Origin of the sequence: Sediminibacterium goheungense (assembly GCF_004361915.1) — a bacterium.
GTDB classification, from domain to species: Bacteria; Bacteroidota; Bacteroidia; order Chitinophagales; family Chitinophagaceae; genus Sediminibacterium; species Sediminibacterium goheungense.
On sequence record NZ_SNWP01000011.1, the window covers coordinates 692,057 to 922,742 of the forward strand.

Consider the following 230,686-nt stretch of genomic DNA (forward strand, 5'->3'; position numbering starts at 1 on the left):
TACTGCTGCCACAAAACCACCTTCTGTCGGTCGCTGTGCGGGTGCCAATACACCATTGGTATAGGTAATACCACCGCTCACTAATGACCAAACAGGTTTACTTACTGCCTGCGCATCCACCATGGTGCTAAGTACACTGGTTCCACCATGTGAAAAGCCGAGCAATGCAATTTTATTAGGTTTGATTCTGCTCAAAGAGCGCAGATAGGTCAGTCCTGCATACGCATCTCTCGGGCGAATAAATTCTGCTGCCAAAAAAATATTTTCAGGCGGGGCCTTATCTGGAAAATTCTTAACACCTCTGGCGGTATAACTGTCTATAAATAACGCTGCTATTTTATTGACACGGAATGAATCGATCCAGATACTGAATTGGCTTGCCAGTTGTGTATTGGTCATATCGGTACTGCTCCATAAACCACCACTTCCATGTTGTACTACCACAGCAGGGACACTGGTAGTAGATGCCGGTATAAAAAGAACAGCTTTTAAAGGGTCGCCACCGGTTGGATTGGTTAGGTAAATGGTTTCTGTAACTTCAGCCTGCGTATTAGTGCCGCCTGATGGGGTTGTGTTTTGTGGTGTTTCAACTGCTTTTTTGCTACAGGAAATCATTGCTGTAACAAGCAGACAACTCATGATCCCCAGACGTAATAATTGTTTCATAATATAGGTTCCCTGTAAATGGGCTGCAAAGGTCATGCATGGTAACCTGGAAATGAAAGCATATTGGTTTAGCCGGAGGAATAGCTGGTTGAACGGTTAGCCTATGCAGTTTGTCAATAGTTAATTGGTTGAGACAGTAATATCAATTACCCGATTTTTAAAGTCCTTTATTACTCCCGGGCCGAATGGCCCCGTCCCTGTTCCTCCGCCTTAGGCGGACATTGGCCTCTGATTAAATCTGCTACGCATGATTTAATCAGTCTTCGCTGCGCTTGACACCGACCCCAATGAGGCCCGTCCACAGGGACTGATTTAAAAGGATTTTCTTAGCTGACTAATGCTTTTGATTATTTACGACATCTTCTAATTCTCTGGGGTATTATGATAGTGCAAGTCGCTAGCAGATTGGCTTATTGTCTAAGGATTTTTTCCATGGCTTTTCCTTTGGCCAGTTCATCTATCAGTTTATCCATATAGCGGATTTTCTGCATCAGTGTATCTTCTATTTCTTCTACTCTGTAACCACAGATCACACCCGTAATTTTTGAAACATTCGGATGTATCTGAGGAGCTTCGGCAAAGAAATTTTCCAGACTTATTTTCTTATCTATCTGATCCTGTAGTTTTTTTTGAGAATAACCGGTGAGCCAGCAAATGATGGTATCCACTTCTTCTTTGGTGCGTCCTTTCTTTTCGGCTTTGGTAATATAATGGGGGTATACACCAGCGAATGACATTTTAAATACCCTTGCGTTGTCCATGATGATTTATGTTCAAAGTAAATGTATTTATCTCTGATGTATTGATTTGAAAATCATCTGTTGTATTAGATATCGACTCAGAAATTCCTGTTATTGTGTACCCATTCAGTAATATAACCTGCAATATCGCCCGTAGCAGTACCGGGTGCAAAGAGTTTACCTACGCCCATTTCATTCAGCGTTTTCATATCATCTTCAGGAATAATGCCACCGCCGGTGAGTAAAACATCATTCATGCCTTTCTCTTTTAATAGTTGAATTACTTTAGGGAACACTGTCATGTGGGCACCGCTGAGAATACTAATACCGATTGCGTCAACATCTTCCTGAAGGGCAGCATTTACTACCATTTCCGGAGTCTGGCGAAGACCAGTGTAAATCACTTCCATACCTGCATCGCGTAAAGCCGTTGCAATTACTTTGGCGCCACGGTCATGACCATCCAATCCAACTTTGGCAACCAATACCCGAACAGGACGTTTTGCTTTATTCATGCAATCGATTTATCCTGCAAAAATAAGGATCATTTTCGTTGAAAACGTGTTTTCAAAACGGCTACGCCCCTTTCTGTAATGGATGACAAGGAATCATTGCCGTTTTCAAACAATATAATTTTTGTGCCTGTTTCCCGGAACAGCGGGTAATGAATAGAGTCTTTAATGCTCACTTTTTCAAATTGCTGAAATACAATGTCATCTGCATCCGGTATTCTTTTACCTACCAGTATCAGGTGTTTGAAATCATATTTCTTGGGCATCCAGAAAAGAAAAGAGGCATTGTCGCTGTATACTTCCGGTAGTCCCAGTTTTTTGGCATGATAATTTAAAGCACCTGCTGTATAGTACCCGCGGCAATAAATCAAGGTCTTTTTTTGCTGGCTATCAGGTAAATTTTTATACACTGCAGCTGTTTTTTCTGCCAGTTCGCGCCAGCCAATCATATCTGCAAAATCCTGTGGCAGGGGGTGGTACTGCTGGTCTTCCCATTTAAAGCTGCCTGTTTTATCTATGCCTTTTTCATGATACCAGTTTGCCAGTTCCTGTGGTTTCATCATAGGCATTAGCAGTGGCATAATCAAGCATCCAAGTGTAACGGGGATGGCCACAAATACATACCTGAATATTTTTCCCTTGGTCGCTGTTATTTTTTCAAGATAAAAAGCGCCAAAAGCAAAGAGTATGGGGTAAGCGCCTGCGGCATAATAACTTTTACCATTCATGTAAGTTAGTAAGGCAATGATGAAGAGGTAGGTAAATGCTACCATTCGATAAGGCTTCCCTTCCTTCGTAAAAGCTGTGAAGTATATGCCAGTCAGCCAGATAAACACACAAGGTAGAAACATCATGATTTGATCTGTAAGAAAATCTGCCGGATGGATGAATTGTAACTGCTCCTCTTTCAGTTCTTCCATATGGGCAATCAAAGGAAACCCATGGTTGTATTGCCAAATAATATTGGGCAGTATGATGAGTAAAGCGATGGCACCGGCGAAATAAATATGTTTATTCAGGTAAATCGTACGGTGCCTGGTTAGTACTAAAGCAGCCAGCAGGCTGACTGTATAAAAAGCAACAGAATATTTACTCAACATACCAAGACCGATACTGATACCAAAAACATAGAGCCAGCTATTTTTATTAGTCTGTATAAATCGTATCAGTGCATATGTATTGAGTGTCCAGAAAAATACATCCAGAAAATTGGGATGGAAATAATAGAATAAGCGGATATATCCTGTAAAAACAAAGGGAAGAAAAGCGAGAAGTATAGCAAATGTCCGACCACCTAATGAAAGAATGATTCTGCCCATCAGGATAAAAGTGAAAGAGCCGATCATTGCCGGCCAGATTTTTACCCAGAAGAGGGAGGCGCCGAATGCATTACTGATCCATGCCATAAATGACAACATGGGAGGTACTTCTAAAAAGCCCCATGCCAGGTGACGGCCCTCTGCGAGGTATAAGTATTCATCTCGGTGTAGTTCGTAAACAGGATGGACCAGAAAAAAGGGAAGCAAAAACCGTAAAGTCGCGAGTGCATAGAGCAGTCTTACAGGATTTTTCATGCAGGTTGTTTGCAGAAAGATACAAATGATCCTGTTAATGAGAGGTTATTGCCATAGAAGGCACAGCATCACACAGAAAATTTCTCTGCGTATTCTGTGCCCTCTGCGGCAATACTATTTTACTAAGACAATAATGAAAGTGTATGCTTAATTCGGCTCACTGTGTCTTCTTTTCCAATCAATGCTGCGATGTCAAAAACACCTGGGCCAAATTTACCGCCCACCAGCATAATACGGAAAGGCAGCATTAACTCACCTGTTTTCAGTTGGTTGGCTGCAGCCAGTTCTTTAAATTCTTTTTCGAGATCGGAGGCTTCCCATAAAGTGCTCAGTTCATAGGCACGTATGAGTTCGGTGAAGAACAGGTTTTTCTTTTCATCCCATTTGGGTTTGATGGAATCTGTATCAATCTGTTGTGGTGCCTCAAAAAAGAAAATACCCTGTGCTGTAAAATCAGATAATAAAGTACAGCGCTCTTTTACCAGGTTAATAACCGTATGCAGGAATGAAATATCTGTTTCAGTAATATTTTGTGCTGCCAGTAAAGACTGAACTGCAGGGGTGAGTGAAGTGGCATCTGACTTTTTGATCCACTCATGATTAAACCACTTGGCTTTTTCATAATCGAATTTAGCACCGCCCTTGTGTACACGATCCATCGAGAATTTCTGAATCAATTCCTCCAATGTGAAAATTTCCTGATCTGTGCCATCATTCCAGCCCAGCATCGCCAATAGGTTTACAAAAGCTTCAGGCATAAATCCTCTTTCTTTAAATCCAATGGTGGTTTCATTGGTTTTCGGATCGGTCCAGTCCATGGCAAATACCGGGAAGCCCAGTCTGTCACCATCACGCTTACTGAGTTTGCCGTTACCATCAGGTTTTAATATCAGCGGCAGGTGAGCCCATTGTGGCATGCTTTCTAACCAGCCAAGGTATTTCCACAATAATAAATGTACCGGTGCAGAAGGCAACCATTCTTCTCCACGAAAAGCATGTGATATCTGCATCAGGTAATCGTCTACTACCACAGCCAAGTGATAGGTAGGCATACCATCTGCTTTCAATAATACTTTATCATCTACCTGTGAAGTATGAAAACTTACTTCGCCGCGTATCATATCTGTAAAACTTACAGTTTCATTTTCCGGCATTTTAATACGTATCACATATGGCATGCCTTCATTGAGCAAACGTGTTACTTCTTCTTCACCCAGTGTAAGTGAATTGCGCATTTTGGCACGTATCTGCTGATTGTATTGCGGAGATGGGTTTTCCGCAGTTTTAAAATCAACACGCATGGCTTCCAGTTCAGCCGGGGTGTCGAATGCATAATAGGCATACCCGTCTTTAACCAGTTGCTCAGCATACTGTCTGTACATATCCTTTCTCTCACTTTGCCTGTAAGGAGCATAGGGGCCGCCATGTTTCGGGCTCTCATCAGGAATGAGGCCGCACCATTCCAATGTCTGAAAAATATAGTCTTCCGCGCCGGGTACAAAACGGGTCTGGTCGGTGTCTTCAATACGAAGAATAAAATCACCTCCATTTTGTTTGGCGAATAAATAATTGAATAAAACGGTTCTTACACCACCGAGGTGAAGTCCGCCAGTGGGAGAGGGCGCAAAACGCACACGTACTTTTCTGTTCATGGGGCAAAGATAGCAGATAGTTGATAGCATATAGCCTATAGGTAATGGCTTATTAGTTATGGAATGAGCTTATAACTTATAGTTCATGGCTAATGGTCATTTGTTAAGCAAAGAAGATTTATAAACAATAGGCTACTTGCCATAAACTATCCGCCATAAGCCATCCGCCATCCGCTATCTTTGCTTCATGTATCTCACCAAAACACCCTGGTGGTTAAGGGCCTTGTATCCCTCACTGGTATGGCGGATGCCTGCCGGGGAGAAAAAAATCTATCTCACATTTGATGATGGTCCGCATCCTGTTGCAACTCCTTTTGTACTCGATCAACTGGCGGCTTATGGTGCCAAAGCCAGCTTTTTTTGTATTGGTAAAAATGTAGCAGCCAGGCCGGATATTTATCAGCGAATACTGGCAGAAGGACATGCTGTGGGTAATCATACTCACCATCACCTGAATGGCTGGAAAACAGATGATGTGGAATATGTCAATGATACGATGCAGGCCGCTGCATACATTCAATCCAATCTTTTCAGGCCGCCCTACGGAAGGGTTAAAAGATCGCAGATCAGAGGTTTACAGGGAAAGGGGATGAAGATTATTATGTGGGATGTATTAAGTGCTGATTTTGATACAAATCTTACCCCACAGGCAAGTTTATCATATGTTTTATACCATACAAAACCCGGCTCTATTGTTTTGTTTCATGATAGCGAAAAAGCCTGGGAAAGGATGTCGGGATCACTACCAGCCGTTTTACAACATTTTTCAGCCGAAGGATATGCATTTGATAAGCTGATATAAATAAAAATAGCCGGAGTAGAAACTCCGGCTCTGTTTTAATCCGTACCCTATGAAAACAATCTTTTGCCGATTGCTATCGGCATTGAATCTTTTGATCGCCTGTTGATCTTTTTAGGGTCGCTGACTAATAACGAGTAACCAAAACTTTTTATTTTCCGGTCATGAAAAAAAACTGAAATCAGTGGTTTCATGCGGTAGGCTGGTGAATAATCATCAATTTTATACTATGATGTTGATTGATACCCATTGTCATTTATATTCCACAGAATTTGGTACCGGGAGCCAGGAAATTATTAACAGGGCCAGACAGGTAGGGATAGAAAAATTTTACCTGCCGGCGATTGATAGCGAGGTGATAGATGCCATGCTTTCCCTCGAAGCGGCCAATCCCGGAGTATGTTATGCCATGATGGGATTGCACCCCTGTTCTGTAAATGAAAAAGTGGAGGAGGAGTTGGCCATTGTATTGGACTGGCTGAATAAGCGACCATTTGTAGCGGTGGGTGAGATCGGGCTGGATTTTTACTGGGACAAGACTTTTGCCGATCAGCAAAGAAATGCCTTTGCCCGGCAGATGGATTGGGCCCTCGAGCGGAAAATGCCCATTGTCATTCATACCCGTAATGCCATGCAGGAAACCATTGATATGGTAAAACCCTATGCAGCAAATGGCCTGAAAGGAATTTTTCACTGTTTTAGCGGCAGTTATGAATCGGCAAAGCAGATTGTATCGATGGACTTTATGTTGGGTATTGGAGGGGTATTAACGTATAAAAATGCCGGTTTACCTGAAGCGCTGGATAAAATAGGCCTGGAACATATGGTACTGGAGACAGATGCGCCTTATTTGAGTCCGGTACCTTATCGCGGAAAGCGCAATGAGAGCAGTTATATGATGGAAGTGGCCAGAAAGCTGGCAGAAGTAAAAAGGGTTACGCTGGATGAAATAGCCACCATTACCACCGCCAATGCCCAAAAAATATTCGGAAGCTGAGGGGGTAAGCATTACTTTTGCAGTCCTTAAAAATACATAGAAATGTTTTGCATTAAGAGAATTGAAGGTGTAAGCATTCCATTTCTCAAGTGTATAAAGTAAAGTAATACAGAGAGGTGTTCCGCCTAGGCGGATTGAAGTAGTCCCGACGAGTCGGGAGAAAGTGGGTAAACGGGAAACCGTATTAAGGAATGAAGTAGTTAATATTATAAGAGTAGTAGAAATATATAGAGAGGTGTCCGAGTGGTTGAAGGAGCACGCCTGGAAAGTGTGTATACGGGAAACCGTATCGAGGGTTCGAATCCCTTCCTCTCTGCTAAAAGTCTTACGATTTTCGTAAGGCTTTTTTGTTTCTAGTGCTTCTAAACAATATATTAATCTCTCCTATACACCTTTTCCAATAAGTATATTTTCATGTACAAATACGCTTTTATTATTGCTCCAAGAGGTTGAGTTTTGACTGATGAACGTAAGTCAATGTTTTTATGTTTACATATTACAAAGCCTGAAGGATCATTCCTTTTATATTGGTCAATGTAATGATTTGGATAGCCGGATGTCAAAACATTATGATGGTATGAGTAAATATACTGCCAGTAAAAGACCACTCCGGCTTGTTTAATTTGAGGTTTTTTCAACAAGAAATGACGCAATAAGACGTGAACGACAAATTAAGGCTATGAAATCAAGAAAGTATATTTTGCAATTGATTGCGGGTTGGCTCTTATAAAGAAGTGGTTGAAAAGTCCCGACGCGTCGGAATAAGAGAGTTCCCCCAGATTCAAAGCCGACTCCCCCTTAATTTCTCCTTAATTGCCTTCAGGTAATATTCCCTTAACATTGGGGTAACATAGCGGTAACATTGCCGAAATACTTTTGCAGCAAAATAAACACTGTGAAATCTATTATTTCGACCCTGCTGGCTCTTTTTTCTTTTACTGCTATGTTTGCTCAGACAGGCACCTTAACAGGTAAGGTTTCTTCCGGCTCTAATAATGAAGTAATTACCGGCGTTGCCATCTTTAATGCGGCTAAAAAAATCAGCCTGATTTCCGATGTAGAGGGCCGTTTTAGTATCCGCCTTGCTCCCGGCACCTATGAGCTCACCTTTTCTATGACCGGTTATAAAACCAAAACCATCAGTGAAATTGTCATCGTTGCAGGACAAACCAATGAACTCAATGTTATTCTCGCCGACCAGAAAAAAGAACTGGATGAAGTAGTGGTTACTGCTACGCCTGCCCGTAGAGAATCTGCATCAGCAGTATTGAGTCTGCAGAAAAATAATACCAGTGTTTCTGATGGTATTTCTTCGGAATCTATTAAAAAATCTCCTGACCGTAATGTGGGTGAAGTGTTGAAGCGTGTTACAGGTACCAGCGTTCAGGATGATAAATATGTAATTGTAAGAGGGTTGAATGACCGTTATAATGTGGCTACTATCAACGGAGCGGTGATGCCGAGTACCGAGCCTGACAGAAGAACTTTCTCTTTCGATATCGTTCCTTCTGACATGATTGATAATGTACTCATTAATAAAACGGCTACGCCTGATATGCCCGGTGAATTCTCCGGTGGTATTGTTCAGGTAACAACCAAGGATATTCCCTTCAAAAATGCATTTGGATTAGCCCTTTCTACTTCTTACAACAGCATTTCTACCGGTAAAGATTTCAATATCGGCCATAGGGGTGATCTGGATTATTTAGGTTTTGATGATGGAACCAGAACTTTTCCTTCTTCTTTCCCTTCTACCAACAGATGGAGAAGCTTTGATATCAATCAGAAAATTCAGGCTTCCAGACTGATGTACAATACCTATGGTGACCAGGTTTCTAAAGCCTTGCCTTCGCTGAACGGGCAAATTAATTTCGCTAAAAAATTCAATGGTAAGAACGGTGCTTCTTTCGGTATGCTCGGTGCTGTTACCTACAGAAACTCGCAAACCATTCAACTTACCGATCGTCAGCAATATGGTGATGCTACTTCTACCACCAACCTTTTATTCGATTACGCAGATACTTCTTATTCCTTCAATACCAGTCTGGGTGCTTTATTGAATGTGGGTTATAAGAAGGGAAAAAATAAGCTGGTATTAAAGAACCTGTTCAATAGGGTATTTGAAAACAGCAATACCATTCGCGAAGGTGCCAACTTTAATGACCTTCAGTATATCAATAAAAACAGAATTTCCATCGCCATGATCAAAACTATCTTCAGCTCTCAGCTGGAAGGTGAACATGCATTGGGTAAAAACAACAATAAGCTTAAGTGGAACCTGAACTTTGCCTTTACGAAGAAAGATCAGCCCGACTACCGTTCTCAGCCTTACCAGAAAAGTCTTTCTCAGGTAAATGATAAAAGCATTCCCTATACAGTTGCTTTGCGTAACACCTATCGTTTCTGGAGTGAGTTGGATGAAAATACACTGGGTGGTAAGGTAGATTACAGCAAACCTTTGAAATGGGGTAATACCACATCAAGCCTGAAAGCAGGTGTACTGGCACAATATAAGATCCGTAATTTTAGCGCGCGTGCCTTCCGTTATGAGCAGGCTAACCCTTCCAGTTTCAATACAGCTTTGTTGAGCCTTTCACCAGGAAGGGTATTTAACGATGCCAATATGTACACCAATGGTTTCTACCTCAATGAAATCACTAACAATACAGACCGTTACGATGCGAATTCACTGCTAACCGGTTCTTACCTGATGTTTGATAATAAGTTCAATGAAAAATGGAGATTGATCTGGGGTGTACGTGCTGAAACCTTTAACTATGAAGTAAAAACAGGTAACGTAAGTGGTACCAGAACGGTTATCAATAAAGATTACCTGGATATCCTGCCTTCTCTAAACCTGATCTATAGCTTTAATAATAAATCGAATCTCCGTTTCTCTGCTTCAAGAACGGTTTCAAGACCTGATTTCCGTGAAGTTGCCAATTTCTCTTATTTCGATTTCGTAAGAGCTGCCATCATCCGTGGTAACGGTGCTTTGGAAAGAAGCCAGAATACCAATATCGATCTGCGTTTTGAAACCTATCCGCAGAGTGGAGAAATCATTTCAGCTTCTGTATTCTTCAAACATTTCAGTAAGCCTATTGAGCAGCGTATGTCAGGTGAGTCTTCTCTTGAGTACCAGGTTATTACTTTCTTTAATCCCGATAATGCCTATGCCTATGGTATTGAACTGGATCTGCGTAAAAAGCTTTCTATGTTTGGTGATGGTAAGTTCCTGGAGAATACTACTTTCAGTGCCAACACTTCACTGATTAAATCTTCTGTAGACCTTTCTGCAGCATCCAATCCATATGATTTAAAAAGACCTATGCAGGGCCAATCGCCTTATCTGGTAAACCTGAGCCTTACTTATGCAGATGATAAAGGCAACTGGAGCAGTACCGTATTGTTCAACCGAATCGGACAGCGAATTGAAACAGTGGGTGCATTTGGTATTCCGGATGTATATGAGAATGGTAGAAGTGTACTGGATTTTCAACTGTCTAAAAAGGTGTTGAAGAAGAAAGGTGAAATCAAAGTCAATCTGGCCAACCTGCTTAACAGCAGACAGATTTTCTATAACAATGTCGAATCTAAAAAAGAAAACCGCGGTTATAAGAGTCAGGATGACAGGGTTCAGTGGAGTAACCTGTTCGGTAGCAGCTGGGGTATAGGATTTTCTTATAATTTCTAATTTCCTTTGGGGGGAAGATTAGAAGGGCCATCCATACAAACGGTGGCCCTTTTTTTATTGTATAAGTCAGGGTGGTAACAATTAGTTAATCTTCCCGTAACATACCCATTACATTGCTGTGGTTCTTTTGCAGCATAAAAACAACGAAAATGATACGTTCTCTTTTGATTTCACGTCTGGCTATGGTAGCGCTCGCTGCTTTAACGATGACAGCCTGTACTAAGAACAATGATGATCCGATTGTTGATCCTCCTGCAGATCCCAATGCAACTGTATTAAGAGGCTCGCTGCTGGAAAACAAAACCCTTACAGCTGATAAGACATGGACCCTGAAAGGATATGTATATGTACCCAATGGTGTAACCCTTACCATTGAACCAGGTACCGTTATTAAAAGTGATAAAACAGAAAAAGGCGCACTTTGTGTAGAAAGAGGTGGTAAACTGATTGCCAATGGTACTGCGGATAAACCCATTGTATTTACTTCAGGTATGGATGCTGGTGCTCGTAATCCTGGCGATTGGGGTGGCGTTGTGCTTTTAGGTTTTGCTAAAACCAACCGTTCTTCTACGCCGGTTATTGAAGGTGGTCTGGATCGTCCTTATGGTGGTACCAATGATGCAGATAACTCTGGTAGTCTGAAATATGTGCGTATTGAATATGCAGGTATTGCTGCTTTCCCTGGTTCTGAAATCAACGGTCTTACTTTAGGTGGTGTTGGTAGTGGAACCACGCTCGAAAATATTCAGATCGTTTATGGTAACGACGATGCGTATGAATTCTTTGGTGGAAATGTAAACGCTAAGTATCTGGTAGCTTATGGTACTGCAGATGATGATTTCGATTTCGATTTTGGTTATACCGGTAAAATTCAATATGGTGTTGCATTACGAGATCCTTCATTCGTTGATAATGGTGATGCAGGTAATGGTATTGAAGCTGATAACGATGGTTCTGGTACCACTGCTACTCCTTATACACGTCCTGTATTAAGTAACTTTACTTTTGTAGGTCCCAATAACGCGGCTGGTACTGCTGCTAACCATAATTTTGGTAACAGATGGAGAAGATCGGTTCGTTTTGTACTGCGTAACTCTATTCTAATGGGTTGGCAGAAAGGTGGTTTCTCTATTGAGTCTGATGGAACTGCCAATGATTACAGCGGTGCCGGTGGTACTTCAGAATTTAAAAATAACCTGGTACACGCAGTTGCAGAACCGTATAAAATTTCAGGTTTAACTTCTGCAACTTTAACAGCCGCTGCTATGAAAACAAAAGCAGAATCTGAAGGTTGTAAAACCTATACGGATGCAGCTGATATCAAGTTAACAGCTCCCTTCTCACTTACTTCACCCAATCTATTGCCTGCCACAGGGTCTGATGCCTTAACAGGTGCCAGCTTTACAGGTCTGGATGCCTTCTTTACTACTACTACACATGTAGGTGCATTCGGAACTACCAACTGGATGGCGAGTTGGACAAGATTCCCTGCAAAAGGACAATAATCAGGAATATACTTTTTTTAAAACCGCTTCTGTCAGGAGCGGTTTTTTTATTTCTTTGTATAAAATAGTTGTTATGCGATACCTAAGTTTACTGATGTTGATAGTGATCATTGCAAGTTGCGGGGAAGGTAATCATGTAAAAGAAACAGCTGTTACAGATGATATGGCTCAGGTTGATATGCACAGACTGCCTGAGCTTAGAACGGTGGATAGTATTGATATGCATTTTTTTGCAGATATCAATGATTTGAAAGTATATAAACGTTATGGATTAAACGATAGTGCCATCATTCATCTGTTTACGCTAACTGAAATCAATAATGCTTTTGTTGATAAGACGAGCTGTGAATATGATACTAAATTTTTCTGTTTTTCTAAAGGTCAGATTGTTAAAACCCTTTACGTTGCTGCACAACAGGACAGCTGTCATTTCATAGGTTTTATTAAAAGTGGTGGTATTGCGGTGAAGGCTCAGTTGTCTGATTCGGCTGCTGCGATCGTAAATGGATTCCGAACGAAGAGTACGAAGTGATTTTTAGTGACCGATCGTTAATACGCCATGTATCACTTAATGTAATCTAGCTGTTGGTAGTTGCGTTTTTTTAACCGCGGAGTTGCACTGAGTGGTACATGGAGTTTCACGGAGAAAATGGGTATAACTGTATGGGTTACCAGTTATTCATCTGCTCAGGTATTATACGTTCCGGTGTTTTAATGGGATGTTCTTTCCAGTCAGGATCATATTTTACAAACCAGCTTAACCACATGGTACGTGATAAACGCATAATGAGTGGCTGACATACCAGTAGTAATACAAAAGCGGTTCCCATCCAATAGAAAATACGGTTATCGTCGATAGAGAAAGTCATGCCGATGAGTACTTTCCATGCTACAAAAGTAGATACCAGAAAAGCTACGGATAATGCATAGCTCACATAACCTGTCCCATAATAAAATCCTACTTCAATTTCAGTGGGCTGTCCACAAACAGGGCAGTTCTCGTGCATATCTACATTTGTCTTGAGTTTATAAGGCTCCTGACTTTTAAAAATCCTTCCCTTCCGGCAACGTGGACAACGGTTGTTTAATACGCTCCATAGGTACCATCGCTTTTTATTGTTCTCTGGCATTTCTTACATCTATTATAGTACAAAGGTACGATTTAATTTCAGGAGCTTATTGCTGACAGTTTGCATACCCGCATCCCCGTTTGGTTTTGTGTGCAATGAGTCCGGTTACAAATATGGTGAAGCCAAATAATGCTGGTAGCCAGTCTTTGTAAGCAAATGCTATGGTAATAAACAAACCAGCTACCATTAGCCTTATCATCAATACCCAATCTATCTTTTGTATAAATGAATACATCCGTTTCATACTGCAATTTGGGGAGCAAACAGGTTATATAGCGTGACTTTAGTTACGGCTATAAATAATGTACCACTTTTCTGTATTCTCAGTGGAAATATGTACTGCTACTGAGGACACAGAATGATACAGAAGTATACTGAAGAGCTTTCCGCTACCCTAATATCTTTTCCATTTGCATACTCCTCGATCCTTTAATCAGAAAATGTGTTCCGGAGAAGTTTTGTTGTTTATACCAGCTTGCCGCTTCAGTCGAATCATGGAAGAACAAATAACTGTGTTGCGTTTTTTGGAAGTTACCACCTACCAAAACCACCTGATGCCAGGTAAAGCTATTAATGAGGTCTATCATCTGCTGGTGCTCAGTTATGCTATCTTCACCCAGCTCCATCATACCGCCCAGCATCAATACTTTTTTTGGTGCATTCAGATTTGCAAAATTTTCTACAGCAGCCCGCATACTGGTGGGATTGGCGTTGTAGGCATCCAGAATAATATGGTTACCATCTCTCTCTACCATCTGCGACCGGCTGTTTGATGGGGCATAAGATTCTATGGCTTTTTTTATTTTCTCATCCGGCACTTTAAATGTTTTACCAATGGCTATGGCACATAATACATTCGATACATTGTAAGCACCTACCAGTTGTGTAGCTACCCGCTCAAATCCGGCACCTTTGGCAATATGCACTTCCAGAAAAGGTTCACTGGCTATTACTTCTCCTGTTATCTCACCTTCTGTTGTACCATAACCTATTACTTTTTCAATGCCCTTACTCATAGTATGCAGGTAATCAAAATCGTTACACCTAAATATGGTTCCATGGTGAGCCCTGATATAATCGTACAATTCACCTTTCCCTTTTCGTACCCCTTCAATGCCGCCAAAACCTTCCAGATGTGCTTTGCCGCAGTTGGTGATGATGCCATGGGTTGGATCGGTATACACACAATAACCTGCAATTTCTTTCTGGTGATTGGCGCCCATTTCTATTACAGCCATTTCAGCATCAGCGGGTATACTCAGCAGGGTGAGTGGTACACCGATATGGTTATTCAGGTTGCCCTGGGTAGTGTAGGTTTTATAATGACTAGCCAGCACGGCATATACCAGTTCTTTGGTAGTGGTTTTACCATTGCTGCCGGTTATGGCAATAAAAGGAATGTTGAATTGTTGTCTGTGGTAGCCGGCCAATGCCTGTAATGTTTGTAATACATCTTCCACCAGAATACATCTCTGATCTGCTCCTTCTACCGGTTCATCAATTACGGCATAGGCAGCACCGGCTTCCAATGCTTTGACCGCAAAAAGATTTCCATTGAAATTGGCTCCTTTTAGCGCAAAGAAAATATCACCCTTTTTGAGTTTTCTCGTATCCGTCTGTACGGATGGATGCTGGAGATATAATTTATAAAGTGCTTCGATTGTCATAGCTGCAAGATAGTGAGGGGAATGGTGAATGGTGAATGGTCAATGGTGAATTTTTTGTGAGTTGTCAATTGTGAATGGTCAATTTTACCCTTCACTAACTATTTACAACTGGCTATTTGCTTATGTTACATTCATTCACCATTCACCATTGACCATTCACGAAAAAAGCCACCTCCTTCCGAGAGATGGCTCTTTTTATATTTACCTTTTCCTTCTTATCGTTTGTTTCTTCTGGGAGGAAAGAACTGACCGGTTTTAGATTTATTGGAAAGTCCTTCAGCAGCACCATAGTGGCTCATGGCACAACGGAAACCGAGTGTACTGGTGCTTAAATCTTCTTCCAGAAAACGGCGTGTGCCGGGGCTTAACCAATAAGCCCTGTCGTTCCAGCTACCACCTTTGTATACCCTTGATTTATCAGAAATCAAAGTGGTGGTTCCATAACCATAATATACAAAGCTGGATGAGTCACCATCGAGATAGTTGGTAGCATATGAGCGCTGGTAGTTTCTTCTGTTACGTAAAGTAGAATCGTCTTCGAGCACGGTTTTAATACGTCCTTTATCATCGCGCAGGTTACCCTGACCACCACTCATATCAATTTTACGGAACTCATTACCACGGAACAGGTTGAAATCATCGCCATCAAGTGAGTTCTGAGGGCGATACACATCGGCCACCCACTCATTCACGTTTCCGCTCATGTTGTAGATACCATATCCGTTCGGTATAAAGGAAGATACTTCTGCAGGAATAGCAGCATTATCGTTCAATCCGCCCGCTACCCCCATGTTATCACCCGCACCTCTTTTAAAGTTGGCGAGGAAAGCACCCTGATAGGCACTTTTCTGCGTGTAACGTACGTTATCGTAACCATTGTTCTTCCAGGCATAAATCTGTTTGTTGGCAATCAGCTCTTCACCACGTTTGGCACCTTTTGATTTACGTTGAGGGTTCTCAGCGATATAACCGTAAGCGGCATATTCCCATTCTGCTTCTGTTGGCAGGCGGTAGTCGCCAAACAGTATACCATCTTCAAAAGTTACTTTGGTCCTTGGACGGCCATTCGCATCTTTTAAAGGATTTTTATTAGAAGTCGCTGTTCTGCCGGGTGTAGCCTGGTACTCATCTAACAGGTAAGCTTTGGTATTGAAATTATCCTGGCCTGAACCATTTAATGATCGTTTGATCTGGTTCTTGGCATCCAGATAGCCTTTCCCCATCAGGGTCAGCTCATTTACACGGTCGGTTCTCCAGATACAGAAATCGGTAGCCTGTTTCCAGCTTACACCTACTACAGGATAGTAGTTGTAGGAGGGGTGACGGAAATAATATTCCACATATGGCTCGTTGTAAGCCAGCTCACTGCGCCATACAAGGGTATCGGGCTTGGCTTCTTCAACGATAGAATCCATACCGGCACCTCCAAATACATTGGTAAGCCAGTAAAGGTATTCACGGTAGTGTACGTTGGCTACTTCCGTTTTATCAATGAAAAAAGAGTTTACGGTAATACGACGGGGTACATTGTTCCAGTCGCCCATCACATCTTCCTGTGTTGCACCCATGGTGAAGGTACCACCCTGTACAAACACAAGGCCGGGAGCGGCTTTAATATCTTTTGGCTTGGCGACATTAAAATTGCCCTGGTTCTTATCGTTGTAATTCCATCCGGTAACCGCCGATTGCTGGGGTTTCTTTTTGAAAATCTTACAGGATGACATGGCACCTGTTAACGTCAACAACAAGATCAGGTTCCGTGTTGTTTTCAATACTTGCATGAGATTCTCGAGTTTGTGGAGTATAGTTTTATCGCTATAGCCTTATTTAGTACATGCGAATATAGAAGATTTCCGCAAATACCCAATCGCTGCCGGGGTATTTCTATTGTTAGTAAAAGCTTAATTTTAAGGTAGTTATTCTACTACAGGGCCTTGGGCTTTTAGCTATTAGCCTTTAGCCATTAGCTTTTAGCAGAGCTTGATGTTCAGAGAGGTCGATTTAACCACATAATTGTTTCTACTTGTATCGACAAGGCTAACTGCTATGGGCTAATTGCTAAAGGCTAAAAAATGCGGGAAATACGGTATTAATTGATCAGACAACCGCTTAATTTTCGGACTTAAAGTACTCAGATGAGAGATTTTCGAAAATTGCAAATCTGGAAGCGGTCGGTATTATTTGCCCGTTCGGTTCATCAATTCACCGGTTCATTACCAGGTCATGAACGTTATGCACTTGCAGTCCAGATGAATAGTGCTTCTGTTTCTATAGCTTCTAATTTTGCAGAAGGTTGTGGAAGAGATACAAAACCAGACCTGATTCGGTTTATTCATATTTCAATTGGCTCTGCCTTCGAACTTGAAACACAAATTGAAATTTGCCTTCTGAATGGCTATCTACAAAAGGACACTTACAACAGCCTGGTTTCTGAAGTGCAGGATATTCAAAAAATGATGCGTGCGTTTGTTATGGTTGTTAGGAGTAGCAGTTAGCTGCTAGCTATTAGCTCTTAGCAAGGGCTCTGATTGCATAGATGCGGATTAAAATTTATAATCATTTCTGTTAATATGGACTAAAGGCTAACTGCTAAAGGCTAAAAGCTAATGGCTAATAACTAACTTCGATATTCGTATGCTGAAAGCAATTGTATCCTATTTTTTGCTCTTGTTATGCCTCTCAACAATGGGGCAGCGGCAGTATGCGGTGGGGTCGGTGCTTGCTTCGGGGAACTGGGGTAAGATTGCCGTGAAGGAGCAAGGGGTATATAGAGTGGATGCTGCTTTGCTGAATACACTGGGACTGGGTACCAACCTTCCTTCCGCTGCTATTCGATTGTATGGTAATGGGGGTGCTATGTTGGGTGAAAATGCCAATGCCCCCTATACGGATGATCTGGCTGAAAATGCTATTGAGATGGTTGATGGGGGAGATGGTGTGTTTGGCGGGAATGATTATTTTCTCTTCTATGCACCCGGTCCTTCCATATGGCTGAAAGATAGCCTGCGTCAGGGTTTCCGGTACCAGAAAAATCTCTACAGCGATTCGGCCTATTACTTTATCACAGTTGGTGGTAGCGGGAAAAGAATCACTATTCAACCTTCCTATAACACTGCTCAGGTTTCGGTTACGGAATATGATGAGCGATTTGTCTATGAAAATGATCTGGTAAATCTGATCGGTTCCGGTAAGGAATGGTATGGTGATAAATTGAGTGCTTCGCAGAGCCGCAGTTTTTCTATCGACTGGCCGGGCTTATCGCCCCAGCAGCCTGTTTTACTGCGTGCCTCTTTTGCTTCCAGAAATGTGAATGGTTCAGCGGGTATGCTGAGTAATGTAAATGGTGCCAATGGTTCTTTACTGAACTTCCCCGCTATCACCGGTACTTTCCTCGACCGTTATGCCACTCATCTTGAACAGGAACAAAATTTCAGTAGCAATGGGCAGTCTAACCTGCTGATTAAGTTCGATTATCAATCTGCTGCTTTAGGTGCAGAATGCTGGATCAACCGGTTTGAAGTGCTGGGAAGAAGGGCTCTTCAGTTCAGTACAACGGCTTCATTCTATTTCAGGGACTGGCGCTCTGTTGCGGCCAATACAATCGCTTCTTTTCAGCTGCCCACCCTCTTACCCGATATGCGGGTATGGGACATTACTGACCCCCGTAACATTATGGTCATGCGCAATAATGGAACAACGGGTTTCCGGTTTTATAATGATGCTTCGCGGTTGCGGGAATATGTAGCTTTTATACCTTCTCAATGGCTAACACCTTTTGCTGTTGGTAAAGTAGCCAACCAGAACCTGCATGGTATGGTGGTGCCGGAATACCTGATTCTTACACATCCTCAGTTTAGAGCAGCAGCCGATCAACTGGCGGCTTTTCACCGTCAGTATTACCAACGTACGGTTCAGGTAGTAAGTACAGATCAGGTGTACGAGGAGTTTAGTAGCGGTACTGCTGATCCTGCGGCCATACGCGATTTTATTAAGATGCTGTACGATAAAAATAGCGGACTCAAATATGTACTGCTAATGGGAAATGGCTCTTATGACCCTAAAAATCGTATCAGCAATAATTATCGTTTTATACCAACTTATCAGAGTGCGCAATCGCTTGATCCGCTTTCGAGTTTTACTTCCGATGATTTTTTTGGTATGCTGGATGATATGGATGATGTAAATGCAGGCAATGCCCTGCAAACCGTTGATGTGGCTGTGGGGCGCATACCGGCACGGTCGGCAGCTGAGGCCAATAGAATGGTGGCTAAAATTATCGCCTACCATCAACCCAACCGTTTTGGAGACTGGCGCAATAAACTCATTTTCCTGGCGGACGATAAGGACCAGAACCTTCACCTCACCGATGCAGAAGCGGTTTCGGCAGCCAATACCAATCCGATTTTTCAACCACAGAAAATTTACCTCGATGCTTTTCCGCTGGTGAGTGGCAGTGGAGGTAATCGTTTTCCTGCGGCAAATGAGGCATTGGTGAATGCCGTTAACAGCGGTGCCCTTATTCTTAACTATACCGGTCATGGTAACCATCTCCGGCTGGCTGAAGAAGCGGTATTATCGGTTAATGAAGTGAACCGTTTTCAGAATGCTTCCCGTTTGCCATTGGTGGTTACAGCGAGTTGTGATTTTTATCCCTTTGATGATCCATCCAAAAATGCACTGGGTGCACAGGTGCTAACCGGCGATACTATCGGTGCCATTGCATTGTTAAGCACAGCCCGACTGGTATTTGCATCGAGCAACCGTATCATCAATGAATACTTTATTGGTACAGCTTTACAGCCTGATGTACAAACAGGCAAATACAAAACGCTGGGTGAAGCCGTTCAAATGGCCAAAAACAATTCTGTGGTACTCGCAGGAGAAGTATTGAACACAAGGAAGTTTGTTTTGCTGGGCGATCCTGCTATGCAGCTGGCATTTCCGAAAAACAGAGCAAAGATCACCGGGATAGAACGGATGGTTGTTACGGGGGCGGATACGCTGAGGGCCTCGCGGACTTACGAATTGTCGGGGGATATACTGGATTTGGTGGGGAACAGGTTGAAGGATTTTAACGGTGTGGTGTCGGTGGTTTTGTATGATAAGGTTAGGACGGTGCAGACATTAGGGAATGATGCGTCTAGTCCGCGCACGGGTTTTCAGCAGCAGTCGGCCATTCTGTTTAAAGGACTTTTTACGGTGGATACGGGTAGTTTTCGCTTCCGCATTATTCTTCCGAAAGATGTTTCTTTTCAACCCGGAAGGGGCAAGCTCAGTTTATATGCGTATAACAACATTACAGATGCAGCGGGTGCCGATACGGGTTTTGTACTCGTGGGTAACAATACGCTACCAACAGATACCAAGGGTCCCGATATCCGTCTCTTTCTGAACGATACACTCTTTCGCAATGGGGGCCTTACACATGAAACCCCATTGCTGATAGCCTATCTCTCAGACAGTTCCGGCATCAACACATCCGGCAACGGCATTGGCCACGATATCATACTTATTATAGATGATCTGATCCGCGACATCCGGGTATTGAATGAGTGGTACCTGTCTGATCTGGATAGCTGGCAGTCGGGCAGTATCCGTTTTCGTTTGCCGGAGCAGGCCAACGGGCCTCATTCGCTCACTTTAAAAGCCTGGGATGGGGCGAATAACTCGACTTTGATGAAACTGGATTATGTGGTGACAAGGCAGGAAAAACTCACTATTACCAAACTGATGAATTTCCCGAATCCCTTCCGAGACCGCACCCGGTTTTCTTTTGAGCATAACCAGCCAGGTAAGGAACTAAAACTGGAAGTACAGATTTATGATATGTCGGGCCGTCTTATTAAAAGGCTCGCCGGCCCCTACCAGACACCCGGAACAAGAAATATTCAGGTAGAATGGGATGGAAGGGATGAATCGGGTAGGAAAATTCAAAAAGCTGTTTATATTTACCAAATAATCATACAGTCCGGCAACCAAAAGTCTGTACATGCCGGGCAACTCATTCTGCTTTAAATGTATCTGATGGTTTGAATTTTACTTGTTAGCCTTTAGCCGTTAGCTTTTAGCTATTAGCCATTTTTCTGGGTCAATTACGTTGAGTAATTGGTATTAGTTGGTGGTTTAAACTTTTTTTTAACTGCTAATTGTAATTAGCCTTTAGCTTTTAGCCGTCAGCTATCAGCAATTGTTCTGGTTTTTAACCCGATTTTTTTGCGATTAGTAATCAGGCTTTGATTTTTTTAACTGCTAAAGGCTAAAAGCTAAGTGCTAAGAGCTAAAATTGTAAACTTTTTAAAATAAATTGCTTCATGTTTGTAAAGCAGAAAAAGACCCTGGCAGCCATCATAGTAATGATGTTTTCATGTGTAACTTATGCACAGGATTCTATTAATATCGTTTCAACCGCTGTTCCTTTTCTTCGTATTTCGCCCGATGCCAGAGCGGGAGGTATGGGTGATGTAGCCATTGCTACCGCACCGGAGGCCAATGCGCCTTTCTGGAACCTTTCTAAAGTTATGTTTGCACCCAAGCGTTCTGCTATTGCAGTAAACTATACGCCCTGGCTGAAAGATCTTGGATTGAATGATGTGTACCTCGCCAGTATGGCTGCCTATCACCGCATAGATGATGAGCAGGCTATTTCTTCTACACTCCGCTTTTTTAGTCTGGGTAATATTCAGCTAACAGATTTTTCGGGTAATGTATTGAATTCGGTTCGTCCGAGTGAGTTTGCATTTGATCTGGGTTATTCGAGAAAACTGAATGAAAAAATGAGTATCGGTGTGGCCCTGCGTTATATCAATTCAAGACTGGTGGTGGGTGATGTAGGTACCGGTGTGGTGTATAAAGCAGGTAATGCTGTAGCGGGTGATGTGTCGTTGTACCATAATGGTTTGAATGAAAATGGGGAAGGATGGAACTGGGGCGTGGTATTATCGAATCTGGGTAGTAAAATTGGGTATACCAATGATGCACGTAATAAAGATTATATACCCGCCAATCTCGGTATAGGGGTTTCCTATACCAAGGTATTAGATGAAAATAACAAGATCAACTTTGCACTCGACATGAATAAGTTGCTGGTACCGGCTCCGCCTGTGGCCACGGGTAATTTTTCTACCGACAGTGCCAATCTTGTTAACTATAGAACTACGGGTGTGGTGAGTAGCTGGCTCAAATCTTTTGGTGATGGTACAGGGTTTGGTAAGTCGTTACAGTTCTCTATGGGCGCTGAATATTCTTACAATAATCAGTTCTTTTTCCGCAGTGGTTATTTTTATGAAAATAAAAACAGAGGCAACCGCAAATACTTCAGCGTAGGTGCCGGCTTTCATCTCGATTTTATGGATATCAACTTCTCTTATCTCGTACCCTCTGGCAGCGGCGTAACACGAAATCCGCTTTCTAATACTTTGAGACTGGGAGTTGTATTTAATTTAGAAGCGAAGGAATAAGCAGAATTTGGAAATTGATTAATTTGGAAATTTGGAAATGCTTTTACTTGTGCGGTACTCTCATGAGCTTACTGAATGGTCCCATTTCCAAATTAACTAATTTCCAAATTTCCAAATTAAAACAACTGCATGTGCAACAAGTCCTTCTTTGCGGCCAACAAACCCCATTTTCTCTGTAGTAGTGGCTTTGATGGATACTTCTTTAGCGGTGATGCCTAAGATGTTGGCGATGGTTTCCTGCATCTGTGGCACATAGGGTTTTACTTTAGGGGCCTCAAGGCAGAGTGTGGAGTCTATGTTGATGACTTTATAGCCTTCTGCTTCTATCAATGTTTTTGTTTTGGCCAGCAGTATTTTACTGTCTATATCCTTGAACTCATTTGAGGTGTCGGGAAAGTGTACACCAATATCACCGAGTGCAGCAGCACCCAGTAAAGCATCACAGATGGCATGGAGCAGTACATCGGCATCACTATGTCCGAGTGCGCCTTTGTTGTGGGGTATTTTTATGCCACCGATAAATAGGTCTCTTCCTTCTACTAGTTGATGATAGTCTATGCCGTAGCCGATGCGGATGTTCATTCCGTAAAGGTACGGGTAATTGAAAATATAGTAAGTTGTGCGCTACGAGTCGAAGCAATCTGCTTCGACTCGTACTTTTTATCTGATCACCATTATGGGATTAATTTTTATCACAGTTTACTAGTTGATTCAGACACGCTGCTTACTTTCTTTGTCTTGATACCCTCCAAAGGCGGACAACCAAGAAAGTAACCAAGAAAAATCAAGGCTGTCGAAAAAAAGCTAAAATTCATTTCATTCATCTATCATGGATGAAGTCTAAAGCCAGGCTTTTGGTTTTTCAATTTAGCGTAGCTGTGCATCGACTTTTTGTTATCGACAGGCATCATCCTTTAACTCCCCTCACCATACTAATCAAACTATTCGACTGTCATCCCGAGGAGTACGCCGATCTATGATGGGTGAATACATGCCTTTCCTGAGCTAGCCGACGGTAGGTTTTTTTTGAGATTTCTTTTCTTCACTTTCTTATTTCATATTTCTTATTCCTTATTTCTCGGTTCTTCTGTCTCTTCCCTTACAACAGTGATTTAGTTATGCGAAAGCAGTTGGTTGAAAAACACCCACAGGCTGGTTGGTGTGAATGAAATGCTTATGAACAGTAGTGGCCCGCTGTTGACAACTACATTTTCCGATTGTTAAGTAATAAAGATCACTTGTTAATCTGGCTCAACCGATTCAAATGCCTGGTGCATATTTATGGCAGATTGTAGCGGTTGGTATGGAATCGATGGGATCGTTCTGCTACGGATGGGTAGGAATACTTCTCTCTATATTTAAAATTAAATTATTATGATCTGGTTAAAAAGCTTAAAATTTGATTAAATTTGTAATATGAGACCTTGTGTCCATACTTACTTTGCTTTGATACCCCCGATTAAAGCAAGCGTCATCAATATCCAATTATCCTTGAAAACAGGGAATACTTTATTGCCCGGTTAGTGTATCCCATTGCCCTGGCGAATGTAAAAACTGTGAATTTTTCTAGAAGATGCGTTTGAAATTATTGCTTTTGTTAGGTTGTTGGTTCTTCCACTCCCTTCTTTTTTCCCAGGATATCCTGCAAGCAAATGACCTGAGTAAAATTAACATCGATCAGGTTTCCGATGCCGATATCAGTAAGTTGATTCAACAACTGAAACAGTCTTCTGTTTCCATTACAGAAGTTGAGCAGATGGCAGCAGCCAAAGGAATGCCACAAAGCGAAATTTCCAAACTAAAACAACGGATTGCTGTCCTGGAAGGAAAGGGAACGTCGAAGAAAACAGCAATAGATGTTCAGTATAACCAGCGAGAAACCATTCCTGGTAATTATCCGGTAATAGAAAAAAAAGATCACCAGGAAATAAAGATTTTCGGTGCACAGCTCTTTACCACGGCCTCTCTGGCTTTTGAACCCAATCTGAGAATTGCCACCCCTTCCGATTATCAGTTAGGTCCTGATGACGAATTAGAAATAAATATTTTCGGTGTGCAGGAGGCCCATTATAAAGTACAGGTTCAGCCCGAAGGCACCATCAATATTCCCAATGTTGGTATTGTAACCCTTGCTGGTCTTACTGTTGAAGAGGCAAAAAAATTGATCCGTGATAAGCTGGTGAAAACAGTTTATAAGTCAATAGGTAATGGTCAAACCCATTTTACCCTTACGTTGGGTAATATCCGAAGTATTCGTATTACCATACTCGGTGCAGCTAAACCGGGTAATTATACTGTTTCTTCTTTTACAACCCTTTTTAATGCCTTATACCTGTGTGGGGGGCCGGAAAAAATCGGCTCTTTTAGATCTATTGAACTCATTCGTAACAACAAAGTACACCTGAGGGCCGATCTCTACCAGTTTTTGCTGAAGGGTAATACCAGCCAGAATATACTGTTGAAAGAAGGCGATATCATTAATATACCTGTGTACCAAAAGCGTGTAACGATTACAGGTGAGGTTAAACGACCTGGCTTATATGAATTACTGGATAATGAAACTGCCCAAACATTAATAGACTATGCAGGAGGGTTTACGGAGAAATCCTATACCGCCAATATCAAAGTAAACCAGTTTAGCAACAGGGAGCGAAGGGTAAAAGATCTTAGTCAGACAGATTTCGCTCTGTACCTACCCGGTAAAGGAGATAGTATTGCCATTGAACCGGTGCTGGATAAATATGAAAACCGTGTAACCATTACCGGTGCTATATATCGGCCTGGTATATACGAATTGAAAGAGGGGATGAAACTTGGCGAACTGTTGAAAAAAGCAGAAGGGTTCCGGGAGGATGCTTACCTGAACAGAGCACTCTTAAAAAGACAAAAATCTGATCACAGCAAAGAAATGATTGCTTTCTCACTAAAAGACTGGATGGATGATCCTGCAAAGGACCTTCTCTTACAGAAAAACGATTCCATAGTAATCAGTTCAATAAAAGATATGGCGGATGAAAAGCTGATTACAGTTTCCGGAGAAGTAAGAAAGCCTGGTGTTTTTCTGTATAGAAATCAATACACACTCAAAGATCTTCTGCTGGAGTCTGGCGGGTTCACAGAAGCGGCATCTGCGTATCGAATAGAAATAGCCAGACGTATCAAAGCGGCTGATACAAATACTGTTTCAAATAAGCTGGCTGAAATTATGCAGATCGATGTGGACCGGGATCTCGATACCAAGGGAAACCAGCTTTTACTGGAACCCTATGATCTTATCACCGTTAGAAAAAATCCAGGTTATGCAGAACAGAAACAAGTAAAGGTTGAGGGAGAAGTCCTGTATCCCGGTCATTATACCATTCAAACTAAAAAAGACAGGATCAGTGATTTGATTTCGCGTGCAGGCGGGTTCACTGATATTGCTTATCAGGATGCCATATCCTTAACACGTATCAACAAGCAAGCAAAAGCCCAAGAGGATGAAAAGGCCAAGGTTGTGGCTGGTGAAATGGCGGATTCGATAAACAATCAACAGGTCGCTGAATTACTGGATCCCAAGGTTAAAATTGCTATCAATATTTCAACCATACTCGATAATCCTGCATCCGATGAAAACCTTTATCTCGAAGAAGGCGATGTATTGGAAGTACCCAAAAAAGACCTGCTTGTAAAGATCAGTGGAGAAGTATATGCCCCTACTAAAATTACCTATGAAGCGGGTCGGTCACTAAAGTATTACCTGAGCAGGGCTGGTGGCCTAACAGACAAGGCCCGCCACAACAGTATTTATGTTGTGTATGCCAATGGTCAGATAGCCAAAACAGAAAAATACTTTTTTGGATTGATTAAACACTATCCGCGTATTCAAACCGGTGCCGATATTATTGTGCCTGCCCGCAAAGCAAAATCAAAACTAACCACGGGTGAGATCCTGGGTATGGCGGGTATTATTGTTTCAATGGCAGGCGTGGCGGTTTCGATTATGAATACGTTAAAGTGATATGGATGTTCGATGATAGATAGTTGTGAGGAATCTATTTTTTGTGAGGTATCATTTTGCTCAAGCAATATTTTCTGTAAAGTATCCATCAGTCCGCTTTCTTTTAATTCGGGGGGTATTGGGTAAAGAAGCTTTTCGATTGCTGTTCCAGTTCGGTCTGACAGGGCTCCCATAAACACCTAGGCATGTGTTCAAAAACAGTAAAGTATTCCGAAAAATGGTGGCGTAAAAAGGCAAGCGCGCTTATGCTCAATTTTTCTAATTGTTCTCTGGCTCGGCTTCGTTTTTGAGTGGGTTCCCCATGTAATTTATTGACCCAAAACTGCATGGTTTTCGCATATGTGTACGTGACTACGAACTGCTTTTTGCGCTGTAAACCTATGTAGGTGCCGGTAAAAGCTTTGTCGAATTCACTGGCTTTTTCGTGGGCCGCTTTTCTTTTTCTTCTCTCTCTGCTTCGGTTAACACTATTTGGGTGGTATCGTAAATCAATAGGTCGATCTCTCTGAAAAACCGATTCATGGTTACTGTTTTAAGGTAATTGAATAGGGTAACAGTCACTTAGGGGTTTAGTGGGGAGGGTGATAACAATAAATTAAAATCATTTAATGTATAAAATAATTTTAATTTATTGTTATAGAACAAACTTAGTCGTTAAACAACTCTTTACTTGTAGCCTGATTCACTAATCCGAGACCTGCTGCTAGTAACAATCTGGTTAAGAATGGTTTGTTGTTCCTTTTTTCTTTTCCTTGTTGAATAGGGAAATAACAATTAGTTAGGCAAGAGCATAAATTATAACCCTCATTCAGGTTGTTTTTTTTGTGAATGAAAAGGATGTAAGTTTTTTTTAGATGCATGGATATAGTAGTATGGAAGTTGATTTCCTTGCAGTTGGCCAATGTGAATTTCTAGTTATTTTAATTAACCTAATACCTTTTACTTTGCAATAATTATCAGTTATAATGAAAAAAGCCCTTATTACAGGAGTTACAGGACAAGACGGTGCTTATCTGGCAGAATTGTTATTGAAAAAAGGCTATGAGGTGCATGGAATCAAACGTCGTAGTTCTCTATTCAATACCCAACGAATCGATCATATTTATGAGGATCCACATATCCCAAATCGTCATCTGGTTTTGCATTATGGTGATTTGTCGGATGCGTCTAACCTGATTAGGATTATTCAGGAAGTACAACCCGATGAAATTTATAATCTGGGTGCCATGAGTCATGTAAAAGTGAGTTTTGAAACACCGGAATACACGGGTAATGTGGATGGTTTGGGTACCCTTCGAATACTGGAAGCTGTGAGGTTACTGGGACTTACTAACAAAACTAAAATATATCAGGCTTCTACCTCAGAACTCTATGGCCTGGTGCAGGAAGTGCCCCAGAAAGAAAACACCCCTTTTTATCCCCGCTCACCTTATGGCGTTGCTAAACTTTATGGTTATTGGATTACAGTAAATTATCGGGAAGCCTATAATATGTATGCCTGCAATGGTATTTTGTTCAACCACGAATCTCCTACCCGCGGCGAAACCTTTGTTACCCGTAAAATTACCCGTGCCGTAGCCAAAATAGCATTGGGTCTGCAAGACTGCCTATACATCGGCAACCTTGATGCCCAACGAGATTGGGGTCATGCCAAAGACTATGTAGAAGCCATGTGGCTCATGCTGCAACAGGATTCACCTGAAGATTTTGTGATTGCCACTGGCATCACCACCCGTATTCGTGATTTTATCCGTATGGCATTTGCTGAGGTTGGGGTGGAGCTCTGTTTTGAAGGATCAGCTGAAAATGAAGTAGGTGTTGTGGTTTCGGCTGATAGTCAATGGTCAATAGCCAAGGGCAAAACAGTTGTAAAGGTTGATCCACAATATTATCGCCCCTCGGAAGTAGACCTTCTTATTGGCGATGCCACCAAAGCCAAAGAAAAACTCGGCTGGACACCCAAATACTCACTGGCAGACATGGTAAAAGAAATGGTTGTCAGTGATCTCCAGCTTTTCAAAAGGCAACAGTTCTTGAAGGAGAACGGCTTCGACGTCCGCAACGAATTTGAGTAGGTTGCTAGGTTTTTGTAGGATGTATCGCTATGCAAGTAACATGCCTGGCACTTACATATTTCAGTACCTAGTATCCAAACCCCAGGCCATGTTCAAAGCTGACAATCATTCTAGAAGGATATTGATCTCATTCGTAATTTCCTGGTACTTCGAATTGTTGAGATAGTAGCTGAGGAATGCAATTTCAATTTGGGTTTATAATTCGAACGATGAGCTGATAGCAATATTGATGAATTGTTTAAAGTCTGCAGTGGTTCTTATTCCGCATTCTTAAGCTATATTGGAAGGGATGGATACTGCAGATTTACTCATTTGTACAGCCAAAGTGAATTTTCCTCTGGCAGGAAATTGTTCCGTTATTCATTAATATTTTTGGCAATACCTCAGAACGCTTTCATACTTCAAAGTTCTTAAAATCACGCATTTGTTTGCAATCTATCATAAGGTTAACAGATCTCTATAAGGTATTTCCCACAATTTTTTCATTTTACCTGTGAACTGGGGTACTGGTTACTTGGTGCTAGGTTTTAGCAGGTGTTAAGTTAATAGCCGGCAAATACGATATTTGCACCTTTAAACCCAACACCAGTATCCAAAAAGCAGTTCTAAAATGAAAAAGGATTCAAAAATATATGTAGCCGGACACAGAGGAATGGCGGGTAGTGCGATTGTGCGGAAGCTTGAGTCGGAGGGGTATCATAATCTTGTGTTGAGGGGGTCTCAGGAACTGGATTTACGGAACCAGAGGGATGTGAATGCTTTTTTTGCTGCTGAAAAGCCTGAGTATGTATTTCTGGCAGCTGCTAAAGTAGGAGGGATACAGGCTAATAATTTTTATAGAGCAGACTTTGTATATGAAAACCTCATGATTGAAGCGAATGTAATTCATGCGGCTTATGAATCTGGAGTCGAAAAGCTGCTCTTTCTGGGATCTTCCTGTATTTATCCTAAGCTGGCACCCCAACCCTTGAAAGAAGAATATTTGTTGTCGGGTTATCTGGAGCCTACCAATCAGCCCTATGCAATAGCTAAAATTGCCGGAATTGAGCTCTGTGATGCCTACCGGCGGCAGTACGGATGTAATTTTATTTCTGCCATGCCTACCAATTTGTATGGCCCCAATGATAATTATGATCTGGAGAAATCGCACGTGTTACCGGCCTTACTCCGGAAATTTATGACAGCGGTGGAAAATGGTGATGAGTCTGTTATCGTCTGGGGCAGTGGAACACCGCTTCGTGAATTTTTACATGTAGATGATATGGCAGCTGCCTGTTTTTTTCTCATGCAACATCTTTCGGTAGCTGATATACCTGCCAATGAATTGGCCATGTGGAATGTGGGTGTAGGATCAGATATTTCCATTGCCGATCTGGCTAAAATGATCGGTGCTATCGTTGGGTTTAAAGGCACCATCCATTTCGACGCCACCAAACCCGACGGTACTCCCCGCAAACTCATGGATATATTCAGGCTAAAAGCCCTCGGCTGGCAATCCTCCATCCCTCTCGAGGAAGGTATTCGCAGAGTATATAATGAGCTATCGGTAAAGCGAGCCTGGTAGTGAGAGAAGGTACTAGGTGCTAGGTACTGGGTTACAGGTAAATACAAAACCCAGTACCTGACGCCAACTCAAAAACCAACAAGAAAATTTTTTAACCTCCCCATCCCCTATATTTGCACACCTGAGCCGCAATTTATCCCCCCAATTTTAGTGGTTCAGTGGTTTATTATGCTTTGATTTTCTTAACATTGCATTGATTTTTTAATCGTTTGTTTTGGACATTTTTCTTCGGAAAATGTACCGAAATCCCCTTTTTTACCTACATGGGATCACCATTATGTGACTGAGGTGGGCGAAGCCATGTTTTGAACCCTTATTCTAGGTTTATGAAAATGCATTTCTTATTAAGATTTACTATTGTTGTCTTGTTCTTTTTGAGTACCACAGCACTTCAAGCACAGGATATTTTGAAAGGTAAAGACCTGAGTACCATTAGAGTTGATCAGTTGTCTGATGCAGATATTGCTAAACTCAAGGCTCAATTAAATGAATCCAAGCTAACCATTGAGCAGGTAGAACAAATGGCAATGGCCAAAGGCATGAGTGCAACTGAATTTACTAAATTGAAAGCAAGGTTGAATGCAGATACTAAAGGTCAAAAGGTTACAGGTGCTTTAAAATCAGACCCCAAGAGTGCTGCTAAGACCATTGAAAAGCAAAACAATAGTTCGGATTCATTAGCCGTTGAGCAATTTGATAAGAAAAAACCACAACCATTGATCAACCCCTTGATCTTTGGCTCGGAGTTATATACTTCTGTTTCCCCCAGTTTTGAACCGAATCTAAAACTAGCCACTCCTTTGAATTATGTATTAGGACCTGATGATGAATTGTTGGTGACGCTGTATGGTGTTCAGGAATATACCGGTGAGTTATTGGTGTCTGACGAAGGAAATATCAATGTGCCTAATGTTGGACAAATACGTGTAGCAGGGTTAACCATCGAAGCTGCTACACAGAAATTAAAAACAGTTATGGGAAATAGTGTATACCCATATTTAAAAAATGGAGGTTCTAAATTATCTGTTACCCTCAACAAAATCAGAAGCATAAAAGTAACAGTGATTGGAGCAAACAGGCCTGGAAATTTAACTGTTTCTTCTTTGTCAACAATTTTTAATGCACTTTACCTAGCTGGTGGCCCAACAGAATTTGGTAGTTTCAGGGAGATTGAATTGGTCCGGAATAATAAACCTATCCAAAAAGTTGATCTTTATCGAATGTTATTAAAAGGGGATCAGTCTGATAATATTGGGTTAAAGGATAATGATGTAATTCGAATACCTGCGTACAAAAAGCGAGTAGAAATTCAAGGCCAAGTTAAGAGACCTGGTATTTTTGAAGTATTGTCTGGAGAAAGCTTTCAGGATGTATTAGAATTTGCCTCAGGATTTACAGATACAGCTTATACAGCTATTGTGAAAGCCTTTCAAAATAGTGATCGTGAAAGAAAAGTAAAAGATATACCGGCAGCGGAATATCAAAAATATCAGCCTGAATCTGGCGATATATTTGTTGTATCTAAAATTCTGAATCGTTTTCAAAACAGAGTAAAAATAAACGGGGCGGTGTTCAGGCCTGATGTGTATGAATTGACGAATGGATTAACGGTAGGGGAGCTCATTCGTAAAGCAGATGGTTTGAAAGAAGATGCTTATACCGGAAGGGCCCAAATTCTGCGTTTACAAGATGATTTAAAAAGATCCATATTGTCATTCGATGTTCGTAAAGCTTTGTCTGGTGATGCAGCACATAATTTACTGCTAAAACGTGAAGATGAGATTTTGATAAGTTCTGTATTGGATCTTCGTGATTCTTTCAAAGTGACTATTCAAGGTGAGGTAAGAATGCCAGGAGAATATGATTTTGTGGACAATCTTACTTTACGTGATATCATTTTGCAAGCAGGAGGCTTTACTGATGCTGCTTATAAGAGTATTGAAATTGCAAGATTGATCAAAAGAGATAGCATTGCACCAACTGATAATCGCGCCAGTTCTATTATAAATACAGAAATTGACGGAGATTTAAGTATTGGAGCTGCATCAGTTGGAATAATGCCTTATGATGTTATTACTGTTCGCAGAAAAGCAGGATATACATTACCTGAAACAGTCTTGATATCTGGCCAGGTACAATATCCAGGACCCTATGCTTTGAGTAATAGAAGTGAAAAAGTTAGCGATCTTTTAAAGCGATCAGGAGGATACACGCCTGATGCCTTTCCGGCGGGAGCTTATATTAAACGTTATTTGACAGAAGAAGAAAAGAGGAAGAAAGAAGCTACTAAAGAAATACAAAAAAATATTAGTAATAAAGATACAGCTACTTTACGCGATCTTGATGAAAGTAGTAAAAAGGAATTTGTGAGAGTTCCGCTTGATCTACCTTCCATTATGAATAATCCTGGATCTATTGAAGATCTTGTCTTACGTATTTATGATGAATTGGTGATACCAAAGTTTGATGGACAGGTCAAAGTTAGTGGGGCCGTATTGTTGGAAACGCAAGTGCCTTATAATGAAAAAAATAAATTCAAGGATTACATTAGTAGTGCTGGTGGATACAGCGGTGATTCTTGGGTTAAAAATTCTTATGTAGTTTACGCAAATGGTAAAGCAGCTACAACAAAAAGATTTTTATTTTTCAAATCCTACCCTAAGATACAACCCGGTAGCGAAATTATAGTTCCTAAAAGACCTGAAAGAAGAGGCATGACCACTGGTGAAATCATTGGTATTTCAAGTGCATTGGCAAGTTTAGCTGGTGTAGTAATTGCAATACTAAGGCTGTAAAATAATAATTGATCATAAGCAATGACTGAAATTAATCCTTCAAATGACATAACATTACAAGATGTGATCGGAATGGTGAAATCAATGATAGATTTCGCTCGAAAAAAAATCATATTTTTTGCAACGATTTTCTTGATTGGAGCAATCGCCGCATTTTCATATGCTTCTTTTCAAAAACCAACATACACTGCCAAACTCACTTTTGCACTTGAAGAAGAAAAATCCGGAGGTGGTTTGTCAAGTGCAATGGGGTTAGCTAGTGCTTTTGGTATTGATGTGGGGGGCGGTGCTGGGGGCGCATTTTCCGGCTCTAATCTTATTGAATTAATGAAAAGTAGAAGAATTATTGAAAATGCATTATTAGCACCTGCATACCTTGTAGACCCAAGAATTTCCCTGGCAGAATATTATATTGCTAATTTCGAATTAAGAAAAAAATGGGAAAAGATTGATACAGGTATGTCTCGCGCAATATTCCCATTACAAATAAAACGAGAATTATTTTCACGTAATCAAAATAAGGCTATAGGAAGTTTAGTTGATCAGATTACTGGAGACGATAAAAAATTCAATATTTCGCAAGTAGATAAAAAGATAAGCATAATATCAATCGTTTTTTCTTCAGAGAGTGAGCCATTTGCAAAAATGTTTGTGGAAAGTCTTGCACAGGAAGTTTCAAATTTTTATATTATAACTAAGAGTAAGAAGGCCAGAATTAATGTTGAAATTTTGGAACATCAAACTGATAGTGTACGTCGACAATTAAATAATGCTATTGCCGGGATAGCTCGTATTAATGAAGAAACATTTAATTTGAATCAGGCAATCTCTTTTCCAAGGGTTTCTGGTACTCAACGTCAGGTAGATATTCAGGCTAATACCGCAATACTAACCCAATTGGTTGCTAATCTCGAATTGGCGAGAGTTGCTTTACGAAAAGAAACTCCTCTAATTCAAGTTATTGATTCACCTGTTTTACCCCTGCCAATTAAGAAAATCGGAAAAATAAAATTTTCCTTATTGGCTGGATTTACAATTGTATTTATCGCTTTTTTATTTTTATACGTCAAAGAATGGATGAATAGAAATAAATTGAAAGAATCGGGTAAATACAAGGACTTATCAATTTAAATAAGTAGTATGGATAAAAAAATCGCAATTATAGGACTCGGTTACGTAGGTCTTCCTCTTGCCATTGAATTCGCTTCTAAGTATTCAGTTGTAGGATTTGATATAAACAAAGACCGTGTTAATGAATTATCTAAAGGAGAAGATAGGACGAGGGAGGCTGATTTGAAAAGAATGAGTGATGTTGTGCAATTAAAATCTGATGCATTAGGAATTGGATTATCATTTTCTTATAATACAGAAGACATTAAAAGTTGTAATGTATTCATCATCACAGTTCCAACGCCTATTGATCATTATAAAAAGCCTGATCTCAAGCCATTATTGAAGGCAAGTGAAATGATCGGACAAGTGATTAAGCGAGGTGATATTGTGATATACGAATCAACAGTTTACCCTGGATGTACTGAAGAAGATTGCGTGCCGGTTTTAGAAAGAGTATCCGGGTTAGTCTATAATAAAGATTTCTTTTGTGGCTATTCTCCGGAAAGGATTAATCCAGGTGACAAAATAAATACGCTTACCAAGATAAAAAAGGTAACTTCTGGTTCTACACCTGATACAGCAGAAACTGTTGATCAACTTTATAAAAGTATTATTGAGGCGGGCACATTTAAAGCCAGTAGCCTTAAAGTTGCAGAAGCTTCAAAAGCAATTGAAAATGCTCAAAGAGATTTAAATATTTCTTTTGTGAATGAACTCGCATTAATCTTTGAACGAATAGGAATTGATACTAACGATGTTATAGAAGCAGCGGGTACTAAATGGAATTTTTTAAAATATAAACCCGGATTGGTTGGGGGGCATTGTATTGGTGTTGATCCTTACTATTTAGCACATAAAGCAGAAAGCTTAGGATATCATCCACAAGTGATTTTGTCTGGTCGTAGAGTTAATGATAATATGGGGATGTTCGTAGCCAACAAAGTGGTGAAATTAATGATTCAAAAAGGCATACTAATAAAAAAATCTAAGGCTTTAATACTTGGTATTACATTTAAGGAAAATTGTCCGGATATCCGTAATTCGAAAGTAATTGATATTTATACTGAATTAAAACAATTCGATATCGATGTAGAAGTTTATGACCCTCATGCGGACAAGCACGAAGTAAAGGAAGAGTATAGCATTGATTTAGTTGATTCCATTAATAATAAAACTTATAATGCAATAATACTCGCAGTGTCACACGATGAGTTTCTGAAATATGATTATGCTGCATTAGGAGAACAAAACAGTACTGTAATTTTTGATACAAAAGCATTCTTGCCTCGTTCAATAGTCGATGCAAGGTTATAATTGTTTATATGGAAATTAAAAATAAAAAAGTTTTAATCACTGGAGCAGATGGTTTTATAGGAAGTCATCTGGTCGAAGAACTAATTGAAGAAGGTGCTAAAGTAAAAGCATTTGTTGTTTATAATTCTTTTAATAGTTGGGGTTGGTTAGATCGATTCCCCAAACATTTATTAGATGAAATCGAAATTTTTGCAGGTGATATTCGAGATCCCAATGGAGTTCGACAAGCCATGCATGATTGTGATGTAGTATTTCATTTAGCTGCATTGATTGCAATTCCTTTTAGCTATCACTCACCAGATTCATATATTGATACTAATGTAAAGGGCACCTTAAACGTTATTCAGGCTGCTAAGGATTTAAAACTTGAGAGGATATTAGTAACATCTACTTCCGAAGTTTATGGTACAGCACAGTATGTGCCAATTGATGAATTGCATGCCAAACAACCTCAGTCTCCTTATTCTGCATCTAAAATAGGAGCAGATGCAATCGCCGATTCATTTTACAGAAGTTTTGGAACACCTATAACCATTGTTAGACCATTCAATACATACGGGCCAAGACAATCAGCAAGGGCGGTGATCCCTACTATTATAACTCAATTACTTGCAGGAAAAAGCGAAATAGCATTGGGAGATTTAACTCCGACCAGAGATCTTCTGTTTGTGAAAGACACTGTAAAAGGATTTGTTGAAATTGCAAAATGCGATACATTAATAGGTCACGAATGCAATATCGCCACTCAATCAGAGATTTCTATCGGCGAATTGGCGACAGAATTGGTTAGACAAATTAATCCTAAGGCTGTTATCATTAATGATGGTCAAAGGATGAGGCCAGAAAAATCTGAAGTATTCAGGCTATTTGGTTCAAATGATAAAATCATGAACCATACTAATTGGAAACCAGTGTTTACGCTAGCGAAAGGACTTGAAACTACAATTGAATGGTTTAAAGATGCCAACAATATCGGATACTATAAAACCAACATCTACAATATTTAGACATGTCGCTTAGTACGAATAAAAAAATTGTCGATTTCATTCAATATCTTTTTCCTGGGAAAGAACATATATCATTGCATGAGCCATTGTTTATAGGAAAAGAAAGAGAATATGTGTTAGATGCAATAAACTCCACTTTTGTATCATCGGTTGGAAAGTATGTTGATCAATTTGAAGAAATGATCCGCAATTATACCGGTGCGAAATTTGCTATAGCGACGACTAATGGAACTTCCGCATTGCATATGTCATTATTGCTGTCTGGGGTAGAGCAAGGAGATATGGTGATTACTCAACCCTTTTCATTTATTGCGACCTGTAATGCGATTAGTTATCTAAAAGCCCATCCTTACTTCATTGATATTGATGAAAATACTTTGGGATTAAGTTATGAAGCATTGAAGATTTTTTTAAATGACCATACTTATATAAGTAATCAGCAATGCTATCATAAGGAAAGTAACAGACGTATTTCTGTGTGTGTGCCAATGCATACATTTGGGATGCCTGTTGAAATTGATAAAATAGTTTCAATTTGTCAAGAATTCCATATCAAAGTAGTTGAAGATGCTGCGGAATCCTTAGGATCAACATACAAGGGTCAACAGACAGGCACATTCGGATTATTAGGTACTTATAGTTTTAATGGGAATAAGACAATTACCTGTGGAGGTGGTGGTATTATTGTTACCAATGATGAAAGATTAGGTAAATTAGCAAAGCATTTGACAACACAAGCAAAATTGCCCCATAAGTGGGAGTTTAAGCATGACCAGATTGGATATAATTACAGACTTCCTAACATTAATGCTGCATTGGCATGTGCTCAATTAGAACAGTTAGATAATTTTATAACTAACAAACGCGAAACGGCAAACAAATATGCGGATTTCTTTACATCTGTCGATAACGTCAGATTTCTAAAAGAGAATCAAAATTCAAAGTCTAATTACTGGCTCAATGCAATTTTATTTGAAGACCATAATTCTCAACAGGAGTTTTTGGAGTACTCAAATTCTAATGGAGTTATGACTCGACCAGGGTGGGATCTTTTAAATACTTTACCTATGTATCCTGATCAAAGTAATGACGAGTTAGTGAATGCGCGAAAAATACACGCAAGATTAGTTAATATTCCAAGTAGTGTTAGACTATAAACAAAAGAAAGAAATAGTCGTTATTGGTTCTGGAGGTCATGCATCTTCAGTAATTGATATTCTCCAACAGTTAAAGGAATGGAATATTCATGGAGTTGTTTCTGTAAATTTAAAAAAATCTGAAACGTTTAATGGGATTAAAGTAATAGGTGATGATACAATTTTTGAAGAATTAATTCATAATCAATATTCCTTCGTAATAGCGATAGGTCAGATATTGTCATCTTCAACTCGGGTTAAAATTTTCAATCAATTGTTAGAACTGGGAGCTATGCTTCCTATAATCATTTCTCCTGATGCTTATGTTTCACAAAATGCAACTATTGGTAGAGGAACTATGATTTTTCATCGTGTTGTAATTAATGCTAATGTCCGGATAGGGAATAACTGCATCATAAATAACACTAGCTTAATTGAACATGATACTACCATAGGATCTCATACTCATATTTCCACAGGTGCAATTGTTAATGGTAATGTCAGCATTGGGGATCATTGTTTTATAGGTAGCGGATCTGTGATTGCGAATAATATTAGTATATGTGACGAGGTTATAATAGGTGCAGGGGCAGTTGTTATAAGTAATATTAATGCACCAGGAGTCTATTATGGAAATCCAGCAAAAAAGAAGCAGAATGGCTAGTGAGGTCTGCGTTTTTTCAGTACTTCATCAGGGGGCTGTAAAATTTTATACAGAGTTTTTACATTCTTTAGATTGTCAAACATATTCGAATTTTGATCTTTTTCTAGTTGTGGATAACGTAAGATCTGAAATTTTAAAAGATATTGAGAATAAAACGTTACATAGATTCAAGATTATTCATTATGAGTATTCAGGTGGGATGCTTGAAAATCGAATAAAAGGACTACAACATCTAGTAAAAACGAAGAATAAGTATCAAACGATTGTTTTTCTAGATTCAGATGACTTAGTGGCAAAGAATTATATTGAAATAGTGTCAAGAAATAACAAAGATTTTGAAGTTGTCGTTTCTGATTTAATTCCTTTTTCTGAATACCATAAAGCAGATTCTGATATGCCGATATGGAATGAGAGATTAATGAATAAAGAGATTTTGGATGTAACATTTCTTAAAAACAAAAATATTCTTGGGTTTGGAAATACCAGCATTCATTTCAGATTAATCGAACGGCTTAAATCTAACTATCCAGAGCCACTAGCACCCGATTGGTATTTTTTTAAAGATATACTTACTTTATCTGATAGGATCAAATTTAGTAAAGAGTCAATCATTTTTTATCGGCAACATCATTCCAATATTGCCGGCTATCAAACTTTGACACATGAAAAGTTGAGGCGAATTTTTCAAGTTAAATACGATCATTATAAACTAATGTATTATACAGATGCAGATTCTGTCGAAGAAATTAACACAATAACTAAAATTTTAAATAACGAAAAAGATATAACTCAATCAATTAACTACTTAAATCAAAAATCCATTAATTTCTTCTGGTGGGAAGAAACTACATACTTAAAAAAAAGCTACAATGAATAAAATAAAACTAACACCTGTAAAAGACGTTTATAATTATTGCAAACCTTATATCATTGCAGAGCTTGGCTCTAATCATAATGGTGATATGGAACTGGCAAGAAAATTAATTATTCAGGCAAAAGAAGCAGGCGCAGATTGTGTTAAATTTCAAAGCTGGTCTAAAGACACTATTTTTTCTAAAAAAACATATGAAGAGAATTATTTTGTTGCAGATGATTACAGAAACAGGACTGACTATACACTTGAACAAATAGTTGAAGAATTTTCTATCAGTGAAGAGGAATTATTGGAAATGAAAGCATTTGCAGATCAGGTGGGTATAGATTGTACATCAACTCCGTTTTCTAAAAAGGAAGCAGATTTTCTCGTTGATAAACTAAACAGCCCTTTCATTAAGGTTGCATCAATGGACTTGAATAACTATCCTTTTTTAGAATATTTAGCAAAGAAAAATAGGCCAATGATACTCTCGACGGGGTTAAGTGAATTATATGAAATCGATAAGGCTATAAGAACAATTGAAAACACAGGAAATACTAATATAATAATCCTGCATTGTGTGTCAATTTATCCTCCCAAAGATGAACAGGTTAATTTGAGAAATATTATAACACTGCAAAATACATATCCCAAATATCCAATCGGATTCTCTGATCATACATTGGGAACTTCCATTCCAATAGCCTCAGCAGCATTAGGTGTGTGTGTAATTGAAAAACATTTTACTCTGGATAAAAATATGTTCGGGTGGGATCATAAAGTTTCAGCCACAAAAGATGAAATGGCGTTGATTGTTAGTGAAACTCAAAGAGTTAACACCGCTTTAGGTGATTTTCGGATTTCTTGTGTAGAAGACCAGGAAAGAAAAAGTTCTTTCAGACGAAGTATAACTTCTACGCGTTCAATTAAGAAAGGTGAAATAATAAATGCAGAGGATATTGATTTTAAGAGACCTGGAAATGACATCGCTCCTGAGTTTATAAATTTTGTAATTGGCCGGGTTGCTGCTAATGATATAGAATCAGATAAACCTATAAAGTATTCAGATTTAGTATAATCGTAAATACCGTATATGAAAAATGTTCTTATTTTAGAAGAGAATATAGGTTTCTATGATCTTTTACAAAAGCTTGATCAGGAGGGTAATGGCTTTTTGATTATTGTAGATAAGGATTTTAAGCTGATTGGGATTATAACAGACGGAGATATCAGAAGGGCTATTTTAAATAAACAAACGGAAGATGTTTACATGATCATTAACAGGCAACCTCTTACAGCTGATTCCGAATCTGATAGGCATGAAATTCAATTATATTTAAAAAGTATACAAAGAAGGCAAATACCTGTAATTGATAAGAACAAAATACTAGTAGATATTGTTTATTTGGATGATAATGAAGTTCATTATCATGATAACTATGTTGTAATTATGGCTGGGGGATTAGGTTCTCGCTTGGGCGAGTTAACCAAAGATATCCCAAAGCCCATGCTGAAAGTTGGGAATAAGCCAATTCTGGAAAGAATCATTATGTCTTTTAAAGAAGCAGGTTATAATAAATTCATTGTTTGTGTAAATTATAAATCAGAAATTATCAAGGATTACTTTAAAGACGGTAAAGACTTTGGAGTTCATATTACATATAATGACGAAGAGAAAAAAATGGGTACCGCTGGAGCATTAGGGCTAATTAAATATCAATTTGATAAACCTTTTTTTGTTGTTAACGGGGATATTCTAACTACGATTCAATACAATGAATTCATGAATTTTCACATTCGAACTTCGGCGACAGCAACAATGTGTGTGAAAAAGATGGATTATCAGATACCTTATGCATGTATTAATCTTGATAGTGAATCTAATATTTTAGGATTAGTTGAAAAACCCATTTACGATTATAAAATTAATGCCGGATTGTACATACTTAATCCCGAAACGATTCAACATATACCGGTTAACGAATACTACGATATGACTTCATTATTTGAATTTTTAATTCAAACGGGGAAAAAAACAGTTGCTTTTTGTCATGAAGATTATTGGCTGGATATCGGACACAAGGCAGATTATCAAAAAGCTAATTCAGATTTAAACATTGGTAAATGAAAAAAATTGCAGTAATTCCCGCTCGAGGAGGATCAAAAAGAATACCTCATAAAAACATCATCAATTTTATGGGGAAGCCTCTAATGGCTTGGACAATTGAAGCAGCCCAAAAATCAAATATTTTTGACAGAATTATTGTGAGTACCGATGATGTGAAATTCGCAGAGGTTGCAAGAGAGTATAATTGTGAAGTTCCTTTTCTGCGAGATATTAATGCTGACGATATTACACCTGTAAGTGAAGCTACGATCCACGCTGTTCAGCAAGCAGAAAAATATTATAATGAGGAATACGATATCGTTGTACAATTAATGGCTAATGCGCCGATTAGAAATCAATTCGATATTATTAATCATTATAATAATTTTGTGCAAAATGATTTTGATTTTCAATTAAGTTGTTTTCCGTTTGGTTGGATGAATCCATGGTGGTCATTTAAGATGAATGAGGAAAAACAACATGAATGGATTCATCCAGATGCTATGAAAAAAAGATCTCAGGATCTCGATAAATTATATTGTCCAACAGGAGCAATTTGGATTGCTAAAAAAGAACTGCTTTTGCAAGCAAAGACTTTTTATGGCCCAGGCTATAAGTTCCATGAAATTGACTGGAAATCAGCTGTTGATATTGACGATTATGAGGATTTAGACTTTGCAAAAGCTGTTTTTTATTTACAAAGCCATCAAGGAGAAAATGTATAAAGTTTTGATTGTTGGTGCAGGTAACATTGCAAGCGAGTACGATGATGCAACATCTACAGTATTTCTTACACATGCACATGCTTTCGTAAACCATCCTCACTTTGAGTTAATTGGTTTTGTTGATCCTGACATAATAAAGGGGATAAATGCATCATCAAAATGGGGAACAAGGCATTTCACAAACCTTGATCAGGCGTTTAAATATTATTCAAATATCGATATTGTTTGTATAGCAGTTCCAGATGATTTGCACTTTAATGTTTTACAACAAGTTGCTAATTATAGACCCAAATTGGTATTTACTGAAAAGCCATTAACCAATACATTGGAACAAGCTCATATTATTGAGAGATTATACCGGGAGCTTCACATACCTGTTTTGATCAATTTTAAAAGAGCTTTCATACCTGAAATACTTGATGTTATAAATAGTGTAAAACGAAATGATTTTGGAGAGTTTAAAAATTGTTATGGATTTTATAATAGGGGATTTAAGCATAACGCTTCTCATTTGCTTGATTTGATCATTAGATTTACCGGATGTAAGGAATTGAAACTCATGAATGTAATTGACTCTATATCAGACTTCTCTATTGATGATCCCTCACATAGTTTTGTGGCAAGCACCGATAATAATGCAGTAGTTGTTATCAAAAGTTTTAGCGGCGAAAGTTATCCGATTTTTGAGCTTGATTTACATTATAGTTCAGGTCGTATTAGGTTATTTAATACAGGGGAAAAGCTCGAAATTTATAGAGTTCAGCCTTCTTCAGCTTTTTCTGGAGTTAATTTTTTGCAGCCAAAGGATTGTATTGATACGTCTTTACACCAGTCTATGCTTCATGCTGCTAACAATATTTTTGAATACCTTTCGATGGGTAAACCATTAAGGGTTCCAATTGCAGATGGTATAGAAGTTATGAAACTAACTGAGCAAGTTTTAAAAGATATAAAAAATAAATCATGTCTAAATTAGCTATTCTAGGAGGTTCTCCAGTCAGAAAAGAAGATTTCCCTAATCGTAAATCAATGGGGAAAGAAGAAATTGAGGCTGCAAAAAGAGTACTAGATTCTGATGTTCTTTCAGGATTTGTAGGGGCAGCCGGCAATTTTTTTAATGGGGGTAAAGAAGTTAAACAATTCGAAAAACAGTGGGCAGAAGCCTATGGTTTTAAACATGCAATCAGTGTTAATTCATGGACAACAGGGTTACAGGTTGCAGTAGGGGCTGTTGGAATCGAGCCTGGCGATGAAGTAATCTGTTCACCTTATACAATGTCTGCTTCAGCTACCTCAGTACTTTTTTATGGAGGTATCCCTGTTTTTGCCGATGTTGAAAGAGATCGATATACGCTTGATCCCAAATCAATTGAAGAGAGAATTACCCCAAGAACCAAAGCTATTTTGGTAGTGCATTTATTTGGTTATCCTGCGAATATGGATGCCATCATGGCAATAGCTAAAAAACATAATTTAAAAGTTATAGAAGATGCAGCTCAGGCACCGGGTGTTTATTACAAAAATATACCTGTAGGCGCAATTGGTGATATCGGAGGCTTTAGCCTGAACTTCCACAAGCATATTCATACAGGAGAAGGTGGGGTGTTAGTTACCCATGATGATATGATTGCGCTTCGCTCTCAACTCATTAGAAATCATGGTGAAAATGCAACGGAAGCTTATGGTGTTACAGATATATCAAATACCATTGGAAGTAATTATCGATTTACTGAAATACAAGCAGCAATCGGATATGAGCAATTTAAAAAACTGCATGGATTTCTTGAACATAGAAAAGAAATAGGAGCATACCTGACTAATAGATTGAAAGCAATAGAGGGCTTGCACGTGCAGCAAATCGAAGAAGGTTCTACACACTCATATTACATGTATCCTATCCGCTTTGATGAAAATGTATTTGAAGTATCTAGGAATTTATTTTTACGTGCAGTATCAGCTGAATTACCTAAGCCTAATTATTGGGATACGACGCCTCTGGCCGAAGGTTATGTAAAGCCTCTTTACTTGAATCCGGTTTATCAGCAAAAAATCGCAATAGGTAAAAAAGGATTTCCATTTAATACAAATCCAGGAGTTGAGTATGATTATTCAAAAGGGTTGTGCCCTGTAACTGAGAGTCTTTATGAGAAAGAATTAATGTTATCTCCATTGGTACGTGAAGGTATTTCAAAAAAAGAAATAGCCGACTTCGCTGATGCTATAGAAAAAGTTGTTGAAAATATTTCTGATTTAAGGAATTCGGCTTTGAATAAAGAAACTAATACACAATTATACGATGCAACAAAAGCTATCGACGAAAATGTTAAATGATGATGAATACTAATCAATTGATTAGAAACATTGTTAAAAATAAACGAATAGCTTTTGTATTTGGAGATCCCGCAGGAGCAAAGGCGATGATTGCTATTTCAAAACTAATTCGTGATAGCAAAGAGTTTTTGCTTATATCTGATCGTTCTTATTCTTTTTTTAGTGAAATTGAGGCTGATGTTTCTATAGTTATAAATGAGGAGGAGTTATTCTCTAAATTTGCTGATTTTGCCCCTCAACTGATTTTTACCGGGACGTCTTTGCCTGTTTCTGTAGAGTTGAAAAGTTTAAAATACGGAAAACAAAATAACATTGAAACTCTCTCTTTTGTTGATCATTGGACAAATATTAAAGAACGTTTTATTGATGAAAAAGGTCAACTCATAATACCGGATAAAGTGTATGTGATTGACAGTAACGCGTACAATATAGCTGTAAAAGATGGCCTACCTGAAAAACAGGTTGAAGTCATTTCTAATCCTTATTATAATTGGTTATCCACCTGGAAACCAAAGACAAAAAGATATTCATTTTATCAACAACTAGGTATAAATCAGGATGCTGCTTACATAGTATATGCACCTGAACCACTTGATAAGTTTAATCTTAAAGAGAAATATGGGTTTAATGAATATGATATTCTAAATGATGTAGATAAAATCTTTAAGAATTATTCAACAAATAGTAAAAAAGAAATAAAAATTGTATTTAAGACCCATCCGAATGTAAAAAAGGAGGAAGTGTTAAAAGCTATAATCTTAAATCTGGGATATATACCTGATTATTTAATAATTATATCTGATATTGATTTTAATCATCTCATTTATTACTCATCACTTGTAATAGGTTTTTTTTCCAACAGCCTGATTGAGGCTTCCATATTAGGAAAGCCCATTTTTCGACTTTTATACAAATTAAATAGAATTGAAAATGATCCTTTAAATGGAAAGGAAATAGGAGTTCGAATCGACTCTTTAAAAAAGTTTAGTGAAATCCTTAATAAAAAAATATTGTAATGATTGTTTTTCTTGAGTCTTCTAAAGTAATATTATCACCCATTTCTCTTTCCTTAGTTCAAGAAGGAAGTTATTCTCAATGGATAAATGATCAGGCAAGTGATTTATTCACACAACACGCCATCCTGCCTCACACAACTGAAAGTCTGTATGCTTATGCAGAAAATAAACAAAAAGAAAGAAATAGTATCTGGTTAGGCATTATATATAAAGAAAATAATAAACACGTTGGAAATATTGATATTTCGGACATTGACTGGATAAATCGTGTTGGGACTTATAATATACTAATAGGAGAAAAAAAATATCATGGTAAAGGGATTGGTTATGAAGCATCACATTTGATACTTAACCACGTATTTAACAGACTTAACCTAAACAGGATACAGTTAGGAGTTGACGAAAGGAATAAGGGCGCTATTGGGTTGTATCAAAAATTAGGATTTCGAGAAGAAGGACGATTTGAAAATGGTATTTTAGCTTCAGGTGAGTATTTTGATATAATTAGAATGCGAATTTTACAGAAAGAATATTTGATAGATAAAAAACATGTATGATCAGATTTTGTAAAAAATGTCTTCAGCCAGATACAAGACCCAATATTAGTTTTGATCAATTTGGTGTATGTCCACCATGTAATTATTCGGAAGTTGTAAAAAATATAAACTGGGAAGAAAGGCGATATTTACTTGGTGATATTGTAGACTTTGCAAAAAAGAGTAATCATTCTGGGTATGATTGTATAATTGGGGTTAGTGGTGGTAAGGACAGTACCCGTCAGGCGATCTTTGTTAAAGAAGAGCTCAAATTAAATCCTCTTTTGGTTTCGTTGAACTATCCACCCGAACAAATGACTCATAGAGGGGCTCATAACATTTCAAATATGATCGATCATGGCTTTGATACAATAACAATTGGCCCCTCCCCATTGATATGGAAAAAACTAATGAGAGAAGGCTTTATTAAGTACGGAAATTGGGCAAAATCAACTGAATTATCACTTTTTAGTAGCGTTCCTCGACTGGCAGTAGCCTATCAAATACCACTTATTTTATGGGGCGAAAACCCAGCTTTAACTTTAGGTGAACAAGGATCAAAATCTGATACCTATGAAGGCGGGCAAATGAAACATGGAAATACCCTTGCTGGTGGTAAATTCGATTGGTTACTAATAGATGATATTAAGTCCAATGAGATATTACAATACCGTTATCCTTCAGATGAAGAAATGGAAAAAGCGGGCTTGAGAATTATCTATCTGGGCTATTTCATGAATAACTGGACAAAACTTGATAACGGGGTATTTGCCGCATTACGTGGTCTTCGGATAAGATCCGATCATCCATCTGATATTGGAGATATTATCGGAGTGGATTCATTGGACGAAGACTGGGTGGTTTTAAATCAAATGATCAAGTATTATAAATTTGGTTTCGGTAAAGTAACAGAAATTGTTTCAGAAGAAATGCGGTATCGCGGTATGTCAAGATCTGAAGCTATAGAACTTGTTAAACGATATGACGGTACTTGTTCAGATGCTAATATTGAGAGTTTCTGTGATTTTATTGAGATATCAAAAGAATATTTTTGGCAGATTGTTGATGGATTTGTCAACAAGGATTTATTTGAAAAAGTGAATGGGAAATGGAGACCTAAATTTGAAATCCAATAATTATGAAAGGTAAAATTGTAATCGTAGATTACTATGTTGGAAATACCAATTCGGTTTATAATGCAGTTAAAAGACTTGGCTATAATGTCATCATCAGCAATAAGAGAAATGAAATTGAAGAATCTGATGCCCTTATTATGCCTGGGGTGGGAGCGTTTGCCGAAGCTATCAATAATATCAATCAATTGGATCTGAAGCCAATTTTGAATGATCAGGTTTTAAACAAAAAAAAACCTGTCCTTGGTATTTGCATTGGGATGCAATTGATGGCGGATTTTTCAGAAGAAAATGGTCACTTTGAAGGACTTGGATGGATTCCAGGTTCTGTTAAGAAAATTCCACCTCAAGAGGCATTATTAGTTCCTCATGTCGGATGGAATGAAATTACCCCTGTCTTTTGTAAAGAGATATTATTTTCAAATGCTGTATTTGAAAATCCAAGTTTCTATTGGGATCATAGTTATTATTTCGACTGTAAAGATGAATATAAAGCTGCAACAGTTGAGTATGGCAGTACACTATCAGCAATTATTGCACAAGAAAATATATTTGGTGTTCAATTTCATCCGGAGAAAAGCCAAACAAATGGATTGAGATTATTCAGGTCATTTTTCAATTATTTTAATATAGTGTGATATGCTAAAAAAAAGAATAATAGCGAATTTGACCGTTCTAAACGGGGTAGTAGTACAAAGTGTTGGTTTTAAAAAGTATCACCCGGTTGGAAGTGTTGCAGTTGCAGTCGAATTTCTTAATCAATGGGGAATTGATGAAATAATAATTGCTGATATTTCTGCAACCAAAGAAAATCGATCTCCTTTAACAGAATTGTATAAAAAGGTTTCAAATCGATGTTTTGTTCCTTTAACAATTGGGGGAGGAGTGCGTTCAATAGATCATATTCACGACCTATTACATTCCGGAGCTGATAAGATATTTATTAATAATTATGCTTTTGAGAATCCTGATTTTATATCTAAATCAGCAAATATTTTTGGTGATCAGTGCATAATTGTGGCAATAGATGTAATATATAAAGATAATAAACCTGTTATCTACGATTATAAAACACGTATGCCATCACAGATTGATTTACATGATTGGGTTAAAGAAGTTGAAAATAGAGGTGCAGGTGAACTTTTGATTAATTGCGTTGATAGAGATGGCCAATACAGTGGATATGATATATCACTGGCAAAACAAATAGCCGATTCTGTTAATGTACCCGTCATTATTTGTGGTGGTGCAGGAAAGCCTGAACATTTTTACGAAGTATTATCAGAAACAAATGTTGCAGCAGTAGCAGCTGGTAATTATTTTCATTTTAGTGAACATAGTGTTATTACAACAAAAGCATTTCTTCAAAAGAGAGGCTTGGATATTAGATTAGAAACGTTTGCTTCATATAACTATAATTATATAAATCAAGACAATCGTTTAGACAAATTAGACGACGAACACCTTGAACATCTTCTATACAAAAAAATCGTTAAGGAAATTATTTAACTCATGCAGTATTGTAAACGATGCCTGTATCCTGAAAATCATCCATTAAATATTATTTTTGATGAGGATGGAGTTTGTAGTGGATGCCGTGTACACGAGGAGAAAGATATATTAGATTGGAACTCGCGCGGTAATAAACTAAAGTCAATATTTGAGGGGTACAAGAATAAATCTGGTAACAATTATGATTGTATCATACCAATATCAGGGGCCAGAGATTCGTATTTTATAGTTCATACCGTAAAAAATGTTTTCGGTATGAATCCCTTACTTGTAACATACAATAAGCATTACAATACAGAACTTGGAATACGTAATCTTGCGTATTTGCGAACACTGTTTGATTGTGATACTTTGACAATGACTGTTAGTCCTGAGAGAGTTAAAAATATCACTCGTGCAACTTTACGAAAGATGGGAAGTATGTATTGGCATTGCCTTGCTGGACAAACTGTTTTTCCGGTGCAAGTAGCAGTTAAATTCAAAATACCCTTAATTGTCTGGGGATGTCATCAAGGTATTGATCAGGTAGGAATGTTTTCGCATCTCGACGAAGTAGAAATGACGAGAAAATATAGAAAAGATCATGATTTAATGGGATATGAAGCAGAAGATCTTGTTGATATATTTGATCATGTCAGGGAAGAAGATCTTATCCAATATTTTTATCCCAGCGATACTGAGATTGAACGTGTTGGAGTTAGAGGTATTTATCTGAATAATTATATCAGATGGGATACTAAGGCACAGCACGAGAAAATGATTAAAATGTATGGGTATGAAACTGGACTTCAACAAAGAACATTTGATACTTATAATGATGTTGATTGTTTCCATTACTCTGATCTTCATGACTATATAAAATGGCTGAAATGGGGATATGCTAAAGCCACCGATCATGCAAGTCGTGAAATACGTTTTGGTCGCCTAAGTAGAGAAGAAGGAATAGATTTGGTTGAAAAATGGTCTTCGCGACCAGCTTCCATGGATTTATTTTGCGATTGGTTGAAAATAGATAAAGAAGCCTTGCAGTTAGTATTAGATCAACACAGACATCCCAGCGCATGGAAAAGAGATTTGTCAACCTGGGAGTGGAATCTCAAGGACTCTATTTCTAATCACCGATATGATCAAAATATAGATAAAGTACGCTTACAGAAAATAGAAGATTGTAATTTCAGTATCACTCCATCTAGGAGACCGGGTTATAAGGATGATAAGTATGTACTGATCGGAAAAGGTTTTATCAACTAAATTATTAATCATGGTATATGCTGGCATTGACACCAGTAAACTTTCTGAAAAGGAAGTTCTTTTTTTTATAAGAATTAAAGGGCAGCAACATTTCTTTGATAAGGTATATTCAAAGCCTGTTATCAATCAACTTTTTGGACATCTGAAATCCTTTAATACTATTTCTGAGTATAAGAATGCAGATCATTACATAGATTTAAAAAAATTTTCAGTCAAGGATTATTCATATAATGATTTTGAAGTCTTTAATAGTCAAATTAAACCACATTTGGCTAGTATCATCTTTAGATGCAGGGGGTTAAGAGCTATCTCATTTGAAGAAGCTAAAGATCTGATATTACGTGCAACAAAATTTTGGATAAATTTCTTTCAACAAAACCGTGATTTCAAACTTATAGTAATACATATTATAGATAACTATGTATTGGATATTATGTACAGGATCGCGAATGTATATGAACTACGAACCGTGGTTTTGAGTGAATTTTTTATTTATGGGTACAGGCGGCATACAATTTATGGTGAGTTTGTAAAGCAAAGGGTAATTGATAAAATCGAAATTAAAGAGGTAGTACAATATTTTAATAGAAAAGAGAAATCATTTTGGTTGAAAGGTTTAAGTACATTTACAAGCATCAAATATTGCTCATATCTTTTCTTTAGTTATTATGCAAGAGTATTGATTAGGTATTATATAGGGTATAAATTGTTAGGTAATATCAGTTATGAATACAGATTTGCAAAGCAGTTTGCCAAAGTTCCGATAAGGAATTTTTTTGTCGATAAATACTTTAATCAAATTGATGTTAAGCTGATTGAAAAAGAATACAGCAAAGCTGTATATATACCTTTGCATGTTTATCCAGAAGCGAATGTTGATTACTGGATAAATGATCCGAATGATGCAGACTATTACACAACTATTTATGAGGCTCTTGCTTATTTCAGGGATCGAAATATTAAGGTTTATATTAAAGAGCATCCGGGTTTTTTATATCAACGAGAGGTTGATTTTTATAAAATAATCACTTCGTTTTCAAATGTTATTTTAGTTCATCCATTCGATCAAAATGTAGCGATTCTTGATAAAATTGAAAATATCATGATTTGGCATGGGTCTGCTGGCGTTGAAGGGATTATGCAAGGGAAAAAAGTGGTTGTTTACGATAAAAATTATTATTCAAAAAATTATTTACCCTCATTACATTTTTTTGATCAAAGAAAAACTTTTTCAGAAGAAGAGAGAGAGAATTTTATGAGTGACATATTAACGGGTGCAGTAAAGTTCAATATGGAATGATCAAATTTTTGCTTTCTCGATACATCACTTATGCAATTATTTTTCTAGAGGTACTTCTGGTACCCCTATTTTTAAATAAAAGCGATTATGTAGAATATGAGTATATTAAGAATGTAATAAATCTTTCTTCTTTCGTATTGCTTGGAAGTCATACAGGATTCATTTATTACTTTTATTCTAAGAAACAGGATTTTTTTCCTGAACTAATTAAATTGAGTATCTATATCCTCCTTTTTAGTTCACTTTTTTTTTCAATTTATTATAATTCCCCACTTCTTCTTTTATCTTTTTTTTGTTTTGGTGCGAGTGTCTTTATAGAAAAGAAATTACAGGTTGAGAAAAAGTTTTATCTAGCAATCCTTTATAAACCTTTTCTTGCTTTGGTACTTATTGTAGCAGTATTTTTTTTAAAAGATATTGGTATCTCTCTAATACTTGCAGCAGGTTATAGTTTAGCATTGGTGCTTTGGTTTTTAATAATTCGGTTATTTGCAAAACATCTTTTCAAACAGCTATTACCTACTAGATTGTTAATTACCCGAAATGATATTATTACTTATTATAAGATGATAAAAGTAGGGATAGTAGAGAATGCTGCTACAGTAATTTTGATGTTTTATCTTTTTGCTGATAGATATATGTTAAATCATTTTTATCAAGATCAGCTTCCTTCTTATTCTTTAGCCTTTAACTTTTCTCAATTTGTATTTATAGGGATAAATTCTCTTGCATATATACAGAATGTTGAAATAGGGGAAAATCTTGGGTCCCTCAGTAAAGAAAAAATTATACAAATACTTAAAAAGACGATGGCGTTTTTCGTATTACTTTTTATAGGTGTTTTATGTGTTAGTTTTATATATGGAAAAATATTTAAAGGGTTTGAAAATTTAATGGGTTATACCATTCTACTTAGCCTTTTCATTGGCCTTTTCTATGTGTGCAATGTTTTGAGCGTTATTCCTTTATTTAAAGGGAAGCAAAAGGTAGTGACAATGTCCCTTGGGTTCTTCTTTTTAATTAATGTTATATTATCATTTGTATTTTTTCGATTGCATATTCCACCAATATGGAATATTGCTAAGACCGCTTGTCTCTTGACAATTTTTGGAGGTTATATAGTAGGCTACTCTATTATATTAATACAAAAAAAAGGTAATTAAATGGAGCAACAGTTCAAGGCGTATTGGTTTTGTGTTTTCTTAAAGGCTTTCTCAGGAATATTCTTGCTAATTAACTATCTGCTTGGAATTGATATACTTTTCTTATTTAAGGTACCATTGATTTTATCTTCCTTGATAATTTTATTTTATCATGTTAAAAAAACATTTTTTTTCGGATTTATTGCAGCACTTTTTTCAGCTTATGTCTTTTTAGGAACCGGGGTTGCTATTTATTATGGAAATTCACTGTCCACTAAAACATTGTCTCATCTATACACTATTTTCATATGTATGTTTGGAGTGTCTTTTGGTTATTATTTTGCGAGATATTATAACAAAAATATAGATGGTGCTGTAAGAAAGTATATGCAATTATTATTTTTTGTAACAATTGTAATACTATTAATATATTATTACAGTTACTATTTTACCGGCAAAATTGAATATTTTGGATTCGATACAGAACTGCCAACCAGTATTGTTTTTTTTGTTGGACAAGGCCAAACAGGACTTTTCGTAATCACTATATTATTGATTTTTTTATCTGGAAAAAGGTCTCCTTTAATTAGCGTCCTTGTTATCAGTCTTATTTTTTTGATTAAAGCTGTAAATTTTAAGAAGATAAAAAACTTAATAATTGGTCTCTTATTATTAATGTCAATATCGGTAGCAATAGTAGTAGCATATAATAATGGTCTTTTATGGCGATTTGAAAGTGTCATTGCTGTGGATATAGAGGATGAAGATAGCTTTTATACAGCTACAAGTGGACGATCAGCTGAGTTTATGGGAATTCTTAACCACATGAATGCTGATACTAAAAGATGGTATATCGGTTCAGGATTGGGCGGTGCTTATTATATTGATATAATAAGAGGAGATTACGAGGAACGATATCAACATTATACACATCTTTCATTACTCTCTTTTGTTTTTCTTTTTGGTGTTCCGTTTGTCATTCTACTAGTAGGGTATATCTTTTTTCTAGTCGTAAAGAACTTTAAATATTATAAAAACAAGTACTATCTAGGGATGATTGTAACTTTTGTTAGTTCTCTGTTTGGAGCAGGGATGTTTGTTGATTCAATTTTCTGGGTTTTTCTTGGAATCAATGCATATATGAGAACTGCAAGCAAGGATTCTTCTATAATTTGTATTAAGTAAATAGAATAAATTATGTGTGCTATAGCTGGTTATGTTCTTGAAACTAATTTGAAAGAGAATCAAGCTTTAATTGATATTTTGAATCATCGTGGACCTGATGATAATGGTGTTTATATTGATAAAAATGTTGGTTTTTTTCATAATAGGTTAGCAATAGTAGATTTATCTTCTAACGGACATCAACCAATGTTGTCGAATGACGGAAGATATGTCCTTGTTTTTAATGGTGAGATATATAACCACCTAGATGTACAAAAAGAACTTATTGCATTAGGGTATACATTTAAATCTCAGTCTGATTCCGAAACCTTATTATATGGATTTATTCATTGGGGTAAAGATGTGCTGAACAAATTGAATGGAATTTTTGCCTTTTCAATTTATGATAAAGAAACGCGTAAAATTTTTCTGGCAAGGGATCAATTTGGTGTTAAGCCTCTTTATTACTTCATAAATGATGATGTTTTTTGTTTTTCCTCTGAGTTGAAAGCATTCAGAACTATCGATCATTTTAAAAGTACTCCTGATATTCACTCTTTTTTTTATTATTTGCAAGCTCTGTATGCTCCGGGAAAACTCACCCCTCTTCATGGCGTAAAAAAACTGCTGCCAGGCACCTTTTTGGAATTCAGCGTTAATGAATTTCTATTAGCTGAACCAGAAACCTACTATCATCTATCTTTTGAACCAGATATAACCAATCAATATACTGAAGAAGAATGGATCGATCAACTCGATGAACATCTTTGTAATGCTGTTAAAAGACAGATGATGAGTGATGTTCCAATTGGTTTTTTTCTATCTGGTGGACTAGATTCAAGTTTAATTGTTGCAATAGCGCGAAAGCTATATCCAGATACACAATTTCCATGTTTTACAATATCTACCGGCGAAGATATGGCAGCAGAAGGCTTTACAGATGATGAGTCTTATGCAAGAAAAGTGGCTGCCTATCTCAATGTGCCATTACATATTGTGACAGCAACAAGTGAAATTGAAGATGTATTTGATAAAGTCATCTGGCATCTTGATGAGCCTCAAGCTGATCCTGCTTGTATTAATGTTTTAAAAATTGCAGAAGAAGCCAGAAAACATGGTATAAAAGTTCTACTTGGTGGAACAGCTGGAGATGATTTATTTTCGGGTTACAGAAGGCACCAGGCAGTACTACTTGAAAAATACTATGATCTGATACCGCGATTCCTTAAATCTTTTATCAAACGGGTTATTCTTTTCTTTCCTTCAAAAAAGCCATTACTGCGCAGGTTGAAAAAATTAGTTACAGATTTAAATGTCACGAAAGAAGAAAGGTTTGCTGGATTTTTTATGTGGATTAGTGATGCAGAAATAAAAAAACTTTTTACCAAAAAAGCGAATGACGAAATTGATTTTAAGAATCTACCTAAACAATATTGGGAAAAATTATTAAAGGGACTACCAATCAATACAAATGATTTAAACAAATTACTTTTTCTTGAAATGAAAACTTTCTTGCCTGATCATAATTTAAACTATACTGACAAAATGAGTATGGCTGTTGGGGTAGAAGCGAGAGTGCCTTTTTTAGATTTGGAGTTGGTATCTTTCACGCAGAAAATGCCAGTGAAATATAAAATGAAAGGGAATGTTACAAAATATCTTTTACGAAAAGTTGCAGAACGATATCTCCCATATGACGTGATATATAGACCAAAAACTGGATTTGGTGCTCCTTTAAGGTCATGGATCAGTAATAACCTCAAAAGTCGTATTGATGATTTCCTTGATCATGGAATTCTTTTTCAAGAACAGATACTCGATCGTAAAGCTGTAAAAAGTTTGATTGAGAGAGATCAAAAAGGGGAAATAGATGCGGCATATACAATATGGGGTTTATTGGCGCTAGAATCTTGGTATAAGCAGTTTATAAAGAAAAGTTAGTATGAAACAAATTGTACAGAATTTAAGGACAGGAGAGACAATGTTGGAAGATGTGCCAATGCCTTTGCCTCAAAAAGCTAAGATTCTTATCAAAACACATTGTTCATTGGTTTCATTAGGAACTGAGAAAATGTTAGTTGAGTTTGGTAAGGGTAATTTGATCGCAAAAGCCCGTCAACAACCAGATAAAGTAAAACAAGTCTTGGATAAGATAAAGACTGAAGGGTTGATGCCAACTTTAGAAGCTGTATTTAATAAGTTGGGAGAACCTCTGCCGCTTGGTTATTGTAATGCAGGTGAAGTGATTGCCGTAGGCGAGGGCGTTACTGAATTTAGTGTAGGTGACAGGGTTGCCAGTAATGGACATCATGCAGAGGTAGTCTGTGTGCCGAAGAATCTGGTAGCTAAAATACCTGATAATGTGTCTTATGAAGAAGCCTCTTTTGCTGTAATAGGCTCTATTGGTTTACAGGGAATACGTTTAGTAAACCCAACTTTAGGAGAAACAGTTGTAGTCATTGGTTTGGGATTAATTGGTTTATTGACTGCAGAATTATTACTAGCGAATGGGTGTAATGTGATTGGTTTTGATTATGATCAAAGAAAAGTAAATCTTGCACAGCAAAAAGGTGTTCACGCGTTCAATGCTGCAGATGCAGATGTGGTTAAGATTGTGGAGTCATTTACCAATCAAATTGGTGCTGATGCAGTTTTAATTACGGCTTCAACTAGTAGCAATGATGTGATCAGTCAGGCAGCTAAAATGTCCAGGAAAAGAGGACGTATTGTGTTGGTGGGTGTGATCGGATTGGATATTAAAAGAGATGATTTTTATAAAAAAGAATTGAGTTTTCAGGTCTCCTGTTCTTATGGTCCCGGCCGTTATGATGAAGACTATGAACAAAAAGGGGTGGACTATCCTATTGGTTTTGTAAGATGGACGGAGAAACGCAATTTTGAAACCATTTTACAGGCTATCTCAAAACGTCAAATTACTGTTACTGATTTGGTCACCGAAAGAGTAGCATTAAAAGACTATCTCAGTATTTATAATAATCTCGGTAAAGGCTCTATTGCCTCAATTTTAGAGTATACGCCTGATCAGGTCCAGACGGAAAGATCAATTGAAGTTGTATCCAAAACTTGGCAAGGAAATGGGAAAGGAGTAATCGGGATTATAGGTGCAGGTAATTTCACAAAGATGACAGTGATGCCATCATTGAAAAATTCAGGAGCGCAATATAAATATATCTCTAGTGCGGGAGGATTAACTGCAACATCTTTGGCGAAGAAGTATGGTATTGCACAAGCAACCACTGATTATAAACTAATACTGGATGATCAGAATGTTGATTTGGTGATCATAACTACCCGACATGATCTGCATGCTAAAATGGTGACTGAGGCTTTACAATCCGGAAAGCATGTTTTTGTAGAAAAACCTTTGGCCATTAATCATGAAGAATTAGCAGCAATTATTGATACTTATCGTACAGTGAATAATGGAGCATCTGTTAATGTAGGATTTAACCGCCGGTTTTCACCATATGCTCAAAAAGCCAAATTACTCATTGGAGAAGCAGGATCTGATTTGAATATGATCGCTACGATGAACGCAGGTTTTATACCCAGAGATGTTTGGGTACAAGACATGAAAACAGGTGGTGGGCGTATCATAGGGGAAGCTTGTCACTTTATTGACCTGATGCAGTTCTTCTCAGGAAGTAAAGTAAGTGAGGTGGTGATGAGTGGCTTAGGAATACATCCGGAAGAGAATACGGATAATGCGATAATCACACTTCGATTTGAAAATGGAGCACAAGGAGTTATTCATTACTTTTCAAATGGAAGTAAATCCTATCCTAAAGAACGCATTGAGTTGTACTCTCAAGGCAGAACTCTTGTGATAGATAATTTCAGAAAAATGAGTGGTTATGGTTTTAGTAGATTTTCATCAATGCGATCCGGGTTGGATAAGGGACATAAAAATCAGTTTAAAACTTTGGTGGAGAATATTAAAACAACAGGTCAACCTCTGATTCCTTTTGAAGATATTATAAATACAACGAAAGCTTCCTTTGCAGCATTGGAAAGTTTAAGAACCGGCACTTGGGTTCAAATACAATAATTCTTACTTCTAATCATTTCCATGAAAATTACATTAATTGCAGGCGCACGTCCAAATTTTATGAAGATAGCGCCAATTATTGAAGCCATTGAACAACAACAAAAAAAAGGTTCGAATATTCATTACCGACTGATCCATACTGGTCAGCATTATGACAAAAACATGAGTGAAAGTTTTTTTGTTCAACTGGGTATTCCTGAACCTCATGCTAATTTAGAGAGTGGTGGAGGAACGCAGGCGGAACAAACGGCTAATATTATGGTGCGCTTTGAAAAAGAATTATTTGAACATCCAGCAGACGTTGTGTTGGTGGTAGGTGATGTTACTTCTACGCTTGCCTGTTCTATTGTAGCCAAGAAATTGAATATTGACGTTGTACATGTAGAAGCAGGCATACGCTCTTATGATATGAGTATGCCGGAGGAAATCAACCGCATGGTGACTGATGCCATAGCAGATCATTTTTTTACTACATCGGATGTTGCCAATCAAAATTTAAGAAAAAGTGGAGTGGCAGAAGATCGTATTCATTTTGTAGGAAATACGATGATAGATACATTGCTAAGACAGTCTCCCAATTTCAAACAACCTTCTATTTGGGATGATGCAGGACTAAAAAAAGGAGAATATTTTGTATTAACACTTCATCGTCCTGCCAATGTTGACGCTGAGCAAAAACTCAAGGAGCTCTTGGATACAATCATTGAAGGTGCAAAAGGATTACCCATCATTTTCCCGGTGCATCCTCGAACTGCAAAAAACTTACAATCATTGGGTATTCAAACCCATCATTTGTTTATGACAGATCCGATGTCTTATCTAGAGTTCAATTATCTTGTAAAATATGCGAAAGCTGTGATTACAGATAGTGGTGGTATTACTGAAGAAACCACTGTATTGAATGTACCTTGTATGACACTTCGTAATAATACCGAACGACCTGAGACGGTAACCATAGGAACAAATGAATTGCTAGGGACAGACCCTAGCAATTTGCCACCAGCTTTTGACCGTTTATTCAATGGTGAATGGAAAAAAGGAGATATTCCGGAATTATGGGATGGTAAGACGGGAGAACGAATTGTGACCATCTTAGACCAACTTTACAATAACTAATTGAATGCTTCTTAGATTTTTGCGTTTATTCCATACGCTGCGTTACATCAAGCGAATTCAATGGCAGTATCAATTATGGTATAGGGTTAAAAATCGGTTCATTTCAATACACTGGTATAGAAAATATCTACAAAGAAATTTTGCGACACTCGATGTAGAAGTATCTTCTATATTATGCTCAACCCAAAAAGAGTATTTTGGATGTAATCGATTCGAGTTTATAGGTTTAAAACAATCCTTTGGAGACTCTATTGATTGGAATTATCAAAATCATGGAAAATTATGGAACTATAATCTGCAGTACTTCTCTTACTTATTAGATGAAACCTTGCCTTCTGAAGAACGACTTCGATTACTAAAGGATTTTTCGTATCAATTATTATCGTCCCATGTTCAACCAGAACCTTATCCTGTTTCACTACGTGTAATCAATACTTTGCTCTTTCATTCGCGTTATCCCATCACAGATACTGTTGTTCTTGAAGCATTGCAAAAACAGATTGATTACCTCGATCATAATTTGGAGTATCATTTACTTGCTAATCATTTATTAGAAAATGCATTCAGTTTATTTATAGCTTCTATTTACCTATCAGATCGATCTCTTTATGAAAAATCTTATCAATTGTTAGTAACTCAATTAGATGAGCAGATTCTTTCAGATGGTGGACACTATGAATGTAGCGTAATGTATCAGAGTATTTTATTAAGTAAACTCTTACTTTGTATTAATGTAGCTAGAAAAGCAAGATCCTTCAATATAAACTCGCTAGCGTTTTTGGAAGAAAAGGCAGCGAAAATGCTTGGATGGATGAAAACATACAGTTTTCCGGATGGTACTTGGGCATTAATGAATGATGCGGCCGAAAATATTGCACCCACTACACAAGCTTTGAATCAGGCCGCAGATATATTGAATATTACACCTGCGCGCATTGTACTTAGCGATTCCGGATTTAGAAAGATGAAAGGATCAAATTGGGAAGTATTGATCAAAACAGGAGGTGTGCAGCCAGCTTATCAACCAGGGCATGTTCATGCCGATATATCTTCTTATTGTTTGTGGTATAATGGAAAACAAGTTATTGTAGATCCTGGAACATCCACTTATGCTATTTCTGAACAAAGAAATATAGAAAGAGGAACGAGTGCCCATAATACCATTTCATTCAATGGTCTTAATCAAAGCGATGTGTGGGGGGGGTTTCGGGTTGGGAAAAGAGCAATGGTTAAGAATATTGAGAACAATCTTGATGGTATTCAGCTATTGATCGAACATTTTTTTGACAGTAATTGTAAGCATAACCGAAAGTTTATAAAGCAAGATGAACACAGTTTCATAATCGAGGATGAAATTCAGCATCCTTTTTCTATGAGCTTAATATCTAATGGTAATATCCAATTTGCATCTGGTATTTCCATTAATCATCAAGATGATACACTTACATATGACGGCTTAACTATACGTCTGACAGGAGTTAATAATATATCAATTCGCGAGGGAGTTTACGCTCTTTCTTACCATCAGTTTCAGAAAGGTATTAGATTTGAATATAAAGCCTCTTTATTTAGTAGCTTTACTTTTCAATTTGTATGAAAAAGATTTTATACTTAAGTTTTTATTTTGAACCTGATTTATGTGCAGGTTCTTTTCGAAATTCTCCTTTAGCACGGGAATTAGCCAAACAATTAGAAGGAAAGGCTATTGTTGATGTGATCACGACTGTACCCAACCGATATAGTAGCTTTTCTGTTGAAGCGCCGCAGGATGAGCATAATGGCAATTTACGTATACGCAGAATCATACTGCCTTCACACAAAAGCGGTTTCATTGATCAGATTAAAGCTTTCTATCACTATTATAAGGAAGTGATGGAAAAAATTCAGTACACAGAATATGATCTTGTTGTAGCCTCCTCCTCGAGGTTATTCACAGCTTATCTAGGCTACAAGATAGCTTCAAATAAAAAAATACCTTTATACTTAGATATCAGGGATATTTTCACTGATACCGTGAACGATGTGATCTCTAACTCGTTTGTGAAAATGTTTTTATTACCTGTATTGAGAAAGATAGAATCTAAGGTATTTAACTACGCTAGCCATATCAATCTTATTTCTGCTGGGTTCAAGGGATATTTTTCAAAATATACGCAACCAAACTATAGTTATTATACTAATGGTATTGACCAGGAATTTATTCAGTTTTCTAATTTTGAGGAATTGTTAAACTCTAGTCATATCGTAATTACCTATGCAGGTAATATAGGAGAGGGGCAAGGGCTACATAAAATAATACCACAAGCTGCTAAGCAGTTAGGAGTTGGGTATCATTTCAGAGTGATTGGGGACGGAGGTGCCAGAAAATTATTAGAAGAGGCGATTTTACAAGAGCAAGTATCGAATGTATCTATTGAAAAACCAGTAAAGCGAACTGAGTTATTGGAAATATACAAGCGTTCACACTATTTGTTGATGCATTTGAATGACTATACTGCATTTGAAAAAGTTCTTCCTTCCAAAGTGTTTGAACTAGGTGCCTTTCCACGCCCAGTCATTGCAGGTGTGAATGGTTATGCTCGTTTTTTTATCGAACAGTATGTTTCCAATGTCATACTCGTCCATCCTGCTGCCCCTAACGAATTGGTGGAAAAGGTCAGGAATTACAGTTATCACATAGAAAATAGGGAAGATTTTATTCAATCTTTTAGCCGCAAACAAATAAATGCAGAAATGGCTGCTTCTATTAGCAATTATTTATGAATAAAGTATTCATAACAGGAGCATCTGGCTTTGTAGGAAAAAACTTACTCAATTATTTCCACGAAAGACAAGTTGATGCTGTTCCATTCTCACGAACTGAAGGAAACGACTATACGTTAATCGATTCGGTTTACTTAGACAATCATGGGATACGTACAATTGTTCATTTGGCAGGCAAAGCCCATGACCTTAGAAGGGTGGTGAATAAAGAGGAGTATTACAATGCAAACACATTATTGACGCAGCAATTATTTGATGCTTTTTTGGCCTCTAAGGGTTCAATTTTTATTTACATGAGTTCCATAAAAGCATCTGCAGATACATCGAATAGGCCAATAACAGAAGATATGAAGCCCATGCCTATTACCGATTATGGAAAGTCTAAATTAGCAGCCGAGGAGTATTTGCTAAAATATACTTTACCGTCAGAAAAGAGGTTATATATATTAAGACCATGCATGATTCATGGACCGGGTAATAAAGGAAATTTGAATTTGTTGTATAAAGTTGTTCAAAATGGTGTTCCATATCCTTTAGCAGCATTTAACAATGAACGTTCTTTCTTATCTATAGACAATCTCTGTTTTGTGATTGATCAATTAAATAAGCGGATGGAGATACCATCAGGTACTTATAATGTTGCAGATGATCAACCAGTAAGTACGAAGACATTGGTTCAAATCATTGCCAGTAGTTTAGGTAAAAGGGGTAGACTTTGGAAAGTATCACCTGCGTTGATTAAATGCGTTGCTAAAGTTGGGGATATTATCCCTTTACCGCTTAACTCTGAGCGATTGCATAAACTTACAGATAGTTATATCGTTAGTAACAGTAAATTACAATCAGTCTTAAAGACGGCAATGCCAATAACTGCAATAGACGGATTAAAAAAAACAATCGAATCATTCAAAGATGCTTCTTAGATATTCCATATTGATTCTATTTTGGGTAGGTATAGAATGGCTTTATTTTAAAATAGCCCGATACTATGCAATTGTAGACAAACCCAACGCTAGAAGCTCCCATCATTTAGTAACTATTAGGGGGGGAGGTATTATTTTCCCGATTGCGATACTTGTCGGGATATTTAATGAACAACCCATAAAATGGCTATTAATTTTAGCTTTATTATTAATCTCTGTACTCAGCTTTATAGATGACATCAGAAATCTAGATAGTAAGCTTAGACTTTTATTACAAAGTATTGCAGTTGCAAGTATGTTATACTTATTCTCTGCTCAGTTTTCAATGATGGGCATAATATTATTGTTCATTTTAATCACAGGTGTGATAAATGCTTACAATTTTATGGATGGAATCAATGGGATTACGGTATTGTATTCAATAGTAACATTAGGTAGTATGTATTGGGTAAAGCAAATAGTACCTTCGGTCTTATCTGATCAACTTTTCATTGCTTTATCTAGTTCGTTACTCGTTTTTGGTTTTTTTAATGTAAGAAAAAAAGCAGCATGTTTTTCGGGAGATGTCGGAAGCGTTTCCCTGGCTTTCATTTTTTGTTTTTTATTGTTGAAAATCACTATCTCAACCAACTTTAGTTGGTGGATACTCTTTTTGGGAATATATGGGATTGATTCAGTGTTTACAATCACTTGTAGGATTTTCCGAAAAGAACCTTTGATGCAAGCTCATCGGTCACACTTTTATCAATATCTGGCAAATGAAGCGGGATGGACACATATTCAGGTAAGTTTATTATTTGCTGTAGCGCAATTGATATTAAATATGTTTGTTGTTTATAGCTTTACCTCCAAACAAATTTGGCTTGCTTTAATACCTTTATTTGCATTTCTTACTATATATATTATATTTAGGCTGCGGTTTGAAGGTGCTCAACGGCTTTTTGTTCGTTACACTACAGGATAACTTTAACTTATGTTTCAGAAAATTAACATTGTACCTCGGTGGATTGTTTTTCTTATTGATTCTGCTATATGTGGATTCGCCATGGTATTTGCACATTTAATTCGCTATAATCTATCAGTCGAAGCGATGGATTGGCAGGTTTTGAGCGGAAACGTATTAATACTTCTTCTTATTAATTCTATTGTGTTTATCAATTTCAGAACTTATGCCGGCATTATACGCTATACGGGTATTCAGGATGCACTCCGAATCTGTTATGCAATACTGATGACAACATCTGTTTTATTTTTTATAGGGCTTGTTTCTACTAATACTGGTGGCGCATTAGCATTTCCTAACGTAACACTGATTATTTATGGATTATTTAGTTTCTTATTTCTTATTTCCTATCGTGTACTTATAAAGTATGTATTTGTTTATCTGCGCAATTACAAAATGGATCGTAAAACAGTCATTATTTATGGTGCAGGTGAAGCAGGTTTTGCTACAAAGAGAGTATTAGAGCATGATGCCACATCTAATGTTAATGTAATGGCTTTTGTTGATGATGACATGAGAAAAGTAGGGAAAGTAGTTGACGGAATTAGAATTCATCACACACTTGATCTTCAGGCTTTGACTTTAGGCCAAAAAATAGATGAAATTATTTTAGCAGCTTTTGCAATAGCTCCGTCCAAAAAAAATGAATTAGTTGATTTTTGCTTGGATCATGGAATTAAAGTCTTGAACGTCCCTCCATTAGACAAATGGATAAATGGCGAATTCTCTGCTCGACAGTTGCAAACTATTAAAATTGAAAATTTATTAGAAAGAGAGCCTATTCGTATCAATAATGAAAAAATAGCGAATCAAATTAAAGGGAAAAGAGTACTGGTAACTGGCGCCGCAGGATCAATTGGAAGCGAAATCGTTCGCCAATTATTACGATTCCAGCCTCAAACCATTATTCTTTGTGATCAAGCAGAGACTCCACTCCATCATTTAGAACTTGAATTACAGGAGCTGAATTTTAGTACTGCATGCATAACGTATTTAGGTGATGTGACCAATGAAGAAAGAATGCAGGAAATGTTTGATATGTATGAGCCACATTATGTGTATCATGCAGCAGCTTATAAACATGTTCCGATGATGGAACTTTGCCCATCAGAAGCAGTATTAACAAATGTAATGGGGACCAAGATTATTGCGGATCTTTCTGTAAAATACCATGTACAGCGTTTTGTTATGGTATCGACAGATAAAGCTGTTAATCCTACCAATGTCATGGGTGCTTCGAAAAGATTGGCAGAGTGTTATGTACAATCACTTTATCACTCTTCAGCCAATAGTGGGGAAAATGAAAAATTCACTAAATTCATTACCACCCGTTTCGGGAATGTACTAGGATCCAATGGATCAGTAATTATTCGTTTTAAAGAACAAATAGAAAAGGGAGGTCCGGTTACGGTTACCCATCCCAATATTACCCGATTTTTTATGACCATTCCGGAAGCTTGCCAATTGGTACTTGAGGCAGGTAGTATGGGTAGCGGGGGAGAGATTTTTGTGTTTGATATGGGCAAACCTGTTCCCATTGTTGATCTCGCAAAAAAAATGATTCGTCTGTATGGTTATGTACCCGGAATAGATATTGATATAAAATATACCGGACTTCGACAGGGTGAGAAACTTTATGAAGAATTGTTAATGGATTCAGAAAATACTTTACCTACTTACCATGAAAAAATCATGATCGCAAAAGTAAGGAGCAATGCAATTGGATCTATTCAGGATGAATTTGCTGCTCTGATTCGTCTCGCCAAACAGAAGGCTAATACAATGGATATGGTAGCTAAAATGAAGCAATTGGTGCCAGAATTCGTAAGTAATAATTCTGTTTTTGCTGAACTGGATAAGAAGAAGGATGAAGGGAATGTGGTAGCGATGAAGATTAGTTAGGTGTTAGGAGAGTGGTGAGCTGATTGATAATGATACTATTATTCTCATAGTTTGGTGCTTCTTGTCTCAATTTTAGGTTCTACCCTTAAAAATACTAGATATTGCTCTTCTGCCCGGTCTGTTTAGGGCAGGCCTATCCCCAAGTACCTAGTCCACTTCGGCAGGTTCATAGCAGGCTGAGTTCAGGGCATGTCTAACATCTAATTCCTTACCTTTGCGGTCTTTTCAATTATAAAATACACATGTCTACTAAAATAAGGGTTGCCATTGCGGGCATCGGGTCTTGTGCTTCTGCACTTGTACAAGGAGTTGAATTCTACTTAAGAAATCCAGATAATACCATTGGGTTGATGTATCCTGAGATTGGGGGATATAAAACTGCAGATATTGAATTTGTTCTCGGGTTTGATATTGATGAGCGTAAAGTGGATACTTTTTTACAGGAAGCGCTGTATGCTCAGCCGAACTGTAATATGCAGGTGATTGATCCTGCTTCCAAGTTTCAGTGTATTGAAACCAATGCCCGTACTTTTCGCGGGCCCACATTAGATGGTATTGCACCGCATATGCGTAACTATCATCCTTCCATTACTTTCCAGGAAGATCAAAAAGCGCATGAGATCAGTGCCGCTGAATACAAGGATTTACTAAAAAAATACCAGGTTGATATTTTACTCAACTATATGCCCGTAGGTGCAGAAGAAGCTTCGAAATGGTACATCACCAATGCCATTGAAGCAGGCGTGCATGTGATTAACTGTATGCCTACTTTCATATCCACCGATGATGCCCGTACATTGGAACTGCTGGCCATTCAGCATAAAGTGACCATCGTAGGTAGTGATATGCGCTCCAGCTACGGTGCCAGCCGCTTATCAGAAGTATTACAGGGTAGTATGATGGATGCCGGTTTGGTGGTTACCCAGCATATTCAAATGAATATGGCAGCAGGCACTACGCAGGGGCAGGAACATATTATCAATGGTCGCTCGGCCAATACCGACTTTCTCAATATGGCCGAAAAAGCCCGTCTTTATAATAAACATGTTTCGAAAGAGAATGTACTCAGTGGACAGTCTATTGTAAGAGGTAAGGGACTGGAGGGGATGACCATGTTCGCAGGTCCTTCGTTGACGGTGGTACAGCGTCCCGGTGGTGCTTATATGGGTACGGATAATAAAGTATGTAATATTGACCTCGTTGCCTATGGCTTTGCAGGTGCCCGCTACGAACTTACTGCAAGGTTATCGGTGCAGGATAGTCCGAACAGCGGTGGTATTGTAGTGGATGCCATCCGCTTTTGCCGTGTAGCGCGTGAAATGGATATTGTAGGTTATCTGCGTGGTCCTTCGGCCTGGTCGCAGAAAACACCGCCCGTTCAAATGACGACAGCCGATGCCAAATTTGAATGTGATGCGATGGCGAGAAGGGTGTATACCCCGATTACGGAACAGCAGAAGATCAGCCATCTTTATAATGGAGATATTTTATTGAAGGAGAAAGTTAAGGGGCTTACGTTTACCTTTCAGAAAGGTAAAACGGAATATGAATAATGCTCCGTCACCCTGAGCCTAGCCGTAGGGGCTCCCGACTTTATTGGAAAGTGCCATTTGGCAGAATTTTCTTTTTAGAAGGTTTAGTAGTATCATCAAACACCCTGCTTACTTTCTTTGTCATGATACAAAGAAAGTAACAAAGAAAAATCAAGGCTTTCGAAAAAAAGCTAAAATTCATGTCATTAGGCTACAACGGATGAAGTCTAAAGTCAGGCGGTAGAGTCAATTATTAAGCGAAGCTGTGCTTCAGCTTAGATAGAAAGCCAGGCACCATCCGTTGCTTAACGCTTCATTCCATGAATTTCTTAACCTGCCTGGCGGCAGACAGGCGCCTTTTTTCTGAGGCCGGTGAAGAGGAAATTTGCGGTATTTGAAGAATAGCTTTATACTTGAAACATTTCCGCAGAGTGCCATTTTCAAATTTCCAAATTTTCAAATTCCTAGCACCTTCATGCTAAATAAAAAATTAACCTTACTTAGCCTATTTAGCTTACTAGCACACTTATTGTTTTCGCAGACTTTGGAAGGAGGGATGATGCGTGACCTGCAGTTGCGGGATTTGCAGTTGTTGGGGAAGGGCCGCAGTGGTCGGAGTTTTGCGCTGCGCAGTGTCGCGTTGGGAGAACTGCCTGATTCTGCAGTTAGCAGCTTTAGAAAACCTTCTATTAGCCTATTACCCCTTAGCTGGCTTTCCCAGTTTAACAGCCAGCTACCTTTTAGTGAGAATGATGGCTCTTTGATTGCTGCCAAGGGCTTACAGACCCGTTTGAGTGGCGGGGTGCAGGTGAGGGCGGGTTTTGTGGAAATGCAGCTGGCACCAGAGCTGGTTTGGGCCGCCAACCCGGCTTATAGCACTACGGCTCAGTATGGATTTAACAATGGAAAATCTTTTCAGCGGATCTATCCCGGTCAGTCCACATTGCAATTGGTGGCGGGCGGCTTCCGGGGTGGTATTTCTACCGCCAACCAATGGTGGGGACCAGGGGTGCGTAACAGTTTACTGATGACCTATCAGGCGCCCGGGTTCACACATTTTTTCCTCGGTAGCAGAAGACCCCTGAAAACACCCATTGGTAGTATTGAATGGAAACTCATGGGTGGCTGGTTGCGTACCGATGGTGATCGATCTATGGAAAACCGTAACCTTCGCGCAGCTGATGCCATATTCGGACAGCGTAAGCGCTACCTGAGTGGTTTAACTATTAGCTACCAACCCAAATGGATACCGGGTTTATTTGTAGGCTTTAACAGGGTGATACAAACTTTTAACAAAGATTCACTCACCAGTACTTTAGGTGCTTTTGAACGCTATTTCCCTGTCATTGCACTTGCGGCCCAAAAGAAAAATGTGCTCAATGAAGATTTAGTGGATCGTGACCAGGTAGCTTCTTTTTTTCTGCGCTGGCTCTTTCCCAAACAACATTTTGAATTCTACATTGAATACGGTTACAACGATTACAAACTCAATACCCGTGATTATTTGCTGGGTACCAGTCATTCAGCTGCTCACATTTTCGGGGTTAAAAAAGTGATTCCCCAACATGGTGATAACCGTTGGATCGATATTACCCTTGAACTCACCAAAATGAGTCAGACCCCCGACCAGATGGTCAGGGATGCTGGTAACTGGTATGAACATAATCCAATTATAGAAGGTTATACCCATGACAACCAGATCATGGGTTCCATCTATGGTTTTGGTGCTGATGCTGTTTTCGCCGGCGTTAATTTAGTAAGAGGTGCCAAAAGACTGGGCTTCTTCATTGAACAGATTAACCGTGACCCTGTTAATCGCACTCAAAAGTGGGTGGATCTCGGTTTTGGTTTTACACCTCAATGGGTGAAAGATAAATGGATATTGGGTGGGAAAATGGAATTGGTGAGGACGAAGGGGTTTGCGTGGCAGACGGGGAAAAATGTAATGAATCTGCATGCGCAGATTGCATTACAATATAAATTATAATATAAAAATAGCCCGGTTACCCCGAGCAAAGCCGAGGGGAGGCTCCCGATTTTACCGGAAAATGCCATTTGGCAGAATTTTCTTTTTCATTTTAAGAAGCTTTGATTTTCTTTTAGAAAGTTTACTAGTATCATCAAACTCTCCGTTTACTTTTTTTTCTTGATAAAAAAAGTAACAAAAAAATCAAGGCTTTCGAAAAAAAGCTAAAATTCATGTCATTGCGCTACAACGGATGAAGTCTAAGGCCAAGCTATAGTTTTTAATTTATCGAAGCTGTGCTTCAGCTTAGGTAGAGAGCCAAGCATCATCCGTTGCTTAACGCTTCATTCCATGAATTTCTTTACCTGCCTGGCGGCAGACAGGCGCTTTTTTTCTAAGGCCGAATAGAGAGAGAATTTGTCGCAAATTATAAGTTGGCTTTCGATTAACGTATTTTCAAATAATCTAGTACCACCTCTGTGAAACTCTGTGGTTAAAAGTTTTCTCTAGTTTCATAGCAAACCCTTCGACACCGCTCAGGGCAGGCATCTTCGAGTGGACTCATGACAAACCCAGTACCTAGCACCCTACTCTTACTATGCGAATAAAATTTCTACTACTATTTATACTTATCGGTACATACGCTTCTGCGCAGCAGGTGCATAATGACCGGTTGAAGGATTTATTGAGAACTCGGCAACTGGCTGGGGATAGTGCGCTGCAGCTTCGTTCCTTGATGGTGAATGCGGCACAAGTTCATGTGAGTGTGCTGGATATGGATAAGCCGGTGGTGTCGGTGGCCCGTTTGCAAGGCAAAAATTTCTCCTTGGGTGTATTACCCTTGCAGCTGACTCAGCAATATCACGACAAACAACCCTATGAATGGAATGGGGGTAGCTTTTTGCCTTCCAGAGGATATCAAATGCTGGTTAGTACAGGTGTTTATGCCAATTTGGGCAAACATATCCAGGTTCAACTAGCACCTGAATTTACCCGTGCAGAAAACAGAAGTTTTGAAGGCTTCTCCCAACAGCAGGGCGACAGGGCCTGGGCCGATCGCTACCGATTCTGGAACACGATTGATATTCCAGAGTCTTTTGGTAGTGAGCCGCAGGCAGGTTTTTATCCTGGTCAGTCTTTTGTGAAGTATCGCACAAAAAACCTGTCGATGGGTTTGTCGACCGAAAGTCTGTGGTGGGGACCGGGTTACCGGAATGCCCTGGTTATGAGTAATAATGCCCCTGGGTTTTTACACTGGACAGTTGAAACCCATCAACCCATTCGTACCGGTATCGGTAATTTTGAAGGACAGATCATGGGTGGTAAGCTGGAAGCTTCCGGTTTTCTGCCTCCGAGGATCAATAGTGTGTACAACGGCAATTTTCTTTATGTACCCAAACCCAATCAGGACCGTTACATGACAGGTATGGTGCTGACCTGGAACCCTAAATGGACCAAAGGGCTGTTTCTGGGTATTGCCAAAGCTTCTTATCTCTATACCAATGATATTTCGAATCCGCTGGATGTATTGCCTTTTCAGGGTTTTCTGGGAAGGGCCCGCACAGCCAATGAACGCAATGGCAAAAAAGCTTCGATGGGTTCGCTTTTTGTGCGTTACCTGATGCCGGCTGAGCAGGCTGAGTTGTATATGGAATTTGGCAGGAAGGATATTTCGTTGATGCCCTGGAACCTGATTCAGACCGATGCTTACCGCAGGGCTTATGTGGCCGGTTTCCGTAAACTTTTTGCTACCCGTAACAAGGCACATATTCAGTTCATGGCAGAGCTGGCCCAACTACAGGCACCCACGGCAGAACTGATCAGGAGTCCGGACAGCTGGTATACCCATCCTTATGTTCGTCAAGGCTATACCAACAGGGGGCGTTCAATTGGAGCGGGGATTGGGCCGGGCAGCAATAGCCAGACGATGGAGATTAGCTGGGTGAAGGGTTTGAAGCGAATAGGATTACAGTTGGAGCGGGTTCGTTATAACAGTGATTTCTATTACCTGGCTTTTGAATACCTCAAAGATTTCCGCAGGCATTGGGTGGATCTGTCGGCTATGGCGAAGGTAGACTGGCCACTTGGTCCGGTATTTTTATCGGCCCAGCTGGGGCTTATACGTTCCTATAATTACCAGTGGTGGATTGTTCAGTATGATCCCACCAATTATCTGATTCCGGGGAATGAGGTGTTGAATTTTACGGGGAGGATGGGGGTGAGCTACAGATTTTGATGTCGGATGGCAGATCGCAGATGTCAGATTTCTGATGGCTGATGGAGGATGTCGGATTTGGAATGGTAGATGGCAGATGTCAGATGTCAGATCTCAGATCTCAGATTTTTGATTAAGAGGAGTATGCTGGGTATAAAATTTGATAACAGTTGGTTAACAGCCTTCCCTTCGACTACGCTCAAGGCAGGCCTAGTACCTAGCACCCAGCACCCAGTACCCTCCTGCGGGGGCCATATGCGATATTTTTTTTATCTTTCGCCGGGCATCGGAAAGGGTAGAGTTTGTGTCATTGAGAAGATCCAATTATCATTATGCGAAAATCGTATAGCCGCTATACTTTAATCCGATATATTATTGATGCTCCATTGGTGGGGATCAGTTATATTCTTTCGCACAGGCTGGATACGGGGTTTGGATTGTGGGACCGGGTTACACCTCCTTATCTCCTGATGGTGCTTTCCCTGATTTTATGGTACCTCTCTGCTTCCGTTTCTAAATTGTACCGCGACAGAAGATCGAATAAATACTCGGAAGAAATTGTTTTTATTGCCTACACGCTGATCATTTATTCCATCTTCTTCAGTTCTGTTTTGTTTTTCTTTCAACAGCAGGTTAGTTATAGCAGGGCCTTCCTGCTCATTAATGTTGGCTTCCTCTTCAGCTTTCTGGTTTTTACCAAATACATCATCAGAAAGTACCTGCATACTGCCATTTATCAGGGGCGTCTGTACGATAATTTACTCATTGTGGGTGCTACACCGGCAGCTTATGAGTTTTATGAAACGATCAACAAATATTATTACTACGGTTATAAATGCATCGGCTTTATCGACGACCAGAAAAAAGCCATGAATGGCTGCATGTATTATGGCAGTGTGCAACAGCTTTCTTCAGTACTCAAACAGGAAAGGGTAGATGAAGTGATTGTTGCTTTACCCAATGGCCGTACCGAACAGATTCAGGATTGTATAGAAGTTTGTGATTACCATAAAGTGAGGGTGCGTATTCTGCCGGATATTCATCAGTACAGTTCTTCCGCAGTTCAGGTGAACAATATTGGTCAGCTTTCGGTAATCAGTATTCGTGCGCTCCCTCTGGATAAACTGGAGAATAAATTACTGAAACAGGCTTTTGATTTTTTATTTGCACTGAGCTTTTTTGTATTGATCGGCTGGTGGTTATTGCCACTGATTGCAGTTGCTATTAAGCTCAGTTCAAAAGGTCCGGTATTTTTTAAACAGGAAAGATGGGGACTGAATAACCAGCAGATTACCTGTTATAAGTTCCGTACCATGGTGGAAGAGAGCAGTGATACAGATGCGGATGGTAAATACCTGCAGGCCCGTAAAGATGACCCACGTATTACCCGTATCGGTGCTTTTCTGCGTAAGTCGAACCTGGATGAATTGCCACAGTTCTGGAATGTGCTCATTGGTAATATGTCTGTTGTTGGACCCAGACCTCACCCTACACCCTTGAATATAGAAGCGATGCATACAGTAGATAATTATATGCAACGTCACTTAGTAAAGCCCGGTATTACCGGATGGGCCCAGGTGAATGGTTGCAGGGGTGAAACCAGGGAACCCGGCTCGATGCAGCGTCGTGTGAACTTCGACCTTTACTATATTCACCGTTGGACCTTCTGGCTGGATTGCCAGATTATACTCCAAACGATCATCAATATTTTCAGAGGCGATCAGAACGCGTATTGAGATGGCGGATGTCTGATCGCGGATGTCGGATTTGGAATGGCAGATGTTAGATTTTTGATTTTTTTATCTTTTGATTTAGTATTCGTTTGCGGGTTGTGAAGTTTGCAGCAAATTGGCTAATGGCTAACAGCTTATAACAAACCGCGCCCCATTCATTACTCACCATTCACCATTGACCAACATGAAACTCAGTATATTTTCCTTCTTATTTCTGATCACCCTTAACTGCGCGAAGGGGCAGACTGTGTATGAACATCACCGAAGTGATATTTATGAATACCTGTATCGCATGGCGAATAAGGGGTTGGTAAAGTTTGATGACCAGATAAGGCCGCTGAGCAGGGTGTACCTGGCAGATTGTCTTGATAGCCTGGCTTCGCACGCTGACCAACTTACTAAACTGGAAAGAGCTGAACTGGCTTTTTATCAGCGCGACTTTTCGGACAAAGTTGCGGTGGCTGCTATGGATACTGTGTCTACTGCTAAGGCCGGATTCTTTGTTAAAGATGTCTGGAACCGTTGGCGTGGCTTACTCATTAGTGGTAAAAACTTTCTGATGCGTGTGGACCCTGTATTGAGTGGTGGTGGTATCTATGGTTCAGGTAGTGCTTTGCGCACCTTTGGTTCAGGTGCCCGATTGTATGGTTATGCTGGTAAACACTGGGCCTGGCATTTTTCGTTTCATGATGTTACAGAAGAAGGACGTGGTATTGATACGATTCGTAACAATGCTGCTACCGGTATTGTAGGCAGGATTTCTGCCAGCAAAAAAAGCCTCAACTTCAGCGAACTGCGTGGTGGTATTTCCTATACCTGGAACAATGGTTCTATTTCTATTGGACAGGATTATTTATTATGGGGTTATGGACAGAACGGTAGAGCTGTATTGTCTGATAAAACACCTACGTATCCGTATCTGCGTCTCGATTACCAACCTTTGCGCTGGCTGAAATTTAACTATACCCATGCCTGGCTGAATTCGAATGTGATTGATTCTAACCGGAGCTATAATACGGGCGTGGATCCCTTTGGTGGCAAAAGAGATGTATATGTTTCGAAGTATATGGCTTCTCATAGTCTGCAGTTTACACCCGTGAAAGGATTGGATATTCACCTCGGTGAATCGATTGTATATAGCGACGGTATCAAAGCCGGTTATCTGATTCCGATTTTATTCTTTAAGGCCTATGATAAACTGGTGAGTAATGATAATATCAATGCCGGTTCCAATGGTCAGTTGTTTTTACAGATCAGTTCCCGTAATCACCTGAAGAAAACACATTTGTACACTACATTATTTGTGGATGAAGTATTGGTTGGTTCCTTGTTGAACAGCCAGAAAAGCCGTAACCAACTGGGGTACACCCTTGGTGCCAATACCACAGATGTTGGACTGCCTTATCTTACATTGGGTGCAGAGTATACACGTATACGTCCATTTGTGTACCGTAACCTGAATCCCGCACAAAACTATACCCATAACAACTATGTACTGGGTGATTGGATAGGTAGTAATTCGGACCGTCTATTATTCTTTGCAAGGTTTACACCTATACCACGCTTAAAAACCATGCTGCGTTATGAATATATCCGCAAGGGTGGAGCGGGTAATCTGAACCAGCAATATTTTCAGCAGCCCCAACCTCCTTTCCTCTTCGATCTTCAATACAAATCTTCTATCTGGTACGCCGAAGCCACTTATCAGTGGATGCCAGGTTTCTATCTTTATACCAACTACACCCACCAAAGCCGCAATGATGCGGTTACGGGTGTGCAGAGTCAAAACCGCAGGTTTAGTTTTGGATTTCAGCTGGGGTTGTAAAAATGTCTGATGTCGGATCGCTGATGTCGGATTTTTTAGCAGGGTGCTGGGTATTAGGTCTGCCTGAGCGTAGTCAAAGGGCAGGGTCGAAGGAAGTTAACTAATTTGCAATTAGTCATAACTCTATCCAAATCCGACATCCGCGATCAGACATCATCCATTCCCTGCGTAACTTCTGCATCCTTCGTTGCTCTGCGGTTCCTTCCTTCGTCAGGATGACGTCAGGAATCCCACCGCAGAGAACATGAGAACGCAGAGGTTACGCAGAGAAAATATCAGCTAAAATCAAAGATCTGATATCTGACATCTGATATAAGCTACAAGCTACAAGCTCATTTGTAGTAGCTATTATACGACCTGCACCATTCAAAAATCCGACATCAGACATATAATCTGCGATCTGCGATCTGACATCTGCGATTTACTGATATTTGTTGATATTTGTATACGAATACACTTTATGAAAAAAATTATCTATATCGTTGCTGTATGGTTGGCCTGTTTGGTGGCATTGGAAACGATGGCTCAGCGGAAGATTGAGGGGGTAGGACAATTATCCGACCAGCAGCTGGCGCAGTTATGGCAGCAGACCCAGAAACAGGGGATGTCTGAGAATGATGCCATGAAAGAACTGGTGAAGCGGGGGATGAGCATGGCGGATGTGGCTGAGTTTAAAAAAAGACTGGTGCGATTACAGGCTTCGGATAAAAAAATGTTCGGCAAGGATAACCTGATTGCAGATACAGCTTATTTCCTTCGCGATAGTTCCTGGAAATTTGAAGTGCCGGATGTTCGTATGCCTTCTCCTTATTATGGATTCGATTTTTTCAATAATCCTCAGTCGAGTTTTATACCCAATATCAATATGGCTACGCCGGCCAATTATGTGTTAGGTCCGGGTGATGAGATCGTACTCAATATTACAGGATTGAATGAAGTGAGTGAACGGGTAAGGGTAACCAGAGAAGGTAACCTGGCATTACCACATGCAGGTTTTGTACAAGTGAGTGGCTTAACGATTGAACAGGCTACGGAAAGAATCAAAAACAAATTGAAATTACCCTATCCGGCATTGTCGAACGGACAATCCCAATTGCTGGTAACCCTGGGTAATGTTCGAAGCATAAGGGTTACGGTGATTGGAGAAGCGTATGGTCCGGGTGATTATACCATTTCCTCACTAGCCGGTTTCTTTAATGTTTTGTATTTGTCGGGCGGTCCGGGTAAGAACGGTTCATTGCGGGCCATTGAATTGATACGCAATAATAAAGTGGTTAAAACCATCGACTTCTATCAGTTTTTACAAACTGGGTTGATGGATTCAGAAATACGTTTACAGGACAGGGATATTATCCGTTATCCGATCTATCAAAAAAGAGTCACTTTAAGTGGTGCGGTAAAGCGTCCATCGATCTATGAGTTGCTTGAAAAAGAAACCCTGGCCGATTTGATGCGTTTTGCAGGCGGATGGGCAGATATGGCTTTTCGTGGTGCTGTAAAAGTAGCACAGGTTGGTAAGCAGGAGCGACTGTTCAGGGATATTCCTGAAACGGATCTGAGCTATTTTATACCCCGTGACGCGGATTCTGTTTTTGTAGATAAAGTACGTGAACGTTTTCTGAATCGTGTTATGATTGCCGGTTCTGTGGTGCGCCCGGGTAATTATGAACTTACAGATGGGCTCAGTTTATTACGTCTGATACAAAAGGCCAATGGTTTAACCGAAGATGCTTTTGTAAACCGTGGTTATATCAAAAGGCAGGCACCTGGTACAACAGAACCCTTATTGGTATCATTCAATGTGCAAGAACTGTTAGCAGGGAAAACGGCTGATATCCCTTTATTCAGAGAAGATTCTGTGGTGATACAGTCACGCAATGATCTTATTTCTCAAATGAGTATTACCGTAGGTGGTAATGTTCGCAACCCGGGTACCATTCTGTTTCGCAAGGGCATGAAGCTGGAGGATGCTATTTTGCTCGCAGGTGGTTTTACCAATGATGCTGCTACCCATAAAGTAGAAGTATCGCGGTTGCAAAAAAATAATGCAGATACTTTAGCCAATCGCTTACTCACTTTATTTACGGTGAATGTAGATTCGGCATTGGATGCCAATAAAACTTCTATACAGCTGGAACCGCTGGATTATATTTTTGTTCCGAAATTATTGAACTATCAATTACCGGGCAGTGTAAAACTGAGGGGAGAAATTTTATATGCAGGTGATTATGCACTCGAGAGAAGGGATGAAACCGTAACAGAAATGTTGCAGCGGGCAGGAGGCATCAGTCCGTATGCAACCATGCGTGATATTCAGGTGTTCCGGAATAACCTGCGTGTAGCTACCGATTTATTTGCATCAGGAGAACGTTTTGTGTTATTGCCCAATGACAGTATTTATATTCCCCGCAGTACTAATTTTGTAGAAGTAAAGGGTGCAGTATTCAATCCGCAGATATTGAGTTATGATGCTGGTAACCTGAAATCCTATATCGCCGATGCAGGCGGTGTTACAGATAATGGTAACCTGAAGAAAGCGTATGTTCAGTACAGTAATGGTATCAGCAGAAAAACCCGGAAGTTTTTATTCTTCCGTTCCTATCCGAAAATATTGCCGGGTAGTAAAATCGTGATACCCGAAAGATCGGCTACCGAGCGAAGAGGATTGTCTATTATTGAAATCAGTTCATTAACCGGTACCTTAACAGCACTGATTAGTTTGATTGCTGTATTGCGGAACTAAAACCAGGAGTCACCATGCAACAGGAGCCCATATTACCACAAAGTATTAATGATGATCCGCCATTTTCAGTGACCCATGAATTGCAAAATTTGTTCAGGCTTATTGTACAGGCTTTGCAACGCTGGAAATTATGGGGCAGCTTCATGATCGTAGGCATGGTGTTGGGCGTGGTGTATAGCTTTATTAAACCTGTTACTTACGAAGCAAAAACCGTTTTTGTAGTAGAAGAATCGAAGTCGGTAGGTGGTGGGTCACTGATGTCGGCTCTGGCCGGACAGTTTGGTGTAGATATAGGTAATTTATCCGGTGCCAGTGGCATATTGGCTGGTGATAATGTATTACAACTGCTGAAAAGTGAACAGCTGATTCGAAAAACTTTACTGAGCTGGTACGATAGTGCAGCTAATGTAACACTGGCAGATGAATATGCCCGGTTGTATGGTTTTCAGCAGAAATGGGGCAGTAAAATTTCCAAACCTGTTTCTTTTGCGGTCTTAAGAAAAGGCTCTTCCAGACTGGAAGATAGTTTGCTGAAAAAAATGATTGAGAAGCATATTCAGAAAGAATTGGCTGTTGCCAAACCGGATAAGAAAATGGGTTTTTTTGAAATGAATGTTAAGATGCGTGGCGAAGTAATCAGCGTATTGTTTTCTCAACGCTTACTGAAATCTGCTACCGATTTTTATATTGAAACCAAAACAAAGCGTTTATTAACCAATGTACACCGATTACAGGTTAAGGCTGATAGTCTACTGTATATGTTGAACCGTAAAACCTATTCAGCTGCAGATGCCAATCGTTTACTGCTTGATATCAATCCGGCTTATGCCAATCCAGAAGTGTCGGCTGAGATATCGTCGAGGGATAAAGTGCTGCAGGGAACTATTTATGCTGAAATACTAAAAAACCTTGAGATCAGTAAAACATCTCTCATACAGGAAACACCTACGGTACAATTGGTGGATGAACCTGTATACCCTTTAAAGAACAATACATGGTTATGGTGGGAAGGTCTACTGTTTGGTGCAATAGCTGGCGCAGTTGTGGGAATGGGATTGGGAGTGGTACTTTCGAGGAAGTAGCTATTAGCTTTTAGGGATTAGGTGTTAGGTATGAAGTATTAGGCTTGCCCTGAGCTAGATGTCGAAGCGTTTAAGAGGATTAAAAAGTGAATTAATCCTTGGATACAAATAATACAAAAAATACTTTGTATTATTTGTATCCAAGGATTTTTTTATACCTAAAAGATACCTCCTCGCATTCACCGATCAAAGATCGGCGTTCTCGTCGGGATGACGGTTAGGGGGGAATATGTGAGGGGAGATTGTTGTGATGGCTTTGCCATCACAACAATCTCCCCTCACATCCTAAATAATGATTAGTGCGTCATCCTGACGAGCATCCCGATTGTAAATCGGGAATTGCGAGGAAGGATATTTTGCAAGGGTGGCTGAAAATGTTATTAACCTCAGGTCAAACCTAGTACCTAGCACCCAGCACCTAGTACTAATGCCTAACGCCTCCTCCACTTCTGGCGTATAATCAATGGAAAAAAAGCTGGGGCCTCAATGATGTAACGGCGGTAGAGGCGGTGGGGTTCGCGGTAGAGACGATAGAGCCATTCCAGGCCAGCTTTTTGCATCCATACCGGTGCGCGGGGAATTAAGCCCGCAGCTACTTCAAAAGCACCTCCTACACCAATGGCTATGCTTACATTTAATTGTGAGAGATGTTCTGCGATCCAGTAGTCCTGCTTGGGGGCGGTGAGGCTTACCCATAGAATATCCGGTTCTGCCTCATTGATCATCCGGATCATTTTGTCATTCTCTTCTTTACTGAATTGTTCTGCAAAGGGTGGACTGTATACGCCCTTAATTATTGTTCCTGGAAATTTATTTTCGGCCCACTGCTTCAAACTTTCCCCAACACCTTCTTTTGCACCCAATAAGAACTGACTGTAACCTTTTTCTGCACAATGTGCCATATACTGTGGCAAGAGATCGAGTCCGGTAACCCTTCCCTTTAATTTTCCTTTTCCTAAAAAAGAAGAAGCCCATATTAATGGCACGCCATCACAGAGTGTGAGATCGGCATTGTTGTAGAGTTCCTGTAATGCGGGATTATTGGCTGCCCATACTACACAGTTTACGGGTGTTACACATACCCGTTTTTTTGCGCCAGCTTCGATCCATGTGTCCAGTAACTGCATGGTTTCCTGCAGGGTTATATTGCTGATGCCGGTTCCGGCAATATTTATCTTAGGGGCTGATGACTCGTTCATGCAATTTCTTTAGGGATTCATACTAAGCTGGTATGCTTTCATCAACCATTGATCGTGCTGTTCAATGGTGTAGTGTTGCTGAAAAAAATCATAGGCATTGGCAGATAATCTGTTTTTTTCTTTCAGATCCATTTCATGAAATAAGGCAACGATGCGTAAGAGTTCGTCTGGATGAAGCGCATCATACAAGAATCCATTTTCATGGTGCCGTATCATTTCTTTCAGGTTTTCTGAAAGGGCAGCTATTACAATGGTGCCTGCCTGTTGTGCCTCAATAACGGTCAAGGGTAATCCTTCAGGCCAGATGGATGGAAAAATCAGGGCCTTACATTTTCGGTATAGTTCCTGTAAAACGGGTTTGTTTACTTTGGGCCGGTATTGTATCCATTCATCGGTTTGTGTGATGATCCATGATGCCAGCGGGCCATCACCCACCAGTAATAAGGGAATCTTTTGTCCTTTCACCGCATTGATCAATCCCACAATTCCTTTTTCAGGAGACATGCGTCCTGCAAATAGAAAAAAATCTTCTCGCTGATCATAGGAAGTGGGTGGGATGGTTTCTTGTAGAAAATTGGGTTTCAACATGATCTTATCAGCAGGAATACCTGTAGTCATCAGAGATTGCTGTTGAAGTGGATTGAGCACCAGAAACTGATCTACTTTATGCTGCCAGGTTCCTATGCGGCGATGCCATACGGTGGATGCCGCCAGCATACGTGAAAGAAAACCCGAACCTTTAAAACATTTGCGGGCAATACCTAAAGCAAAACTTTTTTGTTGCTGGCAATCCATACAGGTTGTCTGGTTATAGAAGAAAAAACCATTCAAACAAAAAAGACGGTAGTTGTGCAGGGTAAATACGGTTCTGGCACCAGCAGCTTTGGCTCCCCAGAAAACAGCCGCAGATGCACGGTAATAAAAATTGTGTACATGCACCACCGGTATGCTGTATTTTTTTACCAGTTTATATACTTTGATGGCTGCAGATAGATTGAAAAATACTGATAATGCATTCAACCAGCGTAATATGGGATTGCCAATGGTTTCGTTGGAAAAAAACAGGGTATGTACCTGCCATCCTTTTGTGGTAAGAAATTCTATTTCCTGCTGCACAACAGTGTCTTCTCCACCTTTCTGGAGGTAGGTATTGTGAATGAATAGTATGGCAGGTGTATTCGACATGGATATCTTGCACTGGTAACCTGTGGTGGTTTGTTATTTGATTTGTGAACCAAACTTTTTTCTCAGTGCTACAAATGGCTTTTCAACCAGGTAGTACGAAGATAGGGTAAGAATGATGACCATTAACCAGAAACAGCATTGCCACTGTAACGCATAGGATGGGAACCACTGGCTCGTGATTTTAGCGGCTACCCAATGAAAGAGGTATAAACTATAACTGATTTTTCCGATAAAGATGAGCCAGGGATGTGTGAGTGCACGTACTAACCATGTATGCGTATTGGTTTGTAAAAATGGCAGTATCAAGAAAATGCCGATACCCTGTGTGGTAAACTGAAAAAGTTGTTTATACAAAAAGTAAGGAATGAGTAATGAGCATAATATCAGCAGGCAACCCATGATACATACCGTTCTTTGCTGCAGCCACTGAAAGAAGACTTTATGATATTTGATTACCAATGCACATAAGCAACCCCACAGGATGGAGTCCATACGGGTGTGTGATGAAAAGTAAATGCGTCCCGCAATATTTTCAGCTCCTTTAATACTGGTATATATCTGCCACCTGAATGCCAGTGCTGCCATACAAAGTGCCAATACAATAATTATAAAACGGCGCAATTGTTGTTGATCTATGCGTTGCATACATATGCTGAACAGAAAGGGGTAGAGCAGGTAGAAATGTTCTTCTACCGATAAGGACCATAAAATATCGAGTATGCGTGAGCAATCTTCTACAGGTACACGATACCATCCGATATAATAATTGGTATAATACAATAAGGCACCTGTAATATCGTGCAGGGTAAGGCTGCATTGTAGCAAGGTAGTAGCTGCTACACTTAGTAAGATCATCACCAGCAGGGCGGGATACAAACGAAAGAACCTGCGCAGGTAAAAATGGGAGAGATGTATATGTCCGTCTTTTTCTTTTTCTTCCAGCAATAAAGAGGTAATGAGGTAACCACTGATGAAGAAGAATAGTGTTACGCCCAGTTTTCCGGGAATGATTTTTTCCAGACCAGCATGTGAAAGTACCACCAGTAATATGGCAACACCTCTGAGACCATCTACATAGGGCAGGTAACGTGATGGATTTGCTTTAGCCATGTGGTACTGTTTTTTTGAAAAGGGTCATTAATTTTTGGGCCGCATCTTCCCATGAAAAATCTTTGAGGCGAAGCTTGCCTTTTTGAACCATTTCTTTTCGTAAAACTTCATCACTCAATACTTTTTGCATCAGCAATGCCAGTTCTTCCGGTTGTGTAGGATCAAATCCTATTACTGCGTCGCCTCCCACTTCGGGTAAACAACTGTTATTGGCCACGAGTACCGGTACCTGAAAATGAAAAGCTTCCAGCACGGGTATGCCGAACCCCTCGTTGAGAGAAGGGAATACATAGAGGTCTGCATGTTGATAGAGCTGGGCCACATATGTATCGGGCAGGTATCCCGTTTGGATGATTCTGTTTTTATAAGGGCTGTTTGCTATGGCTGCTTCAATAGCTGCAGTATCATCTGAATCCTGTTTTCCGTTTCCTTTTCCTGCCAGTACCAGCCGCCGGTTCATATCTCCTTTTGCACAATAACGATCGAATGCATTAATGAGCATGGGCAGGTTTTTTCTCTTTTCCATTACACCTACATGTAGTATATAGGGTTGTTGTATGATATCATGTATCTGTTCAGGTATGATTGTTTCAACTGTTGCAAATGTTTTGGGACCCGGTGTTATGGCTATGAGTTTTTCTAATGGAATACCCGTGTAATGGTGCACCTGTTGACGTGCATATTGAGAGGTTACCATAATGCTGCTGCATTTTCTGGCACCGGGCATAGCTATCAGGTGAAATAGTTTTCGCCACAGCACATTATAGTGTTGCGGATACTCAAAGAAAAAAGCATCGTGAAAAATTTCAATGCAGGTAAATCCGGGTTGTATGAGTGGTACAAAATAGTCTCCACAGAAAACAATATCGCATTTGTTGCGCCAGGCTTTCCAGGGTAGCATTACCTGTTTCCAGTACTGGTATCGTATATGGCCCCATATGATCTGTACTTTTTTCTTTCCGGCAGGTATATCATAAGGATCGTCAAGAAAAACAAATTCAACGGTGGGGTCCGTATTGTTTCGGAATTGTTTGCAAAGTTCTTCCCAAACGGTTTTCTGTCCGGTCTTGGCTACACGCAGGTCACGGATATCGATACCGATTCTGATAGTCGTTTTACGCTGCTGCATCTGAGAAAACAATGTTTTTTGTCTTAGTAATATCTTCCATGGTTACCAATAAACCAGTACAGAACCAGGTGAAATAGGAAATATACACATAAGCTTCTACATTGGCTGTTAAGGTCGGAATGATGAGTCCGATTTTGGTGAGCAGGATGCAGAGTGCCAGTCTTTTTATTTTACCAGTGCTTCTTTTGAATACCCTGATGCTATATTGAATGATCCATATATAGAGTGCGAGATAAATAAGCATGGCGATGATGCCGGTTTGCACGCCGATGATGATAAGCTGGTTTTCGCCACCAATATTATCACCGGTGGTGGCTGCTACTCTTCCAGACATGCCAAGTCCGAGACCCAGCGGATTCGTAGATATGGCATTTAATCCTTCCAGCCATTGCAATACGTGAAAAGCGCTAGAGTTATCCGTGAAATTAATGGTGGTGATCACCAGTTCATAAATATCTCCCTTTATGTAGAATGCGATAAAAATGATGGCAGCCAGTAAAGCATAATGAAATATACGTAGCCATTGTCTTTTACCGGTGATGATGGCATAGAGATACAGGATAGCAAAATAACTTACCAGTGAGGCCCTCGAGATGGCAAAGAAAATAGCCAGTGTGCTGGTGATCAGTGTGATGAAAATGATACGGTTCATTTTAATACGGTGATCGTCTGTGGTAACAACAGCCAGACAGGCAGCCAATGTAAGGATCATATTGGCGCCCAGTTCGAGTGGTCCTCCATAAAAGCTGGCAAATCTTTTTAGTCCATTGCTGGTTTCAAAGGTCCAGCTGAGCCCGAAATTACCGGATGGTTCTGCGCCAAAAAACCGTTCATTGTATTCTGCATATCCGGTGAGTGTTTGCAGATGCTGGTATTGCCATACTTCCCAACCCAATACGATGGTTGCCAGAATAGCCACCAGACAGATATAATGAAAAATATGTTTCATGGGCACCATCTCCGGTATCATGTAACGGCCGGTAAAATAAATCAGCGGAAAAAAACTGAGTCCCTTCAGTGCCAATAGCTTATCAACGAATCCAAAATTACCTAGTGGGAACAGTACATATAGAAAAGTATAGAGCAGGTAAGCGATCATGAGTTTATCAGGCAGCCGTAATACAATCACTCTTTTTTTCACAAATACCAGCCAACAAAGCGTAATCAGAACAATCAATTCTTTGAATGACTGAAAAACAGGTACCAGTCTCTCAAATCCGTATTGATAAGTGAGGGAGAGGGATGTAAAATAAATAGGAAGACCGATGACAAAGAATACCAGTATATACTGGGGCTGTTTTTTCAGCAGGCGATACAAGGCTTGCAGAAAAGAGAACAGGTATATACAAGGTAACAGAAATAACATGCATGTACTTTTTTACCTGAATAACTGTTCCGGCTTTTGCCGGAACAGTTGCTTCTAGTTATTTGAACCAGAGGTTTAAAAAAAGATAGATACATTATGCATCTGTCTAATGTTTTTTTCTAATATCTGCAAGATATGATTAGGTGGTTTAATCTCAAAACCAAGGTTTTAGGTACTGGTACTAGGTGCTGGGTACTGGGTTTGTGAATGTATTCATTTTACGACTATCAGGTAATGTCCTAACTCCTAATACCCTTCGACTCCGCTCAGGGCAAGCCTAGTACCTAGTACCCAGTACCCCCCCCACTAATACCATCTTTAATGGCATGCCACATGGCTCTTAGTTTCTGGAACCTGCCACGTGCTGTAAAATAGCCCAGTACCAGCAGGAGATAAAAAAAATTGCAAATGATAACAGTTGGCCAGCAGTACCAGGGTGTATATTTTTTGATGATCCAAAGCCGGTTTCGTTGGTTATAGTAATGCACCATGGGATTTACATAGCCTTCTTTACCAGGTGTTGCCGACTTGTTCGATACACCGGCAATATGGTAGATTACCGACGCCGGATGATAGATAAGTTGATAGTGGAGTTGCTTTATGCGGAAAGACAGATCCACATCTTCACTGTACATGAAAAAATCTTCGGATAGTAATCCGGTTTTGGCCAGTATGGTATTGCGAACAAGAAAAGCACAGCCCGAAAGCCAGTCTACTTCTTTTACCAGAAAATGTCTTTGTTTAGGCAGTTGGTTTTCGCCATCCGTACTGGCAAAGCCTGTCCATTTATTGAAATAAGCACCTCCATTCCATAATAATTTCCGGTTATGATGAAAATGTATTCGTGGTTGAATGGCACCTGCCTTGGGGTGCGACTCCATATAGGTGATGAGGATATGCAGAAAGTCGGGTTCCACAAATGTATCATTATTCAGCATGATGGAATAATCAAACTGTTGTTTTATTGCATACCGTAATCCGATATTATTACCACCTGTAAAGCCCTGATTTGTTTCGGAGGGAAGCAATACCACTTCCGGATGTTGGTTGCGAATTTTTTCACATGACCCATCTTTCGAACCATTGTCTACTACAATAACCCTATAGTTAGTATAGTTGAGTTGTTTGAGTGATGTAAGACAGTCATTCGTTACATCAAAACTTTTCCAATTCACGAGTATGATGGCAACCGATGGTAAAGCTTCTTGTGACTGATTAACTGTATGCATCAGGAACGATATCCTTTATATTGTTGAAGCAATACATGATCTGGTAACACATACCCCGTTTTCTTAACACCTATGAAATAAAGTCCGCAGGCACCATCGCAGGCTCCTTTGTTATGATTGAGTAAGTAATCGAAGTATTTCAACCAGAATACAAAAAAGCTTGAGCCATAGCTGATGATACGATCTATGGTTTTATTAAACGCAAAGGAAAGAAAGAAATAACGTAGCGACCATGCGAGTGATGAACCTGGTCCTGCCACGAGCCCGCGATCAATTTCTTCAAAGTTTCTGAATAATCGTCGATGGCCGAGATCAGTAAAACGATGGAAATCATATTTGCCTCCATGCACTTGTTGCATAAAAGGTGTTTCAGCATATACGATGCCATTTTCATTCAGCACCCTTTCTATCTCTTTCACACATTGAAAAGGGTCCAGCACATGCTCGAGTACCGCTTGTACAATCACCAAATCGAATGTATTGGCATCAAATGGAATATGGTGGGCATCGAAAATGATATTGGTATTCGGACCCTGAGCCACATCTGACTCTACCATGATGGTTTGTTGTGGTAATTGTTGTTTCAGTATCGACATGCCAGTACCATCAATGCTTCCCCCGATTACTAATATTCGGGGAGATTCAATGTTGCGCAAGCGATCTGCAATTTTTGCGTAGTTGATTTTACTGGTATAATTCAGCGTAACATCGGGCCGTAATTTTCTCAGAAAGTTAATGACCGGGTTTTTGCTGTTACCAAAAAAAATAGCAGGAGCCTCTGGTGTGTTGAAATCTTCCTGTTGAAATACCTCATTTTTATTACTGATGAAAACAGGTACCCCATAATAAATGGGGTAAGTAATGTTACAGCTATGGTTGGTACATTGGAAATGATCCTGTTGCAGAGAAACTTTGGCACCACATTCCGGACAATTCAGTAAATGTTCAAAAGAGTGAAAACGCATTCAAAAGGTTTTAAGGTAACTGCTTAGGTCAAAAGTAAGTTATAAGTATCACCTAAAAAAAGTCAGTACAGACGATTGCTTTTGCGTATAAAATACAGGTATAAGGGAATGCTGCTACATTCGATGAGGAGCAGGTATAGGCCAAATAAGCCGGGGTTGTGCAGGCTGAGCAGTATTTGTGCAAAAATAACGGCCATCATGAGCAGTAATACAGCAATGATAAAAATGTATTTATACTGGTGCCTGATGAGCAGATCGGCAACATTCAATGAATTTAATGCGGCTATGAATGGTACGAGTGCTACATATTGCAAATACACGGCAGCGAGGGTATTTGACTCAGGTGCAATGATACGGATAATGGTATCGGGAAAACAAAATATAACCAGTGCAATCGTAAGAAATACAATACTGATCAGATAGCTTAGTTTTCTTTTCATTTGTTGCCAGGCTCCCGGTGATTGCTGATATTGTACGGCTGCTCTGGGATAAATGGTGTTGAAGAAAGAAATGATGAGCATTCGAAACGACCAGATAATTTTATCTATTAGCGAATAAGCCGCCAATACAATACCGTCGCCCATGCCAGATACGATAAAAAGAAAATACGACTGCTGCAACTGCACGCAGGCATTGTTGCCTGTAAGGTAAAAATTGGTTTTCAGGTACCTTATGAGCTCCGCTGTTGATACAGAGAAATGAAACAGACGATATTTTCTGATGATATAAAAAATGAGGAAAATATTAGCGAGTACACCCGGTATGCCTATCAGAAAATTTACCCAGATACCTTCTTTGCTGCTGGTAATCAAAAAAATGATGAGTAGTGCCGAAATGATTTTTGCGATAAGATTGGTGAGGTTGTACAAAAACAATTGCTGCATACCTACAAAGAAGAAAAAGGGGCTGAGCATTTCTGACAGGATAATGGTGTTGGCAGAAAGGAAATGACGATAATGCCCTGGGGATAAAAAATAAATGCCTATCAATAGCAAAAAGGAGAATACTAAGAGTAGGCCCCTGGTATAGTAAATACTAAAGAATGTTTGAGACAAGGCGGTAGGTGCGGTACGGTGTAATGCCACATCTTTTACACCAGATTGGTTGCTGCCATAGTTGATGAGAATAGATACCATGGCAGCATAGGAACCTGCTACTGCTATCTGACCAAATTCAATAAGTCCTGCTTTGTGTGCAATGATGGGGATCAATAAGATCTGCGCCAGAACATTGGCTGCCTGTAAAAAACTGAGGTTCGCAAAGTTTACAATTACCGACCGGTTTTTAACAAGTGACAGATATATCTTTTGAATGGGCATTGTAAGGATCGATCATTATTGATACATGGCTGCGATGATGCTGAGATTGTCGATTGACCAGCTTTTCAAACAAAGGCTGTTGAATGGCTGAAGCACATCACTCAGTTCGAGCACGAGTCCACCGGTATGTCCTGTGGTGTATTCAATCTTATAATGGGTAGTGCCCTTGTTATTTCCGGCATTGGCACACACGCCTGGAAGGGTACCCCATGAATTGCTCAGAGGTGGGTTGTTAAAGACGGTGGTGCCATAATCGTTGGGAAATGACTGTGGCTGCGTTCCATTTGAAAAAGTAGTAAGGTGCACGATCATGCCATTGATCGTCATTTTCCATAAATCGGGTAACGTAGAACCTGCTGGTATCAGGTTGCCATCCCATTTATCGTGCACATAGAGATCAAATTCAACTTTCAGGATATTGTGTTCAGGTAAAGTATCCAGTTTCAATTGGGCCAATACGCTGTTGAATCTACCCAATACCTTGTTATTGTTCAGGTAGCTGGTAATCTTCGTTGAATCTACCCTGCCATAAATATTGTAAAAAGTGAACCCATGGGCTGAATCTCTTTCAAAGTCGTTCTTGTATACCACATTTTTGAGTGGAATATTCTTAAAGCATCCACTGAGGAAGGGGTACAGGCAAATACACAGTACAAATAACCATTTGCCTGTTTGTTTTTTCATGTTACGTATGCCTGTGTTTATCATATGATAACAAAAATAGGTGGTTTCAGGGGTTAGTTGATAAAATTATAGGTGCTTACATAGGAAGTTTTTTGCAGGGAGAAGGGAAGAAGGGGAGATGTGCTGACTTAGTAATGTTAAATATCAACAGTACTAAGTATGCTGGTTGGTAATTTAATTATTTAGTAATTCGGGGTATCTATTTTCCAGGGCTTTGATTTATCTACCTGAACGATGACTTCCATGGCTTCTCTGAAAAAGGGTATTTTATTACTGATGGCGATAAGGAGATTGCGGCCATAGCTGCCCAATGAGCCACTGTTTTCTATGGGTTTATAAACGAACTTGGCTATCGACAGTCGAAAGCCGTCATTCATTTTTGCAAAGTAAGTTGCTACTTCACTTGATGAGTATTCTTTCCAGTGATGTCCATAAGAGACCGTTGTAAAAACAGCGTTTACATCCATTCCAATAGACTTGCCCCTGAGTGCATTGATAATGGTTTTGGTAATAGAGTAAAAATTAATGGAATTCGGCGTGGTGATATAAATATTTCCGGAATCTTTGATGATTTGGAAAATCTTTTTCCAGAAAGCAATCGGATTGAATGTGATATGTTCAAATATTTCTGTGAACAGAATGAGATCAAATTCATCTTTTTGGTCGCTGAGGGTGGGTAGTCGCTCCAATTGATTTTCTACCAGTGGCGTGAGTTGATGGTCGGAGGCTCTTTTGCGAATATAATCCAGTTCCCAAAATTCACTTACATCCATAGATACCACTTCATATCCCATAAAACTCAACAGCAGCGATGAGTGCAGATAATGGCTTCCTATATCGAGTACTTTACTACCAGCAGGTACGATACGGCTCACCGTTTCGCCCATTTTCCGAAAACGCTTTCTGTGGTAATTAAAATAAATGATATCGTTCGAAATACCCGATGCCAGTACAACTTTTTCTATTTTAGAGAGTGCTTCTTCAACCTGCTGCATGTAGCTGTTCTGCGTTTGAATGATAGATTCTACAAAGATAACATATATTACCAAAAAGAATGTCGGATGGCTGATGTCGGATTTGATGGAAGATGGCAGATCTCAGATCTTTGACTTCTTGATCTTTGATTTCTTGAATTAAGTAAAGATTTTGAATCTAACGTAAATTGGCTAAAACCTAGTACCTAGCACCCAGCACCCTTGCCCTGGGCAAGCCTGCCTAATTGCTCATAATTTGCTCACATTTAGTAATTTTGCACTTATGTCAGATAAGCCGATACAGGTAAGTATTGTAAACAAGTCGAATAACCCCTTACCTGATTACGCTACCTCCGGATCTTCCGGTGTTGATATCAGGGCTCATCTGGAGCATCCTGTAACACTACTGCCTTCTGAGCGCACATTGATTCCTACTGGTCTATTCGTAGCCATTCCCAGGGGCTATGAAATACAGATACGTCCGCGTAGCGGACTAGCGATTAAACAGGGTATTACATGTTTAAATACCCCGGGAACCATTGATGCAGACTACAGAGGTGAAATAAAAGTGATCCTGATCAATCTTTCTACCGAGGCACAAACCATTCAGCCCGGCGATCGGATTGCACAAATGGTATTGCAGAAAATAGAACAGCTGCAATGGCAGGCAGTAGAAACACTGGATACCACAGAAAGAGGCACGGGGGGATTTGGAAGCACAGGAAAGGTATGATGGAGGATGTCAGATGGCAGATGTCGGATTTGGAATGGTACGGGTGGTACAATAACTACTACAAAAGAGCTTGAAGCTTGTGGCCTGAAGCTTGTAGCTAATGGCAAATAGCTTTCTTCTAACAATCAATTACAAAGAATGAACTTGAAAATAGCAAACCTTTATACAACAATAGCAGCTGGTAGCTCATGGCTCATAGCTCATAGCTCGAAGCTTGTGGCTTTTAGCTTCCTCCTCTTCTCCTGCAAAACCGTTAAAAAAGTAGAGCAAATTCAGGAAGCCATTACTAAGAAAGATACAGCCCAGGTAGTGGTGATTAAAGAAACACCTGTAGTAGATTCAGCAGCTATAGTGGCAGATATTATGGGTAAGGTGGCGAAGAATAAAATTGATTTCAACACTTTTAATGCCAAGATAAAAGTAGATTATACAGGTGCTGAAAAAAATGATAATTATACGGTTTACCTGAGCATGCGCAAGGATAGCATCATCATTATCCGGGTAAAAGGTTCTTTTCTGGGTATATCTGCAGAAGGACTTCAGCTGAAAATTAATAAAGACAGCCTGACACTGGTACGAAAAGTGGGGGAGAAATATGTGATGAACCGTTCTATCAGTTATCTCCAGGAAGTAACTGAAATACCTTTCGATTTTGCCACTTTACAGGATATGCTGATTGGTAACCCCATTTTTATGAGCAATAACCTGGTTTCCTATAAAAACAGCAATTCTCAGTTATTGGTAGTGATGGTGGGCGAATTGTTCAAACACCTCATTAACCTCGATAAGACCGATAACAGGGTACTCTACAGTAAACTCGATGATGTGGATGTGCAGCGCAACAGAACCTGCGATATTACTTTCAGCAATTACCAGCCTCTGGGTACTTATTTATTCGCGGCTAACCGCAAAATTTCGATGGCAGAGAAGTCGAAACTCGATATTTCCCTTGATTTCAAAGAATTTACGTTAAATGATCCGTTAAAATACAATTTCGATCCACCAAAAAACTACAAGCGTAAGTAATTTACCACTAATTTATTCGTTATATAGCTTGTTAATCTGACTTTGGTCCAAAATTGTTGTCATGTTCAAATTCCTTTTTTGCTTTCTAGTATCCTGTACGCTCGTATTTACTGCCTATGCGCAGCAATCTCGCGAAGAGTTACAGAAACAGGAACAGGACCTGAAAAAAGAACTGGCAGAACTGAATCAGTTACTTTCCCAGACCCAAAAAAATAAAAAACTTTCATTGAGTCAGCTGGCACTTATTAAACGCAAAGTAGCCATGCGAGAACAACTGGTAAATTCTATTAACCGTCAGATCAGGGACCTTGATAACACCATTTTCCTCAATGAAAGAGATATTTACCGCCTTAGAAGAGAGTTGGATACTCTGCGTGTGAAATATGCCAAGAGTATTGTTTTTGCCTATAAAAACAGGAGCAGCTACGAATACCTCAACTTTATTTTTTCTTCAAAGAGCTTTAATGATGCGATTAAACGGATCACATATTTAAAAAGCTACCGTCAGAACAGGGAGACCCAGGCAGATGCTATTATTCAGTCTGAAAAACTACTTACTACCAAAATAGAAGTATTAAGCAGCAATAAAAAAGAACGACTTACCACACTCGAAAAACAGAGTGAGCAGCTGAAAGTATTACAGGATGATAAAAAAGCACAGGATCAGGTAGTGGCTCAGTTGAAAGGAAAAGAAAAGGAATTGTCTGTGCAGATACAGAACAAAGAAAAGCAGCGCCAGAAAATGCAACAGGCTGTTATGGCCATCATCAGAAGAGAAGCAGATGAAGCTGCCAAAAGAGCCAAACTAAAAGCTGCCGAAGATGCCAAAAAAGCGGCAGCCAATAATACGAAACCTGTAGACGCCAATGCAGGAAAAACAAATGCTGCTGGCAACACCACAAAAAATCCGTCTGTAAATGAACCACTGGTTTCAAAACCGGTTGCCGACAGGCCTTATACCCCATTAGAGTCAACACCTGAGGGAAGGGAAACATCTATCCAGTTCGAACAGAACAAGGGGCGTTTACCCTGGCCCGTTGATAAAGGAAATGTATATGTACCTTTTGGTATTTCCACCGTTCCCGGTACAAAAATTACCCAGAAAAGTGATGGCATACAGATTGCCTTACCAGAAGGCTCAGCCGTAAAAAGTGTGGCTGATGGTGAAGTGGTGTATGCCAGTGAAGTAAACGGTGATCAGGTGGTGCTTGTAAGGCACGGTAAGTACTTTACCTCCTATAATCAGTTATCGAGTATTTCTGTATCTCTTGGACAACAGGTAAAAGCCGGCTCTGTTATTGGCCGATCAGGCAAAAGTATAGATGGAGAAGGCGCCATTATCTTCGTTATCAACAACGAAAAAGGCGTTCCGATGAACCCGGAGCTATGGCTCAAACCACGGAGATAGATAATTTGAAAATGTGCTAATTTGAAAATGAAGATTGCTAGCTCTTTAGATTGATTATTAGAAAAGTTAGCGAAAGATTTCTATTTTCAAATTAGCACATTTTCAAATTTTCAAATTCATCCTATCTTACAGCATGCAACAATACATCCTCTCCTTCGATCAAGGTACAACCAGTAGCCGGGCGATTGTGTTTGATAGGGCTGGTGCCATTTGTGCAGTAGCACAGAAAGAGTTCAGACAAATTTTCCCGCAACCGGGGTGGGTTGAACATGATGCCAATGAAATATGGAGCACACAACTGGGTGTTGCGGCAGAAGCCATTACCAAGGCCGGACTTACCGTGCAGCATATTGCGGCTATCGGTATTACCAATCAGCGTGAAACAACAGTGGTGTGGGATAAGGCAACCGGGCAACCCATTCATCATGCCATTGTTTGGCAGGATAGGAGAACGGCTTCTTTTTGTGATGAGCTGAAAGCAGCAGGTAAGGCGGGAATGATCCAGGAAAAAACCGGCCTGATTATCGATGCCTATTTTTCTGCTACTAAAATCAGGTGGATACTGGATCACGTACCGGGAGCAAGAGAAAGGGCCGAAAACGGAGAGCTTTGTTTTGGTACCATCGATACCTGGCTTTTATGGAAACTAACCAATGGAAAAGTACATGCCACCGATGTGTCCAATGCATCGCGTACAATGTTATTCAATATTCATTCTCTTGCCTGGGACAATGATTTACTGGAACTGTTTCAGGTTCCCCGCTATATGCTTCCTGAAGTTAAAAGCAGTAGTGAAATATATGGATATACACAGCATATACTTACTGCACATAATATTCCTATTGCGGGTATAGCCGGTGACCAGCAGGCAGCTTTATTTGGTCAGCTTTGTACACAACCGGGGATGGTAAAGAATACCTATGGTACCGGTTGTTTTATGTTGATGAATACAGGTGAGAAAGCCGTTCCTTCTTCTAATCAATTGCTTACTACCATTGCCTGGAAGATAAAAGGTGTTACCCATTATGCCCTGGAAGGAAGTGTGTTTATTGCCGGCGCGGTGGTGCAATGGTTAAGAGATGGGTTGGGTATCATCAGACAATCTGCCGAGGTAGAAACATTGGCAGCATCGGTTACAAATAGTGAAGGAGTATATGTAGTACCTGCTTTTGCAGGACTGGGCGCACCATACTGGAACCAGCATGCAAGGGGTACCATCACCGGTATTACAAGAGGCACCACTGCGGCACACCTGGCGAGGGCCTCATTAGATAGTATTGCGTACCAGACCATGGATGTATTAAAAGCCATGGAAGCAGATGCAGGTATTGAAATCAAAGAATTAAGGGTAGATGGTGGCGCAACGGCCAATAATTTGCTGATGCAGTTTCAAAGTGATGTATTGAATACCAAAGTAGTTCGTCCAACGATTGTAGAAACCACCGCATTGGGTGCTGCTTACCTGGCCGGTCTGGCAGTAGGTTATTGGACAAGTGTAGAAGATATTCAGCAACAATGGCAGATTGACCGTTCTTTTCAGCCTGAGATGTCTGCAGCAGAAAGAGAACAACTGGCAAATGGCTGGAAAAGAGCAGTAGGCGCAGCAGAATATGGAACGGTAGGGTAGAGAGGTGCTGGGCCTGCCCAGAGCGTAGTCGAAGGTTACTGGTTGCTAGGTACTAGGGTTGAGGTTTTAGGCTTTAGCCAATTTGCGGTACATTCGAAATTTTTACTTAATTCAAGCATTCATAAATCAGGAAATCAAAGATATTAGATCTGAGATCTGACATTAAATCCGACATCAGCGATCAGACATCAGACATACATCTGCCATCTGACATCCATCAATCATGAACCGCACTACTCAATTGCAACAATTACAGGAAACCATCCAGTGGGATATGGTGGTGATTGGTGGTGGGGCCACAGGATTGGGTATTGCTGTAGATGCTGCATCAAGAGGGTATAAAATATTATTGATAGAACAGGCAGATTTTGGAAAAGGCACATCCAGCAGGTCTACCAAACTAGTGCATGGCGGTGTTCGTTACCTTGAACATGGAAATATTAAACTGGTAAAAGAAGCCTTGCGTGAGCGGGGATGGCTCTTAAAAAATGCACCACATCTTACCTCTGTGCAGGCTTTTATAATTCCGGTGAGAAGGTTCTGGCAAAAATGGTATTACGGACTTGGACTGCGGTTCTATGATTTGTTATCTGGAAAACTCTCACTCGGACAAACCCGGTTATTATCAGCTAAAGAAACTACAGAACTGTTACCTGCATTGGATGCGAATAAAGTGAAAGGGGGAATTTTATATTATGATGGACAGTTCGATGATAGCAGGTTGTGTATAGACCTGGCTGCCACAGCGGTTTTACATGGTGCTACACTGGTGAACTATTGTAAAGTAACCGGACTGGTAAAAGAAAAGAAAAAGATAACCGGTGTACAACTGCAGTTACATAACAGTGATGAAGTGTTTGAGGTAAAAACAAAATCAGTAATCAATGCAACAGGTGTGTTTACCGATCGTATTTTACAAATGGATGATCCTTCTGCAGAACGGATGGTTGACCCCTCCCAGGGTATTCATTTGGTGGTAGATAAAAAATACTTCCCTGGAACCCATGCTTTGATGATTCCAAAAACAGATGATAAACGTGTGCTGTTTGCGGTACCTTGGCTCAATAAAGTAGTGATAGGCACCACGGATACGCCTGTTGATGATATACTGGATGAACCATTGGTATTGGAAGATGAAGTAGACTATATTCTCGAACATATTAACCGATATGTTTCACCGGCCATAGATCGCTCTTCTATTTTATCTGTTTTTGCCGGACTGCGACCGCTGGTGCGTTCGAAAGAAGGAAAAAGTACGGCTTTATTATCGCGAGATCATACCATTATGGGATCTGCCAGTGGGCTTGTTACCATAACAGGTGGTAAGTGGACCACCTATCGTAAAATGGCACAGGAAGCAGTAGACAATGCCGTTTTTATTTCGAAACAGGATAAGCGTTTATGTGTTACCAAAAATCTGCCGATTGGTGATCCGCTGGCCGTGCGTCAGAAAAAAGAAAACATGATCAAAGAAAAGCCTGAACTTGATCAGTTACTCCATCCTGATTTTACATACAAATGTGTGGATGTAGTGTATGCTGTGGAACAGGAAATGGCTATTACAGTAGAGGATGTTCTGGCCAGAAGAACCAGGATACTTTTTCTGGATGCGAAGGCAGCCATGGATTGTGCAGATAAGGTAATAAACATCATGCAGGAGCTATTACAGGAATCCGCAGTTTGGGCAGCAGAACAAAAAAAAGCATTTATGGAACTGGCGGAGGGATATCTTTGAGAGAAAATGTCTGATGTCTGATCGCAGATTTTTTGATCTTTGATCTTTTGATTTATGATTAGAGCGCATGGTATTAAATTTTATGCAAATTGGCTAATAGCTAAAAGCTAGTAGCTAATAGCTTTCTTAAAACAATTGCTATGTCAATATTTCTGGCTGAATTAATCGGAACTGCGGTATTGATTATTATTGGAAACGGGGTGGTGGCCAATGTGGTGCTGCCTAAAACAAAGGGGCATGGTGGAGGATTGCTGGCCATATGTTTTGGCTGGGCACTGGCCGTATTTATTGCGGTGTATATGACCGGTTCGGTAAGTGGTGCACACCTGAATAGTGCAGTGACCATTGCATTGGCAGTTGCCGGTAAATTTTCATGGAGTGACGTGCCTCTGTATTTAACAGCACAGTTATTGGGTGCCATGCTAGGTGCTTTTTTTGTGTGGCTTACCTATCGCCAGCATTTTGATGCATCTGAAGATGCTTCCATGAAACTGGCTTCATTCTGTACCGGTCCTTCCATCAGCAATCCATTGCAGAATTTATTAACAGAAACGATCGCTACTGCTGTTTTTATTTTAGGTGTATTATTTATTACCAAAGCCGATGCAAGTCTTGGTTCACTGGATGCATTGCCCGTAGCGTTACTGGTGATGGGTATTGGTTTAGGACTGGGTGGTCCAACGGGCTGGGCCATTAATCCTGCCCGTGATCTTGGTCCCCGTATTATGCATGCCTTGCTGCCCATAAAAAATAAAGGCGGTAGTAACTGGTCGTACAGTTGGGTACCGGTGCTGGGCCCGGTGATAGGGGCCTGTCTGGCGGTGTTTGTTTATCAGCTGTTGATGGGGTAGAGGGGGACTGGGTGCTAGGTTTTAGGTGTTAGCCAATTAGCGGTAAATGCAATATCATGCGCACTAATCCAAAATCAAAAGATATGATATCTGATATCTGACATCTGACATCAAATCAGCCATTAAAGCTACTAGCTTCTAGCCAATTAGCGTACCATTTATTCTTATCTACACTTTTTAAAAATCCGACATCCGCCATCAGACATCTGCGATCTTACATCTGCCATTTGCTCTATTTCCGCAGAAACGGCAGGTTGAAGTAGTTGTTTTGTATTTTACGTTTGCGTTGTTTGGCTGGGCGCTGGTATTCCTGGTAATAGATTCTCAGAAGGATAATAAAATAGGAGATAAGCAGTGGGCCGAAAATTAATCCGGTGATACCGAAATAATGCAGACCTATGATTACCCCCAGGACGGTAATAACGGGATGTACATCAGCCATTTTTTTAGCCAACAGAAAACGAACCACATTATCCATGCTGCTTAATACAACGGCACCCCAAATGAATAAAAATATACCTTGCCAGTTTTGTCCGATCACCAGCAGATAAATACCTGCCGGTATCCAGACAAGTCCTGTTCCTACAATTGGAATCACCGAAGCAAAGCCAACCACCACCGACCAGAAGCCGGGATCGGTCATACCTGTAATTAAAAATGCGATGTAGGCAAAAAGTCCCTGAATCACTGCAATAAGGGGGAGTCCAACCGCATTGCTAAAAGTTTGCGCCCGGAGTTCCTTGCCAAAAAGAGCTACCTGACTTCTTTTGAAAGGAAGGAAAAGGTAGATCGAGGCTTCCATGCGACTTGCGTTCATAATCATAAAATACAGAAAGAAATACATCATAATCATAGAGCTGAAAAGATTGGCACCCTGTGTTAATGCGGAGGATACAAAGTTGGTGACATATACCTGTAATTTTCCTAAATTCTGTGCCGAGAGCAAACTGAATTGAATCTCTTTTTTCAAAAAATTATCGAGCTGCGTAAGTGGTTCTGTTACGGCTGAAAAATTAGTAGCCACCGTGGCTATTTCCTGGTACATCATGGTGCTGAGTACAGTAATCGGCAACAATATGATAAAGAAAGAACTGAAAATGACCAGAATAGCGGCCCATGACCGACGCCAGTTTTTTTTCTTTACCAGCCATTCCACAGGTTTCTTACTTAGCACGTAAAACATGATGGCAGCCAGAAAAGCTGTAAAAAAGGCCATCAGGCTGTAAATAAGAAATGAACCGATGATCAGTATGAAAACCAGAAAAATCAATCGATTTACTTTATGGTCGGGGCTATTTTGCATGGGGCTAATTTATAATATATTGTGGCTTCCGGTTGTTAAAATACGGTTTTACCAGCAAGCTGCAAGCTACAAGCGACAAGCTGCAAGTTTCAAGCCCCAGGCTTTGCGTTGTTGTTAAGGATACCCATCATCACATTCTCGGATATACCCTGCTAGTAGCTTGCAGCTCGCAGCTTGTGGCTTACTGCTACGCCCTTTTTCTGCAGTTAAAATTTAGTTGATGGATTTGCCATTTTTTAGGGCACATCCCCTTACCTTTGCCGCCAAATCGGAAAACCTGTTTTCCGGGCCCGAAAGGGTACATTTTTAAAACCTAATTATATCTCCTGATATGGCTACAAAAGGTAAGATCAAACAGATCATCGGCGCGGTGGTTGACGTTCATTTTCCTGATAAAACTTTGCCTGAAATCTACAATGCGCTTGAGATTTCAAAAGAAAATGGTGAAAAACTGGTTCTTGAAGTGCAGCAGCACCTCGGAGAAGACAGCGTTCGAACCATCGCGATGGATGGTACCGAAGGTTTGGTACGTGGAATGGATGTAACTGATACCGGTAAAGCAATTGCCATGCCAACAGGTGATGGTATCAACGGACGTCTCTTTAATGTAACCGGTGATGCTATTGACGGTTTACCACAGGTAAGCAAAGCCAATGGCCGTCCCATTCACAATAAACCACCCTTGTTTGAAAACCTGAGTACTGCAACAGAAGTACTGTTTACAGGTATCAAAGTAATCGACCTGATTGAGCCTTATGCAAAAGGTGGTAAAATCGGTTTGTTCGGTGGTGCGGGTGTAGGTAAAACCGTATTGATCCAGGAGCTGATCAACAATATTGCAAAAGGATATGGTGGTTTGTCTGTATTTGCTGGTGTAGGTGAGCGTACCCGTGAAGGAAATGATCTGCTGCGTGAAATGATTGAAGCAGGTATCATGAAATATGGTGATGCCTTTAAACATAGTATGGAAGAAGGTGGCTGGGATCTGAGTAAAGTGGATATGGAAGGATTGAAAGATTCAAAAGCTACATTCGTATTCGGTCAGATGAACGAACCTCCCGGAGCCCGTGCCCGCGTGGCCCTTTCTGGTCTGACCATCGCCGAATATTTCCGTGATGGAGATGGTACCGGTAAAGGAAAAGATATCCTGTTCTTCGTAGATAATATCTTCCGTTTCACACAGGCTGGTTCTGAGGTATCGGCCCTGTTGGGTCGTATGCCATCAGCGGTAGGTTACCAACCTACACTGGCTACTGAAATGGGTCTGATGCAGGAGCGCATCACTTCAACCAAAAATGGTTCTATTACCTCTGTACAGGCGGTATATGTACCTGCGGATGACTTGACTGACCCCGCTCCGGCTACTACATTTGCCCACCTCGATGCTACAACGGTATTGAGTCGTAAGATTGCTGACTTAGGTATTTACCCTGCAGTAGATCCACTGGATTCTACTTCAAGGATCCTTACGCCAGCCATTGTTGGTGAAGCACATTATGAAACTGCGAACCGTGTGAAACTGATTCTTCAGCGTTACAAGGAACTTCAGGATATCATTGCCATCCTGGGTATGGATGAACTGAGTGAAGAAGATAAAATGACCGTTCAGCGCGCACGTAAAGTACAGCGTTTCCTGAGTCAGCCATTCCATGTGGCTGAACAGTTCACAGGTCTGAAAGGCGTATTCGTAAGCATCGAAGATACCATCCGTGGTTTCAATTCTATTATGGATGGTGAAGTGGATGAATATCCAGAAGCGGCCTTTAACCTGGTAGGAACACTGGAAGATGCGATTGAAAAAGGAAAGAAACTGTTAGAAGCAGCGAAGGGATAGATTTAATTTGAAAATTTGGGAACTTGTCCGCCTTAGGCGGATGAAAATGAAGCAGGTCTTTATTTTCGAATTTTCTACTAAACAATATTCAGGCCTCCCAATTTTCAAATTTTCAAATTTTCAAATTTTCAAATTAACATGACACTCGAAATACTAACACCCGAAAAAAAACTCTACAGCGGAGAAGTATATGGTATTCAGTTACCTGGTATTACCGGTTTGTTTGAAGTACTCGATCAGCACGCGCCATTGGTAAGTGCTTTGGGTAAGGGTAATGTAAAAATACTAAAAGACAAAACGAATACCGAGCAGTACAGTATCCAGAGTGGTTTTGTAGAAGTATTGAATAATAAGGTTACTGTATTGGTAGAAGGGGTGACCGCATAGTTTTCACCAATTACAAATATTTTAAAATAGCCTATGTTTATTGCATAGGCTATTTTATTTTTCACTTTCTCTTGTTCGTTGTATGATTTCCTTGATAATTATGTCCAGTTCTTCAGAAGAAGATTTAAGAAGTTCCAATAATTGATGATGATGTAAATCAACCTGATTGATATCAATGAGGTTGATCAACCCTAAAATATTGGCTACCGGTTTGCGAATCTCATGCGATTGCATCCAGGCTATTTTTTTTAGTTGCTCATTTTTGTGTACCAATTCTTCCTGTAATAACTGTTGCTCTGTAATATCGTGGTTAATACCAATTAACCTGATTGGTTGGTTGAGCAGGTTTCTGATGCATTTTACATTTCCGGCTATAATTCTTTCGACCCCATCAGGTCTGATAATTCGAAATTGTGCAGAAAGAGGCGCTTCGGTACTTATGATTTCGTCCATGGCTTTCTCAGCACCCGGAAGGTCTTCAGGATGCACCCGGGATCTGAAATCGTCCATCTGATGGTGAAAATCTTCTTTCTTTACACCATAGATATCATGCATTTTATTGTCCCAGATAAGCCTGTTATGCAGGAAATCGAATTCCCACACCCCAAAATTCAGTAAATGAGATGCCAGCAGAAGCCTTTCTGCCTCTGAAAAAAAGAAGTTATAAATATGCGGCTCAGGTTTGTTCAAGTAACTATTTCAGTAAAAAGATAGTACATCTTATTGGTAATACTTCTTTTTGGGGAACAAAAATGATCCGAGCAGTATGTTTTAATTTAGCTGAGGATCAATAGGATAGTGAACCATCTGGCTATATTCACCACCAAGGTCAGCCAAAGCTTTTTTCCAGATGGCAGAGGGTTCTGTATGAAAAACGAGTTGCTGGTTAGCCTGACGGATAATCCAGCTCTTCTCATCCAGTTCTCCTTGTAACTGCCGCTCACCCCAGCCACTGTATCCTATAAAAAATCGGATTTCACCCGACGCTAATTCCTTTTGCTGTAACAGGGAAATTACATTAGAAAAATCACCTCCCCAGTATACATGGTCAATGATTTTTATGCTATCGGAAATGAGATCGGGCCTGCTATGCAGGAAATGTAAACTATCTTTTTGTACGGGGCCCCCTTTCCATAAAGGAACCCTGAGACCGATGGCTTCAGGCATCACATCCTCCAGTGTAATGCCCAGAGGTTTATTCAATACAAAACCAAAACTACCTTCGTTCTGATGCTCACATAAAAGCACTACTGTTCGCAGAAAATTGGGGTCCTTGAGAAAGGGATCAGATATGAGTAATATGCCAGGCTGTAAGAGATCCATAATGAAAAGTTAAGCTAAAGATTTTAATCATACAAACACCGGAATGGGCGTTAAAAAGCTGATAAACATGAAGGGTTACTATTGGCAACTTGTACCAGACCACTATATTTGTAAGGATGAAGAAAACTTTCCCCGTCATTGTCATACTCATTACACTGTCGCTTCTGGGACTTTTTATCATACAAAGTTCCTGGCTGAATAATTTACTGGAGATAAGAAATACAGAGTTTAAAAGTAAGGTAGACAATGTAGCGGTTCGGGTTGCTAACCAGCTGAATGGTTCTGCAAAAAGTACGCAGTCTTTGCGACTCCCTAAACGAGGCGGACTCACTTTCAACTCAGATTTTCACCTGCATGTATTAAAACCACCTACTATTGATCAGCGTTTTAGTGTACAGGATATCCATACAATGATTCGCAGGGAACTGGATAGCGAGGGAATTAAAGACATTAATTTTGAATTTGCCATCGTGTCACCTACTGAAGACATTGAAATGTCGACCCGGAACTTTTCAAAAGAGTATTGGGATACGATTGTTAACCGCCGGCATTATATGCCGATTATTCCGGAAAGCGGATCTGATTTTGAAGGCATCAGTTCTGTAGAATCTATTATCATTGTAGTTCCCGATTTTAAAAAACAGGTATGGGCATCGCTAAAATGGGAGTTGATCGGTGCTGCTGTATTTATGCTGATTATCATCGCTGCTTTTTATGTTACCATACGTTCTTTACTGAATCAGAAAAAGTTGAGTGAAATCAAGAGTGATTTTATCAATAATATGACGCATGAGTTTAAAACACCGCTGGCAACCATCTCGCTGGCAGTGGATGCGATCAGGAACGATAAGGTACAGGCCGATCCCACAAAAATGAAATACTTCAGTGGTATCATTAAAGAGGAAAATATTCGCATGAATAAACATGTAGAAACCATTCTTCAGGCCGCACTAATGGAGAAACAGGAATTGAAGCTGAATATAGAGCCGTTACATGTACATGAAGTAATACAACATGCATTGGATAATCATCAACTGCAATTACAGGATAAAGAAGGTGTTGTGGAGTTATATTTGAATGCGGCAAATGATCTCATTGAAGCTGATGAAGTACATTTTACGAATATGGTTTCTAACCTGATAGATAATGCCATTAAATATTCAAAAGATAAACCTGTTATCAGAATTACGACGCATAGCACAGCAAAGAATATTCTGATTCGTGTGGAAGACAATGGTATTGGTATGAATAAAGAGTCGTTGAAGCGGATCTTCGAAAAATTCTATCGCGCACATACGGGCAACCTTCATAACGTGAAGGGGTTCGGTCTGGGTATGAGCTATGTAAAAACAGTGATTGATGCTCACAAGGGGAAAATCAAAGTAGATAGTACCCTCGGTAAAGGCAGTAGCTTCACACTTGAAGTGTCTCTTAAAAAAGGATAGAACAGAATATCATTCTTTTTTGCACCATAAGAGACTACCATCACCATAACTTAAAAAACGGAACTCTTGTGTGAGTGCATAGTGATAAATATCTTTCCAATCATTACCAGTAATGGCAGCTACCAATAATAATAAGGTGGATTGTGGTTGATGAAAATTGGTAATCAACCCACTGATGATTCTGAAGCGGTAACCCGGGGCAATGATGATGCTGGTTTTTGTAATCAGCCGGCTCAGACCATTACTTTTCATCCAGTTGAGTAAAGCATCCAATGCTGTCACCGTATCAGTGCGTTCATCTGTTTCATAAGGAAGCCATTGATCAATGGTGAGTTCATTGGGTGAGATATTTTTAACACGGAGTATAAGTATGCCTAGCCAATACAGACTTTCCAGTGTTCTTAGTGAAGTGGTTCCGACTGCAATGATAGGATTGCTGATACTGTTTTTTAGTAACTCAATTGTATCAATACCAACATCAATAAATTCAGCATGCATAGCATGGTCCTGCATCACTTCTGCCTTCACTGGTTTAAAAGTACCTGCACCCACATGTAAGGTTACGAAACTGGTATGTATGTCGGCTGCTTCTAATCTGCTCAGTAACGTGGTGGTAAAATGTAAACCGGCAGTAGGCGCAGCTACTGAGCCATCATGTTTGGCGTATACTGTCTGGTATCTTTCCAAGTCATTGGTTTCTGCCTCCCTATTCATATAAGGAGGTAACGGTAAGTTACCTGCTGCATGCAAAACTTCAGCAAATGAAATATCCGGAACTGTCCAGTGAAAGGAAATGATATAATGATCGTTCTTTTGCTCTTTTTTTTCAGCGGTCAATATAACTGTCTGGTTCTTATAAGTAAACGATAATGAGATTGCATTTTCTTTCCATTTTTTTGCACCACCAATCATACATTTCCAGTAAACCTGATCCTTTTGCAACATGGCCGTAGTAATATCTGCATAACGATCATCGGGTTCCAGACAAAAGATTTCAATGGTGCTTCCACTGGCTTTCTGAAAATATAAACGGGCTTCTACTACTTTGGTATTATTGAAAACAAGCAAAGTTTTTGGCGGAAGTAAGGAAGGTAGTTCATGATAGGTTGAACTGCTGATTTTCTTGTTTTGATAAATCAACAATTTGCTTTGGTCTCTCTCTTCTAAAGGATAACGTGCAATTTTTTCATCTGGAAGTTCATAAGTAAAATCAAGTATTGATAGGTCTTTCGGATGCATCGTTCCATATTTTAGAGGGGCAAAGTTAATCGTGTAGCAGTTGCTGAGTACCTCATTTCTTACGTTTTACTATTTTTAATCCACTCCACTGATCGCTTACAGCACATACCTTAATATCTACCCAACCGGTAGGCAAAACGATATCCCTGATAATGTCTTCTGTAAGATCGGTTGCTATACCGGCAGATTTTTTGTACCAGGATATCCAAATACACCCCCCTTCTGTTACAAGGTCAGGTAAATCCGGAAATACCCTGACTAGCTCCCCCTTACTCCTGGCAAAACAATGAATTATGTCTGCTTTCCCACGTTTTACCACATTCAGTGTTGAGGGCCAGCCAATTAAATCTATATAATCTGCCGGAGCTTCCATCAGCATGATGCTTGTGGTGGGTTTTATGCCCAGTTTCTGCCAAATGGGCTTTCCGCTATAGCCTGTGTTTGCCATCATATCTGTTTATAAGGACTGATAATCAATACGATAAGAAGGTTGCATCAGTGTCTTTTTGGTTATCCACCTTCAATTCACAGAAATCCACATTTCATTCACATGCTATTTTGGCCATAAACCCTGAAAATCAATACTATAATGGGTTATAGCGATTTTGATTTTGTGGATAAATACAGTCGCTCCAAATTCGGGTAGAAAGTGGGAAAAAGTGTTATTTTGTGTCAACAAGTGGTAATCTTAAAAATATTTATTCACCCATGACCGGATTTCACGGAGAATACGAAGCTACAGTTGACGCGAAAGGGCGTTTCCTGCTTCCGGGCGGACTGAAAAAACAGTTGCCGGAAGGGGAGAGCCGTTTCATACTTAGCCGTGGCTTTGAAAAATGTCTCACGTTATATCCTTTAAAAAGCTGGGAAATAATTATTGCAAAGATCAGCCAATTGAATGATTTCGACCCCAAGGTACGCCAATTCCGTCGTCAGTTTTTGGGTGGTGCAACAGAAATAGAGCTGGATAATGCCGGCCGTATGCTCTTGCCTGCTTCACTGAAGGAATTTGCGGGCTTAAGCAAGGATATTGTCCTCGCTGCAGCCCTTGACCGTTTCGAGATCTGGGATGCCGGTAAGTACAAACAGCTCTTTGAGGATTTCTCACCAGAAGCTTTCAGTAGCCTGGCGCAGGAAGTGATGACTGAAAAAATTTGAAAATGAGACAATTTGAAAATTTGGAAATGAAATACATGTGCTGCTTCATTTTCAGCTTTTCTGAAATGGTTGCATTTTCAAATTTCCAAATTTCCAAATTTTCAAATTTCCAAATTGAACAATAGTTATCACATCCCCGTCCTCTACCATGAAACACTGGAAGCCTTGTCTATAAACCCTGATGGTGTATATGTGGATTGCACTTTTGGGGGTGGTGGACATAGCAGAGGGATATTGGCACAGCTAAGTGAAAAGGGTAAGTTAATTGCTTTTGATCAGGATGCTGATGCGCAAAGAAATATTCCTGACGATAAGCGCGTGGTATTTGTGCCACAAAATTTTCGTCACCTGCAACGCTTTCTTCGTTTACATGAGCTTACTGCTGTAGATGGTATACTGGCCGATCTCGGCGTCAGCAGTCATCAGTTCGATGAAGGCGACCGTGGATTCTCCATTCGTTTTTCCGGTCCGCTGGATATGCGTATGGATAGGCGCCAGTCGCTTAGTGCTGCCAATATTGTTAGTGGTTACACTGAGCAGCAACTGCACAAATTGTTTGAACAATATGGCGAAGTCAGTAATTCAAAAACACTGGCGCGTCATATCGTACAACAGCGAAGCCATATGCAGGTGCAAACCATTGAGCAGTTTAAGGCTATGATAAGTCAGGTGGTAAAGGGAAATCCTAATAAGTATTTGGCTCAGGTATTCCAGGCGCTTCGTATGGAAGTAAACGATGAAATGGGGGCTTTGAAAGAAATGCTGCAGCAGGTTCCTGCTGTGCTTAAAACCGGTGGCCGTGTTGCCATCATCACCTTTCATTCCATAGAAGACAGGCTGGTAAAGAATTTTTTCCGGCAGGGGAGTTTCGATGAAACGCCTGATAACCCCTTCTTGCCTACAGTGAAAGAACAGGTGCTGAAAGTGATTACAAAGAAACCGATAACAGCTGCGCAGGAAGAGTTGAAGCAAAATACAAGAAGCAGAAGCGCTAAGCTGCGTGTAGCGGAACGGTTGTGAAAAAGAAATAATACACTCCCTCTTTGCGCAGCAGAGAGTGTGAGGTGAGAAGAAAAAAAGAAATGTCAGAAACAGAAAAAATACCGCAGGCTAAAAATCCGCTGAAAGGCTTGTTTAACTATCAGTGGATTTTAAAGAATATTCCATTCTTTCTGTTCCTATCGGTATTGGCTGTATTGTATATCGCAAACGGACATCTGGCCGATAAAACAGTTCGGAATATCAACAACACAACAAAAGAACTGAAAGAGCTGCAGTATGAATATAAAACGCTCAAAAGCGAAGTGATGTTTAAGAGTGAAGAGCAGCAGGTGATAAAAGCCACAGAACCACTTGGGTTAAAAGTGATTAAGGAAACGCCGGTTAGGTTGAAAAGTGAGAGAGTGAATGAGTAGTCAGTAGTGAGTACTGAGTAGGGGGCAGTAATATGATTTGTTCGATTTAGGATAAGTAAAAACACAAAACGACTTGGAAGTAAAACGCGACATACTATGGAGAGTGTACCTCAGTTATATACTGGTGGTGCTGGTATGTGTAGCCATTTTTGGTAAAGCGGTTTATATACAACAGGTGGAAGGTGGTTACTGGAGAAGTATGAGTGATAGTCTGCACCAGCGTATTGATGAAATCGAAGCTGAACGTGGAACGATTTATAGTGAAGATGGACAAATGTTGAGTACCAGTATTCCGCAGTTTGATATTTATATGGATTTCAGGGTGGAGTCGTTGCGTGCAAAAAACGGACTCTTGTTCAGGGAAAACCTGGATTCATTGAGTTATCATCTGGCTAATCTTTTCGGCGATCAACGTAAAGATGATTATAAGGCTTTACTCAAACAAGGTTATAAGAATAACGACGGGTATTTTCTGTTGAAGAAAAAAATATCCTTCAGGGAGTATGAAGAATTGCGCAGGTTTCCTTTGTTCAGGCTGGGCAGGTATAAAAGCGGGTTGATTGCCAATGAAAAAACCATCCGTCTGAACCCCTATAAAATGCTTGCTTTCCGAACCATTGGTTTGGCGCGTGATGCTAATAAGGTAGGTCTTGAAATGACTTATGACAGTGTATTGAAGGGTAGAAATGGAAAGCAGTTGGTTCGTTCCATAGCAGGAGGTGTCTATGTTCCGGTAGATGCGGATACTTATGAAATTGAACCTGAGACAGGAAAAGATATAGTAAGTACCATCGATGTGTTTATTCAGGAAGTGACCGAAAATGCTTTGATGAAAATGATGGTAAAGAATGAAGCTGAGTATGGAACTGCCATCGTTATGGAAACAAAAACAGGAAAGGTAAAAGCGGTGGCCAATCTGGGGAAAAGAGGCGCCGGCGAATACTGGGAAGATTTTAACTATGCGATAAGTCCGTCGGAGCCAGGTTCCACTTTCAAATTGGCTACCATGATTGCGCTGCTGGAAGATAAAAAAGTAAACCTGAATCAGGGTGTTGATCTGGAAGGTGGTATATGGAAAGTGGCTGGTCAGGTAGTATATGACAGTGAAAAGCATGGTCGTAATATGGTTTCTGTAAAACAGGCATTTGAACTGAGTTCAAATGTGGGAATGGCTAAGCTGGCGGTAGCTCATTATGCATCTAATCCTTCCCGTTTTATCAACCACCTGAAGAAAATGAGAATGGATACTTTGACAGGTATTGATTTAACAGGGGAGCGTAGACCCACCATTTTCAAGCCGGGTCATAAACTCTGGGGACCAACCACACTTCCCTGGATGGCTTTTGGATATAACCTTTCTGTTAGCCCGTTGCAAACTTTATCGTTGTACAATGCCGTAGCCAATAACGGGAAGATGATGAAACCTTACCTCGTAAGTGCGGTGAAAGAAGAAGGGGTTTTACAGAAAGCTTTTTCGCCTGTTGTGGTTGATGAGAAAATTTGTAGCGATGAAACCTTGCGTCAGCTGCGTGAATGTCTGGAAGGTGTTTGTATTTCAGGAACGGCAGCGTCACTCTTTAAAGAAACACCGTATAGAGTAGCCGGTAAAACGGGGACGGCTTTGGTAGCAAACGGAAATCGTGGGTATGCTGATAAGGTTTATCAGTCTTCATTTGCTGGTTATTTTCCAGCAGAAGACCCACAGTATACCTGTATTGTGGTTATTAAGAATAAACCACATGCTGCTGTCTACTATGGCGGTTCTGTTGCGGGTCCGGTATTCAAGGAAATTGCAGACCGTTTATACAGCACCTATGTTCGGGTAAATAACCTGGCTAAAAAATCTGCAGGTATCGATAGCAGCTATTTTGCTTATGCAGGGTTTAAGCCAGACATCACTACTGTTACTAAAAAACTAAATATACCTTATAAGGATTCAACCAAGAGAATCGATGAATGGGTAGCGGTAAGTGGTAAGGATAAAATGATCGCATTAACACCAAAAACAGTAGCAGATAAATCGATGCCCCAGCTAAAAGGTATGGGCTTGAAAGATGTGGTATACCTGTGTGAAAATCTTGGTTTGAAAGTACAGGTACAGGGGAAAGGAAAAGTAGTCGCACAATCAGTTGAGCCCGGACAAATGATCGCTAAAGGTCAATTAATAAACATCGCACTCAATTAATATGACAAAACTGCAAGACATATTATATAGAGTACATCTGAAACAGGTGAAGGGTAGTACAGATATTACTGTTTCCGGTATTCAGATTGATTCAAGAAAACTGGAATCGGGGAATGTATTTGTTGCCATTAAGGGTGTGTTGTCTGATGGGCATATGTTTATTGAAAAAGCCATTGCTTCCGGAGCTACAGCGATTGTTTGTGAAACCATGCCTTCGTCACTACAGGAGGGTATAACCTACTTGCAAGTGGCCGATTCGCAGGAAGCAGTTGCTTATATGGCGCATCAGTTCTATGATGAGCCGTCACTAAAAATAAAACTGGTAGGTGTTACAGGAACCAATGGTAAAACAACTATTGCAACAGTTCTTTTTAAACTATTTACCAGGCTCGGGTACAAATGTGGATTGGTAAGTACGGTGCAGAATCAAATTGGAGATGAAGTTATTCCTTCTACACACACTACGCCGGATGCGGTAAGTTTAAACGCCTTACTGAAACAAATGGCCGATGCAGGTTGCAGCCATGTGTTTATGGAATGTAGTAGTCACGCCATTCACCAGTATCGTATTACCGGCTTACAATTTACCGGGGCACTGTTTAGTAATATCACTCATGACCATCTCGATTATCATAAAACTTTTGAAGAGTATATCCGTGTAAAAAAATCTTTTTTTGACCATTTGCCTGCATCGGCCTTTGCCATTTCAAACGCTGACGATAAAAGAGGTGAAGTGATGCTGCAGAATACACAGGCTTCCAAATACATGTATAGCCTCAAAACTGTAGCCGCTTTCAAAGGAAAAATACTGGAGAATGCACTTACAGGATTAGTCATGACAGTGAATGATAAGGAAGTGCATTTCAGACTGATCGGTGAATTTAATGCCTACAATTTATTAGCCGTATATGGAGCAGCTGTTTGTTTGGGAGAAGATAGCGAAAAGGTATTAACGGCATTGAGTATGTTAAGTGGGGCGGAAGGTAGGTTTGATTATGTGATTAGCAGTGGATTGATCATTGGAATTACAGATTATGCTCATACACCTGATGCTCTGGAGAATGTATTGATGACTATAAAAAAATTAAGAAAAGGGCACGAGCAGATTATTACTGTAGTAGGATGTGGTGGCGACAGAGATAAAACCAAAAGACCTGTTATGGCACAGGCGGCCTGTGATTTGAGTGATCGGGTAATTCTTACCAGCGATAATCCAAGAACCGAAGAGCCGGAGGCAATATTGAAAGATATGGAAGCTGGGTTGAGTAGTTCAGCAAGAAGAAAGTATATAAGTATCGTTGACAGAAAGGAAGCTATCAGAACAGCAGTAAGTTATGCGGGGCCTGAAGATATCATTCTGGTAGCGGGAAAAGGACATGAAAAATATCAGGATATAAAAGGCGTAAAATATCCTTTTGATGATAAACAGGTTTTACAGGAAATGTTTGCAGCCCTAAATAAATAACAAAACAAAATTTAACTAACCGTATGCTCTACGAATTATTTTCATGGCTGAAGCAAGAGTTTAATATGCCGGGTGCTGGTATGTTTCAGTTTCTGACATTCAGAATAGCAATGGCAGTATTGTTATCTCTGGTGATTGCAACAGTATATGGTAAAAGACTCATTTTATTTCTTCAGAAAAAACAGATTGGTGAAACGGTAAGGGAATTGGGTCTGCAGGGTGAGCACCAGAAGAAAGGTACGCCAACAATGGGTGGCTTAATCATACTGTTGAGTATACTGATACCTACTCTATTATTTGCCAATCTTGATAAAGTCTATATCCGTTTAATGGTATTATGTACTGTATGGTTAGGTATGATTGGCTTTCTGGATGATTATTTTAAAATAAAAGCAAGAAGGGCTGCTTTGCAGAAAGGCGAATCCTACAAGAAAAAAGACAGCGATGGATTAGCCGGTATTTCAAAAATTATTGGACAGGTAGGATTGGGTATTATTATTGGCACTACTTTATACTTCAGTAATGCCGTAACGGTAGAACGTGAAATAATAGCTACAAGCGCTGTTCAATTACAGCAAGGTGAGCGGCTTGCAAAAGATACCAATGTGATAGTGAGAAATATTAACGGTGTTGAAAGAAGGTATGTGAAGGTAAAAACGCCGATAACCACTATTCCTTTTGTTAAAAATCATGAATTTAATTACAGCAAGCTGATCAGCTGGATGGGAGAAGGTGCTGAGAAATATACATGGATCATTTATATACTGATTGTAACATTTATCATAACTGCGGTTTCAAATGGCGCTAATATAACTGATGGTTTAGATGGACTGGCTGCAGGTGTAAGCGCCATTATTGGTGTGGCATTGGGTGTGTTCATTTATGTAAGCGGTAACTATGTGCTAGCCGATTACCTGAATGTGATGTATATACCCAACCTTGGTGAGCTTTCCATTTTTGTAGGTGCATTTGTAGGAGCGTGTATAGGGTTTCTCTGGTACAATGTATATCCCGCACAGGTATTTATGGGTGATACCGGGAGTCTAGCGTTGGGTGGTATCATCGCTTCACTGGCCATTATTGTTAGGAAAGAGTTATTGATTCCTATTTTCTGTGGTGTATTTCTTGTAGAGCTTGTAAGCGTTATGCTGCAGGTGAGTTATTTCAAATACACAAAGAAAAAATATGGTGAGGGGAAAAGAATATTTCTGATGAGTCCCTTGCACCATCATTATCAAAAGAAAGGATTTCACGAAAATAAAATCGCTATCAGGTTCTGGATTGTAACCGTGCTATGCGTTGTGATGTCGATCCTTACCCTGAAAATGAGATAATACCATGAAGAAGCACAGATTGGTCATATTAGGTGGTGGAGAAAGTGGTGTAGGTGCTGCTTTGCTGGGAAAGCAAAAAGGATATGAAATATTTCTCAGTGATGGCGGTCCCATCAAACCGAAATATGAAAAAGAGCTCATTGACAATCAGATTGATTTTGAATCGGCACAACATAGTCTAGATCTGATATTGAATGCAGATGAAGTTATGAAAAGTCCGGGTATACCTGAAAAAAATGAAGTAGTGAAAGCAATTCGGGCAAAGGGAATACCTGTGATTAGTGAAGTTGAACTGGCTTACCGTTTTAAAGGTGATAGTAAGATCGTAGCGATTACCGGAAGTAACGGAAAGAGTACCACTACTGCATTGATATTCCATATCTGCCAGACGGCAGGATTGGATTGTGCGCTGGTAGGCAATATCGGGTATTCATTTGCCAAGCAGGTGGCAGAAGATCCTAAAGCATTGTATGTGGCCGAAATAAGTTCTTTTCAACTGGATGATATAAAAGATTTCCGGCCAGATGTGAGTGTGCTGCTGAATATAACGGAAGATCATCTTGACAGGTATGAATACAAGTTTGAGAATTATATCAATAGCAAATTCAAAATCATCCAGAACCAAACCATGAATGATTATTTCATCTACTGCGAAGATGATGAAGTGATCATGGAAAAATTGAGACTACTAACCATCCATACTAACCCATTACCATTCTCTATGAAACACGAAGTAAAAAAAGGCGGCTACATCAAGGGCGACCAGATGATGCTAAGAATCCAGGAAGAAAGAGTAAGCATGAGTATTTACGATTTTGCCCTTAAGGGAAAACACAACAACTACAACACTATGGCCGCAGGAATTGCCGCTACCACTTTGGGTATCAGAAAAGAAAAAATCAGAGAGGCAGTGAAAAACTTTCATAGCCTCGAGCACCGTATGGAATTTGTTGCCATGGTACGTGGAGTTGAATTTATTAATGATAGTAAAGCCACTAATGTAAACAGTACCTGGTATGCATTGGAAAGTATGACCAAGCCCACTGTATTGATTTTAGGGGGAACCGATAAAGGAAACGACTATTCACTGATAGCCGATCTGGTAAAAGATAAAGTGAAAGCCATTGTATGTATGGGTTTGGATAACAGTAAGATACTGGAAGCCTTTAAAGATGTGGTACCTGTAATCGTAGAAACAGACAGCGCCAAGAAAGCTGTAAATACATCGTTTAAGTTGGCCGCCAAAGGGGATGTGGTATTGTTAAGTCCCGCATGTGCCAGTTTCGATCTGTTTAAAAATTACGAGGACAGGGGGTCACAGTTTAAAGATGCAGTAAAAGAGTTATAAAATAACAAGGTCATCATTAGGAGACTTTGAGGAATAAACGATATGCCAGAAGTAACCGATAAGTTATTTTCACAGATACCCAGCGTAGAAGGTGTACGTAGCCAGCTTGTTGATAGGGCAAGAGGCGATAAGTATATCTGGGGCATTGTTTTGCTCTTATCGTTGATATCTATTTTGGTAGTATATAGTGCAACAGGATCACTGGCTTATAAGATGTACAAGGGAAACACAAATGTGTATTTGTTTAAACAGGTCTCATTTACTGTGGTAGGTTTATTGCTGATTTATTTTCTGCATCGCATTAATTATTCTCTTTTTTCGAGAATAGCTACGATCTTATTTCTCTTGTCTATACCATTATTGATTTATACCTTGTTTTTCGGCGCAAAAATTAATGAAGGAAGCAGATGGATTAAACTGCCTATTATTCATCTTACTGTACAGACAAGTGACCTGGCTAAGCTGGCATTGTTCATGTATATTTCAAAGCTGCTCAGTAAAAAGCAGGAAGTGATTAAGGATTTTAAAAAGGGATTTGTTCCCGTTGTCACACCTGTATTAATTATCTGTGCATTGATTATGCCGGCAAACCTGTCGAATGCTTTATTAACAGGTGCTACATCTTTATTGTTGATGTTTATTGGTAGGGTAAGTCTGAAACATATTCTCCTTACAATTGGGGTAGCACTCATACCAGTTGCTTTTATTGTTGGGGTGGCAGTGATGACACATAAGAATAAAGCAAATAATAACGATGTGGTGGTAGCCGAAAAAGCAAAGTCAATAGGCCGTTTCGGAACTTGGGTAAAGCGTGTACAGGATTTTATTTATGCGAAAGAAGCTGAAGTGCCTTATCAGGTACAACAGGCAAAAATAGCCATCGCTAATGGCGGTGTATTAATGGGTCTGGGGCCGGGAAACAGTCAACAGAGAAATTTCCTTCCGCAAGCATATAACGATTTCATTTATTCCATTATTATAGAAGAATATGGATTGATTGGTGGTGCTTTTATGATATTTATATACCTCGTATTTCTGTTTCGTTGTATACGGATATTCCGGAAATGTCCCTATGCTTTCGGTGCTTTTCTTGCACTCGGTTTGAGTTTTACACTGGTAATACAGGCAGTAGCAAACATGGCGGTCAATGTAAATCTGGTGCCGGTAACCGGTGTTACGCTTCCATTGGTAAGTATGGGAGGAAGCTCCTTTTTGTTTACCTGCTGCGCCATTGGTATTGTATTAAGTGTAGCCCGTAATGTTGAACAGATAGAAGGTAAGCCGGAGCCGGCACCATTAACTACACCCATCACCTCGCCAACCGTATAGCATATATGCAGAAAAAAATTATCATAGCAGGAGGAGGAACAGGGGGGCATATATTCCCGGCTATAGCTATTGCAAATGCCATTAAAAAATTGGCACCTGATACTGAGTTCTTATTCATCGGTGCACAGGGTAAGATGGAAATGGAAAAAGTACCTCAGGCCGGGTATCACATCGAAGGACTGGATATAGCAGGATTTAACCGTTCCAATATTTTTAAAAATATTTCACTGCCCCTGAAACTGATCAGAAGTTTCTTAAAAGTAAAAAAGCTGGTGAATCGGTTTGGGCCAGATGCGGTAATAGGTGTAGGCGGCTATTCTACTTTCCCTGTATTAAGATATGCACAGCAAAAAAATATTCCCACGTTTATTCATGAGGCCAATTCCTTTGCAGGCAAGAGTAATATCTTATTGGGAACGCGGGCAACCAAAATATTTGTAGCAACAGCAGGTATGGAAAAATTTTTCCCAGCTGCAAAATTGATGATAACAGGTAATCCTGTACGAAAATCTATTGTGGATATTACTGTTTCGAAAGATCAGGCATTACAGCGTTTTGGTCTTGAAAAAAATAAAATAACCATACTTGTTATGGGGGGGAGTCTGGGCGCAAAAAGTATGAATGATGTAATTGCTGCACATGTACATGAATTTATTTCACTCGATATTCAATTAATCTGGCAGACGGGTAAAAATAATGCAGCTGCTTATAAAGAAAGAGGAAGTGTTTTTCCAAATATCTGGGTCGATACGTTTATTACGGAGATGGAACAGGCTTATGCAGCGGCAGATATCGTAGTGTCGAGAGCAGGTGCTATGTCGGTTGCAGAAATATGCGTGGTGAAAAAGCCTGCCATATTTGTTCCTTATCCGCACGCAGCAGAGGATCATCAGACGGTAAATGCTATGCACCTTGTAAATAAGGGGGCAGCATTGATTGTAAGGGACCAGGATGCTTTAAAAGAATTGTTTTCAAAAATGGTAGCACTGGCAAAAGACACAGACCTGCAGAAAACATTACAAGAAAAAATAGCAACATTGGGTATTGCCAATGCTGATGAAGTTGTGGCAACAGAAATTTTAAATACAATCGGTGGTTAAGTTAAACGATATACAGAAAATATATTTTATCGGTATCGGTGGTATCGGAATGAGTGCCCTTGCCCGTTACTTTAAGTCAAGAGGGGCTGAAGTGAGCGGATATGATAAAACGGTCACGCCACTTACAAAAGAACTGGAAAGGCAGGGGATCGATATACATTATGAAGAGCGGGTAGATAGTATACCGCACGATGTAGATGCCGTTGTATACACACCCGCTATACCGGCAGCTCATGCTGAACTGGTCTATTATCGTGACAATGGTTATACGGTTGTAAAACGTAGTGATGTATTACAATGGATCACAGAAGGTTCTTTCAATATCTGTGTGGGAGGAACACATGGAAAAACAACTGTTACGTCGATGATAGCACATCTGTTGCGTCATTCGGGTTATGGGTGTAATGCATTTTTAGGAGGTATAGCAGCCAATTACAATACCAATTTCTGGAGTAGCGACAGAAATGTAGTAGTAGTGGAAGCCGATGAATATGATCGTAGCTTTTTAAAACTGGTGCCTGATATTGCAGTAGTAACGGCTATTGATCCCGATCACCTGGATATTTATGGAACAGCACAGGAAGTTGAAAATGCTTTTGTGCAGTTTGCCGGTAAAGTAAAACCTGGCGGTTGCCTGGTCACAAAAAAAGGACTTAGCAGAGAGGTTGATCTTCAGGCTTCTCATAATTACCGGTATAGTTATAATGATTCCACCGCAGATGTAAAAGCAGTGAATCTTACAGTAGAGAATGGTAGTTATCGTTTTGATGTGAGTGGTCCCGGTTGGATTATCAGCAGTATAGAGCTGAATATGGGCGGCTTGCATAACATTGAAAATGTAGTAGCTGCCATAACGGTGGCCAAACACCTCAATATCAATGACGATGCCATACGGGCAGCTGTTGCGGCATTCAAAGGCGTACGAAGAAGATTTGAATATGCACTGAAGAACGATACATATACTGTTATTGATGATTATGCGCATCATCCGGAAGAATTACGTGCATTGATCAGTGGAGTGAGGAGTATTTTTACAAAGCAGCAACTAACACTGGTATTTCAACCGCATTTATTTAGCCGTACCAATGATCTGGCAGACGGGTTTGCAGAAAGTCTGGATATGGCTGATGAAGTAATTCTTCTGCCTATTTATCCGGCCAGGGAATTACCTATGCCGGGTGTAACCAGTGAATTGTTACTCAATAAAATGAAGCTGACCAATAAGCAGGTACTTGAGAAAGAAGCCATGCTTGAATATATCAAAACAAAACGCCCTTCATTGGTGGTGATGGCTGGTGCGGGCGATATAGATGCATTGGTACAACAGGTAAAAACAATATTGGAACCGTAAAAGGATGAATAAGATACCGTGGAAGAAGCGATTGATCCAGACTGCATGGATACTGGCAGGTATTGGTACGGTAGTACTGATGGGCGCAGCTATGCAAAAAAAGAACAGGAAAACCTGTTCGGATGTAAAGATTGAGATTTCAGGTATTGAAGAGCATATGTTTATCGATGAAAAAGATATTCTCGAGCTCGTAAATCAACAAAGGAAAGTAATCGGAACACCCATTTCCCTGATCAATCTGCGAGCCATGGAATCGGCACTGGAAAAAAATCCATGGGTAAAAAATGCTGAAATGTACTTGGATAACCAACAGGTGCTACAGATACAGATTGAAGAGAGGCAGCCTGTGGCCAGGATATTTACAATGCAGGGTGGTTCATTCTACCTGGATAGTGCAGGGGTCAGATTGCCTTTGAGTGAGAAACTAAGTGCCCGTGTACCCATGTTTACAGGTTTTCCGTCGGATAATGTGAAATTATCAAAACCTGATAGCCTTTTATTGAAAGATGTGGTGAAACTGGGGATGTACATATTGGAAGATTCTTTCTGGGCAGCACAGGTAGCGCAGATTGATATTGAACCAGGCAGAGAATTTGAACTGATACCTGTTTTTGGCGACCATGTGGTAAGTATTGGCAAGGCAGATGATCTGGATGCTAAGTTTAACCGTTTGTATACTTTCTACAAACAGGCATGGTTACAGCATGGTATACATTATTATGAGAAGATCGATGTACAGTTTGATAAGCAGGTGGTGGCAGTGAGAAAAGGAATGGGTGCCATAAAGCAGGATTCAACGGCAGCCCTTGCATTGATCAGGCAAATGACAATACCTGTGGATGATGTGACGGCCAGTGTACCAGAAAAGCTGGTAAGGATTGATAGCAGTACCAAGCCTGTTGCAGTTGTACAAAAGTCTGTTAAAGAAACACCGCCCGTTAAAACTGTTATTAACAACAACAATAAAATTAATACGAAACCGTTATCGAAGAAGGCTGAGCAGAAAAAAGAAGAGACAACGACGAAACCAAAGCCGAAAGCGGTAATGAAAAAGAGTAAGTAGTGAGTAGTGAGTGACATTTTAACACTCACTACTCACTACTGACTACTCACCAAAAACACAAACAACTAAAACACATACCTTATGAATCACAATGAATCACCCATCATTGTTGGACTGGACATCGGAACTACTAAAATTGCGGCTATTGCGGGTCGTAAGAATGAATATGGCAAGTTAGAAATACTTGGTTTTGGCCGTGCCAATAGTAGTGGTGTACAGCATGGACAGGTGTTAAACATCGATCAGACCATTAAAGCTATTCAACAGGCTTTATTAAACTGCTATGAGAGTAATCCAGATCTGGAGATCAATGAAGTATATGTAGGTATTGCCGGTCATCATATCAAAAGTCTGCAAACACGTGGCGATATGGTACGTCAGGATCCGGAAACAGAGATACAGCGTTGGGAGATTGACCAGTTGCTGAATAACCAGCGTAAAACTTTTATACCTGCCGGTGATCAGATTATTGATGTGATTCCGCAAGATTTCCATGTTGATAATATCCAGAATATCAAAGATCCTGTTGGTTATAATGGTGTGAAAGTGGGAGCTAATTTCCATATTATTACAGGCGACAGAAACGCCATAAGGAATATTCACCGCGCAGTTGACAGAAGTGGGTTAAGCACCAAAGATCTCGTACTACAGCCATTGGCTTCTGCCAGCGCCGTAATGAGTGAAATTGATATGGAAGCGGGTGTGGCCATTCTCGACATTGGTGGTGGTACCAGTGATCTGGCAGTTTTTTATGAAGGCATTCTGAAGCATACAGCTGTTATTCCATTCGGCGGTGAAAATATTACCAACGATATCCGTATGGGGCTGGGTGTACTGAAAAGTCAGGCTGAAGCCATGAAGGTTCAGTTTGGTAGTGCACTGGCAGATGAAGCTAAGGCCAATGCCTATATCACCATCCCTGGATTGAAGGGTATGCCGGCGAAGGAAATCAGTGTAAAAAATCTGGCAGCGATCATTCAGGCAAGAATGAGTGAAATCCTCGATTTTGTTACTTATCATATTAAAACAGTAGGCCTGGATAGCCGTGCTTTAAATGGTGGTATCATTCTTACAGGTGGGGGTTCTCAGTTAAAGCACCTGATTCAACTCACAGAATATACAACAGGTCTGAATGCAAGAATCGGATTGCCTAATGAACACCTGGCACCTAACCATATTGAAGAGCTGAAGAAACCTATGTATGCAACCTGTCTGGGTCTGATACTGAAAGGTTACAGCGACTACGACCACAAACACAAACAGTTTACTGAGCAGTTTAAAAAAGTAGAAGTGCCTAAAAACCTGAAAGTGGAAGCACCCGAAATGGAAACACCTGTTATGCCTGTAATCCCGGAAATAGATGCTAATGTACGAAAGCAGAAGTTCTGGGATAAATTCAAGAATAACCTGATTGATCTCTTTAAAGAAGAGGAAGATCAGGTGATAAAATAAAACATCGTTAATACACGTTTCCTATATATCGTCCCATTGAAAACACAGTAATCTACTAACCCCACAAAAACGTTCTCTATGATTCACTTTGATCTTCCCAAACAGAAATCCTCCATCATCAAGGTACTTGGTGTAGGTGGCGGTGGGAGCAACGCCGTTAACTTCATGTTTGATCAGAATATCGAAGGTGTTGATTTTATTATCTGTAATACCGACGCCAAAGCCATCGAACAAAGTAAGATTCCCAATAAGATTCAATTAGGACCACACCTTACCCAGGGTCTGGGTGCAGGTGCCAATCCTGAAGTAGGTAAAAAAGCTACGGAAGAATCGCTGGAAGAAATCAAACGTATCCTGGAAGTAAATACAAAAATGGCATTTATTACAGTGGGTATGGGTGGCGGAACCGGTACGGGTGGTGCGCCTATTATTGCGCAGATTTGTAAAGAACTCGGCATTCTTACCGTTGGTATTGTAACGACTCCTTTCGGATTTGAAGGTCCACGCAGGCAGTTGCAGGCCGATGAAGGTATCCGTCAGCTAAAACCCTATGTAGATACACTGCTGGTTATCAGTAATGATAAACTGCGTATCCAATACGGAAACCTGAAAATGAAAGAAGCTTTTGCCAAAGCTGATAATGTACTCGCAACCGCAGCAAAATGTATCACTGATGTGATCAATAGTCGCGGACATATCATCGTTGACTTTGCTGATGTATGCACTGTTATGAAAAATGGTGGTGTGGCCATTCTTGGTAAGGCTGAAGTCGAAGGAGAGAACCGCGCTCAATTGGCTATAGAAGAAGCTTTGTCTTCTCCTTTATTGAATGATAATGACATCAGAGGTGCAAAATGGATACTCATTAACATCAATAGTGCCGAAGGTGATCATGAGTGTACCATGGATGAACTCGAAACCATTAACAATTTCCTGCGCATGCAGGCTGGAGAAGATACAGATGTAATTGTGGGTATGGGATATGATAATACACTGGACAAAAAAATCGGTATCACTTTAATTGCAACCGGGTTTGAACATAAAGATCCATTTGCAAAGCCTATTGAAGAAAAAAAGCCGGAGCCCAGGCAAGAGAAAATTGTAATGACACTGGATGTTGAACAGCCTGAAGCAAAACCTGTTCAGCAGCCGGTACAACAAACATTACCGCTGGAAGATAAGGACCCCTTTGCTCCAAGAATGGAGGAGGTGGTAGAAGAAGTGCCTGCGATTAATTTTTTCGCAACCACACCTGTAGTTCCCGAAGCCCCGGTTGAGGAAGCATCAGTAGAAAATTTTACGCTTCAGTTTGAGCTAAGTACAGAAATTACCGAGGAAGTGTTTGTGCCTGAATTACCTAAAGAGGAAGTGCATGTTTCCAAAACAATTGTTCAGGATCAAATGCTGCAGTTTACGGTAAATGAACAGCCTCAGCAACCTGCTAGTACAACCATGTTCAGTAAACCCATGAACATTTATGCAGAACCTGAAATGCCAGCACCTGCACCTGTTCAGGAAATAAAAGCAGCAATACCGGTTGTAGAAGAAAAACCGGTTGTACAGGAAGAAGAAATGCTGATGAAACTGGTGGAGAAAGAAGAAAAGCCCGCACAAGCTCCCGTAATAACACCAGCCAGTTTTATTGATGATTCAGTATTGGATGATGCGGAAGAGCAAAAAAGAAGAGCTGCAGAACGTATTCAGAAACTGCGTAATCTTTCTTTTAACATGAACAATAGTTCAGAGGCCAACAGCGAATTTGATAATGTGCCTGCTTATGTAAGAAGAAATATGGAGCTTTTCGGCAATACACTTACCTCTGTAGAAGACTTCTACAGTAAATATACAGTAGGGAAAGATGAAAATAATCAGACACAGATTTCCACCATTAATACATTTTTGGACGGAAAAAAGCCTGATTAACGATTGCTTATCATAGATGTTTTAGCCTGGTGATTTTAGTTGTTGACCCCGACCTTAGTGTCGGGGTTCTTTTTTCAACTTTTATTGACTGATATTTGTTGTATCAATAAAAAGCATGAAAACAGTACTCATTACGGGTGGAACAGGAATGGTTGGTAGGTATCTTACCCAGCTATTGATACAGAAAGGATACCGAGTGAACTGGCTTAGCAGACAGCAGGGAGAAACCAACGTACAGGGAAACAGGATACAGGTATTTCAGTGGGATATAGAAAAACAAATCATTAACGAAGAAGCTATATCATCTGCCGATTACATCATACATCTGGCAGGAGCTGGTGTGGCAGAAAAAAGATGGACAAAGCAACGCAAACAGGAAATACTCGACAGCAGAACCAAAAGCAGCGCTCTCATTGTAAAAGCAATGAAAGAAATACCTAATCAGGTGCAGGCAGTAGTAAGTGCGTCGGCCATTGGGTGGTATGGTCCGGATAATACAAAAAATCTAAAACCTTTTACGGAAGACATGCCAGTGCATCCCGGTTTTTTAGGTGATACCTGTAAGGCGTGGGAAGATAGCATTGCACCTGTACATACGCTGCTGCAAAAAAGGTTGGTACGACTTCGGATCGGTATTGTATTAAGTAACACAGGCGGCGCCATAGCAGAATTTAAGAAACCCCTGCGTATGGGTATGCTTCCCTTGTTTGGTTCAGGTAAGCAAATAGTAAGCTGGATACATATAGCAGACCTCTGTCATCTTTTTTTATATGCACTAGAAAACAAAGAAATGCAGGGTGTATTTAATGCCGTTGCCCCAAATCCGGTTTCAAGCCGTATGCTGATGGCGGCACTTGGAAAAAGTATGGGTAAATCTATGCTATTGCCTATTCCTATACCGTCATTCTTTTTGCGCTTATTATTAGGAGAAATGAGTATCGAAATACTCAAAAGCGCCACCGTTAGCAGCAAGAAATCAGAGGCAGCAGGATTTAGGTATGAGTATGCTGCAATAGATAAAGCAGTCGAACATCTTTAATTTTTTGATCTTTGATTTCTTGATTTGATTTTCATGAATCAAGAAATCAAAGATCAAAAAATCATAAATCTCTCTTACTATGTACCCTATAGCAAATGATCCAGATAATGGCAGTGATGGCCAGTGTTAATCCAACATGCATGGGAATGGCATCCAGTGCTTTCTGGTAGCCCGCTTTCATATCCTGTCCGAAATTGCCGATAAAAGCAGGTACAGGTATCAATCTATCCGAAACTTCAAAGGGAAAGAACTTACCTATATCATTTTTGACCTGATACTTGAACCAGGAAACAGCTATGTTTTCAAGAATGAGATAGTGGAAGAGGAAAATACCCAAGGCTATAAACGCTTTTTTAATCAGATAACCGAGTAAAAAAGCAATCGATAACTGTGCGAAAGTTTGTAAGAAAAATAAAGGAATGTATTGGAGCTGTTCTGACCAGCGATAAAAATTCTTACTATCTGTATAAGAACCATATCCAATGGCTACAATACTGTACGACAGTGTAATGATCGCCGTAACAATGAGTACATCACAAAGCTTACTCGTAATAAATTCTTTTCTGTCCCATCCGTCAATAATATTCTGTCTGTGAGTTCGGTAATTGTATTCATTGGTTACCAGCATGATCACAAGAATGGCAGGCAGTACAATAAAGAAAGAAGAGAAAAACGCAACTGTATGCCATGTTTCAGGAAAAGCATACGGATTGCCCAGAAACATTTTTGCGATGGCACCTGTTTCTTTTCCTTTGGTAATATCTTCATATACTTTCAGGAACATCAGGTTGATACTCGGATAGGTTAATGCTACAATACCCAGCATCCACCAGAAAGCAGGATATTTTTTAATTTTTAACCATTCTATTTTTATAAGGGAAAGCATAGTCTTTTTTTTAAGATGAATTAGTCGTTGGTTAATTCAAAGAATTTGGTTTCAAGGCTTTTCTTTTTCAGTAATAACTGATTAAGTATAATACCCTGCTCAAAACAATAACGGTTTAGATCTTCCATACGGGCTGTACCCAGCGGGAAATACAGTTCAAACAATTTACCGTCCTGTTTTACATGCGAATAGCCTTTGAATCCTTCCAACACCAGTTTCAGTTTCGCAGTATCGGTAGCAGATACCTCAACTATATCTTCATTCGCCAATACTTCATCTACTTTGCCGGCAGTAAGCAATGTGCCTTTTTTCAGAATGGCCACATGTGTGCATACTTTTTCTACTTCATCCAGCAGGTGACTTGCCATGATGATGGTTTTGCCCTCTCTGGCCAGTTGCTTGATGAGTTCCCGTATCTCTGCAATACCAACGGGATCCAATCCATTGGTAGGTTCATCAAAAACCAATACTTCCGGATTGCCCAGTAAAGCTGCACCAATGGCCAGCCGCTGCTTCATACCGAGACTATATGTTTTAAACTTACTTTTTTTGCGCGCAGATAACTTAACAATTTCCAATACACGGTCTATATCTGCAGCATCACCACGACCACTAATGGCCTTGGTAATATTGAGGTTGTCTACCGCAGAGAGATAATGATAGAAGTTAGGGGTCTCGAGAAGTGAGCCAATCTGTTTTCTGGTTTCGGGGGAGCCGGGTTTTCCAAACCAGGCATAATTGCCCGAATTCGCTTGGAGAATATCCAGAATAATACTGAGCATGGTGGTTTTACCACTACCATTCGGACCAAGGATGCCGAATACACAACCCTGAGGTACATCAAACGAAACATTGTTTAATGCCTGAATAGAGCCGTATTTTTTCGATATACCCTGTATAGAAAGAACAGGTTGCATAAGCAGTTGTTAACGATGAATAAATCGGTATAATAGATATACCTTCTTTCCGAAGATACTCAGAATAACAGGAGAATACAAGAAATGGGATGATCAGTTTTTTACATGTACCAGCGGTAGTTGGGAGGGCTGAGCTTACAGAATTCTCTGCGAAACCACCGTGATCTCATGTTGTCCGCGATTCCTTCCTCCGTCAGGATGACATCAGGAATCCCACCGCGGACAACATAAGGGTACAGCGTTTTAGCAGAGTGGTTAGTTTCTTAGTGGACGACCGCTTTTTAATACACTTTGAATACGCTCAAGTGTTTTTCTTTCACCACAAAGACTCAGGAAAGCTTCTCTTTCCAGATCCAGTAAATATTGTTCTGATACCATAGTTGGTTCACTCAGGTCGCCACCACACATTACATAGGCAAGTTTTCGGGCAACCAGTGCATCATGGTCAGTTGCATAATTACCTCTCCACATGCCATTAATGCCTGCGTACAAAGCACCCAGTGCTGATCGGCCAAGAACCTTAATATCAGTACGTTGAACAGGTGTGGTATAGCCACTGTCTGCTAATTCAATTACAGATTTCTTGGCTTCTGCAATTCTTCTTCCGAGGTTCATCACAATTTCATCGGCACCTTTCCGTAGAATACCCATTTCAACGGCTTCCTGTGCCGATGTAGCTACTTTGGCTGTAGCGATGGATAAGAACCTGTTTTTTAATGTAATGGTTTCGGGTTCATCTTCATGCATTTCATCGGCAGCACGTAGCACAAACTCTTTGGTACCACCACCGCCGGGAATCAGACCTACGCCCAGTTCTACCAGTCCGATATAGGTTTCTGCAGCAGCGCAGATTTTATCAGCATGCAGGTTCATTTCACAACCGCCGCCCAAAGTAAGGCCATGTGGTGCGGTAACCACCGGTACTGATGAATAACGTACACGCATCATGGTATTCTGGAACATTCTTATGGCCATATCCAACTCATCATATTCCTGTTCAATGGCCAGCATAAAGATCATACCCACATTGGCGCCGGCACTGAAATTAGCACCTTCATTTGCGATGACAAGTCCTTTGAATTTTTCTTCAGCCAAACCAATAGATTTGTTGATACCCTCGAGTACTTCGCCACCAATGCTGTTCATTTTTGTACTCCATTCCAATCCGGCAACTCCGTCACCAATATCATAGAGTCTGCAGGCACTGTTTTTCCACACCAGTTTATCCCGATGGTTGTTTAATACCAGGAAGGATTCACCACCCGGAATGGCTTTGTATGTTTTGGATGACTGATCATAAAACATCCTGCGACCATTCTCTACCTTATAAAAACTGGTAGCGCCTGCCGTTAGCATTTCGTCAACCCATGCCGCTACACTGTAACCTGCTGATTTCATGGCTTTAACGGTAGCTTCTACACCCACGGTATCCCATGATTCAAAAGCCCCGATTTCCCAACCAAAGCCGGCCATCATGGCATCATCCACACGATACACTTCATCGCTGATTTCAGGAATGCGGTGTGAAATATAGGAGAATAAAGAGAAATGAAAGGCACGGTAAAATTCACCGGCTTTATCAGTGGCAGCTGAGAGCATTTTAATTCTTTGCTTCAGATCGTCGATGGGTTTGGCGGCTTCAATGCTTGCAAATTTTGGTTTACTGCGTGGGCCATATTCCATGGTAGATAAATTCAGTGTCTGGATTTCTTTTCCTTCTGCTGATTTTATTTTTTTGAAGAAACCCTGACCCGTTTTATCGCCCAGCCAGTTATTGGCTACAATGGTATCGAGCCATGCCGGAATGGTAAAAATATTTTTTGCTTCATCATCCGGACAATTACCTGCTACGCCTTTTGCTACTTTCACCAATGTATCAATACCAACTACATCTGCTGTTCGGAAAGTGGCCGATTTGGGCCTGCCAATGATGGGGCCGGTAAGTGCATCTATTTCATCAATACCCAAACCCAGCTTGTCCATAATGTGAAAAATACTCATGATGCTGAACACACCGATACGGTTGGCGATAAAGGCAGGTGTGTCTTTACATAAAACGGTTGTCTTCCCTAAATACAAATCACCATACTGCATCAAAAAATCTACTATCTCAGGGTCGGTATATGGTGTTGGAATGATTTCAAGGAGACGCAGGTAACGTGGTGGATTGAAAAAATGAGAGCCGCAGAAATGCTTTTTAAAATCATCACTTCTGCCTTCTGCCATCATATGAATGGGAATACCCGAAGTATTGGAAGTAACCAATGTACCCGGCTTGCGAAACTGTTCTACTTTGGTATAGATCAGTTGTTTGATATCGAGTCTTTCCACTACTACTTCAATGATCCAATCACAACCTGCGATATCTTTCATGTTATCATCAAAATTGCCGGTAGCGATTCTCTTTACAACGGCTTTTGAATATACCGGAGAAGGGTTGCTTTTAATGGCAGCCTGTAAAGCATCGTTTACCAGTTTATTGCGTTCTGCCGGTTTGGTACTTTCTTCTGCACCTTTGGCAACCATATCCAGGAGGAGTACCTGTACACCGATGCCTGCAAAATGACAGGCAATACGTGAACCCATGACGCCACTACCCAATACTGCAACTTTTTTGATGGAACGTTTCATATGTATTATGCTTTACCGGAAAATTAGTTAGTTATGCAACTATTTATACCGAAGGTAAGGGAATTTATTTTTAATGCAGGTGGCGATGGGGCACAAAAAAATATCAAACAGTACGGGTACTGTTTGATATTGATGGCTCTTCAGTAGGATTGCTGTATCAGCATATTACTCTTCCGACGGAGCCGCACCTTTGTATGCCATATACAGGCATCCTAGGTAAACAATTAAGAGTACGAAGACTAACATAATCTGGGGGGATTTTGTTTCTACAATTTATAATAAAAAACGCTTATTCGACTTAGGTTTAACAGTACTTTTATTCACGTTGTGTGAATAGTAAATCTAAATAGCCTGATTTATAGTGTCTTAGCGGAATGTTAAGTTTCCTGATCGCCTTTGATAGTGAAAACAGTGCCAGTCTTAAAAATCATAACAGACGAATTTTACTTTTGTTTTGATTTTTTTGCCACTTAACAATATTCGGTGGTATTTGGCCTGCTTTCAGTTATTTTTGTTTACATGGAACTGACACCCGAACTTGTTGATCACCTGGCCCATTTATCAAGGCTTCATTTTTCAGATGAGGCCAAGAAGGAAATACAGGAGGATCTTCAGAAAATGGTAGCATTTGTAGAGAAACTGTCTGAAATAAATACAGACGGGGTAGCTCCGATGCTTCATATGGGACAGGTTTTCAACGTGTTGCGTGAAGATGAAGTAAAGGGATCGATTGACCGTACCACTGCACTAAAAAACGCCCCGGGTGCAAGTGATGCTTTTTTCAGGGTACCGAAAGTGATTAAAAAATAAATCAGTAAAACACATACCATCCGCTCATGTCAAATCAGGTAATTATCCGGCTAGAAAACATCCAGAAAAGTTATTTTATGGGTAACCAGGCTATTCCCGTTTTGAAGGGCATTTCACTGGATATTCATAAAAATGAATATGTGGCACTCATGGGTCCGTCGGGAAGTGGTAAGAGTACACTCATGAATATATTGGGTTGTCTGGATTCTCCAACAGGTGGCAAATACATATTAAACGATAAGGATGTAAGTAAAATGGCTGATGATGAGCTGGCAGAAGTCCGTAATTCAGAAATCGGTTTCGTGTTTCAGCAATTCAATCTGCTGCCCAGGTTAAGTGCGGCAGAAAATGTGGCATTGCCACTAATTTATGCAGGCGTTGGTAAGAAGGAAAGAATGGAAAGATCGATGGAGGCTTTGGAAAAAGTAGGGTTGGCGGAAAGAAGCCACCACAAATCGAATGAATTGAGTGGCGGACAGATACAGCGTGTAGCCATCGCCCGGGCACTGGTTAATAATCCCTCTATTCTGCTGGCAGATGAACCTACCGGAAACCTCGATTCGAAAACTTCTGTGGAAGTGATGGAAATATTTGGAAAACTTCAGCAGGCTGGCAATACCGTGGTACTGGTAACCCATGAAGAAGATATCGCAGCTTATGCACATAGGGTAGTACGTTTACGCGACGGACTGGTTGAAACCGATAAAACAAAAAGCACAGCCATGGCTCATATATAGGCCGTTGTTATATATATCCTCCGGAATCTTATTGAACCAATCAACCCTATTTTTGTTTTCAACAGGAATACAGCAATAATGGCACTAAAAATATATACAAAAACAGGTGATCTGGGAAAGACTTCTCTTATTGGGGGAACCAAAGTACCGAAAAGTCACATACGTATAGATACATACGGTACAGTAGATGAACTGAACTCTCATATCGGATTGGTAGGCGATTATTTTGATGAGCCCCAGTCGCGCTCCATTCTCAAAGAAATCCAGGATCGCTTATTTACCATTGGTTCCTCTCTCGCCTGTGATCCGGATAAAGAGCCACTGATGAAGATTCCTGATTTAAAGGAGGCGGATATTATCATGCTGGAGCAGGAGATCGATAAAATGAATGAAATATTACCACCCATGAAATTTTTTGTGTTGCCGGGTGGTCATGTAGCGGTATCTACCGCTCATATTGCACGTTGTGTTTGCCGCCGGGCAGAACGCTGCTGTGTAAATATGCAGGAACAGGAAATTTTTGTGGATCCATTGGTCATTAAATACCTGAACCGTTTGAGCGACTATCTCTTTGTACTATCCCGCTTCATCGCCCATCATTTAGGTGTTTCAGAAATAGCATGGAAGCCGAGGGTGTAGAGGGAGTGAATGGTGAATGGTCAATGGTGAATATAGAATCATTATTTTTCGTGAGATCTATAGTAAGGCATGTAGGTAGTTTGCGGTGTCTTTTAGCCCTGCATTTCTCAGTAGATTCAAAACCTCAAACTCATCTTGTTTGGGATTCTTTTTATTTAGAACCATTTCCTTAAAAGCATTCACTGCTTGTTCCTGATTGAGGTCAATAATATCGGTGAGGAAATCATCAGCAGTTTTTGCATATAAACTAAATGATTGTAAATATGCTTCCGGGAAATCTTTGATATTATTTGTAACGATCAGATTTGCATTCGTTTTAATGGCGGCCGCCATAACGTGACGATCGTCTTTGTCGGGTAATACTAAATGGTCTATTAGGCCTTTGTAATTTTGTACTAATGCATCAGGAAAAGCAGCGTTTGCTTTTGCTATTCTTTTCTCCGCCTCTTCTTCAGAAATGCCCTTTTCAATCATTACTCTTTTCCACTCATCGAAAATATGTTCGCTCCATTTAGGTGTATAAAGGTCATAATAGGCAAACCAGAACAATATATCTCTGATAATGACAGGATAAACAACATTGGTATCCAACACAACTGTAAAGCGCACACTATGAATCATACAAACCGGTTTCTTCGTCCAGGTTCATGATGTCAACGATATTTTGTTTCTGTTGCTCCTTCATTTGTTTTCTATACTTCATAATATCATCGAATTGTATTCTTCTGTGCTTTCCCACTTTTGTAAACGCAATTTTCCCGTCTTCAAGTAGCTTTACTAAATGAGGTCTTGAGCAGCCGAGTATTTCAGCCGCAGCCTGTGTAGTTACTTCGGTAGCAATAGGTACAAGAGAAATTAATTTGCCTTGTCCCATCGCTTTCAAAATATCTCCCAACAGCTTCAATGCACTTAGCGGGATTTTGATTTTTTCGCTTGTTTCTTCAATTTCAATTTCGGGTTGTTCTGAATGTAGTTGCTCTATCACGGAAACTAAAGCGTCGTAAGATTCACTTGCAATCTTTTGGTCAAGTTTTGAGGGTTTTCTTATTTGCTCTAATACTTTCATGATGATCAGTTTAAATGCTAGTGCAAATTAATCGAAATAAACGAAATAAACAAAATAAGCGAAACTGGTTCTGGTATAGTAAAAGCTGGTTTTTGGTACGATAGCATTCAAAAAGGAGGCTTTCTTCGGGAAAATACGCTTTTTAAAGGCAGATCATCTATACCAAAGCCGTACCAAACAGGGGTTATACTCGTGCCAGCCTCGGCCGTTCTTCGGGAATTTCCCGAAGCGGCTTCGGGAGGGCTTCGGGAATTCCCGAAGAAACCTCAAAGAAAGCCCGAGCAAAGACCGACTGTGGTGCGGCTGTGGTGTTACCGATGTGTGGAAGAGATTCGGAGGCGACACACGAAATAAAGGGATCTATCTATTGCAAAATAGAAATATTTGAAATATTTTTATACGAAATGAGTGTGTTTCGCAAAACATAATTCAATTGAGTAGGTTGGCGAAATTGAGTTTCGGCGATCTACAAGTTATGCGGCAGCTTATAGAACCTTCTAATTAATGACAGACAATAAACTCAATAAAGACGAAAAGCAATCAGAGCTTACAAAGTATCGAGACTTAGTTTTAGCAACACTTGACTATTACCTTGAGAATGACGTAATGCATATCAAGACGGCTGACTTTGACTCAACAGAACATTATAAAGGACTTAAAATACAGACCGAGGAAAATTATCAAAAAGGACGTTTAAAAAGACTAAAGCAATGGTTTCGTGACTTGACAGAAATGCAAGCAGAAACTGGTGACTTGAAATTTAACAAGTACCTGCAAGACAAAACTAAATATGACATAAACATTTTTAAATCCTACTTCCAACGTGTTAACAAGGTTATCGAGAAAGGCAAAATCACAACTGACAATCAGTTCTACGACATAAATATGATGGTTGACCAACTCTGCCAAACAGAACCCGTTGACAACACCAAAATAGAAATATTAAACAAGCTTTTAAGCGAATACGAACAACAAAAATCATGAACAACAAAAAAGCCGACCGCATAACATTGGGTTTGCTGCTATGCTGGCTGACGAATAAATCCTCGTCATTTTTCGCTATCAACTTTTGTTCCGGCAAACGTTTTTCAATTTGGCTTTTAGTTTTTAACTTCAACTATAAATTTTTAAATGGGCTTTAGTTCCGGGTTTGACGTTAAAAAATACCAGCACAGCAGCAGCAAGCCCTGCCCGTTGCCTGCAAGCTTAAAAGCCCCCCTCTACTTATGACAGTAACTGAAAAACTAAAGTCTATTTTGAATGAACAATATATTTCAGAAGACGGAGAAAAATATCAAATTGCATTGTTGCCAGGTTTGACTGAACAAGAAATTGATAGTTTATCAAAGGGAGTTCCAGGCGGACAAATCCCAAGTGATATTCGAGAGTTGTTAAAGTTTGCAAGCGGCTTTGAAATTAGTGGACTTGAAGAAATCACTTTTACTGGTATTGGGCAGTTTGGTTTTGAAGAAATATTTCCAAATTCAGTACAACTTGCAGGAGACGGTTTTGGAAACTTTTGGATTTTAGATATTGACCAAAATGGTAGTTGGGGAAATGTATTTTATGTTTGTCACGATCCAGCAGTTGTTGTAAAGCATTCGGACAGTTTATTAGAATTTATTCACCACGTTGACGAGTTTGGCAAGAAAGGAAACGCTTCAAATCTTGACATTATTCACGAAAAGACAGTGAAGGAAATTTGGCAAAACGAGAGCGGCTTTATTGATATTGACAATGCAAGACAATCAAACGACTTGACTTTAAAAAAATTTGCTTTATCGCTTGCAGATAATTTCGTTATTGCTGACTTGAGAAACAAACCAAATAAGAGTGGGTTTGCTTGGGGCAAGTTCGGAACCAAAATTGAAAATGCAGTTAGACATAACATTGAGCCTTTGTGGGCAATTGAAAAACAAATAAAAAGAGGCGGCTTCTTGTCAAAACTATTTGGGCGTTAATAATGGTAAACAGACAAGCCAGCGGGCTGGCATTGGGTTTTATGCAAGTTGGACATGAACAAAAAAAACATCAGCCAATTGCAAATCCAAGCTTCAGTTCGGGCAGGACGAATTAATCTCAATTTAGTTCTTAAATTCAACCTTATATTTTTAATCAGCAGCGGCTATGGGTGGATGGAATACTAATTCCGAACCTGCATAAAGCCTTGCCCGTTAGCGGTTGGCTAAGACAATCCTCGTTTTCAAAAGACTAATTATAAAAACGATATGAAGGAAGATGGAATAGATACTATTTGGCAAGTACCAAAGTATTTACCCTACGTACAGCCAAACTTGACTGAAGATATTATAGCTAATGCTGAAAAAAAGATAGGTTACAAGTTGCCTAAGGAATATATTGACATTTTGAGAATTCAAAATGGTGGTTACATACGGTTCAGGTTACCTGAGACGTTACATGAACAAATTTATGGGATTGGTCCATTTTTTCCTTCTTTAACTGACTACGATTGGACTGACTATGAAGGCACTGTAGGTTTTGAACTCAATGGACTTATTCCGTTTGACGGTGATGGACACTGGTATCTGTGCTTAGATTACAGACAAGGTAATACAGAGCCAGAAGTTACATTCATTGACACAGAATCCGATTACGAAAAACCAATCGCAACAAATTTTAAAGAATATCTCCAATTACTTGAGATTAACACTGACAATGCTTTTGTTATAGCAATAAGTTTTACCATTCAAGAGTTAGTGGCGAAAATTTCAAGTATTGCGGGCATAGAATTTGAAGAGCCGAATAGTTTTGATCATGGCTATCCAATTTATCGAAGTAAATATAATGAGAGCTGGGTTTGGATAAGCCCCAATAAAGTACCAGCTGGATTTATAAGAGAAAGCGATGACAGGTATGAAGAACTAAAATCACAGAAGCTGCAGATATCGTTAAGACATCCTGAAATTTCCGGTGACTTTTTTTTTATTACTGTTTCTGAAGATTTGCAAAGAGAAAATTTGTTTGCTATTCTGGCAGAACACGGCATTAAAATTAATGAGGCAAAAACATACTTTGAGTAAAGTTCGAACCCCTAACATGGAGTTTAATGTAAGTCGGGCTTGACCTTAACATTGAAAAATCAACTATGTGTAAGCATCAGCAGCGTTTAGGGCTCAATGTTCAATTTTAGTTCTTAATTTCAATAACATATTTTTAAAAGGTTATTTGTATTAGGCTGGACAATCAATAAATACCCTGCCTTCGCAAATACTCGAACGTTATACGCCATTTTAGGGACACACATGATAACTACTGGAGACTTTAAAAAGCAAATAGCAAAACCTTCTGCAAAAGAAATGTGACTTCATGGTTTTAAAGGGACAGGCTTTGAATACAAAAAAGAAATAGACGACTATTTAATTGCTATTTATATCGACCTAAGCAGATGGGGCGGCAGTTGTTCTGCAGGCTTTGCTATACATCCCAAAATAATTGATAAAGATTATAATGGCAAAAAGGTATTGAGTAAACTTAAGACCGATCAATATGAATTTAAATTCGGCTTGACACCTTTTGCAAGGGGTGAGCGTTGGGAGTATGCTGACGATGAAGGAACAAATCTTGAGACACTGTCAAAAATATTGAACATAATTAAAGACAAAGCTTTTCCTGTAATTGAAAAATTTAAAGCGACACCGAATATTCTTGAGCAATTTGAAGTTTTTGAAATGAATAGGTTTCACGACAACTTGACAAAAAGATTAGGTACCTCCATCGCCACAACTGACTTACGATTTGCATGGGCAATGACAATTATATTTGAAAATAAAAATTTAGCAAAGGCGAGACAGTTTGCTAAGTGGGCGCTTTCTCAACCGAACAATTTTAATTCAGATTGGTTTGGTAATGAGGACTTCCATCGTGTGCTGACTAAAAACAAAGGTGCATAACAAAAGTATTTACAAAAGTAGAACTGAAATATGTCATATAAGCTAAGTGTAGGACTCATCGTTCAATTTTAGTTCTTAACTTCAACAACATATTTTGAATGGGTATTTGTACTAGACTGGAAAATCAATGAACTCCGTAGCTTCGCAAATACTCTAACGTTATGGGATATAATAAAAAATGATAGACCGAGACCTTAAAATAGAATTTGAAACTTTAGTTAAGGAAGTAGTTGCGCCTATTTTCCATAGACTTGGGTTTAAGAAAAATGGAAATAATTTCTACAGAGAAATAAACGGAATCGGACAGGTTTTTAATATTCAACAAAGCCAATGGAATTCCAAAGAAGATAAGACTTTTGTTTTTAATCTTGGATTAATTGACAAAGAAATTTATTCTCAAATCTACAACAAAGAACTTCCAAAATTTCCAAAAGAATATGACTGCGAAATTAGTCTACGAATCGGACACTTAATGAACAAAGGCGACAAATGGTATGACTTGAATAAGCGTACTGAGTTATCAAAACTCAAAGAACACATTAATCATGACCTTGAAAATTTTGCAATTCCCTTTTATGAAAATTATTCTGACCCTAAGAAATGGATTGAATTTTTTGAATGGAAGTATGAGCCGCTTATGAGTCCTATAGGAAAGTTTTTAATTTTAGAACGATATGGACAACGCGACAAAGCAGAATTATTTTGGAATAAACTATACAATGAAGCATTGACACCAAAGCCAAGTGTAAGCGAGATTCACACAAAGAATGGAGAAATAATTAGAACCGAATCTGAGCCGACTGTAAATAAAGAATGGGTTGGTAGACTTGAGGACTTTGCAAAAAGAAAGAACATAGAGCTGAAAATTGCGCATCATAATAGTGCCTTGCCAAAAGCGAGACAGTCGTGGTTAAAGAAACTTTTCGGTTCCGAATAAACATTAGTGATAGTTAACTTTTATAAAGTTCCGAAACTTTCCAAATGTGTCGGCTAAAATCAACGACATACTTTATATACCCTTTAAAGTTAAATAATTTTCCCATCCTTCATATGCAACACCCGGTCGCTTAGAGCTGCCAATTCTTCATTATGTGTCACAATCAAAAAAGTCTGTTGAAACTGCTCGCGTAGTTTTCCGAAAAGTGCATGTAATTCCCGGGCATTGGTACTGTCAAGATTACCGGTGGGTTCATCTGCAAAAATGATATCGGGCTGGTTAATCAATGCCCTTGCCACCGCAACACGCTGCTGCTCACCGCCAGATAATTGATTGGGTTTATTCTCCAGTCTGTCAGCCAAACCTAATAGATCGAGTAGCTCTGCAGCTCTTTTTTCCACATTTTTTTTAGGGGTACCGGCAATCCATCCGGGAATACAAACATTTTCTATGGCTGAAAACTCAGGCAGCAGGTGGTGAAACTGGAAAACAAAGCCCATATGCCGGTTACGAAAAGCTGCCAGTTTTTCCCCTTTTAAATGGTCAATCTGCTGCTCATTGAGCCAGATAGCGCCACTGTCGGCCTTGTCTAAGGTGCCGAGAATATGCAGTAAAGTACTTTTTCCGGCCCCGGAAGAGCCCACAATGCTCACCATTTCGCCACGGGCGATGGTGATATCAACGCCTTTCAGCACTTCCAGTTGACCATATTTCCGGGTGATATTAGCCGCTTTGAGCATGTATTAGACCTGTTTAGACGTTCAAACTTAGCCTATATCAGCCTTTTTTTAAACATTTCTTTACACAGGAAGCCCAACCACATTTGGTGGTATCGTATATACGGTTACATTTGCAAAAAATTAAAAGGTAAGTTATGTTCTGGACATTAGAATTGGCAAGTTACCTGGAAGAAGCTCCCTGGCCAGCCACAAAAGATGAACTGATTGATTATTCCATCCGTAGTGGTGCACCTATTGAAGTGGTAGAAAACCTCCAGGAACTGGAAGATGAGGGTGAAGTGTACGAGAGCATAGAAGATATCTGGCCAGATTACCCCAGCCAGGAAGACTTCATGTTCAATGAAGACGAATACTAATACCCGCTTTCAGGAAGAATAGATTACAAAAAATCCCGCCTCTCATCAGTGGCGGGATTTTTTTGTACTGATAGCTTTTAGCCATTAGCCTTTAGCTGTTAGCTTTTCTTTTTAAAAGTTAGTTTAAAATAGAACAGTACCAGCGTCAGGGCCAGCACTATAAAGTTGGCTACAATGACCGGACCGCTTTTGATGGCAAAGCCATAGACCAGCCATACAAGGGTGCTGGTAACAACAATGGTAATCATCCAGATACTCAGGTCGCCCACACTTTTCGACTGCCAGGATTTATATACCTGTGGAATAAAAGTAATCGAGGTTAAAAATGACCCGAGATAACCCACCAGTTCGATCCAGTTCATAAAAGATTATTTATTGATGTCTGATGTCTGATGTCGGATGTGTTTTAAATCAGACATCCGACATCAGACATCAGACATTATTTATTCAACACCTAGTTTCGTCATTACATCCATACTTACCCCTGTGGTGGAATAACCGCCATCGTGGAAGAGGTTTTGCATGGTAACCATACGGGTGAGGTCTGAAAAGAGTGTGATACAGTAGTTGGCGCAATCTTCTGCACTCGCATTACCCAATGGTGCAATGGCATTGGCATAATCAAAGAAATCACCAAAGCCTTTGATACCGGAACCGGCTGTGGTTTTGGTGGGAGACTGCGATACCGTATTGATACGAACTTTTTTCTCCAGTCCATAATGGTAACCAAAACTACGTGCAATCGATTCGAGCATGGCTTTGATATCAGCCATATCTGTATAGAAAGGATAGGTACGTTGTGCAGCTGCATAAGAAAGTGCTACCACACTGCCCCATTCATTGATGGCATCCAGTTTTTTGGCAACAGCCAGCATTTTATGCAGCGACATCGCTGATACATCAATCCCTTTCATGAAATACTCATAATTGGATTCGGTATATGGTATTTTTTTACGGATGTTGACGCTCATACCAATGGAGTGAAGTACAAAGTCAATTTTGCCACCCAGTACTTCCTGCGATTGGGTAAATAAAGTGGTTAGCTCTTCAACACTGGTAGCATCGGCCGGAATGATTTGTGAGTTGGTTTTCTCAGCCAGTTTATTGATTTCACCCATACGCATAGCGATAGGTGCATTGGTTAATACAAAAGTGGCGCCTTCTTCGTGTGCTTTTTCAGCCACTTTCCAGGCAATAGAATTTTCATCGAGGGCACCGGTAATAATACCGCGTTTTCCTTTGAGCAGGTTATAAGCCATATTGGTTTTTTTAAAATGGTTAAGCGGGGTAAAAGTATAGAATATCAGTTAAACCGTCAGTTCATCATTTCCCGGGCATTTTCCAATGCCGCAGCAGTAGGTTTTTCGCCACTCAGCATACGGGCAATAGCAGTGATGCGTTCATCCATATCCAGCTTGCGGATATTCGTTTTTACGGCGTTTCCAACGATTTCCTTATACACAAAATAATGGGTATCGGCCTTGCCAGCAATCTGGGGCTGATGGGTAATACAGATGATCTGTCTATTGGCGGCCATGGTTTTCATGATCAGTCCTACCTGTTTGGCAGCCTCACCGGAAATGCCCGTATCTATTTCATCAAAAATCATGGTAGGCAGGTCGATAGAAGCGGCTACGAGCGATTTGATGCACAACATCAGTCTGCTCAGTTCACCACCGCTGGCAACTTTACGGATGGGTTCAAAACGATTGCTCTTATTGGCGTCGAAAAGAAAATCTATCTGGTTCAGGCCATATGCATGTAAAGCCACCGTTTTCATCTCCACTTTCAGTCTGGCATTCGGCATACCTACCTGGGTAAGTAAACGATTCACATCTGCTTCCAGTGGTTCCATCTTTTTTTGTCTGTTCTGCGATAATTGCGTTGCCAGTTTTTCTGCGTCTTTGTATAAAGTGCTTACTTCTTTTTCTTTTGCACTGATGGCATCATCAATATTCAAAACGGCTTCTAGCTTTTGGGCCAGTTCCTGCTGTAGTGTAAGTAGTTCATTTGTGGTCTGAAGTGCATGTTTCTTCAGCAACTTATAACCTTCTGCCAATCGCTGGTTGATCCATTCAATTCTTTTTTCATCAAACTGAACATGGTCGTTGATATGATCAATTTCACCGGCAATATCCTGTAGCTCCACCTGCGTGCTCTGTAACCTGGTAATAATACCGTCGAGGTCTTTGTGTACATCAGCAAAGGGCTGTAGCTGTTGTATGAGTTGTTTAAGCGTAGTAACAATGGGTTGTTCACTTTCTCTTAATGTATAAAATACTTTGTTGAGTGCCGATTTAATACCTTCAGCACTGCTCAGTATTTTTAGTTCCTGATCAAGTTCCTCCAATTCATTTTCTTTGAAAGAAAGATCATTGAGTTCATCAAATAAAAACTGATGGTAGTCGGCTTCTTTGGTAAAGGCATTTTTTTGCTCCTGTAGTAGCATCAGTTCTCTGGAAGCCTGCTGCCATTGCTGAAATATTTTTTTGTATTGCTGTAAAATACTTTCATTGCCAGCCAGTGCATCCAATACTTCCCGCTGGAAATCACTATCACCCAATTCAAGTGTATCAAACTGCTGATGAAGGTCTACAAGAAGGGAAGCCAGCTGTTTTAATTGCTGAACAGTTGCAGGTGTATCATTGATAAAGGCCCTGGATTTTCCATTCGCCGCAATTTCTCTTCGCAAAACAAGTTCCGAATCGTCATCAAATTCCTGCTCCTGTAAAAAAGTGGTTACCGCTGTTTTAGCCTGAATACTAAAAACACCTTCGATAAAACATTTTTTGGTACTGTTTACCAGCACCGAACTATCTGCACGTTCACCCAGTATCAGGCTCAGGGCTCCCATCAGAATACTTTTACCGGCACCTGTTTCACCCGTAATAATATTGAGTTGATCAGAGAAATGAATCTCTATCTCATCAATGATGGCATAGTTCTGTATGTGAAGCTTTGTGAGCATAGTTTTTTAATCGTGAATGGTGAATGGCCAATGGTGAGTAGTGAGTAGTCAGTAGTGAGTGGTTTAGCCATTCACAATCAACAATTCACTTTGATAAGGTCGCAAGCTTCAAGCTACTTGCTTCCAGCCCATTTGCTACGTCATCCAAATTTCCATAATTAAATCCGGTATTCAATTAGCTATTAGCAGTTAGATATTAGGTGTTAGCTAATTTGTGCCAAATTTACCATATCACACTATTCTAAATAAATCCGACATCAGATATCAAAGCTATTAGCTACTAGCTTCTAGCTACTAGCCAATTAGCGTACCATTTATATCATCTGCATTATTTAAAAATCAGACATACATCCGACATCAGACATCTGCGATCTGCCATCTGCCATCTGCCATCCGTGTGCAATTTATGGAAAAGACTATTCCCCCTTACATCTCAATATCCCCGATTTCGCTCTCTGGTCCAGGGAATTTTTATATTCATGATCGCCCATGTCTAAACAACGCTGGTAGTATTGTACAGCCAGCGATTTCTGGCCTCTTTTTTCATAAATCTGTCCTATTTGCACTGCTGCACGGGCTGCATAATATTCTTTTCTGAATTCGCCTAGTCTGATGGCGGCGAGATAGGCATTGATGGCTTCATGATCTCTCCCTAAATCATCATAAATACGTGCTACACGGTAAACGTATTCGAGACGATCTTCTTCTTTCTCAAAATCATTTTCTGTTTTTCCATGCAGTAGGGTTAGTGCCTCCCGGTGATAACCACCATCATTCAAAAAACGGGCTTTCAATAACAGCATATTAGGCCAGAAATTGGCCTTGGCATCTTTCAGCGCTTTCTTGTCTGCATCTGAATCGGTATTGCCTTTGGTAAGTACCAGTTGTCTGGCTTTTTCTGCAGCTGATGTATTTCCCTCTAAATAATAGCTTAGTCGGATTTTATCATATACATCTTTCACATAAAAATTCCCTTTGAATTTTTGCAGAAACCGTTCAAAATAGGGGATGGCTTCTTCGGGTTTTAACTGATAAAGTTTTACAAAACCCATTTCAAAATCCCAGATCGGTATATCGAGGTATTCAGCTGAACTGTTACGGTTTTGTACAATCTGCTGTGTGAACTGCGACTGCTTATTATTCAGGCTCAGGTTGGCTGCCATCCAGCCATGCAAGTGATTATTTACCAGGTCCAGCTTCTTCTGCTGTATAAAATCCATTGCCTCTTCTTTTTTATTGTCCATATAAAAGAGGAGGTATGGATAAATAAAACAGGCTTCATTGCTATATATTTTCGCCATTGGATCATTGCTGTTTATAAATGCCTGAACAGTTTTCAAACCTTCTGTAACAGAGCCACGCATGCCCAGTACATTGGCAAGCCATTTATAGCCTTTGGGAATGGTGCCAATCATGGTTTGCAGAGTTCCGTATAGCAGATCATCTGCTACAAAACGGGGGAATTCTTTTTTATTGTCTTTCAGTAAGATCCAGGTACGGCGTATATCCCATCCAGCCTCCCACATTTTACCAAATTTAATGGCTGATGCAGCTTTATGAACACGAACTGTACTCAATGCAAAACGATGAAAGGGTGAATTTTCCGGCCCTTCATCCAGTATATCTATTCTTTCACCGAATCGCGGATACCTGAGTTTATAATCAGCCGGATTTTCATTGAGAAAGAGGATGAGAAAATCAATATAGCTTTCCAGTACAACAGGAATCAGGTTGTTAGGGTTCTGCTGACGTGCTTTCTGAATCAGTTCCTGTCCATGTTCAATTTTAAGGCGTGTAATTTCATAATAGGCCTGCTGGCATGTGGGAGTAAAGTCGTACACTTTCTGGCCGATAGCCGAAAGAGAGAGGAAAAACAACAGGGTCAAAATAGCCGTCTGCTTCATGCAGCCCGAAAATAAGAAAGGACAGCCATAGCTGTCCTTTCTAAATATATAAAAGAAGTAATTATTTTACTTCTACGCTATCATTTAAATCAGCATCTACCAGGATACGACCGCAGTTTTCGCAAACGATGATCTTTTTGTGCAGGCGGATCTCGCTCTGGCGCTGAGGTGGGATAGAGTTAAAACAACCACCGCAGGCATCACGCTCAACAGGCACTACCGATAAACCATTTCGGTAGCTCTTGCGGATACGATCGTAGCTATAGAGCAGGCGCTCATCAATATGGCTGCGTGCTTCAGCACTCTGTTTGTTGAAATGGGTTTCTTCTTTCTCCGTATCAGCAATGATTTTTTCCAGCTCGCTTTTTTTATGGTTCAATACACCATCTTTTACAGCGATCTGTTTTTTAGCTGCTTCCAGTGCTTTCACTTTTTCAGCCAGTTCTTCATTCGCATCGCGAATATGTTTTTCAGCCAGTTTAATTTCTAACTGCTGCATTTCAATTTCCTTATTGATGGCTTCAAACTCGCGGTTGTTCTTCACATTCTCACTTTGCTTCTCATATTTTGCTATGAGTGCCTCACTTTCCTTCATCGCATTTTTCTTGCTTTCAATGAATTCAGTGATACCATTGATCTCTTCTTCAACGCGGGTCTGGCGGCTCTGTAAACCCTGAATCTCATCTTCCAGGTCGCTTACTTCCATCGGAAGTTCACCTTTCAGAATCTGGATCTCATCCAGCTTACTGTCGATCTTCTGCAATTTGAGCAGGTTAACCAGTTTTTCTTCAACCGAAAAATCTTTAACGGAAGCCATATTGTATAAGTGGTTTATTGTAAATACTTGATCCTTTTACTTGCTTTCCTCACCCGTGAAGTAGTTCACCACATTGGTTTTTACCTCCGATTTGAGGACGGCAAAGGTAGGGAATTTAGCCTGTAAAACATCAATCAGCAGGTCGGTTGTATATTGTTCGCTTTCCCAATGGCCAATATCCGCAATCAGTATCCGGTCATTGGCATCAAAAAACTCGTGGTACTTGAAATCGGCCGAAACATACACATCTGCACCTTTAGCTACCGCTTTTCCGGTTAAAAAGCTGCCGGAACCCCCACAAAGGGCCACTTTTTTGATCTTTTTGCCCAAAAGCGGGGTATGTCGTACGATTTTCAGCCCAAAACTGGTTTTCAACATCTGTAAGAAGAAGAATTCGTCCATGGGCTCGGGTAATTCTCCTATCATTCCGCTCCCAACATCCTGATAATCATTCGATAAACTAACCAGGTCATAAGCTACTTCCTCATAAGGATGGGCCTCAAAAAGGGCAGCCAACACCTGTTGCTGGCGCCAGGCAGGAAAAATCACCTCAATCCTGCTTTCCGGCTCAAAATGGGTTTTGCCAATGGAGCCAACATGTGGCTGCGTGCCCTCGCCGGCCTGAAAACTACCGGTTCCTTCCACCGAAAAACTACAGTGGCTATACTGACCAATATCGCCTGCCCCGGCAGCAAAAAGCGCATTTCTCAGTTGTTCAGCCTGGGCATGTGGTACAAAACTGTGTAGTTTCATCAGCAAGCCTGCTTTGGGAGCCAGTATTTTCCGGTTCAGTAAGCCTAACTTATCGGCTATCCTGTTATTGACGCCTTGTATTACATTGTCGAGATTGGTATGGATGGCATAAATAGCGATATCATTTTTGATGGCTGCTATCACCGCTTTCTCTACATAATTTTTGCCATTGATCTTTTTGAGACCTCCAAAAACAATCGGATGGTGGGCCACTACCATATTGCATCCTTTGGCTTTTGCATCAAGGATCACCGCTTCTGTTGCATCTAGTGAACAAAGTACACCCGTGCATTCCCAGGAAGCTGAACCCGTAATTAAACCTGCATTATCGTACTGTTCCTGTAAAACAGGTGGTGCCAGTTGTTCGAGAGCCTGAATAATTGTATTTATTTTCATATGCCCATTTATATTGATGTTAGCCACATAGAATTCGCCTGTAAACATTTATTTTATTATCAAATTTTTGTTACGGCCCATTTCATATTTGCTGATTGATGACAGCAAGTTACCTTCATTCTATAATTGATGGTATGCAGGAAGGAGATTTTCTTTTTTACGACGGACAGATTTTACGATCCAACAAACTACTAATATCGCCCAATAACCGATCTTACAGGTATGGGGATGGCTGTTTTGAAACCATGAGGCTCATAAATGGGAAAATACAATTGGCCAATTATCATTTTGAACGCCTGCTTTCTTCACTGGAAGCCCTTCATTTTAAAAAATCGGGCTATTTCACAGCATCCTGGCTGGAAAGACAGATACTGGAACTGGCTGAAAAAAACGGACACTTAAAAAGTGCGAGAATAAGGCTTACCGTAACCAGAGGAGAAGGTGGGGTATATGATGAACAAAACCAGTTTCCTTACCTGCTCATTCAAAGCTGGCCCTTATCGTCTACAACGCTGGTATTAAATGAAAATGGATTGGTAGTGGATGTTTACAAAGATGCCAGAAAAGTGATGGATCGTTTCTCATCCATCAAAAGCAATAGCTATCTGCCTTATGTAATGGGGGCATTATGGGCAAAAGAACAGCAACTCAATGATGCCATTGTGCTAAATCCTTTTAACAGGGTAGCAGATGCCACCATTGCCAATATATTTATGGTAAAGGATGGCATCATTAAAACACCATCACTTGCGGAAGGCCCTGTAAATGGTGTAATGCGCCGGCATTTATTACAGGTACTACATAAAGAACATATGCCGGTGGAAGAAACAGAACTTACACTGGACGAACTTTTTGAAGCATCTGAAATTTTTCTCACCAATGCCATACATGGTATCAGATGGGTTAAACAACTGGGAGAAAACAATTACACGAATATGCTCGTGCAGCAATTACATAAATTGCTGGTGAAATCTTATCAATAATATGTTTTGATCAGTTGCTATTACTGAACCATTTGTTTGGGTGGGTGTTACAGCTAAAATTATCGTCATGAAACCTCGTATACGGGTAATGTGGTTCCGCAGGGATCTCCGTTTATCAGACAATGCAGCTTTGTATTATGCCCTTCGTTCAGGAACGCCCGTGTTGCCCATATTTATTTTCGACAGAAATATCCTGGATAAACTGGAAGATAAGAATGACAGAAGAGTGGAGTTTATTCATGCCGCCATCACTGAAATACAGGAGCAACTGCTGAAGATGGGAAGTTCGATGGAAGTGTATTATGGATATCCCGAAGAAGTATATATAAAGATACAAAAAAAGTATGATATAGAGGCTGTTTTCACCAACCATGATTACGAGCCTTACGCACAGGAGAGAGACAATGCTATTGCAGCCATTTTGCAGGCACAGGGAACTGATTTTAAGAGCTATAAAGATCAGGTGATTTTTGAGAAAAGCGAAGTGGTGAAAGACGACCATAAACCCTATACTGTTTTCTCACCTTATGCAAGAAAATGGAGAGCGAAGCTTACTGACTTTTACCTGAAAGCCTATCCGACAGAAATATATTTCCATAATTTCTACAAGCAATCACCTGTAGCTGTACCATCACTCGAATCGATGGGCTTTCATGCGGTTGATTTACCATTCCCATCTAAAGCACTCGAAGAAGCCATCATCAGACATTACGGCGAGAACCGGAATTTCCCGGCTTTGGAAAAAGGCACTTCAAGGATGGGTGTACATCTTCGCTTTGGAACAGTGAGTATTCGTTACCTCGCCCGCAAAGCCATGGAATGGAATGATGTGTACCTCAATGAATTGATATGGCGCGATTTTTATCATGCCATCCTCTGGCATTTTCCGCAGGTGGGCAAAGGCGCATCCTTTAAACCGGAATATGATAAAATTGAATGGAGAAATAATGAAGCAGAATTTGAACACTGGTGCAGGGGTACTACCGGCTATCCGATTGTAGATGCAGGTATGCGAGAATTGAATGCTACAGGGTATATGCACAACAGGGTTCGTATGATTGTGGCATCTTTCCTTACCAAGCACTTGCTTATCGACTGGCGCTGGGGCGAAGCTTATTTCGCACAGAAATTACTCGATTTTGATCTGGCTGCCAACAATGGTGGGTGGCAATGGGCCAGCAGCAGTGGTTGCGATGCTGCTCCTTATTTCCGTGTATTCAATCCAACCCTGCAAACTGAAAAGTTTGATAAAGATTTACGGTATATCCGTAAATGGGTTCCTGAGCTCAATGAATTCAATTATCCTAAACCCATTGTGCAGCATGAGCTGGCAAGGAAGAGGGTGTTGGAGGTTTATGCCAAAGGGCTGAAGGGGCTATGATGATAGGCTGCGAGCAGTGAGCCTTGAGCTGCCAGCTTTTATCTGTGGTTCTCTTAATAAATAGCCATCAACATAAAATATTGATGGCTATTTATATTATTTGCTCGTAGCTCGTAGCTCCTTTATCTGAAACTAATCAGCTCCACATCAAATATCAAAGTACAATTAGGCCCAATCTGTGCGCTAACCTGACGGTCGCCATAAGCAAGATGAGGTGGAATAAAGAAACGCCATTTGCTACCGGTTGGCATTAACTGTAAACCTTCGGTCCATCCCTTAATCACCATATTTAATGGAAAAGCTGCAAGACGTCCACGCTGTACAGAACTGTCGAAGATGGTTCCGTCTATTAAAGTGCCGTGGTAATGACAGGTTACTTCGTTGTGCGCTTTTGGTTTTTCACCCGTACCTGCAGTTAATATTTCATACTGCAGTCCGCTTTCCAGTTCGGTAACTTCGGGTCTTTGTTTATTGGTGGCCAGAAAATCCTGACCTGCTTTTAAATTGGCGGCTGATTTTTCAGCCTTTAACTGTGCTAACTGATCGGCTACTCCCATATACAATTTTTTGCGAAAATAACAAAGAGTTTCTATCTGTTTCAATGTTATGTTATTGTAAACTTACTATTAAGTTTCACTACGGCACTTCACATTGCTACCCGGAATGGCTAACATTGGCCTCCCAAAATAAACTGCCATGACTCCCATTTTGAATCAGTACGGAGAAAAGATTGCCTATCTGCACCTTAATATCATTCTTAATACTGGTCAGGATAAAGTATTGGGACTCATCTTAGGTAATTGTGTTTTTGGAGAACCGGATGCGCCTGTCGGAAAATTTTTCAAAGACAGTTTCCGGAAGATGAATGGAAAAATCATCGCAACCCTGGGCGAAGAAACATCACCCGTAAGACCCTCCAATGAACCTGTTATTTTACAAGAAGCATGGGCAAAACTAAAAGCAGTAAAAAACCATCTCTGTGTATGGGTGGAAGAAAAAAATGAATGGTCGCAGGAAAATTTCCTGCAATTTTTAGAAGTACCTGTAGAAAGAGCCATGGCAGTATAAATATATTTTTACTGAAAGGTCTTTCGTAACAAAAAAGCATAGTGACAACTCACTATGCTTTTTTGTTGGGGTGCAATTATGAGGGGTAGAATTTTTGTGCGTAGAAAATACATCCGTCGGATTATGCAATTGTTAGCAATGCTTTATGTTACTATGAAGAAATATTGATTGAATCATTAAGTTTCTTTTAGCCTGTTTTATCTGGGTTTGAAAACAGAAACATTTGCAGTCTTAAAAACTGTTTATGAAATCTGTTTGTACCCCATTCCCCCGAAAACTATGTCTGTTGTTGAGTTTTATGACTATAACAGCGATTGCGCAAGCACAAATATTGAAAGGTGTTGTGAGAGATAGTGCATCCAATCCACTTATCGGAGCGATCATCCAGTTAAAAGGAACAACTGTAAAAACAACCAGTATGACTGATGGCATTTTCGCCATTAATCTGAATGGTATTTCATCGGTCAATGCGGTTTTGGAAATCAGTTATACAGGTTATCAGCCAATGCAGATACCTGTTAAAGGATCAGATAACCTGACTGTTATAATGGCAGAAAAGAAAGAAGTATTACAGGAAGTGGTGGTAACGGCACTGGGTATAAGAAGAGAAGAAAAATCGCTGGGTTATGCTGCACAGACTGTGAAAGAAAATGCTGTGAAAGATGCTAGAACCAATAACTGGGTGAATACCTTATCTGGGAAAGTAGCAGGATTAAACGTTCAGGGAACCGGTTCTGGTCCGATGGGGTCATCAAGGGTAACCTTACGAGGTGAAAACTCATTAAACCTCGATAACAATCAGGCATTAATTATTATTGATGGGGTGCCGGTGAGCAGCCGTATTACTGGTACAGGTTATAATGCTCACCTTGCTGCAGATGGGCCTGTTGATTTTGGTTCTGGCCTCTCAGATATCAACCCCGACGATATTGATAAAATAACGGTATTGAAAGGGCCTGGTGCAACCGCATTATACGGAAGCCGCGCTGCCGGAGGTGCTATCATTATTACTACAAAATCCGGACAGCGCACTGATAAAGGCATCGGCGTAACCTTCAATAGTAATGTAAGTATTGATCAGGTAAACCGCTGGCCAGATTATCAGTTTGAATATGGAGAAGGAAGAACCAGTGCCTATTATTCATACCTCGATAATGCAGATGGTCCGAATACCAGCACCGGTGTAGCCGCAGGAAGAGCATGGGGGCCACGTTTCAACGGACAGCAATATTTTCAATACAATCCTGATGCGCCTGATGGAAGACCGGTGGTAAGGACGCCTTGGGTTGCACACAAAGATTATATTTCAGGGTTCTTTAAAACAGGACTTACTGTATCAAACAGCATTTCAATGGAAGGTGGTAACGATAAAGGATCTGCCCGTTTATCGCTTACACACCTTAAAAATGATTGGATACTACCCAATACAGGATTTGAAAGAATCAATGCTGCCTTATCGGTATCACAAAAAATTTCTGACCGCTTAAAGATTACCGGAAAAGTAAACTACACAAATAAGCAAAGCGATAATCTTCCTACAGCGGGTTACAATAACCAGACTATCATGTATTTCCTAATCATTGGTACCGCACCTAATATCAGACCCGAATGGTTTAAACCTTATTGGGAGCCAGGTCTTGTAGGTGTGAAACAAAAAAATCCATTCAATCCTGGTCCTGATAATCCATACCTCGATTTGTATGAGATGCTGAATAAAATGAATAAGCATGGTGTAATTGGTAATATAGCAGCTACCTATACCATTAATAAAAAGCTTGAACTCATGTTACGAACAGGTACGGATTTGTCTTTTGAGTTTCGTTCGCAACAGCGTCCTTTTAGTATGACCAAATACCCCCGAGGTATGTACAGGGAACAAAATGTATTCAACTATGAAATGAATGCAGATTTTCTCTTGACCTATAAAGACAGGATCAATGATGATATTAACTATACCATTTCTGGTGGTGGTAATGCTATGCGTCAAACCTATGATTTTTCAGGCGCCTACGCAGACCAGCTTTCACAGCCAGGTATTTACCAGGTGTCTAATAGCCTTGACCCTGCAGTAGTAGATGCAGTTAAAACCAAAAAAGCGATCAATAGTTTATATGGATCAGCACAGTTTGCTTACAAAGAGCAGGTTTTCCTCGATATAACCGGCAGAAACGATTGGTCAAGCACACTGCCTTTTAAAAACAATTCGTTTTTCTATCCATCTGTAAGTACCAGTTTTCTATTAAGTGATATGTTCACACTGCCTTCGCAGATATCGTTTGCAAAATTCAGGGCATCATGGGCGCAGGTGGGTAACGATACAAGACCTTATCAGACAGATAAATACTATGACCGTATTTATGGTAATAGTTTTACAAATCCTTCCACACTGTTTAATACAGACCTGAAACCGGAAATTACCACCAGTTACGAAGCCGGACTAGATCTGCGTTTTTTTAAAGGAAGATTGGGTATTGATATTGCAATGTATGATAATAAGAGCCGTAACCAGATATTGGCTATCCCCTTAGACCCGGTTTCGGGTTATTCAAGTGCATTGGTAAATGCGGGTCTCATCAATAGTAAAGGTATTGAGCTCACCCTGACAGGCAAACCCATCATTCGTAAAAATTTTGCATGGACCACCACACTAACCTGGAGTAGAAATAGAAGTTATGTTCGTGAACTGGCTGCAGGTATTACCAATCAGATTATTTATAGCCATAGTGGAAACGTAAGTATTGAAGCAAGGGTTGGTGGACGAATGGGTGATCTGTATGGTAGAGGTTTTCAACGAACAGCGGATGGACAAATCATTTATTCAACCAATGGTTTGCCCGCACCACTTGATCCGGTGGCTAAAAAATGGGGCAATGCCTTTGCAGACTGGAAAGCTGGCTTAATGAATGAGTTTACAGTGGGTAATTTCAGAATCAGCATTCTCTTAGATGGTCAGAAAGGTGGTAGTATGTATTCACAAACCAACCATAAAAACAATACACTCGGTAAAACCAAAGTAACACTACCGGGAAGAGATAATGGAATTGTGGGGGAGGGTGTTGTTTTCAACAGTGGAACAGGTAAGTATGAAAAAAACACAGTGAATGTAGCAGCCAGTTCTTATTATGATAATATTTATGCGATCAGCAATGCTGAGATGAACATTTTTGATGCTTCGTTTCTGAAACTCAGAGAAGCAAGGGTAGAGTTTAACCTGCCAAAAAATATTTTATCTAAAATAGGTATCAGACAAACAAGTGTGGCTGTGTACGGAAGAGACCTGTTTAATATTACCAGCTTCCCCGGTTTCGATCCGGAAGGTGGTAACCTGAACAGTGGAACCTTAACGCCGGGTGTTGAACTTACACAGTTCCCTTCTACCAGAAATATGGGTATCAACCTCACATTTAAATTTTAATCCTGACAATCTTTTTTATGAAAAAATATGCATTGAACTATTATATACTACTTCTCCTGATGGTACTCATGAGTAGCTGCGCTAAAAATTTTGAATCACTCAATACGGATCCTAACAGGCCCAAAGAAGTAAATCCGGGCGTAATGCTCGGGCAGCTTCAGTATAGAATCGTAAGCTCTACTGTAACCGCTGCAAGAAACTTTACACATGAGTTAATGCAGGTAGACGCACCCCGTTCAAGTCCGGGAGGTACGGGACTCCACCGTTATGTGGTAAACCCAGGCGCAGGTGTATGGAGTAATTTTTATAGTTATCTAACCGATATTGAAGATATCTATAAAATAGCTGATCAGTTAAATGAACCCAACTACAAGGCTATTGCCTTAATTTATAAAGCTTGGAGCTATTCTATCCTGACCGATTTGTATGGTGATGTTCCATTCAGTGAAGCTACCAAAGCAACCGCTGGTAATTTTCAGCCTGCATTCGATAAACAAAAAGATATCTACATAAAAATACTGGCTGATCTGGAAACGGCGAATGATTTAATCAATACCAGTAAGGCATTAACCTATGGTGGTGATATCCTCTACAATGCAAATACTTTATCAGGTTCTGTAAATCCCGGAATGGTGAAGTGGAAGCGTTTCTGTAATTCCTTAAAACTTCGTTTGCTTTTAAGAATTTCAAAACGAAATGATGAGTTGAATATCAATAACCAGATTACAACCATGCTGGCCGATCCTGTTAAGTATCCCATGTTTGCGGTCAATGCAGATGAGGCCATACTCAAGTTTACTGGGTCATTTCCTTATTTCAATCCATACTACAATGCAAGACAACTCGATTGGCGGGATGGAACCTATTTCACAAAATTCTTTATGGATAAAATGAATGCTGACAATGATCCCAGAAGAACTTTGTGGAGTACAACTGTAACTGTTGGAGGTGTACCGTCTTATGTAGGTATAGAAAGCGGCTATCCGGTCACAACCGAGTACCAGGTAGGTAGAAATTCAAGCTATAGTGATGTTTTGAAAACCTATGTATCCATGGGTATTATGATGACGCTGTCTGAACTTGAATTTATAAAAGCTGAGCTGGCTTTAAAAGGCTTTATAACCGGAAAAACGGCCCGGCAACATTATGAAGCAGGTATTACTGCATCAATGGTACAGTGGGGATTCACTTTGCCCACAGGTTATCTGAGCCAGTCTGGCGTAGCCTATGATGCTACTGCAACAATTGCCAAACAGTTGGAACAGATTATGTTACAGAAATATTATGCGTATTTCTTTGTTGATTACCAATCATGGTTTGAAAAAAGAAGAACGGGATATCCTATACTTCCACGCGGTGCCGGTATACCAGTTGAAAATAAATTTCCGAGTAGGGTGCCATATCCTACTTATTTACAGTCGCTAAATGCCGAAAATCTTTCAAAAGCAGTAACGTCAATGGGTGGTGATAACAGCGATATAAAAGTTTGGTGGGAAAAATAAACAATCAAAATGACTCGTATGAAAAAGAATAGTTTAATTATAATTATTTTGATGATCGGCATGCAGGTAACTGCTCAGATAGATACTTCTGTAAAAACACTTATTGTTTTTTTTGATGGTCTGCGACCAGATTATATTACACCTGAACTCATGCCTAATGTATATGCATTCAGTAAAAGAGGATCTTATGGGAAAAAACATCATAGCGTATTTCCAACAGTAACCCGTGTCAATTCATCTTCTTATTCTACAGGTAGTTATCCCGGTACCAATGGTATTATGGGTAATACCGTTTATTTTCCACAGGTAAATCCGGTGAAGGGATTGAATACCGGCGATGCCAGTGAGTTGAATAAAATAGCAATTGCCACGAATGATCGCTTGCTAACGTCTGTATCATTAGGAGAGGCACTGGAAACAGTAGGACAAAGAATGATGGTATTTAGTTCAGGTTCAAGCGGCCAGGCATTACTGCAAAACCATAAGGTAGGTAATGGAGCCATCGTTAATACATCCATGATATTACCAGCTTCCTTAAAGGAACAATTGGTGAATGCATTGGGACCCATTCCTCCCAATGGCAAACCCAATAGTGCACAGCATAAATGGATTACTGATGCGTTACTAAAATTCGGGTTTGCCAAGAACGGACCATTGGTAAATGCTATCTGGTATTCAGATCCTGATGGTGCTGCTCATAGCGATGGTATAGGCTCACCTGCAGCCAATGCTTCTATCAAATCTGTTGATGAACAGTTTGGAAGAATTATTCAGACACTTGACGAAAAAGGTCTTACTAACCGAACCAATATTATTATTTCAACCGATCATGGTTTTGTAACAAAAGCCGGTAAGTTAGGTGTAGCGGATTTTCTGATACAGAAAGGATTCAAAAAAGACAAAGAGTCTGATGATATTGTTGCAGCTGAAGGTGCATTGTATGTTAAAGACCATGATCCATCCGTCATTAAAAAAGTAGTGGCTGCCTTGCAACTGGAGGAGTGGGTAGGTGCCATATTTACCAAGGCAGATAAGGCAGGAAGCATGAAGGGCTGGGTGCCGGGAACCCTTTCATTTGATGCCATTCACTGGAACCATACGGAAAGGGCAGCTGATATACTGGTTGATGAAAATTGGAACGACGCTAAAAATAATACCGGGTATGCCGGTACCAGCTATGCAAGAGGTGTGGCAGGGCATGGTGGCTTCAGTCCTTATGAAGTGCATATTGCTTTACTGGCAAGCGGTCCTTCTTTTAAAAAATCGTTCGAAGGAAACCTGCCAACATCCAATGTAGACATTGCACCTACGGTATTGGCGATCCATCGCATTCCTGCACCGGTTACTATGAAGGGGAGAGTTTTTGCTGAATTGTTAGCAAATGCAAAATCACAACAGGCTGCTGTTAAGCAGGAGAAAGTTGAAACCAGTACAGTGGTAGAGGGCATAACGTATAAGTTATCGCTCGATGTAAGTACCGTTGGAAAATACAGGTACATTAACTATGCAAAAACAGAACGAATCACGCAACAGAGTACAGGAAAATAGTACCTGTCAATCACCCATAAAAAAGCGCCTTTATAATAAAGGCGCTTTTTTTTACGGGTGATATTATATCTTATTTCAGAGAAGCCAGGTCAATCACAAATCGGTATCTCACATCAGCTTTGATCATTCGTTCATAAGCTTCATTGATTTTTTGCATCGGTATTACTTCTACATCAGAAACAATATTATGTTCGGCACAAAAATCAAGCATCTCCTGTGTTTCTTTAATACCGCCAATCATAGAACCCAGAATGCTTCTGCGTTTAGGAATTAATGAGAAAGCTGGTACAGTAGATGGCGATTCCGGTAAACCTACAATGATCATGGTGCCGTTGGTTTTCAGCAGATTCAGGTAATCACTGTATGCATGGTCTGCAGAAACGGTATTCAGGATAAAATCAAAAGAGTTGGCCAGACTTTTCATCGTTTCCTTATCGTTGATAAGGGCAAAATGATGTGCGCCTAGTCTTTTTGCATCTGCTTCTTTAGAAGGAGAAGTACTCAGCATGGTTACTTCTGCTCCAAACGCCGCAGCAAACTTTACACCCATATGTCCGAGACCACCTAAACCAAATACGGCCACTTTATGCCCCTTTTTAACGCCAACATATCTCAATGGGGAATAGGTAGTAATGCCTGCACAAAGCAGTGGTGCTACACCTTCCAGTGGTAATTTATCAGAAATATGCAGGGTATAGTTTTCGTCAACAACGATATTGGTAGAATATCCACCATAAGTAGGTGCGTTGGTAACACGTTCACGACCGTTATAGGTGCCTACCATTCCTTCATCACAATATTGTTCAAGATCGTTTTTGCAGTTCTCACAGGTACGGCACGAATCAACAAAGCAACCTACGCCTGCCAGATCGCCTACTTTGAACTTGGTAACCTTATCACCCACACGAACTACCTTGCCTACAATTTCATGGCCAGGTACCATTGGGAAAATAGCCTGACCCCATTCTTCACGTGCCTGGTGAATATCAGAATGACAAACACCACAATACAAAATGTCGATATGAACGTCATGTGGTCCTGGCTCTCTTCTCTCCAGTTCAAAAGGTGTTAACTGGGCTTTGGGCGTCGCTGCTGCGTATGCTTTGGTTGCTATCATAGAATAAATCTTTTGTACAAAGGTAACAACGAAAAAACCTTGTTGTTCAACCCCTGGTTATTATAAAAGGAAATAAATGTCTATTTCATATTTGCGTTCCAGAAATCAAGGGTTCTTGTCCAGGCAAGTTTGGCAGCGGCTTCATTGTATCGGGCACCGGAAGTATCGTTATGAAATGCGTGATTCACGCCTTCATAAATGTATAGTTCATATTTTATATTGTTCTTTTTCAGTGCCTCTTCATAAGCCGGAATGCCGGCATTGATTCGCTCATCCAATCCGGCATAATGTAATTGCAGGGCAGCTTTTATTTTAGGTACATCTGCAGCATCAGCCTGTCTGCCATAAAAAGCCACGGCGGCTTTCAGGTCAGGCACGTTTACGGCAAGTTGATTTACCAGGGCGCCGCCCCAGCAAAAACCTACACAACCCGTAAAGCCATTGCAATCTTTCCGGCTCTTTAAATAGTCGAACCCTTTGGCGAAATTAATGAGGTTCTGTTTGGCATCTATCTTGGAAAACAAATCTCTTGCCTGATCCTGATCGGTTGGTGTACCACCGGCAGGCGACAAAGCATCGGGTGCAATAGCGATATAGCCGGCTTTTGCGGCACGACGAGCAACATCACGTATATGGTCATTAAGACCTCTGTTTTCGTGGATGATCATTACACCACCATATTTACCCCCTTTTTTGGGTTTTGCCAGATAAGCTTTCATGGTAATACCACCTGCGTCGTAAGTAATTTCTTCTGTATGTAGTTCTATATCCTGTTCAGGAACAGTTGCTGCTACCGCATAGTTATTTTCCAGCATGGGCAAGATGGCCATGGCAGCAGTAGTGCTGCCTGCTAAAATAGCCAGCCGCTTCAAAAACACTTCACGGGGAAGTGGTTTATGTGTGTACTCGTCGTACAGATTGATAATTTCCTGTTTCATATGGGTATGATTTGTATAAATATACCAATAACCAGCAGGCAGGCAAAAGAGTTTACCGAATAAAAAAAGCCATCTGCCGAAGGGTAGATAGCTTTTGCTGAGGGTTGCTGCTTATTAATCTGTTATTGTAACAGGCTTGCCATTTTAGCAATAGGTAGCTGTGTAGCAAGTGACATAATCTCTGCTTCATTACTATTACTGATTTTAAGGCTCAGTAAAGCATTACTCAAAGGAACTTCTAGCCTGTATGTGTTTTCATCATCTGCATCTTTGTTCAACCTTGCTTTATAACTGCCCACTTTCACAATTTTTGTATTCGGATCACCTCCAAAACCAGCCATCAATGGCGAGCTTATATAGGCATTGAGTGCATTTAACAATGGAGAGTTAATTACTACATTCAAACTGGCTTTTTTGGCAAACTGACCATAGTTTTTTTCAATGGTAACACCTGTAAACTGACTGCTGCCATAAACATTGTCGGTTTTTCCTACTGCTGTGAGACTATCTAAAGAAGCCGGAAAGAGTTTTAATACTTCTTTGCCAATGGTAATATCGAGATCCTGCATCATTTGCAATAAAGCAAAGTGTGCATCCTGTAAATTACCTGCTGTATAATTTGTTTGTGCCGTTGCTATGTTTTTTTTGAAATCCTGACCATAGGACATGGCGGAAAATGCTAAGAAAAGTATGATAATAAATGTATGTTTCATTGTTTGGTATTTACTTATTGTTCGCCCATAGTTTTTTTGATGGAGTCAATATCGAATTGCTGAACAGCATCCATCATATCTTTTTCGTTATTGAAATTGATTCCTTTAAATGTAATCATACCCGATGTGCCCAGCTGCATGAGAACGGTATAACCTTCTCTTTCTTCAAACTGGATAATAGCTTTATTACCCTTTACCCTTATTTGTTTGGTATTTTGGGTTTCTCCGTTCGATTGTGTAGCTGCAAATCCGAAATACATATCGAGAGCGCCGGCATACATACTATTATTACCAATCAGGATCGATAATTGTTGATCATCTTTTTGATACACACGCTGAATACTAAGATTGGCCCAGCCATAGCGTGTACTCATAACCCTGTCTTCTGCAGAATCTTTGGGTAAACCGGCAACTTCTAATGGCAGTGATGCGAGTAGCTGCTTGCCAATTTGCAGCTCCACTCCCAGTAAAGCCTGCTGAATAGAAAACCTGGCTTCGCCAAACTGTTGTTTACTGTAGGCCAGATCTGCATCGGTAATCTGTTGTAATACATCGGGTACCGTTGAGTTTTTGAGTCCTTCACCTGCTGTATTCATTGGCCTGCCATTTCTTGTGGTAGGCATTGTGTTGGGATTTCCGTTTGCAGTTCCCCCATTACTACCTGTTCCTGTTTTATCGGCTATCTTTTTATCCAGTACATCTTCTGCCTTTTTTTCTACCTTGTCTTTTAGCTTTTTCAGAAAGCCCTGCGCATGCAATGGTGCCTGCATGATAACACCGATGCAAAGCAGTAATACAAATAATAATTTTTGTTTCATGTTGATGATTTCGAAACACAAAACTATTGTTACAGCAGGGCGCATGCAAACCACTCATGATGCTATATGACCGACAAAATCATTCAAGTATGTTGATAAACAATTGATTATGATTTTCATCACATAAATATGTGAGTGTGTTGAGCCGATTAAAAGATATGCACCTGTTCCTCTTTTTTATTTTCTTCCTGTTTTTTGAGTTCAGTGTGCAATAGATAATTCGCTTCAAGTAGTTTGTCTAAATATTCATACAATAAAAGTATGGTAGTACGTTCCCTATTGCTGAGTATTTTATTATAACTACCGGTAACAGTGGTTTTTAACCAGTCCCATAACATCTGCTTAAGCTCAGGAAGATGTGCGAAATCAAATAACTCGGCAAGTATCTGCTGGGGATTGTCTGATTCTTCCTTGTTAAGGGAACAGAATGTGTGGTTGGTGTAGAGAAATTCCTTTTCCATGTTGAATTCATTAGAAATGTTTCAATACTTCTCACGCGAAGTGATGCGGCAGATCGGTTACTTACGACATGGAGTTTTTGCAGTATTGACCTGTATTGAGTTCAGTTCTGCGGATTTATCAGGCCAAATCAGGTATAAATACGTATTGCAGTATTTATGGTTTATAGCTTTCTTCGTAAGCATTCAAGACAATAAAAGTAAAAATCATTTTTCTAAAATCTTCTATACTAATTCGGTCATTTTCTAAACACTTATTCACAATGACAGCACCCGAAAGATTTTTTCAGTTCATGGCCCATAAACGATATATCCCAAGCTGGGTTGAAAAAGAATGCAAACTTTCAAACGGTTATTTGGGCAAACAGCGCAAGAATAAAGGCTCTTTCGGGGGAGCCATCCTGTCAAGAATCGAAAAACGATTCCCGGAATTAAATATCAGCTGGCTATTATCCGGCGAAGGTGAAATGCTCAATGCAAACTCTCGCGTACCAAAAATTGAAATGATGAATACGGTTGAGGAAGAGTCTGCCTCATACGGCTTAATCATGCAGGAATTCATCCCCTTACTCAAACAACAAATCAGTCAACTCGAAGCTGCTTTGGCCGACAAACAAAAACTGATCGAAATGCTGGAAAAGCAGTTGAAGGAGATGGAAGAATAAAATATTTCAAAAAAAGTTGTCCGATAGGGCAACTTTAAATAGCTTTGTTATGACAAACCATCAGAAAGTAAGACAGGTGATTTTTTATCAGGATCACTTTGAACAATTTTTCCTTTTGCAAAAAGATCCGGTAAAAGAAAAGATACTCTGGACACTTGAGTTAATAGAAGATTTATTACGGATACCAGATACTTACCTGAAACATATTGAAAATACCGAAGGGTTGTACGAAACAAGGGTTCAATATGGTTCAGACATTTTTAGAATCTTCTGCTTTTTTGAGCAAGAGAAAATGGTGGTTCTGATCAACGGGTTTCAAAAAAGGCAACAAAAAACACCCATAAAAGAAATTAAAAAAGCACTTAAAATAAAACAGGCATATGAAAACGAAAAATAAACAGATGCTTACTTTAGAAGCTTTCAAAGAAAAGCATTACGGGAAAAGAGGCGCACCTAAAAGAGAAATATTGGAAGCTGGCTATAAAAATTTTAAAACAGGTGTATTGCTACAGGAAGCTCGTTTGCGAAAAGGATTAACACAGGAAGAACTGGCCACCCGTGTAGGCACTACAAAATCCTATATTTCAAAAATTGAAAACGATGTAAAAGAAGTTCGCCTCTCTACCTTACAAAGAATTGTGGAAGAGGGCTTTGGTGGTAAACTCATTATCTCTATTCAGTTATAAAAAAGTCCTTCCAGAAATGGAAGGACTTTTTTTATAGGCTATTTTCTTTTTATTCTGTTACATAAGAGGAAACCGGTTCACAGGTACAGATGAGGTTTCTGTCGCCATGTGTATTATTCACCCTTGCAACACTAGGCCAGAATTTATGCTGGGTTACATAATAGAGAGGGAAAGCAGCCTGCTGACGGCTATAGGCATGGGCCCATTCATCAGCACAAATAACAGCCTGCGTATGCGGAGCATTTTTCAAGGGGTTATCTGTTTTATCTGATTTGCCCTCTTCAATGGCTTTTATTTCTTCATAGATCGAAATCAAAGCATCACAGAAACGATCCAGTTCACCTTTGTCTTCACTCTCAGTAGGCTCTATCATGATGGTGCCAGGTACGGGAAAACTCATAGTAGGTGCATGGAAGCCATAGTCAATCAAACGCTTGGCCACATCTTCTGCTTCAATACCAACGCTTTGTTTAAAAGGACGCAGGTCAACAATAAATTCATGCGCACAACTGCCATTAGAGCCTGTATATAAAATTTTATAAAACTTCTCCAAACGCGCTTTCATATAATTCGCATTGAGAATTGCATATTCTGTAGAACGTCTGATACCTTCTTCGCCGAGCATTTTAATATAACCATAACTGATCAGCAGAATACTTGCAGAACCATATTGGGCCGCACTTACCGCCAGTGATGCATTACCCAATACAGTATGTCCGGGTAAATAAGGCGCCAGTTTATCATTCACACAGATAGGGCCCATGCCTGGACCACCTCCACCATGTGGAATAGCGAATGTTTTATGGAGGTTAAGGTGACAAACATCTGCGCCAATCATACCAGGACTTGTTAATCCGACCTGCGCATTCATATTGGCGCCATCCATATATACCAATCCGCCATTGTCGTGTATAATCTGACAGATCTCTTTAATGGTTTCTTCAAATACACCATGGGTAGAAGGATAGGTTACCATCAAGGCACCTAAGCTGTCTTTGTATTGTTCTGCTTTTGCTTTCAGGTCAGCTACATCGATATTACCTGCATCATCGCATTTTACCACTACCACTTTAAAGCCGGCCATAACAGCACTGGCAGGGTTGGTACCATGGGCACTGATAGGAATCAATACTACATTTCTGTGTGCTTCATTTCTCGCTACATGGTAGGCGCGTATGGTTAATAGACCTGCATACTCACCCTGGGCGCCACTATTGGGCTGCAGACTGCAGGCAGTGAAGCCGGTTATTTTGCACAGGTAATCATTTAACTCACTAATGATCTGCTGATAACCTGCAGTTTGTGAGGCAGGTGCAAAAGGATGAAGACCCCCAAATTCAGGCCAGCTTACAGGAATCATTTCAGTAGCTGCATTCAGCTTCATGGTACAACTGCCCAGACTGATCATACTGGTATTCAAAGAGAGATCTTTATTTTCCAGTTGTTTGATATAACGCATCATCTGGCTCTCGCTACGGTGCGTATTGAAAACCGGATGTGTGAGATAGGAGGAACTACGTTTGAGGCCGTCAGATAATTGATAGCTCTTATCTCCTAAATCAGCAGCCGAAATAGTTACAGCCGATTTTCCGTTTACTTTAGCAAAAATGCCAAGTACAGTATTGATATCGTCAACTGAAGTAGTTTCATCAATACTAATGATGACTGTATTCTTATGATAGAAGAAATTGGTGTCAGCAGCTTCGGCTGTTTTTTTCAATGAATCTGCATCAACACCAACAATATGTAAAGTATCGAAATAGCTTTTATTTACCTGCTGAATACCCATTTTAGAAAGACCATTCGATAAGGCCTTTGCCAGCAAGTGAACGCGTGTAGCAATTTCCTGAAGCCCTTTCGGACCATGGAAAACGGCATACATTGCTGCCATATTTGCCAGTAGTGCCTGTGCAGTACAAATATTAGAAGTAGCTTTTTCTCTTTTGATATGCTGTTCCCTGGTCTGAAGTGCCATTCGCAATGCACGGTTACCCTGCGCATCTATACTTACACCAATCAGTCGGCCAGGCATGCCTCTTTTGAAATCATCTTTGGTAGCAAAAAAAGCAGCATGAGGTCCGCCAAATCCCATTGGTACACCAAAACGTTGTGCACTGCCTACGGCAACATCTGCGCCCAACTCGCCCGGAGGGGTGAGAAGTGTGAGCGCGAGCAGATCTGTAGCCATGATCACTAATCCATCAAAACCATGTACTTTATCAATAAATGCCCGATAATCTTCCGTAGCACCATTGCTGTTGGGATATTGAATTAAGGCGCCAAAATAGGTAGCATCTATATCTGCAGTTGTATAATCCCCAACTACGATTTCAATGCCAATAGGCTCGGCACGGGTAACCAATACATCAATGGTTTGCTGGAATGTATGCTGATCAACAAAAAGTTTGGGTTTGCTGATGATATCTGTTTTATTGATGTGGTGGAAAATCATGGCCATGGCTTCTGCTGCTGCAGTAGCTTCATCCAGCAAGGAAGCATTGGAGATGGGTAAACCTGTCAGATCCGATACCATGGTCTGGAAATTCAGTAAGCTCTCCAAACGTCCTTGCGAAATTTCCGCCTGGTAAGGTGTGTATTGTGTGTACCACCCTGGGTTTTCAAAAATATTACGCAATATCACACTGGGTGTGATGGTGCCATAATAGCCCTGTCCAATATAGTTTTTGAATACTTTATTTTTTGAAGCCGTCTTTTTCAGTTCACTGAGGTACTGGTACTCACTCATAGCCGCTGGTATACCCAATGGCTTTTTAATACGGATACTGTCAGGCACCGTTTTACTGATCAGTTCATCCAGTGAACCGGCACCAATTACTGATAACATGTTATGCGTATCGGCTTCATTGGGGCCAATATGACGTGTTTGAAACTCGGCTGATTGTTGTTCAAAAAGATTCATATTCTGGAAAGACTTAATATGGTGGTAGAAATCCGGTTTTTGGGCCGGGTTTTAAACGCCGCAAAGGTACGGTACAGCAACGTGAAAATTCATCTTTTGTTCAACCGGTTAATAAGCTGTGGATCAAATTATTTCAATATTTTTAAAATCATAATATTGCACATGGAATCAATGTATTGTGTTAACTGTAACAGACCATTAAACCCTGATTTTAAAGTTTGCCCTGAATGTGGCCAAAAAATCAAGATTCATCGCTTTACGCTATCTCATATACTACATGAACTATTGCATGCATTTACACATGCTGATAAAGGTGCTTTACACCTGCTGAAAGAACTGGCGATAAGACCCGGCATAGTTTTACAGGAATACATCCTGGAAGGGAAAAGAAAAAAATACTTCAATCCTTTTACTTTATTACTCATCATACTGGGTTTCTCCGTATTCATGAACTCTATTTTCCATCCATTTCAGAAGAACCAATACATTACACAGGAACAGATGGCAAAAGCAAAGACAAAAGAAGAAAAAGCTGTCTACCAGCGTGTAACAGAAGTGCAGGCGAATATAAATGTCTTTATGGAGAAAAAAACCAACATCATGACCTTTATAACAGCCCCGATTATGGCGTTCGCTTTCTGGCTGGTTTTCAAGGGTAAAAAGTTGAATTATTCAGAGCACCTGGTTTCTTATCTGATGTTAACCTCTGTGCTTTCATTGATCAGTACGCTTACATTTGTACCATTGATGACTACCATAAACAAGGATTGGATTCCACTCTTGTTAGCGGTGAATTTATTGATACAAATAATATATACTACTTATGCATATACAAAACTTTTGAGGCTGAAGGGATTCGGAGAAATCGCCTTGGTAGCGGCAGCTAATATTTTAGGCATGTTTTTTACCATGCTGATGGTTATGATAGCTACCATTGTATACTTTCTGGTAACCTGGTAAGCATCTGAACCATACCTTTATCTTTATATAAATATTCTGCATGCAGCAATGGGAAAAATTAAGTGCTGATCACCAAAAACAGTACAAACAATTTCTGCAAAAAGCAGACAAGAAAAAAGTATTGAAACAATTACCTGATCTGCATGAAAAAGTATTTGCAGAAGTAGACTGCCTTACCTGTGCCAATTGCTGTAAAAATTATTCCCCGCGCTTCAAAACACCTGATATTAAACGAATCAGCAAAGTGCTCAGGCTGAAAGAAAGTGTATTCATCGATACTTATCTTGAACTGGATACCGACGGCGATTATGTAACCAAAACCAAACCCTGTCCATTTCTGGGATCGGATAACTATTGCAGTATTTACGAAGACAGACCCTCAGACTGTAAGCGGTTTCCTTACACGGATGAAGATGTATTACTTAAAAGACCTGCGATTACATTAAAAAATTCCACTTTTTGTCCTGCTGTACACCTTGCATTAGAATTTTTGCTTAAGTCATAAGTTTTTTCGATTTTTTTTGTATATTCTTGCCATACCCTGAGCGTATTTCCTGATATAAAGATTGGACTATGGCACATTTACCGGTATTGATTAAAGATCTGGCCCTCATTCTGGGTGCGGCTGCACTTATTACTTTATTTTTTAAAAGAATCAAGCAACCTGTTGTACTGGGTTATATCATTGCGGGATTGATTGTGGGGCCGAATTTTAAACTCTTTCCCACCATTGGTGATGTGGAAGGGATTAAAATATGGGCCGAAATAGGGGTGGTGTTTTTATTGTTTGCGCTGGGACTTGAATTCAGTTTTAAAAAACTGGTAAAAGTGGGCGGTTCTGCTGCCATAACAGGTATTACGGAACTGCTATGTATGATGTCGCTTGGTTATGGTATGGGACAATTGCTGGGATGGTCATCTATGGACAGTATGTTTCTGGGAGGTATTATTGCCATCTCCTCAACCACTATCATCTTTCGTGCATTTGATGAATTGGGGTTAAAAACCAAACAGTTTACAGGTCTGGTACTGGGCGTATTGGTAATTGAAGACCTCGTAGCCATTTTGTTAATGGTATTATTGTCAACTGTAGCTGTAAGTAAGCAGTTTGAAGGAACGCAAATGTTTTTGTCGATAGGAAAACTACTGTTCTTTCTTTGTCTCTGGTTCCTCATGGGTATTTTTTTATTACCCACATTCTTCAAAAAAGTACAGAAATGGCTGAGTAGTGAAACCTTACTCGTGGTGTCACTCGCACTTTGTTTGGGAATGGTGGTATTGGCTGATCAGGTAGGTTTTTCCGCAGCCCTTGGTGCTTTTATCATGGGGTCTATTCTGGCTGAAACCACACAGGCGCATAAAATTGAACACCTGGTAACCTCTGTAAAGGATTTATTTGGAGCCATCTTCTTTGTATCAGTAGGCATGCTGATCAACCCATCCATCCTGGTAGAATATGCGCTTCCTGTATTCTTATTAACCATGGCGGTGATATTCGGCAAAGTGATTTTTGTTACAACGGGTGCATTGCTGGCAGGTCGGCCACTGAAACAGGCAGTGCAGGCAGGCTCCAGCATGTCGCAAATAGGAGAATTCTCCTTTATTATTGCAACACTTGGGGTTTCTTTAAATGTAACCAGTTCTTATCTGTATCCAATTGCGGTAGGGGTTTCTGTGATAACCACTTTTACTACGCCCTACATGATTAAATTATCTGAACCGCTCTATCATTTTCTAGTAAAAGTATTACCCAAAAAATGGATCACGGCATTGGAAAAATATAGCAGTAGTTCTCAGATCATTGAAAGCGAAAGCAACTGGAAACGACTATTGCGTTTTTATATCCAGATCATCATTCTGAATGGTGTGATTATGATAGCACTTACACTGTTGATCGCGTATTTTCTACAGCCATTTTTGATGAAGTTTATTACAGAGCCGATCTATGTGAAAATAGCCTGTGCACTCATCGGATTAATTGCGATGGCCCCCTTTATATGGGCACTCACAGTTAAAAAAATGAGTAAAAGTGCTTACGCAGCTTTATGGCTCGACAGGAAATACAGCCATGGGCCACTCGTAATGCTCGAAATTGCCCGAAATGCGATTGCCGTTATACTGGTCGGTTTTTTACTCAGACAATTATTCGATTTCTGGATTGCAGTAGGGGCTACATTGGTAGTGATGTTGGTGATCGGTATCCTGTTCCGTCAGCGCTTACAAAGTTTTTACCAGCGACTCGAAGATCGCTTCCTGCAAAATCTGCATGAAAAAGAACTGCTCGAACAAAATAAAACGCAAAGCCATCTCTCTCCATGGGATGCCCACCTAACCCATTACAGAATCAGTCCGCATGCCAGCTATATTGGCAAAACACTGGAAGAGTTGCAATGGCGTGAACAGTATGGTATTAATGTGGCTTTTATAGAAAGAGGTAATAAAGTAATGTTCGCTCCGGCACGAACTGAAAAAATTTTTCCCTTCGATAATATTGGTGTTATTGGTACCGATCAGCAAATGCTGGAGTTCGGAAAGATTATGGTCCCTTATGCAGAAGAAGCTGATACTGAAAAAGAATTGGTAGAACTGGAGAAAATAGTAGTGGATGAACATACCCGACTGAAAGGGCTAACCATTCGTGAATCCGGTATCAGAGAAAAAACAAACGGACTGGTTGTGGGTATTGAAAGAAAAGGCGAACGTATTCTCAATCCATCTTCCTTTACAAAATTGGAATGGGATGATATCGTATGGATCGTAGGAAACAGAAAGAAAATTCAACAACTCTATCATCCCTGATTTCTCTGCGAAGCTTCCGTGTAACCCTGTGTCGTACTCCGTGGTTAACCATAGAGGTGAGTATGGCGCAGAGTTTCACAGTGGTTATTTGCTTATATGCAGGATGTATTTTTCAGCAAAATATTCTTCCGGGAATATTTTATCTACCGGCATCATCCTGGGTCGAAGTCCGCTTTCAAAAATTTCCTGTGCCAGGTCACCTCCCTTTAAGCAGATCAGTCCATTGGCAATTTCCTGCTGATGCCCTTTTTTTAATAATGGACCAGCCCATTGCCAGAGTTCTTTTAATGGTGCCACGGCACGGGATACGGCGAAATCAAATTTCCGGTTCTTGATTTCTTCCGCTCGGCTATGTTGTGTGGTAATGTTTTTAATGCCTGCACCTTCCGTAACGGCATCAACTACTTTTAATTTTTTAGCGATACTGTCTACCAGATGAAATTTCACTTCCGGAAAAAAGATCGCCAGCGGTACCCCCGGAAAACCGCCACCACAGCCAATATCAATTACCTGTGTACCAGGTTGAAAGCCGGCAATAGCAGCAATGCTCAGCGAATGCAGTACATGGTGTAAGTAGATGCTGTCAATATCTTTTCTGGAAATAACATTGATCTTAGCGTTCCACTCTTTATACAATTCTTCCAGCGCTTCAAACTGTTGAATCTGATGCGGTGTAAAATCACTGAAATACTTCAGGATTAATCCCAGTTTTTGCGGGGTGCTTTCCATATGGCGGGAACGGTAAAAATGAAATAAAAGAACATCCAGATATCAAAGAAAAGAAACCATGGCCAGAGATCTGTTTCATTCAGCTTTTTCATACCCTTGAAAAAAACAATGGCCTGAACCAGAAAACGAATACCAAATACAATTAAAGGTATCCACCAGTTGTAAAATATAATGCTTACTGCCAGTAAAGGGTATATCCAGAATAAAGAAAAAGAATATAAAGCGAGTAAGAACTTATGACTTCCTTTATAATAATTACTGGTCGTATAATGCCGGTATTTCTGTGTCATCCAGTCGCTCCACCTTGTTTTGGGTTCACTTAAGGTATGTGCTTCCGGATCAATACAGATGGTTGTATTATCAGGGCGTGCCACCTGATTAATAAAAAGATCATCATCACCACTCGGTATCTGGTTGATGGAAGAAAAACCTTTGTTGCGAAGAAATACTTCTTTTTTATAACTCAGGTTCCTTCCCACACCCATATAAGGTATACCAGCGAGTGCATAGGAAAGGTATTGAATGGCAGTATGAAAAGTTTCAAAACGAATCAGCTTATTCAGTAAGCCGGGTTTTTTATGATAAGCGCCATAGCCCAATACGATTTCGGTACCATCGGTATAACATTCCTGCATTCGCTGAATCCAATGTTCGGAAGCAGGTACACAGTCTGCATCGGTCAGTAAAAGGATTTCATGCCGGGCACTCTTGATACCCATCGACAAAGGGAATTTTTTACCGCTGATCATTTTAGCTTCCTGGGTAAGTTCTATATAGTTGATGTTTTTAAACATTTTTTTAAACTCATCAACCAGGTACTTGGTATCGTCGGTAGAATTATCATTCACCAATACCACTTCATGAGTTGTTTGATACTGTTGTACCAATACACCCGGAAGTGTTTTCACCAGGTTATGCGCTTCATCCCTGGCACAGATCACAACAGAAACAGCATGTTCCAGAGAAGTATGTTTTTGCGGAGATTGATAAAAAGCGAGACGCTGGAAAAAGTAGAGATAGTAGAACAATTGAATGGCAATCACGCCACAAAACACAAAAAAACAAATATCCCAGAGCAGAGTTGGTATCGTCATTCAGCAAAAATAGGGTTTGGAATAGCTATGTGTGAATAGAGTGTGAAGATGTGGAAAAGTACGGGCGGACAGTCCGGAAGTCCGAAAGACCGAAAGACAAAGGGATTGAGGTGTAGTAAACAATCTGAAATATAAGAGCGCTTCTCCGGACTTTCCGACTTCCGCTCTTTCGGACTACTTTTGCAGAATGGCAGCACTCTCATTTGAACTGGAAACAACATCGGTTGGCAGCAGGGCCCGGGCAGGGAAGATCAGTACCGATCATGGCGAAATACATACACCCATTTTTATGCCGGTGGGTACGGTGGGCACCGTAAAAGCAGTAACACAACAACAGTTGAAAGATGATGTAGAGGCACAGATCATATTAGGAAATACTTATCATTTATACCTGCGTCCGGGCACAGAAGTGCTGGAAGCTGCGGGTGGACTGCATAAATTCAATGGTTGGGACAGGCCGATTCTTACGGATAGCGGTGGGTATCAAGTGTTTTCTCTGGCAGCCAACCGAAAAATCAAAGAGGAAGGGGTGATGTTTCAGTCGCATATAGACGGCAGCCGGCATTTGTTTTCACCGGAATCAGTGATGGATATCCAAAGAAGTATTGGTGCAGATATTATTATGGCATTTGATGAATGTCCGCCCTACCCGAGTGAATACGGATATGCCAAAAAAAGTATGGAGCTAACCCACCGCTGGCTGGATCGTTGTATCCAGCGATTGGCAGATACGCCCGATAAATATGGCTATACCCAAAACCTCTTTCCCATAGTTCAGGGAAGTACCTATAAAGATTTGCGAAAAGCATCCTGCGAATACATTGCTTCAAAACAAGCAGTAGGTAATGCGATTGGTGGATTGAGTGTAGGTGAACCGGAAGAAATGATGTATGAGTTTACCGAACTCTGTACCGAAAACCTGCCTGTTGATAAACCCCGTTACCTGATGGGTGTTGGAACACCCTGGAATATTCTGGAATGTATTGACCGGGGTATTGATATGTTCGATTGTGTAATGCCCACACGAAATGGCAGGAACGGAATGATCTTCACAACAGAAGGGGTAATCAATATCAAAAATAAAAAATGGGCAACCGATTTCTCACCCATTGACCCGGGGCTGGATAACGAAATAAGCCGTTTTTATACAAAAGCCTATTTGCGTCATTTATTTGTAGCCGATGAAATCCTGGGTATGCAATTAGCCAGTCTGCAGAACCTCTCCTTCTATCTCTGGCTGGTAGGAGAAGCCCGCCAGCATATCCTCGCCGGCGATTTCGCATCCTGGAAAACAGGTATGGTAGACCAGGTGAAAAGAAGATGTTGACGAGGCGTGAATGGTCAATGGTGAATGGGGTGAGTAGTGAGTAGTCAGTAGTGAGTAAGTCAAAAGCTATTTGGCTTATTCAGCACCATCCAAATCCGCCATCCTCCATCCTCCATCAAATCTGCTATCTGACATATGCCATCTGAGATCTTCGATCCTTTAACATCCTTTTTTCTCCCGCATCCATCCAACCCTGTATCTTTGAAGCGATAAGCCGTTATGAAGAAAATCGACTGGTACATATTGAAGAAGTTTTTGACGACTTTCTTTTTCTCCATCTTTCTTTTTGCGGTGATTGCTATTGTGGTGGATGTAAGTGAAAAAACGGATGACTTTGTACGTTCGGGGCTATCCTTGCAGCGCATTATCACAGATTATTATTATGGCTTTGTGCCACATATTATTGCCCTTTTATTACCACTGTTTGTATTTATAGCCGTGATCTTCTTTACCTCAAAAATGGCCGGAAGAAGTGAAATCATAGCTATCCTGGCCAGTGGTACCAGTTATCGCCGGTGGTTAAGACCGTATTGGGTAGGTGGTATGATGCTAGCGATAATACTCTGGTTTGCCAATCAGTATGTAGTACCCAGGGCCAATCAGATACGCGGAAGTTTTGAAGCGACGTATATCGATAAAAACAATAGTTATAATGCCTTGATCAGTACAAGCAGTTATATTTATCTAAGGGTAGATTCCTTTACCTATGCAGGTATTTATGCGTATGATACTATGACAAAAAGAGGCGGCCCTTATTTTTCATTTACCCTAAAGAACGATAAAGTCGTAGCCAACCTGCGTGCCGATCAGATTGTATGGGATACAGCAGTAAAAAAATGGAAGCTGGAATCACTGTTGGAAAGAAAAATATCGGATAAGGGTGAAGAGGTATCCATGACACCAGAAAAAAGAATGGATTTCAATTTTAAGCCATTGGATCTGGGTCGTGATAAGTATACCAAAGACAAATTAACCACTCCCGAACTGGATCGTTTTATTGAACTGGAAGAATTAAGGGGTTCAGAAGGGCTAAACGATTTGAAAGTGGAAAGATACCGGCGCGATGCTACCTGTATAACGGTTCTCTTGCTCACCCTTATCGGAGCCATTATTGCCGGTAGAAAAGTAAGAGGAGGCAGTGGTGTGCACCTGGCAGTGGGGTTTGTAATAGCCGCCCTGTTTATCCTTACCGACCGTTTTTCAACCATCTTCTCTACGAAAGGTGATCTGCCACCCTTAGTAGCCGCCTGGATACCCAATTTTATCTTCATTTTCGTGGTCATTTACCTCTATCGAAAGGCTCCTAAATGATTTTAACGGAGTTTACACAACCTTCATGCTTTTAGTTTTGTTGAGCATGCTAACAAGTGTTACCTTTAACGGCCTGAAAAGCACCGTGAGTAAGACTTTTCATCACTTTTTATAACGAACGCCATAGCTAAAATTTTACGAAATGGGAATTATTAAAGATCGGTTTAAGGAGAAAGCAGATGCTGCCAATGCCGAGATCAAAGACATTCTGAAAACACATGGAAATAAAAAAATCGGGGAAGTAACCCTTGCACAGGCCTATCAGGGAATGAGGGGTATTACCGGACTGGTAACAGAAACCAGTTTGCTCGATGCACAGGAAGGTATCCGTTTCAGAGGATACTCTATCCCGGAACTGCAACAGCTTTTACCCAAAGCACCAGGTGGCGGAGAGCCCCTGCCGGAAGGTTTATTTTACCTGATGCTCGTTGGCGAAATGCCAACGGAAGAAGATGCCAACCACATTACCAGTGTATGGCAACGCCGCAGCCATGTTCCCAATCACGTGTTCCAGACCATTGATGCATTGCCCATCAACACACACCCCATGACCATGTTTGTAACGGGTGTAATGGCTTTGCAAACAGAAAGCAATTTCGCCAAGGAATATGCTAAGGGCATCAATAAAAAAGATTATTGGAACCCGGTGTATGATGATGCGATGGACCTGATTGCGCGTTTACCACGAATTGCAGCTTATATCTACCGTCGCAAATACAAAAACAATGAACATATTCACCCGAATGGTTTGTTAGACTGGGCAGGTAACCTGGCCCATATGATGGGTTATGATGATGAAAGCTTTAAAGAATTGATGCGTTTGTATATGACCATTCATGCCGATCATGAAGGAGGTAACGTATCGGCACATACCACGCATCTGGTAGGTTCTGCATTGAGTGATCCATACCTGAGCTATGCGGCAGGTATGAATGGACTGGCAGGTCCATTACACGGTCTGGCGAATCAGGAAGTAATCAAGTGGATATTTGAAATGCAGGAACAACTGGGTACCGATGATCCTACCAAAGAACAGATTGCTGAGTATGTACAAAAAACATTGTCATCAGGCAAAGTAGTACCGGGTTATGGTCATGCTGTATTACGTAAAACCGATCCACGCTTTACTGCGCAGATGGAGTTTGGTAAAAAGCATATGGCCGATGATAAACTGGTGAATACTGTTTGGAAAGTATATGAAACTGTGCCACCGATACTGGAATCATTGGGCAAAGTAAAAAATCCATGGCCGAATGTGGATGCGCATAGTGGTGCATTACTGGTACACTATGGACTGGTAGAGTATGAGTTCTACACCGTATTGTTTGCCGTGAGTCGTGCTCTCGGTGTACTGGCCAGCCTTTGCTGGGACAGAGCGCTGGGACTGCCGATTGAAAGACCTAAATCTGTTACCACAGAAGCGGTGAAGGAATGGCTCGAAGGAAAAGGCGAAATCTGGGAATAAGTATACCCACTGAAATAAAAGAAAGTCCGTAGTAACCCTACGGACTTTTACTTTTTTATACGGCTTTGATTTTTTATTTTGAGGGTACTGAAACCGAAATCTATGACAAAAGCAGTACCCAAAAAGGCAGCCAAAAAAGCAGCGCCCAAAAAAATCGCTAAAAAAGCGGTAAAGAAAGCGGCTGTTAAGAAGGCTGCACCCGAAAAAAAGAAAAAGGAAATCAAGATTAAATATGCCGATAAATCTGCGGGTCAGCCGGAGATGGTAATCATTTTTGAGCAGATCAAAAAAATGTTATTGCCTTATGTAAAAGGCAGTCTGGAATTGGTAGGCGGGAATGGCGGTATGTTATGCCTGGTAAGTCAGCAACATGTTGAAATACAGGGTAGGAAGCGTGACGAACTCTGGTTTGCCGGTATACTGGTACAAAAGGGCTATGTAGGATTTTATTACATGCCCGTATATGCCCAACCCGAAATGAAAAAAGTCTTCAAACCTGAATTGCTGAAATGCCTGAAAGGGAAGAGTTGTTTCCATATCAAAAAGAATGACCCTATCATTATGAAACAGATTAAGGAGTCGTTGAAATTGGGATATGACATGTATAAAGAGAGGGGATGGTTGTAAAATAATAGAATGCTTCAATTTTTATTTAGTTAGTTAGAAATCATCTATTCTTTTCGCTCACTTTTTTAGCTGATGACAAATGAATGTCTACTTTATACAAATACTCATTATTTATTTTTTGCAAACATATCAGGGGGCTTATCAATATGATTTCAGGACTAGATCAAATTATATTAAATTGGTTTCTCTTGCAAGCTCTATTAGTCGTGATAGATTGTGATTGGGGATATCTAGTTTGTCGTAAATTTTACCTTTATAAGTAGATACTGTTGATGCACTAATATTTAAGGATACAGATATCTCCTGAATTGTTTTTCCTTTGATAAGGTCAAGCGCGATCTGGAATTCTCGCTGTGATAAAATGTCAAATGATTTTTTTACGTCCTTTTCAATTTGTTTTTCTGCCCACTTGCGCATCAAATTATCACTTATATATGTTTTTCCGTTCAATACAACATTTATAGCCTGCAATATCTGCTGATTATTGCAGCTCTTATTAACAAATCCTTTTACACCTTCTTGAAAAAAGCGGAGCGCAAAAATTTCTTCATTACTCATGGTAATGATAAGCGTTCTGGTATGTGGGTATCTTTGGTTAAGGAATTTGACAATGCTCAAAGAGTCGCTGTCTGGCATATTCAAATCAAGAATCACTAAATCAAAAGAAAACAATTTTATTTTTGCAATACATTCATCTTCATTTTCTGCTTCATCAATATATACTTGGGGATACTCACTGTTTATTAGTAAACGAAGCCCACTTCTAACAACAGCATGATCATCAACTAACAGAATTCTCTTAAGCATATGATTATTTCGTAGTCAAGAAAATAAAGTCTGGTTAAGTGAAGTGACCTGTATTAAAAACAGATCATAAATTAAGATTGTGCGTTTATCGGATATTTTAAAGTGAATGTAGTGCCAACACCTCTTTCGCTGTATAAATCATACTGAAGTCCAGCCTGTTTTGCCAGATCATGTATGATTCTAAAACCTATATGCTGAGAAGATGAAGGACTGGTATCATGCAGTTTTTCCAGTAATTTATGATGATCAAAACCCCTGCCCTGGTCTATAATAGAGAAGTAGACTGTTGTTTCGTCTCTCGTTGTTTTCAATAATATTTCACCACCTTCTGTGTATTTATTGGCATTATCGAGTGCATTTCTGAGAATAATAATTGATAATTCTTTGTTCGAATAAACCCGTATATCCTTATCGACTTCCGTTATTAATGTATTATTACTTAATTTGATTTGTTTTGTGTATAACTGACTTATTTCAAAAGCAATATCTGCCAATGATATATCTTCTTTTTTTACAGATATTTCCAGTTTGTTGTTAATGAACCAGTCAAGCACATTTGTTCCAAATAGATAGAGATTTCTACTTGTCTCTGTAACGAGCTTTAACTTTTTTCTTGCATCACTACCTGGTTCGTTTATTTTTTCTACGTCTAAACTATCAGCTACATCACCTAGAAACCTGAGTGGAGAACGAATGTCATGCATAACAATCTTACATACTTTGACCAGCGTGTTGTATTTGTTTAGTAATTCGTTGTACTTGTATTCAATTTCTTCACATGAAGTTGAAGTGGAGGGTTCAGTAATCATCGTATAGCAGGTTTGGTTTTGGGGCTTTTATTTTCCACATTAGTACTGAACATAGACTCTACCTGGTCAATATTCAGGTAAATCAACTAATATGGCTGCAAGCTTAGTTTCATCAGCTAATTTCGCTTAAAAAAAAGATAATTCAAGTGCAAACAGATAAATACAGGGCCTTGAATTAATATTTTTCACAACAAATTAAATTCTCCTTAAACTACTTAAATTATAATTAAAATAATAGCAATTTTATACCTCACTCAGTCAATTTATTATCAAAAAGCTATATGTGACTTTGCTTAAACTATTAAGTCAGGAAGATAGCTGTGGCGCATAGCTGATCAGCTATTTTTTTTTAGTCATCGCGCTATTTGTATTTCATTGCATATCTATCTGTTTCTTAGTCATAGTTGATAATATTTGCGCCATGCTTAAATAGTATGCGCGAATTACAAAAAATATATTCAGACCTTAATGGAAATGCTTTATTAAAAAGCACTATCGATGTGTTAACAGGTCATGAATTCATGATTCCAATAAATGGTATTCTAGACTTTTCTGAATTCTTACAGCGAGATAATATCAGTTTATCTGATGAGGACAAGAAGAAAATCGTAAAGGATATAAATGTTGGGGCCGCTCAATTAAAAGGAATCGCTCACAGACTTCATACTTGGCATGATTTATTACTTGGTTCATCTATATATGAGCATGAATTTTTCGAATTGTCATCTGAGTGTATTAAGATGTTGGTGTTTGAGGAATCCAAAAAAAATCTAATACCAGATGCGCTGGTGGTTGTTTCATTCGATCGCACTGAATATTTTGTAAAGGGGAATAAAAAGAAATTTATTGCCGCAGTTAGTGAGCTTATTCAGAACGCATGTAAGTTTTCAGAGATAAATACCGCTGTCTCTATTTCCATTAAACAAAAAGGAAAAAAAGTCATTCTGTCTATTTCTAATTTTTCAGTTGCGGCTACTGTATATGAGTTGCAACGGTATAGGGCATTTTCGCGCTTACATAAGAGAAAAACAAGTCAACAGGGTATTGGATTAGGGCTGGCAATAGCCCGTTTAGGGATTACTCAATGCAATGGCCAGTTAAAAATATCTCGTGGTGTCGAAATGAATAAAATTATAATGGATATCAGCTTATATAAAAATGATCTTGTAAATAAGAAAATGATAGCGAATGAGAAGTGAGGGTGATAAACAAGTATCGATAGAGATGAAGTACTTTAAAATGCTTGCTTTGCTAAGCATATTTATATTGATTGGTATTTGTGTTTCTGCACAACAACTAAATTATTCTATGGGCTTTACCGGTAATCTTTCGATAAATAATATTTCTGTTCCATCTAATAGTTTTCCACTTATTAGTGTAAAAGGTGATAAGTGTATAAGTATTGATAACGGACTTTCAAAGTTTATGCCCTCTACTGTTAGATTATTTGTAACCAACTGTATTGTGGATCAGCCAAAAGGGCAATTGAACTTAAGCATCTATCCGAATCCATCATTCGGTGGATTTATAACCCTTACGGCTACTGCGTCAGCGAATCCAACAGGGCTATTCAGTATAAAGATTATGGAATTAAATGGAAGAGTAAGAATCATTTCGTCAGCAACTATGGCAGAACTAAAGAGTGGTGTACGGATTAATGTGTCGGGATTAAATCAAAATATGTATATCGTTCATGCTTCATCTGCAAAAGATGACCTGTCGGATGTTAAACAAATAATCATACTAAAATAAAAATATGTTTAAACGCATACTTTTTTTATTGATCTGGATATCCTTGGCGGCAGCGGTGCAAGCCCAAATTATTCCCAATGGGTTTTCATTTCAGGCAGTAGCCCGAGATGCGAATGGAAATATCGCACCTAACAGAGTTGTTTACATTCAGGCCGATGTATTAAAGGGAGCAACAAATGCCGTATCTGTTTACAATGAGTTACATCAGGTAACAACTACTGCAGAAGGTATTTTTTCCATTATTGTTGGCGAAGGTTCGCAACCAAGTACAAAGTTCTCAAATATCGTATGGTCTGATGACACTTATAGTTTAAAAGTGAAGATAGCAGTTACACCGGTTAATCCGCCCGTTAGCTGGACATATCAGAACGCTTTTATTGATGCCGGAACGGTTCAACTTCTAAGTGTGCCTTACGCAAAAGTGGCAGGCAATGGTGTTGATACCAGTAAGATTTTTTTCCTTCGTGATACGACTAAAATATTGGGCAATTACTTCAATATAAACAGGAATATTATTCCGCTTTTAAAAGAAAAACTCAATGTTGCTGACAGTATTACGGGTTATGTAACACCCGCTCAGCTTAAAAGTGCGGGGGGGGGAGCATCGGGATGGTACGATACTACTCAAATGTTGTCGGGGTACATGCGAAAGAACAATGCAGTAACAAGTATTTCCATAGACGGTGAAAATGGTATATATGGAACTGTCAAGAATCCATATTCTACACCTCTGTTGTCTCTTTCGCTAAAAGATATTACACCCTTATCCGTTAAATCTCCCTTTGGTAGTTTCAATAAATTGAATGCTGATTCTGTTTCCGCATCAGGTATCACAGGAACATTAGCAACGGCCTTGCAACCAAATATTACGGGGTTAGGTGTTTTGAGTTCGCTAACGGTCAGTGGAATACTGTCAGCGGGTACTCTAAGTGGAACATTATCACCTCAAATTTTATCTTCTATTACTTCTCTCGGAAATCTGTCTTCAATTACGGTAACCAATAATATTTCTACACAGTCATTCAATGCTCTTACGGGAAGCATTGCCAATTTGTCTATTCCGGGAACACTTGCCGCTACGAATGCAACGATCAGTAATCTAAGTGGATTAAATACACTAACGATTACGGGTGCAATTTCTGCCAATATCATTAGTGCTTCCAGTGGAGTTATTGGTAATTTATCTGTTCCTGGATCTATCACTGGAGGTTCATTTAATGGTATGTTGAACGGAACTATTATACAATCAAATCAACCTAATATTACGAGTATTGGTCAGTTAGGCAACCTGAGTGTAACAGGCACAGTACAGGCAGGTGTTTTGAGTGCTGCCACTTTGAATATATCTCAACTGGGAGGGCTTTCCAATTTATCAGTAGCCAATACATTAGAAGCAGCAAGCCTTAAAGGAACTATTATACAATCAAATCAACCTAATATTACGAGTATTGGTCAGTTAGGCAACCTGAGTGTAACAGGCACAGTACAGGCAGGTGTTTTGAGTGCTGCCACTTTGAATATATCTCAATTGGGAGGACTTTCCAATTTATCAGTAGCCAATACATTAGAAGCAGCAAGCCTTAAAGGAACTATTATACAATCAAATCAACCTAATATTACGAGTGTTGGTCAGTTAGGCAACCTGAGTGTAACAGGTACAGTACAGGCTGGTGTTTTAAGTGCCACCACTTTGAATGTATCTCAACTGGGAGGACTTTCCAATTTATCAGTAGCCAATACATTAGAAGCGGCAAGTCTTAAAGGAACTATTATACAAGCGAGCCAACCTAATATTACGGGTGTTGGTCAGTTAGGTAACCTGAGTGTAACAGGCACAGTACAGGCAGGTGTTTTGAGTGCCACCACTTTGAATGTATCTCAACTGGGAGGACTTTCCAATTTATCAGTAGCCAATACATTAGAAGCGGCAAGTCTTAAAGGAACTATTATACAAGCGAGCCAACCTAATATTACGGGTGTTGGTCAGTTAGGTAACCTGAGTGTAACAGGCACAGTACAGGCAGGTGTTTTGAGTGCCACCACTTTGAATGTATCTCAACTGGGAGGACTTTCCAATTTATCAGTAGCCAATACATTAGAAGCGGCAAGTCTTAAAGGAACTATTATACAAGCGAGCCAACCTAATATTACGGGTGTTGGTCAGTTATCAAACCTGAGTGTAACAGGCACAGTACAGGCAGGTGTTTTGAGTGCTGCCACTTTGAATATATCTCAACTGGGAGGGCTTTCCAATTTATCAGTAGCCAATACATTAGAAGCGGCAAGTCTTAAAGGAACAATTACAGAAGCGAGTCAGCCTAATATTACGGGTATTGGTCAGTTAGGTAACCTGAGTGTAACAGGCACAGTACAGGCTGGTGTTTTAAGTGCCACCACTTTGAATGTATCTCAACTGGGAGGGCTTTCCAATTTATCAGTAGCCAATACTTTAGAAGCGGCTAGTCTTAAAGGAACAATTACAGAAGCGAGTCAGCCGAATATTACGGGTGTAGGTCAGTTAGGTAACCTGAGTGTAACAGGCACAGTACAGGCAGGTGTTTTGAGTGCCACCACTTTGAATGTATCTCAACTGGGAGGGCTTTCCAATTTATCAGTAGCCAATACATTAGAAGCGGCAAGTCTTAAAGGAACTATTATACAAGCGAGCCAACCTAATATTACGAGTATTGGTCAGTTAGGCAACCTGAGTGTAACAGGCACAGTACAGGCAGGTGTTTTGAGTGCTGCCACTTTGAATGTATCTCAACTGGGAGGGCTTTCCAATTTATCAGTAGCCAATACATTAGAAGCAGCAAGTCTTAAAGGAACAATTACAGAAGCGAGTCAACCGAATATTACGAGTATTGGTCAGTTATCAAACTTGAGTGTAACAGGTACAGGTGTGGCAACTACCTTTAGCGCAACGAATGCTTCGTTTAGCAATATCAGTGGCCTGAATCTTATAACAGGTACAGTATCGGATGATATTGTTACCATTTCAAATGGGGTGCTACGAAAAAAAGCGGCTGAAACCTTTGCTGCTGATTTTGTGGTAACCGGAACCAGTTTTTTAAAATGGGCGGATGGCGAAACCGTTCCGGCAGCCGGAAAGACTGCGATACAGTTGTTACAGGAAGGGGCTGTGAAAGCAATACATCCTACATATAATAATCCATCTGTCTCTATCAATGCGACACCCTCAGGTGGGAATGTTGAAATAGGTTCCAATATCAGTGTTACACTGGGTTCTACATTTACGCAGAATGATGCTGGTGCTGCCACCACCACCACTTACAGGAAGAATGGAATCGGTATGGGTAGTAATACTGATAATGTTACCAATATCACTTCAGCCATAAGTTATACTGTAAATGTAGCCTATGGTCAGGGTGCTTGTAAAAATGATAATTTGGGTAACCTTGACTGTACCGGAAGAATTAATGCAGGAAGTGTTACCAGTAGTGCTATTACCTATACCCCGATGGCAAGAAGATATTGGGGCTATGCTTCTTCAACATCTCCAATCGATGCTAATATTATTGCTGTCTTAGGTGGAGGCGCGGAATTTTCGAATTCAAAAGCTAAGTCTTCTTTTACCATCACTCCACCGGGTACAGCCAACTATATATTCTTTGCTTATCCTGCCTCTTTGGGGACTTTAACCTCCATTATAGCAGGTGGTTTTGAAAGTATTGGCGCCTTTACATTAACCACCCGAACATTTGTGAATGCTTCCGGGTACAGCCAGAGTTATCATATTTACGTATCAAATAATACCTTTTCTTCAGCTGTAACCGGTATTACAACAAACTAATTATGAAAAAGATATTCATTCTGATTTTCGTACTAAGTCTTTTCGGCTTTAAAGCATCGGGACAAATCAAAGTCTTGGGATACCTGACTACCAATGACGGCAACTCCGTGTATCCCACACATATGGATCATCTGGGTTTTGGTGGTTATCGTGTAGTGGCAGACATAGCAGCCCGAAATGCCATCACTACCCAAAGAAGAAGTCTTGGAATGTTGGTGTATGTGCAGTCTGATAATACAATGTATGTGTTAAGAGATGTTACACTCGGAAATGCCGACTGGAGAGATCTGGGTTCTATACTAACCGTTTCATCATTAGGTTTGTTATCTAATCTTTCTGTTACAGGCGCCATACATACAGGTACCCTGAGTGGTCTTATCATAACAGCTGCACAGCCTAATATTACATCTCTTGGACAGTTAAATAATTTGTCGGTAAGTGGAACGATTGATGGGGGTTTTTTTAATGGTACATTGAGTGCAGCAACAGTAAATTCAATTACCAATCTTGCGAATGTGCAAAATCTTACCGTAATTAACCACCTGTCTGCAGGGACTATAGGAGGAACAATAAGTACTTCAGCTCAACCCAATATTACTTCTCTAGGGCAATTGACAAGCCTATCGGTAAGTGGAATGCTCCAGGCAGGAACCTTAAGCGGAACACTCAGTACTACCGCTATGAATTCAATAACTAGCTTGGCTAATGTTCAGCAGCTAACAGTAACTAATCATGTTTCAGCTGCAACTATTTCTGGTGTAATGACCACAAATGCACAACCTAATATTACTTCATTGGGTCAGTTAACGAGTTTGGCTGTTACAGGAACAATTCAGGGTGGTACAATCAGTGGTACACTGAGCAGTTCAGCGATGAATTCAATAACGAGTCTGGCAAATGTTCAAAACCTAACTGTATCAAGCAATTTATCAGCAGCTACTATTTCCGGAACCTTAACTACAGCCGCTCAGCCAAATATTACATCTGTCGGGCAACTAGGAAATTTATCTGTAAGTGGAACCGTTTCAGCAACAACGCTGAGCAGTACTTCAACAAATGTTACCCGTTATTCAGCTACTATGAATACTGTAAGTGGATCTTCTGCAAGCTTAACCATCGACATGAGTTTGGGGAATATAATAACGATCCCGATAGCAACCAATATCACTACGCTCACTTTCAGTAATCCCACAACTGGTCCTTCGTCTTATGTGATTAAAATTGCTTACAGTTCAGGAACTGCTTATACAATTACCTGGCCGGCATCTGTGAAATGGGCTGGTGCTTCAGCGCCGGTTTTAACTTGCGCGGCAGGAAAGACCGATATAATAAGCCTCATATTCGATGGTACCAATTATTTTGGCACATATGCATTGAATTTTTAACAAAGTGGTATAATGAGAAATGCTTCAATACAGTATAAAAAGCCAATTAACCTGAAGTATTTGCTTGCACTTTTTTCAATGTTCATGGTAATTGCATCAGGTGCACAACCGGTTATTAATTCATTTACACCTATAACCGGATCTACTGGTACATTTGGAACAACCATTGTAACGATTAATGGTAGTGGTTTCAGTACCACACCTGGTAATAATATTGTTTTTTTTGGGGCAGCATATGCTGCTGCAACAACTGCATCCTCTACCCAACTTACTGTAACTGCACCGGCAGGGGCTACTTGTAAATACCTGACTGTTGTAAATACCGAAACTGGTCTTTCTGGCACTGTCTATAGTCAAAATCCATTTATTTCAACATACTCCAATGAAGGGAGTATGAATTTTCCTTCCACCGCAGCTTTTACCTATACAGACGCTTTTGATATTCCTTATTTTAAGATGGCTGATATTGATGGTGATGGTAAAGTAGATATTGTGCATGTAGACTCATCGAAAGTGAAAATTTTGAGGAATTTATCTACTCCTGGAAACATAAATTTTGAAACTATAAATTTTTATGCAACACCAGACATTAATGCATCCAATGATATAAGTGGGTTAGCAATTGGGGATCTTACAGGTGATGGAAAACCCGAAATTGTGATTTCCAGTGATTCTGCCAATGGTCCTAATGTGAAAATTTATCCTAATCTCTCCACGCCTGGTGTTGTTAATCTGGGTGCATATTACAATCATGTATTTGTTGGGTTGATTATTGGTAATGATATTGCTTTGGCGGATTTCGATAATGATGGGAAAGTTGATATTGTTGTGCCAGTTTTTAGAACAAGTGATGGGGCATTTAATGTTCTGAAAAATAACTATGATGCCGGAACTGGTTTCGCATTTAGTACAACCAGCTATACAGTACCCGTTTCAACAAACCTCAGGGATGGCGATGTAACCAATCTGATTATGGCAGATTTTGACAGCGACAACCTCGTTGATGTTGGCCTGGTATTTCATTATTATGGTTTTGACAGTAATTTTGTAAATATTGTTTACAATAGTTCAACTGTTGGTAATATCAGTTTTGCCAGTCATTCCGGGAAAATAACACTAGGTCTGGGAGAGGATGTAGAAATTTTAGGCGGAAAGATTTATTATGCTAAAGCTATTGATCTTGATGGAGATGGAAAACCTGATATGGCTTCTTCAAATTATCAGGGAAATAATATCACTACACTTTTAAATCTGGGTACGCGAGGCTCTGGTAATCTGGCAACAAGGGTGGGTGTTTCAATTGGAGTCGGCACAGGGCCCAGTGCACTAGCAATAGGGGATTTAGACGGCGATGGGAAACCAGACTTGGTGGCTTCAGCTTCCTTATTTAATACTATTGTAGTACAACGTAATAATGCTGTTACTGGCAATATTCGTGTAGCTGCCAGGCGAACTTTTCCTGTACTCACAGCACCTATGTACTTAGAAATTTGTGATCTGGATGGTGACGGGTTGCCCGAAATCATTGTTTCGAGCAAAACAAATTTAAATGTGTATTCAAGTGGATTAAAAAAGGATAAAATGTTTCTACCAAAATTGCCATTTTAAAGAAAAGGTATTCGAAAAAATCAGAGAGAAGTGTTTTTAGGTTGGTAATTTCATGGTTATCTGGATGGGTAATATTTTTTGCAATGTCTGATTAGTAAATGAAAACAAAAAGTTGTTCTTTACCTTAAGCTTAAACAAGTCAGATAAAGGGTAATAATACTGGATGTTGATAGTTGTTGGTAGTAATGAAAAAGTAGAATTTGGCATTTTTCAATAGGATTAAATGATATTATGTAGTATTATTTTAAAGCTTTAAAACAAGTTATTAGTAATGAATAATGGAAACAAAGTTGCTACGATCATTTTCAGAATTGGAAGTATATTCCTGTTCCTTACTTTTACCTTTTTAGCAGGGGCACAGCCGGTCATTTCCTCCTTTACGCCTGCTTTGGGAAAAACTGGAAGCGCAGGCACAACATTGGTTACTATTAATGGATCGGGCTTCAGCACAACACCCGCAAATAATATCATTTTTTTTGGAGCAGTATCTGTAGCGGCTACAACAGCCAGCGCTACACAGCTTACTGTAAATGCACCAGCGGGTGCCACTTCTGAATACCTATCGGTTGTTAACCTTGAAACAGGGCTTAAAGGCTCTAATTATAGTCAGAATCCATTTATCCCTACATTTTACAATGAGGGTAGTATGTCCATTTCTTCATCAGCCAGTTTTAGTTACAGTGCTGCCATGAGGGCTCCGTATTTCAGAATGATGGATATGGATGGCGATGCGAAACCCGATATTGTTTTTGTATCCAGTAGTTCCACTATCTCTATTTTGCGAAATACATCTGGTATTGGTACAGTTAATTTTGATGCAGGTAATGTGTACACTGCCATTGATTTTGGCGTTGGTTACACCATTTTAGCATTTGATCTGTCAGATATGAATGGTGATGCAAAACCTGATATTGTAGCTTATGTTAGAACATCAGGTACAACTGATCAGCTAACGGTAGTACCCAATCTATCAACGTCAGGTACATTTATTATGGGAACTCCATTTGATAATAGTATAGCAACACGTTCTACTATATATACATTGAGGTTAGTTGATATGGATGGTGATGGAAAACCAGATATTCTCTTTTCACCTAACAATGAATTAACCACAAAACTTGTTATTTGGCGAAACCTGTATACCACCGGGGCTGGCTTTTCATTTGATATAAGCGAACATAATTCTCCCACTGGTTCATCCTCCAGGGCACTAAAAATTATAGACGCGGATTTTAATGGTGATAACCTAGTAGATATAGGGGTTTCGTTTGTTTCAGCAGGCACCATAAACTCTGCTATGTTTAGAATTTTTTACAATAGTTCTACTCCCGGTAGCATCAGTTTTAGCGGCAATGCAGGTATTTTCACCCTTGGTACAACCAGTAACACGGCTTTTACTGCTGGATTTTACTATTATGCAAATGCCCTTGATCTGGATGGCGATAATAAACCTGATGTAGCATCTGCCAACTATGGTGGAAATAATATTGCTACATTGCTTAACCTCGGTACGCAGGGTATTGGAAATCTGGCAACCCGTGTAGGTGTCTCTTTGGGAGGAGGTTCTCTACCCGGTTCACTGGCTTTTGGAGATGTTGACGGTGATGGAAAAATTGACCTGACTGCTACAGGGTCTGGCAACATCTATATTCAACGCAATAACTCAACCCTTTCTTCCATAGCGGTAGCGGGAAGAATAGTGGTGCCGGCACTTAGCAGTCCACTATATCATGAAATATGCGATATTGATCTTGATGGGTTACCCGATTTCATAGTTACCAATGCAAGTGTTATAGCCGTGTTTACGAATAACAAGAAAAATGCCCTGTTTCTATCTCCCCGGTTTCCGTTCTGAGAGTTTATTTATTAGTTATATTAATAATATTACTTTCTCGCATCATTATATAGATATTGATTGTTAATATTTTGAGCATCATATAATTTATAATAAGTAGTGCTTCAGCTAGGAAGCTGAGCCGAAAAACCATAAAAAGGAATAGGGAATAGCTAATAATGAGTGAGTAGTTATTTTTCAAATTTGTTTATACGCCCAGATAATAGCAAATATGAAAAATTTTTTGTTTGTTGATGATCATTCAATGGTAAGAGCAGGATTAATGACCATTGTTGCTTCGGAGTTTCCTGAAGCAGATTTTTTTGAAGCAGAAAATGAACGGCAGGCAATAGCCTTGATTGATAAGCATATTTTTTCCCTTATTATCATGGATATTAACATGCCTGATTCAGATTCAACCAGACTGTTGCAATATGCATTACGCATTCGACCCGAAACACCTGTTTTGATTCTTTCCATGAATGATGAAAAGAATTTCGCTATAAAATATTTTAAACTGGGTATTAAAGGGTTTGTACATAAGTCGGCCGGAGCCGGCGAAATCCTCAATGCGATGAATGCGCTATTGGAAGGAGGGATATACATTAGTGAATCACTTAAGAATGCCCTCTTGGAATCCTATGTTAGTCCACAAACAACCAATCCTTTCGAAACGCTTTCTGAAAGAGAGTTTCAGGTCATTCATGGCTTACTGGCAGGTAAAAATATTGCGCTAATTGCAGAAGAACTTTCGATCAATGTTTCTACTGTTTCCACTTACAAAGGTAAAGCTTGTGAAAAACTCGGTATTCCCAGGTCTGGTTTTGTAGAACTCGTATCGTTGGCTAGGTTGCATAATGTTGGTATGTAATAGAGCATAATTAATCAGCGATACATTTCACCCCTATTATACCATTATGACAGATAACTATTTGCTTGGATCGGCAGTAAGGGCGTTTTCCGGACACGAATTCAGAACGCCTATGACAGCTATTATTGGTCTGGCTAATATTATGCATGAAACAGCTGGTAAAATCAGTGTGGAAGAACAAAAAGAATTAACACATCATATTCTAACAAGTGCTCAGCACCTGATGAATGCATCGTTACGCGTATCTACCTGGTATGAGCTGACTAATAACAGGATTGAAAATAAAGAAATGTTTACGGTAACCGCCGATCAATTGCTGCAAATGGTTAAGGATAGCGGCGAAAGCCAACTTTGCACAGGCGAATTCTTTTCCTTTCATCAGGGAACAGAAAAACTATATATTTCCGGTAATGAAATGGTTTTGGTGATGGCCCTTAAAGAATTGTTTAATAATGCGTTTAAATTTGCCAAAAAAGGAACTGTTGTTAGCTTTTCTGTATTAGAAGAGAATAGGCATTACAAGATTATCATTAAAAATATCTCTGATAAAGTAAAATCATTCGACTTTGATAAATATACCGTGTTCACTCAGTTCGACAGACATTTTTATGAACAACAGGGTTTAGGTTTGGGACTTGAAATTGCCCGTCTGGGTATAACACTTTGTCAGGGAACGTACACTATGTCTGCAACAGTAGCTAATGATGATAACTTCAATGTTCGTTGTGAAATCAATCTACCGGTACCTGAATAGACAATCATTTATTGTGCTGATGCAACTGATTTACCTATTGGCGGTGTTCCATGATTAGGTAGTTCAAGGGTTATACTGCTACCCCTGTTGGGTTCTGTTATTATTCTGATTTTTCCTTTGAGTAAAGTAGCCAGATCATGCACAATTCTGAATCCGATTTGTGTACTTTCATTTGTTTTTTTTGTGATTACACCAAACTCAAGCTCAGTGGCTTTATCTTTGCTCATGCCATTGCCAGTATCGGTAATGATAATATAATTTTTCCCATCTTTTGGGTAACCAGTAATACTGATAGAGCCGGTATCGGTATTTTTTATAGCGTTATCGAGCAGGTTTCTGAGAATAATCTGTAGCAGATTAAAATCTGTTCTGATGTAATAATCAGGTTTCAAATCAATCTTCATCTCTAATCCTTTTTTTTGAGCCATATCAATATATATAGCACATTTGGATCGAATAAATTCATGGAGTTGTCCAATACTGGAGGATTCAATAAAACCTTTGTTGTTATTTTTTAGCCATTCGAGTAAATCATTTACAAAACCTACTATCTGGTACGAAGAGAAACTCATTTCATCAGTAAGACGTTTCAGCATTTTTGGTGTTATGGCATCCGATGATTGATTTAAATGAACAAGTGTTTTGTGCAGAAAAGATAAGGGTGATCGCAAATCATGAACTACAATACTGATGGCTCTTTCACGAAAAGTAATATTGTTTTTGAGATCTATTTCAACAGACTCCAGTTTAAGTTGGTAATGGGATAGGATAGCATTTTTTTCATCTATTTCACAAGTGAGTTTCCGGATTTTTGTACGGAAATGAAAAAAAAGATATATAATCAAAGCAATAGCCATCCCAAGTAAAATCAGTAGTATAGTAAAAGTGATTTTTTCTGAAAACATAATTATTAAATTTGAAATCCAGCTTATTTTAGTATTCACATAAACAAGCGTTTTTGTGGTTAGTCATGTCACTATTTAAAAAAGTAATTTTTTCGATGCACATTCATCGATAACAGCCTCAAGCCGACCCTTTGAGTTGCAAATATCCATTTTTTAAACGACAACCCTATCCGGTTTTTAATTAAAGGCTGTGCCAATAGCAGCTTCAAAGCATAAATCCTGTCTTAAGGTTTTTTTAAGAATAAGATTTTTTAAAGTAATAGGTATAACGAATCTGATTTTCGATGACTTTTTTCGATTTGATAAAATAGTCATATCACAACTCAAATTATAACAGTGTTATCTATTTGATAAAGCAATAGTGCGGGGTATAAAAAGAATGATTTGGTGTTGATTTTTTTAGAATAAGAAGGGGTTGGTATTCCTCCCATTTACAGCAATTATTTCAGGGGAGAGCTATTCAGCTATCAGTTTTCATTGTAAGGTTTTGGTTTATTTTAGATGGCGAATAGCTGAATAGCTATCCCCGGTAGATAACAATCCTCATATTTTCCAAAAAATCGGCTCTCTGTCAGACAGTTACTTCTGGTCATCTTTGTTATTGAGAGCAGAGAAGTTAGTTGAACCATATGTTCTTATAAGAAAGATTGTTGATTCTTCTACGATCGAACAGTAAGAATAATATCAGATATGCGTAGCCGAATTCTCAGCGGGTCATCAATATCCCTCGGACCTTGCTGAAGGCTTTTCTTTCTACCGGTACCGCTGATATTTAAAAGGTTACGTCTCCAATGCTTATACCAGTCAATTAAATATTTGTGAGATCAACTTACAAAATGGCTTTGAGTAGCATTTGTAGCGTATGATAACAAAAAATGAAAAGTAGTGTATATGCAGATAGCTTATTTCCAAAACATTTTACTGCGAAAAAGATCTATTAGTATTTTTTACAAACATTGCTTTTTTGTGCTACTGCTTTTATGTAGTAGCTCGATGGTTGTGCAAAGTCAAACGGCTCCAGCCAATATCACTTACAATGGAGGTCTTCAGTGGGTTACACCCTTTGCGACTCGTACTACGCCGTTGAACCTTGCGCCTTCAGCAGGTACGGGTGGTACGCCTACTTCTTACAGCATCAGTCCGGCCTTACCACCGGGTTTAAATTTTAATACCACCACTGGTGTGATTTCTGGAACGAGATCGGCATTACATGTTGCTACCAGTCATACTATTACGGCTAGTAATGCCTTTGGTAGCACCACGATCGAATTTGCTATTGCTGTAGATGATGTACCGAATTTTACTGGTATCGGCATTGGCTCAGTAGTGCCCGCTGCATTGTATAGCGTACGCAAAATGAATAGTGGGTATAATGGAATGGCTATGTTGGTTAGACGTAACAGCGATAATGCTATTAAACATATTGGATTTACAGCAGAAGGACATCTGGATACGACGGCTTTAAAAAACTTTGTAGGCACAAGCGCTAACGATTCGGGATTTGTGCAGGTCTGGTATAACCAGAGTGGTTATGGGATTGATTCTGCTCAGTTGAATCCCTCTCGTCAGCCGATAATTGTAGGTGCAGGAAGGGTGCTTCGTGGTGGTGGAACTGCCAATAGACCTACATTGGTATTTAATGGAAGCCGCTGGTTAACCAGTAAAGCGAATGTGCCCATCAGTGGGTTGAGTACGTTTAGTGCCAATGCGGTGGCAGAAATGACAACTGCTGCATTTTATGGTCGGATTATATCTGTGCGTTCGAGTTCTGCAAGTAGTGATGAAAGTGGTATTGGAAATGCATCATTGCTGAATGTTCATGCATCTAATAATTATCTGGGTTCCATCAGAAATGGAAATTATTTAGGGGATGGACCATCTACTTTTTCATTGAATACGCAGTTTACTGCTATGACAATGTTTTCTCCGAGTGGGGGAGGATTTACTGATTCAATAGTGAGTAATTTACGTCCTATATCGCGTGTATTAACAACTACTACGGGAGGAAGTGCATTAGGTTCTAATATGATTTTGTCGATAGGATGGAGTAATGTAGCTAATTTCCCGACAAATGGAGGTAATCCTCTGAATGGTCGAATAGCTGAAGTTATTTTATTGCCATCAATTTTGCCTTTTACACCCAGTACTAATCCGAGAGTAGCATTAGCTAGTAATCAAACCAATTATTATGGTATTACGGTTAGTGCGCCAGCAGGTATTGTTTATACATCTTTTAAACATCAACTTGGAAAGGGAATTCCTTTTTATTTACAACCATCGAACAGCACTGCCGGTGCGGCTACTTCATTTAGTATTTCTCCGGCATTACCCGCAGGATTAACTTTTAACACTGCTACTGGTATCATCACGGGTACACCTACCGTTACATCAGCATTAACAACTTATACGGTTACGGCTTCTAATGCCGCAGGAAATTTTAATACAACTTTTTCATTAACAGTAGCAGATACGCCCGATTTTGCGGCTATTGGATTATCGGGGGTAACTCCAACGGCCGCGTATAGTTTACGAAAACTGAATGCATCCTATAATGGTCCGGCAATCCATATTCAGGTAAGGGCTGCCGGTAGTGCATATAATTCTTCTGTATTAGCAAGTGGCGACATCGGCTTTGATGCAAATGGCACATTAGATACGGTTGCTATGAAAACCCTGGTAGCTTCGAGGGATGCCTACATCGCTTTTTGGTACGACCAGAGTGGTAATAACAGAACCATGCAGATTTACCCGGGAGGCGCCAATGAATACCCGAGAATTATGGCTGCTGGAGTCATTCATACTTTAAGGGGTCTACCTACACTTGATTTTAACTGGAGTGGTCGTACGGTATTATATACAAATGAGACAACTGTTACGAATGCCTTATCTGCCCATGTAAATGGGGTGCTTTCTGCCGAACAATCTGCTGTCAATGCTGCCTTATTAAGTAGTATCAGCAGTACTACGACTGGGGATGGAATGATTCTTAGAACGGGACTGAACTTTACAGGCTCTGGCTTTTTAAATAATCCGGGCGGTACAAATATAAACGGAGGTGCTTTTGCAAGTCCAGGTTCAATACCGGCATTAAATACGCCTTATATAGCTACATTTAAACGCGGAGGTACAACCTCAAGTGGTTATCAAGGTACTGGTGGTATGTGGATAGGGAGACAGGCTGGGGGGGGGCATGGATCTATCAATGGGTTTCTGTCAGAACTATTCGTACTGCCTTCCATAACTGAAAATCAAAGAACTTCACTTGAATTAGGTCAGTCTGCATATTATTTTGGTCAGACCATTACAAGTGTAACTACTACTAATATTTGTAGTGGACAAGCGTTGTCATATACTGCTACGGCTACTGTACCAGGAACTTTTACATGGTCAAGGGCAGCCGTTGCAGGAATTAGTAATGTTGCCAGCCTGAACAACGTAACAGCCACCATTGCAGAAACGCTTGTGAATACCACCAATGCTCCTATCATAGTGCCCTATACTATTGCATTTACGGGTTCAGAAACGGGAATAACCAGTACTTATACTTTAGAAGTCACTGTCAATCCCAGACCTAGTATCAGTGCTGGTACCCTAACAACCTGTAGTGGCGTTGCTTTTAATTTTACACCCACAGGTTCCATTATACCCGTGGGTACCATCTATACCTGGACGAATCCCACGATAACGGTTAGTTCAGGTTCAATAACAGGTGGTTCAGCACAGGCGGTTGGACAAGCAACAATAAGTCAACTGTTAACGAGTACTTCGAGCTCTAATGGAACTGCCAGGTATTTTATTACGCCGGTTGCGGCAAGTTGTGTAGGCACTGCTGTTACCCTTACCGTAACGGTTCAACCACCAGTTACCAATAACACGATTAATAATACAACTGCCACTACCTGTAATGGTGTTACCCCACCCGCTTTTACGGCCAGCACACCCATTGGAGGAACAGGTGCGTACACGTTTTTATGGCAGAGTAGTACAGATGGAACAAATTTTGTTGCAGCTTCAGGAACAAATAATACGGCTACCTACGCACCAGGGGTACTTACGCAGGATATCTGGTACAGGCGTATAGTAAGCAGTGGTACCTGTAATGCAAATACATCAAATGCTTTTAAAATTACCGTAAGTGGTCTTCCATTATCTGTTGGAACGCAGCCGGTTGGAATAACTGTTTGTAACAATACAAGCACTAATTTAATTGTAGGAGCTGCAGGTGGTTCAGGCAGTTATAATTATCAGTGGTATTTTAACAGTACCAATAGCAATACAGGTGGTGTTAGTTTAGGGAATGCTCCTACGGCGCAAACTGCCAGTTATACGGTGCCCGCTTCTGCCACTGCCGGAGATCGGTTTTATTATGTGGTGATTACGGATGCCATTTGTGGGATGAATGTTAGTAGTGATGTTGCCACGGTAACTACCCTCGCGGCCTTATCAGTGGGTAGCCATCCTTTAGCAACCCAAACAGTTTGCAACAATGTAAGTACAACATTAACAGCAGCGGCTGCTGGAGCTACGGGTACTTATAGCTATCAATGGTTTAGTAATTCAACAAACAGTAATACGGGAGGTACGAGTTTGGGAAGTGGTGCAGGTGCTCAAACGGCAACTTACACAGTTCCTGCCACAGCTACTGCAGGGAATCGGTTTTATTATGTAGTATTTACAGATGAAACCTGTGGCGTAACCAGAAGCAGTAATACTGCTACGGTAACTACCCGGGCCGCCTTAACAGTGGGTACGCAACCAACCGGTAGAACAATATGTAATAATATCAGTACTACTTTATCAACAGCAGGTGCGGGAGCTACTGGTAATTACAGTTTCCAGTGGTTCAGTAATACAACCGGAAGCAATGTGGGTGGTACAAACCTTGGCAGTGCAGCAGGGGCACAAACCGATACTTATACCGTACCTGCAACAGTTACGGTGGGTACTCGTTTTTATTATGTGGAGATAACAGATGCCACATGCGGGGTAACTGTTAAAAGCTCAGCCGCACCTGTGATTACATTAGCTACAGTGGGTTTTACTACACAACCCATCGTTTCTCAGACAATCTGTAATAATACCAGCATAGCGCTGACTGTGGGGGCGGTAACAGGTGGTTCTGGTAATTTTAGTATACGTTGGCACAGCAACAGCAGCAATAGTAATACAGGAGGTACACCAATTGCTCCGGGTAACGGTTCTGGTACGGTGACTTACACTGTTCCGGCTACCACTACAGCCGGTGACAGGTATTTTTATGCAGTGGTAACAGATAATAACTGTTCGGTATCTTATAGTAGTGATGCTGCAACAGTAACTACCCGCAGCGCTTTAACGGTAGCAACCCAACCCGCTTCTATACAAACAATCTGTAACAATGTGGGTACTACGTTAACAGTAGCGGCTAGTGGGGCATCGGGTAGTTACACCTACCAGTGGTTCAGCAACAGTAGTAACAGCAATACCGGTGGTACCAGTTTGGGTAGTGGTTCAGGTGCTCAAACGGCAACTTATAGTGTGCCCGCTACAGCAACACCGGGTGATCGCTTTTATTATGTGGTGATAACAGATGTTACTTGTGGAGTAAATATAAGTAGTAATGCTGCTACCATAACTACAAGAACCCCATTAACAGTGGGTACCCAACCACTGACCCAGCTATCTTGTAACAATGTTCCGGTAACTATTACTGCGGCTGGAGCAGGCGGATCGCTGAGTTATACCTATCAATGGTTTAGTAATAGCAGTTTAAGCAATACAGGCGGAACCTCCATTTCAGGAGCCAATTCAGCTTCTTATATAATACCAGCCAGTGCTGTAGAAAGTGAACAACGTTATTTTTATGCAGTTATCACGGATGCAATTTGTATGGTGTCTGTTCCTACACAGGCTGCAAGGGTAACTACAGGTGGCGCATTGACTATTCTTTCTCAGCCCACCTCTCAAACACTCTGTAATAACACTGCGGTAGGAGTTACTGCATTGGTTACCGGAGGATCATTAAGTTATACCTATCAATGGTTTAGCAACAGTACGCTGAGTAATACCGGAGGAACTGTTATTGCAGGCGCAAACGCAGCTAATTATACTATACCCGGTACAGCAACAGCAGGAGATCGTTACTACTATGCTGTTATCACTGAAAACAGTTGTGGTCAGCAATTAGTAACAAATCCTTTTACCATCACAACACGTCCTTTATTGACTGTGGGTGTAACACCGGCTAACCAAATAATTTGTAATAATACAACCATTGATGTGCAAACAGCAGGTGCTGGAGGATCAGGAGTATATATCTATCAATGGTATAACAATACAAGTCTCAGCAATACAGGAGGTACAAATTTAGGTAGCGTACAAGGTGCCAATACTAACACTTACAGTATACCTGCTACAACTGTTGCAGGCGAGCGATATTATTATGTAGAGATCAGGGATGCCGGTTGTGACCAGTTGGTTAGAACCAATGCCTTTAAGATTACTACAGGTCAGGTATTAAGTGTTCAAGCTCAACCTCAGTCTCAGGTAGTTTGTAATAATAGCACAGCAAATATTTCTGTATTACCATCAGGAGGTACAGGTCTTTATACTTACCAATGGTTCAGTAATACTGTTAACAGTAATACAGGCGGAATCAACCTCGGCAGCAGTTCTGGCGCGCAAACAAGCAATTATACTGTGCCAGGTACGACCGTTTCCGGCGATCGCTTCTATTATGTAGTTATTACAGATGCGAGCTGCGGTGCAACCATTAGAAGTAATGCAACAAGAATAACTACCGGAGTAGCTTTGTCTGTAGGCACACAGCCTGTTTCTCAAATAGTATGTAATAATACAAGCGTTGCAATTAATACAACAGGCGCTGGTGCTTCATTAAGTTATACTTACCAGTGGTATAGCAATGCCTCTAACAGTAATACAGGGGGTACGCTGATTACTGGAGCCAACGCTTCCAGCTATACGGTACCTGCTACACTTACTGCAGGCGATCGTTTTTATTATGCAGTAATTACAGATGCAAGTTGTGGGTTACAGGTGACTACTACCGTGGCTACCATAAATACCCGTAGTGCATTAGTGGTAAATACACATCCTTTATCACAAACAATATGTAACAATGTAACTATTGATTTACCTGTATCTGTATCTGGTGGATCAGGCACTTATACTTATCAGTGGTATAGTAATACTGTTAACAGTAATAGTGGAGGAACAAGTCTGGGTAGCCTATCAGGTGCCAATAGTTCCATTTACACCATTCCTGCTATTGCGGTATCCGGCAATCGATATTATTATGCTGTAATTACAGATACAGAATGTGGAGTATCTGTTACGACCAATGCGGCAACTATTTTTACCAGAACTGCCTTGACTGTTGGTACGCAACCTCAATCAGTACAAACAATTATTAATAATACCACAACCAATATAACGGTAGCTGGTGGAGGTGCAACAGGGGCATATAATTATCAATGGTACCAATCACTTTCCAGAACTAATACAGGTGGTTCTATCATTGGCGGTGCTACTGGAGCAACCTTTACTGTTCCGGCAACAGCAATAGCAGGCAGTAGGTATTTCTACGCAGTAATAACAGATGCAGGCTGTGGTACTAACATATCTTCAGACGTAGCAGAAGTTATTACGACGGGAACGCTAACTATTAGTTCACAACCTCTTTCGCAAACTGTATGTAATAATACCTCCACTACTTTGTCTGTTTTGGCTGCTGGCGGTAGCACATCATTTATTTATCAATGGTATAGCAATATTATCAACAGTACAACAGGGGCTACTTTAATCAATGGTGCAACAAATCAAAATTATACTGTACCTGCTTCTAATCTGGTAAATGACAGGTACTTCTATGTGGTAATTACAGATGCCAATTTAGGTAACACAATTACCAGCGATATAGCAAAAATTACTACACGTTCGGGTACACCGGTAATTGTAAATACCCAACCCGCTGCAGTTAGTGCCATATGTTTAAATGGTACGGTTAGTCTGCAAGTAGGTGCTATAGGCGGTGCCTCAGGTACTTTTGTTTACCAGTGGTATAGTAATAATGTAGCTTCCAATACGGGAGGTACACTGATACCAGGTCAAACAGGAACTAGTTTTTCAACTTCTCTGAATTCACTGGACACCCGTTTTTACTATGCAACGGTGGCAGACCCAACTTGTGGTACCGGGGTGCCAAGTAATGTTGCAACAGTAAATGTTAGAGCTCTACCTTCGGTATCTGTTGTACCACTGCAGCAAACAGTTTGTTTAAATGCAGGTGCTCTAACTGCAGACGCAACGGTTGCCGGTGGAGCCGGATCTGTATCTTATCAATGGTATTCAAATACCACTAATTCAACAGTTGGTGGTACAAGTCTGGGAACAGATAATGGCGCAAGAACCTTATCGTTTACACCATCAGCTTCTTCACTGGGTACTATGTATTACTATGTGGAAGCCAATTTTTCTGGTAATGGTTGCGGTGTGGTAAAAAGTAATACTCATCAGGTTACAGTTAATTATGTTGCGTTGCCTTCTGATATTGTAATAACAACCCCTAACTTAAATCTGTGTAAAGGACTCTCTACTAGTCTTAAAGCTTCACTATCTGCTACCAGTACTATTCAGGATCCTGTATTTAACTGGTATGCCGATGCGAATTTTACGATATTACTGGGTACCGGAACCGATTTTGTTACACCGGTTTTAAATAATACAACTACTTACTATGTAAAAGTAAGTGGTAGTAATGCCTGTGAAAACCTGCCGGGCAATGGTCAGTCTCAAACAATTGCAGTAACTGAACAGGCTCCGGAGGTGATTCTGCCAGCTAACCTTACAGTTTGTGCCGGAGTAAACACTTCACAGATAGCTTTTTCTTCTACTGTTTCAGGAACTACTTATACCTGGACAAATAATAATACATCTATAGGGCTTGCAGCATCAGGTAATGGAAATATTCCTTCTTTTCTAACAGTAAACAGCAATCTTACAAACAGGGTAGCTGGTATTTCTGTAACACCTTTTGCAAACGGATGTGTAGGAGTAACTAAAACTTTTACCATAACGGTGGTGCCGAATGCATTGGTGAATGATACTTCATTTATTGTTTGTAGTGCAGCGCCATTGAATTATACACCTGTAAATGTTCCCTCAGGAAAGAAATACAGCTGGGTAGTGTCATCAGTACCTCCAACTATAACAGGTGCTTCCGATAACCTTATACCAGTTTCTTCATTTTCGCAAACACTTTCAAGCACCAGCGCAACACCTGTGAACGTAGTATATGCGGTAACACCGGATGGCTGTAGCGACAGAACTTTTACAGTAACAATAACAGTTAATCCTGTTCCGCAGATTAATAATCAATCTCTGACCAGCGCTATCTGTAATGGTGCCGGATTTACTACATCAAATTTTGCAGGTATTGTACCAGAAGGAACTTTATATACCTGGACTATACCTACATCAAATCCTTTGGGAGCCGTAACCGGAGGCAATGGCCAGTCAATAAAACAATCTGTGGTGAATGAAAATAACTTATTTCACAGCAGGTCAGATATTGCCAATGCAATTTACCTTATTACACCGTTTAGTTCTGCTGTATTGGGAGGATGTGTGGGTCAGTCATTTACTTTAACGGTACCTGTAAATCCTAAACCGGTTTTAGTAACAACGAGCGCAGGTTCTATTTGTAATCGTACTGCAGCCGTTTACACTCCTTCTTCTCTTACTGCAGGCGTTTCTTATACATGGAGAAGACTGGTACAACCCAATATTTCAAATGAAGCGGCCAGTGGTGTGAATGGTTTTTCAGAAGTACTTCACAATACCGCAGCATTCCCTGTGCTGGTTGATTATGAATATACACTCACAGCCAATGGCTGTAGTAATACACAAATTGTTCAGGTATTGGTAAATCCAGATCCATTATTGAGTTCACCTACCAGCTTAAATGTGTGTTCAGGCGCATTGCTGAATTATACTCCTTCCAGCTTAACAACCGGTACTTCCTTTACCTGGTCAAGAGCAGTAGTTGCAGGCATTAGAAACCTTTCAAATGCAGGTACAAGTGACATATTTGAAGCATTGGTGAATACTTCAAATGACCCTGTTGAAGTAACATACCGATTTACGCTTACAGCCAATGGTTGTACACATAATGAAGAGGTTCGTGTAACAGTAAATCCAATACCTGCTATTGCTGATATAACTCAACAGGCTGTTTGTAGTGGAACGCCGGTACAGGTTAACTTTACAGGTTCTCAGGTTGCTGGTACTGTATACAACTGGACAAATGGGAATAGTAATATTGGATTAGCTTCTTCTGGAACCGGAAATATTTTGTTTACCACTGCCAATACATCCAATCAGTTACAAACAGCTTCAATTTCAGTTGTACCCGTAGCAAACGGCTGTTCTGGGTCGGCTAAGAATTTCAATATACTGGTTCAATCCCCGTTGACGCTGAGCAGCAGTACAACACCATCAGCAATTTGTACGAATACTGCATTTGTTTATACGCCGGAAAGTAATGCGCCAAATGTATCATTTAGCTGGTCTAGAGCTTTTGTGAACGGGATAAGCAATGGAGCCGCAACCGGAAATGGAATCATTCGTGAAATATTGGTCAATAACTCAACTGTACCTGTTAAGGTTACTTACGAAATGACACTCACAGCTAATGGCTGTAACAGTACGCAATTGATTTCAGTTACCGTAAATCCAATACCAGCTGTTTCAAATATTACAGATAAGGTTGTATGTAATGGATCTTCTGTAGAAATAAACTTTACTGGTTCTCCAGTTGCAGGTACTGCATATAATTGGACCAATACCAATAGTAATATTGGATTGGCATCTTCCGGAACTGGAAATATTTTATTTACAGCTACGAATATATCAACCAGGGTGCTAACAGGTTCTCTTTCAGTTACACCTGTAGCCAATGGCTGTTCTGGGCCGGCTAAGAGTTTTGCTATTCAGGTTCAGCCAACATTGGTTCTAACTAGCAGTACAGCACCACTTCCAATTTGTACCAACACTGAGTTTATTTATGTGCCAGAAAGTAATGCAGAAAATGTATCATTTAGCTGGTCTAGAGCTTTGGTGAATGGTATTAGTAATGGAGCGGCAACCGGAACTGGAACAATTCGTGAAACATTGATCAATGATTCGAATGTGCCTGTTAAGGTTAGCTATGAAATAACCATCACGGCGAATGGCTGTACCAGTATCCAATTGATTTCAGTTACTGTAAATCCAATGCCAACGATGAATGATATAGCAGAGAATACGGTATGTAACGGGGCTGCTGTTGAAATAAGTTTTAATGGTTCTCCTGTTGCCGGTACTCTGTATAACTGGACAAACAGCAATAGCAATATAGGGCTACCTTCTTCCGGAACTGGGAATATTTTGTTTACAGCTACCAATTTATCAACCCAGTTACTCACAGGTTCCCTTTCGGTTGTGCCTGTGGTAAATGGTTGCTCCGGAGCAGCAAAAACTTTCAACATAAAAGTTCAGCCAACATTGTCCTTGAGTAGCAGCGCAACACCACCTGCAATCTGTAGTAATACTGTATTTAGCTATCAGCCGCAAAGCGTTACAACAGGTGTTTCATTTAGCTGGTCAAGAGCTATTGTAAATGGCATCAGCAATACAGTGGCCTCCGGAACTGGAAAAATAGAAGAAACGCTGATTAATAATACGAATACAGCTATTCAGGTTCCTTATGAAATTACGATAACTTCTACCAACGGTTGCTCCGCCAAAAAAATGATAGTAGTAACTGTGAATCCAACACCATCTGTGGCCAATGTATCAAATAGGATACTTTGTAATAACAGTGTAGCTGTCATTAATTTCTCAGGTTCTTCTGTGAATAATACTAATTACAGGTGGACAAATGACAACACCGATCTGGGTATTTTGTCTGAAGGACTAAATGATATCTTCTTTGTTGCAACGAATACAACCAATAAACCGATTGTATCTAACCTGGTAGTAACACCTGAAGCCGGTTTTTGTAAAGGATCGCCTATCACATTTACTATAACGATTAATCCTTCATTAAAACTGAAAACAGCTACCAGCTTACCAGCTGTATGTAGTAATCAATTACTAACCTATGAACCATTGGTTGAAGGTAATTCGAATGCTGTCATTTCCTGGACAAGACCATCTGTTTTTGGAATCTCAAACAGAGCTGCTAGTGGTACCGGTCTTATTAGTGAAAGATTGGTGAATACAACATCATTGCCAGTTTTAGTGACATATGTTATCACCATTGCAAGTGAAGGATGTAGCTCTACAGAGAATGTATCTGTACTGATCAATCCTGCCATAAACATTACGAATGCGGGATCGGGCTTTAGTATTTGCAGTAAAGAGGCATTTCTCTTCTCTCCAGTTTTATCTGTTTCGGGTGCACAACTTACATGGGCAAGAGAAGCTGTGCCAGGTATATCCAACGCAGCAGGAACAGGAGTAGGAGATATTGCAGAAGTATTGGTAAATACTACTTCTGTACCTGTAGATGTATTATACAAATACACCATTTCACAAAGCTCGGCATGCGTTGCTGATCAGTTTGTGAAAGTTACTGTACAGCCACAACCGCAACTAATCAGTAGTAAGGTTCTGGAAGTGTGTAGTAATGTATCTGTTGGATACAGTCCGGAAAGTAATCTCACGGGGACCAACTTTACCTGGAATCGACCTGCTATAACTGGCATAGCCAATAGTGCTTCCGGTGGCATAGGTATCATTGGAGAAAGTTTGGTTAATAGAACAAACCAGTCAATAGTCGTAACCTATCAAATCAATATGAATAACATAAATGCTTGTTCTAATACAGATTCGATTAAGGTAACAGTTAAACCCAGTCCAACAGTAAATATAATGTCTGATCAGTTGGTTTGTAAAGATGCAAGAACACAGGTAATTCAGTTTACAGGGGTTCAACCCAATACTATTTTTAACTGGACAAATACGGAAACTGGTATTGGTTTGGCAGCATCCGGAACTGGTAATATTCCTTCATTCATTGCTACAAACAGAGGTTCATTGCCATTATCAGCTACTATTGATGTAGTACCTGAGTTGAATGGCTGTAAAGGAGCTTCTGCCAGTGTATTAAGATTCACAGTAAATCCAGGTATTAGCTCACAGTTTATCGAATCAGCTCCTCTCGCAGCTTGTCCTAATGAATTAGTGGGTCCTTTGATTGCCAGTTATCCAAATGGCGGTGATGGAGTTAATTATGCTTTTCAATGGATGGTTTCTACTGACAGACTTAACTATACACCCATTACAACCAGTGGCGCAAATAACCGGCGATTCTTTGCCCAGGCACAAACAAAAGATACCTGGTATAAAATGATGGTAAGCTCAGGTGGATGTACTGCATATACTGATTCTGTTAAAGTAAGAATGGGTGTTGCTCCAGTAGTAACGGTAAGTAATAAGGATAACTACACAATAAGTATCGGAAATGCTACACAGTTGGTAGCCGAAGGAGCTACTTCGTATATATGGACTCCACGTTCGTATATAAGTGATGCCTTTATATCGAATCCTTTGGTGAGCCCGTTAACTGATAATTTCCGTTATGTTGTAACGGGTATAAATAGTGATGGATGTACAGATACAGCTAGTGTTATCATTAAGGTTACCGAAGGGTATTCTATTACACCAAATAATATTCTTACGCCTAATAACGATGGATATAATGATTTGTGGGTTATTAAGAATATTCAACATTACTCCACTCACAGAATTTCTATCTACAATGCAAACGGCAGCTTAATTAAAACACCGTGGGTTAATAATTATGTGAGTTGGGATGGTAAAAATGATGCTGGCGTAACTGTGCCTGCAGGCACCTACTATTATGTAATTGATTTGGGTAGTGGTAAGGCTCTTATTAAAGGCTCTCTTACCATTATCTACTAAATAACAATTTTGAAATAACCAAAACTAAGTGTATGAAATGCAGAAATACATATTTACTAATTGCCTCGCTAGTCATTATGAATAGCGTTGTTACTGGTCAGACTGGCTATTTTGTATCCGGTATTTTTTCCAATAAAATGTTATTTAATCCATCTCAGGCTGGATTAAGGGGCGCGGGTGATATTCATGTCATTTTTAAAACGGCAATGGATAACTCGCAATCAGGCTTAGCACGTGAAATGGTAGTTACTGGAGATATTCCTGTATCTCAGTCGGCAGGAGTAGGATTTGTTTTGCAAAATCAGTCTGCAGGTTTATTGAAACAGACTGTGTTTAATTTTTGTTACGCTTATGGTATCAAGTTTCGGGAAGATTTTAAACTTCGCTTTGGTATTGGTGCAGGTTTTAAAAATATAAGGGCACAAACTAATAGTTCATCACTTGAAAGTATTGTTGGCGATCCAAACGATCCGGCGCTTACTGCGTACAATAGTATACCTCCTTCGTTTTACAACGTATTTAGTGTCAGCGCAAATATGAAAAATATAGAGTTGCAACTCGTAGCTCCTAATCTGACAGCAGCCATACAGAATAAAAGTTTGCAAAGACTTGATTATGTACAGTTTCAGGGTGGGATAAGTTATGCAAAACAAATCGGGGGCGGAAATTTATTGAATAATGAGTCGAGCCTACGTGTATTCGGTGGTGCAATGATGTATAAACAATCAGGTACATTGATTATGGGTGGTATTGAGTTAAATGCAAACGGCTATTTAACTGCAAATGCAATGTATAATAGCACAGGCGTAATGACTGGTGGATTGGGCGTTGTGTTAGATAAGTCGGTGCGAATAGGTATCAATTATTCGATTGGCGGTTTGTATTCAAGAACCATTTATGGTGGTGCTGGAGTAGCAGAATTGCATGTTGGGTATTTATTTAAAAAGAAATAAGTAAAAGTAAAATTATGAAAAGGAAAGAGTTAGATATTTTCAATTTTTTCTACAGTATAGGTGCTGTAGTAATCCTGATAGGAGTAATAGCAAAATTTATGGAATGGAAATTACAGGATGAATTATTATTATCAGGTTTAGGTGTTGAGATATTGGTATTTGCTATGTCGTCTATACAGTTTAAAAGAGAAGAGAAAAAATACAGCTGGGAGCGATTATTTCCTGAGTTGGTTGATAATGCATCTGCACCATCTAGCTTACAAGGTATACAAAAAAGCGTAGAGGAGTTGGCGGGTCGTTATTATAAAGGCATGAATGAGTATGTAGAACGATTTGAATCATTGAATACAGATATGATCAAGGGAAGTGGACAGTATCAGGAATCATTAAACAGTATATCACTGCACCTGGCTGAGTCCGCACATGCATTCAGCGCTTTTAAAGATAATGTATCGATGGTAACAGCTTCATTTGTAGAACTACATGCTATTAGTACCGATATTCATGAGTTGCAGGTAAATCTTCAGAAGATGGCAGCCATATCTATTATCTCGGGTGATAAGCTGAGCCTGTTTCAGGAACAGATGGATGCACTGAATGATGCGATATACCGATTTAATGCATTGTCTTCAGGAATTATTCATCAGTTCAAACAGATAGGAGATTAAAGCATGGCGGGAAAAATTAACCATAACCGATATCGGTTGATCACCTTGTTGTATGTAATATTCGTCTGTTTATCAGTATTAAATATTCCATTTAGTTTACTGGATTCTAATTTGTACCTCATCCGTACAATGGAGCAACAGGAACAGGACCGTTTATTGCAGGTAAATTTTGCCAACAGGGTAATATCAACACACAGAGAACAATTAAACGGTGATACCACACAGTCATATCTACGAATTAAAGACCGCATAAATGACAGCTACAAATGGGCAGATAGTTTAGACCAATTAATACTTAATGGCTTGAAGAAGGAGGGCAGCAGCATAGAATCTGAGTTCAGCAGTAAACGTAAGATTGGAGATCTGATGCAGAAAGATTCATTGATATATAGATTCAGGGAAGAATTGTTTGATTTGAATAAATACATATTAGCCCAACCATTTTTTCTGGATAGTTCTTATTCCAGATTGTTGCCGGCACGGGAAAACCTGGTTGCACAGTCGGGTAAGGCAATTCGTTGGGAGTCGTACTTTTTTTTACATAAACCAACAGCGATCAACTATACGCAGGTAAAGCGTATTAAGTTACTGTTGCTGGATTTGGTATATAATTATCAGTTGGCGGCACTGAGGTCAATAGACTATTACCCTGCCTTTTATTCCAGAAAGGAAAACCGCGTATTTATAGATAAGCGTGAGGGTGCGATGGAATTCAGTGAAAATAAGCAATTAAAGGAGCAGACCATAACACAGCGGGTTAGCACCCCATCATCAGCTGTAAATGAATTTGGACAAGCGGCCGAAGAAAAAAGAAAAGAGTCAGAAACAAATCTGAAAGAGTCATCATCAAAAGAGAATCTTGAACAGATATATCAGGCAATATTTTCTTCTTTGCAAACTGAAAATCTGTTTGTAGGCATACGTAATGTGGTTTTAAAAAATATGTCACCCCTATTACAGAGTCAGGTCTCAGTTAGTATGAGTCCACAGACTGATTTACAGCAATCCGGCGATGACTATATAGTACTGTTCAGTCGTTCCGGAGACTATCGACTATCATTTATAGACAAACGTGAAGGAGCAACTAATGGGAAAGTGTTATTTGAGAAACGGATTCATGCGTCCTTATTACCCAGCCCGATCATCCGGTTGAATACAGAGAGCAGTACAAAAGATATATTAAGTGTACGTGATTTGTTTTCATTGAATCGTTTGGTGGCTACAATGGATATTGCCGGCCAGTCATCTTTTCCCGGTAGAATAAATGGATTCAGGTTGACACGAATAGCAAAAAGCGGCGAGCAGCAGACAGCATACAATTATGGAGAAGTATTCAGAGGGCAGGTGCAGGAAATGCTGAGCAGCCTTAAGAAAGGAGATATAGTATTTTTTGACAACATTACAATATCACTGGCCGACGGTACAACCCGCACGCCCAACCCGATTTTGTATAAAATAGTGGAATGATATGCGATTAATACGATTATACTTGTTAGTAGCCATAGCTATGCTGTATGTATCAGACATAGTAGGTCAGGATACCTTGCGGGGAAGTTATAATGTGCTGCGTTTACGGCCTGGTGTATTTTATGCAACAGGAACTGTAACGGTTCGTGATAGTCTGATTATAGAACCCGGAACGCGTATATATCTTGGCTCAGGTGTCTCTGTTCTTGCAGAAGGAGCAGTTCATATGGAAGGGAAAGCAGGTAGCGTGATAGAGTTGTTGAGTATTCCCGAACAAAGTGGTCAGGGACTAGTGATTATTGGTCAGCATAAAGGTGATGTGATTATAAGGAATTGTAGTTTTAGTAATCTGATGCTACCACTTGATTTCGAATTTGGATGGAGCAGGGGCAAAGCAGAAGTTACAAACAATGAGTTTGTTCGTAATGCTGGTCCGGTAGCCGTACTGCAGGTATTGAATGCGGGAAACCCTTTAGCCGGAGATATAACAGGCACCGAGATGTTAATCCGTGGTAATCTGTTTGCAGAAAACAGATCGGCTGTATATATTCAGGATTTTATGAATGAGCAATTACGCTTGAGGATAGAAGATAATGCATTTGTGAGTAACCGTATACAAGAGTATGGTAAATACACATTCTCAAGTAATATACTATTTGGCCGGATGGATAAGTTGTATCGGAAGAATCCGCCTGTCATTAATGGGAATAGTTTTGTAAATAATTATTTGTGGGATAATGCTTCAGACAGCATGGTTCATCATGCGAATATAGGGGTGTATGGAAGTATGGATAGTGTCCGGATAACCGATAACTACCTGGGCGGAAAAGATGAAAATAAGAATCGACAGGGGATTTATGATTATCTGGTCAATTACACATCGCCTAAACTCCTGACTGAGTCAAATGCATTATTTCCCTCCGATCGTGTTCCACCACACATATATAACAGTTATCGTTTGCCAGCTCGTGAACAACAAAGAGTAAATTACCTGATACGAGACGGTCAATGGCGCATAGTAATCGATAGTATAGGAACAGATATCGATGATAATTTTGATTTGAGTAAAGGAATGCAGGTATTGAAATTGTTGGTTAACCGAAAAGTAGATATATCTCAGGCAAAAGTAATCTACACCTATATGTCAGATTCGCTCAAGGCAATAGATACTCTATTCAATTGTAAAGTGGAACTTGAGCGGGATAGAGATGTACTGGTGGAGTTTAGCTATCGTCAGGATAGTATGTTAAGGCGCCATAATGGTTACTTATTAATAAAAGGAGTAACTGGTGAAAATGGAGAATATGTTCCAGAATTGAGTATCGGTTACTTGCATTACCTCGCATTATATCGTGAAGCAAAAGCAATGGCAGAGTTGCGGAAAAAGCGAACTGAACTAAAGGACAGCGTAAATCAGGTAAAAATAAAACCTGAATTGAAACTAAGCCAGGAACGATATAAAAAATCCTATGAGATTGGCTTTATGGGTGGGTATGCTTTATACTATGGAACATTGTCGAACAGATCCTTATTTAAAAACGACTTTAATGGAGGTCTTGGTGTAGAATTTCGTTATGCAATGAAGAATAATATTTCTGTAAGCTTAGGGATGATGCGAATTAAGTTGACGGGTTCAGACCTGCGTTCAGATGATCCGCTGAAGATTGCGCGGGGAATGTCATTTATAACACCTGTAACAGCTATTAGTGCTCAGGTAGAATATAGTTTATATGATACTCGCTATTACTATCGGCATGGACGTAAGCTGAATGCGTCAATCGGATTTGGAATTGATTATATCAGTTTTAATCCAAAGGGAGAATATTTAGGAAAACTCTATGATTTACAACCATTGGGTACCGGTGGTCAGCGGTTAAGTGGCGCTACCAATGCCCCTTATGCTTTAAAAAGTTTCGGAGCACCTATTACAGCAAAATTGCGTTATACGATTAATAGAAAGGTAGTCTATTCTGTTTTCGCCAGTTACCACATGACATTCACAGATTATCTGGATGACGTTGGTGCTGATGCTTATCCCGACCCCATCGCTATTGCCGCCGCCAATCCATCAAATCCTGACGCAGCTGCTTATTTCAGTAATCCAACCAAAAGGATAGTGAATAAAGGACAGTTACGCTCAGGTTCCAGCGGAGGGTCAGATGGCTTTTTTACAGTTGGGTTCGTATTGGCGTATCATTTTTGAAGTATGTTATCCCAAAGCCTTAATAGAAATGTAATGCTTTCAGCTCATTATCTTTTATTAGTAAAACCGGTAAGGTATTGTACAGGAAACAATAATGCTTATAACCATCGAAATTTACAAGATCATATATGGGGTGAATAAGTTAGATTAGATCTATTAATGGCTGAAATAAGGGGTACTTACACGCTAACACAAACTTTATCTGAATAGTAGGTATGTATAATGTAGAAACGGACCGAATCCATATATCAATTCGATTGATATACAAAAAAGTGAATTAAATTATTCCATACACTTTGGCGAGAGAAACCAGTTCCACAACACTGCTTTTGGTGATACCCAGCTTTTCATAGGCTTTGCCTTTATAAGTAGATACAGTAGAGACATTAATACCAAGCGACTCAGCAATTTCAGCAATTGTTTGCCCTTTCAGCAGCTCTCTGACAACCTGAAATTCTCTTTCACTGAGTTCTTCAAATGGATTTGCTACTTTATTGGTAATAAATGTGGTCAATAATGACTCTTTGAGGGCATCACTCATATAAATGCCTTTTGCCATAACGGTTCTTACAGCTTTAATAATAATGGCATTATCAGCCGACTTATTCACATATCCATTGATTCCTAATTTGAACATTCTGCCCGCAAAACTTAATTCATCATTCATCGTAAGTACCAGAACAGGAGTATCAGGCTGATTTTTTTTGATGAATTGTAATAATCTGAAAGGATCAGTATCAGGCATATTAATATCCATCAGAATCAGATGATATTTTTTATTTATAAGGAATTTATAAGATTGCTTTTCATTTGAGGCTTCATCAAATGAACAATTGGAGTACTCTGCACGTAATAGCACTTCCATTCCTGCCCTTATCATACTGTGATCATCAATGAGTAAGAAACTATACATTAGGCTGATAAGATGAAATTTAAGTACAAATAATAATGAAGATAAATAAAATTTGATAAGAAAAGTAAAATGAAGATTCCTAAAATCCTTTTCATTCTTTTAAGAAAAGCAAGTAAAAAAGTTCCTGTATTACATGGTAGATAAGTAACTTGTCATATTAGTTGAAATGGTCATATGTGCGTAAAGACTCTGATCATCCTTCTCGCAGGTATTTTAACACAGCAACGGTTTAATTTTTTTTTTAAGGTGATGCATAATTTTTTTTATGCGAAAAGTTATTTCAAATCTGATGATCACGACAATGTTGAATCAAAAAAGCCTGAACAAATAACGATTCATCAAACTATTCGTATGTGTTACAATGGGTGATGATACCTGAGTAGTTCATTGATACATACTGGCTTACAACAGTTGTAACACTCATAATTAAAAGGTACTCTTTTGAGAAATATAGAAATAGCGATTGCTGCAGTTAAGGTGATATTAATCTTTTCTGCAAATTATCTTTAACCATCTTCACCATTCTACTGCATTTATAAGGTCTTTGGTATGGTATTTTGACTTTAAGATTTACATATATTATCTGATAATCTCACTTTAATATATTTTATTTCTTAATGAGTTTGATTCTATTCCTCTGGTTGCGATCCAATCCTTCATTTATTCTTTATGATTGCTATATGAGCCATTTTATGGTGTAATGCTTCAGTTGGCATTAGCTTTTATGTATGCATATAAATCAGGTATGCCTTCAACCCTTTGGCATGTATCCAATACCTGCCTGAGAACTTTAATAGTCTTTAAATAAACACAAGAAAATACGTAAGTACAGGATGATTGAGACTATATACTAATTAATGTATTACCTCACTTAGGTTATTCTAGATGAAGAGATTTTAAAAGGATCAATCTTTCAAGTTTGTTTTGAATTTCTAATCATTCACTTCACTACTTACCATTATTTGATGATTTTGGTAGGGCCTGATTTTATAGGCATGCGTTTTAACAGATGAATTACCGTGTAGGGGTACATAAAAAAGGTTGCTATTACGCAACCTGATGTTTTGGTGGAGAATACCGGATTCGAACCGGTGGCCTCTTGCATGCCATGCAAGCGCTCTAGCCAACTGAGCTAATTCCCCGAAAGATTGCAAATGTAATGGCTCCTTTAGTTCCTGCAAAAAAAATAATGCCTTGTAAATTAAGGAGTTAAGCTAGCGGGCTCATTTTTATGGTATAGATATCTACTAAATCTTCATTTGTTAAAATTATGTTAATGCCTCAAGCCTTACCCAACGCTTTTGAATTACCCTGGGGTATTACTCATATCAAGTCAATTAAAAGCAAGCAATGAAACAGAAATTCAGCATGACCGTATCGATGATCATTATGATGATCTCTTTACTTATTTCCTGTACCAAAAAAGATGTACCTGTACCGGTGAGCCAGCCCAATACGCCTCAGCAACCCAATCCCCCTCACCAAGGTGGAGGGCAACCCCAGCAGCAGCCACTGAAAATTAAAGTACAGGCCATTATCAAAATCGGAGACATTGTGTACGATCAAATTCCGGCAAGTTTCACCCTTACCAGTTACGACAGCAGTATGCAGCCCCATATGCTTTCTGTAAGTCTGAAACCCGGTATTAATGAAGTAACCATACCTTCCAATCACCTGCGCTATCGTTTATTCGTAAAACAATGGAACCAGACAGATGAAATGACATTGGATCGTAGTAATATTCAGGAAGATGTGATTTATACCCTGGGTGGTGCCAGAGAAGCTAAAAAACTGAAATATGAAATCAGTGCAGTACTGGTGAATGGTCTTTACCGTGCAGATAGTAAAACAGAATACCAATATGATGTAAATGGTAAACTGTTACAAGTACTGTTGCTGAAAAAAAGAAGCAATGGCAATATCTATACAGCCCTTTCGGAAACGCTATCTTATCAGGACGGTAAAGCAACTGTGATTACCCGCAAAGATGAAACCGGAGCAGTAATCAATACAACCTATATCAGTTATGATCAGCAGGGAAAAATAAAATCCCTGAAACAATCCGCTCCTTCAGGTGAAATCAATGCAGCTATCAGTTATACCATTACCGGTGCAGGTGTTGAAACCAGGATCAAACACATCAATAGTATCAATGGTGTCACTACAGATTATTATATGCTCTCTGATAAAGGAAACCCCATAAAAAGATCTTATCTGGCATCCAATAATATCAGTGAATGGTCTGATTATGGATATGATAAAAATATCAACCCTTATATCCATATGAACTGGCCCGATATACTGATGTCGCGAAGTGCAAAGAACAATATCAGTTGGACAGGGAAAGAGTATTTTTCGGGAAATATGACACTCGATCCGGTAACCTATAACTATACCTATGATGCAGAAGGGTACCCGGTAAGCCTTGTAAAAGAGTTTCGTTCTGCCCGCAATGGCGACATTGTAAACACCACAAAAACCACTTATCACTATTAATTACCCATGAACAGGGAAGCACTTCCCTGTTCATATCCTTCCAGATACTTTTGCAAATTCAAAAAAATGAAAACATATATATACATCATCGCAATCCTGGTTTCAATGGCTTCCTGTACCGCAGTGAAAATAGCGGTGCCAGAACAATTCAGTGCTCAGGCAACCGCCATGAAAGTACAAGGACTGAATGGCTGGAAATTCAATGAACAGCTGAGTTTCGGAACCTATTTTACTTCTTCTGTAAAACGAGGATGGGATTTTTCGAATGGGAGTCGCTTCAGCCGCTTTAGTCTCAAAGGAGAAGATGTCCTGCTGAGTGCATTTAATATTTATTCCGACAGAGAAAAATATACAGAGAAAAACCGTTTTCAATATTCCATACAGGATGCAAGTCTTGTAACAGAAGTACTCGCACAGGAAAAATTTTCAGAAAATCAGTTGGTGTATAAATCGAATATGGACTGGTTGAATAACCTGAAAAGAACAGATAAATATGAATATGCATTTTCTGCAACAATCGTTCCGCTGAACTTTAATAAAGGTGAAGTATGGTCGCTCACCATGCTGAATGAATTTGATGCAAAAAAAACAAAGCAGAATCTGTTTGAACGTCCGCAGACAAAAGACCTGGGTTATGTAACCAATGGAAAGGAACAAATTGAAATCAAACCCCTCTTTCTTAGCAAACGTGAAACGGCTTCGGGTAAAGAAGGCAAAGTGTGGGGCGGTCCGCTGCTCACTGGTTATGAACTGCGTTGGGATGATGGTGTAGTAGGACTGGTTGATATCATGGATAATAAAGTATGGATCGTAAATGACCTTGACCCTAAGGAAAAAATGATTCTCTCAGCAATAGCTTCCGCTATCCTATTAAAAAGAAAACAGGATGTATATACGGAGAGGGCTGATGGGTTATAGCAAATGGTGTATGGCTAATAGCTAATGGCTAAAAGCTAAGTACTTAATTTACAATGGTAGAAACGAGCTACGATATAGAACTACTGATACAAGATTGTATCGCCAACAAACGTAAGGCGCAGGAAATACTTTACAGGGAGTTTTATGCTTTTACCATGCAGGTAGCTTTACGCTACTCAAGAGATGAGTCTGATGCTGCAGATATTTTGAGCAATGCCTTTATTAGAATCTTTAAATATATCCACCAGTTTGATCTGCAAAAAGGAAACCTTCACGGATGGATCAAACGCATTGTAGTAAATGAAGGCCTCGATCATATCAAATCGCGTGAACGTTTCAGTGAAAATGTAGAACTGGAAACCGTTGAAGAACCTTCTATTGATAACAAGGTGCTGGATAAGATGGGTGCAGATGAACTCATGGAACTGATCCAGAAACTACCACCCGCCACACACGCTGTTTTTGTATTGTATGCAGTTGATGGATATACCCACAAAGAAATTGCTGAACAACTAAATATCAGCGAGGGTACATCGAAATGGCATCTGAGTGAAGCCAGAAAAAAATTACAACAAGCACTATTAAAAACATGAATCAATTAACCACATACGAGCAACTGATCGCAGATAAACTGCAACAATTGCCTGTGCCCGATATGGCCGATGCCATCTGGGCCAGCATTGAGCAGCGGCTCGATGTGGAAATGCCTGAAGACCCATCAGGCCCTTCGTCCGGTGGAAACCATTCATTGCCTGGTTTTCAATTTCCTGGTCGTATTATGCTTTACTGCTTTTTAGCCGCTTTTATCAGTGTTGTTTTTTACCTAAATCGTCCCGGTAGGGCCAGTAAAGAGCTGTCATTATCTTCATCAGATGGTATTGCTCCTTCAACAATTGTTGTTGATGATCAAAAGAAACCAACACCACCCGAAAGGCAACAGGAAACCATTTTTAAAGAAAGAGCGGATCTACCTGTCGATAAGTTTAAAGAGGATAAGCTTGTAGAAAAAGAATGGCCTGTATCCGAAAATCCAATAACAGAAATAAAGACAACAGAAATACCTGCAAAACAGGAAACTTCACCTATCAGTGAAACCATACTTGCCAAAAAAGTGATAACACAACAGGATACCATACCTAAGAAAAAAAGAGGTGTAATAGGGATTACTTCAAGTGACTATCGTATTGCCCCTGTAAGAAAAGATAGCTTATAAGAAAGTATCATAAAATCAGATAATATATTATCTTAGATGATAATGTATTCTGATCTGTCCTTTTTTTTCAACAGCTTTTATCTTGATTACTGGAGCCCGAAATGTGATCCTGTAATCAGACCCCTGATTGAGGAATACCTGCCTTCTTTTTTAATCCCTGACAATAAATGGACTGCATTTGTAACAAATGAACCTGATGCGTCTTCTGTTGTACAAAGGGCCGTTTCTATTCGATTTAAGGAGCATCCGGTCTGGAAACATGCATATGAGGAAGTTTATTTTTCATTATTATTGAAATTTTCAGGAGAAGAATGTATCGGAATTGTTTCTGCGCAATTGATGTTTTCTTTTCCTGATAAAAATATACTCGAAACAGCCATTACGAACTTAATTGATAGCTGTAAAGAGATAGAAAAAGGAGTTGAAATCAGGACGACAGAAGATATGATCTGCATACATGGGGTGGCAACTGGTACAAATGGCTATCTGAAACCAGTAGATAATTTACAGCAACAGCAGGCTCAGCTTTTCTTTTGCACAGTTCCATATTTTTTTCAGCATGAATAAGGGTTTCTAAATAAATCAGGATATAAGCTATATCTTTCTCTTTTAATATATCGTATGAAAAGAAAATATTTATTACTCATTGTTTTCATGAGTCAATTGATTGGTACAAGTGCGCAGACAATCATTGCAGGTACTTTTAATGTACGTCTTGAAACGGCTGGCGATGTGGGTAATCTCTGGACAGACAGAAAGTTATATGTAGCCAACCTCATTCGTTTTCATGGTTTCGATGTATTTGGAACGCAGGAAGGGTTTAAAAATCAGTTAGATGATATCCAAACACAATTACCTGAATATGCCCGTTACGGAATTGGAAGAGACGATGGTATTACGAAAGGCGAACATTCGGCAATCTTCTATAAAAAAGATCGTTTTGAATTGTTGAAATCGGGTGATTTCTGGTTGTCTGAAACACCAGAAAAACCTGGCTTTGGGTGGGATGCCAAAATCAACCGTATCTGCTCATGGGTACAGTTGAAAGAAAAGAAGTCTGGCCGTAAATTTTATTGCTTCAATGTGCATTACGATCATCAGGGAATGGTAGCAAGGAGAGAAAGTAGTAAGCTGCTACTCGCAAAAATAAAACTGATCGCCGGAGACGCACCTGTACTGTTAACCGGTGATTTCAATGGTAATCATAGTACAGAATGGTATCGGTTGATAGCTGATTCAGGTTTGCTGCGTGATACCTTTAAAGAAGTGAAGTATCCCTATGTAAACAATGGAACATTCCAAAACTTTGGGAGGAACTACTCTGTAGCCGATATCATTGACCATATTTTTGTTACCCGGCATTTTTCGGTGAAAAGATGGGGCGTTTTAACCGATTCCTACAATGGAAAGTTTCCTTCTGATCATTTCCCGGTACTGGCAGAAGTTCAGCTGGGCAGATAATTCCTATCTTTTTCTGTAAGAAATCACCCAATCCTCCTACTTATAAGTAAATTAGAAGCAGGTATCTTTTGGTGCCTGTTCAAACCTAAAACTGCAACCATGAACTTTTTATTACAATATGGCTGGATAATAGTAGTCATACTAATCCTTTTTCTTTCCCTGGTAACGGTAAACCAGGGTACCATTGATGTGATTACCATGTTTGGTAAATACAGAAGAATCCTGCGTCCGGGTCTGAATTTCAAAATACCATTACTGGAACAGGTCTTTAAAACAGTAAGTATACAGAACAGGTCAGTTGAACTGGAATTTCAGGCTGTCACCATTGATCAGGCTAATGTGAATTTTAAAAGTATGCTGCTGTATTCTGTGATAAATCAGGATGAAGAGACCATCAAAAATGTTGCTTTTAAGTTTATCAGTGATAAAGACCTGATGCAGGCATTGATCAGAACCGTAGAAGGTAGTATTCGTTCATATGTAGCTACCAAGCGTCAGGCAGAAATTTTATTGCTGCGAAGGGAAATTGTAGAATTTGTAAAAGAGCAGATTGATATTTCACTCGAAGACTGGGGCTATCATTTACAGGATCTTCAGATCAATGATATTACATTCGATGCCCGTATTATGGAGAGTATGAGTAAAGTGGTGGCAAGTAATAACCTGAAAGCGGCAGCTGAAAACGAGGGACAGGCCTTATTAATCACCAAGACCAAAGCTGCAGAAGCTGAAGGTAATGCCATTAAAATTGCAGCAGAGGCAGAACGTGAAGCGGCAAGATTGCGTGGTCAGGGTGTGGCCCTCTTCCGGGAAGAAGTAGCCAGGGGTATGAGTCAGGCAGCCGAGCAGATGAAACAAGCCAACCTCGATACCAACGTAATACTTTTCAGTATGTGGACGGAAGCCGTGAAAAACTTTGCCGAATATGGAAAGGGTAATGTGATATTTCTCGATGGTAGTGCACAGGGTATGGACAGAACCATGCAACAGATCATGGCTATGATGAAGGCGAAAGAGATGGGAGCTTAGATCAACGCGAATGGTGAATGGTGAATGGTCAATAAAGGATATATGCTACTTAATTGGTTAATATGATCTACTTATTATCCAATTGGCTATTGACAATTGACCATTCACCATTCACCATTCAACATTCACGATTGTTAACGTCCCGTGAAATCGGGGGATTAAACGGTGCTTATGTGCAAAAGCTTTCCTAAAAAGCCTTACCGGTATAATTTTATTCACATGCAGGTCTTTCTTTTGTGTTAGGGTCTAATTTTAACCTAACCCAAATTACCCGGTATGTTTCAATTACTGCAGACAGATACTTTACAACAGGCAGCAGGTACGGTTGCTGCCGCAGCCGAAAAAATATCCATGTGGAACCTTTTACAGAAAGGCGGCTGGATCATGTATCCTTTGTATGCGCTGCTGGTAGCGGCTATTTTTGTTTTTGTGGAACGACTGATGGCCATTCGTAAAGCTTCCCGTATTGAGCCTAATTTCATGAATATCATCCGGGATAATATCATGTCGGGCAATGTGCAGGCTGCACGTAACCTCGCAAGAAATACCAATAATCCTGTAGCGCGTATGATTGACAAAGGGATTCAGCGTATTGGCAAGCCACTGGATGCTATTGAAAAGAGTATGGAAAATGTAGGCAAACTTGAAATGTACAGCATGGAAAGAAACCTGAATATACTCTCACTCATTGCGGGTATTGCACCCATGTTTGGTTTTTTGGGTACCATTGTGGGTATGGTACAATTGTTTTATGGTATTGCATCTACCGGCGAATATACACTGAACACTATTGCAGGAGGTATTTATACAAAAATGATTACTTCGGCAACCGGTCTGATCATTGGTTTGATCGCTTATGTAGGACATAACTTCCTGAGTACGCAGATTGATAAAACAGCCAATAAAATGGAAGCTGCCAGCTCCGAATTTATTGATATTCTTCAGGAACCCACCCGCTAATCTCTTTCACTACCGAAAAAAGATTCTATGAACATCAGAAAGCGATTAAGAACACACCCGGAAATGCATACCGGCGCATTGAATGATATTCTGTTCATTCTTTTATTGTTCTTTCTGATTGTTTCAACATTGGCCAATCCCAATGTGATTAAAGTGTCGAACCCTAAGGCAAAAAGCGATACAAGAGCCAAGCAAACCGTAGTAGTGACGGTTGATAAGGATCAGAATCTCTATATAGGCTCGCAAAGAACAACACTTGAACAATTAGAGCCAGAATTGAAAGCTTTTCTCTCTAAAGAAACAGAAAAACCATCTGTTGTCATCAATGGTGATAGTACTTCTCATCTAGGTACCGCCATTAAAGTAATGCAGATTATTAAAAAACTAGGGGCTACACCTGTAATGGCAGTTGATAATTCAGGACAGTAGGGTAGTAAAAAGGTATTCCGCTTTTGCCATACGATCATTTCCGTGTATATCTTTTTTTATTTCAGCAGCGTATTGTTGAGCTGAAAATGTATCTACTACAGCATCACCCATCAACTGGTTGATTTCAAGAAAAACAAGTCCGGGGTTATTCAAATGGGATTGGCCAAAAGCAGCAATTTTCTTATAAAAAATCAAGGCATCTTCGTCCGGTACAAATAAGGCTAGGTGTGGTTCATGATCTAGCACATGTTTGGCCATGCTCAAACCTTCTGAAACTTTGATGTAGGGGGGATTGCTAACAATGATATCGAATGTTGGGAGTGTTTTCCAGTTCTCTTCATTTAGAAAATCCATTTGTATAAAATCAATCTCAGTACCCTGTATTCTGGCATTTTCACGCGCAATTGCAACTGCTTCTTCACTAATATCAATAGCCTGAATATGCCAGTCCGGAAACATTTTTTTGAGTGTGATGGGAATACAGCCCGATCCGGTACCAATCTCAAGTATAGAAATAGAGCCGTTATGGGCAACTTCTTTTATCCATTCAATCAGTTCTTCTGTTTCAGGTCTTGGAATCAAAGTATGTTCATTCACGATAAAATGTAAACCTGCAAACCAGGCTTCTCCCAGTACATATTGAACAGGTTTACCTGCTGCAAGTGCAACATTGTAGTCTTGAAGCTTTGCCAACTGCTCATCAGATAAAAGCTTGTTTTTATAAAGGAGCCTGTCGGTACGTGTTAAGCCCGTAAGATGTTCCAGTACCATATGTGCTATTTGCACTGCTTCCCGTCTTTCATATAATGGAAGAAGGGTGGCTAATAATACATCTTTGGCCTCCGAAAACGTCATGCTGCAATGTTAAGCAGCATTTGGCTATTTTTGTCTATTCACATGGTGAATCTTCATGAAGTATATATGCAGCGTTGTATAGAACTGGCTCTTTTGGGGTCCGGTTTTGTGGCGCCCAATCCGATGGTGGGCTCTGTGCTAGTGCATGAAGGCCGCATCATCGGAGAAGGTTGGCACAAGCAATATGGCGGCCCGCATGCGGAAGTAAATTGTATCAATAGTGTATCAGCAACGGATCAGGAACTGATTCCTTTTTCAACCCTGTATGTTTCACTGGAACCCTGTGCACATTATGGTAAAACACCACCCTGTACCAGTTTAATCATTGAAAAGAAAATCAAAAGAGTAGTCATAGGATGCAGAGACCCTTTTGATGCCGTGAATGGAAAAGGAATTGCATTATTAAAACAATCAGGGGTTGAAGTAATAGAACCTGTTCTTGAGGAGGAAGCAAAAGCGCTTAACAGGCGGTTCTTTTGCTTTCATCGTTTGAAAAGGCCCTATATCATATTGAAATGGGCCCATACAGCTGATGGTTTTATAGCGGCAGATAACGATGAACGGTTATTGATTACAGATGAAGCTACTAATCGATTGGTGCATCAATGGCGAGCCGAAGAAGCATCCATTCTGGTTGGAACAGCCACCGTTCGAAAAGACAACCCTTCGCTCACTAACCGCTTATGGTATGGTAAACATCCATTACGGATGATGATTGACAGACAACTAAAACTGCCCACTACCTTACATATCTTCCATGATGGGCATCCTTTAATTGTATTCAATGAAATAAAGGAAGGAAAGGAGAATGCGGTACAATATGTAAAATTCGATCGTCAGCCTTCATTGATTCCACAGATACTGAACTATTGTTATCAGCATCAGATACAGAGTGTTCTGGTAGAAGGGGGTGCTGCATTACTAAGCTCTTTCTTAGATTCAGGGTGCTGGGATGAAATACGTACGCTAACCAATCAAAAATTATACATTGAAAAGGGGTTGAAAGCACCGGCTTTGCCCTCAGTAGTACCCGTAAAAAAAATTAGTATGGGAAATTATGAAATCAATTTTTATGATCAGCATCAAATGGTAAAGCTATGATGTTGTATTTAATAGGTAGTATTGTGTTAACCAGCTACCTCACATTGTCGTTTAAGGCCTGTCAAAAATTTGGTGTCAACGTATTTCAGGCAATTGTATTCAATTATATCACCTGCGTAATTACCGGGTCTTTTGTAAACGGATCATTTCCGATACATCAGAGTAATATTGCCAAACCCTGGTTTATATGGGCTTGTATTATGGGTGCCATGTTTGTAAGTATTTTTAATGTGGTGGCGCTAACTGCACAAAAAAATGGAATAGCTGTAGCATCTGTAGCCAATAAGCTTTCCCTGATTATTCCCGTAATATTATCCGTTTATCTTTACCGGGAATCGGTAGCAGGCTGGAAAGCAGCAGGAGTGGCGCTTGCCCTTGCCGCTGTTATTTTTACCTGCTATACAAGAAAGAAAGTGGATGCCGATAAGACCGTGAAGGGATTTATGGTATATATATGGCCCCTTGTTTTGTTTCTGAGCAGTGGACTACTTGATGCGCTGATTAATCATGTTCAGATCACTTATGTTACGGAAGAAAATAATAACGATTACCTGGTGAGTTCTTTTTTTTCAGCCGCAACCATAGGATCATCTGTATTGTTGATTCAGTACCTGAGAAGAAAACAAAAATTTCAGTGGAAAAATCTGTTGGCAGGTATACTGATTGGTATACCCAATTATTTTTCTATCTGGTGCCTGGTACATTTCCTTAAACAAAGTCCTTGGCAAACAAGTGCCAGTATTCCGGTAAATAATATGGGGATTGTTTTGTTTAGTGCAGTAGCAGCAGGTATTTTATTTAAAGAACGTTTATCAAAAATCAATTGGTTGGGTATTGTCTTATCGATAATAGCTATTTACCTGATTGCATTTGGAGATCAGTTATGAGTGAACAGGATTATTATCAAACCATCGATAAAGCCGGCTTTGCAGAATTCAAAGACAGGGGAAGCAGGTTTCTGGCTTTTGCTTTTCCCATGGCAACGGTGGAGGAATTCAAACAACAATTACAACAGCTCAAAAAAGAACATCCCAAAGCAGTACATCATTGTTTCGCGTACAGAATAGGTCTCGATGGTAACCTCTTTCGTGTGAGTGATGATGGTGAACCTTCCGGATCTGCTGGCAGGCCTATATTAGGACAGATTGACAGTAAAGAGTTAATCAATCTGGGTATTATTGTGGTTCGTTATTTTGGTGGAACATTACTGGGTGTTCCCGGTTTGATCAATGCATATAAGTCTGCTGCGTCTATGGCATTACAACTCATCCCGGTTGTACAGAAACCTGTGGAAGTGGTGTATGACTTGCAGTTTGATTATACACGAATGAATGATGTAATGGTGATTGTAAAGCAATATAATTGTACGATTATCATGCAGGAAATACAACTTTTCTGTCACCTACGGATCGGTATCCCTAAAGCGAGGTTAGTAGATGTGTTATACAAATTAAATGATCTGCATACGATTGAAGTGAAGAAGGTTAAACTTTTCCCGTAAGTTTATATGTCATTAAGCCGATAATTTCCTTTAAAAAAACAGACCAGTTTTTCAAAAGTATAGGGTCTGGAAAAAGGGTATTATAAAATGTGAAATCTTCTTCTATTACTTTATAATCAGTAGGATAACTTACGAATACTATTCCTGCTTTCCTGAATACGGCATTAGATCTTGGCATATGCAGCGCAGAAGTGATCAACAAAAAAGGGGGCTTCAATTGCAGAGAGTCGATGATTTTTTTACTGAAAATGGCATTTTCGTAAGTATTTCTGGATAGAGGTTCTATGATAATATCTTTCTCTGGAACGGCATTAGCGATAAAAGCTTTTTTGAGATATTCGGCCTCTGAGAGATAGGTGCGAAATAGAGAACCACTTCCTCCGGTAACCAATATCTTTTTAATCTTTCCGGAATGATACAAAGCCGCAGTTTGTATAAACCTGTCTGCTGTACTACCAAAATATCCCTCATTGTATTTATCGAATTGCACCATGCCGGTTAATAAAATACCGGTTTCATATTGTTCTAAAGGCAGTAAATTTCTTTTAGGTGTTTGCCATGCGAGGTTCACTTTTTTATACAACCATGGATTGGTAAAAACAATGGCTATACAGATGGTAAGTATGGCGAGTCTTCTTTTGAGTCTGGGTGATTTGGTAAAACAGATCCATACCAATAAACCCATGATCCATGTAAAAGGGACCAACAGGAAGAGCAATAGTTTTGAAAGAATAAAAAACATACCGGCAAATTACATGATCTGCCTTAGAAATATCTTCCTTTCTCCCTGCAAAATCACTTATCCATTCGGTAAACCAGAAATAGTGTTTTTTTCGCAGGGAGAAAGGGAGAAGGGAAGGGTGCCTTTATTTTTTAAAACGGCTGCTTACTACTAGTTCTTTACTGCCTGGTGTATAAGTGTAAAAACCTTCACCAGATTTAACACCCAGCTTTCCTGCCGTAACCATATTTACCAACAATGGGCAAGGCGCATATTTAGGATTACCAAAACCATCATGCAATACCTGTAAAATACTCAGGCATACATCTAATCCAATAAAATCTGCCAGTTGAAGCGGTCCCATCGGGTGAGCCATACCCAGTTTCATAATGGTGTCAATGGCTTCCACATCTGCAATGCCTTCATATAAGCTACATATGGCTTCATTGATCATGGGCATCAATATTTTATTGGCAATAAATCCGGGATAGTCATTCACCACACAGGGCACTTTGCCCAATGTTTTACTAAGTGTTACAATGGTTTCACTCACGGTTGCATCAGTTGCATAACCATTAATGATTTCTACCAGTTTCATAACCGGTACCGGATTCATAAAATGCATGCCGATTACTTTTTCAGGTCTTTTCGTAACAGCCGCTATTTTGGTGATCGATATGGAAGATGTATTGGAAGCAAGAATGGTATGTGCCGGAGCTGCGGCATCTAACTGTCGGAATATATTCAGTTTCAGTTCTGCATTTTCAGTGGCAGCTTCTACCACCAGATCAGCGTTGGCAACGCCTTTTGCGATATCTGTTTCGGTTGTAAGGCGTGCGAGTGTTTCAGCTTTCTGTTCCTCAGTGATGGCGGCCTTGGCTACCTGACGATCGAGGTTTTTACTGATGGTCTGAAGCGCTTTTTCAAGCTGAGCAGCATTTACATCAATCAGTTGAACTGAAAATCCGTATTGTGCAAATACATGTGCAATACCATTACCCATGGTACCGGCACCGATCACACTTACATTGTTTATTGGCATATATCAATCGTTTATTAGGCGCAAATGTAAAACTGTGCCTTGTAACACCATGAGCCTGATCAGCTAAATTCAGGAAATAAATACAGAAACCTAATCTTTTCGCTTGAAATCGCCCCTTTTCCAGGCTTTGATGAAATCTGCCCAGGCGGCAGGGTTCAGGATATTCATGGGTGGTAATTGCCCTGAATAATAGTATTTATTGGCCTGTTGGCGAAGCTGATAATTGATGGCTTCCCGGCCGTCAGCAGGTAAACTATTGATCAATATTCTACGCTGTGCCTCATCTGTGTTTTTACGGGCGATTTCGTAGGCATCATCAGAAACCTTGTTATTCACAAAATCACGCTCAAATTGCTCCCTGGTGGGCCTAGGCTTTAAAATAGTGGCAGGAAGATAGGCCGTATCACTCACCAATAGCTGAATTACACTATATTGGTTCTCAGACAGGTTTAAGGGAATTTCAATGCTTCTGTTTTTGAAGCCGACACAGGAAAAAGTGATCCTGTCGCCTTTTAAAACCGCAATGGAGAAAACACCATCCGGATTGGTGATGGTTCCACGTCCTTTTCCCTCAACAATAATGCTGGCAGAGGGAATGGCTCTCAGGCTATCAGCTGTCATGACTACGCCATATAACTGCACCACAGAATCTCTGTATACATTCGGGGTTTGCTGGGCAGTTGCTTTAGAACCGGCCAACAAAACGATGAAGCAGAAAAGAGAAATACGTAGAAATAATTTCATTGCTGCAAAAATACAAATGGTTTTCCCAAAATCGACAACAACCAGCTATGCAGATTGTTGTAAAACAGTATGAATTCTAACAAAGTAAGGCTGTGAGCGGTTAACTTTGCACCCTGATTCACTTTTTTAACAAAAACTTGCGTGATGACTGAAGCTGCAATACTGAATGCCCTGAGCAATGTTCAGGAGCCTGATCTGGGAAAAGATCTTGTTACACTGAATATGGTAAAAGATATTCAGATCAAGGATAATGATGTCAGTTTTACCATTGTACTTACCACACCCGCCTGCCCCATGAAAGATATGATGCGGACAGCCAGTGAAAATGCAGTAAAACTGTTGGTGAATAAAGAGGCAAAAGTAACCGTGAATTTTACTTCGAATACTTCCACTACCCGAAAAGATAATCAACAGGTTCTCTCTGGTGTGAAGAATATTATTGCGGTGGTGAGTGGAAAAGGTGGTGTTGGGAAAAGCACCGTATCTGCCAACCTTGCATTGGCATTGGCAGAAGGAGGTGCTTCTGTAGGATTAATGGATGCCGATATTTATGGTCCGAGTATACCCATTATGTTTGGTGTAAGAGGTGAGCGACCGCTTATGAAAGAAGTGAATGGTAAAGGCATGATTGTACCGCTGGAAAAATTCGGAATCAAACTCATGAGTATCGGACTGCTGGTGGATGAAAAGAATGCTGTAGTCTGGAGAGGCCCGATGGCAAGTAGTGCCATCAGACAATTTGTAACGGATGTAGACTGGGGTGAACTGGATTACCTGGTTATTGATATGCCACCAGGCACCGGCGATATTCATCTTACCCTGATGCAAACAGTGCCTGTTACAGGTGTTGTGATTGTAACCACTCCTCAAAATGTAGCACTTGCAGACGCTAAAAAGGGCATCGCTATGTTTGGTCAGGCCCAGATCAATGTACCGATTATTGGACTCGTTGAGAACATGGCTTATTTTACACCGGCTGAATTGCCTAATAATAAATATTATCTTTTCGGTAAAGACGGTGGTAAAAATCTGGCAGAAGAATATGAACTGCCTTTCCTGGGTCAGGTGCCATTGGTACAGGATATCAGAGAGGGCGGTGATATGGGTATTCCTGCGATGGCCGGTACAGATGATGTAAGTAAAACTGCGCTGCGTCAATTTGCAGCAAATGCAGTAAGAAATATTGCTATCCGTAATGCCAGTATTCCACAAACCAGGCCGGTACACGTAACATCATAAAAACGTCAGCAGGTAATTGGTATAAACGGTGTTGGTATAAGTTGATACTTTAATAGTTTTGATCATTCAAAACAAGTATCTGAATGTATCATCTGCCCGTTTACCAGGAAAAGGATCAACAGAAAATTATTGCATTTATACAGCAATATCCCTTTGCTACCTTAACAGGAGTTTCTCCTCAGCAACAACCTGTTGCTACACAGATACCTTTATTGGTGAAGGAGAAAAATGGAAAACTATTCCTGACCGGTCACCTGATGAAGCAAACGGATCATCACAAAGCTTTTCTGGAAAACAAACAGGCACTGGTATTATTTCATGGACCTCATACTTATGTAAGTGCCAGCTGGTACGAGAATAAACAGCAGGCTTCTACCTGGAACTATATGACGGTTCATGTGAGGGGAACGGTGCAGTATTTGCCGGATGAGGCTTTGCCGGACATGCTGGACGAACTCACTTCTCATTTCGAAAACAATCCGGATTCACCCTCACTGTACAAAGAATTGCCGGTAGAATACCTGCAAAGACTGATGAAAGCCATTGTAGCTTTTGAGATAGCAGTAGAAAGTACAGACGCCATATTTAAATTAAGTCAAAACAGGGATGAAAAAAGTTTCAGACAAATCATACAGCAACTGGAAAAGGGCGATTTTGATGCGCAGCGCGTTGCTGTTGAAATGAAAAAAATACAATCATAGATTCATAAATACTGATTTTTTGGTAGGATATGGCAACTGCTTTTTTTCTACATTAGGTTCATAAAAACCTAACCATGAGAAAAATAATATTTGCCCTGATTCTTTTGTTCTCCTTTCTGAACAGTCAGGCTCAAGTGGTAGCTATAATCGGTGAAGGTAGAAATGCAAGAGAAGTCAAAATCAATTCAGGCGGGCCTTCCATGTCGCCCCAGAAAAACATAGTTGAAAACACCGCATCTTCTCCTGAATTTTCTGCTTTATTGATGTTATTACAGTCTGCGGGTTTGATAGAAACACTGACTGCATCGGGGCCATATACATTGTTTGCACCCGCCAACAATGCATTCGCTAAAATTTCTCCCTCTGTCCTGACTTCATTGTCTGATGATGAGCATAAAACAGCTTTAAAGAAAACACTTGGTTTTCATGTAGTATCAGGAAGATATGACCAAAGTACTTTATTAAAAATGATCAAAGATGCAAATGGAACTGCTACACTTACCACTCTTGACGGGTTGCCGCTTAAGGTTACGAGAAAGGGTAAGAAAATAATTATTTCAGATGGTAAAAAATTACAGGCAGCTGTTCAAGTGGCAGACATTGAACAATCGAATGGTATGATTCATGTAATTGATAAAGTTTTGATGGATCAATAGTATTGTTTATTAATCCCTGCTTATACAAATCACGGTAAAGCTGCCGGTTTTTTTTGGTAATAATCAAATTCATAAAACCATCCTTGTTCTGCTTTCGTATATGTACGGGTAAACAAATCAATTACAACAATAAAACGTACACTATGAAGAAATTATTTTTTATGATCTGCGCTGTTGCATCTATGAATATCGTAACCGCACAGGAGAAAACAGTAGAAGTGGGTGGTGCTCCGATGTATCCATCTAAAAACATTGTAGAGAATGCAGTAAATTCCAAAGATCATACGACGCTGGTAGCAGCGGTAAAAGCAGCGGGGCTGGTTGAAACATTACAGAGTGCCGGACCTTTTACGGTGTTTGCACCTACCAATGCTGCATTTGGTAAGCTTCCAGCAGGCACAGTAGAAACACTGGTAAAACCTGAAAACAAATCAACACTCACAAAAATTCTTACCTATCATGTGGTGTCAGGTAAATATGATGCAGCTGCTATTGCACAACTGATTAAAGAGGGTGGTGGAACCGCTGTTTTAAAAACCGTTTCTGGTGGCACACTAAAAGCTTCTATGAAAGGTAAAAAGCTGGTGCTTATCGATGAAAAAGGAGCCAGTGCAACGGTTACCATCAGTAATGTATACCAAAGTAATGGCGTGATTCATGTAATAGACAGCGTGGTATTACCAGAATAAAAATTAGTTTGTACAGTTCATAAAAGCCGGCAAAATTGCCGGCTTTTATGTTTGTAAGTCAGCAAAATTAGTGCAACTTTGCCGCTGGTAACTTTATGAAAAAAATTATTATCACATTAGATGGCTTTTCTTCCTGCGGTAAAAGCACTTTGGCAAGACAACTTGCCAAAGAATTGAATTATGTTTTTATCGATAGCGGTGCTATGTACAGAGCCATCACCTTGTATTTTATCAGGGAGCATATCGACTGTAATAATACGGAGCAGGTGAAAAGAGCATTGTCTGAAGTCAATCTTTCTTTTGAATACAATCCACTTACCGGGCAGAGTGATATGTACCTGAATGATGAAAATGTGGAACTGTTGATTCGTGAAATGGTGGTAAGTGAGAGGGTGAGTGAAGTGGCTGCCTTAAAAGAAGTACGTGAATTTGGTGTAGCGCAGCAGCAGCAGATGGGCATTAAAAAAGGAATTGTAATGGATGGCCGTGATATTGGTACCACCGTTTTTCCAGATGCAGAACTGAAAATATTTGTAACAGCCGACCCTGCGGTAAGGGTAGAAAGAAGATTTAAAGAATTGTATGAGAAAAATCCAGCAATTACCATTGAAGAAGTGAAGCGAAACCTTGAGATGCGCGATTATGTAGACAGTAACCGTGAATTTAGCCCGCTCAGGCAGGCTGCGGATGCTGTGGTGCTGGATAACAGTGATTTAACGAAGGCGGAACAGTTACAGATTGCCTTACAATGGGCCAGGGAAAAGATGTTAGGGTAGTAGAAAAAGGTTTTTATCTTTTAATTGACTATATTGCAAAAAAAAAGGGTCCCTCCGTGGAAACGGAACGACCTCTACGATTGCTTGCCATACGAAAATTCTTAAGGGGTTTTATCCCTGATATCTTGAACGCTAAATGCGTAAGTTGCGATTGTTTGTTGTCTTTCTTCGATTGCCTTGCCGTATGAATTACGATTGCTTTCTATTGTAAAAGTACATCGCAGAATAAATGTAAAAAAGACAAGTTTAACCGCTTTTTTTTATGCTAAAAACGGATTTTCTTGTCTGGAAGCCCTTATTTTATTGGCTTTTCGGTTAAAATTGATATGATGCCCAACCGTACGCAGGACCCCTTATTCCAATTGATAAAGTCGCTCCAGAAATCGGAAAAACGACATTTTAAACTATATATCAAGCGAAATTCAGCAAAAGACGACCTCAAAATCATACAGTTGTTCGATGCCATGGAAAAAATGGTTGATTTTGATGAGAAGACCCTTCTGAAGAAGCTTTCCGGCATCGAAAAACCCCAGCTGGCTAATCTCAAAACCCATTTATATAAACAGCTTTTATCAAGTCTGCGTTTGTTGAAAAGTACAGAAAGTATTGATATGCAATTGCATGAACAACTGGATCATGCACGGATACTTTACAATAAAGGCTTATATCACCAGAGTCTTAAAATTTTAGACAGGGCAAAAGATATTGCACATCAGTACCACCAGGATAGTTTTTTGATACAGATTATTTCATTAGAAAAGAAAATTGAAACCCTGCATATTACCCGAAGTATGCAGGACAGGGCTGAACAGCTAACAGCAGAAGCCAATCATGTAAATGAAAAGCGAAGGGTAATTACACAGCTTTCTAACCTGGCACTTCAGTTGTACAGCTGGTATGTGAAAAATGGGCATGCAAGGAATGAAGCAGATGAAAAAGGAATCAAAACCTTTTTTAAAGCAGAACTACCCGAAGGTGCCGGTCGGTTGCAGGGTTTTTATGAGCGTCTTTATCTGTACCAGAGTTATTGCTGGTATGCATTCATCCGGCAGGATTTTTTAATGTACTATCGTTACAGTCAGCAATGGTTAAATCTTTTTGAAGAAGAGCCGGGCATGATTGAAGTGGAGACAGGACATTATATCAAAGGTCTGCATAATTTATTGAATGCCCATTTTGATCTGCGTAATTACAGAAAGTTTGGCGAAACACTTACTAAGTTTGAATCCTTTGCCGCAACTGAATTACCCAATCGTCATGATATTTTCAGGGTACATAGTTTTATCTATATTACCAGTGCCAAACTGAATCAGCATCTCATGCAGGGAACATTTCAGGAAGGATTGAAGATGGTGCCTTATATAGAGCAACAAATAGCAGAGAATGCTTTGTATATTGATCAGCACCGAATACTTGTTTTCAATTATAAAATTGCTACCCTCTATTTTGGCAGTGGCGATTATAATACCTGTATTGATTACCTGCGAAGAATTATCAACGATCATGTAGACCTGCGAAACGATCTTCAATGTTATGCACGTTTGTTGCACCTGATTGCGCATTATGAATTGGGTAATGCGGAATTAATTGAAACTTCGCTGATAAAATCAGTCTACCGTTTTATGGCAAAAATGGATAACCTCACAGTTGTGGAAGAAGAAATGTTCCGTTTCCTTCGCAACTCATTTCAGATGCCTGCTAAAGAGGTGAAAACAGCACTGAAAGAGTTTCTCCAGAAAATTAAGCTTTATGAAAAGAGCCGGTTTGAAACCAGGGCCTTCGCCTACCTCGATGTGATTTCATGGGTGGAAAGCAAAGTCTATGGTAAAACCATGAGTACCATCATCCATGATAAATACCTGGCGAGTAAGCGGAAATGATGTTAGATGGCAGATATCAGATTTGATGTAAGATGTCTGATTTCATTTTGTATTCCGTATCCTCCCTTTCTTCCCTTCTCCCTGCTAAAAAAATCTTGCAAAATGGCGTAAAAGAAGAAACAGTAACGTTTACGTACAATGAACGTAGATACACCACCAAAATCTATTCTATATTTTATAATCCCTGCGTAACCCCGCGTTCTCAGGTTCCCTGCGGTGAATATTCGCTTAGTTCTTTAAAGGGGGGGCGCAAAACTTATGAAGAAGCAAATCTTATTCTTCAAAATATACAAGGCTTCCGCCTACCCATTCTTTGTCTTTATTATAACGTACGCCAATCATTTTTCCTTTGCTGAGTCTTGCGAGGTTATTGGTTGCGATGGGTCTGGGCTCACCATCTTTCCAGAAATAAAAAATCCGGATTTCTACTTTGGCAGGTATGTCAGGGGTTTCTATCACATCCGCATATTTTACTTTTCGCTGTAGTATCCAGTTTTGAGGATCGTTGACTTTTTCAATGTCTTCTTTCGTTACATCAATCACCACACCCTGCCCTGCAAAAGAAAACAAGGGTTTCAGCACATATTGATCAAGATCATCGGGAATAGTATCCAGTTCATTCAGGAAAAAGGTTTTGGGAACATAAGGATGGTCTATAAAAGGCAAAGTGTATTTGCTGATGCGATAAAACCAGTTTGGATGGGGTACCCATTCTACATCGAGGTCTTCGAGTAGCAGCTTACCTTTTTCCTGTATCGCTGCTGATTGCTGTTGCAGATCATCGAAAATAATACGGTTGTAAATCCGTTTCACCTGAATTTTTTTGCCTGCTGAATTATAATAGAACAATAATTTTCCTTCCTGTACCAATTCCGTAAGGCAAACCACAGGTATACCGGTATACATGCTGGTGCAGTAAAAATCAATTTTTGTTTTTTGCTGGTGTGGTAGTATTTCAAGCAGGATCACATTTTCAGCTTCCTGTTCGCCCAATAATATTTCTCTTAATAATGAGAGGTAGCTATCACGTGTAAGGCCATTCAGGTAAGTGCTATAACCTGCAGGAACATCATAATGTCTGCGTGTAACTTCGTCCTGCCACACCTGATAACCAAACAGGGTAGGGAAGCCCTGCATTTCGATGAGTTGAGGTTCGTATTCGCCATGTTCATTTTCACAGATACCGAAATCGAAAGCGATAAAATGTGTGTGTTTATTTTCATTCGGAACTTTCACATCTGGTGGAATAGCATGTGAAGTAAGTGAGCTGAAATTAAATTGAGTGATAACATCTACAATGCTTTCACAGGCATTCAACACTTTTTCCTTGAATGAGCGCTCGATAAATACAGGTGTTTCTGCTACACGGAACTCAATAGCGCCCGGAAACAGACTATTCAGGTCTGTTAAATACGACTGATATTTTTCAGGTGTAAATTGGTTGTTAAATACCTTTCTGACTGATGGAACCATAATACTTCTTTAAGGTCTTTGAAAATATAAAAAACCTTTTGAAAAGTAGAAGATAATTACAGCTAATACCGATAAATTATCACCGGGCCATAACTGGTTCCCGTGTAGCAAGCTGAAGAAAATTGGGTAATACAGTCTTGTAAGTGGCAAGAATTTTGCCCGGGTCCTGTAATTGTTCTACCATGCTTTGCCATTTTGCAGCACCGTGGTTTTCAATCACCGTCTGTTTTTTGTCTTCACGCATCAGGTACATATGCATACCTGATGCATCAGCTTCAGGGTGAAATTGTGTGCCGATAAAATAGTCTGTAAACCGGATGGCCATAACGGCTCTTTCATAGGGCACATGTGGCCTGTTTTTTTCGATGGCAAGAATCGAAGCACCCATTTTTCGAAGCTTGCTGATATCCGGTTCAATAACCTGGTAATCGCGGCTGTCTACCGTATAAAACGGATCATGCAAACCCTCGAAAACAGGTTCATCGATGCCATCATCCAGCATATGTACAGGAAATACACCAAAAGCTGTTGATTTACGTTTGCAGACATTCCCAATGGCATAATGACGGCAAATGAGTTGAAAACTATGGCAGATAAAGAAAACATGTTTTTTGGAGGGTTCCTCACTATTGGCATTCCAGTCTTCTATTTCACCCAGCCATTTGAAATAAGCTGCCTCCCATTCACTGCCTTCCGATTCGAGCGGGGAGCCAGGGCCTCCACTGGAAATATAAAGATCGAAAGAAGTATCCGGAACAGACAAATGCTGTCGCACATCAAACTCCTTATAAAAAAGATCCAGTTCCCTTTCCCTGCACCAGTCATGAATAATCTCCCTGATACAACGCATACCCTGGTTGGCCTGACCTTCATACAGATCAAGAACAGCGATACGTATTTTTCTTTGCTCACGCCAGCTATTCATCGGGCAAACTTAACATTCTTTAGTGAATGGCAGATGTTAGATAGCAGATGTCAAATTTTAATTTGGATCCAATACATTAAAAACATCTGATATCTGCGATCTGATATCTGAAATTTTATCAGAGATAACTCAGGTTGGTTTTAGGTGTCAGTGCCAGCAAACTATGGTACATCAGTTTAATGGTTTCCTCTATATCGCTTTTATGCAACATTTCTACTGTGGTATGCATATAACGTAGCGGAATGGAAATTAATACAGATGGGCAACCATCATTGGCATAAGCAAAGCTGTCTGTGTCGGTACCTGTGCTTCTGCTCAAGGTTCTGAACTGAACGGGTATTTTATTTTTTTCAGCTACCTCTTCTACCAGTTTCAGGAGTTTATTGTGAATAGCAGGTGCATAGGCGAGTGAAGGGCCCTTCCCACACTGAATATCTCCTTCGATGATTTTGTTGATCATGGGTGTGCTGGTATCATGTGTAACATCGGTAATAAAAGCTACATCTGGTTTTATCCTTCTGGCAATCATTTCAGCACCTCTCAACCCGATTTCTTCCTGTACAGCATTCACCACATAAAGGGCAAAGGGCAGTTTCTTTTTATTTTCTTTGAGCAGTCTGGCTACTTCTGCAATCATAAAGCCTCCTACGCGGTTATCAAAAGCGCGGCCGATATAAAAATCGTTGGCGAGTTCATCAAAGCCCTCCTGATAAGTGACCACGGAACCGATATGGATACCCAATGCCTCTACCTCTTTACGGCTCCGTGCACCACAATCGAGGCATAGATTATCTACTTTTGGTTGCGGTTCTTTTGCATCCGGATTACTGAGGCGGGTATGAATAGCGGGCCAGCCAAAAACAGCTTTTACCGGGCCTTTTTTGCCATGGATCCATACACGCATGGCCGGTGCAATCTGATGATCGACACCTCCATTTCTTTTCAGGTAAATCAAACCCTGGTCAGTGATATAATTTACAAACCAGCTGATTTCATCTGCATGGGCCTCAATCACTACTTTGAATGGGGCTGTTGGGTTGATAACACCTACTGCTGTTCCGTATGGGTCTGTAAAAAAACTGTCGGTATAGGGCTTCACATAATCCAGCCATACTTTCTGGCCACTGCTTTCAAACCCTACCGGAGAAGGTGTATTGATATAATTTTTGAGAAAATTCAGCGATTGATCCGTGAGAATGGATTTAGCTTTTGTTTTTGTAACTGTCTTAGACTTAGCCATACGAAAAGTGTTGAATTGATATATGAATGAACTGATTACCTGATGCCGATAAAACTGCCTATGATGCCACAAAGTGCTTTTATCAGCATTAATCCGTCAATGATTGCAAGATAATAGAGAATGCTTTTACGGCGGTGCATATAATAGGTTACAATTATCAACAAAATAAAAGGAATAGTGTTGATGACCATCCGTAAAGGAGGAAATGAATGGGTAATGCCATACACCAGAAATACGCCCAACCCTATCAGTGTTAAAGGGATGATGATAAAAAACAAGGTCTTTCTCAGTCCATAACGAACTACAAAAGTTTTTAATTCTTCATTGTGATCGGCAGCGTAGTCCTTGATATCGAAAAGAATACATAACATGGTAATGTACATACCATTTTTAATAAAAAGCAGCAGGTGAAATATGTCGGGTTGGTAAGGCTGATTATTTTCCAGAGCGGCAAAAAAAGCAGGGTATACGGTAACAACACCTGCCCAGATAAAACCGATTACAAAAGGTTTGATCCAGCCATGGGAGCGAAGGCTGCTACCTTTGATAAAAGGAAGACGGTTGCCATAATACCAGCCTGCCATCAGTGGGAAAAAAGCCAGTATCAACCATTGCCAGATATGTATGCCAGTAAGTTTATCGATCCAGTCTATACCGAGATAAATGCTGATAAATAGAACGATACCCGTGAGTATCGA

General features: G+C 39.9%; 186 protein-coding genes, 2 tRNA genes and 1 pseudogene (2 of these 189 cut by a window edge). 129 read left to right on the forward strand and 60 right to left on the reverse strand.

The annotated features are described in order from the left end of the window. From BC659_RS10715 to gltX, 5 genes are all read right to left on the reverse strand, one after another. A protein-coding gene (locus BC659_RS10715; protein ID WP_162847409.1) for a dienelactone hydrolase family protein crosses the window boundary here: on the reverse strand, positions 1-666 show its 5' portion. The gene continues 345 nt to the left of window position 1, outside the view; 666 of the gene's 1,011 nt are visible here — the first part of the coding sequence; the start codon lies at positions 664-666; the stop codon falls past the left edge of the window. Between the two features lie 410 nt (positions 667-1,076). Next, positions 1,077-1,427 (reverse strand): DUF2200 domain-containing protein, encoded by a 351-nt coding sequence (locus BC659_RS10720; protein ID WP_133474752.1) that lies wholly within the window; start codon positions 1,425-1,427, stop codon positions 1,077-1,079. Positions 1,428-1,504: 77 nt separating this feature from the next. After that, a complete protein-coding gene (locus BC659_RS10725) occupies positions 1,505-1,921 on the reverse strand; it encodes a cobalamin B12-binding domain-containing protein (RefSeq protein ID WP_133474753.1) in 417 nt (138 codons plus the stop codon). Between the two features lie 29 nt (positions 1,922-1,950). Beyond that, complete coding sequence (locus BC659_RS10730) at positions 1,951-3,492, reverse strand: glycosyltransferase family 39 protein (protein ID WP_133474754.1); 1,542 nt, start codon at positions 3,490-3,492, stop codon at positions 1,951-1,953. A gap of 122 nt (positions 3,493-3,614) precedes the next feature. Further along, on the reverse strand, positions 3,615-5,144 hold the full coding sequence (gene gltX, locus BC659_RS10735; RefSeq protein WP_133474755.1) for a glutamate--tRNA ligase: 1,530 nt from the start codon (positions 5,142-5,144) through the stop codon (positions 3,615-3,617). Between the two features lie 187 nt (positions 5,145-5,331). Here gltX and BC659_RS10740 point away from each other — a divergent pair, with 187 nt between their 5' ends. From BC659_RS10740 to BC659_RS10770, 7 genes are all read left to right on the forward strand, one after another. After that, the gene (locus BC659_RS10740; protein ID WP_133474756.1) at positions 5,332-5,946 is read left to right on the forward strand and encodes a polysaccharide deacetylase family protein; all 615 of its coding nucleotides are present in this window, start codon (positions 5,332-5,334) and stop codon (positions 5,944-5,946) included. A gap of 226 nt (positions 5,947-6,172) precedes the next feature. Next, a complete protein-coding gene (locus BC659_RS10745; RefSeq protein WP_133474757.1) occupies positions 6,173-6,940 on the forward strand; it encodes a TatD family hydrolase in 768 nt (255 codons plus the stop codon). 229 nt (positions 6,941-7,169) lie between these two features. Beyond that, positions 7,170-7,256: transfer RNA gene (locus BC659_RS10750), tRNA-Ser, on the forward strand. Positions 7,257-7,403: 147 nt separating this feature from the next. Continuing rightward, positions 7,404-7,562, forward strand: a complete 159-nt coding sequence (locus BC659_RS17140) for a GIY-YIG nuclease family protein (protein ID WP_133474758.1) — start codon at positions 7,404-7,406, stop codon at positions 7,560-7,562. A gap of 273 nt (positions 7,563-7,835) precedes the next feature. Next, on the forward strand, positions 7,836-10,634 hold the full coding sequence (locus BC659_RS10760) for a TonB-dependent receptor (RefSeq protein WP_133474759.1): 2,799 nt from the start codon (positions 7,836-7,838) through the stop codon (positions 10,632-10,634). A gap of 149 nt (positions 10,635-10,783) precedes the next feature. Next, the gene (locus tag BC659_RS10765) at positions 10,784-12,139 is read left to right on the forward strand and encodes a T9SS C-terminal target domain-containing protein (protein ID WP_133474760.1); all 1,356 of its coding nucleotides are present in this window, start codon (positions 10,784-10,786) and stop codon (positions 12,137-12,139) included. 73 nt (positions 12,140-12,212) lie between these two features. Continuing rightward, complete coding sequence (locus BC659_RS10770; protein WP_133474761.1) at positions 12,213-12,671, forward strand: hypothetical protein; 459 nt, start codon at positions 12,213-12,215, stop codon at positions 12,669-12,671. 136 nt (positions 12,672-12,807) lie between these two features. Here the strand turns inward: BC659_RS10770 and BC659_RS10775 are convergent, their stop codons facing one another. The 4 genes from BC659_RS10775 to BC659_RS10790 form a co-directional block, all read right to left on the reverse strand. After that, positions 12,808-13,146: a DUF983 domain-containing protein gene (locus tag BC659_RS10775; protein WP_342775732.1), complete on the reverse strand. Its 339-nt coding sequence runs from the start codon at positions 13,144-13,146 to the stop codon at positions 12,808-12,810. Between the two features lie 169 nt (positions 13,147-13,315). Next, a complete protein-coding gene (locus tag BC659_RS10780; protein ID WP_133474763.1) occupies positions 13,316-13,513 on the reverse strand; it encodes a hypothetical protein in 198 nt (65 codons plus the stop codon). Between the two features lie 145 nt (positions 13,514-13,658). Further along, positions 13,659-14,936, reverse strand: coding sequence for a UDP-N-acetylmuramoyl-tripeptide--D-alanyl-D-alanine ligase (locus tag BC659_RS10785; protein WP_133474764.1), 1,278 nt, complete (start codon positions 14,934-14,936; stop codon positions 13,659-13,661). A 215-nt stretch (positions 14,937-15,151) separates the two neighbouring features. After that, a complete protein-coding gene (locus BC659_RS10790; RefSeq protein WP_133474765.1) occupies positions 15,152-16,717 on the reverse strand; it encodes an SUMF1/EgtB/PvdO family nonheme iron enzyme in 1,566 nt (521 codons plus the stop codon). A gap of 354 nt (positions 16,718-17,071) precedes the next feature. On the opposite strand from BC659_RS10790, the gene BC659_RS10795 reads away from it, so the two are divergent. The 3 genes from BC659_RS10795 (at position 17,072) to porV (ending at position 22,393) form a co-directional block, all read left to right on the forward strand. After that, on the forward strand, positions 17,072-17,431 hold the full coding sequence (locus BC659_RS10795) for a four helix bundle protein (RefSeq protein WP_133474766.1): 360 nt from the start codon (positions 17,072-17,074) through the stop codon (positions 17,429-17,431). A gap of 139 nt (positions 17,432-17,570) precedes the next feature. Beyond that, positions 17,571-20,951 carry a type IX secretion system sortase PorU gene (gene porU / locus BC659_RS10800; RefSeq protein ID WP_133474767.1) on the forward strand — a complete coding sequence of 1,127 codons (3,381 nt, stop codon included), beginning with the start codon at positions 17,571-17,573 and terminating at the stop codon, positions 20,949-20,951. Positions 20,952-21,247: 296 nt separating this feature from the next. After that, complete coding sequence (porV, locus tag BC659_RS10805) at positions 21,248-22,393, forward strand: type IX secretion system outer membrane channel protein PorV (RefSeq protein ID WP_133474768.1); 1,146 nt, start codon at positions 21,248-21,250, stop codon at positions 22,391-22,393. Positions 22,394-22,489: 96 nt separating this feature from the next. Here the strand turns inward: porV and ispF are convergent, their stop codons facing one another. Next, positions 22,490-22,975: a 2-C-methyl-D-erythritol 2,4-cyclodiphosphate synthase gene (gene ispF / locus BC659_RS10810; RefSeq protein ID WP_133474769.1), complete on the reverse strand. Its 486-nt coding sequence runs from the start codon at positions 22,973-22,975 to the stop codon at positions 22,490-22,492. Between the two features lie 991 nt (positions 22,976-23,966). Between ispF and BC659_RS10815 the strand changes: the two genes are divergently transcribed. Further along, positions 23,967-26,393, forward strand: coding sequence for an SLBB domain-containing protein (locus BC659_RS10815; protein WP_133474770.1), 2,427 nt, complete (start codon positions 23,967-23,969; stop codon positions 26,391-26,393). 965 nt (positions 26,394-27,358) lie between these two features. Beyond that, positions 27,359-28,468, forward strand: coding sequence for a GDP-mannose 4,6-dehydratase (gmd, locus tag BC659_RS10820; protein ID WP_133474771.1), 1,110 nt, complete (start codon positions 27,359-27,361; stop codon positions 28,466-28,468). Positions 28,469-28,738: 270 nt separating this feature from the next. Here the strand turns inward: gmd and BC659_RS17145 are convergent, their stop codons facing one another. After that, entirely contained in the window at positions 28,739-28,828 is a 90-nt protein-coding gene (locus BC659_RS17145) for a four helix bundle protein (RefSeq protein ID WP_133475137.1), read from the reverse strand. A 250-nt stretch (positions 28,829-29,078) separates the two neighbouring features. Here BC659_RS17145 and BC659_RS10830 point away from each other — a divergent pair, with 250 nt between their 5' ends. The 37 genes from BC659_RS10830 (at position 29,079) to BC659_RS11010 (ending at position 78,006) form a co-directional block, all read left to right on the forward strand. Further along, on the forward strand, positions 29,079-30,032 hold the full coding sequence (locus BC659_RS10830; RefSeq protein WP_133474772.1) for a GDP-L-fucose synthase family protein: 954 nt from the start codon (positions 29,079-29,081) through the stop codon (positions 30,030-30,032). A gap of 326 nt (positions 30,033-30,358) precedes the next feature. Further along, entirely contained in the window at positions 30,359-32,827 is a 2,469-nt protein-coding gene (locus BC659_RS10835; protein ID WP_133474773.1) for an SLBB domain-containing protein, read from the forward strand. A 21-nt stretch (positions 32,828-32,848) separates the two neighbouring features. Further along, positions 32,849-33,958, forward strand: a complete 1,110-nt coding sequence (locus BC659_RS10840) for a lipopolysaccharide biosynthesis protein (protein WP_133474774.1) — start codon at positions 32,849-32,851, stop codon at positions 33,956-33,958. A gap of 9 nt (positions 33,959-33,967) precedes the next feature. Beyond that, a complete protein-coding gene (locus BC659_RS10845; RefSeq protein ID WP_281277247.1) occupies positions 33,968-35,254 on the forward strand; it encodes a nucleotide sugar dehydrogenase in 1,287 nt (428 codons plus the stop codon). Positions 35,255-35,262: 8 nt separating this feature from the next. Next, the gene (locus tag BC659_RS10850) at positions 35,263-36,261 is read left to right on the forward strand and encodes an NAD-dependent 4,6-dehydratase LegB (protein WP_133474776.1); all 999 of its coding nucleotides are present in this window, start codon (positions 35,263-35,265) and stop codon (positions 36,259-36,261) included. A 2-nt stretch (positions 36,262-36,263) separates the two neighbouring features. Beyond that, complete coding sequence (locus BC659_RS10855; RefSeq protein WP_133474777.1) at positions 36,264-37,418, forward strand: LegC family aminotransferase; 1,155 nt, start codon at positions 36,264-36,266, stop codon at positions 37,416-37,418. After that, positions 37,405-38,061: an acetyltransferase gene (locus tag BC659_RS10860; RefSeq protein ID WP_162847410.1), complete on the forward strand. Its 657-nt coding sequence runs from the start codon at positions 37,405-37,407 to the stop codon at positions 38,059-38,061. The genes BC659_RS10855 and BC659_RS10860 overlap by 14 nt, the downstream gene beginning before the upstream one ends. Beyond that, a complete protein-coding gene (locus BC659_RS10865; protein ID WP_162847411.1) occupies positions 38,027-38,938 on the forward strand; it encodes a glycosyltransferase in 912 nt (303 codons plus the stop codon). The genes BC659_RS10860 and BC659_RS10865 overlap by 35 nt, the downstream gene beginning before the upstream one ends. Next, positions 38,931-39,995: an N-acetylneuraminate synthase family protein gene (locus BC659_RS10870; RefSeq protein WP_211340765.1), complete on the forward strand. Its 1,065-nt coding sequence runs from the start codon at positions 38,931-38,933 to the stop codon at positions 39,993-39,995. The genes BC659_RS10865 and BC659_RS10870 overlap by 8 nt, the downstream gene beginning before the upstream one ends. Positions 39,996-40,010: 15 nt before the next feature. Then, a complete protein-coding gene (locus BC659_RS10875; RefSeq protein WP_133474780.1) occupies positions 40,011-41,045 on the forward strand; it encodes a nucleotidyltransferase family protein in 1,035 nt (344 codons plus the stop codon). Beyond that, positions 41,042-41,749 carry an acylneuraminate cytidylyltransferase family protein gene (locus BC659_RS10880; protein ID WP_133474781.1) on the forward strand — a complete coding sequence of 236 codons (708 nt, stop codon included), beginning with the start codon at positions 41,042-41,044 and terminating at the stop codon, positions 41,747-41,749. Before BC659_RS10875 ends, BC659_RS10880 begins: the two co-directional genes overlap by 4 nt. Beyond that, positions 41,742-42,725: a Gfo/Idh/MocA family protein gene (locus tag BC659_RS10885; protein WP_133474782.1), complete on the forward strand. Its 984-nt coding sequence runs from the start codon at positions 41,742-41,744 to the stop codon at positions 42,723-42,725. Before BC659_RS10880 ends, BC659_RS10885 begins: the two co-directional genes overlap by 8 nt. After that, positions 42,713-44,080, forward strand: a complete 1,368-nt coding sequence (locus BC659_RS10890; protein ID WP_133474783.1) for a DegT/DnrJ/EryC1/StrS family aminotransferase — start codon at positions 42,713-42,715, stop codon at positions 44,078-44,080. The genes BC659_RS10885 and BC659_RS10890 overlap by 13 nt, the downstream gene beginning before the upstream one ends. 2 nt (positions 44,081-44,082) lie before the next feature. Continuing rightward, on the forward strand, positions 44,083-45,096 hold the full coding sequence (locus BC659_RS10895) for a glycosyltransferase family protein (RefSeq protein WP_133474784.1): 1,014 nt from the start codon (positions 44,083-44,085) through the stop codon (positions 45,094-45,096). Continuing rightward, positions 45,096-45,653, forward strand: coding sequence for a GNAT family N-acetyltransferase (locus BC659_RS10900; protein WP_133474785.1), 558 nt, complete (start codon positions 45,096-45,098; stop codon positions 45,651-45,653). The genes BC659_RS10895 and BC659_RS10900 overlap by 1 nt, the downstream gene beginning before the upstream one ends. Continuing rightward, positions 45,650-46,768: an N-acetyl sugar amidotransferase gene (locus BC659_RS10905; RefSeq protein ID WP_211340766.1), complete on the forward strand. Its 1,119-nt coding sequence runs from the start codon at positions 45,650-45,652 to the stop codon at positions 46,766-46,768. The genes BC659_RS10900 and BC659_RS10905 overlap by 4 nt, the downstream gene beginning before the upstream one ends. A 2-nt stretch (positions 46,769-46,770) precedes the next feature. Continuing rightward, positions 46,771-47,403: an imidazole glycerol phosphate synthase subunit HisH gene (hisH, locus tag BC659_RS10910; protein ID WP_211340767.1), complete on the forward strand. Its 633-nt coding sequence runs from the start codon at positions 46,771-46,773 to the stop codon at positions 47,401-47,403. Between the two features lies 1 nt (position 47,404). After that, the gene (gene hisF, locus BC659_RS10915; RefSeq protein ID WP_133474787.1) at positions 47,405-48,274 is read left to right on the forward strand and encodes an imidazole glycerol phosphate synthase subunit HisF; all 870 of its coding nucleotides are present in this window, start codon (positions 47,405-47,407) and stop codon (positions 48,272-48,274) included. Between the two features lie 3 nt (positions 48,275-48,277). Continuing rightward, positions 48,278-49,528: an N-acetyl sugar amidotransferase gene (locus BC659_RS10920; RefSeq protein ID WP_133474788.1), complete on the forward strand. Its 1,251-nt coding sequence runs from the start codon at positions 48,278-48,280 to the stop codon at positions 49,526-49,528. Positions 49,529-49,538: 10 nt separating this feature from the next. Continuing rightward, positions 49,539-50,828, forward strand: a complete 1,290-nt coding sequence (locus BC659_RS10925) for a hypothetical protein (protein ID WP_133474789.1) — start codon at positions 49,539-49,541, stop codon at positions 50,826-50,828. Beyond that, on the forward strand, positions 50,825-51,991 hold the full coding sequence (locus tag BC659_RS10930; RefSeq protein WP_133474790.1) for a lipopolysaccharide biosynthesis protein: 1,167 nt from the start codon (positions 50,825-50,827) through the stop codon (positions 51,989-51,991). Before BC659_RS10925 ends, BC659_RS10930 begins: the two co-directional genes overlap by 4 nt. After that, positions 51,992-53,155: a hypothetical protein gene (locus BC659_RS10935; RefSeq protein WP_133474791.1), complete on the forward strand. Its 1,164-nt coding sequence runs from the start codon at positions 51,992-51,994 to the stop codon at positions 53,153-53,155. It begins immediately after the preceding gene. Between the two features lie 12 nt (positions 53,156-53,167). Next, positions 53,168-55,075: an asparagine synthase (glutamine-hydrolyzing) gene (gene asnB, locus BC659_RS10940; RefSeq protein WP_133474792.1), complete on the forward strand. Its 1,908-nt coding sequence runs from the start codon at positions 53,168-53,170 to the stop codon at positions 55,073-55,075. Position 55,076: 1 nt separating this feature from the next. Then, complete coding sequence (locus tag BC659_RS10945) at positions 55,077-57,203, forward strand: bi-domain-containing oxidoreductase (protein WP_133474793.1); 2,127 nt, start codon at positions 55,077-55,079, stop codon at positions 57,201-57,203. Between the two features lie 21 nt (positions 57,204-57,224). Beyond that, positions 57,225-58,319: a non-hydrolyzing UDP-N-acetylglucosamine 2-epimerase gene (gene wecB / locus BC659_RS10950; RefSeq protein ID WP_133474794.1), complete on the forward strand. Its 1,095-nt coding sequence runs from the start codon at positions 57,225-57,227 to the stop codon at positions 58,317-58,319. Positions 58,320-58,323: 4 nt separating this feature from the next. Continuing rightward, positions 58,324-59,916, forward strand: a complete 1,593-nt coding sequence (locus BC659_RS10955) for a heparinase II/III family protein (RefSeq protein ID WP_133474795.1) — start codon at positions 58,324-58,326, stop codon at positions 59,914-59,916. Beyond that, positions 59,913-61,082, forward strand: a complete 1,170-nt coding sequence (locus BC659_RS10960; RefSeq protein ID WP_133474796.1) for a glycosyltransferase family 4 protein — start codon at positions 59,913-59,915, stop codon at positions 61,080-61,082. The genes BC659_RS10955 and BC659_RS10960 overlap by 4 nt, the downstream gene beginning before the upstream one ends. Next, entirely contained in the window at positions 61,079-62,005 is a 927-nt protein-coding gene (locus BC659_RS10965; protein WP_133474797.1) for an NAD-dependent epimerase/dehydratase family protein, read from the forward strand. The genes BC659_RS10960 and BC659_RS10965 overlap by 4 nt, the downstream gene beginning before the upstream one ends. Beyond that, positions 61,995-62,969: an MraY family glycosyltransferase gene (locus BC659_RS10970; protein WP_133474798.1), complete on the forward strand. Its 975-nt coding sequence runs from the start codon at positions 61,995-61,997 to the stop codon at positions 62,967-62,969. Before BC659_RS10965 ends, BC659_RS10970 begins: the two co-directional genes overlap by 11 nt. A 9-nt stretch (positions 62,970-62,978) precedes the next feature. After that, on the forward strand, positions 62,979-64,910 hold the full coding sequence (locus BC659_RS10975; RefSeq protein WP_133474799.1) for a polysaccharide biosynthesis protein: 1,932 nt from the start codon (positions 62,979-62,981) through the stop codon (positions 64,908-64,910). A 242-nt stretch (positions 64,911-65,152) separates the two neighbouring features. Continuing rightward, positions 65,153-66,463, forward strand: coding sequence for an inositol-3-phosphate synthase (locus BC659_RS10980; RefSeq protein WP_133474800.1), 1,311 nt, complete (start codon positions 65,153-65,155; stop codon positions 66,461-66,463). Positions 66,464-66,917: 454 nt separating this feature from the next. Next, on the forward strand, positions 66,918-68,429 hold the full coding sequence (locus tag BC659_RS10985) for a capsule assembly Wzi family protein (RefSeq protein ID WP_133474801.1): 1,512 nt from the start codon (positions 66,918-66,920) through the stop codon (positions 68,427-68,429). A 577-nt stretch (positions 68,430-69,006) separates the two neighbouring features. Further along, positions 69,007-70,644 (forward strand): capsule assembly Wzi family protein, encoded by a 1,638-nt coding sequence (locus tag BC659_RS10990; protein ID WP_133474802.1) that lies wholly within the window; start codon positions 69,007-69,009, stop codon positions 70,642-70,644. 311 nt (positions 70,645-70,955) lie between these two features. Further along, a complete protein-coding gene (locus BC659_RS10995; RefSeq protein WP_133474803.1) occupies positions 70,956-72,359 on the forward strand; it encodes an undecaprenyl-phosphate glucose phosphotransferase in 1,404 nt (467 codons plus the stop codon). A 181-nt stretch (positions 72,360-72,540) separates the two neighbouring features. Next, positions 72,541-74,181: a hypothetical protein gene (locus BC659_RS11000; RefSeq protein ID WP_133474804.1), complete on the forward strand. Its 1,641-nt coding sequence runs from the start codon at positions 72,541-72,543 to the stop codon at positions 74,179-74,181. Between the two features lie 460 nt (positions 74,182-74,641). Then, positions 74,642-76,924, forward strand: coding sequence for an SLBB domain-containing protein (locus BC659_RS11005; RefSeq protein ID WP_133474805.1), 2,283 nt, complete (start codon positions 74,642-74,644; stop codon positions 76,922-76,924). 14 nt (positions 76,925-76,938) lie between these two features. Next, the gene (locus BC659_RS11010; protein WP_133474806.1) at positions 76,939-78,006 is read left to right on the forward strand and encodes a Wzz/FepE/Etk N-terminal domain-containing protein; all 1,068 of its coding nucleotides are present in this window, start codon (positions 76,939-76,941) and stop codon (positions 78,004-78,006) included. A gap of 431 nt (positions 78,007-78,437) precedes the next feature. Here BC659_RS11010 and BC659_RS11015 read toward each other — a convergent pair whose 3' ends face one another. The 10 genes from BC659_RS11015 to BC659_RS11060 form a co-directional block, all read right to left on the reverse strand. Next, positions 78,438-79,205, reverse strand: coding sequence for a WecB/TagA/CpsF family glycosyltransferase (locus BC659_RS11015; RefSeq protein WP_133474807.1), 768 nt, complete (start codon positions 79,203-79,205; stop codon positions 78,438-78,440). Between the two features lie 9 nt (positions 79,206-79,214). Further along, entirely contained in the window at positions 79,215-80,390 is a 1,176-nt protein-coding gene (locus tag BC659_RS11020; RefSeq protein ID WP_133474808.1) for a glycosyltransferase family 4 protein, read from the reverse strand. Positions 80,391-80,423: 33 nt separating this feature from the next. Further along, positions 80,424-81,500, reverse strand: coding sequence for an acyltransferase family protein (locus BC659_RS11025; RefSeq protein WP_133474809.1), 1,077 nt, complete (start codon positions 81,498-81,500; stop codon positions 80,424-80,426). Beyond that, complete coding sequence (locus BC659_RS11030; RefSeq protein WP_133474810.1) at positions 81,493-82,629, reverse strand: glycosyltransferase family 4 protein; 1,137 nt, start codon at positions 82,627-82,629, stop codon at positions 81,493-81,495. Before BC659_RS11030 ends, BC659_RS11025 begins: the two co-directional genes overlap by 8 nt. Beyond that, entirely contained in the window at positions 82,616-83,995 is a 1,380-nt protein-coding gene (locus BC659_RS11035; RefSeq protein WP_133474811.1) for an O-antigen ligase family protein, read from the reverse strand. The genes BC659_RS11030 and BC659_RS11035 overlap by 14 nt, the downstream gene beginning before the upstream one ends. A 284-nt stretch (positions 83,996-84,279) precedes the next feature. Then, positions 84,280-85,224 carry a glycosyltransferase family 2 protein gene (locus BC659_RS11040; protein WP_133474812.1) on the reverse strand — a complete coding sequence of 315 codons (945 nt, stop codon included), beginning with the start codon at positions 85,222-85,224 and terminating at the stop codon, positions 84,280-84,282. Then, complete coding sequence (locus BC659_RS11045; protein WP_133474813.1) at positions 85,224-86,189, reverse strand: methyltransferase domain-containing protein; 966 nt, start codon at positions 86,187-86,189, stop codon at positions 85,224-85,226. Before BC659_RS11045 ends, BC659_RS11040 begins: the two co-directional genes overlap by 1 nt. 62 nt (positions 86,190-86,251) lie before the next feature. Beyond that, on the reverse strand, positions 86,252-87,508 hold the full coding sequence (locus BC659_RS11050) for an MATE family efflux transporter (protein WP_133474814.1): 1,257 nt from the start codon (positions 87,506-87,508) through the stop codon (positions 86,252-86,254). Positions 87,509-87,523: 15 nt separating this feature from the next. Beyond that, entirely contained in the window at positions 87,524-88,192 is a 669-nt protein-coding gene (locus BC659_RS11055) for a hypothetical protein (RefSeq protein WP_133474815.1), read from the reverse strand. Between the two features lie 182 nt (positions 88,193-88,374). Continuing rightward, the gene (locus BC659_RS11060) at positions 88,375-89,187 is read right to left on the reverse strand and encodes a class I SAM-dependent methyltransferase (protein WP_133474816.1); all 813 of its coding nucleotides are present in this window, start codon (positions 89,185-89,187) and stop codon (positions 88,375-88,377) included. A 262-nt stretch (positions 89,188-89,449) separates the two neighbouring features. On the opposite strand from BC659_RS11060, the gene dut reads away from it, so the two are divergent. The 6 genes from dut (at position 89,450) to BC659_RS11090 (ending at position 96,546) form a co-directional block, all read left to right on the forward strand. Then, complete coding sequence (gene dut, locus BC659_RS11065; RefSeq protein ID WP_133474817.1) at positions 89,450-89,899, forward strand: dUTP diphosphatase; 450 nt, start codon at positions 89,450-89,452, stop codon at positions 89,897-89,899. 138 nt (positions 89,900-90,037) lie between these two features. Further along, entirely contained in the window at positions 90,038-90,925 is an 888-nt protein-coding gene (lolB1, locus tag BC659_RS11070) for a lipoprotein insertase outer membrane protein LolB1 (protein ID WP_133474818.1), read from the forward strand. A 61-nt stretch (positions 90,926-90,986) separates the two neighbouring features. Then, positions 90,987-92,333 carry a murein hydrolase activator EnvC family protein gene (locus BC659_RS11075; protein WP_133474819.1) on the forward strand — a complete coding sequence of 449 codons (1,347 nt, stop codon included), beginning with the start codon at positions 90,987-90,989 and terminating at the stop codon, positions 92,331-92,333. A gap of 133 nt (positions 92,334-92,466) precedes the next feature. Further along, the gene (gene glpK, locus BC659_RS11080) at positions 92,467-93,960 is read left to right on the forward strand and encodes a glycerol kinase GlpK (RefSeq protein ID WP_133474820.1); all 1,494 of its coding nucleotides are present in this window, start codon (positions 92,467-92,469) and stop codon (positions 93,958-93,960) included. 223 nt (positions 93,961-94,183) lie between these two features. Beyond that, a complete protein-coding gene (locus BC659_RS11085; RefSeq protein WP_133474821.1) occupies positions 94,184-95,695 on the forward strand; it encodes a glycerol-3-phosphate dehydrogenase/oxidase in 1,512 nt (503 codons plus the stop codon). Positions 95,696-95,835: 140 nt separating this feature from the next. After that, positions 95,836-96,546, forward strand: coding sequence for an MIP/aquaporin family protein (locus BC659_RS11090; RefSeq protein WP_133474822.1), 711 nt, complete (start codon positions 95,836-95,838; stop codon positions 96,544-96,546). Positions 96,547-96,778: 232 nt separating this feature from the next. Here the strand turns inward: BC659_RS11090 and BC659_RS11095 are convergent, their stop codons facing one another. Beyond that, on the reverse strand, positions 96,779-97,849 hold the full coding sequence (locus tag BC659_RS11095) for an AI-2E family transporter (RefSeq protein WP_133474823.1): 1,071 nt from the start codon (positions 97,847-97,849) through the stop codon (positions 96,779-96,781). Between the two features lie 331 nt (positions 97,850-98,180). On the opposite strand from BC659_RS11095, the gene atpD reads away from it, so the two are divergent. Both atpD and atpC read left to right on the forward strand, forming a co-directional pair. Beyond that, positions 98,181-99,683, forward strand: coding sequence for a F0F1 ATP synthase subunit beta (gene atpD / locus BC659_RS11100; protein ID WP_133474824.1), 1,503 nt, complete (start codon positions 98,181-98,183; stop codon positions 99,681-99,683). A gap of 138 nt (positions 99,684-99,821) precedes the next feature. Continuing rightward, complete coding sequence (gene atpC, locus BC659_RS11105) at positions 99,822-100,070, forward strand: ATP synthase F1 subunit epsilon (RefSeq protein ID WP_133474825.1); 249 nt, start codon at positions 99,822-99,824, stop codon at positions 100,068-100,070. 54 nt (positions 100,071-100,124) lie between these two features. On the opposite strand, the gene BC659_RS11110 is transcribed toward atpC, so the two are convergent. Both BC659_RS11110 and BC659_RS11115 read right to left on the reverse strand, forming a co-directional pair. Continuing rightward, on the reverse strand, positions 100,125-100,760 hold the full coding sequence (locus BC659_RS11110; protein WP_133474826.1) for a PAS domain-containing protein: 636 nt from the start codon (positions 100,758-100,760) through the stop codon (positions 100,125-100,127). Between the two features lie 81 nt (positions 100,761-100,841). Beyond that, positions 100,842-101,393 (reverse strand): YqgE/AlgH family protein, encoded by a 552-nt coding sequence (locus tag BC659_RS11115; protein ID WP_133474827.1) that lies wholly within the window; start codon positions 101,391-101,393, stop codon positions 100,842-100,844. Positions 101,394-101,509: 116 nt separating this feature from the next. Here BC659_RS11115 and BC659_RS11120 point away from each other — a divergent pair, with 116 nt between their 5' ends. Beyond that, positions 101,510-102,838, forward strand: coding sequence for a sensor histidine kinase (locus tag BC659_RS11120; RefSeq protein ID WP_133474828.1), 1,329 nt, complete (start codon positions 101,510-101,512; stop codon positions 102,836-102,838). 9 nt (positions 102,839-102,847) lie between these two features. Here BC659_RS11120 and BC659_RS11125 read toward each other — a convergent pair whose 3' ends face one another. Then, positions 102,848-104,077 (reverse strand): S-adenosylmethionine:tRNA ribosyltransferase-isomerase, encoded by a 1,230-nt coding sequence (locus BC659_RS11125; protein WP_133474829.1) that lies wholly within the window; start codon positions 104,075-104,077, stop codon positions 102,848-102,850. Positions 104,078-104,129: 52 nt separating this feature from the next. After that, the gene (locus BC659_RS11130) at positions 104,130-104,528 is read right to left on the reverse strand and encodes a DUF3052 domain-containing protein (RefSeq protein WP_133474830.1); all 399 of its coding nucleotides are present in this window, start codon (positions 104,526-104,528) and stop codon (positions 104,130-104,132) included. Between the two features lie 218 nt (positions 104,529-104,746). On the opposite strand from BC659_RS11130, the gene mraZ reads away from it, so the two are divergent. From mraZ to BC659_RS11200, 14 genes are all read left to right on the forward strand, one after another. After that, the gene (gene mraZ, locus BC659_RS11135; RefSeq protein ID WP_246027124.1) at positions 104,747-105,235 is read left to right on the forward strand and encodes a division/cell wall cluster transcriptional repressor MraZ; all 489 of its coding nucleotides are present in this window, start codon (positions 104,747-104,749) and stop codon (positions 105,233-105,235) included. A 114-nt stretch (positions 105,236-105,349) separates the two neighbouring features. After that, positions 105,350-106,255: a 16S rRNA (cytosine(1402)-N(4))-methyltransferase RsmH gene (gene rsmH, locus BC659_RS11140; RefSeq protein WP_133474831.1), complete on the forward strand. Its 906-nt coding sequence runs from the start codon at positions 105,350-105,352 to the stop codon at positions 106,253-106,255. Positions 106,256-106,317: 62 nt separating this feature from the next. Then, positions 106,318-106,650, forward strand: coding sequence for an FtsL-like putative cell division protein (locus BC659_RS11145; RefSeq protein ID WP_133474832.1), 333 nt, complete (start codon positions 106,318-106,320; stop codon positions 106,648-106,650). A 73-nt stretch (positions 106,651-106,723) separates the two neighbouring features. Further along, positions 106,724-108,835, forward strand: a complete 2,112-nt coding sequence (locus BC659_RS11150; RefSeq protein ID WP_133474833.1) for a penicillin-binding protein — start codon at positions 106,724-106,726, stop codon at positions 108,833-108,835. A gap of 1 nt (position 108,836) precedes the next feature. Next, positions 108,837-110,300 carry a UDP-N-acetylmuramoyl-L-alanyl-D-glutamate--2,6-diaminopimelate ligase gene (locus BC659_RS11155; protein WP_133474834.1) on the forward strand — a complete coding sequence of 488 codons (1,464 nt, stop codon included), beginning with the start codon at positions 108,837-108,839 and terminating at the stop codon, positions 110,298-110,300. A gap of 23 nt (positions 110,301-110,323) precedes the next feature. After that, positions 110,324-111,634, forward strand: coding sequence for a phospho-N-acetylmuramoyl-pentapeptide-transferase (mraY, locus tag BC659_RS11160; RefSeq protein ID WP_133474835.1), 1,311 nt, complete (start codon positions 110,324-110,326; stop codon positions 111,632-111,634). Between the two features lie 4 nt (positions 111,635-111,638). Then, positions 111,639-112,982 carry a UDP-N-acetylmuramoyl-L-alanine--D-glutamate ligase gene (gene murD, locus BC659_RS11165; protein WP_133474836.1) on the forward strand — a complete coding sequence of 448 codons (1,344 nt, stop codon included), beginning with the start codon at positions 111,639-111,641 and terminating at the stop codon, positions 112,980-112,982. 42 nt (positions 112,983-113,024) lie between these two features. After that, a complete protein-coding gene (locus tag BC659_RS11170) occupies positions 113,025-114,311 on the forward strand; it encodes an FtsW/RodA/SpoVE family cell cycle protein (protein WP_133474837.1) in 1,287 nt (428 codons plus the stop codon). 5 nt (positions 114,312-114,316) lie between these two features. Next, positions 114,317-115,411, forward strand: coding sequence for an undecaprenyldiphospho-muramoylpentapeptide beta-N-acetylglucosaminyltransferase (murG, locus tag BC659_RS11175; protein WP_133474838.1), 1,095 nt, complete (start codon positions 114,317-114,319; stop codon positions 115,409-115,411). After that, positions 115,404-116,762 (forward strand): UDP-N-acetylmuramate--L-alanine ligase, encoded by a 1,359-nt coding sequence (murC, locus tag BC659_RS11180; protein ID WP_133474839.1) that lies wholly within the window; start codon positions 115,404-115,406, stop codon positions 116,760-116,762. The genes murG and murC overlap by 8 nt, the downstream gene beginning before the upstream one ends. A gap of 4 nt (positions 116,763-116,766) precedes the next feature. Beyond that, complete coding sequence (locus BC659_RS11185; protein ID WP_133474840.1) at positions 116,767-117,825, forward strand: cell division protein FtsQ/DivIB; 1,059 nt, start codon at positions 116,767-116,769, stop codon at positions 117,823-117,825. A gap of 81 nt (positions 117,826-117,906) precedes the next feature. After that, positions 117,907-119,277, forward strand: a complete 1,371-nt coding sequence (gene ftsA, locus BC659_RS11190) for a cell division protein FtsA (RefSeq protein WP_133474841.1) — start codon at positions 117,907-117,909, stop codon at positions 119,275-119,277. A gap of 78 nt (positions 119,278-119,355) precedes the next feature. After that, on the forward strand, positions 119,356-121,200 hold the full coding sequence (ftsZ, locus tag BC659_RS11195) for a cell division protein FtsZ (protein ID WP_133474842.1): 1,845 nt from the start codon (positions 119,356-119,358) through the stop codon (positions 121,198-121,200). A gap of 115 nt (positions 121,201-121,315) precedes the next feature. After that, complete coding sequence (locus BC659_RS11200) at positions 121,316-122,239, forward strand: TIGR01777 family oxidoreductase (protein ID WP_133474843.1); 924 nt, start codon at positions 121,316-121,318, stop codon at positions 122,237-122,239. Between the two features lie 61 nt (positions 122,240-122,300). Here the strand turns inward: BC659_RS11200 and BC659_RS11205 are convergent, their stop codons facing one another. The 3 genes from BC659_RS11205 to BC659_RS11215 all read right to left on the reverse strand — a co-directional run bounded on the left by BC659_RS11205 (position 122,301) and on the right by BC659_RS11215 (position 126,673). Continuing rightward, positions 122,301-123,125 (reverse strand): ABC transporter permease, encoded by an 825-nt coding sequence (locus BC659_RS11205; protein ID WP_133474844.1) that lies wholly within the window; start codon positions 123,123-123,125, stop codon positions 122,301-122,303. Between the two features lie 20 nt (positions 123,126-123,145). Continuing rightward, the gene (locus BC659_RS11210; protein WP_133474845.1) at positions 123,146-124,042 is read right to left on the reverse strand and encodes an ABC transporter ATP-binding protein; all 897 of its coding nucleotides are present in this window, start codon (positions 124,040-124,042) and stop codon (positions 123,146-123,148) included. Positions 124,043-124,297: 255 nt separating this feature from the next. Next, positions 124,298-126,673 (reverse strand): 3-hydroxyacyl-CoA dehydrogenase/enoyl-CoA hydratase family protein, encoded by a 2,376-nt coding sequence (locus tag BC659_RS11215; RefSeq protein ID WP_133474846.1) that lies wholly within the window; start codon positions 126,671-126,673, stop codon positions 124,298-124,300. Between the two features lie 519 nt (positions 126,674-127,192). On the opposite strand from BC659_RS11215, the gene gatC reads away from it, so the two are divergent. The 3 genes from gatC to BC659_RS11230 all read left to right on the forward strand — a co-directional run bounded on the left by gatC (position 127,193) and on the right by BC659_RS11230 (position 128,859). Then, complete coding sequence (gene gatC / locus BC659_RS11220) at positions 127,193-127,483, forward strand: Asp-tRNA(Asn)/Glu-tRNA(Gln) amidotransferase subunit GatC (protein ID WP_133474847.1); 291 nt, start codon at positions 127,193-127,195, stop codon at positions 127,481-127,483. 26 nt (positions 127,484-127,509) lie between these two features. Further along, positions 127,510-128,220, forward strand: a complete 711-nt coding sequence (locus BC659_RS11225) for an ABC transporter ATP-binding protein (RefSeq protein ID WP_133474848.1) — start codon at positions 127,510-127,512, stop codon at positions 128,218-128,220. 78 nt (positions 128,221-128,298) lie between these two features. Continuing rightward, complete coding sequence (locus BC659_RS11230) at positions 128,299-128,859, forward strand: cob(I)yrinic acid a,c-diamide adenosyltransferase (RefSeq protein ID WP_133474849.1); 561 nt, start codon at positions 128,299-128,301, stop codon at positions 128,857-128,859. A 57-nt stretch (positions 128,860-128,916) separates the two neighbouring features. On the opposite strand, the gene BC659_RS11235 is transcribed toward BC659_RS11230, so the two are convergent. Beyond that, positions 128,917-129,480 (reverse strand): PIN domain-containing protein, encoded by a 564-nt coding sequence (locus tag BC659_RS11235; RefSeq protein ID WP_133474850.1) that lies wholly within the window; start codon positions 129,478-129,480, stop codon positions 128,917-128,919. Next, a complete protein-coding gene (locus BC659_RS11240; RefSeq protein WP_133474851.1) occupies positions 129,470-129,925 on the reverse strand; it encodes a helix-turn-helix domain-containing protein in 456 nt (151 codons plus the stop codon). Before BC659_RS11240 ends, BC659_RS11235 begins: the two co-directional genes overlap by 11 nt. A gap of 504 nt (positions 129,926-130,429) precedes the next feature. Here BC659_RS11240 and BC659_RS11245 point away from each other — a divergent pair. The 5 genes from BC659_RS11245 to BC659_RS11265 all read left to right on the forward strand — a co-directional run bounded on the left by BC659_RS11245 (position 130,430) and on the right by BC659_RS11265 (position 134,773). Next, entirely contained in the window at positions 130,430-130,909 is a 480-nt protein-coding gene (locus tag BC659_RS11245) for a hypothetical protein (RefSeq protein ID WP_133474852.1), read from the forward strand. Between the two features lie 242 nt (positions 130,910-131,151). Then, the gene (locus tag BC659_RS11250; protein ID WP_133474853.1) at positions 131,152-131,886 is read left to right on the forward strand and encodes an SMI1/KNR4 family protein; all 735 of its coding nucleotides are present in this window, start codon (positions 131,152-131,154) and stop codon (positions 131,884-131,886) included. 267 nt (positions 131,887-132,153) lie between these two features. Continuing rightward, positions 132,154-132,966 (forward strand): SMI1/KNR4 family protein, encoded by an 813-nt coding sequence (locus BC659_RS11255; RefSeq protein WP_133474854.1) that lies wholly within the window; start codon positions 132,154-132,156, stop codon positions 132,964-132,966. Positions 132,967-133,407: 441 nt separating this feature from the next. Then, positions 133,408-133,836 carry a hypothetical protein gene (locus BC659_RS11260; protein WP_133474855.1) on the forward strand — a complete coding sequence of 143 codons (429 nt, stop codon included), beginning with the start codon at positions 133,408-133,410 and terminating at the stop codon, positions 133,834-133,836. A gap of 178 nt (positions 133,837-134,014) precedes the next feature. Further along, positions 134,015-134,773: a DUF4304 domain-containing protein gene (locus BC659_RS11265; RefSeq protein ID WP_133474856.1), complete on the forward strand. Its 759-nt coding sequence runs from the start codon at positions 134,015-134,017 to the stop codon at positions 134,771-134,773. An 89-nt stretch (positions 134,774-134,862) separates the two neighbouring features. Here the strand turns inward: BC659_RS11265 and BC659_RS11270 are convergent, their stop codons facing one another. Then, complete coding sequence (locus BC659_RS11270) at positions 134,863-135,513, reverse strand: ABC transporter ATP-binding protein (RefSeq protein WP_133474857.1); 651 nt, start codon at positions 135,511-135,513, stop codon at positions 134,863-134,865. Positions 135,514-135,647: 134 nt separating this feature from the next. Here BC659_RS11270 and BC659_RS11275 point away from each other — a divergent pair, with 134 nt between their 5' ends. Further along, entirely contained in the window at positions 135,648-135,869 is a 222-nt protein-coding gene (locus BC659_RS11275) for a DUF2795 domain-containing protein (protein WP_026767946.1), read from the forward strand. A 98-nt stretch (positions 135,870-135,967) separates the two neighbouring features. Here the strand turns inward: BC659_RS11275 and BC659_RS11280 are convergent, their stop codons facing one another. The 6 genes from BC659_RS11280 to BC659_RS11305 form a co-directional block, all read right to left on the reverse strand. Further along, entirely contained in the window at positions 135,968-136,231 is a 264-nt protein-coding gene (locus tag BC659_RS11280) for a SemiSWEET family sugar transporter (RefSeq protein WP_133474858.1), read from the reverse strand. Positions 136,232-136,312: 81 nt separating this feature from the next. Next, positions 136,313-137,128 (reverse strand): enoyl-ACP reductase FabI, encoded by an 816-nt coding sequence (locus tag BC659_RS11285; protein WP_133474859.1) that lies wholly within the window; start codon positions 137,126-137,128, stop codon positions 136,313-136,315. A 56-nt stretch (positions 137,129-137,184) separates the two neighbouring features. Then, entirely contained in the window at positions 137,185-138,837 is a 1,653-nt protein-coding gene (gene recN, locus BC659_RS11290; RefSeq protein WP_133474860.1) for a DNA repair protein RecN, read from the reverse strand. A gap of 416 nt (positions 138,838-139,253) precedes the next feature. Further along, positions 139,254-140,741, reverse strand: a complete 1,488-nt coding sequence (locus BC659_RS11295) for a bacterial transcriptional activator domain-containing protein (protein WP_133474861.1) — start codon at positions 140,739-140,741, stop codon at positions 139,254-139,256. Between the two features lie 61 nt (positions 140,742-140,802). Then, the gene (locus tag BC659_RS11300) at positions 140,803-141,558 is read right to left on the reverse strand and encodes a zinc ribbon domain-containing protein (RefSeq protein ID WP_133474862.1); all 756 of its coding nucleotides are present in this window, start codon (positions 141,556-141,558) and stop codon (positions 140,803-140,805) included. A gap of 36 nt (positions 141,559-141,594) precedes the next feature. Continuing rightward, positions 141,595-142,707 carry a Nif3-like dinuclear metal center hexameric protein gene (locus BC659_RS11305; protein WP_133474863.1) on the reverse strand — a complete coding sequence of 371 codons (1,113 nt, stop codon included), beginning with the start codon at positions 142,705-142,707 and terminating at the stop codon, positions 141,595-141,597. Positions 142,708-142,805: 98 nt separating this feature from the next. Between BC659_RS11305 and BC659_RS11310 the strand changes: the two genes are divergently transcribed. Both BC659_RS11310 and BC659_RS11315 read left to right on the forward strand, forming a co-directional pair. Beyond that, a complete protein-coding gene (locus BC659_RS11310; RefSeq protein WP_133474864.1) occupies positions 142,806-143,690 on the forward strand; it encodes an aminotransferase class IV in 885 nt (294 codons plus the stop codon). Between the two features lie 67 nt (positions 143,691-143,757). Next, positions 143,758-145,071, forward strand: a complete 1,314-nt coding sequence (locus BC659_RS11315; RefSeq protein WP_133474865.1) for a cryptochrome/photolyase family protein — start codon at positions 143,758-143,760, stop codon at positions 145,069-145,071. A 122-nt stretch (positions 145,072-145,193) separates the two neighbouring features. Here the strand turns inward: BC659_RS11315 and BC659_RS11320 are convergent, their stop codons facing one another. Beyond that, entirely contained in the window at positions 145,194-145,628 is a 435-nt protein-coding gene (locus BC659_RS11320; protein ID WP_133474866.1) for an FKBP-type peptidyl-prolyl cis-trans isomerase, read from the reverse strand. Positions 145,629-145,767: 139 nt separating this feature from the next. On the opposite strand from BC659_RS11320, the gene BC659_RS11325 reads away from it, so the two are divergent. From BC659_RS11325 to BC659_RS11340, 4 genes are all read left to right on the forward strand, one after another. Then, positions 145,768-146,139 (forward strand): 4-fold beta flower protein, encoded by a 372-nt coding sequence (locus tag BC659_RS11325; RefSeq protein WP_133474867.1) that lies wholly within the window; start codon positions 145,768-145,770, stop codon positions 146,137-146,139. A gap of 244 nt (positions 146,140-146,383) precedes the next feature. After that, on the forward strand, positions 146,384-149,554 hold the full coding sequence (locus BC659_RS11330; RefSeq protein WP_133474868.1) for a SusC/RagA family TonB-linked outer membrane protein: 3,171 nt from the start codon (positions 146,384-146,386) through the stop codon (positions 149,552-149,554). A gap of 17 nt (positions 149,555-149,571) precedes the next feature. Further along, the gene (locus BC659_RS11335) at positions 149,572-151,056 is read left to right on the forward strand and encodes a SusD/RagB family nutrient-binding outer membrane lipoprotein (protein WP_133474869.1); all 1,485 of its coding nucleotides are present in this window, start codon (positions 149,572-149,574) and stop codon (positions 151,054-151,056) included. Positions 151,057-151,074: 18 nt separating this feature from the next. Continuing rightward, positions 151,075-152,604 (forward strand): alkaline phosphatase family protein, encoded by a 1,530-nt coding sequence (locus BC659_RS11340; RefSeq protein ID WP_133474870.1) that lies wholly within the window; start codon positions 151,075-151,077, stop codon positions 152,602-152,604. Positions 152,605-152,674: 70 nt separating this feature from the next. On the opposite strand, the gene BC659_RS11345 is transcribed toward BC659_RS11340, so the two are convergent. The 5 genes from BC659_RS11345 to BC659_RS11365 form a co-directional block, all read right to left on the reverse strand. Beyond that, complete coding sequence (locus tag BC659_RS11345; protein ID WP_133474871.1) at positions 152,675-153,721, reverse strand: NAD(P)-dependent alcohol dehydrogenase; 1,047 nt, start codon at positions 153,719-153,721, stop codon at positions 152,675-152,677. 80 nt (positions 153,722-153,801) lie between these two features. After that, positions 153,802-154,659 (reverse strand): dienelactone hydrolase family protein, encoded by an 858-nt coding sequence (locus BC659_RS11350; protein ID WP_133474872.1) that lies wholly within the window; start codon positions 154,657-154,659, stop codon positions 153,802-153,804. Between the two features lie 122 nt (positions 154,660-154,781). Beyond that, positions 154,782-155,372, reverse strand: coding sequence for a hypothetical protein (locus tag BC659_RS11355; RefSeq protein WP_133474873.1), 591 nt, complete (start codon positions 155,370-155,372; stop codon positions 154,782-154,784). A 14-nt stretch (positions 155,373-155,386) separates the two neighbouring features. Continuing rightward, on the reverse strand, positions 155,387-156,190 hold the full coding sequence (locus BC659_RS11360) for a hypothetical protein (protein WP_133474874.1): 804 nt from the start codon (positions 156,188-156,190) through the stop codon (positions 155,387-155,389). Between the two features lie 149 nt (positions 156,191-156,339). Then, on the reverse strand, positions 156,340-156,651 hold the full coding sequence (locus BC659_RS11365; RefSeq protein ID WP_133474875.1) for a hypothetical protein: 312 nt from the start codon (positions 156,649-156,651) through the stop codon (positions 156,340-156,342). Positions 156,652-156,911: 260 nt separating this feature from the next. Between BC659_RS11365 and BC659_RS11370 the strand changes: the two genes are divergently transcribed. Genes BC659_RS11370 through BC659_RS11380 form a run of 3 tightly spaced genes read left to right on the forward strand, consistent with a single transcriptional unit; the run spans position 156,912 to position 157,999 of the window. Beyond that, positions 156,912-157,313, forward strand: coding sequence for a hypothetical protein (locus BC659_RS11370; protein WP_133474876.1), 402 nt, complete (start codon positions 156,912-156,914; stop codon positions 157,311-157,313). Positions 157,314-157,362: 49 nt separating this feature from the next. Then, positions 157,363-157,710: a type II toxin-antitoxin system RelE/ParE family toxin gene (locus tag BC659_RS11375; RefSeq protein WP_133474877.1), complete on the forward strand. Its 348-nt coding sequence runs from the start codon at positions 157,363-157,365 to the stop codon at positions 157,708-157,710. Further along, a complete protein-coding gene (locus BC659_RS11380; protein WP_133474878.1) occupies positions 157,694-157,999 on the forward strand; it encodes a helix-turn-helix domain-containing protein in 306 nt (101 codons plus the stop codon). Before BC659_RS11375 ends, BC659_RS11380 begins: the two co-directional genes overlap by 17 nt. 49 nt (positions 158,000-158,048) lie before the next feature. On the opposite strand, the gene gcvP is transcribed toward BC659_RS11380, so the two are convergent. After that, positions 158,049-160,919, reverse strand: coding sequence for an aminomethyl-transferring glycine dehydrogenase (gene gcvP / locus BC659_RS11385; RefSeq protein WP_133474879.1), 2,871 nt, complete (start codon positions 160,917-160,919; stop codon positions 158,049-158,051). Between the two features lie 162 nt (positions 160,920-161,081). On the opposite strand from gcvP, the gene BC659_RS11390 reads away from it, so the two are divergent. The 3 genes from BC659_RS11390 to BC659_RS11400 all read left to right on the forward strand — a co-directional run bounded on the left by BC659_RS11390 (position 161,082) and on the right by BC659_RS11400 (position 164,678). After that, a complete protein-coding gene (locus tag BC659_RS11390; protein ID WP_162847412.1) occupies positions 161,082-161,879 on the forward strand; it encodes a DUF3667 domain-containing protein in 798 nt (265 codons plus the stop codon). Between the two features lie 40 nt (positions 161,880-161,919). Continuing rightward, on the forward strand, positions 161,920-162,384 hold the full coding sequence (locus tag BC659_RS11395) for a YkgJ family cysteine cluster protein (protein WP_133474881.1): 465 nt from the start codon (positions 161,920-161,922) through the stop codon (positions 162,382-162,384). Positions 162,385-162,452: 68 nt separating this feature from the next. After that, entirely contained in the window at positions 162,453-164,678 is a 2,226-nt protein-coding gene (locus tag BC659_RS11400) for a monovalent cation:proton antiporter family protein (RefSeq protein ID WP_133474882.1), read from the forward strand. 84 nt (positions 164,679-164,762) lie between these two features. Here the strand turns inward: BC659_RS11400 and rsmG are convergent, their stop codons facing one another. Next, a complete protein-coding gene (rsmG, locus tag BC659_RS11405; protein WP_133474883.1) occupies positions 164,763-165,407 on the reverse strand; it encodes a 16S rRNA (guanine(527)-N(7))-methyltransferase RsmG in 645 nt (214 codons plus the stop codon). Next, complete coding sequence (locus BC659_RS11410; RefSeq protein ID WP_133474884.1) at positions 165,377-166,501, reverse strand: glycosyltransferase; 1,125 nt, start codon at positions 166,499-166,501, stop codon at positions 165,377-165,379. The genes rsmG and BC659_RS11410 overlap by 31 nt, the downstream gene beginning before the upstream one ends. A gap of 187 nt (positions 166,502-166,688) precedes the next feature. Between BC659_RS11410 and tgt the strand changes: the two genes are divergently transcribed. The 4 genes from tgt to BC659_RS11430 all read left to right on the forward strand — a co-directional run bounded on the left by tgt (position 166,689) and on the right by BC659_RS11430 (position 171,231). Further along, a complete protein-coding gene (gene tgt, locus BC659_RS11415) occupies positions 166,689-167,828 on the forward strand; it encodes a tRNA guanosine(34) transglycosylase Tgt (RefSeq protein WP_133474885.1) in 1,140 nt (379 codons plus the stop codon). A 219-nt stretch (positions 167,829-168,047) separates the two neighbouring features. Next, on the forward strand, positions 168,048-169,139 hold the full coding sequence (locus BC659_RS11420; protein ID WP_133474886.1) for an LptF/LptG family permease: 1,092 nt from the start codon (positions 168,048-168,050) through the stop codon (positions 169,137-169,139). A gap of 142 nt (positions 169,140-169,281) precedes the next feature. Beyond that, positions 169,282-170,604 (forward strand): citrate (Si)-synthase, eukaryotic, encoded by a 1,323-nt coding sequence (locus BC659_RS11425; protein ID WP_133474887.1) that lies wholly within the window; start codon positions 169,282-169,284, stop codon positions 170,602-170,604. Positions 170,605-170,706: 102 nt separating this feature from the next. Next, positions 170,707-171,231, forward strand: coding sequence for a DUF1801 domain-containing protein (locus BC659_RS11430; protein WP_211340768.1), 525 nt, complete (start codon positions 170,707-170,709; stop codon positions 171,229-171,231). Positions 171,232-171,399: 168 nt separating this feature from the next. On the opposite strand, the gene BC659_RS11435 is transcribed toward BC659_RS11430, so the two are convergent. Further along, a complete protein-coding gene (locus BC659_RS11435; RefSeq protein WP_133474888.1) occupies positions 171,400-172,038 on the reverse strand; it encodes a response regulator in 639 nt (212 codons plus the stop codon). Between the two features lie 71 nt (positions 172,039-172,109). After that, the gene (locus BC659_RS11440; protein ID WP_133474889.1) at positions 172,110-172,847 is read right to left on the reverse strand and encodes a sensor histidine kinase; all 738 of its coding nucleotides are present in this window, start codon (positions 172,845-172,847) and stop codon (positions 172,110-172,112) included. A gap of 434 nt (positions 172,848-173,281) precedes the next feature. On the opposite strand from BC659_RS11440, the gene BC659_RS11445 reads away from it, so the two are divergent. The 9 genes and pseudogenes from BC659_RS11445 to BC659_RS11480 all read left to right on the forward strand — a co-directional run bounded on the left by BC659_RS11445 (position 173,282) and on the right by BC659_RS11480 (position 184,865). Further along, positions 173,282-174,046, forward strand: coding sequence for a sensor histidine kinase (locus BC659_RS11445; protein WP_133474890.1), 765 nt, complete (start codon positions 173,282-173,284; stop codon positions 174,044-174,046). Beyond that, positions 174,036-174,599 (forward strand): T9SS type A sorting domain-containing protein, encoded by a 564-nt coding sequence (locus BC659_RS11450; RefSeq protein WP_133474891.1) that lies wholly within the window; start codon positions 174,036-174,038, stop codon positions 174,597-174,599. Before BC659_RS11445 ends, BC659_RS11450 begins: the two co-directional genes overlap by 11 nt. Before the next feature lie 4 nt (positions 174,600-174,603). Continuing rightward, entirely contained in the window at positions 174,604-178,413 is a 3,810-nt protein-coding gene (locus tag BC659_RS11455; protein WP_133474892.1) for a beta strand repeat-containing protein, read from the forward strand. Positions 178,414-178,415: 2 nt separating this feature from the next. Further along, positions 178,416-179,798 (forward strand): hypothetical protein, encoded by a 1,383-nt coding sequence (locus BC659_RS11460; RefSeq protein WP_133474893.1) that lies wholly within the window; start codon positions 178,416-178,418, stop codon positions 179,796-179,798. A gap of 84 nt (positions 179,799-179,882) precedes the next feature. Beyond that, a pseudogene (locus tag BC659_RS17150) lies at positions 179,883-180,089 on the forward strand (IPT/TIG domain-containing protein); the annotation flags it as partial. A gap of 102 nt (positions 180,090-180,191) precedes the next feature. Beyond that, entirely contained in the window at positions 180,192-181,406 is a 1,215-nt protein-coding gene (locus BC659_RS11465) for an FG-GAP repeat domain-containing protein (protein ID WP_246027126.1), read from the forward strand. A gap of 271 nt (positions 181,407-181,677) precedes the next feature. After that, positions 181,678-183,261 (forward strand): FG-GAP-like repeat-containing protein, encoded by a 1,584-nt coding sequence (locus BC659_RS11470; protein ID WP_133474895.1) that lies wholly within the window; start codon positions 181,678-181,680, stop codon positions 183,259-183,261. A gap of 211 nt (positions 183,262-183,472) precedes the next feature. Then, complete coding sequence (locus BC659_RS11475) at positions 183,473-184,111, forward strand: response regulator (protein ID WP_133474896.1); 639 nt, start codon at positions 183,473-183,475, stop codon at positions 184,109-184,111. Between the two features lie 46 nt (positions 184,112-184,157). After that, positions 184,158-184,865 carry a sensor histidine kinase gene (locus BC659_RS11480; protein WP_133474897.1) on the forward strand — a complete coding sequence of 236 codons (708 nt, stop codon included), beginning with the start codon at positions 184,158-184,160 and terminating at the stop codon, positions 184,863-184,865. An 8-nt stretch (positions 184,866-184,873) separates the two neighbouring features. Here the strand turns inward: BC659_RS11480 and BC659_RS11485 are convergent, their stop codons facing one another. Next, a complete protein-coding gene (locus BC659_RS11485; protein WP_133474898.1) occupies positions 184,874-185,770 on the reverse strand; it encodes a sensor histidine kinase in 897 nt (298 codons plus the stop codon). A 999-nt stretch (positions 185,771-186,769) separates the two neighbouring features. On the opposite strand from BC659_RS11485, the gene BC659_RS11490 reads away from it, so the two are divergent. From BC659_RS11490 to BC659_RS11510, 5 genes are read left to right on the forward strand one after another with little or no spacing between them, the layout of a single operon-like run. Further along, positions 186,770-199,735 (forward strand): PKD-like domain-containing protein, encoded by a 12,966-nt coding sequence (locus BC659_RS11490; protein ID WP_162847413.1) that lies wholly within the window; start codon positions 186,770-186,772, stop codon positions 199,733-199,735. Positions 199,736-199,767: 32 nt separating this feature from the next. Beyond that, positions 199,768-200,688: a type IX secretion system membrane protein PorP/SprF gene (locus tag BC659_RS11495; RefSeq protein WP_133474900.1), complete on the forward strand. Its 921-nt coding sequence runs from the start codon at positions 199,768-199,770 to the stop codon at positions 200,686-200,688. A gap of 14 nt (positions 200,689-200,702) precedes the next feature. Beyond that, positions 200,703-201,356, forward strand: a complete 654-nt coding sequence (locus tag BC659_RS11500) for a GldL-related protein (protein ID WP_133474901.1) — start codon at positions 200,703-200,705, stop codon at positions 201,354-201,356. Positions 201,357-201,359: 3 nt separating this feature from the next. Continuing rightward, complete coding sequence (locus BC659_RS11505) at positions 201,360-202,823, forward strand: GldM family protein (RefSeq protein ID WP_133474902.1); 1,464 nt, start codon at positions 201,360-201,362, stop codon at positions 202,821-202,823. A gap of 1 nt (position 202,824) precedes the next feature. Further along, on the forward strand, positions 202,825-205,026 hold the full coding sequence (locus tag BC659_RS11510; protein ID WP_211340769.1) for a DUF6089 family protein: 2,202 nt from the start codon (positions 202,825-202,827) through the stop codon (positions 205,024-205,026). 277 nt (positions 205,027-205,303) lie between these two features. On the opposite strand, the gene BC659_RS11515 is transcribed toward BC659_RS11510, so the two are convergent. Together BC659_RS11515 and BC659_RS11520 are read right to left on the reverse strand one after the other, a co-directional pair. Continuing rightward, positions 205,304-205,939, reverse strand: coding sequence for a response regulator (locus BC659_RS11515; protein WP_133474904.1), 636 nt, complete (start codon positions 205,937-205,939; stop codon positions 205,304-205,306). Positions 205,940-207,004: 1,065 nt separating this feature from the next. Continuing rightward, positions 207,005-207,081 (reverse strand) — tRNA-Ala (locus BC659_RS11520). A 208-nt stretch (positions 207,082-207,289) separates the two neighbouring features. Here BC659_RS11520 and BC659_RS11525 point away from each other — a divergent pair. From BC659_RS11525 to BC659_RS11565, 9 genes are all read left to right on the forward strand, one after another. Continuing rightward, the gene (locus BC659_RS11525; protein ID WP_133474905.1) at positions 207,290-208,435 is read left to right on the forward strand and encodes a hypothetical protein; all 1,146 of its coding nucleotides are present in this window, start codon (positions 207,290-207,292) and stop codon (positions 208,433-208,435) included. Positions 208,436-208,501: 66 nt separating this feature from the next. Then, positions 208,502-209,353 (forward strand): hypothetical protein, encoded by an 852-nt coding sequence (locus BC659_RS11530; RefSeq protein WP_133474906.1) that lies wholly within the window; start codon positions 208,502-208,504, stop codon positions 209,351-209,353. 53 nt (positions 209,354-209,406) lie between these two features. Then, positions 209,407-209,946, forward strand: a complete 540-nt coding sequence (locus tag BC659_RS11535; RefSeq protein WP_133474907.1) for an RNA polymerase sigma factor — start codon at positions 209,407-209,409, stop codon at positions 209,944-209,946. After that, complete coding sequence (locus BC659_RS11540; protein ID WP_133474908.1) at positions 209,943-210,566, forward strand: hypothetical protein; 624 nt, start codon at positions 209,943-209,945, stop codon at positions 210,564-210,566. Before BC659_RS11535 ends, BC659_RS11540 begins: the two co-directional genes overlap by 4 nt. A gap of 42 nt (positions 210,567-210,608) precedes the next feature. Then, on the forward strand, positions 210,609-211,133 hold the full coding sequence (locus BC659_RS11545) for a hypothetical protein (protein ID WP_133474909.1): 525 nt from the start codon (positions 210,609-210,611) through the stop codon (positions 211,131-211,133). A 54-nt stretch (positions 211,134-211,187) separates the two neighbouring features. Then, entirely contained in the window at positions 211,188-212,027 is an 840-nt protein-coding gene (locus BC659_RS11550) for an endonuclease/exonuclease/phosphatase family protein (RefSeq protein WP_133474910.1), read from the forward strand. Positions 212,028-212,126: 99 nt separating this feature from the next. Continuing rightward, positions 212,127-213,056, forward strand: a complete 930-nt coding sequence (locus BC659_RS11555) for an SPFH domain-containing protein (RefSeq protein WP_133474911.1) — start codon at positions 212,127-212,129, stop codon at positions 213,054-213,056. A gap of 276 nt (positions 213,057-213,332) precedes the next feature. After that, the gene (locus BC659_RS11560; RefSeq protein ID WP_133474912.1) at positions 213,333-214,016 is read left to right on the forward strand and encodes a MotA/TolQ/ExbB proton channel family protein; all 684 of its coding nucleotides are present in this window, start codon (positions 213,333-213,335) and stop codon (positions 214,014-214,016) included. Between the two features lie 27 nt (positions 214,017-214,043). Continuing rightward, positions 214,044-214,445 carry an ExbD/TolR family protein gene (locus BC659_RS11565; RefSeq protein ID WP_133474913.1) on the forward strand — a complete coding sequence of 134 codons (402 nt, stop codon included), beginning with the start codon at positions 214,044-214,046 and terminating at the stop codon, positions 214,443-214,445. On the opposite strand, the gene prmC is transcribed toward BC659_RS11565, so the two are convergent. Beyond that, positions 214,434-215,300, reverse strand: a complete 867-nt coding sequence (prmC, locus tag BC659_RS11570) for a peptide chain release factor N(5)-glutamine methyltransferase (protein ID WP_133474914.1) — start codon at positions 215,298-215,300, stop codon at positions 214,434-214,436. The two genes, BC659_RS11565 and prmC, sit on opposite strands and share 12 nt — an antisense overlap. 6 nt (positions 215,301-215,306) lie before the next feature. Between prmC and ribD the strand changes: the two genes are divergently transcribed. From ribD to BC659_RS11585, 3 genes are read left to right on the forward strand one after another with little or no spacing between them, the layout of a single operon-like run. Next, a complete protein-coding gene (gene ribD, locus BC659_RS11575; protein WP_211340770.1) occupies positions 215,307-216,401 on the forward strand; it encodes a bifunctional diaminohydroxyphosphoribosylaminopyrimidine deaminase/5-amino-6-(5-phosphoribosylamino)uracil reductase RibD in 1,095 nt (364 codons plus the stop codon). After that, positions 216,398-217,288: an EamA family transporter gene (locus tag BC659_RS11580; RefSeq protein ID WP_133474915.1), complete on the forward strand. Its 891-nt coding sequence runs from the start codon at positions 216,398-216,400 to the stop codon at positions 217,286-217,288. The genes ribD and BC659_RS11580 overlap by 4 nt, the downstream gene beginning before the upstream one ends. Continuing rightward, positions 217,285-217,902 carry an IMPACT family protein gene (locus BC659_RS11585; RefSeq protein ID WP_133474916.1) on the forward strand — a complete coding sequence of 206 codons (618 nt, stop codon included), beginning with the start codon at positions 217,285-217,287 and terminating at the stop codon, positions 217,900-217,902. The genes BC659_RS11580 and BC659_RS11585 overlap by 4 nt, the downstream gene beginning before the upstream one ends. Here BC659_RS11585 and BC659_RS11590 read toward each other — a convergent pair. The 3 genes from BC659_RS11590 to BC659_RS11600 all read right to left on the reverse strand — a co-directional run bounded on the left by BC659_RS11590 (position 217,886) and on the right by BC659_RS11600 (position 220,409). Beyond that, entirely contained in the window at positions 217,886-218,644 is a 759-nt protein-coding gene (locus BC659_RS11590) for a YdcF family protein (RefSeq protein ID WP_133474917.1), read from the reverse strand. The genes BC659_RS11585 and BC659_RS11590 overlap by 17 nt on opposite strands. Before the next feature lie 124 nt (positions 218,645-218,768). Further along, the gene (locus BC659_RS11595; RefSeq protein WP_211340771.1) at positions 218,769-219,665 is read right to left on the reverse strand and encodes a 3-hydroxybutyryl-CoA dehydrogenase; all 897 of its coding nucleotides are present in this window, start codon (positions 219,663-219,665) and stop codon (positions 218,769-218,771) included. Between the two features lie 90 nt (positions 219,666-219,755). Continuing rightward, entirely contained in the window at positions 219,756-220,409 is a 654-nt protein-coding gene (locus BC659_RS11600) for a carboxypeptidase-like regulatory domain-containing protein (protein WP_133474918.1), read from the reverse strand. Between the two features lie 144 nt (positions 220,410-220,553). On the opposite strand from BC659_RS11600, the gene BC659_RS11605 reads away from it, so the two are divergent. The 6 genes from BC659_RS11605 to BC659_RS11630 all read left to right on the forward strand — a co-directional run bounded on the left by BC659_RS11605 (position 220,554) and on the right by BC659_RS11630 (position 226,350). Next, the gene (locus BC659_RS11605) at positions 220,554-221,648 is read left to right on the forward strand and encodes an Mrp/NBP35 family ATP-binding protein (RefSeq protein WP_133474919.1); all 1,095 of its coding nucleotides are present in this window, start codon (positions 220,554-220,556) and stop codon (positions 221,646-221,648) included. A gap of 83 nt (positions 221,649-221,731) precedes the next feature. Continuing rightward, positions 221,732-222,349 (forward strand): FMN-binding negative transcriptional regulator, encoded by a 618-nt coding sequence (locus BC659_RS11610; RefSeq protein WP_133474920.1) that lies wholly within the window; start codon positions 221,732-221,734, stop codon positions 222,347-222,349. Between the two features lie 74 nt (positions 222,350-222,423). Further along, the gene (locus BC659_RS11615; RefSeq protein ID WP_133474921.1) at positions 222,424-223,005 is read left to right on the forward strand and encodes a fasciclin domain-containing protein; all 582 of its coding nucleotides are present in this window, start codon (positions 222,424-222,426) and stop codon (positions 223,003-223,005) included. 143 nt (positions 223,006-223,148) lie between these two features. Continuing rightward, positions 223,149-223,694, forward strand: coding sequence for a fasciclin domain-containing protein (locus BC659_RS11620; RefSeq protein WP_133474922.1), 546 nt, complete (start codon positions 223,149-223,151; stop codon positions 223,692-223,694). 95 nt (positions 223,695-223,789) lie between these two features. Beyond that, the gene (gene cmk / locus BC659_RS11625) at positions 223,790-224,470 is read left to right on the forward strand and encodes a (d)CMP kinase (RefSeq protein ID WP_133474923.1); all 681 of its coding nucleotides are present in this window, start codon (positions 223,790-223,792) and stop codon (positions 224,468-224,470) included. Positions 224,471-224,799: 329 nt separating this feature from the next. Next, positions 224,800-226,350 carry a C1 domain-containing protein gene (locus BC659_RS11630; protein ID WP_133474924.1) on the forward strand — a complete coding sequence of 517 codons (1,551 nt, stop codon included), beginning with the start codon at positions 224,800-224,802 and terminating at the stop codon, positions 226,348-226,350. 273 nt (positions 226,351-226,623) lie between these two features. On the opposite strand, the gene BC659_RS11635 is transcribed toward BC659_RS11630, so the two are convergent. The 4 genes from BC659_RS11635 to BC659_RS11650 all read right to left on the reverse strand — a co-directional run. Next, positions 226,624-227,823, reverse strand: a complete 1,200-nt coding sequence (locus BC659_RS11635) for an ATP-grasp domain-containing protein (RefSeq protein WP_133474925.1) — start codon at positions 227,821-227,823, stop codon at positions 226,624-226,626. A 79-nt stretch (positions 227,824-227,902) separates the two neighbouring features. After that, positions 227,903-228,748, reverse strand: a complete 846-nt coding sequence (locus BC659_RS11640) for a type 1 glutamine amidotransferase (RefSeq protein ID WP_133474926.1) — start codon at positions 228,746-228,748, stop codon at positions 227,903-227,905. 118 nt (positions 228,749-228,866) lie between these two features. Beyond that, the gene (locus tag BC659_RS11645) at positions 228,867-229,988 is read right to left on the reverse strand and encodes a M42 family metallopeptidase (RefSeq protein ID WP_133474927.1); all 1,122 of its coding nucleotides are present in this window, start codon (positions 229,986-229,988) and stop codon (positions 228,867-228,869) included. Between the two features lie 35 nt (positions 229,989-230,023). Continuing rightward, on the reverse strand, positions 230,024-230,686 hold the 3' portion of the coding sequence (locus BC659_RS11650) for a UbiA prenyltransferase family protein (RefSeq protein WP_133474928.1). It continues 255 nt past the right edge of the window; 663 of the gene's 918 nt are visible here — the last part of the coding sequence; the start codon falls outside the window, past its right edge; it ends in the stop codon at positions 230,024-230,026.

Bases quoted from the DNA above. Each gene is read 5' to 3' on its own strand.
- BC659_RS11600 (WP_133474918.1), bottom strand. From the start codon at position 220,409: ATGAAATTATTTCTACGTATTTCTCTTTTCTGCTTCATCGTTTTGTTG.
- ribD (WP_211340770.1), top strand. From the start codon at position 215,307: ATGTTAAGCAGCATTTGGCTATTTTTGTCTATTCACATGGTGAATCTT.
- rsmG (WP_133474883.1), bottom strand. From the start codon at position 165,407: ATGGAAAGCACCCCGCAAAAACTGGGATTAATCCTGAAGTATTTCAGT.
- gatC (WP_133474847.1), top strand. From the start codon at position 127,193: ATGGAACTGACACCCGAACTTGTTGATCACCTGGCCCATTTATCAAGG.
- BC659_RS11060 (WP_133474816.1), bottom strand. From the start codon at position 89,187: ATGCAGCAGGTTGAAGAAGCACTCTCTAAAATAGAAAAAGTTGTACTG.
- BC659_RS10745 (WP_133474757.1), top strand. From the start codon at position 6,173: ATGATGTTGATTGATACCCATTGTCATTTATATTCCACAGAATTTGGT.
- hisF (WP_133474787.1), top strand. From the start codon at position 47,405: ATGCTAAAAAAAAGAATAATAGCGAATTTGACCGTTCTAAACGGGGTA.
- BC659_RS11270 (WP_133474857.1), bottom strand. From the start codon at position 135,513: ATGCTCAAAGCGGCTAATATCACCCGGAAATATGGTCAACTGGAAGTG.
- BC659_RS11430 (WP_211340768.1), top strand. From the start codon at position 170,707: ATGACAAAAGCAGTACCCAAAAAGGCAGCCAAAAAAGCAGCGCCCAAA.
- gcvP (WP_133474879.1), bottom strand. From the start codon at position 160,919: ATGAATCTTTTTGAACAACAATCAGCCGAGTTTCAAACACGTCATATT.
- BC659_RS11085 (WP_133474821.1), top strand. From the start codon at position 94,184: ATGAACCGCACTACTCAATTGCAACAATTACAGGAAACCATCCAGTGG.
- BC659_RS11605 (WP_133474919.1), top strand. From the start codon at position 220,554: ATGACTGAAGCTGCAATACTGAATGCCCTGAGCAATGTTCAGGAGCCT.
- BC659_RS11475 (WP_133474896.1), top strand. From the start codon at position 183,473: ATGAAAAATTTTTTGTTTGTTGATGATCATTCAATGGTAAGAGCAGGA.
- BC659_RS11210 (WP_133474845.1), bottom strand. From the start codon at position 124,042: ATGCAACCTGTTCTTTCTATACAGGGTATATCGAAAAAATACGGCTCT.
- BC659_RS11370 (WP_133474876.1), top strand. From the start codon at position 156,912: ATGACAGCACCCGAAAGATTTTTTCAGTTCATGGCCCATAAACGATAT.
- BC659_RS11000 (WP_133474804.1), top strand. From the start codon at position 72,541: ATGAAACTCAGTATATTTTCCTTCTTATTTCTGATCACCCTTAACTGC.
- BC659_RS11505 (WP_133474902.1), top strand. From the start codon at position 201,360: ATGGCGGGAAAAATTAACCATAACCGATATCGGTTGATCACCTTGTTG.
- BC659_RS11470 (WP_133474895.1), top strand. From the start codon at position 181,678: ATGAATAATGGAAACAAAGTTGCTACGATCATTTTCAGAATTGGAAGT.
- BC659_RS10930 (WP_133474790.1), top strand. From the start codon at position 50,825: ATGATCAAATTTTTGCTTTCTCGATACATCACTTATGCAATTATTTTT.
- BC659_RS11375 (WP_133474877.1), top strand. From the start codon at position 157,363: ATGACAAACCATCAGAAAGTAAGACAGGTGATTTTTTATCAGGATCAC.
- BC659_RS10770 (WP_133474761.1), top strand. From the start codon at position 12,213: ATGCGATACCTAAGTTTACTGATGTTGATAGTGATCATTGCAAGTTGC.
- BC659_RS11590 (WP_133474917.1), bottom strand. From the start codon at position 218,644: ATGTTTTTTATTCTTTCAAAACTATTGCTCTTCCTGTTGGTCCCTTTT.
- BC659_RS11130 (WP_133474830.1), bottom strand. From the start codon at position 104,528: ATGATGGCAAACACAGGCTATAGCGGAAAGCCCATTTGGCAGAAACTG.
- BC659_RS11500 (WP_133474901.1), top strand. From the start codon at position 200,703: ATGAAAAGGAAAGAGTTAGATATTTTCAATTTTTTCTACAGTATAGGT.
- BC659_RS11255 (WP_133474854.1), top strand. From the start codon at position 132,154: ATGAAGGAAGATGGAATAGATACTATTTGGCAAGTACCAAAGTATTTA.
- BC659_RS10835 (WP_133474773.1), top strand. From the start codon at position 30,359: ATGAAAATGCATTTCTTATTAAGATTTACTATTGTTGTCTTGTTCTTT.
- BC659_RS10995 (WP_133474803.1), top strand. From the start codon at position 70,956: ATGCGAAAATCGTATAGCCGCTATACTTTAATCCGATATATTATTGAT.
- recN (WP_133474860.1), bottom strand. From the start codon at position 138,837: ATGCTCACAAAGCTTCACATACAGAACTATGCCATCATTGATGAGATA.
- BC659_RS11205 (WP_133474844.1), bottom strand. From the start codon at position 123,125: ATGCTTTCCCTTATAAAAATAGAATGGTTAAAAATTAAAAAATATCCT.
- BC659_RS11030 (WP_133474810.1), bottom strand. From the start codon at position 82,629: ATGCAGCAGCGTAAAACGACTATCAGAATCGGTATCGATATCCGTGAC.
- BC659_RS11420 (WP_133474886.1), top strand. From the start codon at position 168,048: ATGAAGAAAATCGACTGGTACATATTGAAGAAGTTTTTGACGACTTTC.
- BC659_RS10975 (WP_133474799.1), top strand. From the start codon at position 62,979: ATGTTTCAGAAAATTAACATTGTACCTCGGTGGATTGTTTTTCTTATT.
- BC659_RS10775 (WP_342775732.1), bottom strand. From the start codon at position 13,146: ATGCACGAGAACTGCCCTGTTTGTGGACAGCCCACTGAAATTGAAGTA.
- BC659_RS11095 (WP_133474823.1), bottom strand. From the start codon at position 97,849: ATGCAAAATAGCCCCGACCATAAAGTAAATCGATTGATTTTTCTGGTT.
- BC659_RS11610 (WP_133474920.1), top strand. From the start codon at position 221,732: ATGTATCATCTGCCCGTTTACCAGGAAAAGGATCAACAGAAAATTATT.
- BC659_RS11225 (WP_133474848.1), top strand. From the start codon at position 127,510: ATGTCAAATCAGGTAATTATCCGGCTAGAAAACATCCAGAAAAGTTAT.
- BC659_RS11640 (WP_133474926.1), bottom strand. From the start codon at position 228,748: ATGAATAGCTGGCGTGAGCAAAGAAAAATACGTATCGCTGTTCTTGAT.
- BC659_RS11435 (WP_133474888.1), bottom strand. From the start codon at position 172,038: ATGCTTAAGAGAATTCTGTTAGTTGATGATCATGCTGTTGTTAGAAGT.
- atpC (WP_133474825.1), top strand. From the start codon at position 99,822: ATGACACTCGAAATACTAACACCCGAAAAAAAACTCTACAGCGGAGAA.
- BC659_RS10740 (WP_133474756.1), top strand. From the start codon at position 5,332: ATGTATCTCACCAAAACACCCTGGTGGTTAAGGGCCTTGTATCCCTCA.
- BC659_RS11380 (WP_133474878.1), top strand. From the start codon at position 157,694: ATGAAAACGAAAAATAAACAGATGCTTACTTTAGAAGCTTTCAAAGAA.
- BC659_RS10790 (WP_133474765.1), bottom strand. From the start codon at position 16,717: ATGCAAGTATTGAAAACAACACGGAACCTGATCTTGTTGTTGACGTTA.
- BC659_RS11250 (WP_133474853.1), top strand. From the start codon at position 131,152: ATGACAGTAACTGAAAAACTAAAGTCTATTTTGAATGAACAATATATT.
- BC659_RS11285 (WP_133474859.1), bottom strand. From the start codon at position 137,128: ATGGCTTATAACCTGCTCAAAGGAAAACGCGGTATTATTACCGGTGCC.
- BC659_RS10965 (WP_133474797.1), top strand. From the start codon at position 61,079: ATGAATAAAGTATTCATAACAGGAGCATCTGGCTTTGTAGGAAAAAAC.
- BC659_RS11005 (WP_133474805.1), top strand. From the start codon at position 74,642: ATGAAAAAAATTATCTATATCGTTGCTGTATGGTTGGCCTGTTTGGTG.
- BC659_RS10720 (WP_133474752.1), bottom strand. From the start codon at position 1,427: ATGGACAACGCAAGGGTATTTAAAATGTCATTCGCTGGTGTATACCCC.
- BC659_RS10840 (WP_133474774.1), top strand. From the start codon at position 32,849: ATGACTGAAATTAATCCTTCAAATGACATAACATTACAAGATGTGATC.
- BC659_RS10985 (WP_133474801.1), top strand. From the start codon at position 66,918: ATGCTAAATAAAAAATTAACCTTACTTAGCCTATTTAGCTTACTAGCA.
- BC659_RS17140 (WP_133474758.1), top strand. From the start codon at position 7,404: ATGAACGTAAGTCAATGTTTTTATGTTTACATATTACAAAGCCTGAAG.
- BC659_RS10890 (WP_133474783.1), top strand. From the start codon at position 42,713: ATGTCTAAATTAGCTATTCTAGGAGGTTCTCCAGTCAGAAAAGAAGAT.
- BC659_RS10980 (WP_133474800.1), top strand. From the start codon at position 65,153: ATGTCTACTAAAATAAGGGTTGCCATTGCGGGCATCGGGTCTTGTGCT.
- BC659_RS11235 (WP_133474850.1), bottom strand. From the start codon at position 129,480: ATGATTCATAGTGTGCGCTTTACAGTTGTGTTGGATACCAATGTTGTT.
- BC659_RS11585 (WP_133474916.1), top strand. From the start codon at position 217,285: ATGAGTGAACAGGATTATTATCAAACCATCGATAAAGCCGGCTTTGCA.
- BC659_RS11335 (WP_133474869.1), top strand. From the start codon at position 149,572: ATGAAAAAATATGCATTGAACTATTATATACTACTTCTCCTGATGGTA.
- BC659_RS11535 (WP_133474907.1), top strand. From the start codon at position 209,407: ATGGTAGAAACGAGCTACGATATAGAACTACTGATACAAGATTGTATC.
- cmk (WP_133474923.1), top strand. From the start codon at position 223,790: ATGAAAAAAATTATTATCACATTAGATGGCTTTTCTTCCTGCGGTAAA.
- BC659_RS11440 (WP_133474889.1), bottom strand. From the start codon at position 172,847: ATGATTACTGAACCCTCCACTTCAACTTCATGTGAAGAAATTGAATAC.
- BC659_RS11010 (WP_133474806.1), top strand. From the start codon at position 76,939: ATGCAACAGGAGCCCATATTACCACAAAGTATTAATGATGATCCGCCA.
- BC659_RS11450 (WP_133474891.1), top strand. From the start codon at position 174,036: ATGAGAAGTGAGGGTGATAAACAAGTATCGATAGAGATGAAGTACTTT.
- BC659_RS10850 (WP_133474776.1), top strand. From the start codon at position 35,263: ATGGAAATTAAAAATAAAAAAGTTTTAATCACTGGAGCAGATGGTTTT.
- BC659_RS11055 (WP_133474815.1), bottom strand. From the start codon at position 88,192: ATGAAAAAACAAACAGGCAAATGGTTATTTGTACTGTGTATTTGCCTG.
- BC659_RS11465 (WP_246027126.1), top strand. From the start codon at position 180,192: ATGAATTTTCCTTCCACCGCAGCTTTTACCTATACAGACGCTTTTGAT.
- ftsA (WP_133474841.1), top strand. From the start codon at position 117,907: ATGAATCACAATGAATCACCCATCATTGTTGGACTGGACATCGGAACT.
- porU (WP_133474767.1), top strand. From the start codon at position 17,571: ATGCTGAAAGCAATTGTATCCTATTTTTTGCTCTTGTTATGCCTCTCA.
- dut (WP_133474817.1), top strand. From the start codon at position 89,450: ATGTCAGATAAGCCGATACAGGTAAGTATTGTAAACAAGTCGAATAAC.
- BC659_RS11050 (WP_133474814.1), bottom strand. From the start codon at position 87,508: ATGCCCATTCAAAAGATATATCTGTCACTTGTTAAAAACCGGTCGGTA.
- BC659_RS11635 (WP_133474925.1), bottom strand. From the start codon at position 227,823: ATGGTTCCATCAGTCAGAAAGGTATTTAACAACCAATTTACACCTGAA.
- BC659_RS11455 (WP_133474892.1), top strand. From the start codon at position 174,604: ATGTTTAAACGCATACTTTTTTTATTGATCTGGATATCCTTGGCGGCA.
- murG (WP_133474838.1), top strand. From the start codon at position 114,317: ATGCAGAAAAAAATTATCATAGCAGGAGGAGGAACAGGGGGGCATATA.
- BC659_RS11425 (WP_133474887.1), top strand. From the start codon at position 169,282: ATGGGAATTATTAAAGATCGGTTTAAGGAGAAAGCAGATGCTGCCAAT.
- BC659_RS11580 (WP_133474915.1), top strand. From the start codon at position 216,398: ATGATGTTGTATTTAATAGGTAGTATTGTGTTAACCAGCTACCTCACA.
- BC659_RS10870 (WP_211340765.1), top strand. From the start codon at position 38,931: ATGAATAAAATAAAACTAACACCTGTAAAAGACGTTTATAATTATTGC.
- BC659_RS11265 (WP_133474856.1), top strand. From the start codon at position 134,015: ATGATAGACCGAGACCTTAAAATAGAATTTGAAACTTTAGTTAAGGAA.
- BC659_RS10925 (WP_133474789.1), top strand. From the start codon at position 49,539: ATGGTATATGCTGGCATTGACACCAGTAAACTTTCTGAAAAGGAAGTT.
- BC659_RS11480 (WP_133474897.1), top strand. From the start codon at position 184,158: ATGACAGATAACTATTTGCTTGGATCGGCAGTAAGGGCGTTTTCCGGA.
- gmd (WP_133474771.1), top strand. From the start codon at position 27,359: ATGAAAAAAGCCCTTATTACAGGAGTTACAGGACAAGACGGTGCTTAT.
- BC659_RS11350 (WP_133474872.1), bottom strand. From the start codon at position 154,659: ATGAAACAGGAAATTATCAATCTGTACGACGAGTACACACATAAACCA.
- BC659_RS10765 (WP_133474760.1), top strand. From the start codon at position 10,784: ATGATACGTTCTCTTTTGATTTCACGTCTGGCTATGGTAGCGCTCGCT.
- BC659_RS11185 (WP_133474840.1), top strand. From the start codon at position 116,767: ATGAATAAGATACCGTGGAAGAAGCGATTGATCCAGACTGCATGGATA.
- BC659_RS11460 (WP_133474893.1), top strand. From the start codon at position 178,416: ATGAAAAAGATATTCATTCTGATTTTCGTACTAAGTCTTTTCGGCTTT.
- asnB (WP_133474792.1), top strand. From the start codon at position 53,168: ATGTGTGCTATAGCTGGTTATGTTCTTGAAACTAATTTGAAAGAGAAT.
- BC659_RS11360 (WP_133474874.1), bottom strand. From the start codon at position 156,190: ATGAAACAAAAATTATTATTTGTATTACTGCTTTGCATCGGTGTTATC.
- BC659_RS11365 (WP_133474875.1), bottom strand. From the start codon at position 156,651: ATGGAAAAGGAATTTCTCTACACCAACCACACATTCTGTTCCCTTAAC.
- prmC (WP_133474914.1), bottom strand. From the start codon at position 215,300: ATGACGTTTTCGGAGGCCAAAGATGTATTATTAGCCACCCTTCTTCCA.
- BC659_RS11395 (WP_133474881.1), top strand. From the start codon at position 161,920: ATGCAGCAATGGGAAAAATTAAGTGCTGATCACCAAAAACAGTACAAA.
- BC659_RS11340 (WP_133474870.1), top strand. From the start codon at position 151,075: ATGAAAAAGAATAGTTTAATTATAATTATTTTGATGATCGGCATGCAG.
- BC659_RS11315 (WP_133474865.1), top strand. From the start codon at position 143,758: ATGAAACCTCGTATACGGGTAATGTGGTTCCGCAGGGATCTCCGTTTA.
- BC659_RS11595 (WP_211340771.1), bottom strand. From the start codon at position 219,665: ATGCCAATAAACAATGTAAGTGTGATCGGTGCCGGTACCATGGGTAAT.
- BC659_RS11245 (WP_133474852.1), top strand. From the start codon at position 130,430: ATGACAGACAATAAACTCAATAAAGACGAAAAGCAATCAGAGCTTACA.
- BC659_RS11550 (WP_133474910.1), top strand. From the start codon at position 211,188: ATGAAAAGAAAATATTTATTACTCATTGTTTTCATGAGTCAATTGATT.
- BC659_RS11230 (WP_133474849.1), top strand. From the start codon at position 128,299: ATGGCACTAAAAATATATACAAAAACAGGTGATCTGGGAAAGACTTCT.
- BC659_RS11115 (WP_133474827.1), bottom strand. From the start codon at position 101,393: ATGGATCTCTTACAGCCTGGCATATTACTCATATCTGATCCCTTTCTC.
- BC659_RS11630 (WP_133474924.1), top strand. From the start codon at position 224,800: ATGCCCAACCGTACGCAGGACCCCTTATTCCAATTGATAAAGTCGCTC.
- BC659_RS10845 (WP_281277247.1), top strand. From the start codon at position 33,968: ATGGATAAAAAAATCGCAATTATAGGACTCGGTTACGTAGGTCTTCCT.
- BC659_RS11090 (WP_133474822.1), top strand. From the start codon at position 95,836: ATGTCAATATTTCTGGCTGAATTAATCGGAACTGCGGTATTGATTATT.
- BC659_RS11545 (WP_133474909.1), top strand. From the start codon at position 210,609: ATGTATTCTGATCTGTCCTTTTTTTTCAACAGCTTTTATCTTGATTAC.
- BC659_RS10785 (WP_133474764.1), bottom strand. From the start codon at position 14,936: ATGACAATCGAAGCACTTTATAAATTATATCTCCAGCATCCATCCGTA.
- mraY (WP_133474835.1), top strand. From the start codon at position 110,324: ATGCTCTACGAATTATTTTCATGGCTGAAGCAAGAGTTTAATATGCCG.
- BC659_RS11530 (WP_133474906.1), top strand. From the start codon at position 208,502: ATGAAAACATATATATACATCATCGCAATCCTGGTTTCAATGGCTTCC.
- lolB1 (WP_133474818.1), top strand. From the start codon at position 90,038: ATGAACTTGAAAATAGCAAACCTTTATACAACAATAGCAGCTGGTAGC.
- BC659_RS11560 (WP_133474912.1), top strand. From the start codon at position 213,333: ATGTTTCAATTACTGCAGACAGATACTTTACAACAGGCAGCAGGTACG.
- BC659_RS11025 (WP_133474809.1), bottom strand. From the start codon at position 81,500: ATGGCTAAAGCAAATCCATCACGTTACCTGCCCTATGTAGATGGTCTC.
- BC659_RS11145 (WP_133474832.1), top strand. From the start codon at position 106,318: ATGTCAGAAACAGAAAAAATACCGCAGGCTAAAAATCCGCTGAAAGGC.
- BC659_RS11170 (WP_133474837.1), top strand. From the start codon at position 113,025: ATGCCAGAAGTAACCGATAAGTTATTTTCACAGATACCCAGCGTAGAA.
- BC659_RS11280 (WP_133474858.1), bottom strand. From the start codon at position 136,231: ATGAACTGGATCGAACTGGTGGGTTATCTCGGGTCATTTTTAACCTCG.
- BC659_RS11525 (WP_133474905.1), top strand. From the start codon at position 207,290: ATGAAACAGAAATTCAGCATGACCGTATCGATGATCATTATGATGATC.
- BC659_RS10880 (WP_133474781.1), top strand. From the start codon at position 41,042: ATGAAAAAAATTGCAGTAATTCCCGCTCGAGGAGGATCAAAAAGAATA.
- BC659_RS11615 (WP_133474921.1), top strand. From the start codon at position 222,424: ATGAGAAAAATAATATTTGCCCTGATTCTTTTGTTCTCCTTTCTGAAC.
- BC659_RS11240 (WP_133474851.1), bottom strand. From the start codon at position 129,925: ATGAAAGTATTAGAGCAAATAAGAAAACCCTCAAAACTTGACCAAAAG.
- BC659_RS11045 (WP_133474813.1), bottom strand. From the start codon at position 86,189: ATGCGTTTTCACTCTTTTGAACATTTACTGAATTGTCCGGAATGTGGT.
- BC659_RS11300 (WP_133474862.1), bottom strand. From the start codon at position 141,558: ATGGCTTCCGTTAAAGATTTTTCGGTTGAAGAAAAACTGGTTAACCTG.
- BC659_RS11645 (WP_133474927.1), bottom strand. From the start codon at position 229,988: ATGGCTAAGTCTAAGACAGTTACAAAAACAAAAGCTAAATCCATTCTC.
- BC659_RS11275 (WP_026767946.1), top strand. From the start codon at position 135,648: ATGTTCTGGACATTAGAATTGGCAAGTTACCTGGAAGAAGCTCCCTGG.
- BC659_RS11485 (WP_133474898.1), bottom strand. From the start codon at position 185,770: ATGTTTTCAGAAAAAATCACTTTTACTATACTACTGATTTTACTTGGG.
- BC659_RS10935 (WP_133474791.1), top strand. From the start codon at position 51,992: ATGGAGCAACAGTTCAAGGCGTATTGGTTTTGTGTTTTCTTAAAGGCT.
- BC659_RS11540 (WP_133474908.1), top strand. From the start codon at position 209,943: ATGAATCAATTAACCACATACGAGCAACTGATCGCAGATAAACTGCAA.
- BC659_RS10900 (WP_133474785.1), top strand. From the start codon at position 45,096: ATGATTGTTTTTCTTGAGTCTTCTAAAGTAATATTATCACCCATTTCT.
- BC659_RS11445 (WP_133474890.1), top strand. From the start codon at position 173,282: ATGCGCGAATTACAAAAAATATATTCAGACCTTAATGGAAATGCTTTA.
- BC659_RS10990 (WP_133474802.1), top strand. From the start codon at position 69,007: ATGCGAATAAAATTTCTACTACTATTTATACTTATCGGTACATACGCT.
- BC659_RS11495 (WP_133474900.1), top strand. From the start codon at position 199,768: ATGAAATGCAGAAATACATATTTACTAATTGCCTCGCTAGTCATTATG.
- BC659_RS10955 (WP_133474795.1), top strand. From the start codon at position 58,324: ATGCTTCTTAGATTTTTGCGTTTATTCCATACGCTGCGTTACATCAAG.
- BC659_RS10865 (WP_162847411.1), top strand. From the start codon at position 38,027: ATGGAAATCCAGCAAAAAAGAAGCAGAATGGCTAGTGAGGTCTGCGTT.
- BC659_RS11355 (WP_133474873.1), bottom strand. From the start codon at position 155,372: ATGAAACATACATTTATTATCATACTTTTCTTAGCATTTTCCGCCATG.
- BC659_RS11510 (WP_211340769.1), top strand. From the start codon at position 202,825: ATGCGATTAATACGATTATACTTGTTAGTAGCCATAGCTATGCTGTAT.
- BC659_RS11035 (WP_133474811.1), bottom strand. From the start codon at position 83,995: ATGTTATTTCTGTTACCTTGTATATACCTGTTCTCTTTTCTGCAAGCC.
- BC659_RS11200 (WP_133474843.1), top strand. From the start codon at position 121,316: ATGAAAACAGTACTCATTACGGGTGGAACAGGAATGGTTGGTAGGTAT.
- BC659_RS10905 (WP_211340766.1), top strand. From the start codon at position 45,650: ATGATCAGATTTTGTAAAAAATGTCTTCAGCCAGATACAAGACCCAAT.
- BC659_RS11515 (WP_133474904.1), bottom strand. From the start codon at position 205,939: ATGTATAGTTTCTTACTCATTGATGATCACAGTATGATAAGGGCAGGA.
- BC659_RS11040 (WP_133474812.1), bottom strand. From the start codon at position 85,224: ATGCATACAGTTAATCAGTCACAAGAAGCTTTACCATCGGTTGCCATC.
- BC659_RS11320 (WP_133474866.1), bottom strand. From the start codon at position 145,628: ATGGGAGTAGCCGATCAGTTAGCACAGTTAAAGGCTGAAAAATCAGCC.
- BC659_RS10960 (WP_133474796.1), top strand. From the start codon at position 59,913: ATGAAAAAGATTTTATACTTAAGTTTTTATTTTGAACCTGATTTATGT.
- atpD (WP_133474824.1), top strand. From the start codon at position 98,181: ATGGCTACAAAAGGTAAGATCAAACAGATCATCGGCGCGGTGGTTGAC.
- BC659_RS10725 (WP_133474753.1), bottom strand. From the start codon at position 1,921: ATGAATAAAGCAAAACGTCCTGTTCGGGTATTGGTTGCCAAAGTTGGA.
- hisH (WP_211340767.1), top strand. From the start codon at position 46,771: ATGAAAGGTAAAATTGTAATCGTAGATTACTATGTTGGAAATACCAAT.
- BC659_RS11310 (WP_133474864.1), top strand. From the start codon at position 142,806: ATGACAGCAAGTTACCTTCATTCTATAATTGATGGTATGCAGGAAGGA.
- BC659_RS11155 (WP_133474834.1), top strand. From the start codon at position 108,837: ATGACAAAACTGCAAGACATATTATATAGAGTACATCTGAAACAGGTG.
- BC659_RS11410 (WP_133474884.1), bottom strand. From the start codon at position 166,501: ATGACGATACCAACTCTGCTCTGGGATATTTGTTTTTTTGTGTTTTGT.
- BC659_RS10895 (WP_133474784.1), top strand. From the start codon at position 44,083: ATGAATACTAATCAATTGATTAGAAACATTGTTAAAAATAAACGAATA.
- BC659_RS11295 (WP_133474861.1), bottom strand. From the start codon at position 140,741: ATGAAGCAGACGGCTATTTTGACCCTGTTGTTTTTCCTCTCTCTTTCG.
- BC659_RS10885 (WP_133474782.1), top strand. From the start codon at position 41,742: ATGTATAAAGTTTTGATTGTTGGTGCAGGTAACATTGCAAGCGAGTAC.
- BC659_RS10730 (WP_133474754.1), bottom strand. From the start codon at position 3,492: ATGAAAAATCCTGTAAGACTGCTCTATGCACTCGCGACTTTACGGTTT.
- glpK (WP_133474820.1), top strand. From the start codon at position 92,467: ATGCAACAATACATCCTCTCCTTCGATCAAGGTACAACCAGTAGCCGG.
- BC659_RS10875 (WP_133474780.1), top strand. From the start codon at position 40,011: ATGAAAAATGTTCTTATTTTAGAAGAGAATATAGGTTTCTATGATCTT.
- ispF (WP_133474769.1), bottom strand. From the start codon at position 22,975: ATGAACATCCGCATCGGCTACGGCATAGACTATCATCAACTAGTAGAA.
- BC659_RS11400 (WP_133474882.1), top strand. From the start codon at position 162,453: ATGGCACATTTACCGGTATTGATTAAAGATCTGGCCCTCATTCTGGGT.
- BC659_RS11325 (WP_133474867.1), top strand. From the start codon at position 145,768: ATGACTCCCATTTTGAATCAGTACGGAGAAAAGATTGCCTATCTGCAC.
- BC659_RS10855 (WP_133474777.1), top strand. From the start codon at position 36,264: ATGTCGCTTAGTACGAATAAAAAAATTGTCGATTTCATTCAATATCTT.
- BC659_RS11305 (WP_133474863.1), bottom strand. From the start codon at position 142,707: ATGAAAATAAATACAATTATTCAGGCTCTCGAACAACTGGCACCACCT.
- BC659_RS11555 (WP_133474911.1), top strand. From the start codon at position 212,127: ATGAACTTTTTATTACAATATGGCTGGATAATAGTAGTCATACTAATC.
- murD (WP_133474836.1), top strand. From the start codon at position 111,639: ATGAAGAAGCACAGATTGGTCATATTAGGTGGTGGAGAAAGTGGTGTA.
- wecB (WP_133474794.1), top strand. From the start codon at position 57,225: ATGAAAATTACATTAATTGCAGGCGCACGTCCAAATTTTATGAAGATA.
- gltX (WP_133474755.1), bottom strand. From the start codon at position 5,144: ATGAACAGAAAAGTACGTGTGCGTTTTGCGCCCTCTCCCACTGGCGGA.
- BC659_RS10970 (WP_133474798.1), top strand. From the start codon at position 61,995: ATGCTTCTTAGATATTCCATATTGATTCTATTTTGGGTAGGTATAGAA.
- BC659_RS11125 (WP_133474829.1), bottom strand. From the start codon at position 104,077: ATGCATCCGAAAGACCTATCAATACTTGATTTTACTTATGAACTTCCA.
- BC659_RS10920 (WP_133474788.1), top strand. From the start codon at position 48,278: ATGCAGTATTGTAAACGATGCCTGTATCCTGAAAATCATCCATTAAAT.
- BC659_RS11120 (WP_133474828.1), top strand. From the start codon at position 101,510: ATGAAGAAAACTTTCCCCGTCATTGTCATACTCATTACACTGTCGCTT.
- BC659_RS11345 (WP_133474871.1), bottom strand. From the start codon at position 153,721: ATGATAGCAACCAAAGCATACGCAGCAGCGACGCCCAAAGCCCAGTTA.
- BC659_RS11330 (WP_133474868.1), top strand. From the start codon at position 146,384: ATGAAATCTGTTTGTACCCCATTCCCCCGAAAACTATGTCTGTTGTTG.
- BC659_RS11075 (WP_133474819.1), top strand. From the start codon at position 90,987: ATGTTCAAATTCCTTTTTTGCTTTCTAGTATCCTGTACGCTCGTATTT.
- BC659_RS10945 (WP_133474793.1), top strand. From the start codon at position 55,077: ATGAAACAAATTGTACAGAATTTAAGGACAGGAGAGACAATGTTGGAA.
- BC659_RS11215 (WP_133474846.1), bottom strand. From the start codon at position 126,673: ATGAAACGTTCCATCAAAAAAGTTGCAGTATTGGGTAGTGGCGTCATG.
- tgt (WP_133474885.1), top strand. From the start codon at position 166,689: ATGGCAGCACTCTCATTTGAACTGGAAACAACATCGGTTGGCAGCAGG.
- BC659_RS11620 (WP_133474922.1), top strand. From the start codon at position 223,149: ATGAAGAAATTATTTTTTATGATCTGCGCTGTTGCATCTATGAATATC.
- BC659_RS10780 (WP_133474763.1), bottom strand. From the start codon at position 13,513: ATGAAACGGATGTATTCATTTATACAAAAGATAGATTGGGTATTGATG.
- ftsZ (WP_133474842.1), top strand. From the start codon at position 119,356: ATGATTCACTTTGATCTTCCCAAACAGAAATCCTCCATCATCAAGGTA.
- BC659_RS10830 (WP_133474772.1), top strand. From the start codon at position 29,079: ATGAAAAAGGATTCAAAAATATATGTAGCCGGACACAGAGGAATGGCG.
- BC659_RS10795 (WP_133474766.1), top strand. From the start codon at position 17,072: ATGAGAGATTTTCGAAAATTGCAAATCTGGAAGCGGTCGGTATTATTT.
- BC659_RS11565 (WP_133474913.1), top strand. From the start codon at position 214,044: ATGAACATCAGAAAGCGATTAAGAACACACCCGGAAATGCATACCGGC.
- BC659_RS11015 (WP_133474807.1), bottom strand. From the start codon at position 79,205: ATGAACGAGTCATCAGCCCCTAAGATAAATATTGCCGGAACCGGCATC.
- porV (WP_133474768.1), top strand. From the start codon at position 21,248: ATGTTTGTAAAGCAGAAAAAGACCCTGGCAGCCATCATAGTAATGATG.
- BC659_RS10815 (WP_133474770.1), top strand. From the start codon at position 23,967: ATGCGTTTGAAATTATTGCTTTTGTTAGGTTGTTGGTTCTTCCACTCC.
- BC659_RS11020 (WP_133474808.1), bottom strand. From the start codon at position 80,390: ATGTCGAATACACCTGCCATACTATTCATTCACAATACCTACCTCCAG.
- BC659_RS11390 (WP_162847412.1), top strand. From the start codon at position 161,082: ATGGAATCAATGTATTGTGTTAACTGTAACAGACCATTAAACCCTGAT.